Origin of the sequence: Clostridium sp. C1 (genome assembly GCF_018223625.1) — a bacterium.
Classification (GTDB): domain Bacteria; phylum Bacillota_I; class Bacilli_A; order Erysipelotrichales; family Coprobacillaceae; genus Allocoprobacillus.
On sequence record NZ_CP073631.1, the window covers coordinates 173,015 to 403,700 of the forward strand.

The 230,686-nt window shown below is 32.1% G+C and carries 235 protein-coding genes, 6 tRNA genes, 3 rRNA genes, 1 other RNA gene, 5 pseudogenes, 2 riboswitches and 3 other annotated features (2 of these 255 cut by a window edge); of the genes and pseudogenes, 199 read left to right on the top strand and 51 right to left on the bottom strand.

What is annotated here, in order from left to right; genetic code table 11:
• The 42 genes and pseudogenes from ftsW to KEC48_RS01040 all read left to right on the top strand — a co-directional run.
• On the top strand, positions 1-348 hold the 3' portion of the coding sequence (ftsW, locus tag KEC48_RS00845) for a putative lipid II flippase FtsW (RefSeq protein ID WP_211963784.1). The gene continues 645 nt to the left of window position 1, outside the view; the window shows 348 of its 993 coding nt (coding positions 646-993); its start codon lies off the left edge, out of view; it ends in the stop codon at positions 346-348.
• 73 nt (positions 349-421) lie between these two features.
• Positions 422-1,141 carry a hypothetical protein gene (locus KEC48_RS00850; RefSeq protein ID WP_211963785.1) on the top strand — a complete coding sequence of 240 codons (720 nt, stop codon included), beginning with the start codon at positions 422-424 and terminating at the stop codon, positions 1,139-1,141.
• Positions 1,142-1,184: 43 nt separating this feature from the next.
• The gene (locus KEC48_RS00855; RefSeq protein ID WP_211963786.1) at positions 1,185-1,628 is read left to right on the top strand and encodes a hypothetical protein; all 444 of its coding nucleotides are present in this window, start codon (positions 1,185-1,187) and stop codon (positions 1,626-1,628) included.
• A gap of 131 nt (positions 1,629-1,759) precedes the next feature.
• The gene (locus KEC48_RS00860) at positions 1,760-2,581 is read left to right on the top strand and encodes a ParA family protein (protein ID WP_211963788.1); all 822 of its coding nucleotides are present in this window, start codon (positions 1,760-1,762) and stop codon (positions 2,579-2,581) included.
• The gene (locus KEC48_RS00865) at positions 2,535-3,491 is read left to right on the top strand and encodes a ParB/RepB/Spo0J family partition protein (protein ID WP_211963789.1); all 957 of its coding nucleotides are present in this window, start codon (positions 2,535-2,537) and stop codon (positions 3,489-3,491) included. The genes KEC48_RS00860 and KEC48_RS00865 overlap by 47 nt, the downstream gene beginning before the upstream one ends.
• 406 nt (positions 3,492-3,897) lie before the next feature.
• Positions 3,898-4,032, top strand: coding sequence for a hypothetical protein (locus KEC48_RS16295; RefSeq protein WP_283092205.1), 135 nt, complete (start codon positions 3,898-3,900; stop codon positions 4,030-4,032).
• A gap of 166 nt (positions 4,033-4,198) precedes the next feature.
• Positions 4,199-7,675 (top strand): SpaA isopeptide-forming pilin-related protein, encoded by a 3,477-nt coding sequence (locus KEC48_RS00870; protein WP_211963790.1) that lies wholly within the window; start codon positions 4,199-4,201, stop codon positions 7,673-7,675.
• Positions 7,665-7,790: a hypothetical protein gene (locus KEC48_RS16300; RefSeq protein ID WP_283092206.1), complete on the top strand. Its 126-nt coding sequence runs from the start codon at positions 7,665-7,667 to the stop codon at positions 7,788-7,790. The genes KEC48_RS00870 and KEC48_RS16300 overlap by 11 nt, the downstream gene beginning before the upstream one ends.
• Positions 7,791-7,864: 74 nt before the next feature.
• Positions 7,865-8,497: a hypothetical protein gene (locus tag KEC48_RS00875; RefSeq protein WP_211963791.1), complete on the top strand. Its 633-nt coding sequence runs from the start codon at positions 7,865-7,867 to the stop codon at positions 8,495-8,497.
• A complete protein-coding gene (locus KEC48_RS00880; protein ID WP_211963792.1) occupies positions 8,481-9,206 on the top strand; it encodes a hypothetical protein in 726 nt (241 codons plus the stop codon). The genes KEC48_RS00875 and KEC48_RS00880 overlap by 17 nt, the downstream gene beginning before the upstream one ends.
• Positions 9,196-9,927 carry an LPD28 domain-containing protein gene (locus KEC48_RS00885; protein ID WP_211963793.1) on the top strand — a complete coding sequence of 244 codons (732 nt, stop codon included), beginning with the start codon at positions 9,196-9,198 and terminating at the stop codon, positions 9,925-9,927. Before KEC48_RS00880 ends, KEC48_RS00885 begins: the two co-directional genes overlap by 11 nt.
• A gap of 78 nt (positions 9,928-10,005) precedes the next feature.
• On the top strand, positions 10,006-10,761 hold the full coding sequence (locus KEC48_RS00890) for a CPBP family intramembrane glutamic endopeptidase (RefSeq protein ID WP_211963794.1): 756 nt from the start codon (positions 10,006-10,008) through the stop codon (positions 10,759-10,761).
• A gap of 267 nt (positions 10,762-11,028) precedes the next feature.
• Entirely contained in the window at positions 11,029-11,445 is a 417-nt protein-coding gene (locus tag KEC48_RS00895) for a YjdF family protein (protein ID WP_211963796.1), read from the top strand.
• 920 nt (positions 11,446-12,365) lie between these two features.
• The gene (locus tag KEC48_RS00900; protein ID WP_211963800.1) at positions 12,366-12,710 is read left to right on the top strand and encodes a TnpV protein; all 345 of its coding nucleotides are present in this window, start codon (positions 12,366-12,368) and stop codon (positions 12,708-12,710) included.
• A gap of 4,394 nt (positions 12,711-17,104) precedes the next feature.
• Positions 17,105-19,735, top strand: coding sequence for an SNF2-related protein (locus KEC48_RS16405; RefSeq protein WP_349291052.1), 2,631 nt, complete (start codon positions 17,105-17,107; stop codon positions 19,733-19,735).
• A gap of 46 nt (positions 19,736-19,781) precedes the next feature.
• Positions 19,782-20,732 (top strand): DUF3991 and TOPRIM domain-containing protein, encoded by a 951-nt coding sequence (locus KEC48_RS00910; protein WP_211963804.1) that lies wholly within the window; start codon positions 19,782-19,784, stop codon positions 20,730-20,732.
• Between the two features lie 51 nt (positions 20,733-20,783).
• The gene (locus KEC48_RS00915) at positions 20,784-21,782 is read left to right on the top strand and encodes a DUF4238 domain-containing protein (protein WP_211963806.1); all 999 of its coding nucleotides are present in this window, start codon (positions 20,784-20,786) and stop codon (positions 21,780-21,782) included.
• Positions 21,783-21,891: 109 nt separating this feature from the next.
• Positions 21,892-22,095 carry a hypothetical protein gene (locus tag KEC48_RS00920; protein ID WP_211963808.1) on the top strand — a complete coding sequence of 68 codons (204 nt, stop codon included), beginning with the start codon at positions 21,892-21,894 and terminating at the stop codon, positions 22,093-22,095.
• Positions 22,095-22,292 (top strand): DpnD/PcfM family protein, encoded by a 198-nt coding sequence (locus KEC48_RS00925; RefSeq protein WP_211963810.1) that lies wholly within the window; start codon positions 22,095-22,097, stop codon positions 22,290-22,292. Before KEC48_RS00920 ends, KEC48_RS00925 begins: the two co-directional genes overlap by 1 nt.
• Positions 22,293-22,521: 229 nt before the next feature.
• The gene (gene mobC / locus KEC48_RS00930) at positions 22,522-22,863 is read left to right on the top strand and encodes a plasmid mobilization relaxosome protein MobC (RefSeq protein ID WP_211963812.1); all 342 of its coding nucleotides are present in this window, start codon (positions 22,522-22,524) and stop codon (positions 22,861-22,863) included.
• Complete coding sequence (locus KEC48_RS00935) at positions 22,863-24,218, top strand: relaxase/mobilization nuclease domain-containing protein (protein WP_211963816.1); 1,356 nt, start codon at positions 22,863-22,865, stop codon at positions 24,216-24,218. Before mobC (KEC48_RS00930) ends, KEC48_RS00935 begins: the two co-directional genes overlap by 1 nt.
• 47 nt (positions 24,219-24,265) lie before the next feature.
• Entirely contained in the window at positions 24,266-24,838 is a 573-nt protein-coding gene (locus tag KEC48_RS00940; RefSeq protein ID WP_211963818.1) for a DUF3800 domain-containing protein, read from the top strand.
• A gap of 230 nt (positions 24,839-25,068) precedes the next feature.
• Positions 25,069-25,809, top strand: coding sequence for a PcfB family protein (locus KEC48_RS00945; RefSeq protein ID WP_211963820.1), 741 nt, complete (start codon positions 25,069-25,071; stop codon positions 25,807-25,809).
• Positions 25,810-25,815: 6 nt separating this feature from the next.
• The gene (locus KEC48_RS00950) at positions 25,816-26,724 is read left to right on the top strand and encodes a hypothetical protein (RefSeq protein ID WP_211963822.1); all 909 of its coding nucleotides are present in this window, start codon (positions 25,816-25,818) and stop codon (positions 26,722-26,724) included.
• Positions 26,721-26,927, top strand: coding sequence for a hypothetical protein (locus KEC48_RS00955; protein ID WP_211963824.1), 207 nt, complete (start codon positions 26,721-26,723; stop codon positions 26,925-26,927). Before KEC48_RS00950 ends, KEC48_RS00955 begins: the two co-directional genes overlap by 4 nt.
• A pseudogene (locus KEC48_RS00960) lies at positions 26,914-27,849 on the top strand (type IV secretory system conjugative DNA transfer family protein); the annotation flags it as partial. The gene KEC48_RS00955 and the pseudogene KEC48_RS00960, both read left to right, overlap by 14 nt.
• An 85-nt stretch (positions 27,850-27,934) precedes the next feature.
• Positions 27,935-29,797, top strand: coding sequence for a recombinase family protein (locus KEC48_RS00965; RefSeq protein WP_186832477.1), 1,863 nt, complete (start codon positions 27,935-27,937; stop codon positions 29,795-29,797).
• Between the two features lie 320 nt (positions 29,798-30,117).
• On the top strand, positions 30,118-31,347 hold the full coding sequence (locus KEC48_RS00970; protein WP_186832476.1) for a serine/arginine repetitive matrix protein 2: 1,230 nt from the start codon (positions 30,118-30,120) through the stop codon (positions 31,345-31,347).
• A 2-nt stretch (positions 31,348-31,349) separates the two neighbouring features.
• Entirely contained in the window at positions 31,350-31,985 is a 636-nt protein-coding gene (locus KEC48_RS00975; RefSeq protein ID WP_186832475.1) for a CHC2 zinc finger domain-containing protein, read from the top strand.
• Between the two features lie 16 nt (positions 31,986-32,001).
• Positions 32,002-33,222 carry a virulence-associated E family protein gene (locus KEC48_RS00980; protein ID WP_186832485.1) on the top strand — a complete coding sequence of 407 codons (1,221 nt, stop codon included), beginning with the start codon at positions 32,002-32,004 and terminating at the stop codon, positions 33,220-33,222.
• A gap of 273 nt (positions 33,223-33,495) precedes the next feature.
• Positions 33,496-33,660, top strand: coding sequence for a transposon-encoded TnpW family protein (locus KEC48_RS00985; protein WP_186832474.1), 165 nt, complete (start codon positions 33,496-33,498; stop codon positions 33,658-33,660).
• Between the two features lie 149 nt (positions 33,661-33,809).
• Positions 33,810-34,709 (top strand): aminoglycoside O-phosphotransferase APH(2'')-IIa, encoded by a 900-nt coding sequence (aph(2'')-IIa, locus tag KEC48_RS00990; RefSeq protein WP_186832473.1) that lies wholly within the window; start codon positions 33,810-33,812, stop codon positions 34,707-34,709.
• A gap of 43 nt (positions 34,710-34,752) precedes the next feature.
• Positions 34,753-35,289, top strand: coding sequence for an aminoglycoside N-acetyltransferase AAC(6')-Im (gene aac(6')-Im, locus KEC48_RS00995; protein WP_186832472.1), 537 nt, complete (start codon positions 34,753-34,755; stop codon positions 35,287-35,289).
• 118 nt (positions 35,290-35,407) lie between these two features.
• Complete coding sequence (locus KEC48_RS01000) at positions 35,408-36,199, top strand: PHP domain-containing protein (protein WP_211963828.1); 792 nt, start codon at positions 35,408-35,410, stop codon at positions 36,197-36,199.
• 192 nt (positions 36,200-36,391) lie between these two features.
• Positions 36,392-37,273: pseudogene (locus tag KEC48_RS01005) on the top strand (VirD4-like conjugal transfer protein, CD1115 family); the annotation flags it as partial.
• 108 nt (positions 37,274-37,381) lie between these two features.
• Entirely contained in the window at positions 37,382-37,690 is a 309-nt protein-coding gene (locus KEC48_RS01010) for a glutamyl-tRNA amidotransferase (protein ID WP_211965354.1), read from the top strand.
• Between the two features lie 35 nt (positions 37,691-37,725).
• Positions 37,726-38,556, top strand: a complete 831-nt coding sequence (locus KEC48_RS01015; protein ID WP_211963829.1) for a hypothetical protein — start codon at positions 37,726-37,728, stop codon at positions 38,554-38,556.
• Positions 38,557-38,625: 69 nt separating this feature from the next.
• Positions 38,626-39,462 carry a DUF4365 domain-containing protein gene (locus tag KEC48_RS01020; protein ID WP_211963830.1) on the top strand — a complete coding sequence of 279 codons (837 nt, stop codon included), beginning with the start codon at positions 38,626-38,628 and terminating at the stop codon, positions 39,460-39,462.
• Positions 39,419-40,423 carry a hypothetical protein gene (locus KEC48_RS01025; RefSeq protein ID WP_211963831.1) on the top strand — a complete coding sequence of 335 codons (1,005 nt, stop codon included), beginning with the start codon at positions 39,419-39,421 and terminating at the stop codon, positions 40,421-40,423. Before KEC48_RS01020 ends, KEC48_RS01025 begins: the two co-directional genes overlap by 44 nt.
• A gap of 276 nt (positions 40,424-40,699) precedes the next feature.
• Entirely contained in the window at positions 40,700-41,101 is a 402-nt protein-coding gene (locus KEC48_RS01030) for a PrgI family protein (protein WP_211963832.1), read from the top strand.
• Positions 41,058-43,400, top strand: coding sequence for a VirB4-like conjugal transfer ATPase, CD1110 family (locus KEC48_RS01035; RefSeq protein WP_211963833.1), 2,343 nt, complete (start codon positions 41,058-41,060; stop codon positions 43,398-43,400). Before KEC48_RS01030 ends, KEC48_RS01035 begins: the two co-directional genes overlap by 44 nt.
• Positions 43,400-44,146 (top strand): DUF6674 family protein, encoded by a 747-nt coding sequence (locus KEC48_RS01040; RefSeq protein WP_211963834.1) that lies wholly within the window; start codon positions 43,400-43,402, stop codon positions 44,144-44,146. The genes KEC48_RS01035 and KEC48_RS01040 overlap by 1 nt, the downstream gene beginning before the upstream one ends.
• Positions 44,147-44,173: 27 nt before the next feature.
• Here KEC48_RS01040 and KEC48_RS01045 read toward each other — a convergent pair whose 3' ends face one another.
• A complete protein-coding gene (locus tag KEC48_RS01045) occupies positions 44,174-44,539 on the bottom strand; it encodes a hypothetical protein (protein ID WP_211963836.1) in 366 nt (121 codons plus the stop codon).
• A 130-nt stretch (positions 44,540-44,669) separates the two neighbouring features.
• Here KEC48_RS01045 and KEC48_RS01050 point away from each other — a divergent pair, with 130 nt between their 5' ends.
• A complete protein-coding gene (locus tag KEC48_RS01050) occupies positions 44,670-46,226 on the top strand; it encodes a lysozyme family protein (protein WP_211963837.1) in 1,557 nt (518 codons plus the stop codon).
• Between the two features lie 487 nt (positions 46,227-46,713).
• On the opposite strand, the gene KEC48_RS01055 is transcribed toward KEC48_RS01050, so the two are convergent.
• Together KEC48_RS01055 and KEC48_RS01060 are read right to left on the bottom strand one after the other, a co-directional pair.
• Positions 46,714-47,412 (bottom strand): GHKL domain-containing protein, encoded by a 699-nt coding sequence (locus KEC48_RS01055; protein WP_211963839.1) that lies wholly within the window; start codon positions 47,410-47,412, stop codon positions 46,714-46,716.
• Between the two features lie 546 nt (positions 47,413-47,958).
• Positions 47,959-48,639, bottom strand: coding sequence for a LytTR family DNA-binding domain-containing protein (locus KEC48_RS01060; RefSeq protein WP_211963841.1), 681 nt, complete (start codon positions 48,637-48,639; stop codon positions 47,959-47,961).
• Between the two features lie 249 nt (positions 48,640-48,888).
• Here KEC48_RS01060 and KEC48_RS01065 point away from each other — a divergent pair, with 249 nt between their 5' ends.
• The 25 genes and pseudogenes from KEC48_RS01065 to KEC48_RS01185 all read left to right on the top strand — a co-directional run bounded on the left by KEC48_RS01065 (position 48,889) and on the right by KEC48_RS01185 (position 73,987).
• Positions 48,889-49,308 (top strand): hypothetical protein, encoded by a 420-nt coding sequence (locus KEC48_RS01065; RefSeq protein ID WP_211963843.1) that lies wholly within the window; start codon positions 48,889-48,891, stop codon positions 49,306-49,308.
• Between the two features lie 327 nt (positions 49,309-49,635).
• Positions 49,636-50,502: a hypothetical protein gene (locus KEC48_RS01070; RefSeq protein ID WP_211963845.1), complete on the top strand. Its 867-nt coding sequence runs from the start codon at positions 49,636-49,638 to the stop codon at positions 50,500-50,502.
• A gap of 73 nt (positions 50,503-50,575) precedes the next feature.
• On the top strand, positions 50,576-50,998 hold the full coding sequence (locus KEC48_RS01075; RefSeq protein ID WP_211963848.1) for a hypothetical protein: 423 nt from the start codon (positions 50,576-50,578) through the stop codon (positions 50,996-50,998).
• Between the two features lie 17 nt (positions 50,999-51,015).
• Positions 51,016-51,615, top strand: coding sequence for an ABC transporter ATP-binding protein (locus KEC48_RS01080; protein WP_211963850.1), 600 nt, complete (start codon positions 51,016-51,018; stop codon positions 51,613-51,615).
• Between the two features lie 1,047 nt (positions 51,616-52,662).
• Positions 52,663-53,124 carry a sigma-70 family RNA polymerase sigma factor gene (locus KEC48_RS01085; protein ID WP_211963852.1) on the top strand — a complete coding sequence of 154 codons (462 nt, stop codon included), beginning with the start codon at positions 52,663-52,665 and terminating at the stop codon, positions 53,122-53,124.
• A 63-nt stretch (positions 53,125-53,187) separates the two neighbouring features.
• Positions 53,188-53,553: a recombinase family protein gene (locus KEC48_RS01090; RefSeq protein WP_211963855.1), complete on the top strand. Its 366-nt coding sequence runs from the start codon at positions 53,188-53,190 to the stop codon at positions 53,551-53,553.
• A 68-nt stretch (positions 53,554-53,621) separates the two neighbouring features.
• Positions 53,622-54,044 carry a sigma-70 family RNA polymerase sigma factor gene (locus KEC48_RS01095; RefSeq protein WP_211963857.1) on the top strand — a complete coding sequence of 141 codons (423 nt, stop codon included), beginning with the start codon at positions 53,622-53,624 and terminating at the stop codon, positions 54,042-54,044.
• A gap of 438 nt (positions 54,045-54,482) precedes the next feature.
• A complete protein-coding gene (locus tag KEC48_RS01100; protein WP_249191389.1) occupies positions 54,483-54,863 on the top strand; it encodes a type II toxin-antitoxin system PemK/MazF family toxin in 381 nt (126 codons plus the stop codon).
• A gap of 83 nt (positions 54,864-54,946) precedes the next feature.
• On the top strand, positions 54,947-55,084 hold the full coding sequence (locus KEC48_RS01105) for a hypothetical protein (protein WP_211963865.1): 138 nt from the start codon (positions 54,947-54,949) through the stop codon (positions 55,082-55,084).
• Between the two features lie 119 nt (positions 55,085-55,203).
• Positions 55,204-56,775 (top strand): AAA family ATPase, encoded by a 1,572-nt coding sequence (locus KEC48_RS01110; protein ID WP_211963867.1) that lies wholly within the window; start codon positions 55,204-55,206, stop codon positions 56,773-56,775.
• 150 nt (positions 56,776-56,925) lie between these two features.
• The gene (locus KEC48_RS01115; protein WP_211963869.1) at positions 56,926-58,566 is read left to right on the top strand and encodes a recombinase family protein; all 1,641 of its coding nucleotides are present in this window, start codon (positions 56,926-56,928) and stop codon (positions 58,564-58,566) included.
• Between the two features lie 39 nt (positions 58,567-58,605).
• A pseudogene (locus KEC48_RS01120) lies at positions 58,606-58,719 on the top strand (FtsW/RodA/SpoVE family cell cycle protein); the annotation flags it as partial.
• Between the two features lie 22 nt (positions 58,720-58,741).
• Positions 58,742-59,830, top strand: coding sequence for an undecaprenyldiphospho-muramoylpentapeptide beta-N-acetylglucosaminyltransferase (gene murG / locus KEC48_RS01125; protein WP_211963873.1), 1,089 nt, complete (start codon positions 58,742-58,744; stop codon positions 59,828-59,830).
• A gap of 2 nt (positions 59,831-59,832) precedes the next feature.
• A complete protein-coding gene (gene murB, locus KEC48_RS01130) occupies positions 59,833-60,744 on the top strand; it encodes a UDP-N-acetylmuramate dehydrogenase (protein WP_087358526.1) in 912 nt (303 codons plus the stop codon).
• A 9-nt stretch (positions 60,745-60,753) separates the two neighbouring features.
• Positions 60,754-61,521 (top strand): FtsQ-type POTRA domain-containing protein, encoded by a 768-nt coding sequence (locus KEC48_RS01135; RefSeq protein ID WP_087358524.1) that lies wholly within the window; start codon positions 60,754-60,756, stop codon positions 61,519-61,521.
• Between the two features lie 121 nt (positions 61,522-61,642).
• On the top strand, positions 61,643-62,920 hold the full coding sequence (ftsA, locus tag KEC48_RS01140; RefSeq protein ID WP_087358522.1) for a cell division protein FtsA: 1,278 nt from the start codon (positions 61,643-61,645) through the stop codon (positions 62,918-62,920).
• Between the two features lie 21 nt (positions 62,921-62,941).
• Entirely contained in the window at positions 62,942-64,006 is a 1,065-nt protein-coding gene (ftsZ, locus tag KEC48_RS01145; RefSeq protein ID WP_211963874.1) for a cell division protein FtsZ, read from the top strand.
• Positions 64,007-64,046: 40 nt separating this feature from the next.
• Positions 64,047-64,832 (top strand): pyrroline-5-carboxylate reductase, encoded by a 786-nt coding sequence (gene proC, locus KEC48_RS01150; RefSeq protein ID WP_205089628.1) that lies wholly within the window; start codon positions 64,047-64,049, stop codon positions 64,830-64,832.
• Positions 64,833-65,119: 287 nt separating this feature from the next.
• Positions 65,120-66,642 (top strand): 16S ribosomal RNA (locus KEC48_RS01155).
• 16 nt (positions 66,643-66,658) lie between these two features.
• Positions 66,659-66,799 carry a hypothetical protein gene (locus tag KEC48_RS01160; RefSeq protein WP_211962230.1) on the top strand — a complete coding sequence of 47 codons (141 nt, stop codon included), beginning with the start codon at positions 66,659-66,661 and terminating at the stop codon, positions 66,797-66,799.
• Between the two features lie 36 nt (positions 66,800-66,835).
• Positions 66,836-69,716, top strand: a 23S ribosomal RNA gene (locus KEC48_RS01165).
• A gap of 52 nt (positions 69,717-69,768) precedes the next feature.
• Positions 69,769-69,877, top strand: a 5S ribosomal RNA gene (rrf, locus tag KEC48_RS01170).
• Together the 16S, 23S and 5S rRNA genes form the textbook arrangement of a ribosomal RNA operon.
• Positions 69,878-70,013: 136 nt before the next feature.
• Positions 70,014-71,057 carry a lysylphosphatidylglycerol synthase transmembrane domain-containing protein gene (locus tag KEC48_RS01175; RefSeq protein WP_211963882.1) on the top strand — a complete coding sequence of 348 codons (1,044 nt, stop codon included), beginning with the start codon at positions 70,014-70,016 and terminating at the stop codon, positions 71,055-71,057.
• Positions 71,058-71,061: 4 nt separating this feature from the next.
• Positions 71,062-73,047, top strand: coding sequence for a RecX family transcriptional regulator (locus KEC48_RS01180; protein WP_205090351.1), 1,986 nt, complete (start codon positions 71,062-71,064; stop codon positions 73,045-73,047).
• Complete coding sequence (locus KEC48_RS01185; RefSeq protein ID WP_211963884.1) at positions 73,040-73,987, top strand: HD domain-containing protein; 948 nt, start codon at positions 73,040-73,042, stop codon at positions 73,985-73,987. The genes KEC48_RS01180 and KEC48_RS01185 overlap by 8 nt, the downstream gene beginning before the upstream one ends.
• A 24-nt stretch (positions 73,988-74,011) precedes the next feature.
• Here the strand turns inward: KEC48_RS01185 and KEC48_RS01190 are convergent, their stop codons facing one another.
• From KEC48_RS01190 to KEC48_RS01215, 5 genes are all read right to left on the bottom strand, one after another.
• Positions 74,012-75,043, bottom strand: a complete 1,032-nt coding sequence (locus KEC48_RS01190) for a glycosyltransferase family 4 protein (RefSeq protein WP_211963886.1) — start codon at positions 75,041-75,043, stop codon at positions 74,012-74,014.
• 53 nt (positions 75,044-75,096) lie between these two features.
• Entirely contained in the window at positions 75,097-75,507 is a 411-nt protein-coding gene (locus KEC48_RS01195; protein WP_087359595.1) for an HIT family protein, read from the bottom strand.
• A gap of 54 nt (positions 75,508-75,561) precedes the next feature.
• Complete coding sequence (locus KEC48_RS01200; protein WP_211963888.1) at positions 75,562-76,419, bottom strand: hypothetical protein; 858 nt, start codon at positions 76,417-76,419, stop codon at positions 75,562-75,564.
• Complete coding sequence (locus KEC48_RS01205) at positions 76,419-77,396, bottom strand: peptidylprolyl isomerase (RefSeq protein ID WP_211963890.1); 978 nt, start codon at positions 77,394-77,396, stop codon at positions 76,419-76,421. Before KEC48_RS01205 ends, KEC48_RS01200 begins: the two co-directional genes overlap by 1 nt.
• A gap of 508 nt (positions 77,397-77,904) precedes the next feature.
• Positions 77,905-79,509, bottom strand: coding sequence for a transposase (locus tag KEC48_RS01215; protein WP_211961949.1), 1,605 nt, complete (start codon positions 79,507-79,509; stop codon positions 77,905-77,907).
• A gap of 208 nt (positions 79,510-79,717) precedes the next feature.
• On the opposite strand from KEC48_RS01215, the gene sufC reads away from it, so the two are divergent.
• The 25 genes from sufC (at position 79,718) to KEC48_RS01340 (ending at position 98,166) form a co-directional block, all read left to right on the top strand.
• Positions 79,718-80,521 (top strand): Fe-S cluster assembly ATPase SufC, encoded by an 804-nt coding sequence (gene sufC, locus KEC48_RS01220; RefSeq protein WP_087359604.1) that lies wholly within the window; start codon positions 79,718-79,720, stop codon positions 80,519-80,521.
• A 1-nt stretch (position 80,522) separates the two neighbouring features.
• A complete protein-coding gene (locus tag KEC48_RS01225; RefSeq protein WP_211963894.1) occupies positions 80,523-81,449 on the top strand; it encodes a SufD family Fe-S cluster assembly protein in 927 nt (308 codons plus the stop codon).
• Position 81,450: 1 nt separating this feature from the next.
• A complete protein-coding gene (locus KEC48_RS01230) occupies positions 81,451-82,680 on the top strand; it encodes a SufS family cysteine desulfurase (protein ID WP_211963896.1) in 1,230 nt (409 codons plus the stop codon).
• Complete coding sequence (gene sufU, locus KEC48_RS01235; RefSeq protein WP_087359610.1) at positions 82,664-83,101, top strand: Fe-S cluster assembly sulfur transfer protein SufU; 438 nt, start codon at positions 82,664-82,666, stop codon at positions 83,099-83,101. Before KEC48_RS01230 ends, sufU begins: the two co-directional genes overlap by 17 nt.
• Positions 83,102-83,133: 32 nt before the next feature.
• Positions 83,134-84,510, top strand: coding sequence for a Fe-S cluster assembly protein SufB (gene sufB, locus KEC48_RS01240; RefSeq protein ID WP_349291053.1), 1,377 nt, complete (start codon positions 83,134-83,136; stop codon positions 84,508-84,510).
• Positions 84,503-85,039 carry a 5-formyltetrahydrofolate cyclo-ligase gene (locus KEC48_RS01245; protein WP_211963898.1) on the top strand — a complete coding sequence of 179 codons (537 nt, stop codon included), beginning with the start codon at positions 84,503-84,505 and terminating at the stop codon, positions 85,037-85,039. Before sufB ends, KEC48_RS01245 begins: the two co-directional genes overlap by 8 nt.
• A gap of 51 nt (positions 85,040-85,090) precedes the next feature.
• Positions 85,091-85,744, top strand: coding sequence for a sporulation protein YunB (locus KEC48_RS01250; RefSeq protein ID WP_087359617.1), 654 nt, complete (start codon positions 85,091-85,093; stop codon positions 85,742-85,744).
• A gap of 14 nt (positions 85,745-85,758) precedes the next feature.
• Positions 85,759-86,619 (top strand): hypothetical protein, encoded by an 861-nt coding sequence (locus KEC48_RS01255; protein WP_211963900.1) that lies wholly within the window; start codon positions 85,759-85,761, stop codon positions 86,617-86,619.
• A 42-nt stretch (positions 86,620-86,661) separates the two neighbouring features.
• The gene (locus KEC48_RS01260; RefSeq protein WP_211963902.1) at positions 86,662-88,110 is read left to right on the top strand and encodes a methyltransferase domain-containing protein; all 1,449 of its coding nucleotides are present in this window, start codon (positions 86,662-86,664) and stop codon (positions 88,108-88,110) included.
• 48 nt (positions 88,111-88,158) lie between these two features.
• Positions 88,159-89,244, top strand: coding sequence for a metallophosphoesterase (locus KEC48_RS01265; protein WP_211963903.1), 1,086 nt, complete (start codon positions 88,159-88,161; stop codon positions 89,242-89,244).
• A 111-nt stretch (positions 89,245-89,355) separates the two neighbouring features.
• Positions 89,356-89,703, top strand: coding sequence for a PadR family transcriptional regulator (locus KEC48_RS01270; protein WP_205090369.1), 348 nt, complete (start codon positions 89,356-89,358; stop codon positions 89,701-89,703).
• A complete protein-coding gene (locus KEC48_RS01275; protein WP_211963905.1) occupies positions 89,696-90,337 on the top strand; it encodes a DUF1700 domain-containing protein in 642 nt (213 codons plus the stop codon). The genes KEC48_RS01270 and KEC48_RS01275 overlap by 8 nt, the downstream gene beginning before the upstream one ends.
• Positions 90,334-90,642 carry a hypothetical protein gene (locus KEC48_RS01280; protein ID WP_087359634.1) on the top strand — a complete coding sequence of 103 codons (309 nt, stop codon included), beginning with the start codon at positions 90,334-90,336 and terminating at the stop codon, positions 90,640-90,642. Before KEC48_RS01275 ends, KEC48_RS01280 begins: the two co-directional genes overlap by 4 nt.
• 11 nt (positions 90,643-90,653) lie before the next feature.
• Positions 90,654-91,349 (top strand): DUF3784 domain-containing protein, encoded by a 696-nt coding sequence (locus tag KEC48_RS01285; protein WP_211963906.1) that lies wholly within the window; start codon positions 90,654-90,656, stop codon positions 91,347-91,349.
• Positions 91,350-91,510: 161 nt separating this feature from the next.
• The gene (gene tnpA / locus KEC48_RS01290; protein WP_211963907.1) at positions 91,511-92,008 is read left to right on the top strand and encodes an IS200/IS605 family transposase; all 498 of its coding nucleotides are present in this window, start codon (positions 91,511-91,513) and stop codon (positions 92,006-92,008) included.
• Positions 92,009-92,391: 383 nt separating this feature from the next.
• Complete coding sequence (locus KEC48_RS01295) at positions 92,392-93,549, top strand: PucR family transcriptional regulator (RefSeq protein WP_211963908.1); 1,158 nt, start codon at positions 92,392-92,394, stop codon at positions 93,547-93,549.
• Between the two features lie 100 nt (positions 93,550-93,649).
• Positions 93,650-93,725 (top strand) — tRNA-Val (locus KEC48_RS01300).
• 7 nt (positions 93,726-93,732) lie between these two features.
• Positions 93,733-93,808 (top strand) — tRNA-Thr (locus tag KEC48_RS01305).
• Between the two features lie 5 nt (positions 93,809-93,813).
• Positions 93,814-93,897: transfer RNA gene (locus tag KEC48_RS01310), tRNA-Tyr, on the top strand.
• 6 nt (positions 93,898-93,903) lie between these two features.
• Positions 93,904-93,979, top strand: a tRNA-Gln gene (locus KEC48_RS01315).
• Between the two features lie 5 nt (positions 93,980-93,984).
• Positions 93,985-94,060: transfer RNA gene (locus KEC48_RS01320), tRNA-Lys, on the top strand.
• 12 nt (positions 94,061-94,072) lie between these two features.
• Positions 94,073-94,146, top strand: a tRNA-Gly gene (locus KEC48_RS01325).
• 134 nt (positions 94,147-94,280) lie between these two features.
• Positions 94,281-94,553: a hypothetical protein gene (locus tag KEC48_RS01330; protein WP_211963909.1), complete on the top strand. Its 273-nt coding sequence runs from the start codon at positions 94,281-94,283 to the stop codon at positions 94,551-94,553.
• A gap of 296 nt (positions 94,554-94,849) precedes the next feature.
• The gene (locus KEC48_RS01335; protein ID WP_211963910.1) at positions 94,850-96,655 is read left to right on the top strand and encodes a recombinase family protein; all 1,806 of its coding nucleotides are present in this window, start codon (positions 94,850-94,852) and stop codon (positions 96,653-96,655) included.
• Positions 96,656-96,846: 191 nt separating this feature from the next.
• The gene (locus KEC48_RS01340; protein WP_211963911.1) at positions 96,847-98,166 is read left to right on the top strand and encodes a plasmid recombination protein; all 1,320 of its coding nucleotides are present in this window, start codon (positions 96,847-96,849) and stop codon (positions 98,164-98,166) included.
• 316 nt (positions 98,167-98,482) lie between these two features.
• On the opposite strand, the pseudogene KEC48_RS01345 reads toward KEC48_RS01340, so the two are convergent.
• The 7 genes and pseudogenes from KEC48_RS01345 to KEC48_RS01370 all read right to left on the bottom strand — a co-directional run bounded on the left by KEC48_RS01345 (position 98,483) and on the right by KEC48_RS01370 (position 104,370).
• A pseudogene (locus KEC48_RS01345) lies at positions 98,483-99,683 on the bottom strand (IS256 family transposase).
• A gap of 99 nt (positions 99,684-99,782) precedes the next feature.
• On the bottom strand, positions 99,783-100,580 hold the full coding sequence (locus tag KEC48_RS01350) for an aminoglycoside 3'-phosphotransferase/choline kinase family protein (RefSeq protein WP_211963913.1): 798 nt from the start codon (positions 100,578-100,580) through the stop codon (positions 99,783-99,785).
• A gap of 17 nt (positions 100,581-100,597) precedes the next feature.
• Positions 100,598-101,524 (bottom strand): aminoglycoside phosphotransferase family protein, encoded by a 927-nt coding sequence (locus KEC48_RS16115; RefSeq protein ID WP_270645459.1) that lies wholly within the window; start codon positions 101,522-101,524, stop codon positions 100,598-100,600.
• A pseudogene (gene aac(6')-I, locus KEC48_RS16120) lies at positions 101,513-102,049 on the bottom strand (AAC(6')-Ie family aminoglycoside N-acetyltransferase); the annotation flags it as partial. The gene KEC48_RS16115 and the pseudogene aac(6')-I, both read right to left, overlap by 12 nt.
• Positions 102,046-102,438, bottom strand: coding sequence for a GNAT family N-acetyltransferase (locus KEC48_RS01360; RefSeq protein WP_131792941.1), 393 nt, complete (start codon positions 102,436-102,438; stop codon positions 102,046-102,048). The pseudogene aac(6')-I and the gene KEC48_RS01360, both read right to left, overlap by 4 nt.
• Before the next feature lie 277 nt (positions 102,439-102,715).
• Positions 102,716-103,996 carry a glucose-6-phosphate isomerase gene (locus KEC48_RS01365; protein ID WP_211963915.1) on the bottom strand — a complete coding sequence of 427 codons (1,281 nt, stop codon included), beginning with the start codon at positions 103,994-103,996 and terminating at the stop codon, positions 102,716-102,718.
• Positions 103,996-104,370, bottom strand: a complete 375-nt coding sequence (locus KEC48_RS01370; protein WP_087359698.1) for a CvfD/Ygs/GSP13 family RNA-binding post-transcriptional regulator — start codon at positions 104,368-104,370, stop codon at positions 103,996-103,998. The genes KEC48_RS01365 and KEC48_RS01370 overlap by 1 nt, the downstream gene beginning before the upstream one ends.
• A 128-nt stretch (positions 104,371-104,498) precedes the next feature.
• Here KEC48_RS01370 and KEC48_RS01375 point away from each other — a divergent pair, with 128 nt between their 5' ends.
• From KEC48_RS01375 to raiA, 4 genes are all read left to right on the top strand, one after another.
• A complete protein-coding gene (locus KEC48_RS01375) occupies positions 104,499-104,723 on the top strand; it encodes a NifU family protein (protein ID WP_087243082.1) in 225 nt (74 codons plus the stop codon).
• Positions 104,724-104,886: 163 nt separating this feature from the next.
• Positions 104,887-105,009: a flagellar transcriptional regulator FlhC gene (locus tag KEC48_RS16125; RefSeq protein WP_239480169.1), complete on the top strand. Its 123-nt coding sequence runs from the start codon at positions 104,887-104,889 to the stop codon at positions 105,007-105,009.
• A gap of 6 nt (positions 105,010-105,015) precedes the next feature.
• A riboswitch (SAM riboswitch) is annotated at positions 105,016-105,113 on the top strand.
• Between the two features lie 56 nt (positions 105,114-105,169).
• Positions 105,170-106,312: a methionine adenosyltransferase gene (metK, locus tag KEC48_RS01380; RefSeq protein WP_211963917.1), complete on the top strand. Its 1,143-nt coding sequence runs from the start codon at positions 105,170-105,172 to the stop codon at positions 106,310-106,312.
• Positions 106,313-106,404: 92 nt separating this feature from the next.
• On the top strand, positions 106,405-106,935 hold the full coding sequence (raiA, locus tag KEC48_RS01385) for a ribosome-associated translation inhibitor RaiA (RefSeq protein ID WP_087359704.1): 531 nt from the start codon (positions 106,405-106,407) through the stop codon (positions 106,933-106,935).
• Positions 106,936-106,952: 17 nt separating this feature from the next.
• On the opposite strand, the gene KEC48_RS01390 is transcribed toward raiA, so the two are convergent.
• Positions 106,953-107,885 carry a TIGR01212 family radical SAM protein gene (locus KEC48_RS01390; protein WP_211963919.1) on the bottom strand — a complete coding sequence of 311 codons (933 nt, stop codon included), beginning with the start codon at positions 107,883-107,885 and terminating at the stop codon, positions 106,953-106,955.
• A gap of 39 nt (positions 107,886-107,924) precedes the next feature.
• Here KEC48_RS01390 and KEC48_RS01395 point away from each other — a divergent pair, with 39 nt between their 5' ends.
• Both KEC48_RS01395 and KEC48_RS01400 read left to right on the top strand, forming a co-directional pair.
• Positions 107,925-109,706, top strand: a complete 1,782-nt coding sequence (locus KEC48_RS01395) for an ATP-binding cassette domain-containing protein (RefSeq protein WP_087359710.1) — start codon at positions 107,925-107,927, stop codon at positions 109,704-109,706.
• 1 nt (position 109,707) lies between these two features.
• Positions 109,708-111,564, top strand: coding sequence for an ATP-binding cassette domain-containing protein (locus KEC48_RS01400; protein ID WP_211963921.1), 1,857 nt, complete (start codon positions 109,708-109,710; stop codon positions 111,562-111,564).
• A 41-nt stretch (positions 111,565-111,605) separates the two neighbouring features.
• Here KEC48_RS01400 and KEC48_RS01405 read toward each other — a convergent pair whose 3' ends face one another.
• Complete coding sequence (locus tag KEC48_RS01405; RefSeq protein WP_249191390.1) at positions 111,606-113,003, bottom strand: ISNCY family transposase; 1,398 nt, start codon at positions 113,001-113,003, stop codon at positions 111,606-111,608.
• Between the two features lie 178 nt (positions 113,004-113,181).
• Positions 113,182-113,378 (top strand) — a binding site (T-box leader).
• A gap of 32 nt (positions 113,379-113,410) precedes the next feature.
• Between KEC48_RS01405 and pheS the strand changes: the two genes are divergently transcribed.
• Genes pheS through KEC48_RS01420 form a run of 3 tightly spaced genes read left to right on the top strand, consistent with a single transcriptional unit; the run spans position 113,411 to position 118,275 of the window.
• On the top strand, positions 113,411-114,445 hold the full coding sequence (gene pheS / locus KEC48_RS01410) for a phenylalanine--tRNA ligase subunit alpha (RefSeq protein ID WP_211963922.1): 1,035 nt from the start codon (positions 113,411-113,413) through the stop codon (positions 114,443-114,445).
• A gap of 4 nt (positions 114,446-114,449) precedes the next feature.
• Positions 114,450-116,840, top strand: coding sequence for a phenylalanine--tRNA ligase subunit beta (gene pheT / locus KEC48_RS01415; RefSeq protein ID WP_211963923.1), 2,391 nt, complete (start codon positions 114,450-114,452; stop codon positions 116,838-116,840).
• 1 nt (position 116,841) lies between these two features.
• The gene (locus tag KEC48_RS01420) at positions 116,842-118,275 is read left to right on the top strand and encodes a C39 family peptidase (protein ID WP_211963924.1); all 1,434 of its coding nucleotides are present in this window, start codon (positions 116,842-116,844) and stop codon (positions 118,273-118,275) included.
• Positions 118,276-118,305: 30 nt separating this feature from the next.
• On the opposite strand, the gene KEC48_RS01425 is transcribed toward KEC48_RS01420, so the two are convergent.
• The 3 genes from KEC48_RS01425 to KEC48_RS01435 are packed head-to-tail and all read right to left on the bottom strand — an operon-like array spanning position 118,306 to position 120,700.
• Positions 118,306-118,761, bottom strand: a complete 456-nt coding sequence (locus tag KEC48_RS01425; RefSeq protein ID WP_211963925.1) for a threonine/serine exporter family protein — start codon at positions 118,759-118,761, stop codon at positions 118,306-118,308.
• Position 118,762: 1 nt separating this feature from the next.
• Positions 118,763-119,515: a threonine/serine exporter family protein gene (locus KEC48_RS01430; RefSeq protein ID WP_211963926.1), complete on the bottom strand. Its 753-nt coding sequence runs from the start codon at positions 119,513-119,515 to the stop codon at positions 118,763-118,765.
• Between the two features lie 27 nt (positions 119,516-119,542).
• Positions 119,543-120,700, bottom strand: coding sequence for a nucleotidyltransferase (locus tag KEC48_RS01435; RefSeq protein WP_211963927.1), 1,158 nt, complete (start codon positions 120,698-120,700; stop codon positions 119,543-119,545).
• Between the two features lie 155 nt (positions 120,701-120,855).
• Between KEC48_RS01435 and KEC48_RS01440 the strand changes: the two genes are divergently transcribed.
• A complete protein-coding gene (locus tag KEC48_RS01440) occupies positions 120,856-121,368 on the top strand; it encodes a YceD family protein (RefSeq protein ID WP_205090373.1) in 513 nt (170 codons plus the stop codon).
• A 12-nt stretch (positions 121,369-121,380) separates the two neighbouring features.
• Positions 121,381-121,548, top strand: a complete 168-nt coding sequence (gene rpmF / locus KEC48_RS01445; RefSeq protein ID WP_087243058.1) for a 50S ribosomal protein L32 — start codon at positions 121,381-121,383, stop codon at positions 121,546-121,548.
• A 514-nt stretch (positions 121,549-122,062) separates the two neighbouring features.
• On the opposite strand, the gene KEC48_RS01450 is transcribed toward rpmF, so the two are convergent.
• Positions 122,063-122,344, bottom strand: a complete 282-nt coding sequence (locus KEC48_RS01450; protein WP_211963929.1) for a hypothetical protein — start codon at positions 122,342-122,344, stop codon at positions 122,063-122,065.
• Between the two features lie 258 nt (positions 122,345-122,602).
• On the opposite strand from KEC48_RS01450, the gene KEC48_RS01455 reads away from it, so the two are divergent.
• The 13 genes from KEC48_RS01455 to KEC48_RS01515 all read left to right on the top strand — a co-directional run bounded on the left by KEC48_RS01455 (position 122,603) and on the right by KEC48_RS01515 (position 133,867).
• Positions 122,603-123,568, top strand: a complete 966-nt coding sequence (locus KEC48_RS01455; protein WP_211963931.1) for a transposase — start codon at positions 122,603-122,605, stop codon at positions 123,566-123,568.
• 214 nt (positions 123,569-123,782) lie between these two features.
• Positions 123,783-124,709 (top strand): Rpn family recombination-promoting nuclease/putative transposase, encoded by a 927-nt coding sequence (locus KEC48_RS01460; RefSeq protein WP_211963933.1) that lies wholly within the window; start codon positions 123,783-123,785, stop codon positions 124,707-124,709.
• Positions 124,710-124,844: 135 nt separating this feature from the next.
• Positions 124,845-125,573, top strand: coding sequence for a segregation/condensation protein A (locus KEC48_RS01465; RefSeq protein ID WP_087358442.1), 729 nt, complete (start codon positions 124,845-124,847; stop codon positions 125,571-125,573).
• Positions 125,573-126,139, top strand: coding sequence for an SMC-Scp complex subunit ScpB (gene scpB, locus KEC48_RS01470; protein ID WP_087358444.1), 567 nt, complete (start codon positions 125,573-125,575; stop codon positions 126,137-126,139). Before KEC48_RS01465 ends, scpB begins: the two co-directional genes overlap by 1 nt.
• Positions 126,140-126,180: 41 nt before the next feature.
• Positions 126,181-126,981, top strand: a complete 801-nt coding sequence (locus tag KEC48_RS01475) for a metallophosphoesterase (RefSeq protein WP_211963935.1) — start codon at positions 126,181-126,183, stop codon at positions 126,979-126,981.
• A gap of 123 nt (positions 126,982-127,104) precedes the next feature.
• On the top strand, positions 127,105-127,545 hold the full coding sequence (locus tag KEC48_RS01480; RefSeq protein WP_211963942.1) for a LytTR family DNA-binding domain-containing protein: 441 nt from the start codon (positions 127,105-127,107) through the stop codon (positions 127,543-127,545).
• A 9-nt stretch (positions 127,546-127,554) separates the two neighbouring features.
• Positions 127,555-127,977 (top strand): DUF3021 family protein, encoded by a 423-nt coding sequence (locus KEC48_RS01485; protein ID WP_211963944.1) that lies wholly within the window; start codon positions 127,555-127,557, stop codon positions 127,975-127,977.
• Positions 127,964-128,863, top strand: a complete 900-nt coding sequence (locus KEC48_RS01490) for an ABC transporter ATP-binding protein (RefSeq protein ID WP_211963945.1) — start codon at positions 127,964-127,966, stop codon at positions 128,861-128,863. Before KEC48_RS01485 ends, KEC48_RS01490 begins: the two co-directional genes overlap by 14 nt.
• A gap of 5 nt (positions 128,864-128,868) precedes the next feature.
• Positions 128,869-129,720 (top strand): ABC transporter permease, encoded by an 852-nt coding sequence (locus tag KEC48_RS01495; RefSeq protein WP_211963948.1) that lies wholly within the window; start codon positions 128,869-128,871, stop codon positions 129,718-129,720.
• Between the two features lie 111 nt (positions 129,721-129,831).
• A complete protein-coding gene (locus tag KEC48_RS01500; protein ID WP_211963950.1) occupies positions 129,832-131,553 on the top strand; it encodes an ABC transporter ATP-binding protein/permease in 1,722 nt (573 codons plus the stop codon).
• Entirely contained in the window at positions 131,546-133,195 is a 1,650-nt protein-coding gene (locus KEC48_RS01505) for an ABC transporter ATP-binding protein (protein WP_211963951.1), read from the top strand. The genes KEC48_RS01500 and KEC48_RS01505 overlap by 8 nt, the downstream gene beginning before the upstream one ends.
• Positions 133,195-133,482 (top strand): nitrous oxide-stimulated promoter family protein, encoded by a 288-nt coding sequence (locus KEC48_RS01510; RefSeq protein ID WP_087243191.1) that lies wholly within the window; start codon positions 133,195-133,197, stop codon positions 133,480-133,482. The genes KEC48_RS01505 and KEC48_RS01510 overlap by 1 nt, the downstream gene beginning before the upstream one ends.
• A 10-nt stretch (positions 133,483-133,492) precedes the next feature.
• A complete protein-coding gene (locus KEC48_RS01515; RefSeq protein ID WP_211963953.1) occupies positions 133,493-133,867 on the top strand; it encodes a YbaN family protein in 375 nt (124 codons plus the stop codon).
• A 33-nt stretch (positions 133,868-133,900) separates the two neighbouring features.
• Here the strand turns inward: KEC48_RS01515 and KEC48_RS01520 are convergent, their stop codons facing one another.
• Positions 133,901-134,110 (bottom strand): cold shock domain-containing protein, encoded by a 210-nt coding sequence (locus KEC48_RS01520; protein WP_211963955.1) that lies wholly within the window; start codon positions 134,108-134,110, stop codon positions 133,901-133,903.
• A gap of 209 nt (positions 134,111-134,319) precedes the next feature.
• On the opposite strand from KEC48_RS01520, the gene KEC48_RS01525 reads away from it, so the two are divergent.
• The 14 genes from KEC48_RS01525 to KEC48_RS01590 all read left to right on the top strand — a co-directional run bounded on the left by KEC48_RS01525 (position 134,320) and on the right by KEC48_RS01590 (position 147,358).
• Positions 134,320-135,537 carry an aminopeptidase gene (locus KEC48_RS01525; RefSeq protein ID WP_211963956.1) on the top strand — a complete coding sequence of 406 codons (1,218 nt, stop codon included), beginning with the start codon at positions 134,320-134,322 and terminating at the stop codon, positions 135,535-135,537.
• 60 nt (positions 135,538-135,597) lie between these two features.
• Positions 135,598-137,187, top strand: coding sequence for a peptide chain release factor 3 (locus KEC48_RS01530; RefSeq protein WP_087358454.1), 1,590 nt, complete (start codon positions 135,598-135,600; stop codon positions 137,185-137,187).
• Between the two features lie 75 nt (positions 137,188-137,262).
• A complete protein-coding gene (locus tag KEC48_RS01535) occupies positions 137,263-137,505 on the top strand; it encodes a hypothetical protein (protein WP_211963958.1) in 243 nt (80 codons plus the stop codon).
• A gap of 56 nt (positions 137,506-137,561) precedes the next feature.
• A complete protein-coding gene (locus tag KEC48_RS01540) occupies positions 137,562-139,505 on the top strand; it encodes a hypothetical protein (protein WP_211963960.1) in 1,944 nt (647 codons plus the stop codon).
• A gap of 36 nt (positions 139,506-139,541) precedes the next feature.
• Positions 139,542-140,660, top strand: a complete 1,119-nt coding sequence (locus KEC48_RS01545; protein WP_211963961.1) for a glycerate kinase — start codon at positions 139,542-139,544, stop codon at positions 140,658-140,660.
• Complete coding sequence (locus tag KEC48_RS01550; protein WP_087358460.1) at positions 140,650-141,492, top strand: RluA family pseudouridine synthase; 843 nt, start codon at positions 140,650-140,652, stop codon at positions 141,490-141,492. Before KEC48_RS01545 ends, KEC48_RS01550 begins: the two co-directional genes overlap by 11 nt.
• 59 nt (positions 141,493-141,551) lie before the next feature.
• Positions 141,552-141,672: a sequence feature (ribosomal protein L20 leader region), on the top strand.
• Between the two features lie 15 nt (positions 141,673-141,687).
• Positions 141,688-142,227, top strand: a complete 540-nt coding sequence (infC, locus tag KEC48_RS01555) for a translation initiation factor IF-3 (RefSeq protein WP_087358462.1) — start codon at positions 141,688-141,690, stop codon at positions 142,225-142,227.
• A 17-nt stretch (positions 142,228-142,244) separates the two neighbouring features.
• Complete coding sequence (gene rpmI / locus KEC48_RS01560) at positions 142,245-142,439, top strand: 50S ribosomal protein L35 (RefSeq protein ID WP_087243200.1); 195 nt, start codon at positions 142,245-142,247, stop codon at positions 142,437-142,439.
• A gap of 18 nt (positions 142,440-142,457) precedes the next feature.
• The gene (gene rplT, locus KEC48_RS01565; protein WP_087358464.1) at positions 142,458-142,817 is read left to right on the top strand and encodes a 50S ribosomal protein L20; all 360 of its coding nucleotides are present in this window, start codon (positions 142,458-142,460) and stop codon (positions 142,815-142,817) included.
• A gap of 113 nt (positions 142,818-142,930) precedes the next feature.
• The gene (locus tag KEC48_RS01570) at positions 142,931-143,983 is read left to right on the top strand and encodes a M42 family metallopeptidase (protein WP_211963963.1); all 1,053 of its coding nucleotides are present in this window, start codon (positions 142,931-142,933) and stop codon (positions 143,981-143,983) included.
• On the top strand, positions 143,983-144,825 hold the full coding sequence (locus KEC48_RS01575) for a patatin family protein (protein WP_211963965.1): 843 nt from the start codon (positions 143,983-143,985) through the stop codon (positions 144,823-144,825). Before KEC48_RS01570 ends, KEC48_RS01575 begins: the two co-directional genes overlap by 1 nt.
• 112 nt (positions 144,826-144,937) lie before the next feature.
• Positions 144,938-146,038: a trypsin-like peptidase domain-containing protein gene (locus KEC48_RS01580; RefSeq protein ID WP_211963968.1), complete on the top strand. Its 1,101-nt coding sequence runs from the start codon at positions 144,938-144,940 to the stop codon at positions 146,036-146,038.
• Between the two features lie 43 nt (positions 146,039-146,081).
• Positions 146,082-146,945, top strand: a complete 864-nt coding sequence (locus KEC48_RS01585) for a hypothetical protein (protein WP_211963971.1) — start codon at positions 146,082-146,084, stop codon at positions 146,943-146,945.
• Positions 146,945-147,358, top strand: coding sequence for a hypothetical protein (locus KEC48_RS01590; protein ID WP_087358473.1), 414 nt, complete (start codon positions 146,945-146,947; stop codon positions 147,356-147,358). Before KEC48_RS01585 ends, KEC48_RS01590 begins: the two co-directional genes overlap by 1 nt.
• On the opposite strand, the gene sspI is transcribed toward KEC48_RS01590, so the two are convergent.
• Positions 147,353-147,544 (bottom strand): small acid-soluble spore protein SspI, encoded by a 192-nt coding sequence (gene sspI / locus KEC48_RS01595; RefSeq protein ID WP_211963974.1) that lies wholly within the window; start codon positions 147,542-147,544, stop codon positions 147,353-147,355. The two genes, KEC48_RS01590 and sspI, sit on opposite strands and share 6 nt — an antisense overlap.
• A gap of 61 nt (positions 147,545-147,605) precedes the next feature.
• Between sspI and KEC48_RS01600 the strand changes: the two genes are divergently transcribed.
• The 3 genes from KEC48_RS01600 (at position 147,606) to leuS (ending at position 151,674) form a co-directional block, all read left to right on the top strand.
• Complete coding sequence (locus KEC48_RS01600) at positions 147,606-148,271, top strand: YgjP-like metallopeptidase domain-containing protein (RefSeq protein ID WP_087358477.1); 666 nt, start codon at positions 147,606-147,608, stop codon at positions 148,269-148,271.
• Positions 148,268-148,990 (top strand): RNA methyltransferase, encoded by a 723-nt coding sequence (locus KEC48_RS01605; RefSeq protein WP_205088984.1) that lies wholly within the window; start codon positions 148,268-148,270, stop codon positions 148,988-148,990. Before KEC48_RS01600 ends, KEC48_RS01605 begins: the two co-directional genes overlap by 4 nt.
• A 45-nt stretch (positions 148,991-149,035) precedes the next feature.
• Positions 149,036-149,241: a binding site (T-box leader), on the top strand.
• 36 nt (positions 149,242-149,277) lie between these two features.
• On the top strand, positions 149,278-151,674 hold the full coding sequence (gene leuS / locus KEC48_RS01610; protein ID WP_087304857.1) for a leucine--tRNA ligase: 2,397 nt from the start codon (positions 149,278-149,280) through the stop codon (positions 151,672-151,674).
• Positions 151,675-151,806: 132 nt separating this feature from the next.
• On the opposite strand, the gene KEC48_RS01615 is transcribed toward leuS, so the two are convergent.
• The 3 genes from KEC48_RS01615 to KEC48_RS01625 all read right to left on the bottom strand — a co-directional run bounded on the left by KEC48_RS01615 (position 151,807) and on the right by KEC48_RS01625 (position 153,606).
• Complete coding sequence (locus tag KEC48_RS01615) at positions 151,807-152,697, bottom strand: DUF3737 family protein (RefSeq protein WP_211963976.1); 891 nt, start codon at positions 152,695-152,697, stop codon at positions 151,807-151,809.
• Positions 152,698-152,721: 24 nt separating this feature from the next.
• On the bottom strand, positions 152,722-152,958 hold the full coding sequence (locus tag KEC48_RS01620; protein WP_087243214.1) for a hypothetical protein: 237 nt from the start codon (positions 152,956-152,958) through the stop codon (positions 152,722-152,724).
• Between the two features lie 87 nt (positions 152,959-153,045).
• The gene (locus KEC48_RS01625; RefSeq protein WP_211963977.1) at positions 153,046-153,606 is read right to left on the bottom strand and encodes a 3'-5' exonuclease; all 561 of its coding nucleotides are present in this window, start codon (positions 153,604-153,606) and stop codon (positions 153,046-153,048) included.
• Positions 153,607-153,731: 125 nt separating this feature from the next.
• Here KEC48_RS01625 and KEC48_RS01630 point away from each other — a divergent pair, with 125 nt between their 5' ends.
• Together KEC48_RS01630 and KEC48_RS01635 are read left to right on the top strand one after the other, a co-directional pair.
• Entirely contained in the window at positions 153,732-154,085 is a 354-nt protein-coding gene (locus KEC48_RS01630; protein WP_211963979.1) for a CidA/LrgA family protein, read from the top strand.
• Positions 154,078-154,773 (top strand): LrgB family protein, encoded by a 696-nt coding sequence (locus KEC48_RS01635; RefSeq protein WP_211963981.1) that lies wholly within the window; start codon positions 154,078-154,080, stop codon positions 154,771-154,773. The genes KEC48_RS01630 and KEC48_RS01635 overlap by 8 nt, the downstream gene beginning before the upstream one ends.
• A 25-nt stretch (positions 154,774-154,798) precedes the next feature.
• Here the strand turns inward: KEC48_RS01635 and KEC48_RS01640 are convergent, their stop codons facing one another.
• Positions 154,799-155,752, bottom strand: a complete 954-nt coding sequence (locus KEC48_RS01640) for an L-lactate dehydrogenase (RefSeq protein WP_087297127.1) — start codon at positions 155,750-155,752, stop codon at positions 154,799-154,801.
• Positions 155,753-155,895: 143 nt separating this feature from the next.
• Between KEC48_RS01640 and KEC48_RS01645 the strand changes: the two genes are divergently transcribed.
• The 21 genes from KEC48_RS01645 to KEC48_RS01745 all read left to right on the top strand — a co-directional run bounded on the left by KEC48_RS01645 (position 155,896) and on the right by KEC48_RS01745 (position 175,724).
• Positions 155,896-156,825, top strand: coding sequence for an AEC family transporter (locus tag KEC48_RS01645; RefSeq protein ID WP_211963983.1), 930 nt, complete (start codon positions 155,896-155,898; stop codon positions 156,823-156,825).
• Between the two features lie 60 nt (positions 156,826-156,885).
• A complete protein-coding gene (locus KEC48_RS01650) occupies positions 156,886-157,407 on the top strand; it encodes a YcxB family protein (RefSeq protein ID WP_205088986.1) in 522 nt (173 codons plus the stop codon).
• Positions 157,408-157,462: 55 nt separating this feature from the next.
• A complete protein-coding gene (locus KEC48_RS01655) occupies positions 157,463-157,963 on the top strand; it encodes an O-acetyl-ADP-ribose deacetylase (protein ID WP_087358489.1) in 501 nt (166 codons plus the stop codon).
• 73 nt (positions 157,964-158,036) lie between these two features.
• Entirely contained in the window at positions 158,037-158,417 is a 381-nt protein-coding gene (locus KEC48_RS01660; RefSeq protein ID WP_087358491.1) for a desulfoferrodoxin family protein, read from the top strand.
• A gap of 228 nt (positions 158,418-158,645) precedes the next feature.
• Positions 158,646-158,746: riboswitch (purine riboswitch) on the top strand.
• Positions 158,747-158,789: 43 nt separating this feature from the next.
• Positions 158,790-159,623, top strand: a complete 834-nt coding sequence (locus KEC48_RS01665) for an ABC transporter permease (protein WP_087358493.1) — start codon at positions 158,790-158,792, stop codon at positions 159,621-159,623.
• Positions 159,623-160,405, top strand: a complete 783-nt coding sequence (locus KEC48_RS01670; protein WP_087305002.1) for an ABC transporter permease — start codon at positions 159,623-159,625, stop codon at positions 160,403-160,405. The genes KEC48_RS01665 and KEC48_RS01670 overlap by 1 nt, the downstream gene beginning before the upstream one ends.
• Positions 160,406-160,416: 11 nt before the next feature.
• Positions 160,417-161,454 (top strand): ABC transporter ATP-binding protein, encoded by a 1,038-nt coding sequence (locus KEC48_RS01675; RefSeq protein WP_087358495.1) that lies wholly within the window; start codon positions 160,417-160,419, stop codon positions 161,452-161,454.
• A 19-nt stretch (positions 161,455-161,473) separates the two neighbouring features.
• Entirely contained in the window at positions 161,474-162,517 is a 1,044-nt protein-coding gene (locus KEC48_RS01680; protein WP_224759547.1) for an ABC transporter substrate-binding protein, read from the top strand.
• Positions 162,518-162,528: 11 nt separating this feature from the next.
• On the top strand, positions 162,529-164,235 hold the full coding sequence (locus KEC48_RS01685; protein WP_249191391.1) for an adenine deaminase C-terminal domain-containing protein: 1,707 nt from the start codon (positions 162,529-162,531) through the stop codon (positions 164,233-164,235).
• A complete protein-coding gene (locus tag KEC48_RS01690; protein ID WP_211963988.1) occupies positions 164,219-165,019 on the top strand; it encodes an amidohydrolase family protein in 801 nt (266 codons plus the stop codon). The genes KEC48_RS01685 and KEC48_RS01690 overlap by 17 nt, the downstream gene beginning before the upstream one ends.
• A 55-nt stretch (positions 165,020-165,074) precedes the next feature.
• Complete coding sequence (locus tag KEC48_RS01695) at positions 165,075-165,821, top strand: helix-turn-helix domain-containing protein (protein ID WP_211962179.1); 747 nt, start codon at positions 165,075-165,077, stop codon at positions 165,819-165,821.
• A 20-nt stretch (positions 165,822-165,841) separates the two neighbouring features.
• Positions 165,842-166,759, top strand: coding sequence for an IS3 family transposase (locus KEC48_RS01700; protein WP_275086202.1), 918 nt, complete (start codon positions 165,842-165,844; stop codon positions 166,757-166,759).
• 84 nt (positions 166,760-166,843) lie between these two features.
• The gene (locus KEC48_RS01705; RefSeq protein ID WP_211965366.1) at positions 166,844-167,371 is read left to right on the top strand and encodes an amidohydrolase family protein; all 528 of its coding nucleotides are present in this window, start codon (positions 166,844-166,846) and stop codon (positions 167,369-167,371) included.
• A complete protein-coding gene (locus KEC48_RS01710; RefSeq protein ID WP_211963990.1) occupies positions 167,368-167,847 on the top strand; it encodes a methylated-DNA--[protein]-cysteine S-methyltransferase in 480 nt (159 codons plus the stop codon). Before KEC48_RS01705 ends, KEC48_RS01710 begins: the two co-directional genes overlap by 4 nt.
• Before the next feature lie 37 nt (positions 167,848-167,884).
• Complete coding sequence (locus KEC48_RS01715) at positions 167,885-168,409, top strand: GNAT family N-acetyltransferase (protein WP_211963992.1); 525 nt, start codon at positions 167,885-167,887, stop codon at positions 168,407-168,409.
• Positions 168,406-168,984 carry a xanthine phosphoribosyltransferase gene (locus tag KEC48_RS01720; RefSeq protein WP_087358505.1) on the top strand — a complete coding sequence of 193 codons (579 nt, stop codon included), beginning with the start codon at positions 168,406-168,408 and terminating at the stop codon, positions 168,982-168,984. Before KEC48_RS01715 ends, KEC48_RS01720 begins: the two co-directional genes overlap by 4 nt.
• Positions 168,985-169,073: 89 nt before the next feature.
• The gene (locus KEC48_RS01725) at positions 169,074-170,393 is read left to right on the top strand and encodes an aspartate kinase (RefSeq protein ID WP_211963994.1); all 1,320 of its coding nucleotides are present in this window, start codon (positions 169,074-169,076) and stop codon (positions 170,391-170,393) included.
• Between the two features lie 9 nt (positions 170,394-170,402).
• Complete coding sequence (locus KEC48_RS01730) at positions 170,403-171,368, top strand: D-2-hydroxyacid dehydrogenase (protein ID WP_211963996.1); 966 nt, start codon at positions 170,403-170,405, stop codon at positions 171,366-171,368.
• 104 nt (positions 171,369-171,472) lie between these two features.
• Positions 171,473-173,956 carry a heavy metal translocating P-type ATPase gene (locus KEC48_RS01735; RefSeq protein ID WP_211963998.1) on the top strand — a complete coding sequence of 828 codons (2,484 nt, stop codon included), beginning with the start codon at positions 171,473-171,475 and terminating at the stop codon, positions 173,954-173,956.
• Positions 173,956-174,219: a metal-sensing transcriptional repressor gene (locus tag KEC48_RS01740; protein WP_087358513.1), complete on the top strand. Its 264-nt coding sequence runs from the start codon at positions 173,956-173,958 to the stop codon at positions 174,217-174,219. The genes KEC48_RS01735 and KEC48_RS01740 overlap by 1 nt, the downstream gene beginning before the upstream one ends.
• A 68-nt stretch (positions 174,220-174,287) precedes the next feature.
• Entirely contained in the window at positions 174,288-175,724 is a 1,437-nt protein-coding gene (locus KEC48_RS01745) for an alpha-amylase (RefSeq protein WP_211964000.1), read from the top strand.
• Positions 175,725-175,727: 3 nt separating this feature from the next.
• Here KEC48_RS01745 and KEC48_RS01750 read toward each other — a convergent pair whose 3' ends face one another.
• Together KEC48_RS01750 and KEC48_RS01755 are read right to left on the bottom strand one after the other, a co-directional pair.
• Positions 175,728-175,961: a hypothetical protein gene (locus KEC48_RS01750; RefSeq protein ID WP_205088998.1), complete on the bottom strand. Its 234-nt coding sequence runs from the start codon at positions 175,959-175,961 to the stop codon at positions 175,728-175,730.
• A gap of 113 nt (positions 175,962-176,074) precedes the next feature.
• Positions 176,075-176,356 carry a hypothetical protein gene (locus KEC48_RS01755; RefSeq protein WP_087357891.1) on the bottom strand — a complete coding sequence of 94 codons (282 nt, stop codon included), beginning with the start codon at positions 176,354-176,356 and terminating at the stop codon, positions 176,075-176,077.
• Positions 176,357-176,516: 160 nt separating this feature from the next.
• Here KEC48_RS01755 and KEC48_RS01760 point away from each other — a divergent pair, with 160 nt between their 5' ends.
• Genes KEC48_RS01760 through KEC48_RS01770 form a run of 3 tightly spaced genes read left to right on the top strand, consistent with a single transcriptional unit; the run spans position 176,517 to position 179,979 of the window.
• On the top strand, positions 176,517-177,788 hold the full coding sequence (locus KEC48_RS01760) for a M15 family metallopeptidase (protein ID WP_211964002.1): 1,272 nt from the start codon (positions 176,517-176,519) through the stop codon (positions 177,786-177,788).
• A gap of 38 nt (positions 177,789-177,826) precedes the next feature.
• Complete coding sequence (locus KEC48_RS01765; RefSeq protein WP_211964004.1) at positions 177,827-179,461, top strand: B12-binding domain-containing radical SAM protein; 1,635 nt, start codon at positions 177,827-177,829, stop codon at positions 179,459-179,461.
• Positions 179,458-179,979, top strand: a complete 522-nt coding sequence (locus KEC48_RS01770) for a class I SAM-dependent methyltransferase (protein ID WP_211964006.1) — start codon at positions 179,458-179,460, stop codon at positions 179,977-179,979. The genes KEC48_RS01765 and KEC48_RS01770 overlap by 4 nt, the downstream gene beginning before the upstream one ends.
• A gap of 11 nt (positions 179,980-179,990) precedes the next feature.
• Here KEC48_RS01770 and brxF read toward each other — a convergent pair whose 3' ends face one another.
• On the bottom strand, positions 179,991-180,419 hold the full coding sequence (brxF, locus tag KEC48_RS01775; RefSeq protein ID WP_087357895.1) for a BREX-3 system P-loop-containing protein BrxF: 429 nt from the start codon (positions 180,417-180,419) through the stop codon (positions 179,991-179,993).
• 97 nt (positions 180,420-180,516) lie between these two features.
• Positions 180,517-181,929, bottom strand: coding sequence for an ROK family protein (locus KEC48_RS01780; protein ID WP_211964007.1), 1,413 nt, complete (start codon positions 181,927-181,929; stop codon positions 180,517-180,519).
• A 211-nt stretch (positions 181,930-182,140) separates the two neighbouring features.
• On the opposite strand from KEC48_RS01780, the gene KEC48_RS01785 reads away from it, so the two are divergent.
• Both KEC48_RS01785 and KEC48_RS01790 read left to right on the top strand, forming a co-directional pair.
• Positions 182,141-182,614, top strand: coding sequence for a hypothetical protein (locus KEC48_RS01785; RefSeq protein WP_211964009.1), 474 nt, complete (start codon positions 182,141-182,143; stop codon positions 182,612-182,614).
• A gap of 50 nt (positions 182,615-182,664) precedes the next feature.
• Positions 182,665-183,315 carry a DNA alkylation repair protein gene (locus tag KEC48_RS01790; protein ID WP_249191393.1) on the top strand — a complete coding sequence of 217 codons (651 nt, stop codon included), beginning with the start codon at positions 182,665-182,667 and terminating at the stop codon, positions 183,313-183,315.
• Positions 183,316-183,717: 402 nt separating this feature from the next.
• Here KEC48_RS01790 and KEC48_RS01795 read toward each other — a convergent pair whose 3' ends face one another.
• From KEC48_RS01795 to KEC48_RS01860, 14 genes are all read right to left on the bottom strand, one after another.
• Positions 183,718-184,497 carry a hypothetical protein gene (locus KEC48_RS01795; protein WP_087936495.1) on the bottom strand — a complete coding sequence of 260 codons (780 nt, stop codon included), beginning with the start codon at positions 184,495-184,497 and terminating at the stop codon, positions 183,718-183,720.
• Between the two features lie 42 nt (positions 184,498-184,539).
• Positions 184,540-185,463: a hypothetical protein gene (locus KEC48_RS01800; RefSeq protein WP_087936494.1), complete on the bottom strand. Its 924-nt coding sequence runs from the start codon at positions 185,461-185,463 to the stop codon at positions 184,540-184,542.
• Positions 185,464-185,697: 234 nt separating this feature from the next.
• On the bottom strand, positions 185,698-186,273 hold the full coding sequence (locus tag KEC48_RS01805) for a hypothetical protein (RefSeq protein WP_087936493.1): 576 nt from the start codon (positions 186,271-186,273) through the stop codon (positions 185,698-185,700).
• A 37-nt stretch (positions 186,274-186,310) separates the two neighbouring features.
• Positions 186,311-189,376, bottom strand: a complete 3,066-nt coding sequence (locus KEC48_RS01810) for a type I restriction endonuclease subunit R (protein ID WP_087936492.1) — start codon at positions 189,374-189,376, stop codon at positions 186,311-186,313.
• Between the two features lies 1 nt (position 189,377).
• Positions 189,378-190,562, bottom strand: coding sequence for a restriction endonuclease subunit S (locus KEC48_RS01815; RefSeq protein ID WP_087936491.1), 1,185 nt, complete (start codon positions 190,560-190,562; stop codon positions 189,378-189,380).
• Complete coding sequence (locus tag KEC48_RS01820; protein ID WP_087936490.1) at positions 190,559-192,127, bottom strand: type I restriction-modification system subunit M; 1,569 nt, start codon at positions 192,125-192,127, stop codon at positions 190,559-190,561. The genes KEC48_RS01815 and KEC48_RS01820 overlap by 4 nt, the downstream gene beginning before the upstream one ends.
• A 2-nt stretch (positions 192,128-192,129) precedes the next feature.
• Positions 192,130-192,312: a helix-turn-helix transcriptional regulator gene (locus KEC48_RS01825; RefSeq protein WP_349291044.1), complete on the bottom strand. Its 183-nt coding sequence runs from the start codon at positions 192,310-192,312 to the stop codon at positions 192,130-192,132.
• 203 nt (positions 192,313-192,515) lie between these two features.
• On the bottom strand, positions 192,516-192,860 hold the full coding sequence (locus tag KEC48_RS01830; RefSeq protein ID WP_087936488.1) for a TnpV protein: 345 nt from the start codon (positions 192,858-192,860) through the stop codon (positions 192,516-192,518).
• A 10-nt stretch (positions 192,861-192,870) separates the two neighbouring features.
• Entirely contained in the window at positions 192,871-194,136 is a 1,266-nt protein-coding gene (locus KEC48_RS01835) for a relaxase/mobilization nuclease domain-containing protein (protein ID WP_211964013.1), read from the bottom strand.
• Between the two features lies 1 nt (position 194,137).
• Entirely contained in the window at positions 194,138-194,449 is a 312-nt protein-coding gene (mobC, locus tag KEC48_RS01840; RefSeq protein ID WP_087936487.1) for a plasmid mobilization relaxosome protein MobC, read from the bottom strand.
• A gap of 234 nt (positions 194,450-194,683) precedes the next feature.
• A complete protein-coding gene (locus KEC48_RS01845) occupies positions 194,684-196,390 on the bottom strand; it encodes a bifunctional DNA primase/polymerase (RefSeq protein ID WP_087936486.1) in 1,707 nt (568 codons plus the stop codon).
• Entirely contained in the window at positions 196,387-198,024 is a 1,638-nt protein-coding gene (locus tag KEC48_RS01850) for a recombinase family protein (protein WP_087936485.1), read from the bottom strand. Before KEC48_RS01850 ends, KEC48_RS01845 begins: the two co-directional genes overlap by 4 nt.
• A complete protein-coding gene (locus KEC48_RS01855; RefSeq protein WP_211964016.1) occupies positions 197,996-198,142 on the bottom strand; it encodes a hypothetical protein in 147 nt (48 codons plus the stop codon). Before KEC48_RS01855 ends, KEC48_RS01850 begins: the two co-directional genes overlap by 29 nt.
• A 205-nt stretch (positions 198,143-198,347) precedes the next feature.
• Positions 198,348-198,557, bottom strand: coding sequence for a hypothetical protein (locus KEC48_RS01860; protein WP_087936484.1), 210 nt, complete (start codon positions 198,555-198,557; stop codon positions 198,348-198,350).
• Positions 198,558-198,730: 173 nt separating this feature from the next.
• On the opposite strand from KEC48_RS01860, the gene KEC48_RS01865 reads away from it, so the two are divergent.
• The 6 genes from KEC48_RS01865 (at position 198,731) to KEC48_RS01890 (ending at position 202,696) form a co-directional block, all read left to right on the top strand.
• Positions 198,731-199,399: a helix-turn-helix transcriptional regulator gene (locus tag KEC48_RS01865; RefSeq protein WP_087936483.1), complete on the top strand. Its 669-nt coding sequence runs from the start codon at positions 198,731-198,733 to the stop codon at positions 199,397-199,399.
• 13 nt (positions 199,400-199,412) lie between these two features.
• Positions 199,413-199,964, top strand: a complete 552-nt coding sequence (locus KEC48_RS01870) for a Sir2 family NAD-dependent protein deacetylase (RefSeq protein WP_087936482.1) — start codon at positions 199,413-199,415, stop codon at positions 199,962-199,964.
• 34 nt (positions 199,965-199,998) lie between these two features.
• Positions 199,999-200,445 (top strand): hypothetical protein, encoded by a 447-nt coding sequence (locus KEC48_RS01875; RefSeq protein ID WP_087936481.1) that lies wholly within the window; start codon positions 199,999-200,001, stop codon positions 200,443-200,445.
• Positions 200,445-201,242, top strand: a complete 798-nt coding sequence (locus tag KEC48_RS01880; protein WP_087936480.1) for a hypothetical protein — start codon at positions 200,445-200,447, stop codon at positions 201,240-201,242. The genes KEC48_RS01875 and KEC48_RS01880 overlap by 1 nt, the downstream gene beginning before the upstream one ends.
• Before the next feature lie 75 nt (positions 201,243-201,317).
• Positions 201,318-202,175 carry an RES domain-containing protein gene (locus tag KEC48_RS01885; RefSeq protein ID WP_087936479.1) on the top strand — a complete coding sequence of 286 codons (858 nt, stop codon included), beginning with the start codon at positions 201,318-201,320 and terminating at the stop codon, positions 202,173-202,175.
• Between the two features lie 26 nt (positions 202,176-202,201).
• The gene (locus KEC48_RS01890; protein WP_211964018.1) at positions 202,202-202,696 is read left to right on the top strand and encodes a Sir2 family NAD-dependent protein deacetylase; all 495 of its coding nucleotides are present in this window, start codon (positions 202,202-202,204) and stop codon (positions 202,694-202,696) included.
• A gap of 5 nt (positions 202,697-202,701) precedes the next feature.
• Here KEC48_RS01890 and KEC48_RS01895 read toward each other — a convergent pair whose 3' ends face one another.
• A complete protein-coding gene (locus KEC48_RS01895; protein ID WP_211964020.1) occupies positions 202,702-203,034 on the bottom strand; it encodes a helix-turn-helix domain-containing protein in 333 nt (110 codons plus the stop codon).
• A gap of 125 nt (positions 203,035-203,159) precedes the next feature.
• Here KEC48_RS01895 and KEC48_RS01900 point away from each other — a divergent pair, with 125 nt between their 5' ends.
• A complete protein-coding gene (locus KEC48_RS01900; protein ID WP_211964022.1) occupies positions 203,160-203,729 on the top strand; it encodes a flavin reductase in 570 nt (189 codons plus the stop codon).
• Between the two features lie 45 nt (positions 203,730-203,774).
• Here the strand turns inward: KEC48_RS01900 and KEC48_RS01905 are convergent, their stop codons facing one another.
• Positions 203,775-204,146, bottom strand: a complete 372-nt coding sequence (locus KEC48_RS01905; protein WP_087357905.1) for a hypothetical protein — start codon at positions 204,144-204,146, stop codon at positions 203,775-203,777.
• 107 nt (positions 204,147-204,253) lie between these two features.
• Between KEC48_RS01905 and KEC48_RS01910 the strand changes: the two genes are divergently transcribed.
• From KEC48_RS01910 to KEC48_RS01935, 6 genes are all read left to right on the top strand, one after another.
• The gene (locus tag KEC48_RS01910; RefSeq protein WP_211964024.1) at positions 204,254-204,784 is read left to right on the top strand and encodes a DUF5662 family protein; all 531 of its coding nucleotides are present in this window, start codon (positions 204,254-204,256) and stop codon (positions 204,782-204,784) included.
• Between the two features lie 76 nt (positions 204,785-204,860).
• Positions 204,861-205,832 carry a serine hydrolase gene (locus KEC48_RS01915; protein ID WP_211964026.1) on the top strand — a complete coding sequence of 324 codons (972 nt, stop codon included), beginning with the start codon at positions 204,861-204,863 and terminating at the stop codon, positions 205,830-205,832.
• Complete coding sequence (locus KEC48_RS01920) at positions 205,825-206,394, top strand: hypothetical protein (protein ID WP_211964028.1); 570 nt, start codon at positions 205,825-205,827, stop codon at positions 206,392-206,394. The genes KEC48_RS01915 and KEC48_RS01920 overlap by 8 nt, the downstream gene beginning before the upstream one ends.
• Positions 206,387-206,896: a spore maturation protein B gene (locus KEC48_RS01925; RefSeq protein ID WP_205089009.1), complete on the top strand. Its 510-nt coding sequence runs from the start codon at positions 206,387-206,389 to the stop codon at positions 206,894-206,896. The genes KEC48_RS01920 and KEC48_RS01925 overlap by 8 nt, the downstream gene beginning before the upstream one ends.
• 44 nt (positions 206,897-206,940) lie before the next feature.
• Positions 206,941-207,678 (top strand): pseudouridine synthase, encoded by a 738-nt coding sequence (locus KEC48_RS01930; protein ID WP_211964030.1) that lies wholly within the window; start codon positions 206,941-206,943, stop codon positions 207,676-207,678.
• Positions 207,679-207,787: 109 nt separating this feature from the next.
• Positions 207,788-208,000 (top strand): hypothetical protein, encoded by a 213-nt coding sequence (locus KEC48_RS01935; RefSeq protein ID WP_087357911.1) that lies wholly within the window; start codon positions 207,788-207,790, stop codon positions 207,998-208,000.
• A 30-nt stretch (positions 208,001-208,030) separates the two neighbouring features.
• Here the strand turns inward: KEC48_RS01935 and KEC48_RS01940 are convergent, their stop codons facing one another.
• Positions 208,031-208,213, bottom strand: coding sequence for a ferredoxin (locus KEC48_RS01940; RefSeq protein ID WP_087357912.1), 183 nt, complete (start codon positions 208,211-208,213; stop codon positions 208,031-208,033).
• A 107-nt stretch (positions 208,214-208,320) separates the two neighbouring features.
• On the opposite strand from KEC48_RS01940, the gene KEC48_RS01945 reads away from it, so the two are divergent.
• The 8 genes from KEC48_RS01945 to KEC48_RS01980 all read left to right on the top strand — a co-directional run bounded on the left by KEC48_RS01945 (position 208,321) and on the right by KEC48_RS01980 (position 215,092).
• The gene (locus KEC48_RS01945) at positions 208,321-208,992 is read left to right on the top strand and encodes a hypothetical protein (RefSeq protein WP_087357913.1); all 672 of its coding nucleotides are present in this window, start codon (positions 208,321-208,323) and stop codon (positions 208,990-208,992) included.
• A 23-nt stretch (positions 208,993-209,015) separates the two neighbouring features.
• Positions 209,016-209,678: a (d)CMP kinase gene (cmk, locus tag KEC48_RS01950; protein ID WP_205089012.1), complete on the top strand. Its 663-nt coding sequence runs from the start codon at positions 209,016-209,018 to the stop codon at positions 209,676-209,678.
• Positions 209,679-209,691: 13 nt separating this feature from the next.
• Complete coding sequence (gene der / locus KEC48_RS01955; protein ID WP_087357915.1) at positions 209,692-210,999, top strand: ribosome biogenesis GTPase Der; 1,308 nt, start codon at positions 209,692-209,694, stop codon at positions 210,997-210,999.
• Position 211,000: 1 nt separating this feature from the next.
• Positions 211,001-212,005: an NAD(P)H-dependent glycerol-3-phosphate dehydrogenase gene (locus KEC48_RS01960; protein ID WP_087244181.1), complete on the top strand. Its 1,005-nt coding sequence runs from the start codon at positions 211,001-211,003 to the stop codon at positions 212,003-212,005.
• Between the two features lie 36 nt (positions 212,006-212,041).
• A complete protein-coding gene (locus KEC48_RS01965; RefSeq protein WP_087244182.1) occupies positions 212,042-212,284 on the top strand; it encodes a stage VI sporulation protein F in 243 nt (80 codons plus the stop codon).
• 204 nt (positions 212,285-212,488) lie between these two features.
• On the top strand, positions 212,489-213,955 hold the full coding sequence (gene abc-f, locus KEC48_RS01970; RefSeq protein ID WP_211964032.1) for a ribosomal protection-like ABC-F family protein: 1,467 nt from the start codon (positions 212,489-212,491) through the stop codon (positions 213,953-213,955).
• Between the two features lie 56 nt (positions 213,956-214,011).
• A complete protein-coding gene (locus KEC48_RS01975) occupies positions 214,012-214,518 on the top strand; it encodes a hypothetical protein (protein WP_087357918.1) in 507 nt (168 codons plus the stop codon).
• On the top strand, positions 214,511-215,092 hold the full coding sequence (locus tag KEC48_RS01980) for a hypothetical protein (RefSeq protein WP_211964038.1): 582 nt from the start codon (positions 214,511-214,513) through the stop codon (positions 215,090-215,092). Before KEC48_RS01975 ends, KEC48_RS01980 begins: the two co-directional genes overlap by 8 nt.
• Positions 215,093-215,111: 19 nt before the next feature.
• On the opposite strand, the gene KEC48_RS01985 is transcribed toward KEC48_RS01980, so the two are convergent.
• Positions 215,112-215,576 carry a VOC family protein gene (locus KEC48_RS01985; RefSeq protein WP_087357920.1) on the bottom strand — a complete coding sequence of 155 codons (465 nt, stop codon included), beginning with the start codon at positions 215,574-215,576 and terminating at the stop codon, positions 215,112-215,114.
• A 135-nt stretch (positions 215,577-215,711) separates the two neighbouring features.
• Here KEC48_RS01985 and spoIVA point away from each other — a divergent pair, with 135 nt between their 5' ends.
• From spoIVA to nth, 6 genes are all read left to right on the top strand, one after another.
• The gene (gene spoIVA, locus KEC48_RS01990; protein ID WP_211964040.1) at positions 215,712-217,190 is read left to right on the top strand and encodes a stage IV sporulation protein A; all 1,479 of its coding nucleotides are present in this window, start codon (positions 215,712-215,714) and stop codon (positions 217,188-217,190) included.
• 71 nt (positions 217,191-217,261) lie between these two features.
• Positions 217,262-217,534, top strand: coding sequence for an HU family DNA-binding protein (locus KEC48_RS01995; protein WP_087244188.1), 273 nt, complete (start codon positions 217,262-217,264; stop codon positions 217,532-217,534).
• A gap of 67 nt (positions 217,535-217,601) precedes the next feature.
• Positions 217,602-218,318: a zinc metallopeptidase gene (locus tag KEC48_RS02000; protein WP_211964042.1), complete on the top strand. Its 717-nt coding sequence runs from the start codon at positions 217,602-217,604 to the stop codon at positions 218,316-218,318.
• 78 nt (positions 218,319-218,396) lie between these two features.
• On the top strand, positions 218,397-218,870 hold the full coding sequence (locus KEC48_RS02005; protein ID WP_087357923.1) for a hypothetical protein: 474 nt from the start codon (positions 218,397-218,399) through the stop codon (positions 218,868-218,870).
• 4 nt (positions 218,871-218,874) lie between these two features.
• On the top strand, positions 218,875-219,471 hold the full coding sequence (locus KEC48_RS02010; protein WP_211964044.1) for a DnaD domain protein: 597 nt from the start codon (positions 218,875-218,877) through the stop codon (positions 219,469-219,471).
• Entirely contained in the window at positions 219,464-220,120 is a 657-nt protein-coding gene (nth, locus tag KEC48_RS02015; RefSeq protein ID WP_087357925.1) for an endonuclease III, read from the top strand. The genes KEC48_RS02010 and nth overlap by 8 nt, the downstream gene beginning before the upstream one ends.
• A 30-nt stretch (positions 220,121-220,150) precedes the next feature.
• On the opposite strand, the gene KEC48_RS02020 is transcribed toward nth, so the two are convergent.
• Both KEC48_RS02020 and recU read right to left on the bottom strand, forming a co-directional pair.
• Positions 220,151-222,940 (bottom strand): transglycosylase domain-containing protein, encoded by a 2,790-nt coding sequence (locus tag KEC48_RS02020; RefSeq protein ID WP_211964045.1) that lies wholly within the window; start codon positions 222,938-222,940, stop codon positions 220,151-220,153.
• Positions 222,940-223,539 (bottom strand): Holliday junction resolvase RecU, encoded by a 600-nt coding sequence (gene recU, locus KEC48_RS02025; RefSeq protein ID WP_249191394.1) that lies wholly within the window; start codon positions 223,537-223,539, stop codon positions 222,940-222,942. The genes KEC48_RS02020 and recU overlap by 1 nt, the downstream gene beginning before the upstream one ends.
• Before the next feature lie 142 nt (positions 223,540-223,681).
• On the opposite strand from recU, the gene KEC48_RS02030 reads away from it, so the two are divergent.
• The 10 genes from KEC48_RS02030 to KEC48_RS02075 form a co-directional block, all read left to right on the top strand.
• The gene (locus KEC48_RS02030; protein ID WP_087357954.1) at positions 223,682-224,014 is read left to right on the top strand and encodes a DivIVA domain-containing protein; all 333 of its coding nucleotides are present in this window, start codon (positions 223,682-223,684) and stop codon (positions 224,012-224,014) included.
• 40 nt (positions 224,015-224,054) lie between these two features.
• An RNA gene (gene rnpB / locus KEC48_RS02035) (RNase P RNA component class B) lies at positions 224,055-224,370 on the top strand.
• A 206-nt stretch (positions 224,371-224,576) separates the two neighbouring features.
• Positions 224,577-225,509 carry a helix-turn-helix domain-containing protein gene (locus KEC48_RS02040; RefSeq protein WP_087357928.1) on the top strand — a complete coding sequence of 311 codons (933 nt, stop codon included), beginning with the start codon at positions 224,577-224,579 and terminating at the stop codon, positions 225,507-225,509.
• Between the two features lies 1 nt (position 225,510).
• A complete protein-coding gene (pgsA, locus tag KEC48_RS02045; RefSeq protein WP_211964046.1) occupies positions 225,511-226,104 on the top strand; it encodes a CDP-diacylglycerol--glycerol-3-phosphate 3-phosphatidyltransferase in 594 nt (197 codons plus the stop codon).
• Position 226,105: 1 nt separating this feature from the next.
• Complete coding sequence (locus tag KEC48_RS02050) at positions 226,106-226,561, top strand: CinA family protein (RefSeq protein ID WP_087357930.1); 456 nt, start codon at positions 226,106-226,108, stop codon at positions 226,559-226,561.
• 44 nt (positions 226,562-226,605) lie between these two features.
• Positions 226,606-227,646: a recombinase RecA gene (gene recA, locus KEC48_RS02055; RefSeq protein ID WP_211964047.1), complete on the top strand. Its 1,041-nt coding sequence runs from the start codon at positions 226,606-226,608 to the stop codon at positions 227,644-227,646.
• Between the two features lie 146 nt (positions 227,647-227,792).
• Positions 227,793-229,346, top strand: coding sequence for a ribonuclease Y (gene rny / locus KEC48_RS02060; RefSeq protein WP_087357932.1), 1,554 nt, complete (start codon positions 227,793-227,795; stop codon positions 229,344-229,346).
• A 42-nt stretch (positions 229,347-229,388) separates the two neighbouring features.
• Positions 229,389-230,171 (top strand): TIGR00282 family metallophosphoesterase, encoded by a 783-nt coding sequence (locus tag KEC48_RS02065; RefSeq protein ID WP_211964048.1) that lies wholly within the window; start codon positions 229,389-229,391, stop codon positions 230,169-230,171.
• 47 nt (positions 230,172-230,218) lie between these two features.
• Complete coding sequence (locus KEC48_RS02070; RefSeq protein ID WP_211964053.1) at positions 230,219-230,479, top strand: stage V sporulation protein S; 261 nt, start codon at positions 230,219-230,221, stop codon at positions 230,477-230,479.
• A gap of 62 nt (positions 230,480-230,541) precedes the next feature.
• Positions 230,542-230,686, top strand: the 5' portion of a protein-coding gene (locus tag KEC48_RS02075; RefSeq protein ID WP_205089026.1) for a hypothetical protein. It continues 101 nt past the right edge of the window; 145 of the gene's 246 nt are visible here — the first part of the coding sequence; it begins with the start codon at positions 230,542-230,544; its stop codon lies off the right edge, out of view.

Below are 230,686 nucleotides of genomic sequence, written 5' to 3' on the forward strand. Positions count from 1 at the left end.
CCATTAGGAAGTGGTTTTCAGGCAATTCAGGCTTTATATGCAATTGGACCGGGAGGACTTTTAGGTGTTGGCTTTGATAAGAGTATACAAAAACATTTTTATTTACCTGAACCACAGACAGATTTTATTTTTGCAATTGTTGCTGAAGAATTTGGTTTTTTAGGAGGTATCATTTTAATAGGACTCTATACGAGTTTGTTGAAAACGATGTTGAAAATCAGTCAGAACGTTCCGGATTTATTTGGAAGTTTTTTGATGATTGGTATAACTTCGATGATGGGTATTCAAACACTCATTAATTTAGGCGTAGTTGTCGGACTTTTTCCTGTTACAGGTGTGACATTGTGATTGCGAGAACAATATAAACTGCTTAAAAATAAACGTTACATCATCTAAAAAATATTGATAGGATGGTAAAAAAATGAAAAAGAGAAGAATGGCGAGTATTTTTAAGGAACCGAGCAAAGTTTCATATGAATTAGGAAAGTCTTTAAAAAAGGGCTCAAAAGTGTTAATCGTAGATGGATTTGATGGATGGCATGTGTTTCCTCTTGTTAATACAGGTCATACTGTAGAAACTTATGAACCACAATCTATTTTTATTGATGGAGGTGAGATTATTGAAGGAAATAAAAGTATTATTATACATGGTTTAGAAAAACGTATTAATGCTTATAATGTCAAAAAGAAGGTTAAATATTACAACAAAAATTTCTATAAACAAAATGATGTGAATACATACGATTTTGTGCATGTTTATAAATCTTTGCATAGAAAATGTCATGCTGATATGACGATGCAATATAAAATAAAAAAATTACAAAAATCAGTCAGTGATGATGGTGAAATATATATTTACTATCATTTGGCTGTTAATGATGAGGATGAATATACATATCCCAAAAATCAATACTTACGAACTAATGAGATGATTTCTTATTTTAATCTTGATGAATGGAATATTATTTATTACAAAGAAAGAAATAAATTAAGAATTGATTATGGCCATGTTGGTCATATGACTCCACATTTACATCGTATTGGATATATTCATGCCAAAAGAAAAAAACATAGAAATAGAAATGATAAAAGAAATTATAAATATCATTTTCATATTAAAATAGGCTATACATATATTTAAAAGGTCATTTTTATGATCTTTTTATTTTTGAGGAGGAAATGATATGGATGATATATTATTATATTTTGCAATGAAATATGAAGGAGATTTTAGAAAAATGTATGTTGCTCTTATAACAAAAGAACCTATTGATAAAGAAATTCTTAGAGAGTATAAAAAACAGATTAAACATAAGTATGTGACTGTCATGAGTCATAACTATCCTGAATATTTTAAATCAAAGAACTGTCCACCCATAGTATTATTTTATAAAGGGAATCTAAACTTGATTGATAATGATTTGCCAAAGGAATATTCTACGTTTGAAAATGGAAAAAGATTTATCAGCACAGTCAATCCAATAGAACAGAATGGCAAGTTGGTATTTGATTATGTTGTGGGTGCTGAAAGTCAGGAAGATTTGGAAAGAATGTTTGAACATTTGAAAAGCAAAGAACTTCCTATAAAGAATTATGACAAGCCTAAGAAAAAGCAAATGGAAAGATAAATATTTACAAACATATTTTACTGACAAGTCATCTTAGTTATATGAGATGACTTTTTACATAGCCGGAGTTTCTTCTGGCAAAATGGAAGGAGGATTGAAAATGTTATATAAATGGACTGAGGTGAAAAAATATGGCTGAAGTCATTGCAATTGCTAATCAAAAGGGTGGCGTTGGTAAAACAATGACATCTGTAAGTTTAAGTGCATGTTTAGCACTACATGATAAAAAAGTACTACTTGTAGATTTAGATCCACAAGGTCATTCAACAAAAGCATTTGGATATTATGACAGTAGTCAATATCCTTTATCCATGAGGGATGTGATTTTATCTGTTATTCAGGACATTCCTATTGATAAGGAACAACTTATTTTGCATAGTGATGAAAATGTAGACATTGTTCCATCAAATATATCACTTGCAAGTATTAATGCAGCATTAGAGAGTACCATGTGTCGAGAAACTGTTGTGAAAAGATTTATTGATACTGTCAGGGATGATTATGATTTTATTGTTATTGATACCAATCCATCATTGGACAATTTACCTATCAATGCATTGACTGCTTCAGATAAGGTCATTATTACTGTTCAGGCTGAACCCTATGGAGTGGAAGGTATGGCAGATTTATTAAAGTCAATAAATATGGTCAAACGAAATCTCAATCAGGATTTAAAGATTGAAGGTGTTTTGATTACCATGACGAACGAAAGAACAAATCTTTCAAAAAAAATTACAAATGATGTGAGGAAGAATTTTGGAAGTCATATTAAAGTGTTTGATATGACGATTCCACGATGTACCAAAGCAGCCGAATCTACAGGGACAGGGCAGAGTATATTTTTGTATGATCCAAAAGGTTCAGCAACCAAAGCCTATAATGCTTTTACAAAGGAGGTTATCTTAAATGCCGAAAAAGAACATAAACGACATAAGAATACCTTCATACGATGATCTGTTTACAAGTGAGGAACAACGTCAGGAAGCAAAACTAGAAAAGATCATGGAACTTCCTATTAATGAAATCCATGAATTTAAAAATCATCCATTTAAGGTAAGAGAAGATGAGCAGATGCTGAAACTGATAGAAAGTGTAACTGAAAATGGAATACTTTTACCAACTCTTGTTAGACCTTCTAAAGACGGAAATGGTTATGAAATGGTTTCAGGACATCGAAGGATGAAAGCCGCTGAAATGAATGGTTTAGACACAGTTCCAGCGATTGTACGTGACTTGACTGACGAGCAGGCAACAATCATCATGGTTGATTCAAATATTCAGCGAGAAACGATATTGCCAACAGAACGAGGCTTTGCTTATAAGATGAAATTAGAGGCAATAAAAAGGCAAGGTAAGAGAGTTGATTTAACTTGTGCCCAAGTTGGACACAAGTTAAAGGGTATTAAATCTGTTGAAATATTAGCTAATGAAGTAGGAGAAAGTAAAAATCAAGTCAAAAGATATATTCGCTTAACAGAGTTGATTGAACCGTTGAGAGACATGGTTGATGGATTAAGAGAGGATAAAAAGAAAATAGCGTTTAACCCAGCGGTTGAATTATCTTATCTATCCAAAGAGAATCAGGAATTTGTGGTTAAATACATTGAAGAACTTGATTTAACGCCAAGTCATGCCCAAGCTATCAGAATGAAAGAATTATCAAAACAAAACAGATTGGATGAGAATGTTATCTATTCAATTATGACTGAAATTAAAGCCAATCAAAAAGAAAAGATTTCTTTTAAAATGGAGGATATTGATGAATACTTTCCTAAAGACTATACACCAAGACAGAAAAGCGAAGTGATTTTAAAATTGTTAAAATCTTGGGCAAAAAAAAGAAGTAAGGAACATGAAAGATAGCTAATGGTTACACATGTGACCTTAGAAATCGTAAATCATGTCATTCCAACAGACTTGTAAGGGGGAGTCTGTTTTTTTGCGTGGAAACGTGACTGCGTTTTCCCCTAAGAACCCCTTTCTAACCTAACGGGTATATATAACCTGACGGAAGAAATCAACATATGTATTTAAGATATATTGCTTATATCTATAAAAAGAATAGAGGAGAATATTGTGAAGAAAAAGAAAGTGTTTGATAAAGTGTATAGATGTTTTGTAAGACGAAATACAAAAGGAAGTGAATCTGTTAGAAGAAAGAATCGAAACCAGAAAAAATCAGAAAAATCATAGATTTGATATTCATAGGTGCTCAGTATAAAATGAAGACATAAAAGATATTAATCAAAATAAATAGGAGCTGAGTGATATGAAGAAAATGTTAATTATTTTACTTGTTGTATGGTTAGCAGTGTTTTTAACTTGGGATAATGAGGAAAAGCTAAGAATCAAGGAAAACAATGTTGAACAAATTGAAAAGAATATTAGACCATATTTAGAATAATATGAAACTGAATAAACAAGATTATTAGGCATCTCAAAATGAGATGTCTTTTTTGTTGGAAAGGAAATGACTATGAAAATCAAAATTAGATCGCCATGCTTAGATTGAGGAACAGAAAAAGTTCCTCTTTTTGATATAAAAATTTGAAATGTGAGGAGAAGAAAAAATGTTAAAGAAAATAAAAAATATAGCAAAGAAATCAGTCCTATGTATGGCAAGTGCTGTGATGTTAATAAATGGACTTGCTACAAATGCATTTGCATTAACGGGAACAACAGATTCTATTCAGTATAAAGATTGGGTTCTTATTGATCCTACTGATGGAAGTGAACATGGTACTGAAGGATATTTATTGGTTGATGATCAGCCAGTATTCTGCGTGGATTATTATACAACTTTTCGTAATAATAAAAAAGTAACTGCTGGAACTTATAAGGATATAGGTATCACTGAAGAAAAAGCAAAGAGATTATCTTTAATAGCCTATTATGGAACAAAAGTACCTGGTAGAACTGGAAGAGATTGGTATGCAATCACTCAGGGATTACTTTGGAGAGAGATTCATGAAAGAAACGATCTAGAATGGGTGAGAACTTCAACAGCTTACACCTATGCAGAAGTTCAGCAAAAATGGAAGGAGATTTTAGCTGATGTTGATAATTTTTATGTTGCTCCATCATTTGCAAGTAAAACACACAATATTGATGCAGATAAGACATTGACTTTGACTGATACAAATGGTGTCTTGGAAGATATGGTTGTTGTAGATGATGGAGGGCTGGATGTTAAGATTAGTGGAAATACGTTAACTGTAAAAGGTTCATCATCTATTAATGAAGCAAATATTGTATTGAAGAAGGATATTCCTGCAAGTGAAACAGGAGTCAGTATTTATTATACTGCTGATGACTGTCAGGCAGTTGCAAGTTTCAAAATTGATGATGTCATGCAGACTTCAATGAAAGTGACAGTCAATCAATTCGGAAAGCTTGTATTAACAAAATATAATGATGATCAGAGTACCACTATTCCAAATACGACATTCAGAATTACAGGACCAAATGATTATGATAAAACGTACACAACAGATGGAAATGGGCAGATCATTCTAGATAAACTGGAATTAGGTGAATATAAAGCAGTTGAAACAAAATCTGCTAATGGATATCTCATCAATGTGAATGAGAAATCATTTGAAATAACAGCAAATGAAACAACTTCTATTGATTTTACAAATGATGAACCAACCGGAAAGATAGAATTAACAAAATCCATTGATTCTTCTAAAACAAACGGTTTAATCGGTGATGCAACATTAGAAGGCAATACTTATGAATTGCGTGCCAAAGAAAGAATCATGAATAAAGCTGGTACAAAAACATATTATGAAAAAGATGCTTTAGTATCAGCCAAGGAAACAAACAAAGATGGAAAAATCACTTGGGATAATCTTCCACTAGGTGATTATTACATCAAGGAAACATCATCAAATGATTCATTGGTTTTAAATACTTCTATTATCAATGTTTCTCTTGAGTATCAAGGTCAGACAGTTTCTAAAGTTATCAAGGAAGCTGATACATCAAATCGTGTCAACATGCAAAAAATTCAGGTGTTTAAATCAGGTGAAAAGGACAGTATTTCTGGTATTGTAAAAGGACTGCAGGGAGCTGAATTTACGTGGAAACTGAAAAGTGAGGTCAATCATGTAGGATGGGATAATGCAACAACATATGCAATCATCACTACTGATGAAAATGGTCGTGCTACGACTCCATATCTTCCTCACGGAGAATATCTCGTAAAAGAGACAAAGACTCCAAAGGACTATATCACTGCTCCAGACTTTACAATCAGTGTGACTGATGATTACACAGAATATGAAGATATTGAACAAATCAAGATTATCAATATCAACAATAGACCTTTCACTTCACAGGTTAAATTAATTAAAGTTGATGAAGAAACAGGAAAGACAGTCACTTTAAATGGTGCAAACTTTAAAATCAAGGATAGTGAGGGTAACTATGTTGTTCAAAAAGTCGCAGGTAAAAAAGTTGACACATTTACTACAAATTCAAAGAATCAGATAACTGTTCCTTTTGGTGAACTAGGAGAAGTGACTTTACCATTAGAATTGGATGCAGGAACATATACCATTGAAGAAGTGAAAACTCCTGAAGGATTTTTAGCTTTAGAGGAACCAATTTCATTTACAATCACTAATCAATATGATTATGACGTAGACGATGATAAAGTGCCTATTCTTACTGTAAAGGTAGCCAATGCTCAACCTAAAGGAAAAATCATCATTAATAAAACAGATAAGGAAACTGGCAAAGCCATGACAGACATTGAGTATCTGTTGACTGCCAAAAATGATATTGTTTCTGCAATAGATGGATCTATTCTTTTTAAAAAAGGGGAAGTTGTTACCAAAGGAAAAACTGATGTCAATGGACAGATCATTATTGATGATCTATTCATGGGCGAATATGAATTAAAAGAAACATTGACAAATGAAGGTTATGTTTTAGATGAAACTGTACATGACATTATCTTTAAAGCAGAAGATACAACAACTAAGGAATATACTCATGAAATCAATGTCACTAATATTGCTCCATATGGACAGATTGACTTATTTAAGACTGACAAGGATACAAAAGAACCATTAGGTGGCATTACATTTGAATTAACAGCAAAGGAAGATATCTATTCTCTTGATGGAAGAAATACATTACTGTATAAAGCTGGTGATAAAGTATCCGTAGATATTTCTGAAAATGGATTATATGTAACCAACGAACTTGGAGAAATCCATATTGGAAATCTTCCATTAGGAAAATATGAATTGAAAGAAGTTCAGACTCTTGAAGGATATGTACCAAACGATACTGTTTATGATATTGATTTAAGCTATGATCACAGTGATAAAATTATCTATACAAAAGAAATCAATATAGAAAATGAAAAAACAACAACTGAAATTTCTAAAGTCAGTGCAACTGATGAAAAAGAACTGCCAGGAGCTCAGTTATCATTATTTGATAAAGAAGGAAATCTTGTAGAAACATGGATTTCAGGAAATGAACCACATATCATCAGAGGCTTGTTAGTCAATGAAGAATACACACTTCATGAAGACTTGGCACCTATTGGTTATGCAACAGCCAGTGATGTGACTTTTACAGTCAATGCTGATGGAACTCCAACAAAAGTGACTATGAAAGATGAAATCACAAAAGTAGATATTTCAAAGGTCGATGCAATAAATGAAAAAGAAATCGAAGGTGCCAAACTCACTTTGACTGATAAGGAAACAGGAGAAGTGATTGAACAATGGACTTCAGAGAAAGAACCACATCGAATCGAAGGACTGGAAGTAGGAAAAATTTATATCCTACATGAAGATCTTGCCCCAGTAGGATATGAAGTTGCCAGTGATGTAGAATTTACTATTGCTGATACTGGAGAAGTTCAAAAAGTTGTTATGAAGGATCAACCTAAGGCAACTGTTGTCAAGACAGGAGATGATTCTCAAACAGGATTATATCTAGCAGTCATGGCAATGGCAGGAATCGCAACCCTAGTGATATTAAGAAAATCAAAAAAGAAAGATGGTGACATGAATGAACAGTAGCCTATGGATTATAACAGTAACATTATCAATCATGATAGCTGTTTTAGGCATCAAGATATATGTCAAAGTCAAAAGACAAAAAAGAAAACTCATTGAAATGAAACAAAAACAATAATAATAACAATTAATTATTAAAAACAGGTGGCATCATCGCTGCCTGTTTTTAGATAAAGGAAAGGAATGAAAACTATGCTTTTAAAAAATAGAATAGAACATCTGGAAAATGTTCTCAGTGAAATAAATCATTCAAAGTTGTATGAATATCCACATGTAGACTTTATTCTCGCCAAGGAAATCAATGGAAAATATTATTATACTGCAGGAGTTTCAGATAAAACTGAACCATCCAAAGCCTATCTGTTTCGACCAAAGGCAAGAGCCAAATCTATTCCTCTTCAAAACATTCGTTATGACAAACAAAAATATAGAGAGTTGTTTGATGAATGTGTTGAGGGATACGTGCTTCAGCAATTGAATAAAGGATACAAGATTGTTTATATATCCATCGCCTTTCATATTGCAGTATGGGAATTCATAAATACCTATTATGACAACATTGAATATTTTAGTGACGGAACCATCGACTATCTTGAATTCTGCCATGAAACAGGGATTTCCTCTACCCTTCTTTCCCATTACAGTGGCGCACTATTTCCTGATTTCATTCATGAATTGCTAGGCAAATTTACCCTTGAATCATCTAAAAAACTTATAAAAAGTATGATAGAGGTCAATAATCACATGATAGATATATATCAGATCAGAAACGAACTAGGCTATAAAATTCTAGATAGGGGATTAAAAAATGAAGAAAGAAGTTAATGATTTCATCAATAACACCTATCAAATATTCAGGGATAAAGAAGAATTTGATATGATTATCAGTCAAGTTCTGTCACTTAAAAATGAAGATGGAACAATTGGATTTCAGGCAATAGCGGTGTCTCAAAATGATCCTGATGAAATAAGGTGTGTTTGTGAAAATATTCATGGAAAGTTTGAATATCAGAAAATACCGGAATGGGATTATAACATCGAAGATTATCTGCTTGATGACCTTGAAAATGGTTTTGAAATAGAATACATGACTCTGGATGAACATTATGGAATCTGGCGTAATATTGACAGCTGTAGAAATAAAATTTGCCATGATGAGGGGCTTCAGAAATATTTATCGTATTGCAAGAAAAATGAAATAACTTCACATGTTATCTCTTTATTCAGTGCAGAGCATATTGATATTTCTGATCTCTATCATGAAGTAAATGGACCATATAAAATTATTGCTGAAACAAATGTGGGAAACAGAGCGATTGTTTTAGGACATAGCTCTATCTCCCCATCACCTTATGTGACATGGGATACTACACCTAACAGAAAATATGGATATTATGCTGGTCACTATTTTTCAAGTTACACAGATGCTTTCAAGGATTATAAAGAGCGATGTCAAGTCATTCTAAACAAACATCTTGAATTTGAAAGAAATAAAACAAAGCCAATCAAAGGAACAAAGAAATATGAGCGATGAAAATTCATTCAAGATGATATTACAGAATGATGATAAGAAAGTATATATTGACCTTTCAAAAGGATATGATCATGTTTCTAATTCCCTACGCAAGTTAGGATATGACTCTCCTTATGATGTTAAATTTACTCATGTAAGATTCAAGTTTACACATCAAAGTAACGAAAATTTAAAATATCTAGCTCAGATCGTTGATAAAGATGATTACATTATGGATCTATTCAGAGCTTATCAATACCTTAAGCATGAAGAAGGATTTGATAAATGTCTAAGTACATCAATAAATGAACATCAAATTCATTCTATTTCAGACATACTGGTAAAAGGAAATCTATATCAACTCTATAATAATAGTAAAAACAATAATATACCCAACCTACAAAAGATAAAACTGGAAGATATAAGATTTCAGGAAATAACAATTTTCAATAAACCTGCTTTATTCACACCCTATCGAATTGATAGTAAAGATTTGCCTAAGGGGTTATACAAATATGAGTGCCAGTGCGATGATAATCAAGATGGAATAATTACAATGATAGGAAAATCTATTCGCGTTAATTTCTGGGGAACCATATTGACTACAAAGAAGATAGGATTACATCATGGATATAGAAATGTAGGTGAGATTAAAGATGTATTGTTTACTGATGCTAAAAGTATCTCAACTCATGATTTTCTTAAGAAATATCCTATTGTGAACATTAATCATTTTCGTTAGTTTATCTTGTAAACAAATTTTCTTCATGAGATAATTGAACTAGATAAATTAGAATTTGTAGTGAGGGTAAGAATATTTATGAATAAAAAGTTAGTAAAAGAATTTTTAGTAATAACATTTGCCATAATGATAATGTTTTGGGGTGGTGGTGCTTTAATTAGTCAAATATTTGATATTACAGTAAATAATATATTTTTAAGAATTATGCACCTTATAGGAGGATTTTCCCCAACTATTGCCTCTTATATATCATTAAAAAGGAGCAATAAAGTTAAGAATTTTAAAGAATGGTTAAAAGAAATATTTGATATAAAACATAATATTTGGACTTATGCTTTGGTAATCTTATTTGTACTGATTTATTATGTTTTGGGGTGTGCTATAAATGGCTATGAAATGGGTGCTCCTATATATATGCTTATAATCATTCTACCAATGATGTTGTTTGGTGGTGGAAACGAAGAAGTTGGGTGGAGGATGATTTTACAACCTGAATTAGAAAAAAATTTTGGTTTTAATATAGCAACATTATTTACTGCTATTATATGGTGGCTATGGCATTTACCGATATTTTTTATAAAAGGAACTGCAAATGTAAATATGAATTATTTTCTATTTGGAATAATGTGCCTAACTCTATGTTATGCTTTAGCAACAATTAGAAAAGTGTCAAAAGGTGTGTTTCCTTGTATATTATTGCATTGCTTGATAAATGTCTTGTCGGCAATATTTGTATTTAATTATAGTCCTTTAAGTTGTGTTATAAGTTTAATCGTAACAATATTAGTATCAATGCTAATTTTAAATATAAATAAAAGATATATACGAGAATAAGAAATTCAAGTTTGTTAAGCAAACAAATCCAAATTTTCCGTGAAAAAAAGCACATATTATTTTTAATAATTGTTATCAAAAATAAAAGAGAATCTTGATAATTGAGTTATTGACCATTATTATATAAATATCAAAGATAAAAACGCAATGCATTGAATAAATGCTAGAGCTGGTAGGTAGCCCAGCCGTCCTATAATTATAGGGTAAGTAACCTGCCCCTCCGGGTTGTCCATTCTTTGTATATGAATTTAACAAGGAGGGATGATTATGGACTATATAAAATGTAAACTCACTGTATATTTCGAAGATCCATTTTGGGTAGGTGTTTTTGAACAAATCTGTGACAATAAGCTTACAGTTGCAAAAGTTACATTTGGTAAAGAACCTAAAGATTATGAAATTCAAGAATATGTAATGAAGAAATATAATAGTTTGCAGTTTAGTCCAGCTGTAGAAGCAAACGAAAAGGAAACAAATAAGAATCCTAAAAGAAGATTAAGAGAAGCAAAAAAACAATTACAAAACAAAGGAATTGGTACTCAATCTCAACAGGCTTTAAAATTACAACAAGAACAAAATAAAAAAGTTCGTAAGGTTCAAAGTCATAGACAAAAAAGGATTGATAATGAACGTAAGTTTGAATTGAAACAGCAAAAGAAAAAAAGAAAACATAAGGGACATTAGTTTCTTATGTTTTCTATTAAAATGATTTGAATATGAGAGATTTCAAAATACTTTGAGATCTCTTTTTTTGTTTCAGAAAGAAAAGGAGGTGCAAAAAGTGAATAAGTTTGATATGGTCAATGATTTATTAGCTGAAACATCAAAGACGGTTGTAAAAGATGAGAAATCATGGCTGTCATTTTTAGATACATCTTCTTATATGTTTAAATATGATTTTGCTGATCAGCTTTTAATTTATGCTCAAAAGCCTGATGCAAAGGTATGTGCAACATTTGATTATTGGAATAATCGAATGAAAAGATGGATAAAAAAAGGGGCTAAAGGTATAGCGTTAATAGATGATTCAAAAAAATATTCCAGTCTGAGATATGTTTTTGACATTGCAGATACAAGAAGTCCACAACACCAAAATCTTAAGCTATGGACAATTGATGAATCCATGCATAGTGATATGATTGTATCATTGTCACATATGTATGATATTTTAGAAGATGAGCATGATCTAGGTAATGCATATCTTTTGCTTGCTCAAAGGTTGGTTGAAGATAATGACAATGATTATTTAGAGCAGATTATAAAATATCATCAGGATAGTTCTTTTGAGGGTATGGAAGTATTTGAAATCAAAAAAATATTTGAAAATATTCTTGAAAACTCCATTGCCTATTGTCTGATGAGAAGAAGTGATATAGATCCGGGATTTTATTTTGAAAAGGGGGAATTCGATGCTATATCTTTATTCGATACATTTGATGTTATTGGTGTTTTAGGAACTGCCAATAAGGATTTGACAGATATGGCATTAAGTGAAATCGGACGAATGGCACGAGAACTGATAAAATCAGAAAATCGCACATTTGCACAGTCTAAAGAAACAAGTCAAAATAAAGATAAGGATGATAACGAAGGGAGTGTTATACATGAAGGAAATCACATACAATCAGGTAGGGGATTACCAGTTACCAAATCTCAAGATTGGGAACGAGGAAAATCCATTAGGGAAATACGCAATGCTGAGAATGAATTATCTCAAAACCAACCAGCCGGCACATCTGTTCGCCTTGAGGGCAAGCAATACATTGAACAAACATCTCAAGGAAGTCGAGGAACAGGCACAGGCAAAGATGGAAAAAATGATGGAACAGATGTTAGTGAAACATCCAGCTCCAAGCAAAGAGAAGAACTCCATGCAATGGGTTCAACACATGAATATCCTGAAAGCACAGATAGAAGAGGTCATTCTTCAAGAAATCATTTACAATTAAATTTGGATTTAGGCGATATTGAGGTAACGAATCAACCAAAGATACCGCCTTTTGATTTACAAGATTTACCTGCATTATTAAGAGAAGATGTGAAGCTGCAGCATACCCGTGAGGAGATTCAACAATTTTTCTTAACACATACTGATGATAATGAACGTACTCAATATCTTGCAGAATGTTATGATGATACTCTAGTGGAAACATTCAGACGTCCGGAAAAGAATGATTTTTCTTATATTGGCTATCAAAAAAATGGGAATGGTCTTGATGTATGGTCTGGTAGTTGGCGAAATATGAAATCAAGTTCTCATTTAACTTTCTTTCAGCTTCAACTGGAAGTCGCAAAACTGATTGAAAATGACGAATATCTATATTCTAGACAGAAAGGCATGACTTCTATTCAGTTGACCTATAAAAACGGAACAATGAAGAGAAATGTAGATTATTACCTGTTTTCATATAAAAGTGAGTTCAAAAAAAGCTCTACTGAAATTATTGAATTTCTCAACAATGAGCAAGATCAACAAAAACGAATACAGTTCATAAAGGACTTTTATCCTGACGAGATTGTAGAAATGGAAGTGGATGGTGTCATTCTTGGATTCAAGAAAGAGAATGATCATCTGCATATCTACATGGGAACGTATGACAATCAGAAAGCATCTAGTGATTACAGTTGGTCACTTGTAGCAAGTGAAATAGATGGTATGATTCTATCACACTATTTTGCTCCTAATGTCCAAACTCCTACTGTTGAAGAACAACAAACAGCTATATATGAAAATGATGAACAGCTAAAAAATGGCATCTATTTTTCTCAAGAGGAAATAGACCGTGCTCTTGTTCGTGGCAGTGGTTTTGAAAATGGAAAATACAGAATCTATCAGCAAATGCTTCAAAATCAGTCAGTCAATGAAAATGCTCAGTTTCTAAAAGAAGAATATGGAACAGGTGGTGCATCTCCTGCAATAGGGATGATTGATATAGACTATAACAGCAGGGGAATCAGATTCTCCAGAAGCCGACAGATAGGAAAAAAGGAAATCAGCATAACACTTAACTGGAAAAAGATTGCCAAAAGAATCACTGAACTTGTTACTGCCAATCGTTATCTGAGCAAGGATGAAATGGAACACTATCCAGAGTTTCTCCATGAGCAGATGGAACGACAGCTGGAATATGAGCGTAAAATGTTAAATAATGAACCGACAGGTGTTGTCGTGGAGAACAGTCCAGATGAAAACGTTAAGAAAGAGTATCGTTGGAAAATTGGTGATAAAATCTACAAGGGCATTGACGAATATACCATTATCGAAGATGGAGAGATGGTAGCTATTCAAGACCAATCATTTCCTCTGTTCATAGATTATATTCCAAGGACTGATTTTAAGGAGCTTCTAAAAGACAACCCATTAAATGACAATCTTCTTGTTGTTGTTAATGAGAAGCATAAAGAAAGAAATAAACAAGAGCTCCATGATGAATATCTTAAAGTATTCATAGACAAAATACAGCATAGTGAATATTATCCACAATTAAAAGAGCGTGATACGGATGAATATGAAGCAGAACTGTTAATCCGTGAAGCAATGATTGATATCATGACTTCAATCAATATCACAGATCCTGACATTTATGATCTATATACAACTGATACATCTTTTAGAGAGCATATGATTAATGCACTTTTGGATAAGACATATAATGATGTTTCGTTTCCTAAACAAAACAAGGAAAGTCAGATGAGATTGTATGAGGCTTTTTATCAGCTTGCTCCTGAATTCATGGATATGACTTCTCCATTTTTGACATTTAAGACAAACAATGAAAAGGACTATCCCTTGTCATTGAGTTATGATCGTGATGAAGGCATTTTTGATATGTACCACTTTTATGAAATGAATGGCATAGAAATCATGAATCCTCATATGAAATTTACAATTGATCAAAATGATAAGACAGTTAAGCCTGTTTATTATCATAATCAGGATATGAATATTGAATGGGACTCAACATCTGATATGGCTATTAAAGATATGACTGAATACGCTCTAACATGGCTCCAAAATATTCATGATAAAGGATATTATCTTTCATATAAGCGTTTATATGTAAACGATGAAAAAGATAACCTTTATTCTATTGAGTTTGATGAAAATGGAAAAATAAGTTATACGGATATACCTCAGGAATACATTCATAATCATGACGAACAACTTATTGAAAATGAATTCAGTGAAAAAAACACCCTTTCAACTGAACGTATTAATTATCAGATAAAAGATGAGCATCTAGGGGCAGGTACTCCTAAAGAAAGATATAAAAATAACATTGTAGCTATAAGGCTGCTTTTTTCTTTGGAAAAGGAAAATCGTCTAGCAACATCAGAAGAACAGGAAATCCTTGCTAAATATGTTGGATGGGGTGGACTTCAAGAGGTGTTTGATGAAACAAAAGCATCGTGGTCAAAGGAATACATTGAATTAAAGGAACTTTTAACGGAAGATGAATATAGACAGGCAAGAGAGTCAACACTTTCGTCGTTCTATACCTCTCCGATTGTGATTGAAGGTATCTATAAGGTACTAGAGAAGATGGGATTTCATTATGGAAATATCCTTGAACCATCATGCGGTACAGGACGTTTTTTTGGAATGATTCCAGATGAATTGAAGCATTCCAGACTCTATGGAATCGAAATTGATTCGATTACTGGTAGAATTGCCAAACAGCTGTATCAGAATGCAAGTATTGGAGTGATGGGCTATGAGGAATCCAAGCTTCCTGATAGCTTTTTTGATGTTGCAGTAGGGAATGTTCCTTTTGGACAATTCAAGGTCATGGATAAACAGTATGATAAATTGAATTTTAATATTCATGATTATTTCTTTGCAAAAACAATTGATAAAATAAGACCAGGAGGGCTGATTGCATTTGTGACATCACGTTATACAATGGACAAGAAAAACAGCACTGTCCGAAAGTATATCAATGAAAGATGTGAACTGATAGGTGCTATCCGTTTGCCGAATAACGCATTTGATGATACAAAAGCAGTCAGTGACATCATCCTTTTAAAGAAAAGGGATAGACCAATCGTTAACGAAGAAGTATGGGTGTCAACCGGTTTTGATGAGCATGGTAACATCATGAATCAGTATTTTATTGACCATCCTGAAATGATTCTTGGAACAGTTGAAAAGACAAGGAGCATGTATGGTAGAGAAGATTTGACAGTTACCCCATATGAAGATATTTCTTTAAAAGACGCTATTAATAATGCAATAGACAATATTCATGGCAAGATTGATGAATATGTCATTGAAGATGATATAGAAGAAGATGAAGTTATTGAAAGTATTCCAGCAGATCCAAATATTAGAAATTTCAGCTATACAGTCGTTGATGGTGAAATCTATTATCGTATCAATAGCATGATGAACAAAGTTGATGTTTCATCAACTGCAAGAAATAGAATTATCGGTTTAATCGCTATTAGAGAGTCTGTGAGGCGTTTAATTGAATTTCAGAGTCAAGATTACCCGGAGGAAGAAATCAAGGCTGAACAGCTTCATTTGAACGAAATTTATGATAGCTTTATATCAAAGTATGGTCTTATCAACAGTCGTGGAAATATACTTGCATTTAGAGATGACAGTTCATTTTATTTGTTGTGTTCGCTTGAAAATATCAATGAAGATGGAACGCTCAAAAGCAAGGCTGACATGTTTACAAAGCGTACCATTAGAAAGAAAGCAGATATTACTCATGTTGACACTGCCAATGAAGCATTGATGGTATCACTTGGAGAAAAAGGAAAAGTTGACCTTGAATATATGAGTAATCTGTGTGGTCACTCCATTGATGATATGATCAATGAACTTGATGGTGTGATTTATAAAGTGCCTCATGTATTGGATAAGGATGTCAAGGATGAATACATCACTGCTGATGAATATTTGAGCGGAAATGTGCGTGAAAAACTAGATACGGTTAAGCTATCAGCTGGTATTGATCCATCATATCAGAAACACGTTGAGGCACTGGAAAACGCTTTGCCAAAAGACTTAAGTGCAAGTGAAATTGAAGTCAGGCTTGGAGCTACATGGATACCTGAAGATGTCTATACACAGTTTGTCTATGAACTGCTGGGAACATCAATCTTTTATCAGGATTATATTAATGTCACTTATTCCAATGTGACAGGAGCATGGAATATCAGTGGAAAGGGTTATGATAAGAATAATGTCAAGGCTGATAAGACCTATGGGACCCATCGTGTCAATGGTTATAAGCTCATAGAAGACTGTCTGAATTTAAAATCCACAAAGGTGTATGATTATGAATACGATGATGAGGGTAAGAAAATCGCCATTCTTAATAAAAAGGAAACGATGATTGCTCAGCAGAAGCAGGATTCCATTAAAGAAGCCTTTGTTGATTGGGTATGGAAAGATTCAAATCGTCGTGATAGATTGGTAAAAATCTATAACACGAATTTCAATAGTATTCGACCCCGTGAATATGATGGAAGTCATCTAACTTTTCCAAACATGAACCCTATGATAGAATTGAGAAAACATCAAAAGGATGCCATTGCACATATTCTCTATGGTCATAATGTTCTTCTTGCACACGTAGTTGGTGCAGGAAAAACATATGAAATGGTGGCTGCCTGTATGGAACTCAAGCGACTTGGGTTGTCCAATAAATCCATGTTCGTTGTTCCCAACCATCTTGTTGAACAGTGGGGAAGTGAATTTCTGCAGCTTTATCCAAGTGCTAACATATTGGTCACGACGAAAAAAGATTTTGAAAAAAAGAATCGTAAAAAGCTATTTTCAAGGATTGTAACTGGTGATTATGATGCAGTGATTGTTGGTCATAGTCAATTTGAAAAAATACCAATGTCTATAGAGAGACAGAAACAGATGATTGAAAACGAGATAGAAGAAATCACACGTGGTATCCAGCAATTGAGGGCCAACAAAGGAGAAAGATTTACCATCAAGCAGATGGAAAGAACAAGAAAATCTTTAAAAAATAGGATTGAAAAACTGAATAATCAGGATAGAAAGGACGATCTCATTACCTTTGAAGAATTGGGTGTAGATCGTCTTTTTGTTGATGAGGCTCATTATTACAAGAATCTCTTTCTCTATACAAAAATGAAAAATGTATCAGGATTGGCTCAAACTGAAGCACAGAAATCTTCTGACTTATTCATGAAGTGTCGTTATTTGGATGAAATCACTGGTGGAAAGGGAATTGTCTTTGCAACCGGAACGCCTATAAGTAATTCAATGACTGAAATGTATACAATGCAAAGATACCTGCAATATGGAACTCTTGTCAAACACAATTTACAGCACTTTGATAGCTGGGCAAGTACATTTGGAGAAACAATGAGTGCGATTGAACTTGCACCAGAGGGAACGGGTTATCGCATGAAAACAAGATTTGCGAAATTCTTTAACCTGCCTGAACTGATTAACATGTTCAAAGAAGTAGCTGATATAAAGACGTCAGATATGCTGAATCTTCCAACACCTGAAGCTCATTATCATAATGTTGCAGTCAAGCCAAGTGATATACAAAAGGAAATTGTTGAATCATTAGGCAAACGTGCTGAAAAGATAAGAGAAGATAGTGTAGACCCTAGTGAAGACAATATGCTGAAAATAACAAATGATGGAAGAAAGTTAGCCTTAGACCAGAGGCTTATCAATCCATTGCTACCAGAATATGAAAATAGTAAAGTCAATGCATGTATTGATAATGTCTTAAGGATTTATCATGAAACAGAAAGTCAAAGATCAACACAATTGATTTTCTGTGATATGTCTACACCAAAGGCAAATGAGTTCAATATATATGATGAATTAAGAAAGAAACTCATTGAGAATGGTGTGCCTGATGATGAGATTGCCTATATTCATAACGCAAAAACTGATGCTAAAAAGAAAGAACTTTTTTCCAAAGTCAGACAGGGAAAAGTGCGTATCCTTATCGGATCAACAAGCAAGATGGGAGCAGGAACAAATGTTCAGGATAGGCTTATTGCCAGTCATGATTTAGATTGTCCGTGGCGACCAAGTGATCTGGAGCAAAGAGCCGGTCGTATCATTCGTCAGGGAAATACAAACAGTGATGTGTATATTTATAGATATGTAACGGAAGGGACATTTGACGCTTATTTGTATCAACTTGTTGAAAATAAACAGAAGTTTATTTCACAAATCATGACTTCAAAAAGCCCTGTAAGAAGTGCTGAAGACATCGACGAAGCTTCGCTTAGTTATGCTGAGATAAAAGCATTAGCTAGTGGAAATCCTAAAGTAAAGGAAAAGATGGAACTAGATACGAAAGTGGCTAAGCTTAAACTGGTTAAAGCCAATTATCTTTCACAAAAATATGAGCTTGAAGATAGGATAGTAAAGTATTATCCTCAAAAATTCAAACTTATCGAAGAAAGAATTCATGGTTATAAAAAGGATATAGAATCAATTGTTCATCAAAATGAATTTGTTGAAATGATAATTAAGGATATAAAGATAACAGACAAAAAGCAAGCAGGACAAGCAATACTCTTAGCATGTCAGGAATTAAAATCTCAGGAGGAAATCATGATAGGGAACTATCGAGGATTTGAAATGTCGTTAAGATATGACTCATTTCATAATGTTTATATTTTAACTTTAAAAAATCATTTGAGTCATCCTGTTGAATTAGGTGATGATGTCTATGGAAATATCACCCGTATTGATAATGTTATAGATTCCATTCCTAAAAAACTGGAAATAGAAAAAGTATTATATGATGAAACTTATCAGCAGTTTATGAATGCGAAGGAAGAAGTGGAGAAGCCTTTTGAAAAAGAAGATGAACTACAAAGTTTAAGTAAAAGATTATCAAAATTGGATAAAGAACTTGATATTGGAGGAAAAGATGATAAGGAATCTTTAGTTTTTGATGATGAAGTTCCAGAAGAAAAATATCGTACACCAATATCATTAGAAAGATAAAGTTGATAATATATTTTATTGGCTTTTTATAATTGGGAGGAAGAAAATGAAAAAATATTTAAAGCCTGAAGAACTGGCAATGGTGAAAAAAATAGATCTATTAACTTATTTATCAAATTATGAACCTAATGAGCTTGTAAGAAAATCACACAATGATTATGTCACAAGAACACATGATAGTCTGCATATGACTAATGGCATGTGGATGTGGTGGTCCAAAGGAATAGGTGGAAAAAGTGCATTGGATTATCTGATAAAAGTTTGTGACATGTCCTTTTTGGATGCTGCATTTTTGATATATAGATGCATCACAGAAAAGCCACCTGTTTATAGAAAGGCATATCATATAAAACAGCAATCTTGCGATTTTAAATTGCCGAAAATATGTTCTCAATCAAAAAACATGTTTAATTTTTTAGTCAATGAAAGAGGTATTGATAGTGAAATTGTCAATTATTATTATTTGAAAGGATATATCTATGAATGCCAAAATGATCATTCTGTTGTCTTTGTAGGTTATGATGTAAAAGGTAAAGAAAGATTTGCATCTAAAAGAGCAACCAATGATAACTGGAAAAAAGATGTGTATGGAAGTGATAAACACTATAGTTTTAGACTTGTTAATAAAACAAATGATGTCCTTCATGTGTTTGAAAGTCCAATTGACTTAATGTCATTTCAGACTTTAGAAAAACAAAAGGGCAGATCTTGGAATCATGAAAACTATTTGTCATTAGGAGGTGCATCAAATGCTAGAAAAGATATTGAAGATTCAATTTTACCAATAGCATTAGAACATTTTTTAATGAACAATAAACAAATAAAAGAAATCGTTTTACATCTTGATAATGATAGAGCAGGTTATGAAACAAGTGAAAAGATTAAACATCATTTAAATGGAAGATATGAGATTTTTGACAGAAGTCCAAAGAAGTTTAAAGATATAAATGAGATATTGTTGAATAATTCAATGATGAAAAAAACAATGTTAAGGTAAATATTGTTTTCGTAAAGGTATAGTGAGATAATTTATTAGAGGTGACTCCTAATGAATTACACTAAGAAACAACATTATGTTCCACAGTTTTATTTAAAATACTTTTGCATAAATGAAGATAAAATAAATGTATATTTAAAAAAAGAAAATAAAATTTTAAAAAATCAGTTGATTAGAAATGTAGCTTGTGAAAATGATTATTTCGATATTTCTTTAGATAAACCAACTTCTCCACTGTTAGAGGAAGTGATTAAAGGTATCGATTTTAAAAATAAAAAGTTTGAGGATTATGTTCATACAAACAATATGGAAAAATTTTTTTCAGAATTAGAATCTGTTATGGGTAATATTTTTTCAAAATTTAAAGAGTATATTTTAAATGAAAAAAATATAAATACAGTTATTCCATTTTCACAATTTTTTGAAATTCGAAAATATATCATTTTATATATTTTAATTCAATATATGAGATCTCCATTGTATAAAAATATGTATATTAAAATTTACAATGCAGTTAATGAAATTTGTGGAAATAATGGCATGAAAAATTTTAATAATAAAAAAATTGATATTGGTATTCATGATAATGATGATGCTAAAGTACATCATATAAGACAAATTGGAGAATTAGATAACTATAATGCAAAGATGATGTGCATAGGGGAAATGACTTGTGATGTTTTGGTAAATAAAACGGAAGAATCATTTATTACAAGCGATTCTCCTATATGCACTTTAAAAAAAGTAGATGATAGTCATTATAAATATTCTATTTTTAAAAAAGGAGACTGTAATATGATTATTTTTCCATTGTCAACGGAAATTTGTTTAGTTTTTAGAACATCTCCTTTATTAAGTAATGATTGGTATATTAAGTCTTGTAGTGATGTTAAAAAGGTTAAGAAAATTAATACACTTATTTATCAAAGCTGTCAAAATCAAGTGTATACCTATGTTGATGAATTAAATCTTTTAAAAAATGTTGAACTGGTTTTTAGTAAAGTAACAGTCAATGTAAAAAATAAGAACATATGCCTACAATTATTATAATTGGTAGAAAAATAACTGATTATTTAAGATTAGAGTATAAAGGTAGAAGCAATTTCTAAAAAAGAAGTTGCTTTTTCTTTTGTATAAATTTAGAGAGGAGATGGTTGATTTGATTAAAAAAATCATAAAAGAAATACAAAAACTAGAACAACAAAAACAATTAAAAATTGAAAAAAGAAATCAGTTAGATAAAGAAATAAACGTTATTAATTTAAGATTGAAAGAATTAAATAATCTTAAAAATCAATATGAAAAATTAGAGCAGAATACTGATTCCTTTTTTGAAAATATAAAAAATGGAGATGAAATTTAATGCCAAAATTTATAGTTGAAATAACTGAAACATACCAGTGTCAGGAAACCATTGAAGCAGAAAATGAACAGGAAGCACTTATCAAATTAAAAGAAAAATATCGAAATGAAGAACTTGTTTTGAATGAGGAAAATTATATAATGACGGAATTTGATGTCATTGAAAAAGTAAGAAAACGTGATGATTATGCTAGATAGCATACTTCCGTCAGGTAAATTTGGACTCATAATAAGAGAGACCTATTTCTATGTCGTAAATTGTAGCAAGCAAGGACTTTTGATGGCAAAAGTCGGCTTGTTAGGGGAAATCCCCCTAATACCCCAAGAAAGGAGCAAAGAATTATGGAATGGTTGAAATTGTTGGGAGTGTTTGAACTAGGAGCATTATGTGGAGTTATTATTATGTGCATTATACAGGGAGGTTGTCATGAAAGTCAGAAGAAAAAATAGAGTAGAAATCAGATTAAGCGATGATGAATTAAATCATTTGAATGTGGCAGTCACTAAAACAGGTCTTTCAAGAGAAGCATATCTTCGATTGATTATTCAGAAGATTGTGCCAGCAGAAAAGCCTTATCCAGATTTAAAAGAAACCATTTATCAATTAAGGAAGATAGGAAATAACATTAACCAAATTGCAGTGATTGCCTATAAGACTGGCTCTATTGATGTCATGAAATATAAAAAGAATTTTGAGGAGCTTCAAAAACAGATTCAATATGTTTTATATGTCAATGGTGAATACAGAAAAGATGAGGTGGATATATAGTGGCAACAACTTCCATGTGGGCTGTTAAGTATAGCTTGAAGGATGTCCTTGATTATGTTGTTAATCCAATGAAAACAGAAAATAAGGATTTCAATGCCTATGAATTTCAGGGACTTGAAAATGTTATCGAATATGTAGAAGATGCTTTCAAAACTGAAAAGCAATTCTATGTTAGTGGTGTCAACTGCAATCCTTACAATGTGTATGATCAGATGATTCAAACAAAGAAGGCGGCACATAAGGAAGATAGTGTTCTTGCCTTTCATGGATATCAGTCATTTGTCTCTGGAGAGGTCACTGCAGAAACGGCTCATGCTATTGGTGTTGAACTTGCTCAAAAGATGTGGGGTGATGAATTTGAAGTATTGGTGACAACGCATTTAGATAAGGAACATTATCATAATCATTTTGTAGTAAACTCTGTATCTTGGGCAACGCATAAAAGATTTTTAAACAAGCATAAGGATTATGATAGATTAAGACGTTTGTCTGATGAAATCTGTAGAAAATATCGTTTGAGTGTTATTGATAATCCAAAGAAAGGAAAGCACTATAGTGAGTGGCTGGCTGAAAAAGAAAAGATGCCTACAAGGCGAACACTTATGATAGATGATGTTGATAGAGCCGTCAACAATTCAATGACCTTTACGCAATTCATTAGATATTTAAAATTAATGGGATATGAAGTCAAAACAGATGTCAAGCATATAGCCATCAGACCACCGGGTGCTGAAATTTTTTTCAGACTTCATAATCTTACAAAGGATGAATCATACAGTGAAGAAAATATCAAGCTTCGCATTTTGAATAATGATATAGGGTTTATAGACACAGTTCAAGAAGTCAAACCTAAAATATATCACTATCAGGGAAATGTTAAAAAATCAAAAAAGATAACAGGCTTTCGTGCACTGTATGTTCGTTATATGTTTGAAATGGGAATATTACCCAAGAATGCACCTCATAAAAGAAGAGTGCATTTTTTATTGAGAGAGGATTTAAGATACATGGATCAAATAACAAAGGAAGCAACTCTATTGTGTAAAAAAAGAATTGAAACAGTTGATGATCTAAAAAAAGAAGAATCAACTGTCAAGAATAGACTGGAATCACTTATTAAGGAACGCAGATGTATTTATAACAAAATCAGACGTTGTAAAAATCCTGATACAAAAGAGAAACTTCAAAGAGATGTGTATAGTCTTTCTGAAGAAATCAAGGAATTACGAAAGGAGGTGAGGCTTTATGAGGGAATAAAAAATCGTTCATTGAAGATAAGAGAAATTATGAAATCAATGAATGAAAGACAAAATGATACACAATTCAACAGCTTATATAGAAATACAGAACGATAAATGATAGAATGTAAAAAGACTATTAACAAGAAAGAGGAAACCATATAATGATATTATTTGTTGATGAAACAGAATGTGAGGATTACTTTATAGTTGCAGGTTTATTAACAGATTCTAAATTAAAAACAGATGCAACATTTAAAAAATTCAAGAAGAAGGTAAAGAACTTTCACATTTCTCCAAAAGATAAAGAAAAAATCTTTACAGAATTTAAATCTGTAATACTAGATAAAAAATATCAAAGGATTAAAGTGTGTATGCTTGAACATATAAGCACAATGAATTATTCCATTTATTATGCTGTTTATAAGAAAAAAAGTAAATCGTTTTATCAGCAAGAAAAGGAAAATGTCTATATTTCGTTATTGAATAAAATTGTTTCACAAATTGATTGTGAAATTGATATCATTTTTGATACATTTAATAAAACTGATTTTGAACTAAAAATAATCGAATCAATAAAACAAAATAATAATGTTTTATCTATTGTCCAACAGGATTCTCGTTTAGAATATGGTTTACAATTTATAGACAATATATGTAGTATTATACGTCATCATATTTATGAAAAAGACAGTACATTATATTATCTTCTAACGAATTATCATTCGATTGAATAGTATTATGTCATTGATTGACATGATGCAGAATTAATGGTATATTATGTTTAGAAAGAGAGTATACTCTTATAGGTATGGTTTTCTTGCCTCTTGTGGCGGGATGTGCAGATTGATGCGGAGCCATACCTTTTTCTATACAGTTTTATCAATTTTTAATCTTAAGCGATGATTCAATTCATCGTTTTTTGTATTTCTAAATATTTGAATTTCAACAAAAGGAGTGTGAAAAAATGACTACAGGTGGGGAAACAGCTGATCAAATGACAAGAATGACCTTACAAGGCATTGAAGTTGCTGCCAATGTTGCATTGAAAGCTGGTGGTATGGCATCTAAATCTTTAGCTGCAATGCTTTATGCTATTTTGACGGACAAGAAAAAAGTTAAGGGAAAAGCACGACTTAATTCCATGTTGAAGTCTGGAAAGGAATTGAAAGTCTTTGCTATTCATCATAATGATTTGAAGGTTTTCTGTCAGGAAGCAAAACGCTATGGTGTTATGTATTGTGTGCTGAAAGAAAAAAACAACACTGATGGGGTATGTGACATTATGGTAAGAGCAGAGGATGCCTCAAAAATCAGTCGAATAGTTGATAAATTTGAACTAGCAACTGTCGATGCAAAGACAATTAATGATTATGCTACTTCAAAACAAAATCAGGCATTTAAGGATGTTCCTACAATGAGCGATGAAGAGCATGATAAACTTGTGAAATCATTAATGAATTCAATGAAGAAAGAAGAAAAGAGTTTTTCTGAAAACCCGACTATTGCTCGAACGACAAAGGACGCCAGTCCGTTCGAGCCTACCTCAGTCAAAGCAGGAAAAGAACCAAATATTATTGATAAGCGTCCATCGGTGAGAAAAGAACTCAATGAAATCAAGAAACAGCAAGAAAAGAAGACGACTGTCAAACAACAGAGTCAGCATAAGAATATCAAAAAGAAAAGAATAAAGAAGAAAGTGAGGTAACATTTCATGGAAAATATTTATGCAATGCTAAATAAAAATGCTCAAAGATCAAATGAAAGAAAACAGCCACGATTATCTAAAGAGGAATATGCAAAACAGATGAAAGATAAACGAAATCATCTGTATAAACTAGCAGAAGTTCAGTCTAGTGAAGTTGTTTCTTCTCCACAGAAATATCTGCAGTTTTTAAATCTCATGGCAAGATTGGATTATACAGTGACCAATGCTCTTTTGATTATGGCACAGAAGCCTGATGCAAAGATGCTGAAGGACGGCAAACATTGGCGTGAAAACAAACTCTATATTAAAAAAGGTGAAAAGGGTATACAGGTCCTAGAACCCACTGGTGAATATCAAAGAGAAGATGGATCGTATGGTACAAACTATAATCCAAAGTATTTATTTGATGTTTCGCAGATCAACACAAAGGAAGCATTATATAATGCACCACAGATGAATGTTGCAAACATGATTAATGGTCTAACATATGATTCACCAGTTTCTTTACAGCAATTAGATACTTTTGAAGGTGGGGAGCCTGTATTTTATTCGCCCGATGCCAAATGTATCTATTATGCTAATAACTTGAGTCCTACACAGTTGATTCAGGGACTTGCAAGAGAATACTGTCATGTGGAATTTGATAAACAGTATTCTGATTATAACCGTGAAAACAATCAGTTTTTTATTGAAAGTTCTGCCTATATTCTTTGTCAAAAGTACGGAGTTCCTGTTCGTGATATACGATTTGCTGATCAGGTTGTTCATTATTTTTCTGGAATGAAATCAAAGGATATTAAACAGGAATTGGGAAATATTAAAAACCTATGTGAAGATGTCAGTGAACGCATTGACAGAGGAATCTATAAATCACAGCAAGAGAAAAAACATCAAAGAAATGATGTGAGTAGATGATGGGGCTATTTGCATCAAGGGAAAAAATTGTCTGTATCTGTGTTACAGACTGTGAGAGAAGAATCATTATCAATGCACTGAAAAAATTGAGAGATGATCAGATCAGAGAAAATAAAAACTATGATTTTATTGAAACCATCATTGCAAAATCTGCTAGAGCTGATACTTTGAAAGGAACAAGGAAAATCTATGAGGAAAGATAATCATGATGGATTTGTTCTTTTTATTATAGGTTTCATACCTGTTGTATGGTTGAGTCTTAAAATTGCACCTTATATTGATGGAGGACTGTTGAATGCATTGCCATATATCAGCGAAGCAATGAACAGTCCTTTTTCTATTGTATGGAGTAAGGACAGTCTTAGAACGATGTGTTTATTCATTGTCGTTTATGTATGTGGAATGGGAATCTGTCTTTCTAATAAGAGAAACTATCGTCGTCAGGAAGAGTATGGTTCAGCAAGATGGGCAAACAATAGAAGCGTCAATAAAAAATATGCCGATAAGAATTTTTCACAGAATAAAATTTTGAGTCAGAATGTTCGTATTGGACTTGATGGAAAAAAACATAGACGTAATCTGAATACAATCGTCATTGGTGGGAGTGGAGCTGGAAAGACAAGATTCTATGGAAAGCCAAATCTAATGCAGTGCAATACAAGTTTTGTTTGCCTTGATCCAAAAGGAGAGCTTTTAAGAGATACAGGTTATCTTTTAGAAAAGAAAGGGTATGTTATCAAGGCCGTTGATTTGATTAATATGACCAAATCACACAGTTACAATCCTTTTGAATATATTTATGATGATAAGGATGTACTGAAATTGATTACCAATCTGATTAGAAATACAACCCCAAAGGGAAGTCAAACCAATGACCCCTTTTGGGAAAAGTCCGAAACTGCCTTATTAGAAGCATTATGTCTTTATTTATTGCATGAAGCACCCAAGAATGAACAGAATTTTACTATGGTCATGGAAATGATTGCTTCTGCTGATGTACGAGAAGATGATGAAGATTATCAGAGTCCTTTAGATGAACTGTTTGAAAGACTTGAACTGAGAAATCCAAATAGTCTAGCATTGAAGCAGTATAAGATATATAAACAGGCAGCAGGTGTAGTAAGTTGAAAGAGTATTTTTAGTACCTTAGATTAAAAGTTCTCTTTGAGCTTATTATTTTTGGCTCAAATACAGAGGAAAGGAGCAGAACATGAGTAGTGAAAAGATTATTGTATTATACGAGCGATTAAGCCGAGAGGATGAGAACCTTGGAGAGTCGTACAGTATATCAAATCAAAAGAAGTTGCTAGAAGATTATTGCAGAGAAAAAGGGTGGACTAGGTTCAGGCACTTCACTGATGATGGTATATCCGGTACAACCTTTGAAAGACCGTCCTTTAAGGCTATGATGGAGCTTGTGGAAGATGGAGAGGTGGAAACCATTATCTTGAAGGACATGAGCCGATTAGGACGAGATTATCTTGTGGTAGGTCAGCTAAGAGAGTTCTTCCGTAAAAAGGGAGTCCGTCTGATTGCAATTAACGATAACCATGACAGTTACAATGGAGATGACGATTTCCTTGTATTCAGGGATGTTATGAATGAAATGTATGCCAAGGATATCAGCAAAAAGATAAAATCCACATTCAAGTCCAAGGGAAAATCCGGAAAGCATGTGGCTAGTGTTACACCATACGGATATCTGAAAGATGAAAATGACGGAAATCATTGGATTGTGGATGAAGAAGCTGCTGAAATCGTGAGGCAGATATTCAAATGGACTATTGATGGGCTGGGTCCTTATCAGATAGCTACTCTTTTGCAGGAGAAGAAAGTAGAAATACCGGCAGTGCATATGGCACGCTTTGGGCAAGGGAACAATAGGCATAAGACTTTTAAAGACATTTATGGTTGGTGTTCGTCTACAGTAGTTGGGATATTGAAGAAACGAGAATATTTAGGTCACACTGTAAATTTCAAAACGCAGAAGCACTTTAAGGATAAAAAGAGCCATTATGTGTCGGAAGATAATTGGGTAATATTTGAGAATACGCAAGAGCCGATTATTGACCAGCAAACCTTTGATACAGTGCAGAAGTTACGAGCAAATGTACGCAGATATCCGGACGGATGGGGAGAGCATCATGTGCTTACCGGTCTTATGTATTGTGCTGATTGTGGAGCGAAAATGTATGTGCATAGGACAAGCAATGGCAAGAGAATACCACAATATACATGCTCAGCTTACAGTAAAGTTCCGGTTGGTACATTGTGCAATACTCAGCATAGAATTAACGAGTCGGTGGTGCTGGAACTGATAGGGGATATGCTCAAGGCAATCTTTGAATATGCAAAGTATGACCGGAGTGAGTTTATAGAGACCATAGCAACCGCACAATCCACGCAAGAGGATGCAGAGGTAAAAAAGGTTAGGGCAAGAATTACAGTGGCTAAAAATCGCTGTGAGGAGCTTGAGAAGCTAATCTGCCGTATCTATGAGGACAACATTCTTGGTAAACTGCCGGACAGCAGATATGAGGTCTTGGATAAGCAGTATGCCAAGGAAAAAGCAGAGCTTGATGTGGAGCTTAAGGAATTGGAAGTGAAGCTCACTGAATATGAGAAGAGCAAAAATTCTGCAAGTAAATTTATGGCATTGATTGATAAATATGAGAAGTTTAAGGAACTGACACCGGCAATGATAAATGAATTTGTTGATAAGGTGCTGGTGCATGAAAGAGACAGAAAGGGGAGCATTCAAACCACGCAGGAGATTGAAATCTATTTTAATTTTGTTGGGCGATATGTTCCACCGGCAATGATGACAGAACCTACTCCGGAAGAACAAGCTGAAATTGACCGGATTAACAGAATTAAGGACAGGAGACATCAGCAGTATTTACGAAGAAAAGAAAGCGGATGGCAGAGGAAGTATGAAGAGCGTGTAAAGAGCGAAAAGCGAGCAAAGATAGAAGCTATGAAAGAAGAAATTCGTAGGCAGGACAGAGAGAACGGAGTCTATGCAACAGTGGGAAGTCTTGCATTAGAGCCGAAAATCGGAACGCCGGTGTAGGATTTCGTAAAAAGCACTTGAGAGAAGTCTTGAGTGCTTTTTTCATGCTCAAATTTCCGTAGGAAATGCAGAGCAACCGAAGAAGTTGAACTGTGTTATCCGTCTTGTGGGGATGACAGATTTCAACTCCTTCGGAGCAGAGTACAGAGGTGCAACCTTTGTCGGAGTTGAGAGGCAGAGCCTTCATCAGGTCAAGGGCGGAAGCCTTGCCCAGTTTATTGTCGTTGCGACGATAAGTAATGGGTATTACTTGTCGCAAACGCAAGGGAAAAAACGGCTTCGCCTTTGAAAAACGAAAGCAGTGGAAAGGAGAAAAACGAATGAAAGCTTCAAGGCATAATGGCAGAAGCGGAAAGCATGGGGTCTATGATGTAAAGCATAATGACCGAGATTTTGATGTGGAGAACAGTGAGCATATTGACCCTGAAAGGACAAAAGAAAATGTGTATTGGGATTGCTACCAAGGTTACAGCTTTGCCGGTAGCTCCCAAGAGAGGCAGTTTACTTTTACCGAAGTTGAGCGTGCCTATTATTTTGAGCATTACTCAGACCATGTGGATGCACAGAATGAGAGAAATGAGATGGCAAGGCATCCGGAACGGAACAGAACCATTGATGATGTACTGAAAAATAATAAGACTTGTCCGGAAGAAACTGTGTTACAGCTTGGTAATATAGACGAAACGGTTTCGGCAGATGTGCTGGCTAAGGTAGTGGCAGAGTATTTTGAGGAATTTAATAAACGATATGGTTCACATGTTCACATTTTAGACTGGGCACTGCACATGGATGAGTCAACACCACATATCCATGAGAGGCATGTGTTTGATGCAAAAAATCAATATGGAGAGTTGTGTCCTCAGCAAGAGAAAGCACTGGAAGAACTGGGATTTGAACTGCCTGACCCAACAAAGAAAAAGGGGAAATACAATAACCGGAAAATCAGCTTTGATGCGGAATGCAGAAAAATGTTTTTGGATATTGCCCACAGAAACGGAGTCGAGATAGATTTCGAGCCGGTCTATGGCGGTGTCAGTTATCTTGAGAAGCAGGATTTTATTATCGAAAATCAGAAAAGACGAATTGCTGAAAATCAGGCAACATTAGATGCACTCACAATGAAGATTTCTGATTTGGAAGCCTTTGTGGAAGAGGTGGCTGAGGATGCCTATGAAAAAGCATGTGAGGTGGTATCTGAAACAGTGGCAGAGCAGACCAGAGAGGAAGATATCGAGGAGCTTCGCAAGTATAAAAAGTGGCTGACTTCGGATGAGAGAAAAACACCAAAGGATAAAAGGGATTTTGTTGGAAGATGCCTTGATAATTTGGAGAACAAGCTCAGGAGCATGGCTCAGAAGGTGGCTGATAAGGTTATGGGAGCATTGCAAAATCCACGCTTAAAGGAGCAAAAGAAAGCTGAGGTAAAGGAACATGCAAGGAAGTCGGTTCGTGCCCTTCTTGAGGCAAATAAGAGGCTTGTAGAGGAGCAGAGAGCAAATGTTACCGAAGCACCGGCACAGAAGAAATCAAGGGGAGAGGAGTTGGGATAAGCATGAATGTATTTACAGTAGTAAAGGACAATGTCACTGCAAGGCAAGTGGCTATGCAGTATGGTATTAAAATCAACCGGAGCGGGCTGGCTTGCTGTCCGTTTCATAAGGACAAGACTCCCAGTATGAAGATGGATAAGAGGTACTATTGCTTTGGTTGTGGAGATACCGGTGATGCCATTGATTTTGTTGCAAAGTATTTCGGTCTTGCACCAAAGTCAGCTGCAATGAAGATTGCATCTGACTTTGGACTAAACTATGATGCAACCAACCGAGCACCACCGAAAAAGATTGCACCAAGGAAAACACCGGAGCAGATATTGGATGAGGAACAGAGGCAGTGCTTTAGGGTTCTGTCGGACTATTATCATCTGCTAAGGAAATGGAAAACAGAATATGCACCAAAGAGCATGGATGAGGAATTGCATCCCTGCTTTGTAGAAGCTCTGCAGAATATCAGTAAAGTAGAATATCAGCTTGATACTCTTCTTGAAAAGGATATCCCTGACAGAGCTTTTGTTGTTTCTGACATTGGAAAGGGGGTGAAGTCGATTGTACGAAGAATTGAAGAGTATCGAAGAAGTCAGGGCGATACTGGAGTGCACAGAAAAGGGAGAAGTCAGGAAAACAGTCGGTAATTATCGTCTGATTTTGATGCATGACCCTAATCTGAAAGGTGCATTCCGGCTGAATATGTTTACGGACAAAATTGACATTACAAGGGATTTGGGATGGTATCGGGAGAGTGAGAGCCTTACGGATGTGGATTTGAAGTTTCTTGTTGTCTATTTTGAAAAGCATTACGGATTGTCCAATGAAAAGCGAATTGAGGATGTGATAAAGGTTGTGGCAAATGAAAACCGCTATCATCCGGTTCTTGATTATCTAAATTCCCTAACATGGGATGGCAAGGAGCGAATACGCTATGCACTGCATCATTTCTTAGGAGCAGAGGTCAGCGATTACACTTATGAGGTAATGAAGCTTTTTATGATGGGTACGATATCAAGAGTTTCCTGCCCAGGCATCAAGTTTGAATCAATGCTTTGCCTGGTAGGTGGTCAGGGAGCCGGTAAATCCACTTTTCTGCGTTTCCTTGCCATGAAGGATGATTGGTTTACGGATGACTTAAAGAAAATGGATGATGACAATGTGTACCGAAAAATACAAGCACATCTGATATTAGAGTTTCCTGAAATGGTGGCTATTCTCAATGCTAAGAATGTAGAAGATACCAAGTCCTTTATGAGTAGACAGAAGGATACCTATAAAACACCATACGACCGGCATCCGAAAGACCATAAGAGGCAGTGTGTGTTTGCCGGTTCGTCAAATTCATTGGATTTTTTGCCTATGGATAGGTCGGGAAATAGAAGATTTCTGCCTATTCTGTGTAAGTCAGATGAGGCTGAGGTTCATATCCTTGATGATGAAAAAGCATCAAGGGAATATATAGACCAAATGTGGGCAGAAGCAATGGTAATCTATAGGAGTGGCGATTTTCAGTTGAAGCTTCCAAAGAAGATTGAGGAAGAGCTTCGGGAGTATCAGAAACAGTTTATGCAGGAAGATACCAAGAAAGAGCTTATTCTTGATTATTTGGAGCATTGCCAAGCAAATATGGTGTGTTCAAGGCAGTTGTACGCCGAAGCGTTGGGGAATGATGGAAATCCGGCACAATGGGAAATACGAGAGATTAACGACATAATGAATAACTGTAGTGATTGGATTGCCTTTAGTAATCCAAGACATTTCCCTGAGCCATATCGCCGGCAGAAAGGATGGGAGAAGCCTGACAACAAAGGTCGGGATTTTCAACCGATTACCAAGGAGCAGATGGAACAGTTATCACTACCGGCAGAGTGGATGCAGTAATAATTGCCCAGTAGGTTGTCGGCTGGTTGTCTATCCCGTTGTCAACCTCGTTGTCGGTTCTATATTCCTAAAACCCTTATATTTACTATATTTTTTAGGGGGTATACATAGTTCTGACAACGAAAGCAACGGAATATTTAAGAAAAAGTAAATTTAGGAAAAGTAACTATAAATAAAAGGAATTGAGAGTTTTTGAAGGTCGGTTGTCAGCTTCCGGTTGTCAGCTGAAAGAGGCTCTTCCTTATCAGGCAAAACAAAAAAGGAGAACACAAAATGGAGAATAGAAAATCACACACACCGGTAGCACTCAGGAAGCAGATAGGTGGCACAATGTATGTTGTGAGAGTGCATTTCAATGAAGATGCCAAGGAAACCATGAAGGACAAGATAAAGAGGCTGATTGAGAGTGATGTCAAGACAACACAACATACTGCATAGGTAAAAAAGCATGTAGAAGAATTGTATATTTCGTGATATAATTGGTGTGTTCGATGAGAGCGCAAATTTGAATTTTCAGGCTTACGGAGAACTTGAAAGTAAGCGATTATATGATGTTTCTGTTAATACCTTACGTGAGGAAAAATGAAATGATTGATTTGGACGTAGAAATATATCAGCATTTGAATGAACAGATAAAAATAAATAAACTCTGCTATTTGTCATCAGGCGATGATAGCGATACTTTTTTATGTAATGAACAATATGTTGTGAAAGTTCCAAAGCGAGATTCTGTTAGATTTGCTCAGAAACGAGAGTTTGAATTGTATCGGTTTTTAGAAAATTGTAATTTATCTTATCAGACCCCTGCGGTAGTATATCAAAGTGACCGATTTAATATTATGAAATATATTAAAGGGGAACGTATTACTTATGAGCAGTATCATAAGTTGAGTGAAAAGGAAAAGGATGCCCTTGCATATGATGAAGCTACGTTTTTGAAAGAGTTACATTCCATAGAGATTGATTGTTCTGTCAGTTTGTTTTCAGATGCTCTGGTGAATAAGAAAGATAAGTTTTTGCAAGATAAAAAATTACTTATAAGTATTCTGGAAAAGGAGCAGCTGTTAACTGATGAGATGTTGGAACATATCGAAACAATATATGAAAACATATTAAGCAATGCTGTTTTATTTAAATATACCCCTTGTTTGGTACATAATGATTTCAGTGCAAATAACATGATTTTTAGAAATAATAGACTGTTTGGAGTTATTGATTTTGGCGATTTTAATGTAGGTGACCCGGATAATGATTTTTTGTGCTTGCTGGATTGTAGTACAGATGATTTCGGGAAAGAATTTGGCAGGAAGGTATTAAAATACTATCAGCATAAGGCGCCGGAAGTAGCAGAAAGAAAAGCAGAGCTTAATGATGTGTATTGGTTGATAGACCAAATCATTTATGGTTATGAAAGAAAAGATAGGGAAATGTTGATTAAGGGTGTTTCTGAATTGCTACAGACACAAGCAGAGATGTTTATATTTTAGCAGGAAAAGATGATGTGAAATTATATCATGGAAGAGGTGAATTATGTTGGAAGAAAAGCGAGTTTCCTTTCGCCCGATGAGTGAGGATGATTTAGTTCTAATGTTAAAATGGCTGACAGATGACCGTGTTCTTGAATTTTACGACGGTAGAGATAAAAAGCATACACAGAAAACGATTCGTGAGCATTATACAGAGCAATGGGCGGATGAGATTTATCGAGTCATCATTGAATATGATACAATTCCCATCGGTTACGCACAAATATACAGAATTCAGGGGGAACTTTTCGACGAATATGATTACCATGAGACGGAAGAAAAGATTTATGCGATGGACCAATTTATCGGTGAGCCGGAATATTGGAATATGGGAATCGGTGCAGAATATTGCAGAGTAGTATGCCAATATCTACGAACGGAAATGGATGCCAATGCGGTGATTCTTGACCCACGAAAAAATAATCCACGAGCGGTACGAGCATATCAGAAGGCGGGATTTGAAATTATTAAGGAGCTTCCCGAACATGAGCTACACGAAGGGAAGAAGGAAGATTGTGTGTTGATGGAATGGAGAGCGTAATGTTAATGAATTTTAATTTCTAAGGCTGCAAACTTTCAGTAAGTCGGCGCGTTTTACGGAAAGACGAATTTGAAGTTTGCGCTCTTGTGAGTGAAACAGAAACTTGGAGGAATGAATGATGAGAGATGTACATGTACACTTTTTACATGGAAATCCCATAGGCTATAATATTGATTTTTTTGAGGGATTCATTAAAGTAGCACAAGATGCAGGGCTTGATGAAATATACATGCTTGAGCATACCCATCAGTTTACTGAGTTTGAGAGAGTATACGAACCAATAAAAGCATATAACGATTTTCAGCATAACTGGATAATAAAAAGAATGAATGGTTCGATAGATGATTACATTAGTTTTATTAAAAGAGTAAAGGCTACTAGGTATCCTGTAAAAGTGCGGTTTGGTCTTGAAGTCTGTTATATTCCTGAAACTGCTGACATTTTGACAGATATTCTTGATAAATATGATTTTGATTTTCTTACAGGAGCTGTACATTGGATTGATGGTTGGGGATTTGACCATATGGGACAAAAAGAGATTTGGGAAAGCAAGAACATAGAAGAAGTATATAAAAGATATTATGAAATTATGTTCCAGTTGTGTGAAAGTGGTTTGTTTAATGGTCTTGCTCATCCTGACTCAATCAAGTGTTTTGGTCACAAACCAAACATTGATTTAACGGAATATTATAATAAACTAGCTGTTCTGTTAAATAAGCACGGAATGTATGCTGAAAATAGTGGAGGGTTACAATTAAATTATAGTTCTGATATTGAACTTGGTTTAAATCATCAATTATTATCTATTCTGAGAAAAAATAATGTGCAAATTGAGACTGCTTCCGATGCACACAAACAAAGCGATGTTGGTGCAAATATCATGGAACTTGAAAATATGCTAAAAGATTAGTAAAGTTAGCAAATATAATATCTTTTAGCTTGTCAAAATCTAGATACAGTGGAAACTTTCAGTTTGGGCATGAGTTTGCCGGTAATCAAAAGTGAATAAAACATGACTTTATAGCCATTGTGGAGAAATCTACAGTGGCTTTTTTCATGCAATGAAATGTAGGGGGTACTAAAAAGTCCTTGACATTTCGTTTCAGGTAAAACAGCAAAGTCAATTCTTATAAGTGTAGGTGTAAGATTAGCAGCTTTTAATCTTGAAAGCATTGCTTCCCTAACAGCTACTGATGAGCTTGAGTTAAATCTAGTAGGAGAAAGAAAGACAGCAATCTTTTGTGTTATACCTGACAATGATTCAACATTCAACTTTATCATTGGAATGCTTTATACTCAATTGTTTCAGATGCTGTACTATCAGGCAGATATAGTTCATGGTGGAGAATTGCCTGTACCTGTTCACTTTTTAATGGACGAGTTCGCCAATGTTGCCCTGCCTGATGAATTTGATAAACTTCTCAGTACCATGAGATCAAGGCAGATTTTTGTATCCATCATCATTCAAAATCTTGCACAGATAAAGGCGTTGTATAAAGATTCATGGGAAAGCTTGGTAGGTAATTGTGACAGCTTATACTATCTTGGTGGAAATGAGCAGTCTACTCATAAGTTTCTCAGTGAGTATCTTGGAAAGGAAACGCTAGATACAAATACCTATGGCAAATCAGGTGGAAAAAATGGAAACTATTCTACAAATTATCAGCAGACTGGAAGAGAACTTCTGACACCTGATGAGGTACGACTATTAGATAATGATTATTCATTGTTATTTATACGTGGTGAACGACCAATTTTTGACAAGAAATATGATATATTGAAACATCCCAATGTAAAATATACAAAGGATGGGAAAGCCAAGCCTTACGAACATGGAAAAGTGAAATATGCGATTGTGGACTGGCAGAATGTTCTTCTAACTGATGAGGATTATGAACTTTATTCAGATGAAGATATAGAAGAATATTTTGAAGAACTTATAAAAAAAGAAGGAGAGCAATCTCAAGATGATGAAATTGCTTAATAGATAATGATTAACATATCATTGTTCAGGTGTAGTTAGAGAGAAAATCATAACTACACCTTTTTAATATGTAAAAAACAAAAGGGAGGAAAATGAAATATGAAGTTTATGAAATTTTCAAGAAAGGCAAGAAGTTTATTTCTAGCATATGTTTTAAGTGTATTAATTCTTAACTTTGGAGCAACTCCAGTCCTTGCAGATGGAGATCCTTTGACAGTTGTCAATAACCTATCAACTTTTATCTTTAGCCTGATTAGAGCCATAGGTATGATTTTACTGGGATTTGGTGTCGTTCAGGTTGGTTTGAGTTTGAAAAGCCATGATCCATCGCAACGTGCCAACGGTTTTTTGACTCTAGCTGGAGGAATCATTATTACATTTGCGAAAGAAATATTAAATCTGATTGTCGGTGGTTAAGCATTTTAATAATACAAAAAGCGAGGTGAAAATAAATGGGTGGAATCATCGACAATCTCACCAATGCAATCAACACTTGGAACGAGAAGATGGCAGAAATATGGCTGCTTCTCACTCAGACACCTCAGGACTTCAAGGGAGGTCATATATGGGAAATCATTGTCAAGATTCATGGTGGACTGACAGCGATTGGTCTGGCGTTGCTTGTCTTATTCTTTGTTATTGGAATGGTAAGAACCTGTACAAATCTTACAGAAATCAAGCGTCCTGAACATGCATTACGACTGTTTTTAAGATTTGCCATTGCAAGAGGCATCGTCGTGTATGGAATGACTATCATGACAAAAGTATTTGAAATCATTCAAGGTATTACATCCAAGATTATGTCTACAGTGAGTGCAGGTAGTGCAACAACTACAACAATTCCTGAGGAAATCATTAAGGCTGTTGAGGATTGTGGATTTCTAGAAAGTATACCAGTATGGGCAGTGACATTACTTGGAGGAATATTCATAACAATATTATCTTTTGTACTCATATTGACAGTCTATGGAAGATTCTTTAAATTGTATATGTATACAGCAATAAGCCCTATACCTCTGTCAACATCAGCTTCAGAAAATACACAGTCTGTAGCAGTTACTTTTTTAAAAAGTTATATTGGTGTCTGTTTAGAAGGTGCTATTATTGTTCTGGCATGTATTATTTTTTCACAGTTTGCAGCCTCACCACCTGTAATAGACAGCTCAGCATCAGCTATAAGCATGCTATGGACATATATCGGTGAAACAGTTTTTAATATGCTTGTTTTAGTTGGAACTGTGAAGATGTCAGACCGTGTTGTAAAAGATATGATGGGATTGTAGTTTCGCTTTTATTATGTATTGATAAATAGTATAATGAAGTGGATAAATTTAGAACTATGAGGTGAGTTTATGAATATTGGAGGTTATGACAAATACAGTTTTAATGAAGGACTAGGCAATAGAATCTTGTCTGATTTACTTGAGTCACAAAAAAGCATAATTACTCATTTTTCGCAATCTGATAAAGTTCCTAACTTTGATGGCTATTTTGAAATATTAGAATTTGGAGAGAAAAAAAACAATCCTATTGGCAGAATAGATGTACAAATTAAAACTTTAGATCATGATTACAAAAATAATAATAAACGTAAAAATGTGAGTCAGTATAAGTATACATGTGAAACAAAGATATTTAATGCTGTAAAAGAAGCTTTAACATTAAACCCATGTTTCTTATTTATGGTGGATATATATTTAAAAAAAGTTTTTTTTAAATATATATCTCCGCAATATGTTTTATCTTTAGAAATAGCTGACGAATTTTACAAGACTATTTACTTTAATGATGAAGATGAAATTGTAAATATCTCTTCATTTTATGAAATAGCCAAAAAAATTTATAAAGAAAGAGCATTAGATTTATTTAGTGAGGCTAAGAACAGATTTTTGACAAACCAAGATTTAACTATCGAAGAAATATCAATTTTGCAGGAACAATTTGATTACTTAAATGGTATTTTTGAAACTGATTTAAAGTTTATTAAGAATAAGATGTTTCCAGAAGTGTGGAAGTTTGGGATAGCTTATTTAAAAGATGAAAATGGAATTGCAATTGGAGTTTATTGGATTAGACGAGGACAACATGGTGAATATTTTAAACAGTTAAATCATAAAAGTTATAAGGATTGTTTTTTTTATTACTATGACTACATATGCGAACTTGCATATAGAAAATTTGATAAATAAGTATATAGAGCATATAATAAAAAAAGCATATAAAAATTTGATTTTTCCTATAGAATACGCATCATATGATGTTTTGAATGAAATAATATTTTATTTTTTAGATAGAGTGGCAAAGATTGAGAAATCATATGAAAATTCGGTTAGACCATATGTATACATTCATGATGAAGAAAATGTTAAATTTGTTGAATTGCTTTATAATGCTTTCTATCAATATGGTTATGAAAAATGGAAGGATATATTAGTGCGTCCAGAAGTTGATTTAAATGGTATTTTTTTAAGTGATCCTATAGAGGATATTAGTCATGCACCCTTAGATTCATCGGATAGAAAGTTGTTACAATATGTACTTACACATCTACATGATAAAGAAGAATTGCCTTTTGAAATAAGATTACATGGAAAGTTTGAATATTCATTAATTAAAGAAGCTATCGATGAATTAAAAAGGAGAAATATCAATAAAGTATATCGTCTTTGGAAGACAGAAAATTGGAAAGATTTTGAGCAAAGAAGAAATGTAGGTATGCGTAGAATAGAAAATGGATATACTATAGAAGATTATTTTTATAACTTAAGGAAATTGATAAAAATACTACCTGAAAATTATAATAATTTGAAGAAGAAATTCGAAAGTAATGATTTTAGCTTTAATTATAATAAGAAGTATATTATTGCTTTTTCTGAAAATGAAGATTTCATTATTGCGTCTTTAGAATATAAGTCAAATGATTTTATAATTGAAGAAGATAATTCTATTATGAATTATACGAATGAACAGTGTAGAACATTAATGTCTGAAACTAATGCAATTTCTTATAGTTCAGGTATCTATCCACATGTTTTTAATATACATTTTCCCTTATTAACTTTTACTAGTAATATTTTATATAAGAAATTAGCAGAAAAATATGGAATAATGAATATCAAATTGCCTAATTCTAATGATATATTTTTTTAAAAATTATGTAGTTTAAAAAATATGGAAATTAATGTTAGGTTTTGTAATCAGGTTATTGATTAAAACGATGAAATACATTATATAGTTAATTTGGTATAGCTAAATGTTATTTAAAATATAGTAATATTTTATTATACTATCATGAATATAAAAAATGTTAGTAAAATATAAAATCAGTAACATTTTGAATAAAGTTTGTGAACATATATAGAAAATAAAATTAAATTAGTACAAATAATTATATTTTTTGATAAGAAAAAGAAAGAAGGTGTATAAATGGAAGTTAAAATTAATAAAGAAATAAGAAACTATACAGAAAGCATTGTCTTGGGACTAACTCTTAGACAGTGTTTTTTTTCTGTGTTGGCATGTTTTGTTGCAGTTATAGTGTATTTTATATTTATAGATGTATTAGGTCTTGAAGTGACAAGCTGGTTATGTATTGTTGTGGCCATACCATTTGCTGCTTTGGGATTTGTTTCATATCAAGGTATGAATTTTGAGCGAATATTAATCAATGTATGGCGTTCATTTTTGATGAGTCATCGTCAACTTACTTTTAAACCATATAATTTATATTATGAAATATTAAAAGATTATATAGAAAATCAAAGAAAGGAGTCAATGAATCCAAATGATAAAAAGCTACGAAAAATTAAGAAAACAAAACAAAGATAAAATAAAAGTGCCAAAACGAGCACAGGACGTTATTGATATTGATACCATCTATAAAGATGGTATTTTTTGTTCTGGAAATAAGTATTCTAAAACGTATTGTTTTAAGGATGTCAATTACTCTGTTGCCTCTAAAGAGGAAAAGGTCAATTTATTTTTAAATTACAGTGAATTATTGAATTCATTGGATAGTTCTACTACAACCAAGATTACTATCAATAATCGAAAGGTTAATATACAAGAATTTAAGAATCATATATTGATTCCCTTAAAGGGGGATCACCTTGATAAATATCGAAATGAGTATAATGATATGCTTCTTGAAAAAATATCAGGGACAGATAGCATCAAGCAAGAAAAATATATAACGATTACTGTTTTTAAAAATAACATTGACGAAGCAAGAAATTTTTTCTCAAGAACAACAGTTGAATTGTCATCTCATTTTTCAAAATTAGGTTCTTCTTTAGAAGAACTTGATGCAGTAGAAAGACTAAAAATCTTACATGATTTTTATCGAAACGGAATGGAAGAACATTTTCAATTTGATTTTAATGATTTTATGTACAAAGGACATGATTTCAAAGATGCAATCTGTCCTTATCAGCCAGAGTTTTATAATAAGTATTTCAAATTGGGAGATAAATATGGTCGAGTATTATATCTATCAAATTACGCAAGTTATATCAAGGATGGATTTGTCGCTGAACTTTGTTCATTAAATAGAAATCTTATGTATAGCATGGATATTATAACCGTGCCTACTGATGAAGCTATTAAGGAAGTTGAAAATCGTCTTTTGGGAATTGAAACCAATATTACGAACTGGCAAAGACGTCAGAATGCCAATAATAATTTCAGTGCTGTGATACCTTATGATATGGAAAATCAACGTAAGGAAGCAAAGGAATTTCTTGATGATTTGATTGTTCGCGATCAAAGGATGATGCTTGGTTGCATGACAATTGTTCATCTTGCAGATTCAAAGGAAGAACTTGATAATGACTCAGAGTTATTGATGGCTACTGCAAGAAAGTATATGTGTGAATTATCACCACTTGCTTTTGCTAGTCGACAACTTGATGGGCTCATGAGTGTATTGCCTATTGGTATCAATAAATTGGATATTGTAAGAACATTACTTACTGAAAGTCTAGCTGTTTTTATTCCCTTTAGAGCACAGGAAATTATTGATGAAGGTGGAATCTGGTTTGGACAGAATGCTATTACAAACAATCTGATTTTGTGCAATAAGGAAAAACTGATGAATCCTAATGCATTTCAATTAGGGGTGCCGGGTAGTGGAAAGTCTTTCTTAACAAAGGAACAGATTATCTTTATCGCCTTAGCAACAGACGATGACATTATTATTTGTGATCCAGAATCAGAATATTCATTGCTTGTAAAGGAGCTAGGTGGAGAAGTCATTCAAATATCAGCCGGGAGTCCTAATCATATCAATGCAATGGATATGAATGAAGGATATGGAGATAGTGGAAATCCAGTAGGCGATAAATCTCAATTTATCATATCATTATTTGAACAACTTGATAGAGATGGTATTAAACCAAGTGAAAGAAGTATCATAGATAGATGTGTTACACTTGTCTATCAAGATTATTATCATACCAATCAAATACCAACACTTATATCTTTAAGAAAAAAGCTTCTTGAACAACCTGAAATAGAAGCAAGAAGTCTAGCATTAAAACTGGAATTGTTTACAGATGGCTCACTTGATGCCTTTGCACATGAAACGAATGTCAATGTGAATAATCGTATTATATCATATGATATTTTTAAGCTTGGAAAGCAACTCAAGACAATGGGATTATTAGTCATCACAGACGCTATGATTAATCGTGTCAATGATAATTGGAGAAAAGGGAAAAGAACACATATTATCATTGACGAATTTCATGTTGTCTTTGAAAACGATGAAAGTGCAAGTTTCTTTAATTCAGCATGGCGACAATTTAGAAAACGTGATGGTTATCCAATTGGAATTACGCAGAATGTAGAATATTTGTTGGATAGTGTACAGGCGAGTACAATGCTTTCTAACTCTGAGTTTGTTGTGATGTTGAATCAGGCATATCAAGATAGAGAAAAATTAGCAACATTGTTGAATATCAGCGATGAACAGTTGACCTATATAACAAATGCACAGTCAGGGTGTGGTTTAATTAGATATGGAGGAAGTCTAGTTCCGTTTGTAAATAGGTTTCCAAAGAATACTGAATTATATAAATTAATGACGACAAAGCCATCGGATAGAGAAATGAAAGGAAGTGACAAATAATGGATAAGCAGTTACCTATTATGAATGATCCTATTGTAGAGGAGTATATGTCAATATTGTTTGATAACAATCAACATAAGGAATATGACAATACAAAGGATTTAGTTGAATATATTGAGAGCATGGAAAAACAATTTGAAATTCTTACACAAGAATTAAGAGCTATAAAAGAACAGTTGAACAGTATGCAAAATCCAACAATGAAGATGAGAATGCAATCCACATTAAATAAGATACAAGATATGGTTAATATAAGTATGAACAAATTGAATGATTTAAAAAGCAACTTAAAAAATTCCATGAAAGATTGTATTCAATTCTTTAAACAACAAGGTAAAAGAGGTATTGTTAAAATGATTGATTTATTGCATATAAGAGATGGTTTAAATGGATTACAGAAAACTTTGATAAAAGCACTCAATCGAACAAATCACATGATACAGACAGTTGATTCTATGACAGTAGAGATGAAAAATGCAAAAAGAAATATCAAGAACATTGGATTATTGCTTGTTGGTAAAAAAGCAAATCATGAAAACCATGACTTATCTAAGCTTAATTTTATACAAAGATCATCTCGCTCTATGCATCAATTATTTAAAGGAATGGCTATGAAAACTTCAAAGATGATGAATCAATTGGACAATTTCAAAAGAGAATCGGTCAGAGGTCATTTAAAACTTATTTCAAGTCAATCGAATCATCAAAAGAATAACAAGAATATAAATAAAGACCAGATTCGATAGTTCAATAAATATGAAAAAAGAGATTTCTTATTTTGTTTTAGGAATAAGGAATCTCTTTTCTAATATGTATTCTTTCATTACTTTTTCTATTTCATATGTTAGCTTATTATCATAGTTCGAACAATGTATGCCATTGATTGTTCCAAGAGTAAATCCTTCTATAAAATCATAATATCGGTATAGATTAGAAAGATTCATATATGTATCAAATAATTTCTGTGTGAGAATAGAAAATTCTGTTTTTTGATTAGTTGAAGCAATCCGATTCATTTCTTTTTTTAGACTTTTTATTTCTTTAATAATTGTTAAATATTGCTGATCATGTGTTATAGCATCAGAATAAATTTCATCTTCTAAATATAAGTCAAATATCATTTTCATATGTTTATCCATTATTTTGTCACCTCATGTTTATTTTAAATTACATATTGTTTTTAAACAAATGTGCGATAACTTATTTTGTATGTTTGAAAGGAAGTGTTGAAATTGATAAGATTAAAAATTTATGAAAAGGAAATGAAATATGAGAGATATTAAAACAAGAGAACATCATCAGTTTATAAAAACAAAAAATAAAAAAGAAAATATGAAACATTTTGTTAAGAAAAATCAAGTTTTAAAAAAGAAACGAAATGATATTCATAAACAGAATAATGAAGATTATGAAAATGAAGCCACTAATAGAGTGGTTGATTATGAAAAGAAGACTGCATATGATATACAACACTACAGCAAACGTATCATGCAAAAAAGGAAAATCAAAAGTGTTGAAGATAAATATGAAACCAATGAAAAAAGCATAAATAATCATTTAAAAGATAATAAGAACGAATCATTGATGAATTCAAAGATATTGACTGTTTCAAATAAAAAAGTAAAAAATGAGGGAACGACTCTATTTAGTGATAAAGCTAATGACCATTATCATTATCAAATGAAATCTCATTTTATAAGTAAACATAAAAATAAAATTAAAGAATTAAAACAAAATACACAAAACTTACAGAAAACATCATCTACAGGTATAAAATTATTTAAAGGAACAGTCAATGTTGTAAAAAGAAGTATAACTGGTATTAATCAGTTTATAACATTAGGAATGGGATTGATATTGTTGATTGTTATTACACTTTTTATTGGTGTATTTTCTGCATTATCAGATGATTCGAGTGTAGAAAATGGAACAATGTATGTTTCAGCCGAAGTCTTATCATATACAAATACCATTGAAAAATATGCAAAAGAATATGATATTGCTGATTATGTACCTTTGATTCAAGCAGTCATGATGCAAGAAAGTGGTGGCAAAGGATATGATCCAATGCAATCATCAGAATGCCCATATAATACAAAATATCCAAATGTACCTAATGCTATACAAGACGCTGAATATTCAATAGATTGTGGTGTACATTATCTTTCTGGCTGTATGAAAAGAGCAAATGTAAAGAGTGTTTCAGATATGCAAAATATCTCACTAGCACTTCAGGGATATAATTTTGGTAATGGTTATATTGAATGGGCTGTTGAACATTTTGGTGGTTATACAAGGGCTAATGCAAAAGTATTTTCAGATGAAATGAAAGCTAAATTGCAAATAGATGTTTATGGTGATCCTGACTATGTTAAACATGTTTTAAGATATTATCATATAGGTAACGGTGATATTGTTGCAGTAGCAAAATCACAGATAGGAAATATTGGAGGAAGAAAGTATTGGGAATGGTATGGATTTGATTCACATGTTGAATGGTGTGCTATTTTTGTAAGCTGGTGTGCAAATGAAAGTGGAGATTTAAATACAAATATTCCAAAATTTTCAAGAGTAGAAGATGGCATACAATGGTTCAAAGATAATAAAAAATGGGCAGATAAGAATTATAAGCCCAAAGCAGGAGATTTGATATTCTTTGATTGGAATAATGACGATGATCCTGATCACGTTGGAATTGTTGAATCATCTGATAATCAATATATTTATACAATAGAAGGTAATAGTAATGATGAATGCAGAGAAAAGAAGTATACGTTAAGAAATAAGGTGATAATTGGATATGGACAGGTATGTATATCTAAATAATAAACTATTAATTATATGGTCACATTATATCTAAAAGTTTATATTTATTTCAATAATTAGAGTTGAAATAATTTTCATGGGCTATCTGATCTAATTGTAATACTTTTTTATTTTAACTCCGTTTTTTTGAGTCTTTCTACTGTTTTAGCGATCATTATTTTTTGGTTAATGTATAATGACATTGACAATTATTTATGGAGGTCATTGTTTACGTCAATAAACTGTGCTAAGGCTAAATCAAAAATCATGAGTCATATCACTTTCAATAAGCTTTTCTTCAATAATGAATATATCTGCAGAAATTTTTTCTTAAATGTCTTTTACCCTTTAGAAGTTGTTTGCCCTGAATGTGGTTGTGTTTATTTTGTTTTGCTCAAGTGTAGAAACAATGTCTACACTTGTTCTCAGTGTTCACATCAAGTTTATCTTTTTGCAAGAACTATCTTTCAGGACAACAAATTACCATTATATATGTTTCTTTATGATATTATAAAGGTAAATACAATTCAACATAAAAAAACATACTATCGTTGTAAAATTTAACTTTTCCATTATTTTTTTTAACAAGTTTTTTTATACTTTCGATACCATATCCATGTCCACTGTCTTTTTTTTGTGATGTATTTAGACAAACTTTTGAATTAGGGTCGATAGTATTTTTTATTTGAAAATAATAATTATTATTTTGAATTGTAGAATATATAATAATTTTATTTTTAGTTTTAGCATTACAGTGTTCAATTGCATTTTCCAAAATATTCCCTAATATAATGTAAATGTTTGTGTCTTTAAGTAAACTTTGATTTTGAAAGAAATTTGTAATAATATCAATATTTTTTTCTTTTATAATAGGCATATAATAGCTAATAATAATGTCTAAACATGAATGACCAGTATTAATAATTTTTTCTTGATTATCAAGATAATGAAGGTGTTCTATCACTGTTTTTTTTATTTGATAAGGATTGTTTTCGTATTGATCTAATATAGATAATAAGATGTGTTTCATATTATGTTTGAGTTGACGTATTTCTTTTTCATTTTCTAACATTTTTTGAAATTCAAGAGTCTGTTGTTTTATAATACTATTAATAAATTCATTTTGTTTAATTGTTTTATTATAAATGTTTTTTAAAAATATCATATAAAAAAAGAGTAAAATTATCAATCCAATAATTAATTCCATACTGTAAGTAGAAGATATATATATAGTCTTTTTATACAAATCAGTATAAAAAGACAGAATGACTAAAAAAAAACTACATATTAAAAAAATAATATATTTTTTTTTGGATAAATATTCGATTATAGATATATGAAGGTTTTTAAATAGATAAAATATGGTTAGTACAGCAAGAAAAATGATTGGAAAACAAAAGAATATATTAACTGATATGATGGGAGAAATTCCAAAAAAATCTACAATAAAAAGGCATAAAAGTGTAATAAAAATAATAAAGTAATTTATAAAAACAGAATAGTATATAGCATGATAATTATTTTTTAACAAGAATTTGTAAAGCAAAAAGGTCAAACACAAAATAATACTGATAGATAATAATGTATTAAAATTTATTTTATATAATAATATATATAAAAAGTAATATGAGATAGAAAAATAAAATAGAACCATTAAAGATAAATATATTTTTTTAATTTTGGCTATTCTTTTTATAAACAATGTTGGTAATAATGCAATTAGAAGACAATCAATTATAGATAGCAGCATTATTTATCCCTCCTTATGATGAAGATAAAATAATCTATTAATAGCGTTTATTTGTCCACGTCTTATGACAAAAGAAATGTCGTTGATATAAACATAGCCATTTTTTATTTCTGTGACATAGTTCCAATTAATAATAATAGATCTGTTAAGTTTATAGAAATCTAGATTTAATTTTTTATATAGTTGTTTCAATGTAAGGGAAGTTTCAAATGTGTTTGATTGAACTAGATGTATAATACATTTATGTTGTACTGATTCAATATACATTATTTCATTTAAACGAATATTTTTTGTTATCCCTTTATAGGAAATTGATAAAAAATTATCTTGTATTCTATGAGATATACTTACAAGTGTTGTTATTAATTCTTCATCAATATATTCTTTTCTAATAAAATTATATGGTTGAACTTGAAATGTATCAAAAACGAGTTCATGATGTAAGCTTAAAAAGACAATAAAAGTATTTTTATAAGTATTTATATATTTCTTAGCTATAGAGATACCATCTTGATGAGGCATTTCAATATCTAATATAAGAATATCGTATTGAATTGAATAATCAATGTAAGATGGATCATTAATAAAAGTAAAATCTATAGTATTTACTTGATTATGGCAAGAGAGAATATTCATTATTTTTTTTAATAAAGCTTCATCATCGTCAATAATACAACAATTCATCAAATCATCTCCTCGTCTTGAAATATTATACTCATATTACCATAGATTACAGATTTTTAAAATATATACTTTTTGTTTTTATTTATCACTCAGTATATAAATATATCTGACATTTCATTCTATTAAAGTTGTTATCGTAAGTCCAAAATGCATTTTAGGTAATTACACATACACTTTATGATATACATATTGAATGGAGAAAAATGCTTTGTTATGATGTTTATAAATTAAAAGGAAGGAGGCAAATCAATGGAAAAAAGAAATTCACGTTTACTTGGTTTATCTTTAAGTTTACTGATAGCTGCATCAGCAGTTGTTGGTGCTTCAGCAGCATCAGCCGGAGGTACATGGGTAAGTTATACACATAGCGGTATTCCTACTTTTGGAGGAACATCATATAACACAACTAAATTGAATAAAAAAGTAACAGTAAGTACAAGTGGATCTATGATGGCTACATCTACTTTGCCAGCTTTAGGAACATATGGACGATTAATTAGTACACAGAAAAGAGATCGTTCTGATGCTATTTCTTTAACAAAACATAAGCAAGCTATGAAGACATCAGCTGATAAAGGCGAATCGGTTGGAGATAAAGTTTCATCAAGTGCTTTAGAATTTAATAAAACGAAGGTTACTGTAAAATTTTCACCTGATAATCTTACATAGTTATGATGCTCAAGTAAAGGAATAGATTTTCTATTCCTTTATTGTTATTGTGAATAAATAGCAAATTTCTGTATATTTAAACATGTGTTTGGTTTCTATAAGAAAAGTATAAGGATACTGTAGAAAAATTATTCAAGTATAAATCAAGCTTTGAGGAGTAGAACATATAAGATAAGAATAGATTTAGAACGCAAAAATAAAACTATTATCTTTGAAATAGAAAATAGAATCAAAAGATTGATTATAACTTGTATAGACATAGATTATGAAATTAACAATCTATAAAACCAAAATTTTACATTACATATTATACGAGGAGGTGTGTTAATGAAATATATAGTGGATACATTTTCAAAACAAAAAGAGTTATTTAAATTAAAAAAAATATATGTTTATATATTATTTTCATTTTGTGCTGTAGCATTTATTGTACATTTTGTATACAGTATGGAATATGGTAGTTATACAGCTACTGAAATTAAAGAGTTATTAGTTATATCACCTGATGTTGGCTACAAACTCTATTATTATATACAGCATTCAGGTTTGTACGTACTCTTATACATTTTTTTGATATTTATTATTCCTAATCTTTATATAATTAATTTTATAAGTCAGAAGAATAATAATTTTACGAATTTTCAAATTACAAGACTAGGTTATAAATATAACATGGAAATAGAAACGTTTTTTATTTTTTTATCAACTTTTATCTATGTAGTATTATTAAATATTTTTATTTGTGTAATTATTCATGTATTTTATTTCCAATTTCAAAATAGTTTCTATAATGATGCAGTTTATGATATGACGAGAATGATATGCTCAAATCAACTTTTGAATATTATTATTTATATATTGTTATCAAGTATAGGGTACGGATTGTTTGCAAGCCTCATTTATAATATGCAAGTTTTTGTTAAAAATACATACGTTTTTAGAGGGTTAGGTCTTATTTTAGGAATATTATTATATACTTTACCAGCGATAGTTGCTTCGTCTATATCCATTTATTTTTTTCGTCTTTTTATTGGTTCATTATATTTACCCTATATTTTAAATCCTGGAATCGTTTATATGCCTGCGATTGAGTCAAGCCCTTTATTATTATTTTTATTAGGAATCATAATGTATAGTGTATTATGCTTATTTTTAATGAAATTAAGATTCATAAAGGAGTACAAAAATGAATAATTGTTTGATTAAATGCATAAACAAAAAGGATATAATATATTTTATGTGTTTGTTTTTATCGGTAATTATTATAATGAATCGTGACGATGCAATAAATATGATTGTTTCATCAAATTATCCATCACTAATTATTTATAATTGTTTTTTTATATGGTTATTTAAAAAGAATTTAGTTATTCAAAAAATAAATAATTTCATTATTACAAGAAAAAAATACAATTCATTTATCAAGCAGATTTTTTTAAGTAATATTTGTTTAGGTATCTCATTTTCTATAATTTTTTCCATCTTTATGTTGAACTACAGCACAGGAATTAAGAATGGTACGATGAGTATTTTGGTTTATTATATGGTTATTTATACTTTGATTATAGGAATAGGATCATTGATTATTTCTTTTCAGTCAATTGTTGATAAAAATATGTTATGCTTATTTGTTCCTATAGCAATTCAATTGACTTTTCATTATTATTTTGTATCGATTTATTTTGTTTAAAAAAGGAGATAGATATGATGTTAAAGATTGAGCATGTTTCAAAAAAATTTAAGAATAAAGAAGTTTTAAAAGATATAAATTTTTCAATAGAAAAAGGTGAGCTTATTTATTTATATGGAAAAAATGGAAGTGGAAAGTCTACATTATTAAAAATGATATGTGATATTTTAGAACCAACACAAGGTAAAATTACTATCGCTGAAAATACAATAATAGGAGCCTTGATTGAAAATCCAGGATATATCGAATTAGAATCAATGAAATTTAATTTAAAATATCTAGCCTCCTTAACACGACGTTATGATGAAGATAAAATAGGAAAGCTATGTGAGTATTTTGAATTGGATATTAATGATAAGTCTTCCATGAAAACATATTCAGTTGGAATGAGGCAAAAGGTTGGTATAATACAAGCAATTATGGAGGATCAAAATTTGATTTTATTTGATGAGCCAACAAGAGGGTTAGATACAGATAGTATAAATAAATTTCAAAAAATTGTCAAAGAACTAGTGCTATCCGGAAAATCAGTAGTTATTGCGTCACATGATATGATGGAAGAATTAAATTTTAGTGTTATTTATAAATTAGAAAATGGTGTTTTATATAAAGAATGAAGCATATTAAATACATAATCATGTTAGTTTGCGCAAATGTACTCTTAGGGTTTTTTGTCACAGATCCACAAGATTATTTTATGACAAAATATATTTTTTCAAATAAAATTTTTTTACAAATGATTTCTATACTTATATCATATTTAAATGTTATGTATATTTATCATTTTATCATAGAGTATGCATACGTAGAATTATTGTCAAAAGTGAGAATTGGAAAAAGAATATATTCTATTTATTTTGGCTGGGTTATTATTTCTGCAATTATATATTTAATAATTAATTTGTTAATGGATATTTTGATGCTGCCTATTTCTCATGTTTATATTGTTTATATATTAGTTAATATAGCTATGCTTATCGTCTTTTCTTTTTCTTCGTTGTTAATAAAAAAGATAGATATTTCGATTTTTGTTACATTTTTATTATATATTTCGTTTCGAATATTTTTATTTTTTATTATTTCATAGATCATCTGAGTCACTTGTTGATTATTTCACGCGTTATGCACCACCGATACATAGTTTAAGCACTATTTTATAATATTTAATTCACATGTAAACACCATTAACACGCACGATTGGACCCACTTTTGTTATCATGGTATTGAGAGTAACAGACTCTCATCACTATAGCGAAAGGAGGGCCTTTTATTATGCCAAAAAAAAGTTTCTGTCAAACCTATTTTTGAATTACGTGCAGCTGGTATTTTAATGTGTAAAATAATCAATATACGTACAGTTAAAGTTTTAAATTTAAGTGTTATAGGATTGTATTAAACAAAATAATCGTAATATGTATATAAAATTATCTGTATAGTATTTAGTGAAATTTTGTACTTGATCTACAAATAATTTGATATATAAAATAGCAAATGCAAATTATTTGAAAAAATGTGTGAAAAATAATAAGTTTAATTTTTTGATTAGTCTATTCATATATTATAGAGTCATTCTATTAAAAAGAGGTTTTTCAGAATAGATGATTTATTATATCAGAGCACCACCTCCAATGATTTAAAGAAATTTAAATTATTGGAGGTATATAATGTATAAAGTTAATGACTATGAAAAAGAAGATTTTAAAAGAATAACAAACAAGGATGGATTAAATACATATTTTATAAAAGTTAATCGAATATATGTAGAAGTAGATAAAGAAATATATTTAACTTGTCTTAGAAGTTACATGAAAATAAAGTATAACAAAGAAAGAGAAGTAGCAAATTCAGTCCAGTATTATTCGGACATGGATTTAGCTACTTCTTTTATTTTTTGCAAAAATAAGAAGTTTGATTTTGTTCATCAAATATATGTAAGTGATTTAGCAAAAAAAGCTGTTCAAGAGATTTATCAATTACCTGATCAATATAAAAATATAGCAATCTGTATTTTTTTAAAGGAAATGACAATCTCAGAAACGGCGAATGAATTGAATATCCCTGTTTCTACAGTAGGAAAAAGAAAGATAAAAATACAACAAATTTTAAAAAATAAATTAAAAAAGTGAGAAAAATTCATTTTGTTTCTTATGTAAAGGGTGAAGGGATATTTCCCTGAAGGAGGAAACAAAATGGAAACATCAAAAGTATTTATTTATTGTCGAGTGCTATCTGAGGAAGCAAAGTCTTTACTTGAGTATCAGGAGGATGTATTAAGAGAATATGCAGATATGCTTGATATTGAAGTTTTTGCAGTTGCTAGAGAAATAGGGAGTGGTAAACACTTTGGCAGCAGAGGTATGGAAAAATTAATATATTATGTTGTCAATGAGAAGGTAAACATTATTTTTGTTTATGATAAAACAAGAATCTGTATTTATGATGAATTATTTGCTGAATTTAAGATGCTTTGTGATAAGCATGATGTATTGATTGTCACAATGGATGAGTTAAAACTTTTATATGATAAAAATTTGTTTTTAGGTCATGATGAGTAGTCATGACTTTTTTTTAAGCAGAGGACCACCATTTTTCTTTTTGATTTGAATATTGAGGAGGGAAAAATATGGTCTATAATCATGCAAAAGAAGAAAGTCAATGGAAGAAATGGAAAGAACAGGAAGAAAGATTATTACGTTCATTAAATGTAGATGAAGATATTATTATGGAATTAAGAAAATATGATTGGAATGCCTTTAAATTAGAGCGTAGAATTAGAGAAAAACAAAATTTGACAGACAATATATTTTTTTATAATTTGCCATATTATGATAAAAAAGAAATTTGTAGTGTTGAAGATTTGTTAAATGATATTGAAGATGAGTCGTTACTTCATTATCTATACCAAACGGATAAAACAACTTTAACCATTATTCTTCTTAAAATTTTGGGATATTCTACGAAAGATATATCTGAAATTTTAAAGATAAAATCATCTACAATATATATGAAGATACATCGTTTGAAAAATAAATTAAAAAACATGTAAGAAAATGAGTGCTTTCATCGGCTATATAAGTGAAGGGGTTAAAACCTCTTGAAAGCACATTGAAAACTGAATAACAATGCTGATAACGTTACTTACATATAAGCCCAATCATAAATACGCCATGATCATTGAAATAATGGGAGCGACTTCTATTTGATGATAATCATAATTTGCAACTATGAGGCGATGATTATGTAAGAATATAATGATACACATAATGAGTCATAGTCCGAGCAATTCGATTGTCGCAGACAAGACATTATATAGGTGAAAATCCTATGGATTCCTTTATGTTGCCTTAAAGAATATAAAGATTCGTGGAACTGTACATGCAAAGCAGTCTATCAGTGTTGTCAAAAACATATATAAATAAAACTAAAAGTTATCTATCATTTATCATAAGATAAATCCAAAATCAGATAACTTTTAGGATACATAATGAAAAGTAAAGGTGAGGAATATATGATTTTTCATGTTGAAAGAGGAGAAATTTATTTAGCTAATTTAGATCCGGTTGTAGGGAGTGAGCAAGGAGGAGTTAGACCAGTATTAATATTACAAAATAATGTTGGTAATTTTTATAGTGATACAACAATTATTGCATCTATGACATCATTACTAAAACATAAAAAACAGATACCTACACATTTTGTTGTTCTTGCTAGAGATGAATTGATACGAGATTCTATTGTCCTTTTAGAACAAATCAGAACCATTAGTAAATTAAGACTCATAAAAAAGATAGGTCAATTATCAATTGAAGAAATGAATGCATTGAATAAATGCTTATTTGTGAGTATGGGGATAAACATGCCATGAGTTATCAGTTTAAAATATCGTCATCCATTATGTAGGTATTTTTTTACATAATCAAAATATGTTTTATGTAGGGAGGTGTTTTCATGCCAAAAAAACGAGTAAGAAATTATACTATTAAATATAATTTTTCTATGGGTAAAGATGACATGAAGAAAATAATGGAAGATAGTTTTATAAAATATTTTAATCATAAGCAACAGAATCACACATTTAATCAATGAAAGTTAAATAATATGATAATAATGAAATCAGGTCTATTATATTTTTGTAGAAGTAAGATAAAAATAAAGATGATTAATGAGCATGGAAATGATATAATGGAAAAGAGAGGGTGATAAGCATGGGAATTTATTTAAATCCGACTAATCAAAATTTTTATGAAGCAGTTAATAAGGAAATATATGTTGACAAGTCATTGCTTATTCAACATATTGAATATTTAAGAAATAAGGTCAATAAATATATTTGTGTATCAAGACCTAGACGTTTTGGGAAAAGTACAGATGCTAATATGCTTGTTGCTTATTATTCTAAAGGTTGTGATTCTCATCATATTTTTGATTCACTCAAAATCAGTCAGACTGATCATTATTTAGAACATCTTAATCAACATCATGTCATTCATATCAATATGCAAAGCTTTTTAAGTAATACGCACAATATTGATAAAATGATACAATTACTAACAATGAGAATTTTAAATGAGCTCAAACAGGAATATTCAATCACTTTCTTTGATGAAACAAATCTTTCGTTATCTTTGGAAGATATATATGCATTCACAAAGAATCAATTTATTTTTGTCATAGATGAATGGGATTGTATCTTTAGAGAATATAAACAGGATAAAGAGGCACAGAAACAGTATTTAGATTTCTTAAGAAACCTATTGAAAGATAAGCCGTATGTAGAACTCGCTTATATGACAGGCATACTGCCTATTAAGAAATACGGAACACATAGTGCTTTGAATATGTTTGAAGAAATTTCTATGATTGATCCAGGATTATTATCTGAATTTATGGGATTTACCGAAACTGAAGTGCAAAATCTTTGTGTTCAATATAACATCAGTTATGATGAAATGAAGCAGTGGTATGATGGGTATCACATGACAAATGATATTTCAACTTTTTCTCCCCGTTCGGTTGTTTCTTCAATAGTCAGAAAACAATTTGGAAACTATTGGACATCAACGGAAACCTATGAAGCCCTACAGGTTTATATAGATATGAATTTTGATGATTTAAAGGATAATATCGTTCAACTATTATCAGGAGAGAGTATAGATGTTAATACAAGCAAATTCCAAAATGATATGACAACATTCAAATCAAAGGACGATGTCTTGACACTTTTGATTCATCTTGGTTATTTAGGATATAATAGTTCAAATCATACCTGCTATATTCCTAACAAGGAAGTATCAACGAGTTTTATTGATTCTATAGAAGATTCAAACTGGGAAGAAACGACAAAAGCCTTATTAAATAGCCGTGAACTTTTAGAAGCAACATGGAGAAAAGATGAAGAAGCTGTCGCAAGATATATTGAAGAAGCACATTTAAACACATCAATACTGACTTACAATGATGAAAATGCATTGTCATATACACTTGCTTTAGCATATATCTATGCTAGAAATCATTATACAATGATAAGAGAAATGCCAACAGGCGAAGGGTTTGCAGATGTTGTTTTGATTCCATATCGTGATAAACCAGCTATGATTATAGAGCTGAAATGGAATCAAGAAGTCAAGACAGCGATAGATCAGATTAAAGAGAAAAAATATCCAAAAGGATTAGAGAAATATAAAGATAACTTACTGATTGTCGGAATCAGTTATGATAAGAAAACAAAGAAACATACATGTCATATAGAGGAAATAGGAAAGGAACACTCAAAATAAGTGTTTCTTTTTTAGCTTATTCTTTTGTGAACTTTCATAGAATAGAAAAAGAAATAGGAAAAGATAAGCATTCATCGCACATTATGAAAGAGAAAAGGTGTTTGTTATAATCTTGGTGATGAACGTTTATTTTTAACAATTTAAGGAGGAATGATTGGTAAAACTATGAATACTTTAAAGTCAAATTATTCTGGATATTTAGTTGGTGCATATGAAAGATTATCAAAAGAAGATGACAGAGGAGATGAGAGTTCATCTATTGAAAGTCAGAAAATAATTATTGAATCATTTGCAAAATTTAATGATTTGAAAATTATAAGACATTATAGTGATGATGGATTTACAGGTTCAAATTTTAATAGACCGGGCTTTGAAGAACTAAAGAAAGATATAGAAGAAGGTCTTATCAATTGTGTTATTGTTAAAGATTTATCTCGTTTGGGGAGAGAACTTTATGAAACTGGGAGTTATATAGAAGAATATTTTCTTTCTAAGCAAGTGAGATTTATTGCGATTAATGATGGTTATGATTCTGATGTAGGAGATTCTATGTTAGGAATCCGATTAAGCGTTAATGATTTATATTTGAGAGATACTTCTAAAAAAATAAGGACGACATTTGATGCAAAAAGAAAAAGAGGAGATTATATAGGAACTTATGCTAAATATGGATACATGAAAGATCCTAACAATCCTAAACATCTTATTCCTGATTCAAATGTTTCTAACATTGTTGTTCAAATATTTGAATGGTTAGCTGAAGGTGTTGGAACAAGTACAATTGCACATAGACTTACTGCTATGAATATTCCAATTCCTTCAATTTATAAAAAAGAGAATAGAACAAATTGTCAAAAAAGTTTAAATGAAGGTAATGGAATATGGCGTCCTCAAACTGTTAAAGCTATTGGTAGTGATCAAATGTATTTAGGGCACATGGTTCAAGGAAGATGGAAAAAATTAAGTTATAATTCAAAAAAACTTATTGAATTGCCAGAATCACAATGGATTATTGTGAAAAACACACATGAACCTCTTGTAAGTCAAGAACTTTTTGATAAAGCACAAGTTACATTAAATAAGTCAAAAAAATATCGTGCAAAAAAAGAAAAAAAGTATTTGTTTCAAGGACTATTGAAGTGTAAAGAATGTGGACACAATATTAGTATCTATAGAAAGAAAATAAAAACTGGATATTCTTTATCAACTGAGTGTAATTATTATTCTAAATATAGTAAATACGGACTTTGTTGTAGTCATCGCATTAATTATGACTTGTTTGAAGAAGATATGTTACATTTTTTAAAAGAGATAGGTAAAAGATTCATGGAAAAATATGATGATCAAAAACTATTGGAGAATTCTTTACGAACAAAACGAAAAGATGAAGAAGAAATTCAAAGAAAACTTCAGTATATTGATAAAGAATTGGAAAAAAATCAGAATATTTTAAGTCATTTGTATGAGGATAGATTAAATGATGTGATCAGTGTTAGACAATATTCTTTAATGGCAAAGAAATATGATAATGTTCTAGAATCTTTAGAAAAACAGCAGGAAGAATTGAAAGAAAAGCTAAAAAAATCAAATGATAATCATCACTCCAATGAAATTAAAGAATGTAAAGAATTAATTGAACAATTTATGCAATTTGAGATGCCTACCAATGAATTGATGTATCAGCTTATTGATAAAATAGAGATAGATAAAGATAAAAATATTGAAGTCTTTTTTCGAGTTGATATAGGGAAATATTTAGATTTTGAAACAAAAAATGAGTATGAAAATTGATTAAAAATAAAACGTATTGATAAGTATCGTAATTGAAATGTCACAGGTGTAACCTTACCATTAATGTCCTATGGTGGCACAAGTTTGGTTATTACATTAATGAGTATAGGAATTTTAATTAATATCTCGAAATCTTGTCGGGATGTGTTATAATGAGAACTAGGAGTGGTGAGAGATGAAAATAATTGTGAGTGCAGGGGGAACAGGTGGACATTTGTATCCTGCTTTAGCCCTTGTTGAATATATAAAAACACAAGATCAAGATGCAGAATTTTTGTTTGTTGGAACAACAGATCGTTTAGAATCACAGGTTGTTCCACAATTAGGTTATGAATATCGTGGATTAGCTGTTAAAGGATTAGTAGGAAATCCAATTCAAAAATTAAAAAATGCTTTCATTTTTATCAAATCTTTAAAAAAGTCAAAACAGATTTTAAAAGAATTTCAACCGGATATTGTGATTGGTTTTGGTGGTTATCCAAGTGCTTCCATTGTCATGGCGGCATCCCAACTTAAAATTCCAACAATGATTCATGAACAGAATTCAATTATTGGGTTAACAAATAAAGTTTTAATAAAAAAAGTGAATAAGATTGTATGTTGTTATGAAAAAGCGTATAATGAATTCCCAAGTAATAAAACTGTTTTATTGGGGAATCCTCGAGCAAGTGTTGTTGCTCATCAAAAACTGAAAGATATTCATGATCTTTATCAGATTCCCCCTCATCGTCAGACAGTTGTGATTGTGATGGGAAGCTTGGGATCATCATCTGTTAATCGTGTGATGAAAGAAGCATTACGTCAAATGCAATATGATGATTATGATGTGATTTATGTCACTGGAAAAAATTATTATGATGAGATGAAAAATGAATTAGGTGATCTTCAAGATTCTATTCATCTTGTTAGTTATATTGATGATATGCCTAGTCTAATTTCCAGCTGTGATATTATTGTATCACGTGCTGGAGCAACAACTTTAGCTGAAATTACAGCTTTAGGTGCGGCTTCTATTATTATTCCAAGTCCTTATGTCGTTAAAAATCATCAGGAATATAATGCTATGGAATTAGTGAATGCGAAAGCGGCACGTATGATTTTAGAAAAAGACCTCAGTGCCGAAAGATTTGTAAAAGAGGTTAGAGAATTATTAAAAGATCAGGCATTATTGCAATCATTCAAGGCTCATGCATGTCAATTAGGAAAACCACATGCTTGTGAAGATATATATCAAGAAATTTTGAAAACACTAGAAAGGAAATAAGCATGGATTTTGAAAATATATTTTATGATTTAGTTGATTTACAGTTGGGTGAAATTTTAGAAAATGAACCTTTATATAAACATACAACATTTAAAGTAGGAGGTCCTGCCAGATTATTTATTTATATTGAAAATATTGAAGCGTTAAAAAGAGGAATACAATATTGCCGTGAACACCAGGTTAAACATATGGTCATTGGTAGAGGATCAGATTTGTTGTTTTCTGATAAAGAATATGAAGGGGTTATCTTTTCATTAAAGAATTTAAATAAAGTCCATTTTAATGGTGTGGAAATACGAGCTCAAGCAGGAGTCAGTATGATTTATCTGGCATATGAAGCTGCTAAAGTGGGACTATCAGGTTTTGAATTTATGGGTGGTATTCCAGGAACGATTGGTGGAGGCGTTTATATGAATGCTGGGGCTTACAAGTATTGTATAAGTGATGTTTTTACATCGGCTTTGATATTGAATGAAAAAGGTGAGCTTATGACATTAAATCGTGAGCAGATGCAATTTAATTATCGTCAGTCCATCTTACAAAAACATAAAGATTGGGTATTGATAGAAGCAACTTTTACGATGACATCACGTGATCCTAAAGATATTATGCAGGTTTTAGATAAACGTAAAGAAAAACGTATGGCAACACAGCCTTGGAATTTTGCCAGTGCTGGAAGTATTTTTAGAAATCCTGATGAAAAACCTGCTTGGCAGTATATTGATGAATGCCAGTTAAGAGGCTATGAAATTGGTGGAGCACAGGTTTCACCTAAACATTCTAATTTTATTGTGAATAATGGCTATGCCAGTGCCAAAGATATATTGGATTTGATTTTATTGGTTGAAAAAACGGTATTTAATCGTTTCGGTGTGGAACTGGAAAAAGAGGTTATTTTAATTAATTGGGAGTAGGTGAAAGATATGGCTAAAGAACAATACTATTTTAATGAACATGATGAAAATCAGACTCAGCTTTTAAGAAAAAATAGAAAGAAGAAAAAATTAAAACGTAAAATTAAAATTGTTATTGTTCTTTTGTTGTTGTTGCTGGTTGCAGGATATTTTATAAGTGATTATTCCCGTGTGCAAACTATTGTGATTGAAGGACAGCAGGAAGTTTCAAAAGAAGAAATTTTGGATACCATTTCTGTTCATAAAGGAGATGTGCTTTTGTTTGTCAATACAGGTCATGTTGAAGATGAAATTTCACAATTACCATTTATTAAAAAGGTGAGAGTTACCAAATCGTTACTAGGGTCCGTCCGTATTGAAATAGAGGAGGCTCAAAAGGTCGCTTATTGTGTTATTGGTAAAAAGACATATGTTATTGATGAATTGGGTAATGTCAGTGAAACGAAAGATCAAGATTTAATTACCTCGTTGCAGGCAACACCACGTATAACGCAATTTAAAGATTTAAAATTATTAAAGCAGTTTGCTAAAGAATACGTAAAGATTCCAGAAATTGTTAAAAGTCAGACGAGTGATATTTTGTATGATCCTCAAAAAGCTGATGAAACACGTTTGAAATTTATTATGGATGATGGAAAAATCTTATATTTACGTATTGAGGATATGGCTGATCAACTCAATAATAGATATGATTATGTGGCAAATAAAGAAGCATTTAAAAATAAATGTGTCTTTAGTTTTGAGGGAAATTATGTTTATATGAAAGATTGTGAATAATGCATTTTTAAAATGCATTATTTTTTGTCTTGATGAGTTCTTTTTCGTCATTTATATATTTTCTTATGATTAAAATTATGCTACAATAGTAAAGAAGTATTTTTTTGAAGGAGAAGCGTATATGAAGAATATCTATGCTGTATTAGATATAGGAAGTGCAACGGTTAAATTGCTTGTTGGTGAGGTTGTAAGTGCAAATATTAATGTGCTTTTTGCCAAGAAAATCACTAGTCATGGAATTCGTAAAGGTCAAATTGAAAACATGCCTGTTGTTGTCAGTGAAATTAAACAGCTTATTGATGAAGCATCAAAATCTCTGGGAGCAATGATTTCAAAAGTGGCTTTATGTATACCGTCTTTTCATGCCCATATCTATCAAAGTGATGGGATTACAAAAGTTAATTCTCCTTTGGATCAAATTACAAGTGAGGACATTGTTCGTGCTTTAAAACTTTCCAAACGTTTTGCTTTAAAAGAAGATGAGGAAATTATTTCTGTCATTCCAGCAATGTTTTATTTGGATACGAAATCAATGAAAGATATTCCAATTGGTGAAAAATCAGCATCATTGAAAGTGGAATCATTAGTTATTACTTCAAGAAAGAAGTTATTATATGGTTATATTAACGCTGTTGAAAAAGCTGGAGTGGAAGTTTTAGATATTACAATTAATGCTTATGCTTGTGCAAAGGAAGCATTTGATGATGTTTATCTTCAAGAAGGGGCAATTTTAATTGATGTTGGATATCGTAATTCAACGATTGCTTTTTTTGAAGATGGTTATTTAAAATATATTGCACAGGCTCATGTGGGTGGTTATGATTTGACAAGAAAAATAGCAACATCATGGCAAATTCCTATGGATAAGGCAGAATTATATAAGGTGAAATATGGAACATGTGATCTTCGTATTGGAGATGAAGATGTTATACATACAACAAGTCAAAATGATGTGGAAAAGCATTTTACTCAAAAAGATTTGGCGCATGTCTTATCTGAAGGTGTTCAGGAGATTATGGAAGTCATTAAGACAAAAATAGAAGTCATTAATGACGGTAGAAGTTATGAAACAGTGATTGTTGGTGGCGGGGGAGAATTACCGGCTATTGATGAGGTTGCAACACAAGTTTTAAATAGTGCTGTCAGAACCTATCGTCCTGATACCATTGGAGCACGTGATATGTCATTTGTTTCTTGTCTTGGTATGATGTATTATCTGAATGATCGTTTGAAAATTTTTGGACAAATAGATTCGTCACTCGTTTTGCCAGATATTTCTAATACGATGAGTATTCGTTTTAAAGGATTAACGAAAACAAAGACTGCTTATAGTTCAGATACAAAGAAAAAGGGAAAATTGACGAAAGTAATTGAAAATTTATTTAGTGAAGAAGATTAATATAAAAGTGAGGATAGAAATATGGATGGGAATTTAGATTTTGTTCAAGTTGCGAAAATTAAAGTCATTGGTGTTGGTGGTGGTGGCTGCAATGCAGTTGCAAGAATGGCAAAAGATGGAGTCAAAGGTGTTGATTTCTATGTAGCTAATACTGATGCTCAAATTTTAAAAGGGATTGATATTGAAAATAAGATTGTTTTAGGTAAAGAATTGACTCATGGTTTAGGGGCAGGTGGTAATCCAGAAGTTGGACGTAAGGCTGCTTTAGAAACGGAAGAAGAAATTAAAACAGCTTTATCTGGAGCTAATATGGTTTTCATTGCTGCTGGAATGGGAGGCGGAACAGGAACGGGAGCGGCACCTGTTGTTGCGAAAATTTCACGTGAATTAGGTGCTTTAACGGTTGGAGTTGTTACATCGCCTTTTACTTTTGAGGGACCTAAAGTTTTAAGACAGGCTAAAAGTGGTTTGGCTGAATTAAGAGAAAATGTGGATTCTATTATTGTTGTTTCTAATGATCGTCTATTAGAAGCTATTGGGCGTAAACCAATGGGTGAAGCATTTAGAGAAGCAGACAATGTATTAAGACAAGGGGTACAGACAATTACTGATTTGATTGCTATTCCTGCTTTTATTAATCTTGATTTTGCTGATGTTTCATCAGTTATGAAAGATCGTGGTTCTGCACTTATTGGTATTGGTATGAGTGATGGTGAAAATAAAGCAGAAGAAGCGGCTATGAGAGCTATTTCATCACCATTATTAGATGTGTCTATTGCAGGTGCAAAAGATGCAATTGTTAATGTTACTGGTGGAACAAATATTACTTTATATGATGCAAATACGGCTCTTGCAACAATTAGAGAAGCGGTAGGTAATGATGTCAATACTGTTTTAGGTGTTGCTATTAATGAACAATTAGATGATCAAGTTATTGTAACTGTTATTGCGACTGGATTTGAAGATGAAGAAGAACCAGCACCAGTTAAACAAAGCTCATCATTTGAATCCGTTGTGAAACCATCAATGTATGAAGATGATGACGATGATGATGTACCAGCATTTTTAAGAAATAGAAAATTATAAGCTAACAGATGTGTTAGCTTTTCTTTATTTGGAGGTTAAGATGAAAAAAATAGGTTTTATTGGTTTTGGTAATATGGCAGGAGCTATTGCACAAGGTATCATTCAATCTGGTTTTTTAAAACCATATGATTGTATAGGATATGATATTGATATAAAGATGATTCAAAAAATGAATATGATGGGTATTGAAACGGCTAGGGATATCGCTCAGATTATCAATCAAAGTGCGTTTGTATTTGTAGGTGTTAAACCACAGGTTGTTGAATCGATTTTAATTCCTTATAAGGAACAGTTGAAGGAAAAAGCACTGATTTCCATTGTTTTAGGTTATGATTTTGAAAAATATCAGCAATTATTGGATGATTCAACAAGACATATTTTTGTTATGCCAAATACGCCGGTACAAGTAGAGCAAGGGATGTCGTTGATTGAAGAACGTCATTCACTTAAAAAAGAAGAATTTGAATTCGTAAGAAAAATGTTTGAAGCAATTGGCTGTGTTGAAGTTGTACCGTCACATTTGATGGCAACAGCAGGAACATTAAGTGGTTGTGGACCAGCGTTTGTTTATATGATGATTGAAGCATTAGCTGATGGTGCAGTTAAAGAGGGTGTGCCAAGAGCATTAGCTTATCAGTTGGCATCACAGACTTTGGCAGGGGCAGCGATAATGCAACAAAAAACACAACAGCATCCCGGTGTTTTAAAAGATCAAGTTTGTTCGCCTGGTGGTTCAACAATCTGTGGTGTTGAAGCTTTAGAAAAAGGACAATTACGTGCAACATTAATATCTGCAATAAGTGCTGCTGTTCATTATAAAAAGTAAAAGAATCTATTTGTAAAGGATATTTGTTTGAAATAGATATCCTTTTTTAAAAAAATAACAAAAAAACATTGATAAAATCAATAAAAAATAGAATTTTTAAAAAAAGAGGGATAAAAAAACGAAAAAAATGAAAAAAAGGGTTGCAAAGGGGAGGAATAGATGATATTATAGATGAGCACTCGACGAGAGGGCACAGGGACATTGAAAACTGAACAGTAAACACGTCAATAAAGATAGGAAAAAAGAAAGAGTCAAGAAGACATGAAATTGTCTGAAGATAGAAAAGGACAATGGAGAGTTTGATCCTGGCTCAGGATGAACGCTGGCGGCGTGCCTAATACATGCAAGTCGGACGCAATGCTTCGGCATTGAGTGGCGAACGGGTGAGTAAGACATAAGCAACCTGCCCCTGTGAGGGGGATAACTGCTGGAAACGGCAGCTAAGACCGCATAGGCATAGAGGACGCATGTCGACTATGTTAAATATCCCACGGGATAGCACAGGGATGGGCTTATGACGCATTAGCCAGCTGGTGAGGTAACGGCTCACCAGGGCGACGATGCGTAGCCGGCCTGAGAGGGTGGACGGCCACACTGGGACTGAGACACGGCCCAGACTCCTACGGAGGCAGCAGTAGGGAATTTTCGGCAATGGGCGAAAGCCTGACCGAGCAACGCCGCGTGAAGGAAGAAGTCATTCGTGATGTAAACTTCTGTTATGAAGGAAGAACGGCAGATGGAGGGAATGCCATGTGCGTGACGGTACTTCATGAGGAAGCCACGGCTAACTACGTGCCAGCAGCCGCGGTAATACGTAGGTGGCGAGCGTTATCCGGAATCATTGGGCGTAAAGAGGGAGCAGGCGGCAGTGCAGGTCTGCGGTGAAAGACCGGAGCTAAACTTCGGTAAGCCGTGGAAACCGCACAGCTAGAGAGCATCAGAGGATCGCGGAATTCCATGTGTAGCGGTGAAATGCGTAGATATATGGAGGAACACCAGTGGCGAAGGCGGCGGTCTGGGGTGCAGCTGACGCTCAGTCCCGAAAGCGTGGGGAGCAAATAGGATTAGATACCCTAGTAGTCCACGCCGTAAACGATGAGTGCTAAGTGTTGGGGGTCAGACCTCAGTGCTGGAGTTAACGCAATAAGCACTCCGCCTGAGTAGTACGTTCGCAAGAATGAAACTCAAAGGAATTGACGGGGGCCCGCACAAGCGGTGGAGCATGTGGTTTAATTCGAAGCAACGCGAAGAACCTTACCAGGTCTTGACATGGAGATAAAGGCCCTGGAGACAGGGAGATAGATATATCTCACACAGGTGGTGCATGGTTGTCGTCAGCTCGTGTCGTGAGATGTTGGGTTAAGTCCCGCAACGAGCGCAACCCCTGTTGCCAGTTGCCAGCATTAGGTTGGGGACTCTGGCGAGACTGCCTCTGCAAGGAGGAGGAAGGCGGGGATGACGTCAAATCATCATGCCCCTTATGACCTGGGCTACACACGTGCTACAATGGACGGATCAGAGGGAGGCGAAGCCGCGAGGTGGAGCGAAACCCAGAAACCCGTTCACAGTTCGGACTGCAGTCTGCAACTCGACTGCACGAAGCTGGAATCGCTAGTAATCGCGAATCAGCATGTCGCGGTGAATACGTTCTCGGGCCTTGTACACACCGCCCGTCACACCATGAGAGTTGGTAACACCCGAAGCCGGTGGCCCAACCGCAAGGAGGGAGCTGTCTAAGGTGGGACTGATGATTGGGGTGAAGTCGTAACAAGGTATCCCTACGGGAACGTGGGGATGGATCACCTCCTTTCTAGGGAGAAGAGAAGATGTGGATACTGTTTGGTTTTGAGTGTATCTGGAAAGATGCATTCAAGGCAGGAACATTGAAAACTGAACAGCAAACTTTCTACAAGAAAGCGAAGAAACGAAAGATGAAAGAGATCAGGAAGAAGGTCGAAATCATCTAGTTGCAAACTAAGAAAGCACGAAAAGAGAACACTTTAGGTTAAGCGAAGAAGAGCGTATGGCGGATGCCTGGCCACCAGGAGGCGAAGAAGGACGCAGCAAACGGCGAAACGCGACGGCGAGCAGTAAGCATGCAAAGACCCGTCGATGTCCGAATGGGGGAACCCGTCATCCATGAGGATGACATCGATGAAGAATCGAGGCGATACGCAGGGAACTGAAACATCTCAGTACCTGCAGGAAAGGAAAGTAAGAACGATTCCGTAAGTAGTGGCGAGCGAAAGCGGAGGAGCCCAAACCATCGTATGATGGGGTTATAGGGGTGCCGATAAAGCCTATTTGACATGACAGGAGAAGCGCAGGGGAAGGCGCAGCGAAGAGGGTGAAACTCCCGTATCCGAAGTCGTGGAGGAAGGCGAGGCAGGCCCTGAGTCGGGACACGAGGAATCCTGACGGAAGGATCGAGGACCATCTCGAAAGGCTAAATACTCCCTGGTGAGCGATAGTGGACCAGTACCGTGAGGGAAAGGTGAAAAGAACCCCGGGAGGGGAGTGAAAGAGAACCTGAAACCATATGCTTACAAGAAGTCAGAGCCCGTTAATGGGTGATGGCGTGCCTTTGTAGAATGAGCCGGCGAGTTATGATGTGGAGCGAGGTTAAGCAGGGGATGCGGAGCCGAAGCGAAAGCGAGTCTGAAGAGGGCGAAAGTTGCATGTCATAGACCCGAAACCGGGTGATCTAGCCATGATCAGGTTGAAGTCGGGGTAAGACCCGATGGAGGACCGAACCGACCCCCGTTGAAACGTTGGCGGATGAATTGTGGCTAGGGGTGAAATTCCAAACGAACCCGGAGATAGCTGGTTCTCCCCGAAATAGCTTTAGGGCTAGCGTCGTCAGGAAGTCGCATGAAGGTAGAGCACTGAATATGTGATGGCCTCATCTCGAGGTACTGAGCATAATCAAACTCCGAATGTCATGAAGACATGGACGGCAGTCAGACCATGGGTGATAAGGTCCATGGTCAAGAGGGAAACAGCCCAGACCATCAGCTAAGGTCCCCAAATACATGCTAAGTGGAAAAGGATGTGGAGATGTACAGACAACCAGGAGGTTGGCTCAGAAGCAGCCATCCTTGAAAGAGTGCGTAACAGCTCACTGGTCGAATGACTCTGCGCCGAAAATTTACCGGGGCTAAGCATGATACCGAAGCTATGGATTTACGATGTAAATGGTAGGGGAGCGTTCCAGACAGCGAAGAAGCGATACCGGAAGGAGTCGTGGAGCGTGTGGAAGAGAGAATGCCGGTGTGAGTAGCGGCACGTGGGTGAGAATCCCACGCACCGGAGACCCAAGGTTTCCAGAGGAAGGTTCGTCCGCTCTGGGTAAGTCGGGACCTAAGGCGAGGCCGAAAGGCGTAGTCGATGGACAACGGGTGGAGAATCCCGTACCGGAGTGCAGGCGAGGGAGTGACGGAGAAGGCTAGGACAACCAGCTGACGGAAAAGCTGGAGCAAGCGAGGTAGGGGTCATCCAGGCAAATCCGGATGGCATAACCCGAAGGCGTGAAGCGGATGGAACATTGCGATAAGTACAGAAGAGTCTGAAGCCAGCTTCCAAGAAAAGCTTCTAGCATAACTGCATTCTGCCCGTACCGAAAATGGACACACATGGGTAAGGAGAGAATCCTAAGGTGAGCGAGAGAACTATAGCTAAGGAACTCTGCAAAATGACTCCGTAACTTAGGGAGAAGGAGTGCTCAGTGGAAGCTGAGCCGCAGTGAAACGGCCCAAGCGACTGTTTACCAAAAACACAGCTCTCTGCGAAGACGCAAGTCGAAGTATAGGGGGTGACGCCTGCCCGGTGCTGGAAGGTTAAGGGGAGTGGTCAGCGAAAGCGAAGCCATGAACCGAAGCCCCAGTAAACGGCGGCCGTAACTATAACGGTCCTAAGGTAGCGAAATTCCTTGTCAGGTAAGTTCTGACCCGCACGAAAGGCGTAACGATTTGGGCGCTGTCTCGGCTGTAGACTCGGTGAAGTCTTAGTACCTGTGAAGATGCAGGTTACCCGCGACTAGACGGGAAGACCCCATGGAGCTTTACTGTAGCCTGATATTGGACTCTGATGCATGATGTACAGGATAGGTAGGAGGCTGAGATACGGATACGCCAGTATTCGAGGAGCCGACGTTGGGATACTACCCTTGATGCATTGGAGTTCTAACCGGGCCTCATGGAACTGAGGACGGGACAGTGTCAGGTGGGCAGTTTGACTGGGGCGGTCGCCTCCCAAAGAGTAACGGAGGCGCCCAAAGATACCCTCAGCATGGATGGAAACCATGCGCAGAGTGCAAAGGCAGAAGGGTGTTTGACTGCGAGACAGACGAGTCGAGCAGGGACGAAAGTCGGGCTTAGCGATCCGGCGGCACCGCATGGAAGGGCCGTCGCTCAACGGATAAAAGCTACCCTGGGGATAACAGGCTGATCTCCCCCAAGAGTTCACATCGACGGGGAGGTTTGGCACCTCGATGTCGGCTCATCGCATCCTGGAGCTGAAGTCGGTTCCAAGGGTTGGGCTGTTCGCCCATTAAAGCGGTACGCGAGCTGGGTTCAGAACGTCGTGAGACAGTTCGGTCCCTATCTGTCGTGGGCGCAGGAAGTTTGAGGAGAGCTGCCCTCAGTACGAGAGGACCGGGGTGGACGGACCGATGGTGCACCAGTTGTCACGCCAGTGGCACAGCTGGGTAGCCAAGTCCGGAAGGGATAAACGCTGAAGGCATCTAAGCGTGAAGCCCCCTCCAAGATGAGACTTCCCATTCTTCGGAAGGAAGGTCCCTCCAAGACGAGGAGGTAGATAGGTCATGGGTGCAAGCATGGCGACATGCTGAGCTGAATGATACTAATAGACCGAGAGCTTAGCCATAAGAAGTGGGAGGAAGGAAGCTGTTCAGTTTTGAGCGTTCGTGCTCAGATGATCTGGTGGCGAAGGCATGATGGACACACCTGTAACCATGCCGAACACAGAAGTTAAGCATCATAGCGGCGAAGATAGTGGGCAACTGCGACAATAGCACGCTGCCAGTTCACATGACGGTCCAGTCTTCTTCTGGTTCCGTCCTTTTTTTATTCACTTCATTGCTCTTTTGTAGTAAAATGATTATAGGAAATCTCTACGTTATTCTATATTATTATAAAAGAGAAGGGAGGATTTAATAATTGCTTGCAATTATTAGCTAATATGTTAAATGGTAAAAAAAAATATATTTTAAATATCGCTATTATAGTCATTATTAGTGCAACAGTCGTTTGTTTATCTATTGGTAATCAGTGGAAGCAAGTAATCAATGCTTTTACTCATGCGAAAATATTATGGATTGTTTTAATGTCTATAGTTATGTTTTTATACTATATATTTGATGCTTTTTCCCTTCTCTATTTTGGACGAGCATACAAAAAAGATTATACTTATAAACAATCTTTTGTTAATGCTATTAGTGGTACTTTTTTTAATGGTATTACTCCTTTTGCCAGTGGGGGACAATTTGCTCAAGTATATATTTTTAATAAGCAAGGTATCGCACCTACATATTCTGCAAGTATCCTTTTAATGTGTTTTATCTGTTATCAAAGTGTACTTGTCATTTATACGGGTGTTGTGTTAATATTTAAATATCAGTATTTTATGAGTCAACCTGCTATTTTTAGCTTGGTTATGCTTGGCTTTTTGATTAATTTTATCGTGATTGCAGCTCTATTTGGTGGAGCCAAATCACGTATTTTACAAAATTTTTTAACTCATACTGTATTAAAATTACTATATAAAGTCCATATAGTTAAAGACTATGAATCAACATGTTTTAAAGTTAAAAATTATTTAGCTGATTTTAGAGATCAATTAAAATTTTTACAAAAAAACAAACCTGTCTTGATTCGTTCATGTATATGTAATTTTATCAAATTAACAATTATATATAGTATGCCTTTCTTTGCTGCTAAAGCTCTTAATTTAAATGTCACAATGACAGATTTTTTGGATTTTATTGGATTGTGTTCATGTATATATCTTATTAATGCTTTTTTACCAATTCCCGGAGCAAGTGGAGGAAGTGAAGGTGTTTACCTTTTACTATTTAGTTTTTTAGGACCTGTTGGTGTTTCTTCATCAATGTTTTTATGGCGATTTATGTCATATTATATGGGTCTTATTATAGGTGCATTAGTCTTTTCATTAGATAAAGAAATTAATCGTACAAGATTGGAGTAATGATATGAATATAGCCTTGTTTAGTGACACATACTTACCAGATATTAATGGAGTTGCCACATCTACACACATTTTAAAAAAAGAATTAAAGAAGCATGGACATCATGTTCTGGTGGTGACAACAATATTACCACACAATAGTGATTATATAGATGAAGATCAAGATATTTTACGATTACCTGGTATTGATTTAAAAAAATTATATGGATATCGTGCATCTAATATATATTCATTTAAAGGTATGAAAGAATTAAAAGAATTTCAGCCAGATATTATTCATGTCCAGACAGAATTTGGTATTGGTATTTTTGGAAAAATTGCGGGTGAAATTTTAAATATTCCTGTATGTTATACGTATCATACGATGTGGGCTGATTATTCTCATTATATAACACCTGGCAATTTAAAAGCAGTTGACCAGGCTGCTAAAAAAATCATTGAAAAAATTTCTAAAATATATGGAAATAGTTGTTCTGAATTGATTGTTCCTTCTCAAAAAACGGCAGATGTGTTAAAAACATATGGCATCACCAATTCTATCCATGTTATTCCTACAGGATTAGAGTTAGAATCATTTTCAATTGAAAATAAGAATCAGAAACTTGTAGATGATATCCAAACACAATATCATCTACAAGATAAATTTGTTGTAATATTTTTAGGTCGTATTGCTCCTGAAAAGAGTATAGAGATTCTTATTGATGCAATGCAAGACATAGTCAAAATTAATCAAAAGATTTGTTTAATGATTGTAGGAGGAGGACCTCAATTAGAGGAATTGAAAACGATTGTTCAACAAAAAAAATTACAGGATTTTATCTTTTTTACAGGCCCAAAAGAAAGCATTTATGTACCCTCATTTTATCATGCTGCACAGTTATTTGTATCAGCTTCTATGACGGAAACACAGGGATTGACTTTTATAGAGGCAATGGCTAGTGGCTTGCCTGTTTTAGCACGTTATGATAAAAATCTGGATGGCGTTATTGTAAATGGGCAAAATGGTTATTTCTTTAAAAATCAAGAAGATTTGGTTCAAAAAATTATTCAGCTTTCTCAAAGTGATCTTCAACAACTTTCTTATCAAGCTAGAAATGATGCACAAAAATATAGCAGTGAAAATTTTTATCAAAAAATAATTCAGACATATGAATTGGCTTTATCAAAGCACCATTACTGTTATCAAGTTGTATCTATCACTCCTGAAAATAATCATCAATATACTGTCGCATTTCAATTTGACCATCATCAAATTTTGTTGACGCTTTCTGGACAAGTCATAGAACGTTATGGTTTATCAGTTGGTCAGGTTGTTGATAGAGAAGAATTAGATGCATTAAAAGATCAGGAGCAGGTTTCTAGAGCATATAAACTAGCTTTAAAATATTTGACGTATAAAGATTATACTTATGCGAAAATGCAAAAGAAGCTGATGGATAAAGGAGATTTTGATGATATTCAAGTTGAAATGACAATGGATTTATTAATGCAAAAGAATCTTATTGATGATGTTGAATATACACAGAGTTATTTTCAAAAAGCAACTCGATTAGGGATGGGAATAAATAAGATTATTCACCATCTTAAAAAAGAAGGTGTTTCGCCTTTTATTATTGATGAGTTTTTAGAGGAATACTCACAAGATTTGGAATATGATAAGGCGATAGAGTTAGTTCAAAAGCTTTATAATGAAAATACAAGTAGACCTCAATATGCTTTAATTCAAACCATCAGAAATAAATTATTTAATAAAGGTTTTTCACAAGATGTTGTAGAAAAAGCTATTGAGAATTTCGATTTTTCAATACCTAAAGAACACACTATGAATTTATTAACTAAAGAATATTATCGTGTTTATAATCGTTATAAAAATAGATATCAATCTCATATTTTAAAAAGTAAAATTATTACTTTTCTTGTCCAAAAAGGATATGAATATGATGATGTTTTAGAAATTATTGAACAATTATGGGAGGACACAAATGATTAAAATTAAAGATATGAAATGTGGAGATGATAATGTAGAATTTACAGCTATGATTTCACATATCACTTTAGGAAAGACAAATGGTGCACATAAAAGTAATTATTTAAGTATTGTTTTTCAAGATGAAACTGGGACAATTGATGCTAAATTATGGAATGCCAGTCAGGAACATATTGAATCATTAAAGGCAGGAGCTGTTGTCAGAGCAAAAGGTGATATTATTAAGTATAGTGATAATCGTCAGATGAAAATTATTTCTATAGATGATGTTTCATATCAGCACTCATTACAGTTGCAGTTTTTAGCAAAAGCACCAATGAATGATGAGATGATGATGAATGAATTGAAACAATATGTTCAGCGTATTTCTAATCCTAAGCTTTATGTTATTACAAAACATCTTATAGAACAAAACTTTGAAAAGATGAAGATTTATCCAGCTGCCAGCAAAAATCATCATGCTTTTACATCAGGGTTAGCTTATCACACATTATCTATGTTGAAAGTTGCTGATGCTTTGATGAGTGTTTATTCAGAATTGAATGCTGATTTATTATATGCAGGTATTTTACTTCATGATATTGGAAAAACAGTTGAATTGAGTGGACCTGTTGTTCCTAGCTATACTTTTGAAGGACAAATGCTTGGACATATTTCTATTGCTCAATCAATGGTTTATGCAGCTGCCAAAGAGTTGAATATTGAAGGTGAAGAAGTGACATTATTACAGCATATGATTTTATCTCATCATGGAAAAAATGAATTTGGTTCACCTGTTTTACCACAGATTAGAGAAGCAGAAATGTTGCATATGATTGATAATATGGATGCTAGAATGAATATGTTTGATAAAACATTGGAAACTCTGGAAGCAGGAGAAACATCTAAGAGAGTCTTTTCATTAGATAATAGAATGATATATAAACCTAAAATGTATGATTAAAAAGCTCTTATAAGTTCTGATAACTTATAAGAGCTTTTTTTGTGCAATGTGAAGATAGAAATCTTTCCACATTTCTTTAACATGTTCTTTAGAATAATATTGACTTATTTCATAAGATGCCTGTTGATATTGATGATAAAGGGATGAATCATTTTTTAAATTTTGTATGATTTGAGCAAAATCCTTATTATTATCTGCAACTAAATATTTATGGAAAAGAATGTCTTCATAAAGTTCTAAATCCCTTAATAAAAGAGGTTTTTGACTATTGATAGCTTCTAATATTGACATAGGAAAAAGCTCGTTATACGAAGGCATAAAAAGCATATCAGCCATATTATAAATATCATTCATGGATTCGCGAGGAATAATACCAATAAAGTGAACATTTTGAGGTGGATTTTCATACAACTGTTTTAATTCTTCATAACCATCTGTAATCTTTCCAAAAGAAAAACCTCCAGCCCAGACAAAAGTCATATCTGGTAACATTTTCGCTACCTCAATAAAATCTTTAACACCCTTACGTGTTTGTACTTGACCTACACCTAAAACAACAAATTGCTTTCTATCAATGTGATATTGATCCCTTGTTTGAAGAATATGATTTTGTTCCTGTTTATAGAAAGTTTCTTTAGAAACAAAATTAGGAATATATTGAATTTTATGTTTATCAATACCAAAACGTACCAGATCTTTAATAAAAATAGGATTCACAACAATCAAATAATCTGCAGTATTATAAAAATGAGTAATATACTTTTTAAATACTGCTAATGCCGAGCTCGGTAATTGAATACTTCCATCTAAAGTATCTGGTAAAAAATGGACATAGGCTACATTGACTCCTTTATTTCTTTTCATCTTCATCAGATATTGTGGTAAGATTGTATGACAATGAATAATATCAGCAGGTTTAGAATCGTTAATCACTACATCAAAATATTCACTTAATTCATTCTTGACTAAGGCAACTTGTTCAAGATAAGCACTTCCGACACCTTGACCATGCACTTTATCAGCATTCGATAACATATTTATTCTTATTTTACGCATTGTATTCTCCTTTGTTAGTATAAAACGCAAAACAAGAGTTATAACACTCTTGTTTATTTCAATCCTGTTATTTTCTGGTAAATATCATCTAAATTGGCATCTTGACTACGATCTAAATAATGAGCTTCAAATCCATCATGCTGGTCATAACGAGGAATAATATGAATATGAAAATGATGAACTGTTTGTCCTGCAACTTCATTCATATTTGTAATTATATTAAATCCTTTGGCATGAAGTGTACTTTGAATTTGTAAAGCAACTTTTTGAACAATATCCATCATATGAGCTAAGGTTTGTTGATCAACCTCTAAAATATGAGCATAATGTTTTTTTGGTATCACAAGAGTATGTCCATCTGTTGTCTGACTTAAATCAAGAAAAGCCATACAGACATCATCTTCATAAATAATTTTACCCGGAATGTCATGATTGGCAATCTTACAAAAAATACAATTATCCATTTTCCATACCTCCTATTTCTATATTTTACAATAAAAAAGGAATAAGGGAAACCCTTATTCCAAATAATTATCAGAAATATCCTTGATTTCTGTCTTTAATAAATCATCATAGACATCAAAATGATATTGTTTTAAATAAGCACCTTCAGCTTTTTCCTGCACTTCACCATCACTGGCAAGAGCTGAAGTGATGCCATCAGTATTTTTATGGGCAGTATCATAAAGATACACAACAGCATAATTTTCATCACTCAATTTAATGGCTTGACTGTAAACTCCATCCTTGTCAACTTGACTTAAATCAGATAATTTATCTTTTAAATTATCATCTAAAGCAGAATTCTTTGTCACAACACCAGCGTCTTCACTATCACTTCCAAAGTCTTCCATCAATTGATCAAAAGCTTTTTCATCAGTTGCTTTTTCAATAATTTCTAAAGCTTCAGATTCCTTTTCCACAACAATTTTTTTAAAACTACATACTTGATAATCTTTGATGAAATCATCAAGATGTTCTTCAATATATTTTTCACGCAATAATTCCTGCTTAACTTCTGGAATTAAAGCTTCATTCAAATAATCTTCTTTTGATTCATAGCCAAGATTTTTGGCATACTGTTCTAAATCACCATTTGCATACTCGGCATATTCGTCTTCTCTTTCTTTCACTAACTGATCAATTTTGTCCTGATCTGTTATTTCTTGATCAGCAATCTTATCAAGCATTGATGAAACGACAGTTTGTGCTCCATAATTTTGTAACAGATATTCAAAATAATCTTGTTTTGTAATATTTAATTCACTTCCAGTCACCAAAGCATCTTCATGATCAGAAACTTTTACACTATATTGTGAAGAAGAACATCCATATAGTAAACTACCACATAAAAGTAACATAACAACTTTCTTCATTATGCGTTCTCCTTTCTTGCATCATTGCGAATATCTATATTTTCCTTAATAATATCTTGAATTGTTTGTTTAATCGTATCATCATGATATTCAATTTCGTACGTCTGAAACGCAAGATAAACCATATAGTCATCATAAGTCAATAAAGGTGAATCAACATCAACAGTTTTTAATTCCTTTTTTATATCTTCTTTATTAGTATTTGTGCATTTTAAGAAATAGCAACCATCACTGCCTTGAATTTTTTTACTGACTTCACCTTCTTTTAATGTTAGAGCCATAGTTTGAACTTCATCACCATATGTGCTTGATAAATCAGTCTTTTTATCAACAATACCGATATGACCTTTGGCACTTTTTGTATTATCATCATCAGAGTAATCATAGGCAATGTCTTCAAAACTTTTATTTGTTTTTAATAGTGATTCCACTTCTTTTAATTTTTCATTTTCTTCTTCAGTAGGATTTTCTGGATCACTCATAGAAACTTTAATTAAAGAAATCATTCGAGGTGTTGCCTGTTGGTAATAATCATCAAAGACTTCATCGAAGTGGTCATTGACATATTTCTTTAAGAATTCAGCATATTGCAAAGACTGAACTAAAGAATCACGATATTCTTCCATATTTTTAACACCAGTTGATTCTAAGGCATTCTGTAATTCTTCCTGGGCAGTATCACCATATTGATTTTCATAATTGGTTTCAATGTTTTCTACCAACTCATCAGCATTTTCTTCCATATCATCAGTTGCTGGGAAATTTTGACGAATTAACTGATCTAAAACATAAGAAAATAAAGCTTGTTTTCCCTGAGTTGACGTAGCTAAATCTTGATAAAGATCATCAGCTAAAAGATTTGTTTTGTCAATAGCAGCAACAACATCTTTTCCTTCTTCTTGAACAGTTTTTGAACTACAGCCACTTAATAAAAGAATGCCAGCAAGTGCAAAACTTATAAGTTTTTTTTGTTTCATAAGAACCTCCTTGATATAAACAATATTATTATACACAATCTTTAGATTTTTTCAACTTTTGTAGGCAAGAACACAAAATTTACGATGATTTTACCATAATATATAGTGTGCATAGGAGGAATGATTATGAAAGAACATTCAGATGGTTTAACAAGTGAAACTATTATCGCATTATGTCTATTTATCATGATTATATTATTTATGTTTATAAAGGGGGAATGGATATGTTAGCACATCAAGGATCATTTACACTTATTTTAGTCCTGTTTATTTTATTAGTAATCATTTGTGGTATTTGTTAAAAGGGGCTGTAACGAAATAACTTTTTAAAGAGTTGATTTTGTTTCAGCTCTTTTCTTTTTCTGTTTTTAGGCAATAAAAAAACATCTTTTCTCTTCTTCTGATTTCAAGATGTAATATTTTTGTTGATTTTTCTTCTGTTTTCCCTGTTTTTGGGCGCAATATCCCTATATCGCTCAAAATTTGTTTTTTTCATGTGCATATCTTTTTAATTGAGAAGCAATTTTTCCTTTTCTTCTTTCTCCTTTTTCAGGCGATATTTATGATATTTCCTTAAATTATAGCCTAGACACACAATGAGAAATTCCATCTTTGCATTTTTCAGTCCTCTTCTCGTGAATCTTGTGAATTTCATGTCCTGCTTGATGACTCCAAATGCCCCTTCAACCTGTATGCTTCTCTGTTTCTTTAATTCTTTTCCAAATTCCGTTGACAGATTTTCATCTACAACTGCATAGAATTCATCTAGCACTGCATCTCTTGTCAGGATTTTCTGATGTTTCTTGTTTTTACAGCATTCATCAATGAATGGACAGCCTTCGCAACCTTCATCACTTGTCATTTTTTGTTTGATTTGCAGATATTCTCCTCTTTCATCATAAATATCTCCTATATTCTGATCAAATACATGACCGTTTGGACATATCCTATTTCCTTTTCCATCTTTTTCCCAGTTCAATGTGTTGAATTTTTTATTCCTGAATTCCTTTTCATTCTTTTTGGCATACATTGAATATTTCATGTAGAGATTCATTCCATTTGACAAACAATACATATAGTTGTCGTAACTTCCATAAGCTGCATCTGCCATTGGATAAAGTGGCAGCTCTCCTGTGAAATCCTTATATCTTTCCATGAATGGTATGAATGTCTTGGTATCTCCTGGTCGCTGGAATAGATCTGCATTTACTATAATGCCATCGCTGACACCAATCTGTGCATTATAGCATGGTCTGCTTAATCCCGTATTGCAGTAAAAATCTATCTTAGTTGCACACATCGTCGCATCATGATCTATCTTAGAACAGCTGTTTCTATCATTTCCTATGATAAAAAGCCAGAATTCATATTCATCCAGCTTTGTATAATATCCAAGAAACAGGTCATACCATCTTTGAATTTCTGTCTTTCTTTTCCCTCTGCCATATACCATTTTTATATCATCATTAATCATCGTTTCCATAAGATACTGTACTATATAGCCTATCTCCTGTGCACAGTAAAAATAATGATATGGAAAGTCAAATCCTCTTTCCATGTTCATCTGAATGATTGAATCTGTTATATTAGAAAACAGTTTCATTCTTGCATTGAGGATTCTTGCCTTATATACAAAAGAATATTTGTTTGCATTGGCTTCTATTTTGGTACCATCAATATATTGAATTGATTTGTCAACATTCATGAGATTACAGATATTGTTGACTATATCAAAAAAGATATGGTCAATATCATCAATAAGATAATTCTTCATGAGTCGTTCAAAAGTCATATGGCTAGGAGTTGCCTCCTGCATGATATACATAAATCTAATATCATGTTTGCATAAAGATTCTAGATTTCTTACATCACAGTCACTGACCATTCTTGCAAGGAGAACAGCCTTAAGAAGCAATACGTTATCATATCCCTTTCTACCACGACGCTCATCTCTTTTTAGATATTTCTTAAGATTCACTCCTTCCAGCGCCTTTAAGAAAGAAACAACCTCATCGTCAGGATTAATTTTTATACCCAAATCTAGTGGCAAAGATAACTGAATTGCGTTATAATTATCAGTGTAATTAGATTGCATAAAATTTAAAGATTCCATAATCTAATTATACCAAAAACGACAATGATAATCATTAAAGATAATCATTGTCGTTTTCTTTTTTAGGTGACCTTACGAATATTTATTTCGTTACAGCCCCTTTTATAAGTTATTCATTCATAAAAAGAGGTAATAATAAATTTAATTATCGTATCACTTGACTGAATAAACAAATTACGTAAAATATATCTTCGAAAGGGGCGATTTTATGTCGACTTTAAAAATAGAAAATCTACATGTAGAAGTAGGAGAAAAAGAAATTTTAAAAGGATTAAATTTAGAAATTCACACAGGTGAAGTTCATGCAATTATGGGTCCTAATGGGAATGGAAAATCAACATTACTTTCTACTATTATGGGACATCCTAAATATAAGGTTACAAATGGAAAGATCACACTTGATGGACAAGATGTGCTGGCTATGAGTGTTGATGAACGTGCAAGAGCTGGATTGTTTTTAGGAATGCAGTATCCTCAAGAAATTCCGGGTATTACAAATTCTGATTTTTTAAGAGCAGCCATCAATGCCAAAAGAGAAGAACCTATTTCTTTATTCAAATTTATCCGTATGTTAGATAAAAATATTGAAGAATTAGGAATGGATGAAAACCTTGCACATCGTTATTTGAATGAAGGTTTTTCTGGTGGAGAAAAGAAACGTAATGAAATCTTACAAATGAAGCTTTTACAGCCACGTTTTGCATTACTTGATGAAATCGATTCAGGTTTAGATGTAGATGCTTTAAGAGTCGTCGCTGAAGCTATCAATTCTATGCGTAGTGATGATTTTGGCTGTGTGATGGTTTCACATTATGAAAGAATGTTTGAATTAGTGCAACCAACACATGTTCATGTTTTAGTTCAGGGACAAATTGTGATGAGTGGTGGATATGAATTGATTGAAAAGATTGATCAGGAAGGTTATGAATGGGTGAAAGAATTAGGTTATGAAATTGAACAGAATGAAAGACAACCTATTATTTTAGAAGCTTGTGGAAAAAAGGGACAATAAAATGATATCAGAACAATTGCTTACTAGGATCAAACCTTTTATTGACCTACAACAACCTCAATCTTATTATCTGATTCTTTCATCAAAGACATCTTCTCAAATGCATTTACCACAGGATGTTTTTTATCAAGAGGGTGTTTTAACTTTCAAAAATAAACAGCCAGTGACATTTTATATGATTTATGATGGACAGGAAGATTTACATATGGATATGCATTTTCAAGCATATTGTCAGGTTGATCTCATTGAAATAAAACATCTTTCATCACAGTGTCATTTATATAAAACAATGCATCTTGATGAAGGTGCTACTGTCCATGCTTTTAGTGAGAATCTTTCACAATCATCCCAAAGTCACGAAGATGTTTATTTAGAGGCTTATGCAAGTTGTCAATGTGGTTATTCTGAGTTGTCTGATGACGCTTTTGAAGGTGTTTATCACTTCTATTTGGATGGGGTAGAAGCTTCAGCAAAAGTGCGTACAGCCATTCTTGCTAAGGATAGAGAAAGCAAACATTATGAAATTCTTATTCAGCATAATCAACCTATGACACATGGTCAAATGGATAATTATGGTGTTGTGAAAGATCAGGCAAAACTTGTGATTGATGGAATTGGAACGATTACCAAAGGGCAACATGGCTCAGCTGCCCATCAGACCAATAAAATTATGATGTTTGATGAATCTTGTCAGGCTTGTGCGAATCCTTATTTATACATTGATGACTATGATGTTCAGGCTTCTCATGCAGCTGCAGTAGGGAAAATGGATGAAGAACATCTTTATTATCTCCAAAGTCGAGGTTTAAGTAAAAAACAGGCCATGCAGCTTATTACTTATGGATATTTAATGCCAGTTGTAGAAGTTATTGATAATGAAATGATGAAAAAGCATTTTGAAGAATCCTTATCAAAGGTAGGTGCTTAAAATGTTTGATGTCAATCAAATTAGAAAAGATTTTCCAATGTTAAATGGCAAAAAGATGCAAGGACATCCATTGATTTATTTAGATAATGGTGCAACAACATTAAAACCACACGTTGTTATTGAGAGTGTCTGTGATTACTTAACGAATTATTCTGGAAACGCACATCGTGGAGATTATGATTTATCCCATGAAGTTGATGAGCATTATGAACAGAGCCGAGAGATTGTTCGACAATTTATCAATGCAAAAAGAAAAGAAGAAATTGTTTTTACTTCAGGATCAACAGACTCTTTAAATATGATTGCCTATGGCTATGGATTAACGCATTTAAAAGCCAATGATGAAATTTTAATTACTGTTGCTGAACACGCTTCTAATACTTTGCCCTGGTTTGATGTTGCACGTTTAACAGGGGCAACAGTTCATTATATTAATCTAGATGAAACAGGACGTTTAACTTTAGAAAACGTTCAAAAATCTGTCACAGAAAAGACAAAAATTATTGCTGTGGCGGAAGTAACCAATGTGCTTGGATATCAGGCACCGATGAAAGATATCTGCCAGTTTGCTCATGAACGTGGAATTGTAGTTGTGGTTGATGGCGCTCAAAGTGTTCCTCATCAAGTTACTGATGTTCAAGATACTGATATAGATTTTTTAGCTTTTTCAGGGCATAAAATGTGTGGACCTACAGGTATTGGTGTCATGTATGGAAAATATGATTTACTAAAAGATATGAAACCGACACGTTTAGGTGGGGGTTCCAATTCACGTTATAACAGTTGTGGAGTTGTCACTTTAAAAGATCCACCTTATCGTTTTGAAGCAGGAACCCCTCATATTGAAGGTGCCATTGGTCTTGGTGCAGCTATGCAGTATTTAATGAAAATAGGCATGAATGATATTCATGAATATGAACAGGAACTGAGACAATATTGTATACAAAAAATGTTGCAACTAGATAATGTTCAAGTGTATAATCCTCATTCTATGGGAGCTATTGCCTTTAATATAAAAGGAGTTTTTTCACAGGATGCTGCCAGTTTGTTTAATAGCTATGGGATTGCTATTCGAGCAGGACAGCACTGTGCGAAAATTTTAGATGAATTTTTAAAAGTTTCAACAACTCTACGTGCTTCGTTTTATTTTTATAATACGAAAGAAGAAATTGATGCTTTTATTGAGGTATGTAAAAAAGGAGATGATTTTTTAGATGCATTCTTTAAATGATCCTCAATTATTGAGAGAAATTATTATGGATCATTATGAACATCCACGTAATCGTGGACTTGTGGATGATGATTCTTATTTGAAAATTAATATGAATTCCCAAACATGTATTGATAATTTAGATATTCAAGTCAAATTTGATGGAGATAAAATTGAAGATGTGCGCTATGATGGTGAAGCCTGTGCAATTTGTACATCTTCAACATCTATTATGAGTGAACTTGTCAAAGGAAAAACAAAACAGGAAGCACAAAAAATCATTGATAATTATATGAATATGATTTATGAAAAAGATTATGATCCAGAAATTTTAGAAGAAGCTATTGCATTTCAAAATACATACAAACAGGCCAATCGTATTAAATGTGCAACGCTTGGCTGGAATGGATTAGTCGCATTGATGAAAGAAAGTGAGGAATAGATATGGCAAATATAGATATGGATATTCCTTCAATGAAAAATGATTATGATTTTAAAGATGAAGATGTATCTGTTTTTAAAACACCTAAAGGTTTAAATGAAGATATTGTCAGAGAAATTTCAGCCATAAAAAAAGAACCAGAATGGATGCTGGAATATCGTTTAAAATCTTTAAAATGTTTCTTAGAAAAACCAATGCCAACATGGGGTGTTGATTTAAGTCAGATGAATTTTGATGAATATACATATTACAATCGTCCAAGTGATCATTTATCTGATAAATGGGATGAAGTTCCTGAAACAATTAAAAACACCTTCAACAAGTTAGGAATTCCTGAAGCTGAACAAAAATTTTTAGCCGGAGCTTCAGCACAATATGAATCTGAAGTTGTTTATCATAATATGTTGGAAGAAGTTAAAGAAAAAGGTGTTATTTTCTTAGATATTGATAGTGGTTTAAGAGAATATCCAGAAATCTTTAAGAAATATTTTGATACAGTCATTCCTTATAATGATAATAAGTTTTCTGCTTTAAATGGTGCGGTCTGGTCAGGTGGTTCATTTATCTACGTTCCACCAGGTGTGAAACTTGATAAGCCTTTACAGTCTTATTTTAGAATCAATAGTGAACGAATGGCACAGTTTGAAAGAACTTTGATTATTGTAGATAAAGGATCAGATATTCATTATGTAGAAGGGTGTACAGCACCATCTTATTCTAAGGATTCCTTACATGCTGGTGTTGTAGAAATTGTTGTTTTAGAAGGAGCAAAATGTCGTTATACAACCATTCAGAACTGGTCTAAGAATATTTATAATCTTGTTACACAACGCGCCAAAGTCTATAAAAATGGATCAATGGAATGGGTTGATGGTAATATTGGTTCAGCTGTCACTATGAAATATCCAACTTGTGTTTTAGCTGGCGAAGGTGCAAAAGGGACTTGTATAACGATTGCTGTAGCTGATAGTCATCAGATTTTGGATTCAGGTGCAAAAATGATTCATTTGGCTCCTCATACATCTAGTCAGATTATTTCTAAATCAATTTCTCGTAATGGTGGTAAAGTGAACTATCGCGGTCTTGTCAGACATCAAAAAAATGCCATTGATTCAAAAAGTAAGGTAGAATGTGATACATTGATCTTAGATGAACAATCAACAAGTGATACGGTTCCTACAAATATGATGTTGAACAATGAATCCATCATTGAACACGAAGCAACTGTATCAAAGGTTTCTGAAGATCAGCTTTTCTATCTGATGAGTCGAGGTTTAACAAAAGAACAGGCAACAGAAATGATTGTCATGGGCTTTATTGAACCATTCTCAAGAGAATTACCGATGGAATATGCAGTTGAGCTCAACCAGCTTATTAAACTGGATATGGGAGAAAATAGTATTGGATAAACAACTGTTACGTAAGATTATGAAAGAAAAACGTCTGGCACTGACATCACAGACGTTTTCTTTATATAATCAACAAATACTTTCTAAGGTATTAACTCATCCTCGTGTTCAAAAAGCCAAAATCATAGGTTGTTATGTATCTTTACCTCGTGAAGTAGATACCTTAGCGATTATTCAGACCTTGTTATTACATAAGCGTGTATGTGTTCCTAAAGTAGAAGGGTCACAAATGAATTTTTATGAAATTCATTCGCTTGATGAACTTCATTCAGGATGTTTTCATGTCCTTGAACCTGTAACATCACATTTCATAGAGCCTGGGGACATTGATTGTATGCTTGTTCCTTTGTTGGCTTATGATCAAAACAACTATCGTGTTGGCTATGGAAAAGGTTATTATGATCGTTATTTTCAAAGAAATTTTCATGGTTATAAGATGGGTTTAGCTTTTTCTTTTCAATATGTTGATCATATTGATTATGATGTATACGATTATCCTTTAGATGAGATTATTCATGAAATGTCATAGTAATATGACATTTTTTGATATGAGAAACATATAATATTTTGGTGAAAGAGAATGAAAAAGTGGATCATTACTGTTGTGGTTTTATGTTTATTGTTGATGACTGGGCTGGGAATTGTTTATGTACAATTGATTCCTTTTATTAAAGAATATGGTCAGATGGAAATAGAACGCTTTAATCAGTTGGTGATTTCACACAGTTATTTTACAGATCAAAAACAATATGATGAACTGGTTATTATTGAAAGAAATGAAGAAAATGAAATTGCATTGCTTGATTTTGATATGGTTAAAGTCAATCAATTAGCCAATAGAATTGTTTTGGATATAGAAAATATATATTCACAAATAGAAAATGGCACATATCAGGCTCAAGATGAAAGTTATTACCAAAGACGCATGGAAGAAGTCAGTCAGACAGGTATCATTGCTTCACTTTCTTTGAATACCCTTTTTCATCTTCCTTCCTTTTTGATGCTGCCATCCATCCCATTGACTTATAAGCACCTGTCCAGTGTTGGTAGCAGCATTTCAAAAAAAATTGAAAATTATGGTGTCAATCATGTCATGATTGAACTCTCCATTGATATTAAAATGAATATAGCCATGATTTATCCTTTTTTTGAACAATATCATACTCAAGTCATTTCTATTCCTATTTTGTTAGAAATTTTTCAAGGACAAGTTCCTTTAGTTTATTCCTCATAGAAAGAAGAATGCAAGTGCAAGAATTATTAAAAATGTATTATCATATCGATTGTTCTTTAGATTCAACAGGTTATTTCTATGTTGGAGGACAGCTTTATTATTTATCATTGGTTCAAGAACCCCAAGACTTTTTAAATCGATATCATTATTATCGTTATTTGATGCATCAATGTGGTATGAAAGGTTATGAAATTGTTAGAAATATTTATCAGGAATTATTCACACAAGGTTATGTTTTACTGCTTTATCAAAAAGATCATTTCTCATTAAAGCAATACATTCATCAGACAATGATGATCTATCCATTTCCAAAATTAAAAGTTCAGCAGATTAAAGAACAATGGATTTGTAAGATTGATCAGGCTAGAGAAAAAGTCAAAGATTATGCTTACAGTTTTAAACATGATCAAGATATTATTTCACTCATTTATTATTATTGTGGTCTTGGAGAAAACAGTATTAATATTTTAAATGATATCTTACAGATTGATAAACAGGCTTCTTTGCCTATGTCTTTATCTTTAACACAACCTTTTTTTGAATATGTTTATGAACTCCTGAATCCCTGCTGTTATATTTTTTCAACACGTATGAGACATCTTTCATGCTTAGTATCAAGTCAAATAATCACATATGTTCAATTACAAAATATATTAGAAAAGCATTATTTTGATGTGTATGAAATCATTTATTTATATGCCAGAATGTTATATCCTTCTTATTTTTTTGAATGCTTACTGCAAGGTTTACTTGATGAAAAAAAGGTTGCATTTTTTTATCAGCAAATGAAACAAAGTCAGGATATGTATGCACAAATGTATAGGATTCTATCTTTTTATGTGACTCTACCTAAAATCAGTTGGATAAATTGTTGAAATATGGTATAATATTGCACAGTTAGTTGAGAGGGTTGTCGTATGGATTTAATTAATAGTATAAAAAGAAATGAAAGTATAAGAGAGTCACTGATTCGTTTAAAAGCATCATCTCAATGTGATTCTTTACTTCAAAAAGATCAACAATTCAAACAGAAATTAATTGAATTTTTATCTCATGAAGATCCTAAAGTGCGTAAAAACAGTGCCATATTACTTGGAAAATATGCCAATACTGTCAATATATTATTAGATGCCTATGATCAAGAACAAACAGAATATGTCAAAGAAGCCTATTTGACTGGAATTGCCCAGCAAGATTGTCGTGCCTATATTCAAAGATTGAAAGATATTCAAAATCAATTGATTCATGCTTCTGAAATGACAAAACATATTCAGGCACAATTAAAGATATTGAATCCCCTGATTTTAAAAAATCAGGTACATAAACGTAAAATCATTAAATTAAAACACGAACCAGTTGATGTTGTTTTAACATCTTTACCTTATTATCAGTTTGTTTTATTTGAATCTGTTTTACATTTAAAATATAAACCAGTGACACAAGGAGTTCTGGTACGTACAGATTCTTTATACGATCTTTTAAATATTAGAACTTATCATGATATGTTGATTCCCTTAGCTGGTGCTACTGGATTAAATATTAATTTGGATAGTATTATGGCTGGTTTTCAAAGATGTCATTTAGAAACGATTTTAGATAAGCTTTATGATGATCATTCATTGTTTTATTTTAGAGTTGCAGATGAAACAAGGGAAAAACATCCAGACTTGATTAAAAAAGTATCACAGAAAATATTTGAGCTTTATCCAGATCGTTTGTTGAATACAACTGAAGGTTATGATATTGAAATTGTTCTTAGAGAAATGAAAAAAGATAAAGTTAACGCTTATTTAAGATTAACACATTTAAAAAGTTCTCGTTTTGAATATCGCCGTGAAATCATTTCTAATTCAATGCAGCCTTATATTGCTGCAACACTTGTACAACTTGCAAAACCTTATATGAAAGAACAAGGAAAGGTGCTTGATCCTTTTGTTGGTTGTGGAACTTTGTTAATTGAAAAAAATTATGTTGTACCTTCAAAATTTGCGATGGGAATAGATGTTTTTGGTAAAGGAATTGAAGCAGCAAGAAAGAATAGTAAAGCAGCAGGACAAAACATTTATTTTGTGCATAAAGATGCCCTGCGTTTTGTAAACAATGAAATGTTTGATGAAATCATTACAGATATGCCAACTTTACCTCAAATGAACGATCCTCAATTATTGCATGAACTCTATGACCGTTTCTTTGCTCGTATTCATCGTCTTGTCAAACCAAAAGGCTATGTTTTTCTATATACGAGTGAAATCTCACTGGTACGTAAAAATTTAAGATTGCAGGAAGGCTATCTCACACTCGTTGAACATTATGAAATTCCTCGAGGAAAAAATATGTTTTATTTCTTTATTATGCAGTTAAAATAACCTACATCATGTGGGTTATTTTCCATATTCAATGAAAGGAGTCAATCAATGTCTATTTTATTCTTTTTCATTCTTATTCCACCTATTTTGTATTTTCAATTTTATTTTCGAAGAATCATGCTATGTTTTTATCCTCATCAAAACATATTCATAAGTCTTTTTGGCTGGATTCTTGCTTTGCTTTTTGTTTTACCAGCATATAATCTTTTTCGTTTTTGGGCTGTTGTTGTTTATCATTTGTTTGCTTTTGCATTGATCTGTGATCTTGTGATGTGGATTTTACATCAAAGAAAAGTTCATAATATATTGTTAAATAAGATTTATCGTTTAGGAGTGATTCCATTACTTTGTTTAGTCATTCTTTTAGGATATGCTTATTATCATATGCAAGATGTGCAAACTGTTCATTATACAGTTACAACATCGAAATCATTATCAAAAGATTATACAATCGCTTTTATAAGTGATTTACATTTTCCTACGACCATGAATCAAAAACAGCTCCAGCAATATTGTCAAGATATATCTAAAGAAAAACCGGATCTTGTTTTGCTGGGTGGAGATATTGTTGATGAAAGAACATCATTTCAGGAAATGAAACAAACATTTGAAACATTATCAACAATTGATAGTCAATATGGTATTTATTATGTATATGGTAATCACGATCAAGCTTTATATGTTGAAGAACCTGCTTTTACACCAGAAATGTTGAAACAGACAATAGAAGATTGTCATATTCATATTTTATGTGATGAAGTGGTATCTATTCATGATGATATTGTCTTGATTGGACGTGATGATCGTAGTCATCAAAGACTTCCTTTAGAAACAATAATCGAAGATATATCTCATGATAAGTTTTTATTGTTGATGGATCATCAGCCAGTAGACTTAGAAAAAAATAATCAGCTAGGGATTGATTTGCAAGTTTCCGGACATACACATGGTGGACAGATTTTTCCTGTAGGTATTTTAAGTCAATGGCTGGGCTTTGGTGAAATGAATTATGGTTATCGCCAACTGTCTTCTATGCAAGTCATTGTTTCATCAGGTATTGCAGGATGGGGTTATCCTTTAAGAACAGGTTCTCAATCAGAATATGTGATGATTCATATACAAAGTCATCATTGATAGAAAGAGATAGGTTATTAAAACTTATCTTTTTTTATGCTTTTGATTGAAAATAATATATTTAAGTATTACAATATATTTAGTAATACTAAATAGAAAAGAAGTGATTCAATGAATGAAAGATATGAACGACAATTAAAGAAAGGAATTTTAGAAATATTAGTTTTACAACTTCTTTTAAAAGAAAAAATGTATGGTTATCAAATGATTTTATGCATGAAAGAAAAGAGTCAGGGCATGTTTGAGATGAAAGAAGGAACACTTTATCCTATATTATATCGTTTAGAAGATGATGGACTTGTAGAAAGTCAATGGAGTGTGCCTCAAAATAAAGAATCATCTCGAAAATATTATTGCTTAACTGAAAAAGGAAAAGAACAATTAAAGGCTCTTAAATTATTATGGAAAAGATATGTCAAAGCAGTTGATGAAATATTAGGAGATGAGGATAATGAATAAAAAACAATATATTAAAAAAGTCGTAAAATTATTGGGATGTTCTCGACAACAGAAAAGAAAGATTCAGTTGGATTTAGAAAACGATATCGAAATGGCGTTGAAACAGGGAGAATCTTTAGAAGATATTATACAAAGAATGGGGGCACCAGAAGAAGTAGCACGAGAGTTTAATGAAAATATGGGTGTGCAACCACCTCGTTCACATAAAAAAATGATTATCATTATCATAGGTATTCTTGTGGGTGTGGGCTTAGCTGTTTTTCTATTTATACGTTCTATGATTCCAGAGTATACTGACCTTCAAGATTCTTCCTATTTTCAACAAGAACAAGTGGCTCAAATCATGGCAGAAGTCATTTTAGATGTTTCACCTTTAGATGAACAAAGTTTGATTGAACGTTGCGATGAAACAATGGCACAAACTTTAACAGAACATTCGTTAAGTGAAGCTTTAGAATCATTAGGTGAATTAGGTGATTTTCAACGTATTACAAGCGAAAGATATGTTGAAGTTAATCAAAATGGTTATATTTGTGTCATTGGTGAAATTGTGGCATTATATCAAAAAAGAAGTGTGACTTATACGATTACACTTGATCAAAATTACCAGTTAGCGGGGTTATACATGAAATGAAAGAAAATATAACATCTTTAATCCTAGCAATAGCATGTTTTGTGATAGCAAAGGCACATTTTAAAGGAAATGTATCTTCTATTCATAGCTATCATCTTAGACGTATTCAAGAAGGAAATCTTAAGGACTATGCCAAAACAATGGGGACAGGTATGTTAATAATTGGTCTAGGTTGTTTGATGAATCTTTTGGCTCGTTTATTTCATTTATTTATATTAGGTAAAATAGGTGTGGTCATTGGACTTGTTGTCGGGATTGTTATGATGATCTATGCTCAGATGAAATATAATCATGGTATCTTTTAGGAGGAAATTTTATGGGTATCATTTTATTTATTATATTTTTGATAGTATCGCTTTTGTTGTTGATGGGGAAAGGTAGTTTTTTAATTGCTGGATATAATACAGCCAGTGCAAAAGAAAAGGAACAATATAATGAAAAAAAGCTATGTCGTATTGTCGGTGTTGGTTTACTTATAGTAACCTTAGGAATAGGTTCATTGATGATTTTTGACTCTCTTGGACTTTATTTGATGATTGGTTCATTTCTTATAGGAATCGCTATTATTTTGATAGGAAGTCAATTTGCCACTATTGTTCCAGTTAAAAAATTAAATCGTTCACTGATAGGAAGTATGATAGCTGTTTTATTGATAAGTGGATTGATATGTTTTGTGATGTTTACAGGAAATATTCAAATTGAATATCAAAGCACTTCACTACACTTATCTGGTTCACTTGTTTCTGATTCACAAATAAATTATGAGGATATTGTTCAAATAGAATATCGTGAAGATTTTGATGTTGGAAGAAAGAAGAATGGTGTAAATAATGCAAAAATTGAGGCAGGAAGATATGAAAATGATGAACTAGGAACTTATCGTCTGTATAGCTATACAAATAGTCCCGCTTATGTTTTGATAGAAACGAAAGAGGGATGGTATGTTATAAGTGATCAGACAGAAAAACAGACATTCAAGCTTTATCAAAAATTGCAGTCTATACTAAAATAACGTGGCTTAGCCACGTTATTTCTATTATTTGTAGAAAAATACCACGTGTTATACGCGTGGTAAAAGAATCAAGCTTAGAGCGTTGAAAGTAAAAAGCCTCCAATGATACAATGAACATAGCCTGGCAGCTAAGGAGCAAAAGAATCAAAGGAGGTTTGTCTATGAAAGACACGAATAGTTTATCACATACATCATATAGATGTAAATATCATATAGTTATTGTACCGAAATATAGAAGACTGATCATATACAATAAATTAAGAAGAGACATTATAGAGATATTGATACTGCTGATTAACAGATTCAAAGATGTAGAACTTATAGAGGGACAGGCATGTCCCGATCATATACATATGCTGCTGGAAATTCCACCAAAATATTCTATATCAGAATTTATGGGTCAATTAAAGTCAAAGTCGACACTCATGATATTTGATAGACATGCGAATTTAAAGTACAAGTTTGGGAATCGACATTTCTGGGCAAAAGGATATTTTGTGGATACAGTAGGAAAAAATGAAAAAAGGATAAGGGAATATATACAGAATCAATTGCAGGAAGATAAATTATATGACCAGATGAGTTTGAAAGAATTTATAGACCCGTTTACGGGTGAGCCAGTGGAAAGAGGCAAAAAGAAAAAGCCCTTTAAGGGCTAGCCAGTAAAGGCAGTTGCGGCTGTCAGGCTTCGACAGGTGAAGACCTCCGCAACAAAGTGCCCTTCTAGGGCCTGTACATACCACGTCTTTTAGGCGTGGTTATGATTTGTAGAATAAAGAGAAGAATTTTGAAAAACTCGCACAATTAAAATAATTCTCACATTTCACCCAAGAAGGGCAAGTTTTAGGTTGTTGGACTAATGAGAAATAATCAAAAGAAACGTTCATAATTTTACCTCCTCTATGATGATGAATTTTTATTGACACTTATATTATATGTCTTTTTTGATAAAAGAAAAGGAGCTGAGAATATAAATATATCTGTTGATTTTTGTGCAATTTGCACAAATATAAGTGTATAATAAAAGAGAGTGGGTGAGAGTATGGGATTTACAATCGAAGATGCTTTAAATGAAACAAAAAACTTATATCAATTAACATTGTTGTGTGGTGAAAAAGGTTGTGCTAATGCGATGAGCTGGGTTCATCTGATAGAAGATACAACGACGATTCAGCAATTATGGGGTAAAGAATTGATTGTGACAAGTGGGGTTGGCTTTCAAAAAGAAGGGGCTTTATTAGAACTTGTTGAATATCTTGTCAAATATCATAGTGTCGGTTTGATTATTAATACTGGAAAATATATATTTGAAGTTCCCCAAGATGTTTTAGATTATTGTGAAGCTAATGATTTTCCTTTACTTGTTTCACCATGGCATATTCACATGATGGATTTAATTAAAGATTTTTGTATGCGTTGTTTATTTTCACAAAGAGAAGATTATCAGATTACACAATATTTTCAAAATATTTTTAGTGATCCACGAACAATTGAAGAAAACAGAGTGGAACTTATGCGACATTTTGATGTAGATGGCAGTTTTCAAGTTTTGCTTATAGATATTGAAGATGCCAGTCAGTATAGTGAAATTGAAAGAAGAAAATTATCCATGCAGTTGCAGCTTTATTTTGAAAAAAAAGAATGTCCTTATAGTTTTTTCTGGTATGATGGCTATTATGTTTTAATTGTTAATAATTTGTTAGAAGATGTTTTTTTGAATCTTGTTCATTCAATGTATCGTCGTGCTAAAGGAAGAATGAAAGTCAAATCTTTGTATGTTGGAATTGGAACAAAGATGTCGGATATCAGACAATTACATTTAAGCTATCAAAGAGCTTTATCAGCAGTTGCTCTAGCAAGATTATTTGAAAAAAATATTATGTGTTTTGACGAGATGGGAATTTATCAGATTTTATTTTCTATTCAAGATCAAAAGATTCTTTCTGATATGTATCATCACTTACTGGATGTATTGATTCGTTATGATCAAAAACATCATGGAGAATTAGAAAAAACATTGTATTATTATTTAAAATATGAAGGAAGTCCACAAAAAATTGCTAAAAATATGTATACTCATCGTAATACTGTCAATTATCGCATTGAAAAGATTAAGAAGTTATTAAATAATGATTTAGATACTTTTGAAGATAAATTTCCGTATATGATGGCTTTTTATATTGCGAAAATGATGAAATAAAAAGAAATAAAAATTTTGGTTAGAAAATTTCTATTTTCTTTTTATTTTTTTGCTTGACGAGTGCATATCCGTATGCTATTATAAGGGAGCACTAGAAAATGGAGGTTTAGCTCAGTTGGGAGAGCATCTGCCTTACAAGCAGAGGGTCAGCGGTTCGAGCCCGTTAACCTCCACCATTTATTTGCCGGCTTAGCTCAATTGGTAGAGCAACTGACTTGTAATCAGTAGGTTGAGGGTTCAAGTCCTTTAGCCGGCACCATATACGGGGAGGTAGCGAAGTGGCTAAACGCGGCTGACTGTAACTCAGTTCCTTTCGGTTCGGTGGTTCGAATCCGCCCCTCCCCACCATCTTGTTGGGATATAGCCAAGCGGTAAGGCAACAGACTTTGACTCTGTCATTGCGCTGGTTCGAATCCAGCTATCCCAGCCATTCTTGACCCGCTAGCTCAGTAGGTAGAGCATCTGACTTTTAATCAGAGGGTCAGGCGTTCGAGTCGCCTGCGGGTCACCATTCAATGAAAATGCGGGTGTAGTTCAATGGTAGAACTTCAGCCTTCCAAGCTGACTACGTGGGTTCGATTCCCATCACCCGCTCCATAAGGAAATACGCTCGAACTTTTCGGGCTTAAATACAACTAATTCAGAAATGGATTAGTTTTTTTGTGTATCGAACTCCACATTTAGCTTGGAAGTCATGCAAAGACTATCCTATAAAAGAAAGGATGGTTGCTATGGTAAATATTATTAAGCAAGAAATAGTTATTGAAGAATCATTAAAAAAGAAGTTAGAACTAATATGTGAGTTTTCAAATACTACTCTAAAAATCATAAATGGTAGTATAAGAAAAATCGATAGAACTAACTTAACCTATGTTGAACCTCATAGAATAATAATTAATGATATAACATTTCTTGCTTTTAATTATTCTAATGAGATATTTATTGAAAACTTGTGTAATAAAATAAAGTTATCTGATTTAGAAGATTACTTAAAACAAAACTAAATACTATTATTCCCTACTTAAGGAATTGACTTTTTATAAAAAAATGATATTATATAAAACCAATAAAGGATGTATCATCTCTAGAAATGGAGGAACATTTATGATAAAATATATACATAAGAAAGAAAATTTATATAATAACTTTTTTGAGGAGTCAGTAGTATTTAGACTTTATTAAATACTATTGTCTCCTCTTTTTTTGGAAATAGACTTAACTTTTTAGATTTAAAGTGCCAAACAATTGAAAAGGAGTTGATAATTTAATGAATGAAGAAAAGAAATTATGCGGAATCTATATGAGAGTTTCTACTGAAGATCAAGCACGTGAAGGATTTAGTTTGCCAGAACAAAAAGAACGATTAGAAGCCTATTGTAAGTTTAATAACTATAAAATAGTAGAATATTATACTGATGCTGGAATTAGCGCTAAAACTGGTAATAAAAGACCTGAATACGATAGAATGCTTGAAGATGGTAGACAAGGTAAAATAAATATGATTATTGCCTTAAAATTAGATAGAATTACAAGAAGTACAAGAGATTGGGAAACATTAATGGATTATCTAGAAAAGTATAATGTTAATATTGCTTTTGTTAATGATGATATAAATACCACTACTGCAAATGGTAAAATGGTATCTCGTATTATGATGAGTGTATCTCAAAATGAAATTGAAAGAACGTCAGAGAGAACTATTATTGGTTTAGAGGGTGCAATTAAAAAAGGACATATTCCAGCTCGTGCTCCTCTTGGTTATAAACATGTTGATAAAAAGTTAGTTCCTGACTCACTTACAAAAGATATAGTTATTAGAATATACAATTTATATTATGACGGACTAACTTATAATACTATTGCTAAAATATTTAATGAAGAAAAAGTATATGATAAAACAAATTGGAAAGATACCAGTATTTTAAAAATAATATCTAATGTTGTTTATAAAGGAGATTATATTCAAGGTAAGACAACTAAAAATCCTAGATACTTTGAAAATGTTGTCGAACCTATCATATCAAAAGAACTATGGGAAAATTGCCAAGTTCAAAAGAAAAAGAATCAAAGAAATTATATGAGAAGTCAAACTTATATTTTCTTACAAAAATTAAAATGTCCTAAATGCGGAAGAATACTTGCTGGTGGTGCTTCTCATAAAATAAAATCTGATAGATGGTATTACTATTATAGATGTGAAAAATGTAGAGGTAATATTAGAGAACACGAAATAGAAAACTCTATTAAAGAAATGTTATCAGATATATTTGAATATGATTCTGTTGTTAATGAATTCTTTTTACCAGTATTACAAAATAAAATACATAATCCAAAGGAAGATTATGAAAAAGAAATAACTAATTTAAATAATAAAAAAGTTAGAATTAGAAAAGCATATATTGATGAATTATTTACTGAAGAAGAATATAAAGAAGAAACTTCTATTATTGAAAACAAAATTAAAAATCTAGAGAAGAAATTATTAGAAAATGAACAAGTAAGTAATTTAAATTTAACTATTGATGATATTTTAATTAAACGAGATATGGACTTTATCAATAAAGTTAAACTACCAATTTTATATGATGCTTTCTCTGATAGTTGGAATGATTTAGATAGAGATGATAAAGCTGATATAGTCATGAGATATATTGACGAGATAGAACTAGAATTAGTCAATAATAAATATAGAGTTAAACTAGTTAACTTTAGAACTACATTCTATAAAGAATTTAAAGAATTATTTGATAAAGGTTATATTGATTGGAAAAGAAAAATAACACATTCATTTAAAGGGATTGGTATTGATAGTAAAGTTCGTTATAGTGAATACTTACCTTTTAAAGAAGTATATAGACATTTAATGAGATTAAACGAATGTTATGATGTCAGTTTTTATAAAGGAACTTTATATAAGAAAACTGAAGAATTAAAAATGTTACCACTTCTTAAAGGAGATGTCGTTGTAAGAATATTCCCTACTGAAAAAGATGATGATAGTAAAGATATATTAGGTATGGGAATGTTTGTTACAAAAGACAATCCAAACGATATCAAGGTAAACATTCCAGAGATATTTGAATGTATACCTGATATAGAAAATTAATTTAAAAACGTGGCACGTTTTATTTACGATAGTAAATGAAAGTGGCGATAGTATTTAAATTAATACGGTTTCTAAGGTGGTAAACCTTAGCTTCCATATCTTGTTTATGACAAGATATATAGGAAGTTATGAATAATGACAAAGCCACTTTCGTGTCATTTGAACATTCACTTTAAGGAGGTGTCAAATATATGGAATTATCTTATTCATTTCATTTAGGTAATGATAGCAATAAAACTATTAAAGCAAGACAACAAGCAAAAAACACTACATCAGGAACAACATCAAAAGGAAACAATGCAATACAAAATGTTAAACATTTAGGAAAAGTAAATAATCATAATCTAAGACAATACAATAATAATCAAGAATTAATCAAAACTATTAAAGGTTCAAATGATATTGTTAAAGATGTAAAAGAATTATATTTAGATTTATTTGAAGAATCAAGGTTAGTTTATAATAATAAACAAATAAGAGATGATAGAAAAATAGATAATTACTTTAATAAAATATCTAATGATGATAAACACGATTTAGCTTGTGAGATTATAATTGAACTTGGTGATATGTCTTATTGGGAAAATAAAAATTTAGAAGAAAAATATAAAATGATTAATGTATTTGAAAAACAACTTGATGATTTAAAAGAAATAGTACCAAGCTTTTATGTAGCTAATGCGACTTGTCATTTTGATGAACATTCTCCACATCTTCATATTGTTGGTGTTCCAGTTAAAGAAAATTGTAAAACAGGTTTATCAAAACAAGTTGGTAAAACATCAATATTTACTAAAGAATCATTAGTTATTATTCAAGACAAAATGAGAGAAAAATGTATTGAAGAATTTAATAATATTTATGAATTAGATTCTAAACTTAAAGAAAAGCAAAAAGGTAAAAATAAAGATTATACACCTTACGAAAGATTAATGTTTAATGAAAAAGCAAATGAACTAAAACAAGAATTAAATAATCTTCGTAATGAAGTTTCTGATTTAGAAGATAATAAAAAATCGATTAGTAAAGAAATCATTAATCTCAATAAAGATAAAGAAGATATAACTGATGAAATTGATAAAAAGAAAAAACTTAACAATAAAATTATTATTAAGTCTAAAAATCAATTATTAGATGATAACAAAAAATTACAAGAAGAAAATGAACATTTAAAATCTATGAATTATCAATATAAAACTAGATATAATGATTTAAAAGAAAAGAACGATTATCTCATTTATCATTTAAATAAAATTATTAAAAAATTACCAGAGTTTATTCAAAATATAATTGATAGATTATTTAATCAATGCAATATTGATTTAAAACATTTTAAACAACAATATGACCCTGAAGTTAAAAGAAAAGAAGAAAGTAGATTTAAAGGTTTCAATCTATTTAATAAAAAAGAAATTGAAAAAGCAACTAAACATATTAATGATAAGATGGATGAATATGCTGAAGAATTTTATTCAAATAAAAAGCAAAAAGACGATGACTTATCACTATAGTCATTGTCTTTTTATAGCTACTTATTACGAAAAACGTTGAGAATACGTAAAATGTTGTGTAAGTAAATAACGACAAAGTACGACAACCACTTAAATTATTATATTTTCTTCGTATTTTAAGTATACCCTGTTCTTTTTTGGTTATACTATAATGTATGTCTTTTTGAATATATTTCATGATCTTTATCAAGTTTTGAACTGTCAGGAATGATTTGATTATTGATGCTTAAAAGTATCTTAATCAAACTTTCCTGACTTTTTTTCTCATGAATGATTTAGCTTTTTTCAAATTATCACGTTTTTTTCGACTTATTTCTTATTCTTCCATTATTCTTAATTGTGCCATGATCTTATCCCAATCTCTATATCTTACCGTCCACTTTTTACTTATTTTTTCTACTGCCAGATATAATATCTTTCTTAGACTTTCATCGGTTGGAAATGATGATTTTGTTTTGGTAATCTTTCTAAATTGCCTATTCAACCCTTCTATTATATTTGTTGTATAGATGACCTTTCTAATTTCCACTGGATAATCAAAATATGTTGATAAGATATCCCAATTGTCTTCCCAACTCTTTACAGCTGATGGATAATGCTTATTCCACTTCTCTTTGAAGACTGATAACTGATTCAATGCCATTTCTTCTGTATTTGCCTAATTTAAGATCTTTCATGAATTCTTTGATATGTTTATAACTTACAAATTTGGTGCTGTTTCTAATTTGATGGATAATACATCTTTGCACTCTAGCTGTTGGATAAACTGCTTCTATTGCTTCTTTAAAACCTGTCAATCCATCAACGCAGAATAGTGAAACCTTGGATACACCTCTACTTTTCAGTTCATTAAGAACTCCTGTCCAATATTTACTTGATTCACTTGCACCAACCCAAATACCTAGCACTTCCTTCATTCCTTCTTCATTAATGGCCAAAACAACATATGATGCTTTTGTCACGATATGATGATCTTCTCTGACTTTATAATGTATTGCATCCATAAAGACAAATGGATAATAATTATCTAATGGTCTGTTTTGCCAATCAGTAACAACAGGCATAATCTTATCGGTAATTTTGCTTACCAATTCTGATGAGATATCAACATCATAAAGTTGTTTAATCTGGTCTTTGATATCATTCAAGGACATACCTGTTGCATAAAGGGATAATATTCTTTCTTCAAGACCATCAGCATTTCTTTGATATTTCCCAATAATGCCAGATTCAAACTCGCCATTTCTATCTCTAGGTACATTAATTTGAACTTCACCAAGCTGAGTTTTAAGAGTTCTTTTAGTAGAACCATTACGATAGTTCTTCTCTTGAGAAGAATCTGCTCTTCTTTGGGATTTATCGAAACCAAGATAATCATCCATTTCAGCATTAAGCGTTTCTTGAAGAACATCAGCAAACATCTCTTTCATACAGTTCATGACATCTGTTGTTGATGTAAAATGTTGTTCCTTAACAAGTTGTTTGATTAAATCTTTAGAATTAAAAGTTGTGTCCATAACGTTTTCTCCTGTCTTTCTTATAATTTAAGTATTGACGTTTTGTCGTTATTTACACAACTTTCTTTTTACTACCAAAACGTTATTTATATCACTAATTTATAATACTTTTTTTATTTTCTCAATTTGTTCGTTAATTTCTTCCGGAAAATTATTAACCATATTTTCAAAACTCATTACTTCTCTTGCTTTAATAAACATATTAATTCTTTTTTCTATATCTTTATCACTATTTTTATAATATTTCAAAAATAAATTAATAAATTCATTACCTAAATAACAAAGTGCTGATATATCGGATGCTGGATCTCCATATTTAGCGTTTTCGAAATCTATAATTCCAGTAAGTTCATCATTATCATCTAATATATAATTCTCATACCATAAATCACCATGAATAAAATGATAATTATCAAACTCACTTAAATATTCAATATATTCATTATACCAATTTAATAATAATGAATATTTTTCATCATCTAAATATTCTCTTAACAACTCTAAATTAATTTTTGCATTATTTAGTTCTTGTTCAACATATATTTTTTTATCAAAGATTACTGGAACTTCATATAATTCATTCATAAAATCAGCAAGTTTTTTTGCTAATTGTTCTTTATCAACTTTATCGATGTATGACTTTGTAAATGTATGACCTTTAATCATTTTATAAACCATAGCTCCATTTGGAAACTCATTATTAGGCGCTATTAATTCAATGATATTAGGAATTTGAAGTGATTTAACATCAACAAGTTTATTAAGACTTTCGGAATACTTTTTATAATTATCATAGGAATTTTTATTTACACCTTCTAGAAGTATATACTCATCATTAATTATATATGCTTTACTATTAAATCCCTCATTAATATATTTCTTGCTTTTAATCTCCATTTTTATCACAACCTATATTATTTATTTTTAATACTTATTTCACAATATTCTTTTAACTCTGATAATCCTTCAGTAATCCAATCATTATAATTATATTCATAACCATAAATTATTTTTTCAAACATCCAATAAAATTCGTGAAAATCTGATTTTCTCAACATTTTTTCAATGTTGTCATAACCATAATAATTTAAAACTTTTATACCAAAACATCTTCCTAATTCTTCATCTGAATCTTCTAATAAACAATAAAAATCATTATCAGTATCAGAAACACAAGAATCCCCAAAATCAATAATACCTGAAATTCTATTTGTTGTAGTATCAAATAAAATATTACCACAACTAAAGTCGTTATGAACAAGAGATTTATTTATTGTTAGCATATCATCATTAGATAAAATGCTATTATAAATATTATTAATTACCATTTTTTCATTATCATCTAATTTATCAAAAATTAATTCAACTAATCTTGCATAATCTTTTTTGTAATTCTCAATTGTATCGACTTGGTATTTATTATAATTGGAACTATGTAGTTCTTTTAAAAATCTTGCTAAATCTTGTGCTAATTTATCTTTTTCTTCATCAGTTAATCTTTCATATATTTCTTTACTTAAAGAAACACCATTAATTTTTGTAAAACAAGCAATACAATATTTATAATTCGAATTATCATTATTAACATATAAAACTTTAGGTATATTAAAAGTTGTTTTATTTTCTAAATATTGTAGTATTTCAATTTCTTTTAATAAATTTTCATTTGCTTTTTCGTGTCTAGGAAATTTAAAAATCATATTATCATTAACTTCATAAGCAAACGAGTCATTACCATTACCAATTAATTTAATAGAGGTTATTTTGATATCAAAACTATGTTCAATTATATATTTTATTGCTTTAACATTAGTTTCATTATCATCATATCGATATTCCATTAAATAACAATCTTCTTTTTTACCTTCGTGAAGTTCGTGTTCTGGTAAATCTTCAATAATTCTAAATCCTGCTTTTTGATACATTCTAATTGCTCTTGGATTATCTTGGTGTGGGTCCAATATTACAGCATCTGCATTTCTTTCTTTTTTTAAGAATTCAAAAATCATTTTTGTATATTTTGTTCCTATGCCTTTGCTCCAATAATCAACTTCACCAATAAATTGGTCCATACCATAAACAATATCATTACTTCTAGGGTAATGATAATCATCATATAGTTCATCATACATTTTATATATTTGTCCATAACCAATAGGTTGACCATTATATTCAATAATTACTCTTATAACTTCATCTTCCCAAGGTTCTGTATAATGTTCTTTTAAAGTTTCTAATGTATATTTTTTATCTCTACCACCATAAAATTCTAATACTCTTTCATCGGTAAGCCATTTTAACATTAATGGAAAATCATTATCATTTAAAGTTCTAACCCTTATATTCTCATTTTTAATATCTATCATTTTTCATCACCTTCAAAATCATATACATAGCAAATTTCATCTTCAAAATCATTTTTGCCACCTAATTTTTCATATACATGACACGCTCTAGGATTTCCTTTATCAGTAAGAACAAACATTTCAAAGAATCCATTAGAACTAATATAATCTTTAATAAATCCTAATAATTTAGTTCCATAACCTTTATCTTGATAGTCTGGTAACATTCCAATAGAATAAATAAAATATGCATGTTTTCCATTTGGATGAATAATATCATATCCATAAGCAAATCCTACAATTTTATTTTCAGCTTTAGCAATAAACCCAATAACATTTTTATCATTATAAAATTCATTTATTTTTTCTAAATCAAATTCTATATCATCATCTTCGATGATTTCTTTCATTAATTCTAAATCTTCTTTTTCTAATAATTTATATTCCACAATTAATCACATCCAATATTATTATATCACTAATTTTATAAATTCTAGTTGATGTATTGGAATTATTTAAAATTTATGTTATTATTGTTATAGAAATTAGTTGTATTAACAACTTTTCTTATAAGTAATAGGTTTCAAATTATCTTATCTATTGCTCCAAGATGAAAATGACTTACAATTCATGATGAGTTGTAAGTTTTTTTTGTTTGATATAAAAAAGGAAGTGATTTCTCACTTCCTATACACCTGGTTTTCCAAGTAATTTAAACATGTTTTTCTTATAAACTTCTACACCTGGTTGGTTAAATGGATTGACACCTAATAAATATACTGATAAAGCACATGCTTTTTCAAAGAAATAAACCATATATCCAAATGAATAAGGTGTTAATTCATCAAGAGTAATTTGAATGTTTGGAACATTACCAGTATTCACATGGGCATCTATTGTTCCTTCACATGCTTTTTTATTAACATAATCAACAGTTTTACCAGCAAGATAGTTTAAATTATCTAAATTATCTGGATCACTAGGAATTTCTAAATCAGAAATAGGTTTTTCAATTTTTAAGACAGTTTCATATAAAACTTTGCTTCCTTCTTGAATGAATTGTCCAAGTGAATGTAAATCAGTTGAGAAAGTGGCACTTGTAGGTAAGATACCTTTTCCTTCTTTACCTTCTGATTCTCCAAATAATTGTTTCCACCATTCAGCAGTTTGTGCTAATTGTAATTCATATGTGACAAACATTTCAGCTGGATAACCTTGTTTTGATAACATTTGTCTAGCGACACCATATTGATAAGCGCTGTTTTCTAATAAGTCAGGATTACTGTATTCTGCTCTTGCATCAGCTGCACCTTTCATCATAGCGTCAATATCAATACCAGCCATAGCGATAGGGAATAAACCAACAGCAGTTAAAACAGAATAACGTCCACCAACATCATCAGGCACAACAAACGTTGTATATCCTTCATTAGTTGCTAAAGTTTTTAATGCACCTTTTTCTTTATCTGTTGTCGCAACAATTCTCTTTCTAGCCACTTCTTTTCCTTTTGTTGATTCTAGTAATTCTTTAAAGATTCTAAATGCAATAGAAGTTTCAGTTGTTGTACCAGATTTAGAAATAACATTAATCGCAAATTCTTTATCTTTGACATATTCTTTAACTTGAGATAAGTAGTTTGATGAGAATGTATTCCCAATATAAATGATCTGTACTGGATTTGTAGGATATAAACCATTTAAGGCTTCAATAGCAGCTCTTGCTCCTAAATAAGAACCACCAATACCACAAACTAATAAAACATCAATTTCATCTTTTAACTCATTGACTTTCGCTTTAATGGCTTCTACTTCAGCTTTATCATAATTCACAGGTAAGTCAACCCATCCTAAAAAATCACTTCCTTGACCTGTTTTATTATGGATCATATCATGGATTTGAGCAACCTGTTCTTTATATGATTCCATACTTTCAGTTAATTTTGCTTTTGATAAATCAACTTTAATCATTATTCTTCCTCCTTGATTACGCCTTGTGCTATCCACTCAGGCAATTTTTCTTTTAGTGGGTAAAATCCCAAAGGTGTTTCTTGTATCTTTTCTCGCTGGTTTTTATATGCTCGTTTATACTTTCTTTTGGCTAAATGAACAGCTTTTAAAGAAAGTTTTGCCTGATGTGTTGTATGATCAATATCAATGACTTTGACACGAATCACTTCACCAACATGGACAAAGTTTTCAACATTTCTCACAAATTTATCAGAAATCTCAGAAATATGAATCAAACCAGAAGATTGATCGGGTAAAGATGCAAATGCACCATAAGGTTGAATTCCCGTAATGGTTACATCAATTATATCACCAGTTTTGACACGATGTTCCATTGACAGCCCTCCAATCGTTTTTATTATATCATAAACTCAAAGGTGTTAAAAGGAAAATCAAGGTCATGATACTTTTATTTTATTAAAAATATGGTATAATAAGTCGTGTTGAAAAGGAGGCTGAAATCATGGATCAAGAAGCAGAAATCAAAAAAGTGATACATAAATTAAGACCTTATCTTCAAAGAGATGGTGGTGACATCGAGTTTGTAAAATTTGAAGATGGAATTGTTTATGTCCAGATGCATGGTGCATGTGCAGGATGCATGATGTTAGATGCTACTTTAAAAGATGGTGTCGAACAAATTTTAATTGAAGAAGTTCCCGGTGTTTTAGAAGTTCAGGCAATTTAATGAGAATTGAGAAAAATTTGAGAAAAAAAGAAAGAAAACTGTGTTATAATCATATTATGTGATAATATCACTTGACTTATAACAAGATTCATATATACTAAAAAAGTCTTGTTTTGTAGAATAATGTCTACTTTTTCCGGTTAAAATAAAACTGGTGACGGAAATGAATCGCAAACAAGAACAATTAAAAATTGCAGCTATTCTTTATGATTTAGGGTTGGAAATGGAATTGATTGAAGCAATGACATCTTTAAGTCATGAAGAATTAAAAAAATTATATCAATAATAGAAGCTCTTATTAAGAACCACGAGATGAGGATCGATGAAGTGGTGGCAACCCTTGTTTAAAGAAGGTGCCTGACCTAGCAAGTTAGACTTGAACAATAAGAGGAAAGAAAGCTTTCCTCTTGAAAGCTTTTTTTATTGGTTAAGGGAGGAAAGAAAGTATGGAAAGAATTTTATTTACATCTGAATCTGTTTCAGAAGGACATCCTGATAAAATCTGTGATCAAATCAGTGATGCTATTTTAGATGCCTGTTTGGCTGAAGATCCATATTCACGAGTAGCCTGTGAATGTTTTATTACAACGAATTTACTTGTGATTGGTGGTGAAATTACCACACAGGCTGTTGTGGATTACGAAGGGATTGCACGTCAGGTTTTAAAAGACATTGGCTATACAAGTTCTGATATTGGGATTGATGGAGCACATTGTGAAATTAAAAATGTGATTGGGGTTCAATCCAGTGATATTGCCTTAGGAACGAATCGTGAAGTTGGGGGTGCCGGAGATCAGGGTATCATGTTTGGTTATGCCAGTCATGAAACAGAAGGATATATGCCTTTGCCGGTTTCAATTGCTCATCATCTGGTACGTTATGCAACTCAAAAGCGTCATAGTGGTGAATTTCAATGGGCTAGACCGGATATGAAATCACAGGTGACAGTAGATTATACTGATGAAAATCATCCACGTATTGATACAATTTTAATGTCCATTCAACATGATGATGATTTTGATGAAAAAGTGTTTAAAGATTATATTCAAAATGTAATCATGAAAGATGTTGTGAAAAAATACAATATGAATACGGATTATAAAGTTTTCATTAATCCAACTGGACGTTTTGTAATTGGTGGACCACATGGAGATACGGGGCTAACAGGACGTAAAATTATTGTTGATACTTATGGAGGAAGTGCCCGTCATGGTGGTGGTGCTTTCTCTGGAAAAGATCCTTCTAAAGTTGATCGTAGTGGAGCCTATATGGCTAGATATATGGCTAAAAATATTGTGGCTGCTGGTCTTTGTGATCGCATTGAAATTCAGTTGTCTTATGCGATTGGTGTGAAAGAACCAACGAGTGTATATATTGAAACATATGGGACAGAAAAAGTTTCACGAGATGTCATTTTAAAAGCGATTCACAATGAATTTGATTTAACACCTCAAGGGATTATTGATACTTTACAATTGTTACGTCCTATTTATCAAAAGACAGCTGTTTATGGTCATTTTGGTAGAGGAGATATTGATCTTCCTTGGGAGAAATTGGATCGTGTAGAAAGTTTAAAAAAATATTTATAAGCTCCTATCGGGGCTTTTTTAATTTTTGAATGAAATCAGTGTTTTTTATGAGTGAAAAATGGTATAATAAAATTAATAAAGGAGGAATATTTATGAAAGTCAGTATAAGAGGAAAAAATATTGCACTAACTGAAGGGATTGAAACAAAAATCAACAAAAAGCTCAGTATGTTAGATAAATATTTTATCATGAGTGATAATGTTGAAGCAAAAGTTTTAATCAGAACTTATCCAGTTGGTCAAAAAATTGAAGTGACTATTCCAACAGAATATGTATTATTAAGAGCAGAAGTTGTTGATAATGATCTTTATAATGCTATTGATTTAGTTATCGACAAATTAGAAGGACAAATTAGAAAGTATAAGACGAGATTAAGTCGTAAATCAAAAGATAATAAACTCGCATTGAACGTTGCTTCTATTGAACCTTTAGATCATGAGGAAGAAGATGTTATTGTCAAAACAAAATCTATTAGTCCTAAACCAATGGATATGGAAGAAGCCATTATGCAAATGGAACTCATTGGACATTCATTCTTTGTTTATCGTGATGTTGAAACAAATGAAATTAGTGTTGTTTATAAAAGACATAATGGTGGTTATGGACTTATCGAAACACAATAAAAAGCTCAAAAAGAGCTTTATAGGAGATACCCTTGATGGGTATCTTTTTCTTTCATTAATTTGTCAATATCATTAAGAATTGTGACCTTCTTGATGGACCATAATGGCGCAACTAAATCATCTATTGGAGCATCACCGGTTAATCTTTCAATCACGACATGTGCTGGGATATATTGTAGCTGATCAACAACTAAAGAGATGTATTGTTCACGTGTTAGCATCTCAAAAGGACGCTGTTGATATAAGCGATGTAAAGCTGTATCTTTAAGCATATAGAGATTATGAATCTTTAATCCTTGAATGTCCAGTTGACCTACCTGTTTTGCAGTTTCCAACATCATATCATAAGTTTCATAGGGTAAACCATTAATGATATGAACACAAACATCAAGATGTCTTTGTCTTAAACGCTGTAAACCATCTAAAAAAGTCTGATAATCATGTCCTCGATGAATCAGTTGAGCTGTCTTGTCATGAACAGTTTGTAAACCAAGTTCAATATATAAATCACAACGATGAGATAACTGTTCAAGATAGTCACAGATTTCATCACTTAAACAATCAGGACGTGTTGCAATCGCAATTCCAACGACATCTTTCATATTGACAAAAGGTTCAAATCTTTCTTTCAATTCGTCGACAGTTCCATAGGTATTCGTATTCGCCTGAAAATAAGCAATAAATTGACAATCAGGCCATTTTTGACGCATGATGGAAGAAATATCTTGAAACTGTTTTTGCAGAGAATCTTGTACATGCCCGGCAAAATCACCAGAACCGGAATCAGAACAGAAAATACAGCCACCTGTTCCACATGTTCCATCACGGTTAGGACATGTGAAACCTGCATTTAAAGAAACTTTTGCAACTTTACAGTGATATTTTGTTTTTAAAAAGTAATTATAAGTATGATAACGTTTGTTATCAAATGTATATGGAAATTTATTCATGACATCACCCGCCAAGATTATAACATAAAGGAGAATATAATGTTAGAGTTAAAAAATATTTGTAAACAGTATCAGCAAACAACAATTATTGATCATCTCTCCATAACTTTTCCAGATACTGGGATGATAGGTATTCAAGGAAAGAGTGGGTGTGGGAAAAGTACGCTTTTATATATTATGGGGATGCTTGATGATGATTATCAAGGAGAAATCTTTTATAATGGTGAAAAAATAACAGATAGAAAGGCATTTGTGAATCAACATGTATCTTTTATGATGCAAAATAAAGATTATGTTGCTTCTTTAACTGTGAAAGAAAATTTAATTTTACCATGTCATATTAGCCATATTCATTATCATTCTACACTTCTTAAAAAGATTGTCACACAATTAGGTATTCAAGATTTATTATCGCGTTACCCATATCAATTATCTGGAGGACAAATGAAAAGAGCTTCATTAGCCAAAGCTCTCTTAAAACAATCTGAAATTATTCTTTGTGATGAACCAACAGGAGCTTTATATCATCAACAGGCTCAAGATGTCATGAAATATTTAAAAAAGATTTCTCAAAATACTTTGGTTATTATTGTATCCCATGACCCTCAATTATTAAAACAATACTGTGATAGTGTTTTAACCTTAGAACAAGGACAACTCAAAGGACAAATCAAAAAAATGAAAAAGTCAATGGACTTATCACCTCATTCTTATCAACATCATACCCTCTGGTTTTATCCTTTTAGACAAATCCTGCATCAAAGAAACAAACTCATGTTTCTTTTTTTCTTTCAATGGATTGTCATTGTTGCTTTCTTTTGTATCGTTACAGCTATTTTTGGAGCCTTTGATGCAACAAAACAAAGTGAACAACAGGCCGTCTTAAAAAATATAATCAATGTTGAAAACAAAGATGGAACACCTTTTGAAAATATGATTGATATTCCCAATGTTGTCGCTATAGATTATGCCTATCAGTTAGATCAATGTCAATTAATGGCTACTGATGAAAATATTGAAGCGACTCGCTATTTTTTACCTCAACAAAATCATCATATTCGTTTATCTAAAGGACGTATGCCACAAAACGAATTTGAAATTCTGGTCAGTTATCCATTTTATCAACAATATCATGATCAACCTATCACTTTAACATATCAACAAAAAACCTTGACTCTGACCATTACAGGTGTTCTAAAACAAGATTTTTTTAGTCAAAATGAAATCTATTTTTATCATACCTTAAAAAATCAACTTTCAGAATTGATTAATCAGCATGAACTCATCATTGAAACCAAAACTTCTTTCCATCAAGATGTATATGATACTTTATCTTCAGATTATATTGTCTATAGTGAAATTCAAGAGCGAGTGAACAGTTATCAATCATTATTATCTTTAGCACAGTTGATTGCAGGTATTTTTATAGGAATGAGTCTATTGATTTCATTGTTGTTGTTAGGAATTGTGGAATCTATTATTTATTTTGAAAGAAAGCATAATGTGGCTTATTTATTGTCATTAGGGTTGTCTCATCGTAGACTTTTTTTATTGTCATTGTATGAGGCTTTTTTACTTGGTGGATTGATTGCGACAGGAGGTTGTTTATTATCAATGGTTGTTTATGAGTATGTGAATCATGTTTTATGTATAGAACAATATTTTTCTTTTTCTTTGTTGTTAAAACCGGTTATTTTTTCACGTTATGATTTATATGTTTTTATCTTTTTGATTTATCTTGTCATGAGTGTTCTGTCAGTTTTGAAGCCTGTATCTCAAATGATGAAAATGAATCAAATAGAAGTTTTAAGGGAGGAATAAAATGCTTGAAGTTGAACATATCTCTAAACGTTATCACTATCAAAAAGTATTAAAAGATATTTCTTTGCAATTTCCTGATGCAGGGATTGTCGCTATTGTAGGACCAAGTGGTTGTGGGAAATCCACATTGCTGCATATTTTAGGAGGTATTGATCATGATTTTCAAGGTGATCTTTTATGGAATCATCGTTCTGTTAAACATCATCTCACGCATTATCGCCGTCACCATGTCAGCTTTATTTTTCAACAGTTTCATTTAATTATGTGGTTGTCTTTAAAACAAAATGTTTCTTTACCACGTTTTTTTCATAAGCAGGAAAAAGTCAGTTTAAAACTAGAAATGGATGAATTAAAGCATCAATCGCTTTCCTCGCTTTCAATGGGGCAAAGACAACGTTTAGCGTATTTAAGAAGTCATTATCATCATAGTGATATACTTTTATGTGATGAGCCAACGGGTTCGCTCGACCCCCAATATGCTAAAGCGGTTATGGAACTTTTGAAAGAAGAATCTTTACATCGTCTTGTTATTCTGGTGTCCCATGATGAAAAACTTGTCAGAGAATATAGTGATGAAATTTATATGATGCAGGATGGAAAAATTATAAATCATGAGATTTTGACAACGCAACAGCGCATTGAATATTTAACTCATGATGATAAAAAATATTATTGGAGCCATATGCGTTTAGCTTTTGCTTCGTTGTGGTCACATAAAGGACGTTCTTTTCAATTGATTATGGGTTTGCTTTTATCTTTATTGTGTATTGTGACAGCACTGACACTAACACGCCATCTGGAAACACAGTTTCATCAGTATATTTACTCTCTTGTTCCTGCCTCTGGCATTAGTTTTCAATCCCGTTATCAACAATCTTTATCTATAGATTTTCTAGATCAGCTCCAACAACAACCAGGAATTCTTAAAAGTGAAATGTTTTTAGATGATTATGAATGTCTAGGTATTGGGTTTTACAGTGATCACTATGAACAGGCACAGACATTATTCATTGGTGATGATACCTCACCATATACTTATTTATCTTTACAATATGGTCAATATCCTCAAGCAAAAAATGAAATTCTTTTATCATTTTCAACAGCACAACATCTTTTAGGAAAACAAGATGTTTCATCACTGGTAGGGCAGGAAGTTTATGCCTGGTATCAACATGAATGGGAAGTCAAAAGTATTTGTTATAAAATTGTTGGAATTACCAGTCAATCAACAACTTTAGATACACTTTATCAGATGAATCATGCTTCTATTGAACTTCTCAAAGATGTTTACTATTATGATATTTCACAGGTTACTTCTCACTTAGGAATTCTCTATGTGCATCCTGATTATCAAAGAGAAGATGTCATTCAACAGCTCCAACAAAAATATCCAGATTATGAATTTATGGAAATAGGAAAATCAACGACACAAAATGTATCTGAAGTCTTACAGCAGGCTAATATCATTTTGGCTCTTTTTTCTTTATTAGCTATTTTAGCAGCATTATTTTTAATTGGAGAAGTCATGTTTTTAAACGTTATTCAAAAGAAAAAAGATTTAGCTATTATGAAATGCTTTGGAGCCAGTTCTTTAAATATTATGAAAGTTGTATTTTGTGAGTCTTTACAGATTTTATTGACAGCTCAAGGATTATGTTTGATATTATATTATCAAATTATTCAAATGATAAATCATTTTATTCAAGGCTTTTTTGAAGGACAAGTGTTTTTCATTGGAATGGATTGGAAAATTGTTCTGACTGTTTTTATGTTATGTACTTTACTGGTTTTCATCAGTCAATGTCCACCACTGCTTTATATTTTAAAAATGAATACAGTTGCTGCCCTAAAAGAATAAAGAAAAACTGTCAAGCAAATTTGAAAATGTCCTAAAAAATTTTAAACATTAGCACCAGAACGGTGCTTTTGTTTTGCAAGAAAATTTAAGTAGGAAGCCTGTTTCCAAGGATGATCTATAGGTGGAATATATTTTTTCTTTGGTCTGGCTTCTTTTTTTACTTCATCAAATTCTTTTGAATACAATTCATGTTTTGGTATTTCCTGCATGATATATATGTGATCAAGTACATTGACATACAGATTCCCATCAAATGCCTCGATAACCATACAATCTGTTCTGTTCTTTAAATAAACAGATGTTCCATTTTCTGTTACGGGCAAATACAGCCTGTTTTGAAATCTGATACTATGACCTGAATCAATTTTTCTAGGAGAAAGAACAGCTAAGGTACGATTGATTTTTTCAATTGATGGTTGCGTTTCAAATACCGATTTGGTAGTATTGAGGTGTAGAGCAAACATGTCATTGAATTTTTTTAGGTAGGATTTTAAAAATTTATTGGCTGACTCTATATCGGTTATATGAGCACGTCTGAGTTCAACAGGTAAACGGGATTGGAATGTCTGGTTCATTCTTTCGATTCTGCCTTTGGCTTGGGCGATGCTCGTTGTCCTAATATCAACGCCAAGATTATGACACGCATAGGAAAACTGGGTAAAAGTGTCGTCATCATCAAAAGCGTTGTTTTTCTTTTTGTATTCAAAGACAGTACGTCTATCGGTATAAAACATGGCAGGAATACCATAGTTGGTCAAAATCTGATAGAAGACATTATAATAGCCATTTAGCGTTTCCTGAGTATCAAAATAAGCGCCAACAACTTCACCAGTAGCATCATCGACAGCCAAATGAAGATGCCAGATATGACCATCAATCCATTCAAAGCTGGAAGCATCCATCTGGATCATTTCACCCATATACTTGCATCTGGGTCTTCTAGGATGAGCATTTTTACTGTCTATGATGGAAATAGCTTCTTTGATGTCATTTTGAGATTTTTTGGAACGAGTCATTTTCAATTGAGCCTTCAAAGAATCTTTTAATATCTTTCTCGTTTTCTTTCTGGCTTTAGGGGAAATGATATTTTCATCTCTAAGCCACTTGTTAAGAGTCGTATCACTAATTTTAACATTGAAATCATCATAAATGATTTCACAGAAATGAGTAAAATTAGTGTCACAATAATGATCGATATAAAGTTTGATAATCCTGTTTTTGATATCGAGAGGTATAGTGGTAGCAGGAGCTCTGCCTCTGTTGCCATGAATAAAAGCAGCTTTACCATATTTTTTATATTTAAGGATGAGTCTATTGACAGTTCTGACAGTACATCCCAACTTGATGGCAGCTCTATTTTTATTGCCGTTAGTTTCAACCAGTTTTTTAATAATCAAATATTTATTTTCTTCATTCATTCTTAATTCAACCTTTCTCATACAACAACCTCCCAATAAAAGTGAGGCTATATCATAACATAGATTTTTGAATATGTCCTGTATACAGGACATATTCAACTTGGATATATTAAGACATTATCATATTTGAATCATATTGCTGCCCTAAAAGAATAAAGAAAAACTTGTTTTTTATGAAAAAGTTGGGTATAATATACCCGTTAATACGAAGAAAAGGACAAGTAGATAAAGAATTTGTATCAGAGAGGGAAACATAGGCTGAAAGTTTTCTTACAATGCATTTATTGAATTCACCTTGGAGTGCGACTAATCATCGCCGTGGGGCAACGTTACTGCTGTAAAGTGCATAACTTTTGTTATGAATTAGGATGGTACCGCGATATAATCGTTCCTATGTGGAACGGTTTTTTTATTTTAAGGAGGAAATTATGGACGAATTATTAAAGATTAAAGAAGAAGCTTTATCAAAAATTCATGATTGTTCATCATTGAAAGAATTGAATGATTTAAGAGTGCTCTATTTAGGAAAAAAAGGACCTATGCAATCAGCCATGAAGTCAATGAAGGATATGTCAAAGGAAGAACGTGCTTCTTTTGGACAGGTTTCAAATAAAGTGAAACAAGAAATTACTCAAGCCATTGAAGAAAAGAAAAAAATCTTAGAGGAAGCAGAGATGATGGCAAAAATTCAAAATGAAAAAATTGATATTAGTTTACCAGGAAGTCATTTGCCACTGGGAACTATTCATCCATTGACAATAATTAGAGAAGAATTAGAAGATTTGTTTATTGGAATGGGATATAGTGTTGCTGAAGGACCAGAGGTAGAAACAGATCATTTTAATTTTGAATTGATGAACCTACCAAAGGATCATCCAGCCAGAGATATGCAGGATACTTTTTACATTGATGAAAATACATTGTTAAGAACACATACGTCACCTGTTCAGGCACATGTCATGCTGGCAGCGAATGGAAAAGGACCCATTAAGGTCATTTGTCCTGGAAAGACATATCGTCGTGATGATGATGATGCGACACATTCTCATCAATTTAGCCAATGTGAAGGTCTTGTTATTGATAAAAACATTACTATGGCAGATTTAAAGGGAACTTTAGAATTATTTGCGAAAAAAATGTTTGGTGAAAAACGTGAAATTCGTTTAAGACCATCTTATTTCCCATTTACGGAACCAAGTGTAGAAGTAGATATTTCATGTTATAACTGTAATGGTAAAGGATGTTCTATGTGTAAACAAACAGGATGGATTGAAATATTAGGAGCCGGAATGGTGAATCCTAAGGTTTTAGAAATGTGTGGATTTGATAGTCAGGTTTATCAGGGATTTGCCTTTGGTATTGGCTTAGAACGTGTGGCTATGTTGAAATATGGTATTGATAATATTAGAGATTTTTATAGTGGTGATTTAAGATTCTTAAATCAATTTGTAAGAAAGGATTAGACATATGGAAGCAAGTTTAAAATTATTAAATCAATATGTAAAAGTTGATGATTTTTCAGCTCAGGAAATTGCTGATCAATTGACATCTATAGGTCATGAAGTTGAAGGAATGCATGTCTTTGCAAGAGGTGATAAACTTGTTGTAGGGTATGTAAAAGAAAAGGTTCCTCATCCTGATAGTGACCATTTGAATGTCTGTCAAGTTGAAGTAGGAAATGGAGTCACTCAACAGATTGTTTGTGGAGCTCCTAATGTTGCTGCTGGGCAAAAAGTGATTGTGGCTTTACCCGGTTGTGATTTAGGAGAAGGATTTAAAATTAAAGAAGCGAAGATTCGTGGTGTAGAATCTAATGGGATGATTTGTTCTATTGCAGAATTGGGTATTGATCAACGTTTATTAAGAGAAGAAGATAAAGCAGGAATTCATGTTTTGGATGCTGATGCACCTGTTGGTGAAGATGCTTTAAAGTATATGGGTTATGATGATACTATCTTAGATATTGGTTTAACACCTAATCGTGCTGATTGTATGGCTATGATTGCATTAGCTTATGAAGTTGGAGCTTTATTAAAACGTGATGTACATGTTCCAGAAATGAAAACATTAAATGAATTGGATAGTGACATTGAAGTTGATGTCCAAACTAATTTATGCCCATGCTTTGGGGCTAAATTAGTCAAAGGTGTTCAAACTAAGGAGTCACCAGAATGGTTAAGAACATTTTTAATGGCAAGTGGTATTAAGCCAATTAATAATATTGTAGATATTTCTAACTTTGTGATGTTAGAAACAGGACAACCTATTCATATGTATGATTATGATAAATTAAAGGAAAAACGTTTTGTGATTAAAACTGGTTTCCATCAAAGAACAGTATTATTAGATGGAAAAGAATATGAAATTCTTCCGGAAGATATTATTGTTTCTACTGATCAAGGGATTGGTTGTGTAGCCGGTGTTATGGGTGGAGATGATACAAAGATTGATGAAAATACAGTGAATATTGTCATTGAAGCAGCCACATTCCATGGGGCTACATTAAGAAATACAGCACGTCGCTTAAATTTATTAACGGATGCTTCTCAACATTATATTAAAGGAGCGATTGATACAGCTAATACCGCCAGAGTTTTAAATCGCTGTGCTGCCTTATTAGAAGAACTGGCAGATGCTAAAGAAATTTATAAAAGTGTTCTGACTGACTATGAAGTGAAAGAAAAAGTCATTACACTTACAACTTCACGTGTAAATGGGTTATTAGGAACAAATATTTCTACTGAAATCATAGAAGAAATTTTAACATCTTTACATTTTTCTTATACACGAGAAGGTGAAACATTAACAATAAAAGTGCCAACATATCGTAATGATATGACAATGGATGCTGATGTGATTGAAGAAATTGCCAGAATGTATGGATATAATCATATTCCTTCTTCATTACCACTCATGGAAATGACAAAAGGAGCTTTGACACCTGTTCAAAGTTATGTCAGAATGATTAGACATTTATTAACAGATTTAGGATTACATGAAGTGATGACTTATACACTGACTTCACCATCTATGGTTGATGATTTTAATCTTTTCCATCATCAAGATGCTGTTGCATTGATGTTACCAATAGGAGAAGAAAGAAGTGTGACAAGAAAATCATTAATTCCTTCATTACTACAGGCGATTAATTTTAATAGAGCTCACTCTCAAAAAGATGTGATGATTTATGAGATTTCTCACACTTATTCAAAAGAAACAGAAATTCAAAATTTAGCCATTGCATGTTCTGGAATGTATCATCATGTGGCATGGCAACAGTTACAACAAAAAGCAGATTTTTATTTATTAAAAGGATTTGTTGAAACAATCTTTGAAAAACTAGGAATCAAGGAATCACGTTATACATTAAAACCAGTAGAAGCAAATCAACAAGATTTCCATCCAGGTAGAAGTGGTTATATTATGATGGGAAATGACATTGTAGGTGTGATTGGTGAAATTCATCCTCGACAAGCCAAAAAATATGACGTTAAGGATGTTTATGTGGCTGAGTTGAATTTATCTGTTTTATTAAACTTAAAGAAACCAGCTATTAAATTTACAGAGATTCCACAATATCCATCAGTGACAAGAGATATTGCTTTAGTTATGGATAAAGATATACCTGTTCATGATGTTGTACGTTCTATTTGTAAAGTTGGTCAACGTTTGATTGTAGATACACAGATTTTTGATATCTATGAAGGGGAACATGTTGCGAGTGGACAAAAATCAGTAGCCATTGCTTTAACATTCCAAGATGCAACAAAAACATTGGATGATACAACAATTAATACAATGATTGAACAGATATTAAAGGTTGTAGAAAAAGATTATGGAGCACATTTAAGAGTGTAATATGAAACATCCAAAAAGCGTATCTCAAAAACATATGGGAATCATCATATTAGGAATGGTGATTCTCTTTATAGCAATTTATATTGTTGTATGGAGAATGGAATTAAAGTTGATTGATGGTGGACATATGGTTTTAGAAGTTGGGGAAGAACTCAGTCATGATGTAGAAGATTATTTAAATTTAACATGGTATTTACCTTCTGAAAGGGATAATATCATTGATGATTGTCAGCTCACGTTAAATGACATTGTATATCTCGATGAACATCAGCAATATCCAGATATAGGTGAATATCAAGGAACTATTACATATGATGATCAAACATATCCCATAGATATTCAAGTTGTAGATGAAATAGCACCAATCATTCAATGTCAAGAAACAGTGGCTTATGGAAGTCAAGATTTTCAAGTTGAAGATATCATTGATGTGAGTGATAATTCACAAGATGATTGTGATGTTCAAATAGATGGAGATGTGGATGTATCAAAATTGGGAACATATACTTTAAATGTGAAAGCAATAGATTTTTCACAAAATATTGCTGAAAAGACATTTGATGTTGAAGTCACTGATCAGACGGCACCACAAATAACAATGAAACCACAGATAGCTTATTTGCATGAAGAATTTGATGTTTTAGAAAATGTTCAGGCAAAGGACAATATAGATGGTGACTGTACAAAAGATATTCAAGTATCGGGAGAAGTCAATGTTCAAAAAGCAGGAACTTATTATTTGACTTATACAGTTCAAGATCAGGCAGGGAATCAAGCAAAAGTCAAACGAGAAGTCGTTGTTAAAGAGAGGGAAACATCTTATCGTATAAATAATGTTCCAATGGTTTTACAATTACCGGATTATCATAACGGTTGTGAATCTGCTTCATCGACAATGTTACTTCAATATTACGGATATGATATCACTTTGCCAGAAGTGATTAAAAAAGTTCCTATCATTCCTCTTGAATATAAAGATGGACGTTTATATGGTGCTGATCCACATGTTGCTTTTACAGGAAGTATGTCATCACGTGGTTATGGTATCTATGTAGAACCAATGGTTGATGTTTTAGAAACCATCATAAATGAACAAAAAGGTAAACATCAAGTTAAGAATTTAACGGGTTCTTCTTTAGATGATTTATTGACATATGTAGAAATGGGGCATCCAATTCAAATATGGGCAACTGCTTCTTTACAGACTTATGAACAATCAGGAAAACAGGAATGGTATATCAAAACATTAGATGGTCAGTATACTGATGAAAAAGTGACTTTTCCAGTGAGTGAACATTGTCTGGTTTTGATAGGCTTTGATGACGAACATGTCATTTTAAATAACCCATTGCAAGGGATAACTATTTGGGATAAAGAAGCATTTGAAATTGCCTATAAAGATATGGGGTCACAGGCTATTATGATTGAAGAATAAAAACGAGAAGTTATATCGACTTCTCGTTTTTTAGCCCATATCAATGTATTGATTTGTTTTTATACGTTTATAAATTTGAAAAGCTGTCGATGAAATTAAAATGGCTAAAGCAAGCGAAAGACTTGTACCCAGTGTTGATAAAAAACTTTCCATAAATAAGTCATTCATACCTTGAACAGCATATAACATTGTATAATAAATACCACTTCCAGGAACTAATGGGAAACACCCGATAATAATAAAGATAGTTGCTGGAGCTTTATAAAAACGGGCAAAACATTCAGCCAATAAGGAAACAAAAAGCATTGCAATAAAACTTTGTAAAAAGATATTATTTAATGAAGCGGTGATTAGATAGACAAACCATCCTAGTGTTCCTATCAGAGAACCAATGATTGAAAAACGAATATTCTTTTGTATTCTAAATATAAATGTAAAACCAAAACAACCAATAAAAGCAGCTAAACATTGTATCAAACTTTCCATCTTAAACTCCTTGTAAAACCATCATCATAATCCCTACACCAATTGCAATACTGGCAGCAATCAAAATCGCTTCAATCATACGAGAGAGTCCAGAAACAAAATCTCCTCCAATAATATCTCTTAAACTGTTTGTAATAGCAATACCGGGAACAAGAATCATTAAAGTTCCTGTGATCACTGACTGTTGATTGGTAATGATATTCATTTTTTGAGCAATAATCGCAATACTTGCTAAAACCATACTTGATAGAATGGTACGTACAATACCATTGACATCTAATTTTTCTAAAAGATAAATAAAATAATATAAAATAAAACCAATAAAAGCAGAAACAATCATTTCAGAAACGTGACCACCAAAAAAAACACAGAACATGGCAGCAGAAACAATATACCCCATTAAAATGAGATGATAATTAAGCCTTTGTGTTTCGATATTTTGAATTTTATTTTTGATTTCTTCTAGAGATAATTCCTGATTACTGATTTGACGTACAAGACAATTGAGTTCATAAAGATGATCCAAATGTGTACGATTGCTTCGAGAACGTTTTGAAGATTGATAGGGTGTTCCGTCATGAAGTGTCAAAGAAAGTGTAAAATAAGTGGGAATGGCAAAAACTTCAATATCAGTAAAACCAAATCCTTCACACATTCTTTTTAATGATTCTTCAACACGATAGATTTCAGCACCATGTTTTAAAAGTAATTGTCCGATCTTATTGATTTGTTGTAAAATATCTAAGTCATTCATATTTTCACCCCACTGTTCTATGTTATATCATAAATCAAATGTTTGAATCAATGGGATATGTGAAAATTCTTTTTGAATGAAGTCTTGAGGTGATGAAGATAAAAGAGAAAGAAGACGAGTCGCTTTGAGTTCCATATCCAAAGCAGGATGTCTATGTTTTGAAAAGTTAGTGACAAGTGTATAAGGGCATGTTTTTTTAATCAAAGACAAATATTTTCTTCCTCTTTCATTCATTGCCAGAATACGTAAATAATCAAGATGCATAGCTTCTTGAATATCTTCTTTTGTATTTTTCATGAGAATATGTATGAACATACGAGAAATACGAGGACGTGTATATCGTTTAGAGGATAAAGAATCTATCAGTTCATTCATCGATTGACAATGATGGATGGATTTATAAAGCAAGTGTTCCAATCCCTCATCAACCATGTGATATTGTTTTAATTCATAGGGGGGAGTGGTTAAAATCTGATAACGTAAATAAGGGAAAAAATCTTCCATAAAATATAAATCATTTTGATAAAGTTCAAAGTGAGGTAACGTATGTGAAAAATCAAGATGATTTTTTATAGCGTGTCTAATCGCTGAAGCGCTGGCAATATGTTTTAAATCTAAACCATGATAGGTATTTGTTCGTAAAAAACAGTGAGGTGTTATAGGATAGTGATGAGCAATGATTTCCTTGACGTAACTTAAGCCAAGTAAATCATTAGGTGTTTTAATTTCTTGATGCATAATATTCTGTAATGCCTGATTACAGGCATCAGCATAACGGAGTCCTTTTTTCATAGCTTGTTGTACATAGCTGTCATAGCTTTCTTGATTTTCAAAAAGTGTCTGGGCAATATTAATAAAAGTTGAAATATCTCCATTTTCACTGCCAAAACAAATATCAGTCACACCTATTTTAGCAAGTAATTCAATAGCTCCCTTTGCAAAATAATCAGCACTTTGACAGGCATAAACAAAAGGTAATTCAATGACCAAATCCACACCGTATTCAATGGCTATCTGACTGCGTTTCCATTTATCAATAATTGCTGGTTCACCTCTTTGGACAAATGATGAGGACATCACCGCAATTGTATAATCAAATTGGTCAAGTGATTGAGCCTTTTGAATATGATATATATGTCCATTATGGAAAGGGTTATATTCGACAATTAATCCAAGTATTTTCATAATGTTTACCTCCATTGGATAGTTTAACATAGTTTGTCAAATAAACATAGTTTTACTTGAAAAGAGAGGAAATATTCAGTGAAATATTGAAATTTAGATTGACATATTTCTGAGTTTTATATATAATTGGCTATGCGATGTAAAGGGTGATTTTTTTGAAATGGAATTTACAATGGATTGTTAAGCAAAAAAATGGATGTTTTGATTTTGATGAAACATTAAGTTTTCCATCTGAGATGTTCCATAATTTATCCCAGATTAATGGTTTAAAGGATGTTCATGTTGTAGGACAGGGACGTTTAGATACAAAAAATCATCAATTATACGTTGATTTCCAAATAGATGGAGAAATGATTCTACCATGTGCAATATCATTGGAAGATGTAAATTATCCTTTCCATATTGAATCAAGTGTTATTTTTGCTTTTTATAAACCTTCTGAAGATGAAGAAGTGATAGAAGTTAAGAAAAATATTGTTGATTTAACTCCTGTTATTTTTCAGGAGATTATGATGGAAGTTCCAATGAGAGTGGTTAAAGAAGGTGCTTCTTTAAAAACGCATGGTCAAGGTTGGAAAGTATTAAGTGAGGAAGATGAACGTGAAGATGAGGATTATATTGATCCTCGCTTAGCGAAACTTAAAGATTATTTTAAGGATAAGGAATAAGGAGGTGTACCTATGGCAGTACCACAAAGACGAGTTTCAAAAACAAGAAGAAACAAAAGAAGAACACATGACAAGTTAACAGTACCAAGTGTCGTAGTTTGCCCAGAATGTGGAGAATATAAATTATCTCATAGAGTATGCAAACATTGCGGAACTTACAACGGACAAAAAGTGTTATAAAAACTGCCCCTTATTTCAAGGGCTTTTTTTATTTTATAGGGAAATTTAACTCCCATTGACTCTTATATTTTTAAACATGGATGATTCATTTGGCTGAGAGTTTTTTATCATAGAAGATATAAAAACTTCAGATTATAAAATGAATTCATTATTTTTGTGATATTATATATGCTTTAAGCAATTTATATGATATAATGTCTATAAAGATAAAAAAAGAAATCTGTCAAAAAAATGCGTATATATATAATAGGAGGGCAATGGAGTCAACTTAGTAAGTTGGCTCTTTTTTATTTTTTTGGAAATAAAAGAGTGTCTTTTTTACTTGTAGTTAAGTATAATTATCTATTTATTATCTTATTTCCTTTACTTTTATTGTATAATGTAGTTAAGAAAGAAGGTGCTTCTATGTTCGTTAGAGTTATCAAAAATAATAAGGGTAAGAAAAACACCTGTTTTTGCGCACTCGTTGAATCCTATCGTGATTCTTCTGGCGTTCCTAAACATCGTGTCCTTATCAACTTTGGGCAGGTTGATAAGGAATCCGTTCCTTTTCTGAAGGCTGCTTTCGCCAAGAAAAAGCCTCGTCTTGTCTATGATGATGAATAATGTAGTTAAGTCTTCTCAGCTGGCTGCTATCTTCAGTGAGTTTAATGCTATCATTCATTCTGATATCACAAACAGACTCTGTCGCAAGAGAACACAGGACTTTACCAGAAATAGAAATATGAATTTCTATTCGCTCATCTATTACTTCATCTTCAGAAACAGAACCACAACCAATGCTGAACTCTCTCATTTTTATTCTTCCATAGATCGATTTGAGAAGAGAATAAGCAAGCAGGCTCTCAACAAGGCCATTAGAAAGCTGAATCCAAATGTTTTTCATATCTCATCAATCGATTTTCAGCCATCTATTATACATCGTCGCTCCCTAAAAAATATAGAGGATATTTCCTGATTGCAGAAGATGGGACCTATATGGAAATCCCATACAATGTCTATAATATCTATGATTTTCATTTTGTGGAGAATCAACATATCATTGACATGTTCGATGTCAAAAAGTCCAGTCAAGGCCGGAGGACTCTATGATGTCCTTAATGGTCTGTTTATAGATTTTTCACTCAGGCCTGCACCATATTCAGAATTGCCTCTTGCGTTTTCTCATCTCTATCGAAGTCAAAGTATATTCAAGGGAAAGGATGTCATTTATCTTGCTGACAGATATTATGGATCAGCCGAAATCATATCCCACCTTGAGTGTATTGATTATCATTATATCATCAGAGGAAAAAGCAATTTCTATAAGAAGCAGGTTGCGCTCATGAAATCTGATGATGAATGGATTGAGGTGGAAATTGATGAAAAATGGAGAAGGAGATTCCGATTTTCACCTGAAGCCATGGAATTGAGAGAAAATAATCCAGTCATGAAAATCAGGATCATTAAAAGAAGAATTGAATATATCAACAATCATGGAGAGGCGTGTCAGAAAGAGCTTATTTTCTTTACCAACCTAGGAGAGGAATTCTCTGCTCAGGAAATCATTGAGCTATATACATATAGATGGGATATCGAAGTTTCATACAAGACACTCAAAACAGGCCAGGAGATAGAAAGGCATATAAGCAGTGATGGTGATGTTGCACGAAATGATATATATGCAAAGGTACTGTTTCATAATATTGCAGGAATCATGAGAAAAGAGTTGAACCGTTCACTTGAAATGAAAGAGTCAAATAGACAGTATGTTGTCAACATAGCACAGCTACATGAAATCATACATGATGTCAACATTCTGCTTTCAATGATCAATGGTAAAAAAAGACAGCTAAAAAAGAAGATAGAACAGATAGAGAAGATGCTAGACAAAATAAAAGTGCCTGTTCGCCCAAACAGGCACTACCAACGATGGGGACGAGTCATGATTTCACCACCAAGCTATCGCTTCAGACTTGATGGAAGAAACAATCCAAAAGTCAGACGATACAAATCAGCGCTCATGACAATATCCCCGTAGTTAAGAATACAATTATATTGTATCATAAATTTAATGGGATAAAATTTTAAAAAACGAAAAAAAATCAACAGGGGCTTTATGCGCTTTTTTTGCATAATAATAAAGAGTACATATAGTCATACCACAAGAATTACAGAAATAAAAAAAGAGTCACCTAGTCTAATATACTAAGTTGACTCCATTGTGCGTATATATATAATAGGAGGGTTATTTTATGATGGATTTCAAGAATCTTTTTGACATACGCATTTACAACTATTTTCTCAATCATGAACGTCTGGCTGATTTTTTGAATGTTGTTCTCTTTGATGGACAAACGATGCTTGACACTCAGGATATCATCATCCTTGATTCCAACAGCAGTGGGATTTTCCTGTCCAGTGGTCAAACAATCAAGCGTACAAGAGATCATCTGCTTCTTGTTACCATGAATGGACAGCAATGCATCATAGGACTGGAACATCAGTCCTATGCAGATAAAAGGATGTTTCAAAGAATCATGGAATATGATTATCTCAGCTATCTTAGACAGTATCATATCTATGAAAAGAACATTCATGAAAGAATCAATGGTGTCATGACTTTGGCTATCTATTATGGCGAAAGGAAATGGAACTACGCCAGAAGCTATAAGCAGATGATGAATCGAGACATCAGACACCTAAGATGTTACATGAATGTTGAATTTCATCCACTGGTAGAAATGGTAAAGCTGGATGAAACAAGATTTCAAAACAAGGACAATCGAGATTTGATTATTGGGCTGAAGATTCTTTATGCAAAGAAGAAGGTACCAGAAAAGTTTATAGTCAGCTATGAACTGGCATGTCTATTAGGAACACTGATTCATGATGAACGTATTTATCAGTTGATTGAAAAAAAGAAAGGGGCAACGAATATGAGTGACTATGTATTAGGAATTAGAAAAAAAGGAAGAAATGAAGGAAAAAGAATTGGACGTAATGAAGGAATCATGACGACACTTATTAAACTACTTACACAAAAGTTTGGAAATTTATCGAAAGATACTATTAAAGCAATTAAACGAAGCAACAAGAAACAACTCAATTCTTTAACATTACATATCTTTGATATAGAAAAAGAGGATGACATTATTCAAATTCTTACAAATCAATATTGATTTTTACTGACCCTATATGTAAGTATAGGGTCATTTTTCATTTGAAATAATTTCTGGTAGACATAGATTTAAAAAAATAGTAAAGTATTCTTACATATTTTATGTTATAATACATAAGTTAGTGGAGGTGAAAGCATGGCATATGAAGTTATTCTTGATGATTTTCAAGGTCCATTAGATTTATTGTTGCATCTAATTAAAGAAAAAGAAATGGATTTAGAAACTTTGGAGGTTTCAGTTATTACTGATCAATATCTTGCTTATATTGATCAAATGGATGCCAAGCAATTAGAAACAATGTCAGAATATTTAGTTATGGCAGCACAGCTAATTGAGATGAAAAGTAAAATGCTTTTACCAGCCCAAAAGATTGAATTAGAAGATGACTATCAGGAAGATCCAAGAGAACAATTAATCAAACGATTAATTGAATATAAAAAATATAAAGATGTCTTAGATGAATTTAAAGAAAAATATGAACAAAGACAATATATTCATACCAAAGCACCTGCTTTTATGGATGAATATGTTATTGATACAACTGATATGATTCCAGATCATTTAGAAGTTTATGATTTAATAAGAGCAATGCAAAAAATGTTTCAAAGAAAAGCATTACATGCTCCTTTAGAATCGAAAATTGCACGTGTTGAAATATCTATTGATGAACGCAGTGATCAAATTAGACAATATTTTCGTATACATAAAAATCAAAGAGTAAAATTAGAAGATTTGTTTGAAGAACCTACAAAAATCTTCTTTGTGATTACGTTTTTATCCATTCTTGTTTTAGTCAATAAAAATGAACTGATTATTGAACAGGAAGGTAACTTTGAAGATATATATTTAAAGGAGAGAACTTGATGGACAAAAATGAAATATTAAGTGTCATAGAAGGTATGTTGTTTTTATCAGGAGATGAAGGTATTACCATTAAACAAATAACTTCTGTTTTAAAACTTAATAAAAAAGAAGCAACACAATATATGGATGAATTAATTCAAATAGAAAATGAGAGAACTATTAAAGGATTTGAAATAGTGAATTTTGGTGGTGTTTATAAAATGACAACACTTGCCAAACATCATGAATATTATCAAAGAATGATAGAACAAAGTGAAAATACATTGTCTAATGCAGCCTTAGAAACATTAGCTATCATTGCCTATAATCAACCGATAACACGTGTCAGAATTGAAGAAATACGTGGTGTGGGTTGTGATGCAATGATTAGAAAACTAGCAGCTAAGGCTTTGATTAAAGAAGTTGGGAGAGAAGATACACCAGGAAAACCTATTTTATATGGTGTGACTGATGAATTTATGGATGCATTTTCATTGACTTCCTTAGATGAATTGCCTGAATTAAAAGAAATGAAGGAAGATTTTGATCAGGAAGATATTTTTAATACAAAATATACTGAAGAATAAGCACTCTAAGTGCTTTTTTGTTAAGATAAGGAGATGAATCTATGGCATATATTTATGCTGTTTCAGATATTCATGGAAGATATGATTTATTACAGGAAATTGTTCATACACATGTTGACTTTGATCAAGGAGATCAACTCATATTGTTAGGTGATTATGTTGATGGTGATCAATATGGAAATGCTTATTTGACTTTACAATACATATACAATCTCCAGCTAACCTATCCTCAACAGCTTATTGTTTTAAGAGGAAATCATGAAGAATGGTTATCATCTTATTTAAACGATAGACCAACGGATTTAATCATTTCCATTGATATTTCTTTTCATACGTTAGAAAGTTTTATGAGTGAAGAACAATTTGATTGTATCTATCAAAAAGCTTCTCTGCTTTATCATGACCGTTATTCTTTACTGCAGGAAATGTATAAACAATGTCAAAAATACATTGTACAAAAGCATGAAAGACTTGTTCAATGGTTAGAACAGTTGCCATATTATTATGAAACCAAGCATCAAATCTTTGTACATGCAGGTCTTAAAATTATACCAGAACAGCCTCAAATTTGGCAAAAAGTGTCAGATGTCAATCATTATCTCATGCAATCAACCCCATCAAAAGGGAAATTTTATAAAAAGGTTATTGCTGGACATATAGGTACACATCAGCTAGTGCAACAACCTGATTTTCATTACATATGTTGTTTTGGTGATTTTATTTATATAGATTCAACAGTTGTTCAAAGTCATTTTCTAAATGTCTTACAGATTGATATGCAAAAATTACAATATTTAGGAAAGATAAAAATAAATAATCAATGGATAAGTTATGATATTTGAAATGTAAGGTTATCAGTGATAGATAACCTTTTTTTGCATGTTAACGGGTAAAATAAGCATCTTAACGATATTGACTTGATTAAATAGATTTGGTTTGGGATAATCATTATGAGGAGGGACAATATGAAGATTGTATTTCATCAAAGCCATGAAAAACAGGAAACAGAGATTCATGTTTATTGTCATAAACCCTTAGATCAGGAAACCAAAGAAATCTGTAAATATTTACAATCATTTTCACAAACAATATTAGCTTATGATAAGCAACAAATTTATCATCTTTTACTCAAAGATATTTATTATATAGAATCTGTAGATGATAAGACATTTCTTTATACGAAAGATCATGTTTATCTTTCTAAAAATAAATTATATGAATTAGAAAATCTGTTAAAAAAGACTTCTTTTATAAGAATCAGTAAAAATACAATTATGAATATTCATTATTTAAAATCTGTCAAATCATTATTGGGTGGAAAAATGGAAGCAACTCTAATCAATCAAGAACATTTAATTATCAATCGTCATTATTTATCAGCATTTAAAAAGAAATTTGGATTATAGGAGGAAAATATGAAACAAAAAATAATTTTTTTTCTATTATGTGATTGTATTTCTTATACAATTTTATCATTTATAATGTTTATCTTATCTTCTTTTCCATCTCTCGTCATGTCGGGAAGTCATCAAGTTTATATGTCTTTTTTTATAGTGACAACGTTTATCGCATTTCTTATCACTCTCACTTCTTGTTTTGAATTTTCTTCTTTCTGGCAAGAATGTTTTACCCTTTTAATAGAAATTTTTCTTGTTGTATATGGAATAGGGGGAGGCATTTTTCATTGGTTTGAATGGAAATGGGTGTATTTAATTGAAGTCGCATTTATATGTGCTATTGTATTTTTTATCACTTATATACTGATATATTATCATGAGCAATATATTGCTAGAAAGATTAATCAAAAGATTGAGGATGAAAATCATGAAAATTATTGAAGTCAGTCATTTAAAGAAAGGGTATGATCAAGTTCGAGCTGTCAATGATGTGAGCTTTTATGTCAATGAAGGGGAGTTATTTGCTTTTTTAGGAAGTAATGGTGCTGGAAAAAGCACAACAATTCATATATTATGTACATTATTGAAACCAGACGATGGTCATGTCATTATTAAAAATTATCAATTGAATAAAGATGATATAAAAATAAAACAAGCCATAGGAATTGTGTTTCAAAATCATGTATTAGATGATTTATTAACGGTCAAAGAAAATCTTATTACAAGAGCGTCTTTGTATTATTCGTCTTATCAAGAAATGCATCAAGCTGTACAAAACGTGATGAAAGATTTGAATATTGAAAAATATGCAAATCGTTTATATGGAACATTGTCGGGTGGTCAAAAAAGATGCTGTGATATTGCCAGAGCTGTTATCCATCAGCCCCAAATCTTATTTTTAGATGAACCGACAACGGGCTTGGATCCTCAAAATAGAAAAAATGTCTGGGAAATCATCATGCAATTACAAAAGCAAAATCATATGACCATCTTTTTGACAACCCATTATATGGAAGAAACAAATCATGCCGATTATGTTGTGATTATGGATGAAGGAAAAATTGTTGCAAAAGGAACACCACTCCAATTAAAAAATCGTTATACGTATGAAAGATTTATTATTTATACTCAAGATCATTTTTTAAAGGATGATATAAAAACATGGTCTTATGAGATGGATATTTATGATGATTATGTTGTCATACATCTTCACCATACAATGGAAGCCTATCAAATTTTACAACAATGTCAAAACAAAAAGATTGATTTTGAAGTTATAAAAGGAACAATGGAAGATGTTTTTATTGCTGTTACAGGAAAGGGATGAGAAGCATGTTCATATTAACGACAAGAGTCATCAAACTTTTCTTTAGAGATCGTATAGCTGTTTTCTTTTCCTTTCTTTCATCATTTATTATCATTGTTTTATATATTGTCTTTTTAGGTCATACATATACATCTTCTATTCCACAAATTCAAGATGCATCACAATTAATGAATCAATGGGTGATGGCAGGTATTTTAGCTACATCTTCTGTTTCTACTACGATTGCGACCTTTAGTATTATGGTAGATGATCGTATCAAAACAATTGAAAAAGATTTCTTAGCTTCACCCATACATAGAAATAAAATCATGTTGAGTTATTATATTGCTGGACTTTTAGTGGGTTATTTGTTATCGCTGCTGACTTTTCTATTTGCACAAATCTATATTTTGTTAAATGGAGGAACATGGTTTCATTTTTCAACATTCATCAAAATACTTCTTGCTTTTATTATTATTGTTATTATGAATGGAAGTATGATGTTTTGCATCACATCTTTCTTTAAAAGTCATCATGCATTTTCTACTGCCATGACTCTTGTAGGTACATTGATTGGTTTTATGACAGGAATCTATATTCCTATAGGCTCATTACCTGTAAGTTTACAATGGGTGATTAAGCTTTTTCCTACATCACATGGAGCTGTATTATTAAGGCAAATTATGATGGAAACATCTTTATTAGAAACTTTTCAAAATATACCACACTCATTTTTAGAACATTTTAAAGAAAGTTTTGGAATTGTTTATTCTTTTGGTCAAGTGAGATTGACCCCATTATTTCATATCATTTATCTTTTTATATTTATTCTTCTTTTTTTAGGAATGGGAATTTATGTTATGAAAAGAATGCATTAACGACACCTTTATAGGTGTTTTTTTATGAAAATATTATTTGACTTATAAGTTACTCTATGCTAACATTTGGATACTTCGGTTAGATAAGACTAACAGAAAAGGAGAGTATTCATGTTTGACAAGAGATTATTAAAAGAAATGCCAAATGCAAAATCATATATATGGAAACAGGTATTTTGTCAATGGATAGCTTTATTGATGAATATTGTGTTGACGTTATTGATATGTGTTTTGTTTATACAGTTGTTTGATCAACAACTTTCCATAGAAAAAGTTGTTTTGATTTTACTTGTTATGATTGTATCTTTGATGATACGAGCTTATGTTTTAAAAAAGGCAACTTATTATTCTTTTAAAGGAGCAAGTCTTGTGAAAAAGACTTTAAGACAGCGTCTTTTTGAAAAAGTTTTAAGTTTAGGAAGTCATTATCAAGATCATGTTAGAACAAGTGAATTGGTTCAATTATCAGTAGAAGGTATTAATCAGTTAGAAACTTATTTTTCATTATATTTACCACAATTATTTTATAGTGTTTTAGCACCAGTCACATTATTTGTTTTGACAGCTTTCTTAGACTGGAAAAGTGCTTTGGTTTTATTTGTCTGTGTTCCATTGATTCCTGTTTCGATTATTTTCGTACAGAAGTTTGCCAAAAAACTGCTTTCTAAATATTGGAACAGCTATACAACACTAGGAGATAGTTTTTTAGAAAATCTTCAAGCACTCACAACATTAAAGATTTATCAAAGTGATGCCTATAAACAACAACAGATGAATCAGGAAGCAGAGAATTTTAGACGTATTACAATGCGTGTCTTGATTATGCAATTAAATAGTATCAGTATTATGGATATTGTTGCCTATGGAGGGGCAGGGTTAGGATGTTTTTTTGCGATTACACATTTTCAAAATCAGACTTTATCATTGTTTGGTGCATTGTTTATTGTTTTGATGTCTTTTGAGTTCTTTATTCCATTAAGACAGTTAGGCTCTTTCTTCCATATTGCGATGAATGGTATTGCTGCGAGTGATAAAATCTTTAAAATCTTAGATTTGCCTGTATCATCAGATGGTCAATATGATTTAGATGCTCCATTTGATATCAGACTTGAACATGTTTCTTTTCAATATGATGACAAAAGACCTATTTTAAAGGATGTATCTTTACATATTCAGTCACATCAATTTATTGGTATTGTTGGAGAAAGTGGTTCAGGAAAAAGTACAATAGCCAAGTTAATGATGGGCTATCACCGTTGTTTAGAAGGATATCTTTATATGGGTGATCATCAACGTAGTGACATTCGTGATGAGAGTTTTATGGAACATGTGATGTATGTGACACATGATCCTATGATATTGAAAGGAACGGTTAGAGAAAATCTAAATATGTTTTCACAATATTGTGATGAACAGTTATGGGATGTATTAAAGCAAGTGCGTTTAGATGGCTTTTTCCATGAACAAATGGGATTGGATACGCCATTATTAGAAAATGGAAGTAATTTATCTGGTGGACAAAAACAACGATTGAATCTTGCCAGAGCATTACTTAAAGACGTAGATGTCTATATTTTTGATGAGGCCACAAGTAATATTGATGTAGAGAGTGAAAATCATATTTTAAATGTCATTGAGACATTAACACAAACAAAAACGGTTATTTTCATTACCCATCGTTTACAAAGTGTGGTTCATTGTAATGAGATTTATGTGATGCAACAAGGGGCTTTGGTAGAACAGGGAACGCATCAAGAACTTATGCATCAAGAAGGCATTTATCATCATATGTATCAAAATCAACAGGAATTGGAGGTGTATAGCCATGAATAATGTACAAATGATATGGAAAATGTTAAAACTTGTCAAACCATTAACACTTCCAATGTTAGGAGCTGTTTTGTTAGGTGTTTTAGGTTTTCTTTGTGCGATTGGTATTCCCGTTATAGCGGTGATGGCTATTTTACAGACAACAGGGATGTATGCACACTTTCCTCTTTCATGGGTTTTAGGTATTTTGCTATGTTTGGCAATACTAAGAGGTGTACTTCATTATGGTGAACAGGCATTAAATCACTATATTGCGTTTAAACTTCTAGCGATTATACGTGATCATGTATACACGGCATTAAGACGTCTGGCACCAGCCAAATTGGATGGTAAAGACAAAGGCAACTTAATTTCTATTATTACCAATGATATTGAGTTACTTGAAGTTTTCTATGCTCATACGATTTCACCAGTTTTGATTGCTTTTTTCACATCCTTGATTTTATTGAAATTTTTTGCTCATATACATATATTCGCTATGATAATTGCTTTGATTGCTTATTTGATGATGGCTATTGTGATTCCCTTTTATGTCAATCACAAAGGGCAGGAGATAGGGCAAAAGAATCGTGATGCAATTGGTAATATGAGCAGTTTCCTATTAGAAAGCTATCGTGGTTTATCAACACTTTTGCAATATCATGCTGGAAACAAACGTCTTGAACAGATGAATGAGCGTAGTGATTGTATTGAAGATATGCAAGGACAGATGAAAAATATTGAAGCTACACAAGTTGTATGTTCACAATTGCTGATATCTATCTTTGCTTTCGTTATGTTTATCGTGATGTATATTTTCTATTTACAAAATCAAGTCAATGTTTATCATGTCATAACGGCAGTAGTACTGATGCTTTCAAGTTTTGGACCAGTGATGGCTTTGTCTAATCTGGCAAATAATTTACTTTCTACATTAAGCAGTGGTCGTCGTGTCATGGCCATTTTAGAAGAAAAGGAAGCTATCTGTGAAGTGACGGGACAACCCCATATATCATTTGATGATATCCACGTTGATGATGTGACGTTTGCTTATCAACAAGATGATCCTATTTTACAGAATCTTCATCTTCATTTTGATAAAGGAAAAGTGACAGGTATTATTGGAAAGAGTGGTAGTGGAAAATCGACTTTATTAAAGTTACTTATGCGTTTCTATGATCCTCTTCGTGGTGTGATCCAAATAGGTCAAACACCTTTAACAAATATCAATACATCTAATATGCGTCATATGTTTGCTTATGTGACACAGGAAACTGTGTTATTCCATGATTCGATTGAAAATAATATTAAAATCGCAAAATTGGATGCCACAAGTGATGAGATTCAAGCAGCCTGTCAAAAAGCCAGTCTGCATGATTGGATTATGTCCTTACCTGAGGGTTATCAGACACCTGTCAGTGAACTGGGGTCATCATTATCAGGAGGAGAAAGACAAAGAATTTCACTTGCAAGAGCATTTCTTAGCCAGGCAGAATGTATTTTATTGGATGAACCAACAAGTAATTTAGATGTTTTAAATGAAGGGATTATTTTAAAAGCATTACAAAATGAAAAAGAGAGAACCATTATTCTTGTTTCTCATCGTGAATCGACAATGAAAATTGTTAATCAAACAATCAAAATGGATCAGGGCAGGGTCAGCTAATGAATATTGAAAAGAAACGACAAAGAGAAATGAAAGTTGTGGCTTTGATGATTCATTTATATTGTTTACATCATGATGATATAGATGAAAAGACTTTAGTCAATTATGCTTTGAAGCGTATTGAAAAATGTCCCATGATGAAAGACAAAACATTTTGTAGTCAATGTCATATTCATTGTTATGAAAAGAATATGCAAAAGCAAATCAAAAAAGTTATGCGTTATAGTGGACCGAGAATGATTTTTTATCATCCTCTATTGGCTTTACGTCATGCTTTGAAAATTTAGGAGGAAACATATGCGTTATATATATTTACTTATTGGTATCATCAGTTTAGGCTTAGGGTGTGTAGGTATTCTCTTACCTATTTTACCTACGACTCCCTTTTTATTGTTAGCAGGATTCTGTTTTGCTCGTAGTTCTCATCGTATGTATCATTGGTTTGTATCATCAAAGTTATATCAAAAGCATCTTGATTCATTTGTCAAAAGACGTGCAATGACTTTAAAAACAAAAATCTGTATTTTAAGTTTTGCCAGTCTGATGTTAGCATTTCCTTTGTTTTTAACAGAAAATTTATTTTTAAAAATCTTTATTGTCAGTTTATATTGTTTTAAGTATTATTATTTTCTCTTTAAAATTGAAACGATTAAAATATCTCATGAAATATAAAAAGCACACCCTCAGATGTGCTTTTTATATGGTTTAATCACTAATAACTGTTACATTAGTAGCTTGAGGTCCTCTATCTCCTTCAACAATATCAAATTCAACAGTTTGACCTTCCTGTAAAGTTTTAAATCCTTCAGCGTTAATAGATGAGAAATGAACAAAGATATCTTTGTCATGCCCTTCCATTGTAATAAAACCATAACCCTTATCAGATTTAAACCATTTCACTTTACCTGTACTCATGTATGAAGTACCTCCTTAAAAGATTTCGCAAAAAACCAGTACTTCATTTTTAAACGACTAATAAATCTTTGCTGTGAAGAATAACTAATACTTTTAAAAATACGTGCTATGTTCCTTTGCTTTTTTATTATAACATAGACTTGATTGTGGTACAAGTTCTTGTTGACAATAGAGTAAAATAGGGTATCATTTGATTAGAGGTGGTTAAGATGTTAGAAAAATATGCTGAATTAATTATTAAGCAGGGTGTCAATTTACAAAAAGGACAGGAACTGTTAATTGAAGCTTCTATCGATAGTTATCCCTTAGTCCGTTTATTAACAAAACAGGCGTATGAAGTGGGAGCTAAAGATGTCATTGTGAACTATCGTGATGAAGTGGTGACACGTTTAAGATATGAAAACTGTGATCAAAAACATTTTGAAGCAGTTCCATCATATATTAAAGAGTTGAGAAATGGATATGCTGCAAGACATGTGGCGTTGATTTCAATTGAATCTGAAGATCCAGAAAATTTAAAGAATATTGACCCTTTAAAAATACAAACTTGGAGTAAAGCTGTCAGACAGGCTTGTCAGCCTTTTTATGATGCATTGGATTTAGGGATTAATCGCTGGTGTATTGTAGGTGCACCAAGTGTTGGATGGGCGAATAAGGTCTTTCCAGAAATGAGTGATAGTGAGGCTGTTGAGGCTTTATGGAAGGCTATTTTTAAAGTCACACGCTGTGATCAGGAAAATCCTATTGAAGCATGGGAAGAACATCGTCGTTCATTTGAAAGACGTGTTCAAATCTTAAATGAAAAGAAAATCAAATCTTTACATTATTTTAATAGCTTAGGAACAGATTTAACAATAGGAATGAATCCGGATTATGTTTTTGCTGGAGGAGGAAGCTATACCACAGATGGTATTTATTCTTTCCCTAATATCCCTACTGAAGAAATTTTTACGTCACCAGATTTTCATAATGTCAATGGTGTCGTTTATAGTTCATTACCTTTACACTATCAAGGACATATTGTTGATGAATTTTCTTTGACTTTTGAAAATGGACGTATTGTAGATTATCATGCTAAAGTAGGAGAAGATGTTTTAAAAAGCATTATTGAAACAGATGAAGGAAGTCATTATTTAGGTGAAGTGGCTTTAGTACCTTATGATTCTCCTATTCGTCAATTAAATCTGATTTTCTATAATACATTATTTGATGAAAATGCTTCTTGTCATTTGGCTATTGGTAAAGGATTTGGTGAATGTATTCATAATGGTTTAACCATGAATAAAGAAGAACTATATCAACGTGGTATTAATGATTCATTGACTCATGTTGATTTTATGATTGGGACAAAAGATTTATCTATTGAAGCGACATTAGAAGATGGATCAACATTGACTGTTTTTAAAAATGGGAACTTTGCATTTTAAAATTGACAAATATCCAGAATTTCTTTAATATGTTTTCTTGGAGATGTGAGGAGGATTGTCATGTCAGAATTGAAAGAAGAAGTACAAAAGCGTAGAACTTTTGCGATTATATCGCATCCAGATGCGGGAAAAACAACTTTAACAGAAAAATTCCTTCTTTATGGTGGTGCGATTCAAGAAGCCGGAATGGTCAAAGGGAAAAAACAATCTAAACATGCGGTGAGTGACTGGATGGAAATTGAAAAACAAAGAGGGATTTCTGTTACATCCTCTGTTTTACAATTTAATTATGATGGGTTCTGTATTAATATCTTGGATACACCGGGACATCAGGATTTCTCTGAAGATACTTATCGTACGTTAATGGCAGCAGATAGTGCAGTCATGGTCATAGATGGTTCTAAAGGGGTCGAAGATCAGACACGTAAATTATTTAAGGTTTGTGCCATGCGACATATTCCTATTTTTACATTTATTAATAAAATGGATCGAGAAGCGAAAGACCCCTATGAGTTAATGGAAGAAATTGAAAGAGAATTAGGTGTGGAAACATGTGCCATTAACTGGCCAATTGGTTGTGGTAAGGAATTTAAAGGTGTCTATGAACGCCAAAACAATGAAGTCATTCGTTTTATTCCTGTACAAGGTGGTAAAAAAGAAGTTGATGTTGAAATATGTGATGTTCAAGATGAATCTTTAAAAGAACAGCTAGGAGAAACATTATATCAACAATTACAAGATGATATTGAATTGTTGGATGGTGCAGGTGCTCAATTTGATCTTGAACGTGTGCGACATGGTGAATTATCACCTGTATGTTTTGGTTCGGCCTTAACAAATTTTGGAGTAGAACCTTTCTTAAAACACTTTTTAGAAATGACAACATCACCATTACCTCGTATGAGTAATATTGGCGAAATTGATCCGTTTTCAGAAGATTTTAGTGCCTTTGTTTTTAAGATTCAAGCGAATATGAATAAGGCACATCGTGACCGTATGGCTTTTATGCGTATTTGTTCAGGAAAGTTTACAAAAGGTATGGAAGTTTTCCATTATCAAGGGAATAAAAAAATCAAACTGAATCAATCTAAGCAATTAATGGCAGAAAACCGAGAAGAAGTAGAAGAAGCTTATTCGGGTGATATTATTGGTGTTTTTGATCCGGGTATCTTTTCAATTGGTGATACTTTATGTCCAGCAAAAAATAAATTTGCCTATGAAGGTATACCGACATTTGCCCCAGAACATTTTTCAATGATTCGTAATAAAGATACGATGAAACGTAAACAGTTTGTTAAGGGTGTTGAACAGATTGCTCAAGAAGGAGCCATTCAGATTTTTACTGAACTAGGTGGCGGTATGGAAGAAATCATTGTAGGCGTTGTTGGTGTTTTACAATTTGAAGTTTTATCATATCGTTTAAAGAATGAATATAATGTGGATATTATTAGTACACCACTGCCTTATCAATATATTCGCTGGATTAAAAATAAAGATGTTGATTTTAAAAAGTTAAATCTTTCTTCAGATACAAAAAAAGTACAAGATTTAAAAGGACAATATCTTTTATTGTTTTCTAATGAATGGGGTGTTCGTTGGGCAACTGATAAAAATCCTGATCTTGTTTTAGCTGAATTTTCACAGAATTAATGATACTCCTCGAGTATCATTTTTCTTTTTTAGCTATTTAAAAAGTGATAGAATACATTTAAGGAGGTGTCACCTGTGGCTAATGAAGGAAAGCGTTGTTATTGTCGATGTATTCAAGATATGCGTATGCAAATAGGCAAAGAAGAATTGACGATTTTTTATCACAACCAGATTTATGCATGTATGGTTCGCACAGGTGACAAGGAGGTTTCTTTTTATAAGATTTATGGGGAAGAATTTTCTTTAAGTTGCAGTGAAACAGAATTTAAGGAATATTTTCGTTTTGTCAAATATAAATCATCTGATGAGAAATTGTGATGTTTCTTTGTTTTTTATGAAAAATATGTTATGATGTCGTAGAAAGGGTGATGACTTTGTCAAAAAAGACTTTTGAAATTTCAAATATTCAATCCGTTGAAGAATTAAATCATTTAAGTTTAAAACTCAATGAAAAAGAACAAGTTTCGCATATTAAAGTCAATAAAGATAGTATTGTTTTTCATTGTCTTGATATTGATGCTTTATTAAGTTTAATCCAGAGTGTGAATAAAGACTTTGTTGTAAAAGAAGTGATTGATGGGAAAAAACGTGAATATGATTTTGCCAAAAAGAAAGAACGTCAATATTATTTCATGTTTAAAAATATGTTAACAGAAGATGATATTTATGTGCTGGTTGAAAGAATTGAAAAAGATCGTAGATATCATGATGTGCATTATGATGGACAAAATAAACTTTTATTATTGAAATCTAGTCAAAGAGATGTTTTAAGTCTGTTAAGAAAAGAATTATTTAAGATTAATCCATCGGTGGAGATTATTGAACATCACCGACCTATCCGTTCACAGGATGTTTTCAATCAAAAATTTCTTCAGATGTATATACGTATTGGTATTTTGTTCGTTGTTGTCGCTTTAGCATTAGTTACATCTAAAGATGATACAATTATGACACCTATTTTATGGTTAATCACAGTCATTTTATTAGGTATGCCTTTACTCAAAAAAGGATGGGGAGATCTTTTATCTAAGAAGTTTTTCAGTGAATCATTACTTGTTTTTATCGCTATGATTTTTGGTGTTATTTCTGGGGCATATATTGAAACATGTGTGGCTTTAATTGTCTATGAATTATCGACGCCATTTTTAAACAAAGTTCTGGAACGTTCATTGCATAAGATTGATAATGCTGTAGAAATGCCGGAAACTGGGATGCGTTATCAAGATGGACAAACAGAAAAGGTTTCATTATATGATGTTGAAATTGGTGATATTTTAATGATAAAACCGGGTGAAACAGTGTCTATTCCCGGAACGATTGATAAAGGTGTTTCAGCCATCAGTACTTATTCAAATACAAGTACATATGAACCGGTTGTAGTAAAAAAAGGCAGTCATGTCAGCAGTGGTGATGTCAATGTGGGTGAAAGTGAGCTTTATGTACAGGTTGATGAAACTTATGAAAGTTCTAATTATATGAATTTAATGAATATTGCCAGTGTAGCTCCTGTCTATGAATCAAAAACTGAAAAATATACAAAACGACTAGCAAAATTCTATACTCCAGTTATGGTTGCTTTAGGGCTGTTGTTAGGTATTGTTTTGCCACTCATTCAATTTGAAGAATATGGTTCTTATATTCATGTTGGAGCTGTTTTCCTTGTGATATCGGGAGCTTTATCAAGTGATCAGGCAACATCTTTAGGAATGCTGGCAGGTTTTGCAAAAGCTTTTCAAAATGGTATTATTGTTGAATCATCAATGGGGTTAGATTCTATTAATGCAGCACAGACGATTGTTTATGATCGTTTTGATGGTGTGGAAGTCACAAATGAGGAATTAAATCTTTTTAAGAAGCTTTCACATATGGGAAGAACACTTGTCATTTATAATGATGGACCTGTGGCATTGGAAGATGATCAGTATAAAATTTATAATGATTTAACAAATGTTCAAAAATTAGAAAAAATGGAATCTATGACAGCACCTGTTGTTTATATTGGAGATACTTTTAAAGATATTGAGCTTTTACAGAAAAGTTATGTTGGTATTTCTCGTGGAGGATTAGCTGATCCTAAAGTTGTTGAAAATAGTGATATTGTATTGATCGATGCTGATTTAAATAGGGTTTATGAAACATTTGTAATCGCAAGAAAGATGCGTACTATTGCGGTTGCAAATAATATTTTGACAGTTGTGGTGAAAGTCGCAATGCTTATTACAGCCTTAAGCTGGACGGTTGTCCCTTTATGGGCTATTGTATTGATTGAGATTTTATTAAAAGCTTTTGTTATGCGTAATTCAACATGTATTTTATAGAGTAGACATGTCTACTCTTTTTTTGGAGGTGAAATGATGAAATTTGTGATTGCTCCAGATTCTTTTAAAGAAAGTATGAGTGCTATCGAAGCCAGTTTACAAATTCAAGAGGCTATTCATGATTATGATGCCTCTTTTATCACTCAGTGTCTGCCTATGGCTGATGGAGGAGAAGGAACGCTTGAAACATTAATGAGCAGTTTATCGGGACAAATCAAGATGTATGAAGTGACCGGTGTCTGTTTTGAAAAACGCTCTGTACCTATAGCAATTATCAATGATTGTGCCATTATTGAATGTGCCAAGGTATGTGGTTTAGAATTACTGGATGAGCAACATAAAAATCCTTATCTTACAACAACTTATGGGTTGGGTGAATTAATTTTAAAAGCATTGGATTTATCGATGTCACGCATCATGATTTGTTTAGGAGGTAGTGCAACAAATGATGGAGGAATAGGATTGCTGATGGCTTTAGGTGTACAATTTTTAGATTGTCATCATCAGCCTGTCATACCAACAATGAAAGGTTTAAAAGATATTGAATATATTGATTGGTGTGGTTTGGATCAGCGATTAAAAGATGTTGAATTGATAGGTGTATGTGATGTGTCCAATCCTTTGTGTGGAAAACAGGGAGCAACTTATGTCTATGGACCACAAAAAGGATTGCATCTTGATGAATGTGAAAGCATTGATCAGGCTATGCAAAGATATGCTCAACTTATAGAAATATCTCAACCTAGCTACCAGTCATTTCCCGGTGCAGGAGCAGCCGGAGGACTGGGATATGCTTTGTTGTTATGTGGAGGACATTTAGAACGAGGTTTTGAAGTGGTTAGTCGTATTTCTAGGCTGGAAGATGCTATTGCATCATGTGATTGTGTCATCGTTGGTGAAGGAAAAATGGATTACCAGACACAATATGGAAAAACGCCTTATGGTGTTTTACAGATAGCTAAAAAATATCATAAAAAAGTTTATGCTTTTTGTGGACGTGTTGAAGATTTAGATGTCCTTCAATCATGGGGATTTGAAAATGTATGGTCTATTACTCCAACATCGATGCCCTTAGCTCAAGCTTTACAGAAAGGAAAAGAAAATTTAAAACAATGTGTTTTTACACATATGGAGGAAATGCTTCATGGAATATAAAGTCAATAATGATACAACATTACTTTCCTTTTTATTGGAACAGACATCTAAAAAGAGAAATGAATTAAAAAATCTTTTGAAATTTGAAAGAATTTATGTTGATGGACATATTCAAACACATTATGCATATCCTTTAAAGAAAGGACAAATCGTTTCGATAGGGAAAAAGAAGGCGGAATTACCTTTTCCTATTGTTTATGAAGATCAGGAAATCATAGTGATTGATAAGCCTTGTGGATTATTAAGTGAAGCAACGGATAAAGAGAGTCAAAAGACAGCTTATATGATTATCAAAACATATTTATCTAAGAAAAAAGAAAAAATCTTTCTTGTGCATCGTTTAGATCAATATACATCTGGTCTTTTAATGTTTGTGAAAAGTCAAAAACTTTATGATTTACTGACGCATCACTGGAATCAATATGTCAAAACAAGGGGATATGTGGCGATTGTAGAAGGACATATGAAAAAAACACACGGAACGATTGATAATTATTTATGTGAATCAAAAACACAGAATATTTATATTACGAATAAACGTCATGGCAAAAGAGCTATTACACATTATCGTGTGATTGCCTCATCATCACAATATAGTTTATTAGAAATCTATTTAGACACAGGACGTAAAAATCAGATTCGTGTGCATCTTTCTTCTTTGCATCATCCTATTGTCGGAGATGATAAATATGGAGCTTCATGTAATCCTATCAAAAGATTAGGCTTACATGCTCATGAGCTGATGTTTATTCATCCACTGACACAAAGAGAAATGCGTTTTGTATCACCAACTCCACAGGTTTTTGAAAGTTTATTTAAAAAGAGAAAATAAGAAAAATATGGTTGACAGATAAGAAAAAATACATTATGATATACAAGTAAATGAAAAGTAGTGGAAAGAAGAAGTGCCTACTTCTCGCCTGAGTGTTGATGACGCTAGGCTTATGTCACTAAGATGAATATCTTAATGTCAATTTGTGGGTACTTTATGTGCTCACTTTTTATTTCAACTACACATATATAGGAGGTGGCTATTATTAGCAAGTATAACAATCAATCAAATGACGATTTAGTGAATGAAAAGATTCGTTTCAAGGAAGTTCTTGTGATTGATCAAAATGGTGATCAGTTAGGGGTTATGTCACGTAATCAGGCTATTAATGTAGCTTATGATCAGGATTTGGATTTAGTCTGCGTAGCACCAAAAGCAAAAACACCTGTATGTCGTATTATGGACTATGGAAAATATCGTTTTGAACAGCAAAAGAAACAAAAAGAAATGAAGAAAAATTCTAAAACAGTATCTTTAAAAGAAACACAATTATCTCCAACAATTGATGTTCATGATAAGAATGTGAAATTAAAGAGAACATTAAAATGGTTGGAATCTGGTGATAAAGTAAAGATTGCAGTACGTTTTAGAGGAAGACAACTCGCTCATATTGATATTGGTCAAAAAATACTGGATGATTTCGTCGCTGAATGTGCAGATTATTGCGTTATTGAAAAACCTGCCAAATTAGAAGGGCGAACATTAACTGCTATATTAGCACCAAAGAAAAAATAACAGGAGGATATTGGATTATGCCAAAAATGAAATCTCATAGTGGACTTAAAAAACGTTTAAAAAGAACTGGTTCAGGAAAATATAAACGTGGACATGCGTATGTTTCACATTTATCTCATAACAAAACTCATAAACAGAAGAAACATTTAGCAAAAGCAACTTTAGTACACCCTTCAGATATGAAACGTATTAAATCAAGATTACAAGGGTAATGAATAGGAGGATAAAAAATGGCAAGAGTTAAAGGTGGATATACAACAAGACGTAGAAGAAAGAAAGTCTTAAAATTAGCCAAAGGATATTTTGGTTCTAAACATGCGTTATATAAAACAGCTCATGAACAAGTCATGAACTCTTTAGAATATGCATATAGAGATAGAAGAAATTTAAAACGTGAAATGAGAAGATTATGGATTGCACGTATTAATGCAGCTGCAAGAATGAATGATATTTCTTATTCAAAATTAATGCATGGTTTAAAATTAGCAAATGTTGATATTAACAGAAAAATGTTATCTGAAATCGCTATTGCTGATCCTGAAGGATTTACAGCAATCGTAGATACAGCTAAAAAAGCATTGGCTCAATAATGAAAGAGGGAAACCTCTTTTTTTTGTTTTTTTATGAAAATATAGGGAATAATTTTTAAGACCCTTGTGATGAAATCAAAAAGATGTATAATAGAGAAACAGGAGGTTTTCAAATGGTTGATATTGAAATGTTAAAGCAGTTGAGTTTAATCAATGGTGTATCTGGATATGAAAAGCATGTGACAAGATTCATGAAATCATATCTATTAGATATTGTAGATGAAATTCAATATGATGGTTTAGGAAGTATTATTGCTTTAAAAAGAGGAAAGATGCCTTTGAAAGTTTTATTGACTGCTCATGTTGATGAAATTGGATTTTTAGTGAAGAATATAGATGAACATGGATTTATACAAGTTCAGCCTGTAGGTGGATGGAATCCACGTTATTTACCATCATCTTTAATGAATATTGAAACACGTGATGGTCACAATATAAAAGGTGTCTTTGCTTGTAAACAACAGATTTCTAAAGAAAAGGCACTCACTATTGATGATATGTATTTAGATGTGGGGGCTATGTCTAAACAGGATGTTTTAGATATGGGAATTGGTAAAGGTGATCCTGTAACACCTGTATCACATTTTATACAAAATGGAAAATGTCTATTATCGAAAGCATGGGATGATCGTGTTGGGGTCGCTGTTTTGATGGAGGTTATGAAACGTCTATATAAAGAAAAGATTGATCCAATGCTTTATGTAGCAGGAACAGTACAGGAGGAAGTTGGACTGCGAGGAGCCAAAACAGTTGCTCAAATGATTCAACCTGATTTGGCTTTGGCAATTGATGTGACGTTTTCATATGACTTGCCTGGTGGAGAACAAAACGATGTTCGCTTAGGTCAAGGTGTAGCTTTATGTGTGATGGATGGCAGTGTCATTGCTCATACAGGTTTATTAAAACAGATTGAAGATATTTGTCAAAGACATCAGATTCGTTATCAGTTAGATATGGATTTGGCAGGTGGTACAGATTCTGGTGAATTAAGTAAAGCTGGTTCTGGTATTATGAATCTGACAGTTTCCATTCCAACACGTTATATGCATTCGCATTATACAATGGTTCATACTGATGATTTTGAGGCGACTGTTGAAATGCTTGTTGCTTTTTTAAAGGAATTTGATGAAAAAATGTATTTAGCAATGTTGGAGGATAAAAGATAATGGGAGCTTTAATTTTAGAAGGTGGAACTTTCCGTCCGATTTTTTCAAGTGGTGTGATGGATGCTTTAAATGATCATCATATTGATTTCCCTTATGTGATAGGTGTATCAGCTGGTATTACCGATGGTTTTTCTTATGTTTCTAAGCAGCCAAAACGTAATTATGATATCTTAATGAATCATCGTCATGACAAGCGTTATGTTGGTTTACGCAATTATATCAGTGATAAAAGTTTATTTGGTTTACGTTATGCTTATGAAACAATCCCTCAAGAGATTTATCCTTTTGACTGGGAAGCTTTTTTAAATAATCCAACTCAAATTAAAGTCGGTGTTACTAATGTGGAAACAGGAGAGTGTGAATATCTTGATGGAAAACAATTAGATAAACAATGTACAATGTTAAAAGCAACATGTGCGATTCCTTTTGCATTTCCAGTTATTTCTTTGAATGGTAAGAAATATTATGATGGTGGGATTTGTGATCCTATCCCTGTTAGAAAAGCACAACAGGATGGTCATGATAAAATGTTAATTGTTCTAACTAGACCAAAAGGTTATCAAAAAACATTATCAAAAGCAAATATTATTGCGAGTCGTTTATTGAAAAAGAAATATCCTCATCTGGTTCAACCACTATTGACAAGACATCTTTTATATAATGAAACATTGGCTTATTGTGAAGAATTAGAGAAGCAGGGACAGGCGATTATTTTAAGACCAAATGAAGCATTTCAGATTGATTCTTTTGAAAAAGATTTAAAAAAGATTGATCGTCTTTATCATTATGGATATCAATTGGCTTTAGAACATTTAGATGAAATTCAAAAGATTTTAGAATAGACATTATTTTGACATTTTCACACATTTTTAAAATAATATTAAGGTAATTGTATATTATGATAATCATATAAAAAGAAATCATCAAAGAAAGGAAAGATAAATGATGAAACATATGAATAAAAACAAGCTATTTAAAATCTTTGTTGTATTATTGTTGATTGTATCACTAGGTTGTAATGGATTTTTAATGTATAAAGTTTTAGGAGGAAATCAATCATCTGGATCTTCCAATTCAAATGCGACAGTGCAAAAGGTAAATTATGATGTTCAATCTGATCTAACAGAGGTCATTGAAAGTGCGAAAACATCTACAGTAGGTGTGGCAGTATATCAAAATAATCAATTGGCTGGTAGTGGTAGTGGTGTCATTTATAAGGTTGATGGAAAAACAGTTTATGTCATTACGAATCATCATGTCATTGAAAATGCTCAATCTATAGAGGTCATTTATTCTAATGGTGAATCTGTGAAGGCGGAATGCTTAGGTAGCGATGAATATGGTGATATCGCTGTATTAAAGATGACAGTTGATTTTGAAGTTTCTGCTTTTAAAGTAGGAGATTCAACTTTATTAGAGGCTGGAGAACCTGTTTTAGCTGTAGGAAGTCCATTAGGTATTGAATATGCGGGAACTGTCACACAGGGTATTGTTTCAGCTCCATCAAGAACTGTTTCTGTTGATTTGAATGATGATGGACGTGAAGACTGGGATATGAATGTTATTCAGACAGATGCGGCCATCAATCCAGGAAATAGTGGTGGTGCATTGGTCAATGCAGCTGGAGAACTGGTTGGTATTACTTCAATGAAATTAGCGTCAGAAGAAGTTGAGGGAATGGGCTTTGCGATTCCAATTAATGATGCTTTAAAGCTGGTAGAAGAAATTATTGACACAGGAAAAGTCAATCGACCAACAATTGGTATTTCAGCACTATCATTAGATAGCTATTCTTCATATGAACTGTATATGTATCGTATTCAGACAAATCTAAATAAAGGAATCTATGTCGCTGATGTGCAAAGTAATTCTCCTGCCAGCAAAGCAGGTATTCAAGCTGGAGATGTTATTACTCAATTTGATGGTAAAGATATCGAATCTTATAAAGATTTCTTAACACAGCTTTATTCTAAAAATCCTGGAGATACGGTGAAATTAACGATTAATCGTAACGGTTCGACATCTTCTGTCAATGTGACATTGGGTTCTTCTTAAGGAAAGACAAAAGTTCTTTCCTTTTTTTTGTAAAAACTATATAATGGGTGTTGGTGATGGTATGAATAAAGAAATCAAAAAACAACTTATCTTATCATTTGTTTTATTATCCTTTGTTGTAGCAACACTCTTTTTCTGGTATCAGAACTTTATATTCCATACTTATGGTGAAAAAGTTGATTACCAGTATTGTTTATATGCTCAAAATGAAGAATGGCAAATTGCAGGATATGAGTTTTATCAAAAAGGGAAAACACAAGGATATGGACATGCCCGTGTGACACCTTTACAACCTCAACTTTTAAAGAAAAATGATGAAATGACAGTGACACTTCATCTAAAAAATCATCAGCCTTTCATTCAAACAATAAAGATTCAAAATGATAATCAAGTTTTACTTTTAGAAAATCAGACAGGACAGAATATCTTTAGTGAAAAAGATCTTCAAAATGTTCAATTACAAATAGAAGTCAAACGTCAAAAGAAATCTATCTATAATCAAACATTATCTATGCAAAAACAAGATATCATGACATATACTTCAGCAAATAAAGATTATACATTAACCAATGTATATGTGACTGAAAATTGGTTAAAAACAGGAGTCTTTTCAAGTAAAGATACAAAACTTGCCCAAAAGTACCCGTATATGATTGTTGATTATATGTATTCTCATGAACAGAATAATGAAGTGAATATTAATGATTATGAAAGATTTGTTTATTTAAAAGGAAAAACAGAAGATTTTTTAAATGATCAGGTGGAAGGAATTGGATATTATGATGGTCAAGGATCATTATTTGATATGCAGTTATGTTGTGTAATAACATTAATGAAAAGTGAAGATGATCTCAATCCTTATACTTTTACATTGCCTCTAAATCCCATTCAAAAAGGAGAATCATGATGAAAGCGGGAAGAAAAGATAAAATGACGTTATATATGTTGAGAAATGCTTTTTCAACTTTATTGATTGCTTTTGTTTCTTTTATGATTTCTTTGATTTCGTATTATGAATGTTCATTTGTTGAAGCATTAAGGCGTTTATTTTTTGTGAATATTTATACAACATTATATTTTTTATTGTTGTGGCTATTGAATTATATGATTTTTGAAATATCAAAAATCATATTTGATACTTATGAAAATATTCTGACATATAAATTTATTCTTGTTTTATGCTTGGTTGCGATTATTTTGTTTTTTGTTCCAATGTTGGATTTATTTCAATGGAATTTTATTTTCTTATGTCTGTTTATTGCATTAAGACAAATAAAACAATTATATATTCATAAAAAAAGACCATCAAATGGTCTATAACAGTGTACTGAGATTTTGCAGGAATTTTTGTTTAGAAGTCGTATCTAATGAATTGTAATATTGTTCAAAGAGGACACCTAAACCAACAAGGATTGTTTCTTCTTTAGAGGCAATGCCCTCATCAATGGTTTCCTGCAACTGAGTAGGGGTGAACCCTTTGAGATTCATTAAAAGTGCTTCACGCATTTTTGATCAGTCCTTTCTTATATAATATGGGAGAATTTATTGATTTTATTCAAGGAGATTTATGAAAGAATATCAAATACAGATAAATGATGAAACCATTGTCTATCAGTTAACTTATAAGCATATGCAAAATATAAGAATGCGTGTACGAGATGGACAATTGTTGATTAGTGCACCTTATGGGACATCATTGACATATATTGAACAGATGATTCATACTTATCAAAAAAGAATACTGACACAAATACATGCTTTTCAACCTTATTATCAATATAATGATGGTGGATATGTTTTGATTTTTAATCAACGTTATCGTCTAGTTGTCAGGGATATAGGTGTTAAACGTTGTCAATGTCATGGTCATGATTTGTATGTTTATCATTATGATATACAAGGTTGTGTGGAAAAAGAATGTTATCGTATATTATATGATTATATTGAAGAAAGAATGATTGATTATCTGGCTCATGATTTTGATTTGGATATGCCACGTATTGAAATTAAAAAATATAAAAGTCGCTGGGGAAGCTGTTATTATAAGGAACAGCGTGTTTCTTTTCATTTAGGATTAGTTCATTTAGAAAAGGAACTGATTGATTATGTGATTGTTCATGAGTTATGTCATTTTCTTTATCATGATCATTCTGCATCATTCTATCATGAGATAGCAAAAAGATTGCCACATTATCAGATATTACAAAAACGCTTAAAGGAGAAACATACATGATTACATCAATTCAAAATGAAACAATCAAAAAAATAATGAAATTGAAACAAAAGAAATATCGTGATGAATATGATTTGTTTTTAGTGGAAGGTTTTCATTTGGTTGAAGAAGCCAGAAAAGCAGGGTGTATTCAAACATTAATAACAACACTTGATGAAACATTTCCAGAAGATACTCTTTATGTTCATTCAAAAGTTATGGAAAAAATAGCTTTTACAAAGACACCACAACCTGTTATGGCTGTTTGTAAAAAACAGCATCAAACTTTAGATACATGGAAAGAACGTTATTTGTTATTGGATAATCTTCAAGATCCGGGTAATTTAGGAACTATTATTCGCAGTGCTCTAGCACTTGGTTATGACCAAATCATTATGTCACCTGAAAGTGTTGACCTTTATAATGATAAAGTTATTCGTGCTACACAGGGAGCTTTATTTCAAATGCCACTTTGCCAAATGGATTTATTAGAAGCTATTGCTTTATTACATAAACAAGGGGTTGGTGTATATGGAACATCATTACATCAGGCATTACCTATTGATCATTATCAGCCTCAAAAACAAATGGCATTTGTTTTAGGAAACGAAGGGCAGGGTGTTTGCCAGGCTGTTTTAAATGCCTGTGATCATACATTATATATTCCTATTCAAGGGATTGAATCTTTAAATGTTGCGATTGCTGGAGCTATTGTTATGTATCATTTTCCTAAAATTTAAGAAAAGATTTGCAAAATAATAAACATATGATATAATATTTTGTGTTTAGAATCGATGAAAAGGAGTAGTAGTTGTTGATACTTTTTAGAGAGTCTATGGGTGGTGGAAATAGACAGGTTAGGCAATGAACTCGCCTTGGAGATACAAAGATGAAAAGAGTAGTCTTTGTCGTTAACTGCGTTAAAGTTTTGAGAGCATATATGGATTCCATATATGAACTAAGGTGGTATCGCGATCAAGTCGTCCTTAGAAGGACGGCTTTTTATATTTATAAGGAGGGATAAATGATGCCATTTGATCATCAAGCCATTGAAAAGAAGTGGCAAAAATATTGGGATGAACATCAGACTTTCTATACTGATGTTTGGGATTTTTCAAAACCTAAATACTATGCTTTAGATATGTTTCCATATCCATCAGGACAAGGATTACATGTTGGACATCCTGAAGGATATACAGCGACAGATATTATGTCACGTATGAAAAGAATGCAGGGATATAATGTTTTACATCCAATGGGATTTGATGCTTTTGGATTACCAGCTGAACAATATGCGATTAAAACAGGAAATCACCCTGAAGGATTTACACGTCATAATATTGAAACTTTTACACATCAGTTAAAGATGTTAGGTTTTTCATTTGATTGGGATAAATGTATTTCTACTTGTGATCCTGATTATTATCATTGGACACAATGGATTTTTAAACAGCTTTATGAAGATGGTTTAGCTAAAAATGTGGATATTCCAGTGAACTGGTGTGAAGAATTAGGAACTGTTTTAGCTAATGATGAAATCATTGATGGAAAAAGTGAACGTGGGGGATACCCAGTTATTAGAAAGAATATGAAACAGTGGGTTATTGATATTCCTGCTTATGCTGAAAAATTATTGGCTGGTTTAGAGGATGTTGATTGGCCTGAATCTACCAAAGAAATTCAAAGAAACTGGATTGGAAAATCTATTGGCGCTCATGTGCATTTCCAAGTTGATGGACATGATGAACAGTTTACTGTGTTTACAACACGTTGTGATACGCTTTTTGGCGCAACTTATTGTGTGTTAGCTCCTGAACATGAATTGGTAGCTAAGATTACAACACCACAACAAAAAGAAGCGATTGAAGCCTATGTGAAAGTCTGTGCCACAAAATCTGAATTAGAACGTACTGAATTAAATAAAGATAAAACAGGTGTCTTTACTGGTGCTTATGCAATTAACCCAGTGAATCAAAAGAAAATACCTATTTGGATTTCAGATTATGTTTTAGCAGGATATGGAACTGGTGCTATTATGGCGGTTCCTGCTCATGATGATCGTGACTGGGAATTTGCGAATAAATTTGGTCTTGAAATTATTCCAGTGCTTGAAGGTGGAGATGTCACAAAAGAAGCATGGACACAGGATGGAAATCATATTAATTCTGATTTCTTAAATGGTATGAACAAAGAAGATGCCATTGAAACAATGATTCAATGGTTAACTGATCATCATTGTGGTGAAAAGAAAGTGAATTATCGTTTAAGAGAATGGATCTTTGCACGTCAAAGATACTGGGGAGAACCAATTCCAGTGATTAATTTTGATGATGGCACTTCCGTTGCATTATCAGATGATGAATTACCATTGATTTTACCACCATTAGAAGATTACTCACCTTCTAAGAGTGGAGCATCACCATTGGATAAAGCTACAGACTGGGTGAATGTCACTGTGAATGGAAAAGCTGGAAAACGTGAAACAAGTACAATGCCAGGAAGTGCGGGAAGCAGCTGGTATTATATGCGATATATTGATCCACATAATGATCATGCGATTGCTGATAGAAAGTTGTTGGATCACTGGTTACCAGTTGATTTATATGTTGGTGGACCAGAACATGCTGTTGGACACTTATTATATTCTCGTATGTGGAATCGTTATTTATATGATAAAGGATATTTGTCACATCCTGAACCATTCCAGAAATTATATCATCAAGGTATGATTTTAGGAACAAATGGTGAAAAAATGAGTAAATCTAAAGGGAATGTCATTAACCCTGATGATATTGTTCAAACTTATGGGGCTGATACATTAAGAGTTTATGAAATGTTTATGGGACCTTTGGAAGCAAGTAAACCATGGAGTGAAACAGGTGTTGACGGTGCTAGAAAATGGTTGGATCGTGTGTATCGTTTGATTGTGGAATCTGATAAATTAAGTGATGAAAATGATCATTCATTAGACTTTGTTTATCATTCTACTGTTAAAAAAGTTACTCATGATTATGAAACATTAGGATTTAATACTGCTATTTCACAAATGATGATTTTTGTCAATGAAGCTTATAAAGCTAAAACTGTCTATCGTCCATATGCTGAAAACTTAGTGAAAATGTTAAGCTGTATCGCTCCACATGTCTGTGAAGAAATGTGGCAGTTACTTGGACATGATGAAACATTAGCTTATGAGCCATGGCCAACATATGATGAAGCGATGTTGGAACAGTCAACAATTGAGATGGCTGTACAGGTTAATGGAAAACTTCGTGCTAAAATCACTGTGAATAAAGATGAAGATGATGAAGTCGTGAAACAGGAAGCTTTAGCTCAAGATAATGTAAAAACACATACTGAAGGAAAGAATATTGTGAAAATTATTGTCGTGAAAAATAAGATTGTCAATATTGTTGTGAAATAAAAATATTGATTTATAAACATGGAATGAAGAGAGAAGTGAATTTCTAAAAGTTAAGGTATCTTAATTGCAGAGATTCACTTTTTTAATGTTCAATTATTGATAATAAAAAAACGCTGACTTTTCAGTTAACGTTTAACAACAGCATTGACAAATAGACTGATTGTTTATAGGGGCTTGTCTGATGATCACTTGACCATTTGTTTCCATGACAGCATCTTCATTGATGATTTCACCAACACTGTCAACTGTAATTGTTCCTGATTTGACATTTTTAATAGAATCAACATGTCCTTTGATTGTTGCCTGTACATCAGAATATTCAAATGCTAAATCGCAATCAATCATTTCACAATCAATGAGTTTCAAATTTTCACAATAACATAATGGTTGTGTTCCAATGATCTGACAGTTAATGAATGTGACATTTTTTGAAAACCACCCTAAATATTCACCTTTGACAACAGAATCTTTAACGATGACGTTATTGCTATGCCAGAAGGCATCTTTTGTATCTAAATAAGAATTTGTAATTTCTAAGTCATGCATATACTGGAAAGAATATTTTCCTGTAAATTTCAAATAATCAATTTTAACATGATGACTATGAAGTAACATATATTCAGAATGAATTTCACTATCTTTAATAGAAATATCCTGGCAGAACCAGCCAAACTCTGGTGATTGAATCTGACAATTTGAAACAATTGTATCACTACATTCTCTTAAAATTTTTATACCTTGAATATCACAAGAATCAATCAAACCATGATGAGAATACCAGATAGGAGCTCTTGTTAATTCATCTAAAGAGCTGTGAATTAATTCATAACCCTGTACATGCCATAAGGGATAACGAAGCGAAAAAGTACAATGATCAACTCTGACTTGTCTTGTTTCTTTCAAGACAGATTCTCCATCTTGAGGACCAGCAAAAGTACAGTTTCTCACTTCAGTATTTTGTATGTTGTATAAAGCTCTTTCTTCATCAAAAGTTTGATTTTCAATAATCTGTTTGATTTGCATGATATTGACCTCCTTTAAGAAAGCTTATGCTTTATTTTGAATATTTTTTAAAGTGTAAATCAGATAATCAAGATGATCAATTTTCTTTTGTTTTTGATGCACTTCATCTAGAATTTCATATCTTTTCTTTTTTAAAAAAAGGAAAAGAAATTCAAAACGATGATTTTCAAAGTCATCAACAAATTCTTGAACTTGTTTAGATGAACATCCCATATCTTCTAAACTTTTTTGAATATCTTCTTTGGTAAGCATTTGAATCATATGAAAGCCTCCTTGACTATATTCTATATATAGACATTATAAAAATCAAATACTTATAATGGATAGTCAGCTATGCTTTTGAGGTATTTATATGGATATATGTTGTCTGATTATTTCTTTTTTAAGGTGTTCATAAAGTTCATATGTAGATATGCAATCTGCTAAAGAACGGTGTTCATTTGTGGAAAGCCCTAAAAATTCTACCATGTCTGTTAAACGATGATGGGGCATTTGAGGATAAACCTTTCTACAAAATTGAACCGTATCCATATATTCATTAGATAAATTGATCTGAAAATGATTCGCAATAAAATTAAGATCGAAAGCTGTATTATGTCCAATAATTGGATCGTATCCAAGAAACTGCAAAATGTCATCTTGAACAGAAGAGAGAACAGGCATATCCTCTACCATTTGATTATCAATACCAGTGAGTTGAGTGATAAAAGGACTAATATTCTGTTGGGGATTGATTAACTGGCTATAACGTTCAACGATTTCCTTGTTTCTGACCTTTAATATTCCAATTTCAATAATTTTATCTTTTTGCCAAGATAAACCTGTTGTTTCGATATCTATAACACAATAATCATCAATGATTTTTTTAACATAATAACCTCTTTTATAATATTGTTTTTGATAAGCCATTGTGATCACCTCAACTCTATATTTAAATCTATTCAATATAAAAATGCAAATGAATTTATAAAAAAAGTATAATCATCAGTCAAATCATGTTATAATGTTGCACGGTATCACAACAGGAGGTCGTTATGAAATATATACATCAGTTTCTTATTATTATGTTGATTTCATTTGTAGGAGAATTATTGAGTTTTTTACCATTACCCATTCCAGCAAGTGTTTATGGATTGTTGATTATGTTAGTTGGTCTTTATACAAAAATAATTCCATTATCAGCAATAGAAGATGTTGCAGATTGGCTGATTTTGATTATGCCTGTTTTATTTGTTCCATCTGCTGTTGGTTTAATGAATATCAAAGAAGAATTATTTGAAAACATAGCTGTCATTATGATTGTTCTTGTTATAAGTACAGTCATTGTAATGGTAGTGACAGGGAAAATTGCACAATATATGATAGAAAGGAAAAATATCAATGAATAATTTATTGATTGAAGCATCTTATTTTGGCATTGTATTAAGTTTATTAACATATTGGTTGGCTGTTCAAATAAGAAAGCGATGGTCTTATTCTCTTTTGAATCCATTATTAATCAGTGCTTTTTTGACTATCTTTGTTTTATATGTTTTAGATATTGATTTTCAGACATATAATCAAGGAGCACAAATGATTACATATTTATTGACTCCATCAACTGTTTGTTTAGCGATTCCTTTATATAAACAAACACAAGTACTGGTTAAACATTTTGGAGCTATTATAGTAAGCTTATTATGTGGTTGTCTGTCTGGTTTGATGAGTGTTATGGTTCTTTGTATTTTGTTGAAGACAAGTGAAACAGTTTTATATTCTTTGATGCCAAAATCTATTACGACAGCGATTGCTATTGGAGTATCAGAATTGCTTGGTGGTCATTCGACAATGACAGTAGGTGTTGTCATTTTAACAGGAATTTTTGGATCAATGATTGCTAAAACGATTTTTAAAGTTTTCCATATCAATCACCCTGTTGCACGTGGACTGGCATTAGGAAATAGTGCTCATGCTATTGGAACAGCGAAAGCAATTGAGTGGGGTGAAATTGAGGCAGCAATGAGTAGTTTATCCATTGTGATTTCAGGTATATTCACTGTGTTTTTAGCGCCTATTATGATTCATTTATGGATATAAAAAAGTTCTATGTTTAAGCATAGAACTATTGATTTAAAAGATCATAAAATGATTTTAAGCGTTGACAAGATTGATTGAACTCTTCTTGTTCTTGTGGTGTCATGCGTAATTCAACAATTTCTCTAACACCACTACGATCAATGATGGCTGGCACACTGATAAATAAATCATCCTGACCATATTCGCCACGAAGCAATGTTGAAACAGGTAAAATCTGGTTTTCATTATGTAAGATTGTGCGAATAATACCAACTGTACTTGAGGCTATACCATAACAAGTATTCCCTTTACGATTGAAAATTTCCCAACCAGCCTGAATTGTATCTTTTTTCATCTGTTGATAGGGTTCTTGTCCTAAACGACTCTGGTTATCTTGAACAACACTATAAATATCCTTACCACCAATACGAACAGTTGACCATGGAATCATTTCACTATCTCCATGTTCACCAATGACCATCGCATGAACACTGCGAGGATCAACTTGGATTTTTTGGGCGATGAAATATTTTAAACGGGCTGTATCTAATGTTGTTCCTGTTCCAATAACCTGATTAGCTGGTAAACCAGAAAGTTTATAAGCATAATAACTCATTAAATCTACAGGGTTTGAAACAACAATCAAATGTCCATCAAAATGATGTTCTTTAATTTGAGTAATAATACTTTTCATGACATTTAAAGATGGTTCTAACATCTTTAAACGGTCATTACCACTTTGAGGGGTTGGAACACTTGCTGTAATGATAACAATTTGAGCATCTTCACAGTCTTCATATCGTCCCACTTTGACATGTGTATTACGATTCATATATTCAATGCTTTGAGATAAATCTAATACTTCTCCTAAAACTTTTTCTTCATTCAAATCAATCAAAGCAATTTCGTCACATAGACCTTGATTAATCAAACAAAATGCAGTACTGACACCAACGTGTCCACATCCAATAATGACAATTTTTCTTTTTTCTAATTTCATTTCTTTTCTCCTCGTTATAAGTCTAAAATGATTATATCATAATTCATAAAATTGTAATGAAATATGATAAAAAGTTTTCAAAACCTGAAAATAAAATGTGTGTTTGATAAAAATAAGTATACTATATGTGGGAGAGGAAATTTATGGAATTAAGTCTTTTATTAGCTCAAAATATTTTTGGATTATTTCTTATTATTTTTGTAGGATATTTAACTGTAAAGTGTCGTGTACTGACATCTGATGATAGTAAAGTGATTTCTAAAATTGTTTTATATATTGTTTGCCCTTGTACAATTTTAAATTCTTTTCAGATTGATTTTACAAATGAGAAGCTGATGGGATTGATTTTATCTTTTATTGGAGCTATTGTCGTTCATTTGATTTTTATTCCATTAACAAAATTATTAGGGCAGATTTTTCATTTTATGCCTGTAGAAAAAGCAACGCTTATTTATTCTAATGCTGGTAATCTGATTATACCTTTGGTAGCTTCTATTTTAGGGGAAGAATGGGTTTTATATACAAGTGGATATATGGTTGTTCAAACTATTTTAATATGGACACATGGAAAAAATCTGGTTTGTAATGAAAAGCAGTATGATTTCAAAAAGATTATCTTGAATGTAAATGTTATAGCGATTATGTTAGGAATGATTATGTTTATAGCACGCTGGCATTTTCCAACGCTGATTCATGATACAGTAAGTAGTGTTGGTTCTATGGTGGGGCCATTAAGTATGCTGGTGATTGGAATGTTATTAGGGAATATTGATATTTTATCTATTTTTAAAGAAAAAAGAGTTTATGGTATTTGTTTTTTGAGATTGATTGTTTATCCTTTGGCTGTGATTTTGGCGTTTCGTTTGCTGGGATTACAAAATTTTCATCAGGATGCTTATCAGATATTGTTGATCAGTCTTTTGGCTGCGAGTGCTCCTGCTGCTGCAACAATTACCCAATTTGCCCAGTTATATGATAAACATCCAGGCTATACGAGTATCATGAATGTTATGTCTGTTATTTTTTGTATTATCACAATGCCGATCATTGTTTTTATTTATCAAATTTTATAAAAGTTAATATCTAAGACATAATTATGAAGGATAATGCTGTATTGTTGGAGGAAGGGTTATATGAATAGAATTCAAATTAGTCATAATATTGTTGATGAAGATTTATTAAAAGAAGTGAAAAAATACATGATTGCTCCATGGCAAAAATATTTATTGTCATTAACAGGTGTGATTTCATTAATTTTAGGTATTATAAATGTCGTTAATCAAAATATGTTACAAGGTGTTGTTTTATTGGTTTTAGGTGCTGTGTGTATTGGGGAAATTTTCTTTTTAATTCATAGTCATTACAAAGAAATGTTAAAATTGATGAAAGAAGAAATTGATGAACAGAAAATTACATATACAATGAGTTTTGGAGGAGAATATGTCGTTGTACATAATTGTCAGACATCTATTGATAATAAAATTCCTTACTCTCATTTAAAAACTTTATCACAGACAGAACATGCATATGTTTTATTAGCAAAGAAAAATGAAATCATTATTATTCGAAAAGATTGTTTAAAAGTAAGTATTCGTGAATTTATAGATTTCTTGAAACAAAAAGATACAAAAATAAAAAAATGGATCAAAGCATAAAAGTCGTTTCTATCAAATGACTTTTTTTGTTATAATAAAAAAGAAGGTGAAAGAAATGAAAATTCAAATTATTCAAGGTGATATTACTCAAATATCATGTGATGCCATAGTCAATGCTGCCAATAATAGTTTATTAGGTGGTGGAGGGGTGGATGGTGCTATCCATCGCAAAGCTGGACCTGAATTATTGGCTGAGTGTCGTTTGTTGCATGGATGTGCGACTGGTGATGCAAAAGTCACAAAGGCTTATCATTTACCAGCACGTTATGTGATTCATACAGTTGGTCCGGTTTATCGTGATGGACAACATGATGAAGCCAAACGATTACAGTCTTGTTATATACGCTGTTTGGAAAAAGCTGAAGAATATCAATGTCAACATATTGCTTTTCCTTCAATTAGTACAGGGGCTTATCGTTATCCTGTATCACAGGCAGCTACAATTGCGATAGAAACGCTTAAAAACTATCCATGTCAATATGTCAAAAGAATAGATATTGTTTGTTTTGATAATTATACATATCGTACATATTGTCAGTTATTAAAAAAAGAATAATAAAAGTGCATATGATTAGCTATAATAAATAAGACATGGTACAATGGTCTTGTCATGAAAGGAGAAAGAGATTATGAAATTATATGTATGTCCAGTTTGTGGAAATGTAGTAGAAAAAATTGTTGATAAAGGAGTACCAGTTGTTTGTTGTGGAAAACCAATGGTAGAATTAACAGCGAATACAACAGATGGTGCATTAGAAAAACACGTTCCTGTATTATCTATAGATGGAGATAAACTTCATGTGAAAGTTGGTGAAGTTTCACATCCAATGACTGATGAACATTTAATTACAACAATCATTGCTGTATTCAACAGTCAAGTTTTACGTGTGGATTTAACATCTGCTGATCAACCTGAAGCAGTATTTGCAATTGGTGATTATAAAGGAACAATTGAAGTATACGAATACTGTAACTTACATGGATTATGGAAAGCAACAATTGAAGCATAAATCATAAACAAGGAAACTTATCATAAGATAGGTTTCTTTTTTTTAAAGATACTGTCTGGAAATATTTTTAAATATGCTATAACATGATGGAAATGGTAGAATTTCCATATTTTAGATAAAATGATAAAGATATGAGTTGTTGAATTGTTAAATAATGGGCGGTATTTTCATTTTTTATACGATTAAATGTGAAAAAATCGAAAAATATTAGACAAAACTATAGATGTTTGTTACAATAAGCGTGGTTATCATATATGTTTGGGAATTGGCCCAATCGTTTCTACCCCGTTACCGAAAATAACGGGACTATGATAGACGCTTTTTTATATGTCTATCTGTAGATAGACTTTTTTTATTGGAGGAGGGACTTGAGTGAAGAAAAAAATGCATTATCTTCTTTTGGTGCCTTGTTTGGTTTTACTGATTGTATTTTTGGTGATGCCATTGATTCAAATCATTTTACCAACTTTGTTTCCTGAAGGAAGTGGCTTTAGTTTCACGAATTATTTATCATTTTTTCAAGATGAATATTATATGACAATCTTCATTAGAACTGTTAAGATTGCTTTGATTTCATCTCTTGTTTGTATGATTTTAGGAGTACCAACTGCTTATTTTATTTCTCGTTGTGATAAAAAATGGCGTGGTATTTTAATGGCAATTTCTATTTTTCCAATGCTTACGAATTCAGTTGTCAGAAGTTTTGCATGGATTAATATTTTAGGTAAAAATGGAGTGATTAATAATTTTTTAATGTCAATAGGGGTTATAGAAGAACCAATTACAATGTTATATACTGAATTTTCAGTTTTAATTGGGACAATTTATTTATTTTTACCTCTTATGATTATCACTTTAGTGGGTGTTATGGAAAATATTGATAATGATATGATGGAAGCAGCAGAAAGTTTAGGTGCGAATCGTGTTAAAGCTTTTATGAAGGTTGTCTTACCACTAAGTATTCCAGGTATTATTGTTGGATGTGTGCTTGTTTTTACAGGATCACTCAGTGCTTATACAACACCTCAGTTATTAGGTGGACCAAAGAATCTTGTTTTAGCAACCTTTATTTCACAACAGGCATTAAGTTTAAATAACTGGACAGCAGCCAGTGTTTTTGCAGTCATTATGATTATTACAACATTAATTGTTATGAAAGCATTAAATGCGATTGCAGCGAAATTGGATAAGCGAGGTGAAGTCTAATGCGTAAACATAAAGGATTGATGGTTATTTCTATTTTGGTATTTGCATTTTTGTTTATACCTCTCATCATTATTGCTGTGACAGCATTTGGCTCAGAAAGTACGATTACTTTTCCTATACATGGATTTTCATTACAATGGTTTGTCAATGTGTTTGAATCAGAAAGCTTTATGAGTTCATTAGCATTAAGTGGAGAAATTGCTTTGTTAGCAACTCTACTTGCTTTGCTTGTAGGAGTACCTGCAGCATATGCATTAGCGAGATATAGTGTTATTGGAAAGAAATTTTTAAAGAGCTTCTTTTTATCCCCAACAATCATTCCAGGAATTGTTGTCGGATATGCTTTATATCAATATGTGGTTTTAACATTGAATTTTCCTGTTTTTGAAAGTTTATTATTAGGACATTTTCTTGTTGTTTTACCATATGTGATTCGTATTGTTGGTTCTTCATTGGATCAGTTTGATTTTGCGATTGAAGAGGCAGCTTTAAGTTTAGGATGTCAAAAAGGTCAGGCTTTCTTTAAAGTTGTTTTACCTAATATTACATCAGGAATCAGTGCGGCTTTTATGTTGTCATTTATTAATTCATTTAATAATATACCTGTATCTATGTTTTTAACAGGACCAGGAGTGACAACTTTACCTACAACATTAATGAATTATATTGAATATAATTATGATCCAACTGTTTCAGCAGTTTCTGTTTTATTAATGGTAGCAACGATTGTGATTATGTTCATTGTTGAAAAAACATTAGGAATTTCAGCACTTGCAAAATAGGAGGAGTTAGAATGGCGTTTTTAAGCTTAAAAGATATTGCAGTTGCATATCATCAGAAAAATTATATTTTACAGGGGTTAAACTTAGATATTGAAAAAGGAGAATTAGTCTCTTTGCTTGGACCTTCTGGTTGTGGAAAAACAACAACTTTACGTGTGGTTGCAGGATTTATTGATCCTCAGGAAGGAAACTTCATTTTAGATGGTGAAGATATGACAAAGGTACCTGTTCATAAAAGAAATTTTGGATTGGTTTTCCAAAGTTATGCTTTGTTTCCACATTTAACAGTTAAAGAAAATATTGCGTTTGGATTAAAATTAAGAAAAATGGATAAAGCTCAAATGGAAGCTAAAATCAATGAAGTTGTTGAAGTTTGTGATTTGGAAGGATTAACAGATCGTTTACCTAAACAATTATCAGGGGGTCAACGTCAGCGTGTTGCTTTAGCAAGAGCACTTGTCATTGAGCCAAAACTTTTATTACTAGATGAACCATTAAGTAATCTGGATGCGAAATTACGTATTCAAATGCGTGTTGAAATTAAAAGATTACAGAAAAAATTAGGAATTACAACGATTTTTGTTACACATGATCAAGAAGAGTGTTTCTCTATTTCTGATAAGGTAGCAGTTATGAATAATGGTGTTATTGAACAATACGATACACCTGAAAATATTTACTCTCGTCCAAAAACAGAGTTTGTTGCAAGATTTATAGGATTTGAAAATTTCTTTGATTTAACAAAAGTTCAAGATCACCAATATCAAAATCAAAATGGTGAAATCATGAAAGTGGACAATGATGGCGATTTAGAAACATGCAAAGGGACAATTCGTCCTGATGATATTGAAATCGTAACATCTGCTGATAAATATGATAATATGATTACAGGAAATGTTACAGTGAGAACATTCCTTGGAAAGAGTTATCAATATGAAGTGGAAACACCTATTGGTAAACTTGTTGTTAATGGTGGAAATGCAACAGTTTATAAACAGGGTGATACTATTCAAATGCATTTACCAGCAAATAAAATTGTCTTAGTTTAGGAAAGGAAGGTAGAAAAAAGTGAAAAAATTATTAGTTGGTTTAATGGCTGGAGCTATGGTTTTAGTAGGATGTTCTAGCAACAGTGGGAGTGATACTCAAAAATTAGTTGTATCAACATGGGGATTAAATGCTGATATTGTACAAAAAGATGTTTATGAACCATTTGAAAAAGAAAACAATTGTGAAATTGTTGTAGAAGAAGGTGGAACTTCAGATCGTTACACAAAATTTGCTAATAATCCAAATTCTGATGTTGATATTATTGAATTATCTCAGGCAGAAGCACAAAAAGGATATGCAGCTGATTTATTTGAAAAATTAGATTATAGTAAAATTGGAAATGCGAAAGATTTAATTGATGCAGCGTCTAAGCTAAAAGATGATAATGGATATGGTGTTCCTTATACTTTAAATAGTATTGGTATTATTTATGATAAGGAAGCAACTGGATTTGAAATTAAAGAATGGAATGATTTATGGGATAGTCGTTTAAAAGGTCAAATTTCTATTCCTGAAATTACAACAACTTTTGGACCAGCAATGGTACATATTGCAAGTGATTATAAAGGTGTAGATATTACATCTGATAATGGAAAAGCGGCATTTGAAGCTTTAGAAGAATTAAAACCAAATATTGTGAAAACATATACAAAATCTTCAGATTTAACAAATATGTTCAGTGCTGGAGAAATTTCAGTTGCTGTTGTTGCTGACTTTGGTGTAAGTTTAATTCAAAAAAATAATGAAAATTGTGAATATGTAGTACCTGAATCAGGAACATATGCCAACTTTAATACAATTGAAGTGAATAAAAATTCAGACAATAAAGATTTAGCATATAAATATATTGATTGGCGTTTAAGCAAAGATTTACAATATAAAGATGCTGTTTCTGATTTGAATGAAGCACCTACAAATAAAACAGTTGAATTAACTGAAGAAGAAGCACTTAATAAAACTTATGGTGATGTAGCTGCTAGAGCTAAAGTTATTGATTTCAAATTTGTCAATCCACTATTAGAGGATTGGGTTGATCAATGGACACGTATTTTAAATAGTTAGGAGATATTGTCATGAATCAACTCATCAAAAACGTACAGGTTTATAATACATTTACACAAAGTTTTGAAAAAAAGAATGTTTATATTCAAGAAGATAAATTTTATTATATTTGTGATGATGAACCACTTGAAAGTCAAGAAGTGATTGATGGACAAGGTAAGTACATGATTCCTGGGTTGATTGATATTCATATGCATATTGAAAGTTCTATGACAGTTCCTGGTGAATTTTCCAAAGCAGTATTACCTCATGGGGTCACAACAGTGGTTGCTGACCCACATGAGATAGCGAATGTTTTTGGAATACGTGGAATTGAAACGATGATATCCAATGACACAACATTGGATATTTTTTATGGAATTCCTTCTTCTGTTCCTTCTACCAATGAACATTTGGAAACAACAGGAGGAAAAATAGATGTAGATGATGTCAAACAGCTTTTAGAGAATCCTCGTATTTTATGCTTGGGTGAAGTCATGAACTTTAAAGATTTGATTGGTGGGCAAGATACACTCATTAATCAGATTATTCAAGCCTGTCATGAAAAAAGATGGCAGTTACCTATTGAAGGACATTGTCCTAAAATTACGGGGCTTGATTTAGCACGATATATTTATCAGAGTGTTGATGCAGATCATACGCAGCAGACACCAGAATCCATTGTTGAAAAGATAAAAAATGGCATGTTTCTGGAAATTCAAAGAAAATCAATGAATGCAGATACAATTCGTACATTGGTAGAACATCAATTTTATGAATATTTTGCATTGGTGACAGATGATGTGATGGCTGACCAGTTAGAGCAGGGACATTTGAATCTTTTAGTCAAATTAGCATATGATTTAGGTATGCCAATTGAAAAAGCTATTTATTGTGCCACTTATACACCAGCTAGACGTATGCATATGATTGATCGTGGATGTATTGCCCCAGGGAAAATAGCGGATTTTATCTTATTGGATGATTTATATTCTTTTTCTATTGATAGTGTGTATAAAAAAGGACAATGTGTTTATCATCAAACAAAACAAATAGAAATTCAAGAACAACAGTCACACTTTCCACAAGAGTTTTACCATTCACTTTATGCCAGACAAGCAAAGAATGAAGATTTTATGATACCATCATCAAAAAAAGAAGTTCTTTGTCATGTTATGGAAGTACAGCCACATTCCACTTTTACAAAGCATCTACAGATGAAATTACCAGTCAAAGACGGCTATGTAGATTATCAAAGTGCGGGACTTTGCTTATTGACTATTTTTGAAAGATATCAAAAAAATGGACATATTACACATGCTTTGGTGAAAAATACATTACAAACAAAAGGTGCGGTTGCGACAAGCTGGGCACATGATCATCATAATATCATGATTTTAGGTAATAGTATTGAAGATATGGTTATTGCACAGCATCAGCTTCTCCAACAACAAGGTGGATATCTGGTTGTTCAAAATCAAAAAATTCAAGCCAACACTGTATTAAATATTGGTGGTATTGTCAGTGATCAGCCATTAAAAGAATTAGCTCAAGATTTACGACAAGTCAGAAAAGCGATGGAAGATTTAGGATATGTTCATGATAATGTGATTATGTCATTATCCACATTATCTCTACCTGTTTCACCAGAACTGAAAGTGACTGATTATGGGATGTTGGATACTTATCATCAGACAATTGTACCACTCATGGAGGACAGTTATGAGAACATTGATTAAAAATGTAACAATTTTAACAATGAATGAACATTTTGATGTCATTGAAGATGGACAAATGCTCATTGATGATGAAAATATAATTGAAATAGGGAAAACATGTGTACAAAAATATGATCAATGCATAGATGGACATCATGGTATTTTATTACCAGGTATGATTAATATCCATACGCATCTAGGAATGATTCCATTTCGTGGACTAGGTGATGATTGCCCTGATCGCTTACGTCGCTTCTTATTTCCATTGGAATCCAAATATATGACGGCTGATCTTGTTTATCATAGCTCCAAGTATGCTATGGCTGAAATGTTGTTGTCAGGGATTACAACATTTATGGATATGTATTATTTTGAAGATGAAGTCGCAAAAGCAGCTGATGAAATGAAAATGAGAGGTTTTGTTGGAGAAACGATTGTTGATTTCCCTAGCTGCGATAGTCAAGAAGCTTATGGGGGATTAGATTATTGTCGATGGTTTATACCTCGATGGAAAAATCATCCGTTGATTGTTCCATTTATTGCGCCACATGCGACAAATACAAATGATTTAGAACATCTTCAGCTTGCTCATCAATTGGCAACACAATACAATGTACCTTTATCATTGCATGCCAGTGAATTGGATTATGAGATGGATTATTTCCAAAAAGAGTATCACATGACACCAACAGCATTTTTAGATTATTATGATTTATTGGATCAAAATGTTATTCTAGCGCATTGTATTCATATCAATAATGATGATATAAAGTTAATTCAAAAAAATAAGAGTGGTATGATATGATAACCTCCTAGTAGACAGTGTAAATAATTAAACACTGATACGGGAGGTTTTTATATTGGGAAGAAAAAGCAAATATTCTAAAGAACTAAAAATAGAAATATGTAAACGTTATTTGAATGGTGAAGGTTCTACTTATTCATTAGCTGATGAAATCGGCACAAATAATATGGTTGTTTATAGATGGGTTAAAAAATACAATGCTTTTGGTGAATCAGCTTTTGATGATTTAAAATCAAATAATGCATATACTAAAACATTTAAACGGATGGTTGTAGATGCTTATTTAAACGGCGAAGGTTCATTAGATGATCTGGCAATAAAATATAATATTTCTTCTAATAGCACTATCATAAAGTGGATAAAAGATTATAATAGTCATATGGAATTGAAGGATTACATTCCTGGAGGAGAAGATATCTATATGGCGAAAAGCAGAAAAGTAAATAAAGAAGAACGTATTGAAATTGTAAAGTATTGTCTTGAACATGATTTGGACTATAAGACAACAGCTAAGGTATTTGAAACAACTTACGCTAATGTCTTTAATTGGGTCAAGAAGTATAAGGAAAAAGGCGAAGATGGTTTAGGTGATAGACGTGGACATCATAAAGCTGATGAAGAAGTTGATGAAATGACTTTATTAAAACGACAGCTCAAACAAAAGGAATATGAACTTGAAATGGCACTATTGGAGGTAAGAATGTTAAAAAAATTGGACGAGATAGAAAGAAGGCGATATACAGAGAAAGCAAATATGAAGAAGAATATGAAGCAATCAAAGAAATTAGCGAAGAAGAAGTAGATAAAGGAAACACACCAAATATATCACTTATGTGTAGAATACTTGATGTCAAACGTGCAAACTATTATAAATGGCTTCATCATGAAAAGAGTATTGTAGACAAGGAAAATGAAGAGATAGCTGAGCTGATCAAAGAATATCATAAAAAATATAACGGATTATTAGGTTATAGAATGATGGCTGATAGAATAAATAGAGATCATCATAGACATTATAGTGACAAACGTATCTATAAGATCATGAGGACATTAGGTATTCAAAGCATCATTCGACCTAAACGAAGAAGTTGTACAGTTAGAAAAAATAACAACACAGCTAAGAATAATCTTAATAGAGATTTCAATGCATCAAGACCAAATGAAAAATGGGTAACTGATGTCACAGAATTCAAATATGGCCCACATAATGAATATAAGCTTTATTTGAGTGCATTTCTTGATCTCTATGATAGAACAGTCGTCAGTTATGAAGTTGGTAATCACAATAATAATATTCTTGTTTTTAATACATTTGATAAAGCAATTCAAGCTAATAAAGATGCACATCCTTTATGTCATTCGGATGGAGGATATCAATACACAAGTCCAGCCTTTGTAAATATGCTTAAAGAGCAGGGAATGACACAAAGCATGTCAAGAGTTCACTGCTGCATAGATAATGGACCAATGGAAGGCTTTTGGGGAATCATGAAATGTGAGATGTATTATTATGGAAAACATTACAACACAAAGGACGAACTTATTAAGGCTATTGATGATTGGATTCATTATTACATGTATGAAAGATATCAAAGAAGATTTGGAGTAAAGACACCATATGAAGTGAGAAGAGAAGCACTATCATTACAAACACCAAATCAATATCCAATATTAGAAAATAAAAGAATCATAAAATATAAACAAGAACATTATACAAGTAATACAACATTAGCTGCATAAAGAAAAATGAAGTTGTCTCCTCGGCAACTTCATCAAAAACATTTTTAATTATTTCACCTGTCTACTTGACAGGGGCGGTTCAGTATTGCACATTGTTTGGTTTCTAATTTAAAAGCAGCAAAAGGAGTTATGCCTTTAAAAGAACTATTAGAAAATGGTGTGAGTGTTGGTTTAGGGACGGATGGACCATCAAGTGGGAATACTTTAGAGCTCTTTTCAATGTTGAAAATGATTGCCTGTGTTCATAAAACTGTGAATCATGATCGTGGCGCATTTCATGCACAGGATATCCTTTCTTTAGCAACTATTCATGGTGCAAAAGCCTTACATATTGATCATCTGGTTGGTTCATTAGAAGTGGGTAAAAAAGCAGATTTTATCATTGTTGAAACAGATTCAGTGAATATGTATCCACTTTATGATCCTTATTCAGCACTGGTTTATAGCGCCAATCCAAGCCAGGTAGATACTGTTTTTGTCAATGGAAAATGTCTGGTTCGTCATAAGAAATTACAATTAGAAAAACTTTCTGATTTGAAACAAAATCTTCAAAAGGCATCTCAGACTTTTTCGAAAAAAGCTTTAGAATATGCCAAAAAAAATGCCAGATGAATAAGACAATTTATTATTATCAGTATCCATTTCCTATTGGGAAAATAATGATTGCCTGTAAAGATCAAGCCATTATTTATTGTGGTCAACCAATCCTTTTAGAAAATGGTATTTATGAAAACACAGAGTGTTTAAAAAATATAGCCAAGCAGATTGAAGAATATTTTCAAAAAAGAAGACAAACTTTTGATTTCCATTATATATTTTTAAAAGGAACAGCTTTTCAAAAGAAAGTTTGGCAGGCTGTTATGGACATTCCATATGGTCAAACAAGAAGCTATCGTGATATTGCTGAAAAGATTGGACATCCGCGGGCTTATAGGGCTGTCGGAAGTGCTTTGCGTGAATGCCCATTTTCACTGCTTATACCATGTCATCGTGTCATTGGTTCATCACAAAAATTAGGTGGCTATGGAAAAGACATTGATGTCAAGATATTTTTATTACAACTTGAACAAGCAGACTTGGTATCCTGAATGGATTATGCTAGAATGGATATAAGGTGGTGAAACAATGGAGAAAATATCTATATCACAGTTTGATGATGTTTATCATTTATTTCAGCGATCTTTTGTATTGGAAGAGTTAAGACCCTATGAACAGATGAAAAAGTTATTTCAACAAAATCTATTTAGCATTTATGTAAAATATGATCATAATGAGTTACAAGGGGCAATGATTGTATGGGAATTAGAAAATTGTGTTTATTTAGAAAACTTTGCAATTGAAACAAAGATGCGTGGTCAAGGATTAGGAACATACTTTCTACAACAATTTTGTCATTTGTATAAAGATAAATTCTTATTTTTAGAAGTGGAAGTTCCTCATGATGAAATATCTCGAAAACGTATCCAGTTTTATGAAAGAATGGGATTTGTTTTAAATCCTTATCAGTATATACAACCTACATTTAGAGAAAATGATCATTCAGTTCAATTGACATTCATGACATATCCAAAAGTCATGGATGATCAACAATATCAAATGATAAAAAAAGAAATATTTAAAGTTGTTTATCAACAAAAGGGAGAATTATGAAAGCATTAGAAGAAAAAATTATTAGAGAAGGTATTGTAAAAAAAGGAAATATTTTAAAAGTCGATAGTTTTTTAAATCATCAGATTGATGTTGCATTTTTAGATGAAATGGGAAAAGAGTTTCAAACACTTTTTCAAAAACATCCCATTAATAAAATTTTAACGATTGAAGCTAGTGGTATTGGTGTAGCTGTTATGACAGCCAGACATTTTCAAAATGTACCTGTTGTCTTTGCGAAAAAATCAAAATCATCAAATATCTCTGATGAATTATATCATACAACAGTAGAATCATTTACACATCAAAATACAAATGATGTTGTGATTTCAAAACAGTATTTAAATGAAAATGATCATGTTTTAATTATTGATGATTTTCTAGCCAATGGTTGTGCTGTCTTAGGGTTAATTGATTTGATTCATCAAGCTGGGGCAACTGTAGAAGGGATTGGTATTGTGATTGAAAAGGGATACCAAAGTGGTGGAAAGAAGATTAGAGAATTAGGCTATCATTTAGAATCTTTAGCTATCATTGATCATATGGATGATATCAAGGGAGAAATTGTTTTTAGATAGAAAATATCTCAGAAATGGGATATTTTTTCTTTAAATATTGAATAAAATTTCATAATCATGTATCCTATTGTTAGAAATGGAGGGGTTTGATGAGTAAAGTTGTAAAATTTGGGGGTTCTTCTTTAGCGGATGCTACCCAGTTTCAAAAAGTATATAATATTATTAAAAGTGATCCAGAAAGACGCTTTGTTGTGCCAAGTGCACCCGGAAAAAGATTTAAAGAAGATACAAAGGTCACAGATTTGTTATATAAGATTTTTTATGCGAAAACAAAAAATGAATTTCATTTATACTTTGACCAAATGAAAGAGCGTTTCTTAGATATTATTGAGGGTTTACAATTAGATTTGTCTTTAGAAGATGAGTTTACGATTATTCAAAAAGCTTTAGAAAATGGTGTTAGTGAAGACTATGTTGTGAGTCGTGGCGAATATTTAAATGGTCGAATATTAGCAGCTTATCTAGGTTTTGAATTTATTGATCCTAAAGATGTTATATTTATTGACCAAGAAGGACGTTATGATGTCAAAAAGACGGATGCGATTCTTTCACAAAAACTATCTGAAACACCCTATGCTGTGATTCCTGGCTTTTATGGTTCACTCAATGATGGAAGTGGTAAAATTAAGGCATTTTCAAGGGGTGGATCTGATGTAACAGGCTCTATTGTTGCGAAAAATGGAAAAGTAGATTTATATGAAAACTGGACGGATGTATCAGGGTTTTTGATTGCTGATCCTCGTATTGTTAAAAATCCAGATGTGATTGAAACTATTACATATAAAGAATTAAGAGAATTGTCTTATATGGGGGCTTCTGTTCTTCATGAAAATTCAGTCTTTCCTGTACGTAAAGAAGGAATTCCTATTCATATTAAAAATACAAATCGTCCCGAAGATCAGGGAACACTCATTGTTGAAAGTACTTGTCACAAACCAACACATGTGATTACAGGAATTGCAGGAAAGCAAGGTTTTGCGACAGTCATGATTGAAAAAGATATGATGAATTCGGAAATTGGTTTTGGTCGTAAAGTTTTACAGGTTTTTGAAGATCATCATCTTTCTTTTGAGCATATGCCTTCAGGAATTGATACGATGACAGTTATTGTGAATACGGAGGAATTTATTGATAAGGAACAGGATATTTTAGCAGGATTACATCGTCAAGTTCATCCAGATTCTATTGTATTGGAATCAGATTTGGCTTTGATTGCGGTTGTGGGTAGAGGAATGAAAGCCAGTCGAGGAACAGCAGCATGTGTCTTTAAAGCTTTGGCTAAAGAAAATATTAATATTAAAATGATTGATCAGGGATCAAGTGAGTTAAATATTATTATTGGGGTACGTAACTGCTATTTTAAACCAGCTATTAAAGCTATTTATCGTGAATTTATTGTAAATGAATAGAGGATTGTTATGAAAGTTTTAATGTTAGCTCCATTACAAAAAGAAAACTTTGAACGCATTGAACAATGCTTTTTAGAAGATAACTTTATATATGCCTCCGCAAAAAGTGTGACACAAGTTATGGTTGATCAATGTGATGTCATTGTGGGCAATCCACCTTTATCACTTGATCTGCATCGTCCACATCTGCAGGCTATCTTATTAAATAGTGCTGGTAGTGATGCTTATGTTAAAGAAGGGATTCTATCACCGCAGACACTTTTAGCTAATGCCTCTGGTACATATGGCTGTGCTATTGCAGAACATACTCTGGGAATGATTTTTGCGATTAATAAGAATTTTAAGACATATGTTCATCAGATGGATCAAGGCTTATGGCAACCTCATCAACAGGGAAAAGAACTTTATCGTCAAACTGTTGTCATTGTTGGATTAGGGGATTTAGGTTATACGATTGCAAAACGCTTAAAAGCATTTGAATTTTATATCATTGGTGTTAAACGTAGAAAATCTAAATGTCCAGATGTGTTGGATGAAATTTATACAACTGAATCTTTAGATGATGTTTTACCACGTGCAGATTTTGTGGTTTTAGCTTTACCACAATCCTTACAAACATATCATTTATTTGATAAAGAAAAATTATTACGTATGAAAAAGGATGCTGTTCTTATTAATGTAGGTAGAGGCAGTGCTATAGCAACTTCTGATTTAATAGAAGTCTTAAATCGTGGACATCTTTATGGTGTTGGATTAGATGTTTTAGAGGAAGAACCTTTACCACCAGCACATCCCCTTTGGAAACAGGAACGTGTCTTATTGACACCACATGTATCTGGAGGATATGTTTGGGAGAGTGCCAGACATTATTATACAGAACTTGTGATTAGAAATCTGCATCATTTAAAAGCCCAAGAAGAACTTGAAAATCTTGTTGATTTTGAAACAGGTTATCGTTATCATACAACTCTTTGATAAGCTATATCATGATTGATATAGTTTTTTTATCATTTCTTTTGCATCTGACAAAAATATGTGTATAATGATAATATACCCCACAGGGGTGTAGGAGGTGTTATATGAAACAGAAATATGATGTGATGGGGATGACATGCAGTGCATGTAGTGCTCATGTTGATAAAGCAGTGAGACATCTAGATGGTGTTCAAGATGTCAATGTCAATCTTTTAAGCAATTGTATGGTCGTTGATTATGATGAAAATAAAGTCAATGATGCTATGATTCAAAAAGCTGTTGAAGATGCAGGATATAAAGCAGCTTTGGAAACACAAAGTGTTCAAGCACAAAAACAAGAAGAAACAGTTGATGATAAGAAAAAATCTTTGATTCTTTCTTTTGTCTTTTTGATTCCTTTGTTTTATATTTCAATGGGACATATGATGGGAGCACCACTACCATCTTTCCTTGTTGGTGAAAGCAATATGATGGTTTTTGCTTTAACACAGCTCTTTTTAACTTTGCCAGTTATGTATATCAATCGTGGTTATTTTCAAAGAGGTTTCAAATCATTATGGCATCGTAGTCCTAATATGGATACATTGATTGCGATGGGATCTTTAGCAGCAGCGATTTATAGTATTTATGCTATTTTCATGATGGGTTATGATTTGGGGCATGGACAGATTCATCAAGCTCATCAATATATGATGCAGCTTTATTTTGAATCAGCTGCAATGATTTTAACACTCATTTCATTAGGAAAGTATTTAGAATCACGCTCTAAAAAGAAAACAACTGAGGCCATTGAAAAGTTGATTCATCTGATGCCATCTGTGGCGACAATCTTAAAAGATGGTCAAGAAAAAGAAGTCGCTATTGAAGATGTTCAAGTAGGAGATATTGTTGTTGTTAAATCAGGGCAAAGCATTCCTTTGGATGGAGTCATTATTGATGGGCAGACTTCTATTGATGAGTCTATGATTACAGGAGAAAGCTTACCTGTTGATAAAACTATCAATGATCGTGTGATTGGTGCGACAATGAATGTTGAAGGTTATATTCAAGTTCAAGTGACACATACAAGTCAAGAAGCCACTTTATCACAGATTATTGAACTGGTTGAGGAAGCAAGTTCTTCTAAAGCTCCGATTGCTAAACTGGCAGATCGTATCAGTGGTATTTTTGTTCCTATTGTCATTGTGATTTCATTGGTTACTTTTATCTTATGGATGACACTGGGACAGCAGACATTCCATTTTGCTTTGACATGTGCCATTGCAGTCTTGGTCATTTCATGCCCATGTGCTTTAGGATTAGCGACGCCAACGGCTATTATGGTAGGGACAGGAAAAGGTGCACAGCTAGGTATTCTAATCAAATCGGCAGAAAATCTGGAATTATTATCTAAAGCACAGAGCATCATTTTAGATAAAACGGGAACTATCACTCAAGGGAAACCACAAGTCACACAAATCGAAGCATTGCATATGAGTGAAGATGAACTGTTGACACTGGCGGCTTCTATTGAAAATTCATCACAACATCCTTTAGCCAAAGCAATTGTTGCCTATGCAAAAGAAAAGAAGATTTCTTTGCAGAAAGTGGAACAGTTTGAAATGTTATCGGGTAAAGGTCTTAAAGGATGGATTCATGGAAAAATGATTTTATCGGGGAATCAGCGTTTAATGAAAGAACATGATATTGATTTGTCACCCGTTGAAGCATTGGCACAGCAGTTATCAAATCATGGAAAGACACCACTTTATTATGCTTATGATGGTCAAATCATTGGCTTGATTGTTGTTAGTGATGTTTTAAAACAAACAAGTGCAAAAGCTATTGAACAGCTTAAGGCAATGGGATTATCCGTTTATATGTTGACAGGTGATAATCGTTTGACAGCCAATGCTATTGGAAAAGAACTGGGAATTCAAGTGATTGCTGAAGTATTGCCACAGGATAAAGAAAAGCATATTCGTGATTTACAGGCACAGAATCAACGTGTGATCATGGTTGGAGATGGTATTAATGACGCTCCAGCATTGATGCGTGCTGATGTTGGTATTGCGATGACTTCAGGAACGGATATTGCGATGGATTCTGCTGATATTGTTTTAATGAAAAATGATTTATTAGATGTTGTCAATGCAATTGAATTGAGTCATGCTGTGTTAAAAAACATTAAAGAAAATCTATTCTGGGCTTTCTTCTATAATGTGATTGGCATTCCTATTGCAGCCGGATTGTTTTATCCATTCTTTGGCTGGTTATTAGATCCTATGTTTGGAGCAGCCGCTATGAGTTTAAGTTCAGTCTTTGTTGTCAGCAACGCCTTAAGACTAAGATTTTTTAAACCAAAATATCAAAATCAAATAAGAAAACAGGAGGTTAATCAAATGGAAAAGAAAATGAATATTGAAGGAATGATGTGTCCAAATTGTCAAAAACATGTATCACAGGCATTAAATAGTATTGAAGGTGTCAAAGCAACAGTTGATTTAGAAAATCATTGTGCTTATCTTCAATTAGATCATGACATAGAAGAAAGTCTATTAGTCAAAGCTGTTGAAGATGCAGGATATAGTGTAAAGGGTTTTGAATAATGAAAGCTGATCAAAAGCAGATTACACGTTTACTAAAAACTGCCAGAGGACAGATTGATGGTATTATCAAAATGATTGAGGATGATCGTTATTGCATTGATATATCTAATCAGATTATGGCAACTCAAGCTATTTTAAAACGTGCAAATAAAGAAATTATAGGTGCTCATATGCAACATTGTGTTCATGATGCTATTGGCAGTAAAGATGCTGATTTAAAAATTGAAGAAATGATGAATATCATTAATCAGTTAATGAAATAATGAAAAATCAAGACTGTTTATTGCAGTTCTTGATTTTTTTCTTTATACTCAAAGTAGGAGGCATTGATATGAAACAAGGAGTTTTAATGCAGTATTTTGAATGGTATTTACCTTCTCAACCATTTTTATTTCAAAAGATACAGGAAGATGCAAAACATCTTCATGATATAGGTATAACAGCTTTATGGTTACCACCAGCTTATAAAGGTATGGCAGGAAGCAATGATGTTGGTTATGGTGTTTATGATTTATATGATTTAGGTGAATTTGATCAAAAAGGAAGTATTCCTACCAAATATGGCACAAGAGAAGATTACTTAAAGGCAATTCAAACATTACATCAATATCATATCCAAGTTTATGGGGATATTGTTTTCAATCATAAGATGGGAGCCGATGGTTATGATGATGTCAAGGCAAGTGAAGTGAATCAAAGAAATCGTTATGATGTAGAAGTTCAGGAAGAATGGATTCGTGTACCAACATTATTTACATTTCCTCAAAGACATCAAAAATATAGTGATTTTACATGGGACTGGACTTGCTTTGATGGAATAGACTATGATGTCAAAACGAAGCGTCATGCAACTTTTTTGTTTCAAGATAAAAACTGGGATACACAGGTTGATGATGAAAATGGAAACTACGATTATTTAATGGGAGCTGATTTGGATTTTTCTAATCCTCGAGTTGTAGAAGAACTGGAAAGATGGGGAAAATGGTATTGGGATACGACTCATCTGGATGGATTTCGTCTAGATGCTGTAAAACATATTCGAGCTTCATTCTTTTGCCATTGGCTTGATTGTATGCGTCAATATACTCATCAAGAGTTATTTACTGTTGGTGAATATTGGCATGGCGATGTTCAAAAACTGCTTCATTATTTAAAACAGGTAGGTGGTAGAATGTCACTTTTTGATGTACCTTTACATTATCATTTTTATGAAGCATCACATAGTTTTGGCGAATATGATATGTCTAAAATATTTGAAGGAACGCTTGTTCAAAAGGCTTGTATGAATGCTGTAACGTTTGTGGATAATCATGATACACAGCCCCAGCAAGGTTTACAGTCATGGGTGATGGATTGGTTTAAGCCCTTGGCTTATGCACTTATTCTTTTAAGAAAAGATGGTTATCCATGTGTTTTTTATGGTGATTATTATGGTATTGCAAAACCGGTTATCAGAGGGCAAAATGAAATATTGGATAAACTTTTATATTTGAGAAAACATTATGCCTATGGTCAACAAAATGATTATTTTTATGATCGTCATATCATTGGCTGGACACGTGAAATGTATGGATTGGCTTGTGTCATGACCAATCAAAAAGGTGGGTCTTTAAAGATGTATGTGGGGACATCTTATTGTCATCAGATTTTTTATGATTATTTAGGTCATCATCAACAAAGAGTTGAGATTGATGAGCAGGGATATGGTGTTTTTCCAGTCAATGATGGCAGTGTCAGTGTTTATATCATGCAAAAAAGTGGTGATTAAAAATCACCACTGTAAACTTAAATAGAGAAATGTTGACATCAATGTTAATGTCACTGCGATATAAAAAAGAAAAGATAAACGTTTATATAAATCATCTGGAAGATTTTTCTCTTTTGCTTTTTGAATCAACTGATAGGCACTTATGAGAGGAATTAAATTAATTAAACTCAATGGACTACCTAAACAGGCAATGATGGACATCATTAAACCAGAAAAATAATATTCTTTGTATATCATATCACTCACATCCTTTAATGTTATTATAAGCATTTTTATAAGAATATAAGTGAAATCTATGTTAAATTTATCTAAAGATTATAAAAACAATCTCTATAAAATAAAGATTGTTTTTAAGCTTTTTTCGCTTTTCTTTTTCGAAGAATAAACACAACAATGATGACAATAATAAGCATAATACCAGCACAAATACCTGCTGTAGGTAAAAGCTGAGGCTTTGTAAAAGCGTTTGTCCACATTGCAATTTTTCTAATCAATATAGCTATTGCATAACCAGCTGTTGCACTTCCAAGTAAGGCAAGGATAGCTTTAAACCATTTTGGAAAGACTTCTGTAAAAAGTACAGCTGTAATTAGACAGATACATGCAATAAACATACAAATTACAAAATGCATAGAGAAACCTCCTTTATATACAACAACTAAAATAACATAATTACAACAAGAATGCAACAAGATTATGAAATGTCATTTTTTAATCATGTGAATTTTGCTGAAAATGTAGAATTATGACGATGAATATGATAAACTATAAGGCAGAGAAAAGAGGTGGATTATGAGATTTAATAGAGGTAAAAGATATACATATTATAGTTCGTATTCTTCATCAAGACGTTCAAGAATACGTTGGGATAGAATTGCGATTATTGGTGCGGTTGTTATATTGATTATTGGTGTAGTTGTCTGGTTTAATTTTAGTCGTATTCAATTGGCTTTTAAAGGATATTCTTTTGCGCAGCAAAATGAAATTTTGGCTTTAGATGGCGATGGTGTTGAGGAAATTTTATCTCATGATAAACTGGAACATATCACACAATGGTTAAAACAAAGTGAAAAAGTTCAATATTATGATGAATATGAAAAATATTTATCTTTGCATAAAAACATGGAAGTTGCTGAAGTGATTTCTACAGTTGATAATATTTTTGAAAATTATGTTCCTAAATTAACAACATTAAATTATTCTAATGATCAGATTTGGGAAGTTTTAAAGACAGCAGGCATTAATGAAGTTAAACATTTAGTCGATCAACAATATACTTATGCTCAAATTGAACCTTTTATGAAAGTCAAAGGATTTGTTTTTGCAGATATTGATCAATATATGAAAGTCTATAAAGAAAGTCAGAATTACAATTATGCTGTACTTATTACAACATATCCATTTATTATTTCTGAAAATAAAGTTGATCAGTCTTATACGATTCAAAATCCAGATGATATATTGACACTTGTCAAAAAAGGATTCTATTTACCAGCCGATTATGAACCATCTGATTTAGTGAACCCTGATCCTGATAAGGTGAAGGTGGCTTCAGATTGTGATGATGCCAGATTGCGTAAAGAAGCAGCAGATGCCTTAGTAGAAATGTTTGATGCAGCGAAAAAAGAAGGATATGACTTAGTTGTCAATAGTGCTTATCGTTCATATGCTCATCAAAAGGAAACATATGATGATTATTTTGATAAATATGATTCTGTCACAGCAGCCAGTCTTGTGGCTGAACCGGGAGCAAGTGAGCATCAGACAGGATTAGGTGTTGATTTAACATGTCAAGCTGTGATTGATGATAAATTAAATGGTATTGAAAACAGTCGTTTTGGCTATAAACCAGATTATAAATGGTGTATTGCAAATTCTTATAAATATGGCTATATTTTAAGATTCGAAGAAGATAAAGCGAATATTACAGGAATTGCAAATGAGCCATGGCATTTTAGATATGTTGGTAAAGAAGCGGCTCAAGAAATCTTTAATAATGGCTGGACATTGGAAGAATATTGCTTAAATAAAGGGATTATCCCTGACATTCAAAAAGGACAATAATCTAGGGATATCCCTAGATTATTTTTTAGGAGAAATTTATGAAAACAATCATTACAACATTAAATTCTAAATATATTCATACATCATTAGCCTTACGCTTACTTTATGTGGCATCATATCATCGCTTTGATGTAGATTTTAAAGAATATACGATTAAGGATTCTCTTGAACATATTGTGGATGATCTTTTAAAAAGAAATTGTGATATTATTGCTTTTTCATGTTATATATGGAATATTGAGTATATTGAAAAAATATGTCAGATGATTCGTCAAAAAGCCCCTCATATGATTATGATTTTAGGTGGACCAGAAGTGACTTATGAACCCACGTATTTTTTAGAACAGTTTCCTGTTGATTATATTATAAGTGGAGAAGGGGAAGAAGTTTTTCCTCAATTATTAGAGGCTATAGAAAATCATAGAACAGTGAATATACCAGGAGTCAGCGATCGTCATCATATTTCTTCCATTGTTGCAGTCGCAGATTTGAAATATGTTGAAGCTTTAGATTCCCCTTATCAATTATCTCAAGATCAAAAAGATCAAGGAAAACGTATTTTATATTTTGAAACAAGCAGGGGATGTCCTTTCCAATGCCAATACTGTCTTTCTTCATTAGAACAGGGATTAAGATTCTTTAGTGAAGATTATTTGAAAAAACAGTTGGATATCATCTGTCAAAGTCCCGTACAAACAATTAAATTTCTTGATCGTAGTTTTAATGCTGATGCTAAACATGCGATTATGATTTTAGATTATATTTTCCAGCATCATCGTCCAGGACAACAATTTCAATTTGAAATTAATGCTGATGTATTAAATCAAAAAATCATTGATTTTATAAAGGACTATGCACCACAGGGATTACTTCGTTTTGAAATTGGCATTCAGTCAACTTATGAACCAACAAATAGAGCTGTCAAAAGAATGCAAAACTTTGAGCGTTTAAGTGAAGTGGTCAAAATGTTGATGGATGATGGAAAATGTGATTTGCATTTAGATTTGATTGCTGGATTACCTTATGAAACATATGAACGTTTTATTCAATCTTTTGATGAAGTCTTTGCTTTTCGTGCTAAAGAATTACAACTTGGTTTTTTAAAGCTGTTAAGAGGAACTTCATTGCGTAATCAGGCAGAGGATTATGGATATGTCTATCAAAATGAACCACCTTATGAAATGATTGAAAATAAGTGGTTGAGTCATGGAGAAATGGAAAAAATTCATATGGCTGAAGATATGCTGGAAAAATATTGGAACAGTGGACGCTTTGTGCAGACAATGAATGCGGTGATGGATCATGTGGATTCTCCTTTTGCTTTCTTTTATGATTTGGCTTGTTTTTATAATCAAAATCATTATAAGAGAATTGGTTATCAACTTGATGAACTTTATCGTTATTTAGATAGTTATCTTCCAGAACAATATCATGATTTTTTAATTATAGATTATTTACAACAATTCAAAGTCAAACCTAAAAGATGGTATGCTTCAACATTATCACCACAACAAAGAAAAGAGGTCATCAGAGTGTTATCTAAACATTATCATTTAGATAAAGAACTTCTTTTTAGATATGCAGTGGTAGAAGAAGTACAAAATCAATATCTTGTGGTTATCTATAAAGATTATCAATGTCAGTGGAAAATGTATAAGAAGGTGAAAGAATGATAACAATGGTAGAATATGTACATCAAAGAATACTGACTTATAACTGTACAACGGGTGTGGATTTTACAATGGGAAATGGTTTTGATACAGTTTTTCTTGCGAAGCATTGTCAACAAGTTTATGCTTTTGATATACAGCCACAGGCATTAGAAATGACACAAAAACGTGTAGGACATATGTCACATGTCAAGCTCATTTTGGATAGTCATGAAAATATGGATCAATATTTTCAATCATTTGATGTTGGTATTTTTAACTTGGGATATTTACCTCATGCATCACATCATATAACAACAACACTTGATTCGACTCAAAAAGCAGTGATCAAAGCGATTGAATATATGCGACAGGCTCTTTTTCTGGTTGTTTATACAGGACATGAAGAAGGTTATAAAGAAAGTGTCTGGCTTGAATCATTTGTTTCACAACTTGATCCCCATCAATTTCATGTATCTTGCTTTCGTATGCTCAATAAGCATCAGGCACCTTATGTGATAGAAATAGAAAAAAAGCAGTAATCACTGCTTTTTTAACATAAGATATATTTAAAATCATTGTTATCAGTTGAATAAATAAGGTCTTCTGATGAATCATTACGAAAATGGAACAGTTGTCCATCTTCAATTTTTCCATTCCATGTCGCAACGACTGGAATGTCTTTTGATAGTTCTTTAAGAAAAGCTAATAAATCAATTTGACTATTCTTTGCATAAAGAAGTTTTTTATTATCAAGTAATAAGACTTTTTGATGATAAGTCGTTAAAAAGTTTTTCATTTCTGGAAGTAGTTTTTCACTAGGAGTATGATAGAAAATCTTGTCTAAATCAAGAATAGGAATACCTGTTTCTTCACTATATTGGCGAATGATTTTAGATTTTCCACTACCTGGTTGTCCAACAATTAATAAAAGTTTGTACTCTGCTTGACTGATGTCTTCTATTTTTTTATTCAAATCCATTGCTATAATCTCCTTTTCTGTTTTTATTGCTAAAAATATTATAGCATTTTTTGTAAGCGTTTTCTATGTATATCGTAAAAAAAGCAATTTTTTATCTTTATTTATAATCCTGCAAACATAAAATCAACTGTCCCAGTAAAATATATTCTTGAATATTTTCGATTTTTATCATTTGTGGTAAATATTTTTCAGGAATGTATTGCGTTAACATCTTTTGAAGTTCATGAATATCAGGAATTAAAGTACATGAAAGAATAATTGCTTCAGGGCCAATCACGGATGACAGGGCTGTAATTGTTTTAGCAACCAGTTCTAACGCACCTTCTGGTGTTTTGGCTAAAGTACGTGGCGGTGCAGAATAATTTAAAGGGAGATATTGAACTTCACCAGCAATATGAGCATGTCCTTTGATGAGTTGTCCATTAACAATAATACCAGCCCCACCAAAATGATTATTTGGTTGAAAAAGAAAAATCAGTGAGGAAAATTGACTTTGCGATGCATAATAGCCAACAGCTGCAGTATTGACATCATTGTCAATAATGATTTGTCGATGATAGCGGTCTTTAAGCAGTTGATACATATTGAAATTATTTAAGCCTATGATACTTGTTGAAGCAACAAAACCATCATTAATAATACCCGGTGTTGAAATACCAATGATTTGAATAGGGGTATATTGTAATAAAACAGTATCAATAACATCATAAATATCTTCCATGCTTATCTTAGATTTAATAATTTCATTGCTGGCAATGACTTTATTTTGTTCATCATATAAGTGATAGGCAATATGTACACGCAAACTATTTCTAAATAATGACAAAACAAGAATTTTGGTATTTTGATGAGGAATCATCTTTAATGGTTTTAATGTTAATTCGGTTTTGACAGGTTGAGGTAATTTTTGATGTTCTAAAGCATGTCTTACCATTTGTAATGTTTTGGCAACATCATATTTTGCAAAGACTTGAGGAGGCATTTTTAAGACAATCTTATCTTTTAAGATTTCTTGTACTTTTGCGTGCATAAATGAAATCTGAGGAGCCAGTAATATCACATCATAATCATTACCAACATTAAATAAATCGGTATAACCAATAGCTTTCACTTCATAATGATAGTCTAAGAGCTGTGCCGCTTCATTGAGCTTGGAAGCAAAATAAGATGTTGTTAAACCACCACTACAGCTAAGTAGTATTTTGATCTTTGGTTTCTCTACTAACTGTAAAATATTATTCATCATTTCATTAAATAATTCAGTAGCATGTTTCATAGTTTTCATTTGAAAGTGCAAATAAAATTCAATATTTTGTGTAATGGTATTTGTCACACTTAATTCAATAATATTTAAAGGATTAAAGATAACTTGACTGAAACTATAATTTGTTTTGATATTAATAATATGCGAATTGTTTTCATCAAGTGAAATTTGACAATGACTTTGATCTTGTATAAGAATCCATTGTTTAAAGATTATTGTATGTATATCTCTTAAAAATTCGTCCATAAAAATCTCCCCTTTATCCTTATTATAATAGGATAATTGAAAAAGGTATGGATTTTGCTAAAGTAGAAAATATTTTTTTAAACAAAATGTATATTTGATGACTTTTTTGATAAAAAATTCGCAAATTCACAAGACTTTATTTATAAATTCTTAATAAAAATAAAAGAATAGAAAATAGAAAACATGAGATAATGGAATGGGAGGTATAAAAATGGAGAAAATAACAATAAAACCACATCATTTTATGGATATTATCAAATTATATGGAACTGGTATTGAAAGATTTGTTCCTGTTCAAAAAAGAGGCCATGATTTTTATAGAATAGCCAATCTTATTGTTCAAAATCCAACATTATTATGTCAGTTAACAATAGAAGGAGATGATATTTGTAAGCCTTGTTTATATTATCGTCACTATCAATGTCAAGATTCTTTGGTACATACAAGTAAACAACACTATAATCAGCTCTTAGATCAAAGAATTATACAATTCTATCAATTATATGATATGTCATATTCTGCCTTGTCATTATGTGAGATTTTACTGGAACATCATGAAATGATTGAACAGGTATGGAAAGAAGAACCAGCAGAATTGACACAAAAACGTCATGATTTTTTTGTGAAAGGAGCCGAGCTTTATATTCATCAATATGGTATAATAAAGTCATCAGTTAATCCATAATAAAAACAAAGGAGTGTTTCATGATGAGTTCATATTTGATAATAAAAGAGATGTTTGAAGCACGGGCTAATCAAGATAAAGCTTTACAAATGGCTCTATATATGCGTAATCAATTTGTTTTTTATGGTTTGCCTACGCCTCAAAGAAAACAAGTTTATAAAGATTTTTTAAAACAAGAGAAGAAGAAAAAATCTATAGATTGGCAATTTCTTGATCAATGTTATAAAGATGAACATAGAGAATTTCAATATCTTGTTGGAGATTATTTACATACTATGAAACAATATCTTGTATATGAAGATATTGAACATATTCAAAAATATATCCAAATCAAACAATGGTGGGATACTATTGATTTATTTGATAGAATTATCGGAGAAATTGGTTTGAAAGATTGTCGAGTAGATGATTTGATGTTGCAATGGTCACAAGATAAAGATTTTTGGGTAAGAAGAATTGCTATTGATCATCAGTTATGTAGAAAAGAAAAGACAAATACAGAGTTATTAGAAAAGATTATTGTCAATAATTTGGGAAGTCATGAGTTTTTTATTAATAAGGCTATTGGCTGGGCATTGAGAGATTATTCTAAAACAAATCCCCAATGGGTCAAACATTTTATTGAAAAATATCATGATCAGATGCATCGTTTAAGTATAAAAGAGGGAAGTAAGTATATTAAAAATGATATGATTTTTTAAAAAGAATTTTATTTTATCGATTATTAGTTATGATGTATAATTATGTAAAACAAAAGGAGGGACACTTAATGAAAATTATAGCATTTACAGGAGCAGGAATATCAAAACAATCAAATATTCCTACATTAGTGGATATGTAATAAGGATTCTCCAATTAATATTGAGTATTTTAAGATTTGCATTTAGTGTAATGTTATTCTGATTATTTTTATTCTAGTAACATGCTATTTCCAAATATTAACTATTCAATCGCTAGCATATAACTAATGCTCAAATAGTCATTAGAAATATAGAACAACGCATAATGTACTCTTATTAAGAATTAGAGATTTTTTTAAATCCCCTAAACAGCTTTAATAATTAACGGTCACTTACCTGTATTTTCATCAATTCATACTGTTATCACATATCGAGTAACTTGATAGTAGCTGTATAATAATCTAAATTTTTACCATACTGATATTTTAAGGGAGTTAATAATGATTCATCAATATTTTTTAGTAGTAACTTATAATCATTTTCTTCTAAATTAATTTTATATTTAAATGTTTTTGTTTGATTACCATATTTAACTTTAATAAACAAATCATACTCTCCTATACTCCAAAAAAAGTCTTTTTTTATTTCGTTTATAGCATTCAAATATGCACCGCTTTTCGTATATACTTCATATGCTTCAATATAATCATCATGCTCATTTTTGATATTTTTTATACTATCAAACAATTCTTTAGTTAAAAGTTTAAAAATTCTACTAAATGTATTTGATAAATCACAAAACTCCGTAAATAAACAAACAATATTATCTGATTCGATTTTGAAAGGATGTGCTGCTTCTGTAGTTTGCATAATATTATAACTCATTAGTTGATTTACTGGAGAGATAAAGCTTCCCCATGTAAAATTTAATGTTTTCTCATCTCTACAGCGGACAATTTTTAATGAAATATTTCTTATTGATGTTGATTTATTTTCAGCTTCATATACTCCATCTATGCGTATATATGGTCCAGATTGATTAAAGTACACAAGAACTCGTTCATTCGGAAAAAAATTCAATTTTGTCTTAACTACCCATTTTTTCCAAATCACTTGTACTATTGGAATTAATATTCCGATAAATGCCAAACAAATAGCAAGAAATTCATAGAATGTCATCGAGGTTGTAAAATCTATCTTCATTTTTCTCTCCTTTACTGTAATAGCCATCTTAATTTAATTGTTTTATCTTTTTAATTCTTCATATAATTTTTCCTGATTATCATTTAGTTTCTTTAAGAAATCCAAATCAACAACAGATTTTAATTCTCTACTAAGTTGATATATATGTTTATTAATATCATCTAGTTCGTCTTTTAATTCAATTAAATTATTAAAACCAAAATCCATATTTAAATTATATTGTTGGTTTAATTTTTCAGATAGTGTAATATTAAATTGATTTTTTCTACTTTCTACTATACCACAATTGTCTATTTGATTATCAAGTTGTTCATTAAGTTGTTCGAACAACTTTTTAGCTATAGAATATGTCTCATAGTTTATATTATGAGCATGCATAACATCATTTCGAATTGTTTTAACTAGCATGTAATTTTCTTTTAAAATATCGTCATCACTTTTACTAAATAGTTCACTCCACAAAGATTCCTCATCATGATCTTTTATATATTTTAAAATTTCTTCTTTAGACATTAAATGTTTATTACTATTCATCCATTTCAATGTATCTTGAGTAAACTTTTCGTCTACAAATAGCATGCCAAAAATCGTTCCCAAATCTTTTTTTTCTAACATTTGAATTTTATCTTTATAATTTGTATTATCTGCAGTAGCTAAATACAGTAATTTTCTCAATTTTCTTTCAAACGCATTAATTAATGGAAATAATGTTTTATTAAAATACTCTGACGCTTCATTACTTACTACAATTATTTCATCATCTTCTAAAAGAATATCATTTATCTCAGATAAAATTCTTGCATTATCTTTGTTATCTCCAACTATTTCTATACAAAAATATAGTAACTCAGTATTAGGAATAATTTTCTGATTATATTTGATCATTTTTTTCTTTTTATTCACAGTATCAATTCTACTATTACATATACTTAATTTTTCTTTATGAATTAAATATTCTAACTTCATTTGCTCTTCCTTTCCTCATCAAATAAAAAGATTGATTTACGAAAATATTAGTTGTATTAACTATTTTTATTTTTTATATCAACATTATTATTCTTAATATTATATTTGGTTCAAAAGATACAAAACAATCGTTTCCTATCTATCATTCAAAATTTCAATATTAAAATGATTATTTTAATAATATAAATGAATCTTTCTTTATTGATTCAACTAACTTTATTTTTTATTGATTTCTTACTTTTTAGTATATATAGCATATAATTTTTCTATTATTTCCTGTTTTTCAATTTCAAAATCCGTTCTTGTATTATTAGTATATTCGTTTAATAGATTTGTAAAAAACATTAATGCAAAACAAAAAAGAGTTGCTGCACCATTTATTTTATTTATTAACAAATTATTGGAAATATCCAACCATGGAATCAATATTATTGCACATATAGAATTTACATAACTTATAACAATTACTAATTCTGAAGTTTTACATATTAGAGATCTCTTTTTTTCACTGGATTCAAATAACTTTTTTCTATTTTCTAAATCTAAGAGAAGGTTATTTTGTTTAATATCACTTTTTAAATGATCGTAGCACATATCATATAAATTAATAAGTTCTCTAATTTCTAAATAATCCTGGCTAATAGACTTAGATAATATTTTTAGTAGTTCTGCCAGTGAAATACTTAAAGAAACAACCGAAACTATGAAATAAATTTTATATGATAAAACTCCATTGCTAAAAATCTGTTTTATTCCTAATATAAAATACGCTACACAAATACCTAAAAGATATGGATTTACTTTCTTCATCAAAAATTTCTCCTTTTAAACCAATCAAATTTATGTATCATAATATCCCAAAATATTTTTCAAAAAATATTTTTAACTTGTTTATCACAATTTGTTTCTTTTTGTCTCGTGTTCCACCACCAAAGCGTGATATGGGAGGTAATATCTTATCTACATCTGTTCCCATTGTTTTTAAAACACCATCTCTAAAGGCATTTTCCATCAATCTCTTTGTTTCCTCGGGTTTAAGTTTTTCTTCTTGAATGAGTTCTTGAATATCCATTTCTTTTTGTTCTTGAACAAATTTTTGCCAATCTTCATTTACATCACTACTTGCATTAATTGTTTCAATAAAGTCTTCGATTAGTTCTTTCTTTGAACGTAATTGTAAACTTGATCGAATGGCTTTATCGATCGCAACCAGGATTTCTTTATCCTTACAATTTTCATCATGATATTTAGCAACAAGCATCAAGATATAATCGATATTCACTTCCACTTGTTTAACAAGTTCCATCTCAAAGACAACATCATCTAGGATACTATCTTTATCTACTTCTTTCGGTTTGATTTCCTGATAGATATCATGGTAATTTCCAGTATAATCTTGGAAGTCAATTGGAGATAGAATCTCATTGCCTTCGAATTTGTCAAAAGCGGATAAGATGTTTCTTAATCGCAAAATATTTCCAAATAAAACGATAAAATCTTTCTTGTTTGTATCTCCTATGATTGGTTCACCTAAAGGGAAACGAGAAAGCAATTCTTGAATTCTTTCTTCATATCCTTTCAGTGTTCTTCCTTTATCATCTACACAGCCATAATAGTAGTCTTCATAAGACTTCAATAGAACGATTCCGCTAGCTTCCTTATCACCAAATAATTGGATTGCATCGTTGGTTTCTTTTTCTAAATCACGGAAACAAACAATATTTCCATATGTCTTTACCGAATTTAAGATACGGTTCGTTCTTGAGAATGCCTGGATCAATCCATGCATCTTCAAGTTCTTATCGACCCATAAAGTATTCAGTGTTGTCGCATCAAATCCAGTTAAGAACATATTGACAACGATCAATAAGTCGACCTCTCTTTTCTTCATACGATTCGACAAATCTTTATAATAATCTTGGAATCCTTTGCTTGAGGTATCATAATTTGTTTTGAATTGTTTATTATAATCATCAATAACCATTTCCAAGAAATCACGTGAGCTTTGATCTAATCCTTCCGTATCAAAGCTTTCATCTTCTAGGATTCCATCTGGACTATCTTCATTTGGAGCAAAGGAGAAAATCGTTGCAATGGTCAGATCACGATGTCTTTCAGCAATCTGTTTTTTTAGTTCCATATAATATTTCTTACAAACGGGAATTGAACTAACCGCAAACATGGAATTGAATCCATTTACTCGTTGCCCTTTCAAACTATAATACGAATTGCGCATGGTCTTTTGATCAAAGTGATCCAAGATATATTTAGATACTTCTCGTATTCTTTCCGGAGAAGCCAAAGCCTCTTCGGTATCAATTGCCTTTACTTTTTGATCACTTGTATCGTCTTTTTGTTTCACAGTATTGATATAATCAATACGGAATGGCAATACATTACCATCATTGATAGCATCTACAATCGTATATGTATGAAGCTTTTCCCCAAAAGCCTGTGCTGTTGTTCTTAGATTTGGATTGCCACCGGTTCCTGCATTGACAGAGAAGATAGGTGTTCCAGTGAATCCAAATATATGATAATTCTTAAAGTAACGATCCACTTTAATCGTTTTTTCTTTTTTCTTTATCATTCCACCTACGACCCGTGTATGCATATCTCCAAACTGACTTCGATGACATTCATCAAAGATCAATACGATATGTTTATCACGAATGGGATGCGACGGATTCTTTGTAATAAAGACATCTAACTTTTGAATCGTTGTAACGATGATTCGTGCATTTTCATCTTCCAATTGTTTTTGAAGGACAGCTGTATTTTTATTTCCGTTCGCAGCGCCTTTTTCAAAACGGTCATATTCCTTGATTGTTTGATAATCCAGATCCTTTCTATCCACTACGAAAAGAACCTTATCAATATAAGGCAAATTGGTTGCCAATTGCGCTGTTTTAAATGAAGTCAAGGTTTTGCCGCTTCCTGTGGTATGCCAGATATAACCTCCAGCTTCGATTGTGCCTGTTTTTTTATAGTTTGTTGATACTTCGATACGGTTCAATATTCGTTCGGTCGCTACGATCTGGTAAGGCCGCATGACAAGAAGCAATTCTTCTGTTGTGAACACGCAGTATCTAGTCAATATATTTAACAATGTATGTTTGGCAAAGAATGTTCTTGTAAAGTCAACTAAATCTGGAATCGTGCGATTATTACCATCCGCCCAGAAAGAAGTAAACTCAAAGCTATTCGATGTTTTCTTACTTTTCTTTTTTGAAAATGTTTCATTTTCTTTAATATGACTGAATCGAGTCGTATTCGAATAATACTTTGTATTCGTTCCATTCGAGATTACAAAGATCTGCACATATTCATATAGACCTGAACCAGCCCAAAAGCTATCTCTTTGATAACGATTAATCTGATTAAACGCTTCTTTGATAGCGACACCACGACGTTTCAATTCGACATGAACCAAAGGCAAGCCGTTCACAAGGATGGTCACATCATACCGTGTATCATGTTTTCCACCATCTTCTTCATACTGGTTGATGACCTGTAGACGATTATTATGAATATTCTTCTTATCGATCAAAGAGATATTCATCGTTGAACCATCTTCACGTGTCAGGTTCTGTATATAATCTTCTTGGATCTTACGTGTCTTTTCTACAATTCCTTCATTATTATTCGAAATCTTGTGTTTAAAGAATGTATCCCATTCCTTATCCGTAAACGTATAATGATTCAACAATTCCAACTGTTTTCTAAGATTATCGATCAAATCTTTTTCATGATGGATATTGATATATTCATAGCCTTGTTCACCAAGCATCTTAATAAATGCTTTTTCTAAGGAAGCTTCACTCTGATAGGAATCCGAACGACCTGACTGTGGTACATATTCGGCAACGACCGTACTTTCACTGGTCGATAAGATCATATTGTATGTACTCATATCATTTCACTTCCTCTAATGGTTTAAAAGTTAATAACTTATCTCTATAATATTCATATTGTTTCTGACGCGCTTCGATTTCTGCAGGCAATCCTTCACTGATATCGTTACAAAGCTTATCAAAACGATCTAAGATATCAACGATACGTTGTTGTTCTTCGAAAGAAGGTATTGGTATACAAATGGAAGATAAATCTGTTGAATTAATTGCAGGTGTTCCTCCTTCTTTTTTGTTGGCCAAAATAAGATAATTGTTAGAAGACAAAAAATAATATAAGTATTTATTCAATACTTTGTTATCAGTAGAACAAATCTTATAGCACAATGGTCCTAACCAGAAAGCATTACTTTGATATCCAACAAATCCAATCCCACCCTGGCCTCGAGAAGGTGTTGTAACGACATCTCCTTCACAATTATACTCATTTGCATATCCTGAATTACTTGTTCCTGCATTTATATATTCATATTTTGTTTTTTCCGTTTCGATAATCTTAGGCTTTTTACCTGTTTTTATAACAGAAAAATCTCCTAGCCTTTTAAAAGAGATATTTGAATCGAAACGAAGTAATTTATCTCTATAATATTCATACTGTTTTCTTCTTGCTGTAAGCTCTGCTGTAAGCTCTGCTGTAAGCTCTGCTGTAAGCTCTGTGAAATTGTCCAAAATACGGACAATTTCTTCTTGGACTGGAAGAGGGGGGATGGGTATGCAAAAACTCATCATTTTATTAGAACTCAGGTTGGGTTGAGCCCCTGAACCACAAGAAACGTTTAGAATTTCTTTGCTTTTTGTACAAAGCCAATGAAATAAAAATCTTCTATTTAGTTTTTTTTCATTCGGCTTGAATAATCCTACTCGTTGATTAAGATATAAAGTTTCATCGTTATTGTAATATCCAATTTTTCCGGTTGTAGCTCCTGACATTGCAACAACAATATCTCCTTTTTTCACTTTATATCTATCTAAAGATTCTTTATAATCTTCTCTATCAAAAAAAACATAATCTGAAGCAGAAATATTACCATCTTGTATATTAGTTATTCTCAGGATTGGTAATCCTATTTCCTTAAATAATGCACTCTTAAAAGAAAATCCATTTTGAAAATCACAAACATCTCTTAATTCTGTATATTTAATACCATGTGGACACAATTCTCGAATCAAATCGTCTAATTTACTCATTCTTCCACCTCAATTTCGGAGATGATCTTAGCTATTTCATCACGTAAGACTTGTTCTCTTGTTACAATCTTTTCAATTGCATCATTTAGTTCTTTGATGTCAATGACTTCTCTTGTGTCTTCAGGTTCTACATATGTGCTGACAGACAAGTTATATTCATTTTCTTTGATTTCTTCATAAGGTACGCAACGTGCAAAATGATCAACATCTTCTCTAGAAACAAATTCATTTACGATCTTTTGAATATTTTCATCTGTTAATTTGTTATTGTTGGTTACTTTTACATATTCATTGGATGCATCAATAAACAAAGTATTATTATCCGTTTTATTTTTCTTCAAGACCATAATACAGGTAGAAATACTTGTTCCAAAAAATAAATTGTTAGGTAGTTGAATAATGCAGTCGATGAAGTTGTTATCAATCAAATACTGACGAATCTTCTTTTCGGCTCCTCCTCGATACATGATCCCTGGAAAGCATACGATAGATGCGGTTCCATTAGTAGCTAACCAAGCCAAAGAATGCATGATAAAGGCAAGGTCTGCTTTTGATTTAGGAGCCAATACTCCAGCTGGAGAAAAACGTGGATCATTGATCAACACTGGATTATCATCACCTTCCCATTTAATAGAATAGGGCGGATTTGAAACAATGACTTCAAATGGCTCATCATCCCAATGCTGAGGGCTTAACAACGTATCTTCATGAGCAATATCGAATTTATCATAGTCGATATCATGCAAGAACATGTTGATACGACATAAGTTATATGTTGTTAAATTGATTTCCTGTCCATAGAAACCTTGACGTACTTTATCTTTTCCTAAAATCTTAGAAGCTTGTAATAACAGAGAACCAGAACCACAAGCTGGGTCATATACCTTATTTACTTCTGTCTTGCCTACGACTGCCAATCGAGTCAATAATTGTGATACCTCTTGCGGAGTAAAGAATTCTCCACCACTTTTACCAGCATTGGATGCATACATACTCATCAAATATTCATAGGCATCACCAAAAGCGTCGATGGAATGATCTTTATAATTTCCAAGTTTCATATTGGCAATACCATCCATCAATTTCACAAGATTCGCATTTCGTTTAGCAACCGTTGCTCCTAATTTATTGCTATTCACATCGATATCATCAAACAAACCTGCAAAATCATCTTCACTATCACTGCCTTTTGCAGACTCTTCGATATGTCTAAAGACTGCTTCCAATGTCATATTCAGATTTTCATCTGATGAAGCTTTCTTTCTCACATTACAAAACAATTCAGAAGGAAGGATAAAGAATCCTTTTGTTTGAACTAAATCTTCACGTGCCTGTTCTGCATCTTCATCCGATAATATAGCATAATCGAAACCAGTATTTCCTGCTTCTTCTTCACCTTCATTGATATAATTAGTTAAATTTTCTGAGATGTAACGATAGAACATCATTCCCAACACATAACTTTTGAAGTCCCATCCATCGATACTTCCGCGTAATTCATCTGCAATTGCCCATATAGCGCGATGTAATTCATCTCGTTCTTGATCTTTATTAATTTCCACCATTACTATTTCTCCTTATCCTCTGATATAAATTCAAGAATATCATCTATCTTACAATTTAAAGTACAACATATTTTTCCTAGTACCTCTAATGAAACATTCTGATTTCGAGAAAGTCTCGCCATCGTATTTTGACTAATACCTGCCATCTTAGCAAATTCCATTTTTCTAATCCCTCTATCAATCAATAATTTAAAAAATTTGTTGTAACATGCTTTATAGATTATCCTCCATACTATTTGTAATTATATATTTTATTTGTAATCATTTGTACAGTTTTATTGCATTTTTGCGAGTTTTTTTGTCATTTTCGATAATTTTTGTATAAATTCTATACTTCTTTTTTTCTTTTTTAGTGAAATAATTAAATAAAAAAGTAGGTTTCCCTACTTTAATTCATTTCGCTAATGATAATTTCTTCAACACTACTTCGAATATTATTCATCTCTTGAACCCACTTCATTTGATCTTGTTTCTTCAATTGCTCTGTAACATTTCTTGATACTTTATACTGTTCTACAAGCATTTCATAACGTTCATTCAAGCCTTTATCAATACGTATTAGCTCATCATTCAATTCATTTTTTGCTCTTAAAGCGAAGTAATGACCTGGATGTTTTTCTTTTAATATTTTTAAATACATCCTACCTAGTCGTGATAAACTTGGTAAGTCATTTTCTCCTTTCAACACTGGAAACTCATAATCTCCAACTCGATTATATTTTATTTCTTTCATATCTATTTTCCTACCTTTCATCTCTACTTTTAATCTTTTTACGTGCTTGTTTTTCTAATTCAGGATCAAAACTACGTGAGCGGATACGTTCACTAGCCTTAATCAATTCTCGATATTTTTTGATATCGGGTGTAAATTGTTTGGCTAAAAGTGACCATTTATCCTTATCTTCAGTACACTTTGCTTTCATTCGACCCTTATAACATTTCTGTCTTTCTTTAATTAGTTCGTCTAATTTTTCTTGCATTTGTTGTTGAAAAGTATCAAGTTGATTGATATTTTCTATTTGATAATGACACAATAAATCCACTTCCTTAGTAAATAAATCAAGCTTATGAAGCGCTTGTTTTGCTTCTTTAGATAAGCGTTGTTTAGGACTAGGAAGAACACCTTCACTAATAAAATATGCAATATATAAGCCTGCAATTCCTGTCAACTTCTTACTCTTATATTGTTTATAATAGTCTTTTAATTTAACGTAACTCGATAAATGCGCAACTTCTTGGATCATGATATAGCGATCACTTAAACGTTCTCTAATATGATCAAAATGATAATTTTCACCTAATGACTTAACCGGAATAGGTTCTTGATAATAAGGATGGTAGATATAATCTTCTCCATCAATACGTTCATGACGATACCCTTTGATTGCCATATAATCTAATAAAGTTCTCAGTGTTGCACTATAATCCACAAGAACATCTATCTCATGTTGGATATCTTTGATATAAGATTTCACACGATGATAATTCACTTTTTGACTACGGTTTTTTGGATTTTTTATCACTGATAATCCATACTCTTTGCACAGTTCATCCGATTTATTTTTTAGTTCCCGATAATCTTTCTTGGTATTACAAAAGCGTTTGCCATCTATAAAGGAGGTGGAATTAAAGAACAAATGGTTATGCATATGATCACGATCTAGGTGCGTTGAAACTATGATTTCAAAACAATCACCATACAATTCTTGTGCTAATCTTACTCCGATTTCATGAGCTTTTTCAGCACTGACTTCTCCTTTTTTAAACGATTGATAACCATGGAAGGCCGTAATTTGGCTTTCGTCATGAAACAGTTTTTTCGTTTGGATCATCGATTTTTGTGGATCAAACATATTACAATTAATGCAGGTGACAAAACGTTTGTCACCTGTTTTATATCCATTAGTTACATAATCAATCACTTGTTCTGCTGTCTTTTCTTCATTTTCAATATACTCAATCGCATGATCTATCCGCCCTCGAATGGCCCATAATGATGTCGTTGCCATCCTATCCTCGAATCTCCTTATCAACTTTTTGGACTAACAAAGATAATTCATTCAGTATATTTTCTAATTGATGATCTGGCAATTTTGTCGACACATGCGCTAATTTTGTTAGTTGATTGAGGTTGGTTCCAATACGATTAAACTCATTAATAAGTCGATAATAATCAAGAGACGGTGGTTCTTTAACCGTCATGTTTTTGATACATAAACGGACAAACTCTTCACGACTCATCTTACTTTTTTCTACTTTTAAATTTAAATCTTCCATCTCTTCTTCATTCATTCTCACTTTAAAGTGACGGTCTCTTTTCATTGATATCACCTCATTCCTGTTGGCACAAAGCCAACTTTTTCATCTGTATTTTGGGGTCAAAATACGTTGCTTGCTAATACATATTCCTATGATTTTAGACCCTTATATTATGATTATTATTTCTATGACAATGGTGACGGTGTGACGGTTGGTTTCCCTTATAGAGTTAATCGTTTTAAAAGTCATCAAACCGTCACCTATCATCATTTTACTGACGATTAAATGACGCTAGAGCTAGAGGGGCGTTTCAACCGTCATACCGTCACCGTTCGTTTCATCATCACCAAGATAAGACAATTTCATTTGCCTAGCTCGGCTCGTTCTGTTACCCACTTCATAAACTATAAAATTACTTTCTAAAAGATCCTTATTATTTTTAAGTAAGCATTGAAGAGCTTTGCCGGTAAGGGGTAGATTAAGCTTAGCCGAAAGATCAAGATGACTACCTGTAAAGACTTTCGCACGAATGATATAGTTGATCACTCGGATTAGATTCTCATCGACGTTTTCTTCAACCTCTTCTTCGACAACGTGATAAAGCAAGTGTTCATCTTGAATAAGTAGTTGTCTTTCATCTGGTATGTCTTTGCCCGTGATATGCAATTCTTTGACTTTAGTAATGCCTCGTTTAAACATCACCATCATCGAATCGGCTGCAGCTGTCACACCACGTGAACCATAAATGCTATCAAAAGGATTATCACGATCGATTTCTTTTTTCACGTGCGTCACGAGAAGAATACAAAGATTGTATTTAATACCTAGTTCATGAATACGAGAAACTTCTTCATACTCCATATCGTATTCCACCTTTTTGTTCTTCTTGATTTTCGCAAAGGTATCAATAACAACTACGCCTAGATTCGCATCTTCTTGTTTTTTAGCTCCGATGACTTCTTCTAAATCAAAGTCAGGGTTATACGCTTTTTCAAAACGAAAATCCAAATTACGATTGAGTGTTACTCCAAAAGTTTTAATGCGTTTATTCAATTTACTTTTTGAATCTTCTAAAGCAATATAAAGTACCCGTTTTTTTTGAACACGTCTCCCCATAAACGATTCTCCTTTAGAAATAGTAATCGCTAGTTGTAAACAAAAGAAGGTCTTACCAATCTTTTGGGGTGCACCGAGCAAACATACCCCAGGAGTTAACATATCTTCGACAATATCTTCTTGCTCATCAAAATCACGATCGATTAAATCCATAACATTGATTTCTTCCACTTCATCATCTTTACCTTTGTCGTAACGATGAATGATACTTTCATAAATACGTTTAACTTCGTTTGACTCCAATGGTGGTTGACATCTCAAATGATTTTCTGACTCTAAACAGATCTTGATGATATCATTTGATATCCCATTAGAGTGTAGACGACATCCCAGTTTAAAAAGTTGATTGTTTCTTTCTCCCTCATAAATGATCGATGATACTGTACTTACTTCTTTGCTTGGTCCTTTTAAAAATTTATATACCGCATCATTCGCCTTCGCAATCGGATTGTTATTCATATTCGTATACGCTTGATGATCAACGACACTAGGGGGAGCAAGGATATATCCTCCATCACTACGAATATCAATTCCATCATAGAGATTTACTTTATTTGGAAATGAACCTTCGACTTCAAAATAATAGTGATAACCACCGCTTGGTGTTTTGACGACCATTGTATCAGGGAAATCATCAAGATAAGGTTTAAGCATTTCACTTCCATTCTTACCATTTTTATTATCCACATCGATTACAAGTAATCCATTTCCTGTCACTAGTCCGATATTGGCTTGAGGACAAGCTTTCCACCATCTTTCAACTTGTGACAAATCATTTGATGCTTCATTTTTCCAAGAACGTAATAATTGTTTACTTTTACTTTGTGGTGCTAAAGGAAAGACTTTGTAACTTCGTGCATAAATACGTGCTGCTTCTAATAAAGTCATTCTATATCACCTTTATCTAACGAACCAATAAAAGCATATTCGATTTCTATTTTTTGATTAATCTCTCCTTCATTCGTTACTTCTCGTTCATGAATAATGATCTTGGATATTAACATGTGGATGATTTCATAGTTCAGTGTATCAATATTTTTATATTTATTGACGATTTCGATCCAATTTTGGATATTATCAATAAATTCATCTTGTTTTTCTAATTGTTTTTTAATTTTTTCAATTTCATTTAAATAATAATCCTGATCTGTTTGAATTTTCTTGGATAATTGTTCAAAATTCCTGATACTTAATTTTTCATTATAATAGTCGTCGTATATTTTTGATAGTTTGCGATCCGCATCCTTTAATTTTTGATTATAATCATTTAATAAATTCTTATTGCGATTAATAGCTATATGATTATCTTTACTCATCTTTTCAATTAACGTGTCACTAAATTTTTTGGGATCGGCCAAAGTCTGATGAATAATTGATTTAATTGCGTTTAAAACGATATTTTTTAAATCATCTTCACGTATATAGTGCATGGTACAGGCACTTTTTCCTTTTTCTCTAAATTGGCTACAGCAGTAGATATTCGATTTATTTCCTGGTTGTCTATTCCAAGACATACATTTACCACAAGTTCCACATTTTAATATTTTAGAAAAAAGATTTATTTCGCCAGACTTTGACTCACGAGTTCGTCCTTCTTTTAATTTTTTGATACGTTGATATTGCTCTAAAGTAATCAATGGTTCATGGGTATTTTCAACAATCATTACTTCCTCTTCAGGATTTCTTACTCTTTGTCTTATTTTGTAAGATAAATTTGTGCTTCTAAAATGAACACTATGGCCTAGATACAATTCATTAACAAGTATTCCCTTAACTACACTACTGTACCAATTATACTTTTTCTTTTCGCCATCACTTTTTTCATAAATGTGTTTATACCCACCATATTTTTGGTAAATAAGATATGATGGACAAGGAATGAGTCGGCTACTCAACTCTCTAGCAATCTTGTTACCTCCATAACCTTTGTCAGCTAGATTATATATCAATCGAACAATCCAAGACGTTTCTTCATCAATAATAAGTTGTAGATGATTGTTTGGATCTTTTTTATATCCTAAAGGTGGCCATACTGTTTTATGGCCACCATTTTTAGCAATAGTACGATTCGCTGCTTTAATCTTTTTACTAGTATCTTTAGCATAAAATTCATTCATAATATTTTTAAATGGTGCAATATCCATATCTTGCAAAGAAGCACTATCAATACCATCTGATAAAGCAATATATCGTACATTGTGCTTTGGAAAATAATATTCAGTATAATTGCCCACTTCTATATAGTTTCTTCCTAATCGTGATTGGTCTTTGACTAATACACAATCGATTTTTTTATCTTCAATATCCTGTAACATACGTTGAAAATTCGGCCTATTAAAGTTCGTTCCAGAATATCCATCATCTATATAAATATCTACAAGCAACCAATTTTGTTCTTTGACATAATCTGTTAACATATTTTTTTGATTTGTAATGCTGGTACTTTCTCCAATTTTATCGTCGTCCTTACTTAAACGGCAATAAATTCCCACTTTATGCTGATTTCTTGAAGATACTACCATTATTTAACTCCTTTTTAATATCGTTATAGATAAAATTAGAAATCAAGTCATATGCATTACTACCTTCTGTTATAAAATGTGTTTCTACAATATAATTTATTGCTCCCTTATATTTCATAATATCCGTTCCTTTCTTGATTAAGAATCGGATTGTAAATACGAATTTTTATATTATTTATTGTGAAATTATTTGTGTTTTTCATATAATTCAATCCTTTCTAATATTTGCTTGAAAGAATGATATTTGTTATAATAGCCAAGAAAGGCAATAACAAAATAATCCTTTCGGTGTTAATACTCATTAGGTAACTTTGGCGAGTGGTCTAATGAGTATTTTTATTTATTGGTGTAGTTACATCGAAATATTGATAACAACATTCAAGAGGAAGAACACCACTCTTAGGTAATCGAGAGACATCGATATCAAATAATTCAATAATTCTTTTAGCATGAACTTTTTGAATTTGTTGATAACTGCATCCAATGGCATCTGCTAGCTCTTGATAAGAAATAAATCGTTTAAACTGCTCCATACATTCACCTCCTTTATATGATATTTGCAATAATTATAAAAGCAAATATCATTGTAACCATATAATATCATATTTTATGATAATTGCAATACATAAATATGTAAATATCATATATATGATAGATTGTTTATTTTTATTTGCAAATATAGTATAATTACGAATAGGTGATGATTATGTCTATAACAAACTATATTATTGAATTAAAAGAAAAAACGGGCTTATCTTATATGGAGCTCGCTAAACAAACAGGATTGTCGTATCAAAACATTATTGATATCAAAAATGATCGTATTCAAACAGTATCTAAATCCGTATTAGAAAAATTGTCAAAATATGAACAAAGAGATAAACAGCATATTTTGTACGATATTTTATATAAGGACAATGAAAACTCGTTATTACATACGCATTCAAAAAGTACACTTATTTATTTGTGTGATTTATATTTAAATAATTATGCTATTCAATTAAGTCCACACTATCCTAGTATAATATTTAATAACTCAATGCATTTTGAAGCAATGGCGTATAAAAAAAGAATCACTAATAGTTATCTATTAATTGATTCTTGGGAAAAATTAAAAAGCGACCATTGGTCACTTTTTCGAAAAGATCAAGACTATAATAAAGATAATTTTGTCGATTATTATGTGTCTGAAAATGCATATTTATATGATATTTTACTTTATGGTATTGGAAAAACAATTGCAGTTAAAGATAATGCATTAAGAGAATATGTTATTGTGTTTGATCAAAGAAATAAGGCAGATATAGATATTGTTAAAGGATTTGAAATAAATAAAGTAAATATTAAAATTTCTTATATATACATAGAACAATAAAGGAGTTGATTTTATGAAAATACTAGCATTTACTGGGGCGGGGATCAGTCGTCAGAGCCAAATCCCAACTTTTATGGAGCGCCCAGACATTAGAGAAAAACTATTTCGAAGTTATGCGAACACGCATCATGAAGAGTACAATGAGGTTATAAAACAACTCAAGGCTAATATGAATGGAGCCAAACCAAATGATGCGCATTATGCTTTAGCAGAATATCAAATTCCTGTTATTACGATGAATATTGATGGTTTACATAAACTCGCTGGAAGCGATGCTTTAGAACTTCATGGTGGATTGCCTGAGGATGATGAAATGGGCAAAGCTTGGTCTTTATACAATAAACCTGTTTTATATGGTGACCCTGCACCGAATTATCAAAAAGCTTATGAAATGGTTTATGATTTAACACCAGATGATGTATTTATAGTGATTGGTTGCTCATATCATACAGCTATTGCTTGTGATTTAAGAGAAGTTGCTAAATCTAGAGGAGCAAGAATTATTGAAATACAGGAAGACGCTGCTCATAATGTTAGAAAAATTTTAAAAGAGTTGAATAAGTGAATTTTATAGAAAATTGTGAAAAGGATGTGTTTGTATGTCTAAAACCATTGGTAAAGCAACACTAGAAGCTGATGAGGATGGTCTTGTTACATTACAGTGTGTAAGGTGTAAGTCAAGGTTTAAAGTTGAATGTGAATATTTAAATGAAGAGTTAGAAGGGAAAGACATTTGTTGTCCTGTATGTGGTATATCTGAGCAATTAAATACATTTTGGCCGGAAGAAGTTGTAGAAGAAGCGAAAAAAATTGCTTTGATGGAAGCTGAACAAATGATATCGGATGCTTTCAAGGGTTTTAACTCAAAATATATAAAAGTAAAAACTAATCCAGTAAAAAGAGTTGATCGAAGTATTATTTTAAAAAATAAAGATTATGATATGCATCAAATTATAATAAATTGTTGCAATAAAAAGATGGCATTAATGCCTTCGGATATAGTAGCGGGCTTTTATTGTCCATATTGTGGGAGGATTGTTAAGTAATGAAATATACTAGTCAAGAAATACAAGATATTTCTTCAAATTTTAGAAATGTAGCACGCAGATTAAGTCGAACTGATTATTCTCAATGTGACGCTAATTTAAAAAGGTTTATTAAATTGGTGGATAATGAACCAATAATCAAAGAGTTTATAGAAAATCATAACAAGCATTCATTTGACATTGAAGAAATTATTTCATCAAGAGAATTAACAGCACCATTTAATGTGAGTCCAGAGATTGATGAGGAAATATCTTTTGAATATCAATTACTAAAGTATGCAATAGAAAAATATGATGGGGATTTTACTAGGCTATATGGTACTCATTGGTATACAAGTTTTAAGTCAACAGTGAACGATGAAATGTCAAAATTTATTAATCATATTATTGATCCTTTAATTGATTTTATTGGAGATTACTTAAGAAATTGTTATGACAAAGCTATTTGTGATGAAAAAAAGAATGAACCAATTAATTCAGGTGGTATAACAGCAAATTATTCAACAGTTGTTGTTGCTCAAACTGTTGGAGGAGCAGTTTCTAATAATGTAGAAATAAATGAAGGGACAGTAAAACAAGCTTTAGAAATTGTTGCTACAATTAAAAGCACTTTGTTAGAAGAAAATTCTAAAATTGATTCTGATGTTTTAGATGTATTGAATCAAATAGAAAAAGATATCAAAGAAAACAATAAGCCAAAAAAAGGTTTTCTAGTTGCTTTAAAAGGTTTTTGTAGTGGGAGTGCTGCAGTGATTACATTAATTAATTCATTAATTAAATTATTTTCAATAGTATAAAATATAATTAAGATAAATTGTATCTATAGTTTATGTACAAATATATTTATGTGAAATTTGGAAGGGAAAGGAAATATGAATGATGTTATAGATTTTTTAGGAAGAGAAAATGCAGAAGCTGAGATGAGAAAACAATGGCAATGTTTTACAGATTATTTACTTGAACATAAAGATGAATGTATGAATGTATCAAAAATGTTGAATGCAGTTTTTTTAAAACAATATGATGATATGTTCAAAAACAATGAGAAATATATGTTTGTTTCTTTAGAAGACATATCAAATTCTTGTTTTTATAGAGCATCAAAATTGAGTGATAATGAAAAAGATTCGTTAATCCAAGCTGAAAGAATGTTGCCAAATAAAGAATATATATCTGAATCTAATCGATTTAGTCCAGAAGGGGTTGAATGGTTATATTTAGCAATGTCAAAAGATGAAGATCACACGATTGCTAGAAATTGTTGTTTATATGAATGTAAAGCTGAAAAAAATAATATATATGCGATGTGTGAGTTTGAAATTGCTGATACAATAAAAGATAAGTTGGTAGTTGATTTAACGATTGCAAACGATTTAACTTATAATGATATCGAAAATGAAATCAAAAATATTGGAAATAAAATTAAAGCTCATTATGATAATAGAAAGTTAAAAAATAATTTAAAAAAACATATATCAAAACAGTTGTTACTTTTATTTACAAAAATGATAAATGAAGAAATATTTAAACCAGTTGAAAAAGCGGATAAGAAAACAAAATATCTACCATTTCAATGTCTTGCTCAATATTTTCAATCTCTTGGCTATGATGGTATTATATATAAAAGTACAGTTTATGATATGGGAAAAAACATTGTCTTATTTGATAAACAATATGCTACACCTTGTTTACCTGTTGAAAAAATGAAAGTTGAGAAAGATTATATTTAATTCATCCTTAACACATATCCACATTTATGGAAAGACCAGATATTAGAGAAAAATTATTTAGAGATTATGCAAATACACATCATCAAGAATATAATGAAGTTGTTAAACAATTAAAAGACAACATGAATGGAGCAAAACCTAATGATGCTCATATTGCTTTAGCCCAATATAAGATACCTGTTATAACCATGAATATTGATGGTTTACATAAACAGGCAGGAAGTGATGCTTTAGAATTACATGGTGGTTTGCCAGAAGATGATGAAATGGATATAGCGTGGTCATTATACAATAAACCAGTATTATATGGTGATCCTGCACCAAACTATGCCAAAGCATATGAAATGGTATATGATTTAAAACCAGGTGATATTTTCTTAGTTATTGGTTGTTCATTTCATACAGCAATTGCAGTGGATTTAAGAGAAGTAGCTAGAAGTCGTGGAGCAAAAATTATTGAAATTCAAGAAGATGCTGCTCATAATGTTAGAAAGATTCTGGAGAATATAAAAAAAGAATAGTAATACTATTCACGATGTTCTTCGCCCCAGACACACAGCTGATCTAAGACCTTCATTAAAGATTTTCCTTTTTCACTTAAACTATATTCTACTTTAGGTGGAATTTGAGGGTATTCTTTTCTGATTATAAGTCTATCATTTTCCAGCTCCTTTAAATTGTGGCTTAATGTTTTGTCAGTAATATTTTTTAAATAACGTTTTAGTTCATTAAAGCGAACAATTTCAAATTCCATTAAGCAATATAGAATGACCATTTTATGTTTACCAGATATTAATGATAATGTATAGCTAAATCCTGTTTCTTCAAAATGAGCATTTTCTATATAATTTTTAATCATATTGCACTCTCCTTTAAGATAGTACCTATTATAATTGACAGTACTTGTATTTTTTATAAGACTTGTTAAAATTATATTTAAGAGTTGAGATAATGTCAATTCAAATGTAGAAAGGGGTTATTAGTATGAGAAAAAAATTAAATTTGACAGAAGGTATTTTTCCAATGCCTGTTTTAATGATTGCAACTTATAATGAAGATGGTAGTGTGGATGTTATGAATGCTGCATGGGGAACAATGCAGGAAAGAGGGACAGTTGCTTTGAATTTAACAGAAACACATAAAACAGTCAAAAATATTAAAGCTAGAGGTGCTTTTACAGTCCGTATTGCTGATGAAGACCATATTGTCGAAGCAGATTATTTTGGAATTGTGTCTGGGAATAAAGAATCTCATAAATTTGAAAACAGTGGTTTAACGGCTTCACATGCTCAAATGGTTGATGCTCCAGTGATTCAAGAATTTCCTCTTTGTTTAGAGTGTGAATTTATTGAATATCAGACCAATGAATATGGTTGTGGAGTTATTGGTAAAGTTGTAAATATAACTGCTGACGAGAAAGTTATGAAAGATGATCATATAGATATGTCTTTGGTTAAAGCCATAGCCTTTGATCCTTATACACATGGCTATTATCGCGTAAGTGAACGTGTTGGAGAAGCTTTTAAAGATGGTTTAAAATTAAAGAAATCATAATGATTATTGCTTAAAGCAAATAACTTATATTTGAAAAATCAAGTCTTAGAACTTGATTTTTTCATATTGCAATAATTGTTCACGTGCTTTTTTATAATGCTTTAATTGAATAACAATTTCTTTACGTGTTTTTGTGACAATATATTCAGCAGTGCCAATGGCTAATATTAATGCGACTATCATAAAGATAGGAGTTGAATATAAGAAAAATGCACTGTGTGTTAATAAATATAAAATAATCAAAAATGCAACAACTGTCAGTGTTTTGATTAATATACGTGTACTTAGAAAACGGGCATACATATCATTTCTAATGTTCTGATATGTGTCCTGTAGTAATGTAATAATTTCAGAGCATTTTTCAAGTGTTAATTCATAGTCATTAATATTTGTGCGAACATCAACTTTAATTGCCATCTCTCAAACCTCCTCTTACACATCGCTTACATTATAACACTGTTTGAAAAAAAATAAAGAGATTTACTTCAAATATAAAACATTGTATACTAGATACGGGTGATTTGATGAAAACTTTAGGACATTTCAAAACCATAACAAAACATAAATGGAAAGTCATGAAGTTATGTTTTCGTATTGGTTTATATAAACAGGGTCTATTACATGATATGTCAAAATATGCATGGTGTGAATTTTCAACGGGTATGAAATATTTTCAAGGAGATAAATCTCCTAATTCAGTAGAACGTCGTGAAAAAGGATATTCTTTGGCATGGTTACATCATAAAGGGAGAAATAAACATCACTGGGAGTTTTGGGTTGACTTTACACGTACAGGACTACAACCCGCAAAAATGCCTACACGCTATGTTTTAGAAATGTTTTGTGATCGTATTGCAGCCAGTCAAACTTATAAAGGAAAGAAATACCGTGATACCTTTCCTTTGGCTTATTATGAAAATGGGAAGCATTCTTATATCATGCATCCACAGACACGTCAATTTTTAGAACATCTTTTACATTATCTTCATGATCATGGATTAGATGAAACAATTCAATATATCAATTCTCATCCAGAATGGAAGAAAAAATCATAACACACTTTTTATTTCATATAGTATTATAGGTGATTATATGAAGAAAAGTGTGTTTTTTTTATGTTTCCTTTTATGTATGATGCCTGTTCATGCTGTTGATTTTCAGGGAAAATCTTATATTGTGATGGAGAGTACGCATCAAAATGTATTAGAAGGAAAAGATATTTATGAAGTACAAAGTGTAGCATCTATTTCTAAAATTATGACAGCTATTGTTGCGATTGAAAATGGTCAATTGGATGATGAATACAAAATAGGTGAAGAAGTCAATGAAGCATGGGGAAGTGGCATCTATGTACATATAGGTGATCGAATGAATTTAAGAGATCTTCTACATGGACTCCTTTTAAGAAGTGGAAATGATGCAGCGAATGTCATTGCAAAAAATATTGGTGGAAGTATTGAAAATTTTGTTGATATGATGAATCAAAAAGCACAGGAATTAAACATGACAAGAACTCATTTTTCTAATCCAACTGGTTTAGATGAAGAAGATGATGGAAATCAATCATGTGTCTATGATATGGCTTTGTTGATGTCATATTGTTCATTGAATCCTATTTTTAATGATATTGTGATGAAAGAAACTTATCAAAGAGAAGATGGAGGGGGAACATGGCATAATAAAAACAGACTATTAAACGAATATGAATATTGTGTAGGTGGAAAAACTGGATATACAAAAAAAGCCAAAAGAACTTTAGTCACAAGGGCTATTCAGGATGATGTGTCTTTAATTATTGTGACATTTAATTGTGGTAATGATTTTGAATTTCATCAACAAAAATATGAAGAATGTTTTAAAAAATATCAAAATGTTCTTGTTTTATCTAAAGGGATTTATCAATATCATGGTCATTCTTTTTTAATTGATCAAGATTTATATTATTGTGGTCAAGAAAGCCAAAATGTTTCTTTACAATCAACAGGTGATGTTTTACAAGTCTATATTGATCAAAAACCTATTTATCAAGTGACGCATCAAAACTTTTTGACAACTATTTTTAAATATACAAGAATCCTGCTTGGGGAGTGTTTCAATGGCTAGAATATGGAAATGGAGTGTTGTTGTTTTTTTGATAATTGGTTTGTGTTGCCATCAAGAAGAAGCTATGATGAATGCTTTGATGGATACACCTTATATGGTTTGGGATTTATTTTTCAATGTTATTTTATCTGCTTGTTTATGGGGTGGTTTTTTAAATGTTATTCAAAAAACGGGTTTTATGAATTATTTTTCTTTTTTATTGAAACCACTCTTTCATCTTATTTATGGATCCGTTATTAAAAATAAAGTCATCTATACTTATTTATCTTCTAATATTCTTGCTAATCTACTTGGATTAGGAACTCTTGCCACAATAAGTGGTGTCAAGGCTTTTCAAAAACTTCAAGAGCTTAATCCTCACTCGAAACGCCCCAGTCGTCCTATGTTGACCTTAGTCATTATCAATACAGCCGGATTGTCTTTGTTTCCATCTACTCTTTTGATGATCAGACAACAAATGGGTTCACAAGATATTTATGCTTTTTATCCTTATATGCTTTTGATTGGTATTTCCATTATTATAATTGGTTTAATCATGCAAAGGGTGATTGATCATGAATAAGATTGTTTTTCTTTTTCTTCTATGTGTTTTTATTGATGGTTTGATGAAGCATCTTCCTTTATTTGATGATTTTATAGATGGTGTCAAAGATGCCCTGCAATTATGTCGAACATTATTTACAACATTTATGGCTTTAATGGTTTTTATTCAATTATTACAAAGCAGTGGAACAATTGATTTGTTAAGTCATTTGTTTTCACCCTTATTAAGTCTTTTGCATATTCCTATAGATATCATTGTTTTGGGTCTATTACGCCCGGTCAGTGCCAATGCATCATTAACTTATTTATATTCTTTTTATGAAACTTTTGGTGTGGATCATCCTTTGAGTTTACTGGCCACATTGATTCAAAGTGGCAGTGATACAACATTTTATGTTGTCACAATTTATTTTTCATCTATTCATATGAAAAGAACCAGATATGCTTTACCCATTGGTTTAATAATGGATTGTTTATCGGTTATATTTGCGATTATGATTTATTTAAAAATGTTTGTATAATTGCATAAATTATGTATAATGGTATCTGGAAAGGACGGGATACTATGGAAAGACTACAAAAAGCAATTGCGGCGAGTGGCTATACGTCAAGAAGAAAAGCGGAAGACCTTATTCGTCAAGGGAGAGTCGAAGTCAATGGTGAAGTCGTAAGTGAATTAGGTTTTAAAGTGAAACGAGGAGATTTGATCATGGTTGATGGAAAGGCTCTCCAAGGTGAAAATAAAGTTTATTATGTTTTTTATAAACCTAAAGGATGTATCACTTCATTAAGTGATGAGTTAGGGAGAAAAACAGTGATTGATTATTTTGGTGATGTACAGGAACGTATTTATCCAGTAGGTAGATTGGATTATGATACATCTGGTTTATTGTTGATGACCAATGATGGGGAGTTTGCGAATCTGATGATGCATCCTTCTTCTCATCTTGAAAAGGTTTATGAAGTCAGCATTAAAGGATTAATCAGTGGATTGACAGTGCATCAATTAGAAAAAGGTATTTATTTAGATGGTGTAAAAACATTACCTTGTCGTATTAAAATTGTTGGTAAAGATGAAGAACATGGCACAACGATGTTGATGATTAAATTGATTGAAGGAAAAAATAGACAGGTGAAAAAGATGTTTGAAGCAGTGGGACATCCTGTAAAAAGACTACATCGTTTACGTGTGGGTATGATTGATTTAAAAGGCTTAAAACCGGAGCAATATCGTCGTTTAAAACCTCAAGAAGTCAAAGATTTAAAAGCTATGGCTTTAGCTAAAAAAAATAATCATAAATAATCAAAAAGGAATATTTTCAAGAATATTCCTTTTTTTGTCGATATTTGTATGATGAAGTTTATTGAAGAAGATGTTAAAGTGATTATAATAAAAGCAAGGAGGATGAAATATGCGTAGTGTTGTTTTAGAATCGAATATTAAAGATGTTTGTGGTATATGTGGGGCAAAAGAGCCTTTGATTGAATATAAAGAATTACAGGGAATTCATTTTATCTGGTGTCATAAATGCCATACGATTAGTTTTCTTGAACCACCACAAAATGAAACAAAGAAACATCTCATTGAAAATGAAATGAATAGTTATTGTGTTCATAAAGAATAAAAAGCCCTCTAATCAAGAGAGCTTCTTTTCTTATTCATTAACAATTGCATCAACTGGACAAGATTCTGCTGCTTCTTTTGCAGCTTCTTCTAATTCAGCAGGTACTTCTCCAATAATGTTTTCTGCAACACCATCAGCGTTTAAATCGAAAACTTCTGGACATACTGCTGTGCAAGAACCACAACCAATACAATTTTCATTCACTTTATACATTTTTTTTACCTCCTATTCATATGCCTATTATATACTAAATGGAATTATTTTAAAAGTTTATTTTATAATTTTTTATAGTTATGTTATAATGGTGGCGGTGATGTAAAATGGAGAAACAAACAAGAATAAATAAATACAAAGAGTTAAGAGATGAAATGAAAGAAGAAGTGGCAATTGATCGTCAAGTAACATATGAACAAGATGATGAGGATGATGATTTTTTATCTTTTCTTCCACAAAACCATCAAAAAGATATTCAAGATACTTTGATGGAACCATTGTCTTATGAAACGTTAAAACCAGATAGCGAAGATATTAAATCTGCATTAAATGAGGCAAAAACAAATATGGGTAAGGAACAATATAATACTCGCTTAGATATTTTAAATAAGATTAAACAATCTGAAGAACATCAGCCTCAACATAGTGAAGCTTCTCAATCAGAAGTAAAAGCTGAACCACAAAAAAAGATGTCTTTACTAGAAAAACTGGCGGCTATGTCACCAGAAGAAGATGCTGAAGAATTGAAAAAGTATGAAGAAGGTTTGACAGTGGCTGATTTTATGAAAGAAGATAAGAAAAAATCAAAACGTGAAAAAGTAGAAAAGACAGAAAAAAGAGAAAAACATCAAGAACCTGTTGAAAATATAAAAGAAGATAGCGATGATGAAGACCAAGAAGATAGTAAACTTGTGACTATTTTAAATTATGTGATTATTGTTTTTATCGTTATATTTATTGTTTTAGCGTTCTTTATCGCAAAACAGCTATTTTTCTAAAAGGAAAGGGAAAGTGAAAAGATATGTCAAAAAAAATTTCTATAGCGATTGATGGACCGGCGGCTGCAGGAAAATCAACGATTGCGAAAATGGTCGCTAAAAATTTAAATTATACATATATTGATACAGGAGCGATGTATCGTTGTGTGGCTTATTATGCTTTATTGAAGAATGTTGATGTGACTGATGAACAGGCGGTATCTATGCTTTTAAAAGATATTGATATCCGTATGTTTCCTGATGGAACCATCCAATTGAATCGTGAAGATGTGACATCTGCCATTCGTGAAAATGAAGTGTCAATGGGAGCCAGTGTCGTTTCTCAATATGGCGCTGTCAGAAGTTTTCTTGTTGAAAAACAGCGTGAAATGGCTCAAGGTGGGGGCGTTATTCTTGATGGTAGAGATATTGGTACAGTTGTCTTAAAAGATGCTGAATTAAAGATTTATCAAGTCGCAAGTATTGAATGTCGTGCATTACGTCGTCATAAAGAAAATTTACAAAGGGGTATTGACTCTGATTTAGCAGCGATTCAAGAAGAAATAGCAATGCGTGATCAACAAGATATGACACGTGCTATTTCGCCTTTAAAGAAAGCTGATGATGCTATTGAGATAGATACCTCTGATATGACATTGGAAGAAGTTGTAGCCAGAGTCATGCAGCTTGTAGAAGAAAGAATATAAGGAGTGATTCATAATGAAAAAAGGAGTCGTAGCGATTGTTGGCCGAGCGAATGTTGGGAAATCGACAATTTTTAATCGTATTGTTGGAAAACGTGTATCAATTGTTGAAGATACACCAGGAGTCACACGTGATCGTATCTATGGAGATGCATCATGGCTGACACGTGAATTTAGAATCATTGATACAGGTGGAATTGAACTGGAAAATGCTTCTTTTACAGAACAAATTAAAATGCAGGCTGAGATTGCAATTGAAGAAGCTGATATTATTTTATTTGTGGTCAATGGACGAGAAGGTATTACAAAAGAAGATACATTTGTTGCACGTTTACTACAAAAATCAAGAAAACCTGTTGTACTCGCTGTGAATAAAATTGACGATCAGATTTATAAAGATAATATTTATGATTTTTATAGTTTAGGAATTGGTGATCCTATTGCTGTATCAGGAAGTCATGGTATTGGAATTGGTGATGTTTTGGATGAAATTATTCATCAGTTGCCAGCAGTGGAGGAAACTCAAGAAGATGATGTGATTCGTTTTTCTATTATTGGAAGACCAAATGTTGGAAAATCTTCATTAACGAATGCTATTTTAGGAGAAGAACGTGTTATTGTTTCTGACATTGAAGGAACAACCCGTGATGCTATTGATACGGCTTTTGAAAAAGATGGACAAAAATATTGTGTTGTAGATACTGCTGGTATGCGTAAAAAAGGAAAAGTTTATGAAAATATTGAAAAATATTCTGTTTTACGTGCTTTATCAGCCATTGAAAAAAGCAATGTTGTATTAATGGTGATTGATGGTCATCAAGGGATTGTTGAGCAAGACAAACATGTAGCTGGTTATGCGCATGAAGCAGGGAAAGCTGTTATTTTAGTAGTCAATAAATGGGATCTGATTGAAAAGGATTCTAAAACAATGAAGAAAATGGAAAATCAGATACGTGAACAATTGAAGTATCTGGATTATGCTCCTATTGTTTTCGTTTCAGCGAAAGATCATAAACGTGTTCATTTATTATTACCATTGATTCAAGAAGTCTATGCAAATAGTCAAAAACGTGTGGCGACAAGTGTCTTAAATGATGTCTTGATTGATGCGCAAACAATGAATCCAACCACAACATTTAATGGGGGACGTTTAAAGATTTATTATGCCAATCAAGTGAGTGTCTGTCCGCCAACATTTGTTTTATTTACAAATGATCCACAATATTTACATTTTAGTTATAAACGTTATTTAGAAAATCGTTTGCGAGATGCATTTGGTTTTGAAGGAACACCAATCCACATTCTTTGTAGAAAGAGGGACTAAGATGAAAATAGCAATTTTAGGAACAGGAAGCTGGGCTACAGCACTAGCAAGGGTCTTTAATGATAATGGTCATACAGTTATGTTATATGGTATTGATCAAAGCGAAATTGATGATATTAATATAAGACATTGTAATTATAAGTATTTTAAAGATGTGAGATTAGAAGAAAGTATTGTTGCCAGTGCATCTTTAAATGATGCTATAAAAGATGCACAATATCTTTTAATTACGATTCCAACACAATATGTCAGAGGGGTACTGGAACAGGTCAAACCTTTATTGACACAACCTGTCACTATTATTAATGCGGCAAAAGGATTTGATATGAATACCAATATGCGTATGTCTGATACAATCAGAAGTGTTTTAGACAGTACCAAGATTCATCCTGTTGTTTCCTTGATTGGTCCATCCCATGCTGAAGAAGTTGTTGAGCGTATGCTGACTGTTGTTTGTGCTGTATCACTTGATGAAGATTGTGCCAAAGATGTTCAAAAATTATGTTCTAATCATTATTTTAGAGTCTATACTTCAACAGATGAAATTGGTGCAGAATATGGGGCTGCCTATAAAAATGTCATTGCTGTTGCTTCTGGAATTATTGCGGGGCTGGGCTATGGTGATAATACACGTGCAGCTTTAATTACACGTGGACTTTATGAAATGAGTCTATATGGAACAGTCAAAGGTGCTAATCGTGAAACGTTTTTTGGCTTGACCGGTATTGGGGATCTCGTGGTGACATGTTCTTCTATTCATTCACGTAACTTTCAGGCGGGACTGGAAATTGGTCAAAGCAATCGTGCATTGGATTTTATGGCACATAATACCAAAACCTGTGAAGGGATTCGTACGTGTAAAGTCATTCATGATGATGTAGCAACACATGATTATGGTATAGAAGTGCCGATTGTGGATGCGGTTTATCGTGTTCTATATGAAAATGCTACACCGCAGGAAACGATTCACTCCTTAATGTTAAGAGATTTAAAAGCTGAACAATAATGTTCAGTGATGCATATATTAACATGGGTGATCGAATTGGATAAACAAGATAAATTATTAGATAAAGTTTCACAAAAAACACATGTATCTAAAGAAGATATACTTTCATTAGCGAATGATTTGCAAACAAAAGATTTAAAAGATGAACAAAATATTAGAGATTTTGTTCAAAAAATTTCTCAATTAACACATAAACAAGTAAAACCAGAACAAATGGATAAAATCATTCAAATCATTCAAAATAATCAAGTCCCTTCTGATATTCAAAAATTTGTGTAAATCATTTTCTTGAAATATTATTATAAAAAGATTATAATAATAACTGATGAAGGGGTGTGAAAAGATGTATTTATTTTCTTGCCAAAATGGACAATTGTATTGATGATATTTGCAGGAAAATAGAACTCTTTTAATTACAAATGATGTATATAACGACAGGAACTATTTTCTTGTCGTTTTTATTTTGGAAAGGAGTGATACTTTATGTCTTTAATACAAGTTCAACATTTAACATTTGGGTATGATGGAAGTTATGAATTGATTTTTGACGATGTTTCATTTGTATTAGATACACATTTTAAAACAGCTTTGATTGGTAGAAATGCAAGAGGTAAGACGACACTTTTAAAACTGATGATGCATGAATATGAATATCAAGGACAAATCATGATACATGAAAAATGCTGTTATTTTCCTTATGAAGTAAAAAATCCTCAATTATTGACATTAGATGTCTGTTACGAAATTGAACCGTCACTTGAAAACTGGCGATTAGAAAAAGAACTTCGTTTATTAGGAATGGATGCAATGGATGTGTTTTATCGTCCTTTTGAAACACTTTCTCATGGCGAACAGACAAAAGTTTTATTAGCTATTCTTTTTTTGAAGGAACACTCTTTTTTATTGATTGATGAACCAACAAATCATCTTGATCAAGATTCTCGTTTGAAAATTGGAGAATATTTAAAACGTCAAAAAGGTTTTTTGCTTGTCAGTCATGATCGTTATTTTATTGATAGCTGTTGTGATCATGTGATGGCTATAAATCCTCAAAGTATTGATGTGGTCAATGGTAATTTTTCTAGCTGGTATGAAGATAAAACCAAAAAAGATGAAAGAGAAATGATGTTAAATAAGAAACTGAAAAAAGATATTGTGAAAATGGAAAGTTCTAAGCGTCAAAAACAAAATTGGGGTTATCAGATTGAAAAATCTAAAAAAGGAGCCGCAGATAAAGGATATGTTGGGCATATGGCTGCAAAAATGATGAAGCGTTCTCGTGCTATTGAAAAGCGACAACAACAGGCTATTGAAAAGAAAAAGACTCTGTTAAAGGATATTGAAGAATATGATGATTTAAAAATTCATTGTTTAAAATACTTTCAAAATCAAATCCTTCAATTCCAGCATTTTTCATTATCTTATGATCATCATCAGATATTTGAAGATCTTTCATTGACTATCCATCAACATGATCGTATTTTATTAAAAGGACCTAATGGTTGTGGTAAATCAAGCTTAATACGTTTTATTCTAGGTGAAAAGATTGAATATGATGGACAATATATATGTGGAAGTCAGTTAAAGATTTCCTATGTTCCACAGAATTGTACTTTTTTAAGTGGTCAACTGGATGATTGGATAGAACAGTGTCATAGCGATTTAACCTTAGTTAAAACTTTATTAAGGAAATTAGGATTTTCTCGTGAACATTTTGATATTCCTCTAGAAAAACTCAGTCAAGGTCAAAAAAAGAAAGTCATGCTGGCTATTTCATTAGCCTCACCAGCCCATCTATATATATGGGATGAGCCACTTAATTATATTGATATTTTTTCACGTATACAGATTGAACAAGCTATTTTGACTTATCAGCCGACTTTATTATTTGTTGAACATGACCAGTATTTTCAACAGAAGATTGCGACTGAAGTGATTGATTTTTCGTAACATGTTTGACAAAAGGGGTTCATCCATAATAAAATAAGAGGCAAAGGAGAAAACACATGAAGAATTTAGTAGTAACAGATAGAGATATTTCAACCGATTATTTTCAAAATTCCGTCATTGTCAATTTAAATAATATTCATTATTCATCATGTACGGGTGGTTTGACTTGTTTAAAATGTGAAGGGGCCTGTTATTTTAAGGATGATATGAGTATCATTTCTAAATGGACGAATGATTGTCAGTTAATTATTTATATTACAAGAGTGAAATATGGTTGTTTTGATATACCTTTTAAAAAGATGTTAGAAAGACTTGTTGTGAATCAAGAACCTTTTTATACGATGGTTGATGGTGAAACTTGTCATTTGGGTTTGAGTCAATTAAGAAAAAAACTGCTTGTGATTGGTTATGGAGAAGCAACAGATGAAGAAAAGAAACTCTTTAAAGATATTTTAGATGATTCGACATTGGGTTATTCTTATTCTTCTGTTGATGCTTATTTTTGTGAGGAAAGTGAATTAGACGAAGTGCTTCGTACGTTTGGAGGTGTTGATCTTGGCTAAGATTCTTTTACTGAATTCAGGATTAAAACATACACAAACATTTATGAAACCTTTTTTATCCAGACTTGAAGGCTATCTTAATGAGCATTGTGATTATTTGGATATCCGTTATGCTTCTCGATTTGATGAACGTACCTTTTTCCAATATGATCAAGTTGTCTTTTTATTTCCTGTTGCATTAAATTCCATTCCATCTTCTACTTTAGAAATCTTTGAGCGTCTGGAAACACAACCTAAAGGGAATGTGGAAGTCTATGCATTGATTGGATGTGATGAATATGAACCAGAAAAATGTGATCTTTCTGAAAAGATTATAAAAAACTGGTGTCAGCGAGAACATCTTAAATATAAGGGAAGTTTAAAAATTGGTTCTATATTTTTTATCATGAATACGATGTCACGTTTTGTTGTTTGTAATGAAATGAAAAAACTGGCACAGGCCATTATTCATCATCAAGAGTTTTATAGTCAAACAACGATGCTGACAGATCGCATTTTTATGAAAAAAGCCAATCAGTATTGGAATAAAGAAATTAAAAAAATGAATAAACACAAAAAAAAGCAAAAGCATTAACACTTTTGCTTTTTTGATATCATTCCATAATCTGTTTAATATAGTCAAGAGGAACACGTAAGCGATGAGCTAGTTCTTCATAAGAGAAGCCTTGACTGAGAAGTCTTTTGATGATTTTACGCATACTTTCTCCCACTTCTATGACATGTCCATCCAAATCATAGAAACGGACAACTCTTTGCCCCCAAGCGCCTTCTTTTAAAGGATGTAATAGTGTGACATGATATTGATCTAAAACATACATGAAGGCATCAATATCTTCTGTTTCAAAAGATAATTCAACAGCGTGATTCAACATGATAATCTCTTGATCTGTTTTATGAATGAGCTCTTTCCATATTTCTTTTGATTGAAGGACAATCCCCGATGTTAGAGTAACTGAACCGTGAAAATCCAATATTGTTTTAAGACCTAAAATATGTTTATAAAACTTCTTTGATTGTTCTAAATCATTCACAATTAAAACTGTATTTTTTAGTTTCATAATATCCTTCCTTTTTTTGATATGTTTTATTGTATCATTTTTTTATCACCAAATGATGAACTTTTTGACTTTTTATAAAAATGTTCTAAACAAAAAAGAGAAATCATATATTGATGTGTGAGAAGGAGGAAGTCTATGCAGACAATAGATATATTAAAAGATATTGGTAAAAGATGTGATGGTGACATTTATTTAGGGGTTGTTGGACCGGTCAGGGTGGGTAAATCATCGTTTATTAAACGTTTTATGGAAAAGGCTGTGATTCCCTATATTGATAATCCGGAAGCGAAAATTCGTGCTACAGATGAATTACCACAATCTGGTGAAGGGAAAATGATCATGACTGTAGAACCTAAGTTTGTTCCTAATCAGGCTGCGCATATTCAAGTAGGGGATAATCTTGGTGTTAATATTCGTTTGGTCGATTGTGTTGGATATGTGATTGATGGTGCGAAAGGCTATCAGGATGAACAAGGCATTCGTTATGTCAAAACCCCATGGTATTTAGAAGCGATTCCTTTTGATGAAGCAGCCAAGATTGGTACCCAAAAAGTGATTCAAGATCATTCAACCATTGGTATCGTGATGACATGTGATGGTTCAATTTGTGAAATTCCGGGTGCAGATTATATTCAGGCAACGGATGATGTTATTCATGAATTAAAAGATATTGGAAAACCATTTGTGATTGTTGTGAATTCTAAAGAACCACAAAGTCTTCAATGTACACAACTCGTGACATCTTTAAAAGATAAACATGATGTTCCAGTCATTTCATTAAAAGTCACAGAAATGAATGAAGAAGATATCACCCATCTTTTAAAAGAAGCACTCTATGAGTTTCCAATTCATGAAGTGAAGATTGAAGTCCCTCGTTGGATTGCCTTAATGGATACTTCTCATTGGTTAAAACAGACTTTAGATGAATCATTAGAACAATCATTACTAGAGATTCACCGTTTCAGAGATGTTGAAAAAATCGCAACGCATATGTGTGAATTTGATTTTATTCATAAAGCGTATCTTTCATCCATTGATACATCTTCTTCATCAGCTTCATTACGTATTCAAGAAAGAAAAGGTTTATATCAGGAAATATTAAATGAAATTTTAGGACAGGAAAAATTTGATGCTGCTTTATTTTTAAGGCAGGTTCAAGAACTGAAGCAGATGAGTCAAGAATATCAGGCTTATCAAAGTGCGATACAAATGGTTAAACAGACGGGTTATGGCTATGCCTTACCACTTTTGAATGATATTGAATTGAGTGAACCGGAAGTCATTAAACAGGGACCACGTTATGGAATGAAACTTGTTTCAACAGCTTCTACTATTCATATGATTAAGGTTGATATTGAATCCACTTTTGAACCTATCATTGGTTCTAAGGAACAGGCGGAAGCATTTATTCAATATTTGCAAAGTCATGGTAAAAATAATAAAGAAGCCATCTTTGATTGTGATGTTTTTGGACGTAAATTAGGTGATCTGATTAATGAAGGAATGCGTGTGAAATTGGCTTCTATGAATGAAACTGCTTGTATCAGAGTACATGATATATTGAGTAAAATCGTCAATAAAGGGAAGTCTAATGTGATTGCGATAGTTTTATAAATTTGTTATTGCACTTAGTTTTTTGAAATGTTATACTACTACTTAGATTTAAGTAGGAGGCAGTATAAAAAATGAATAAAAAAGAGCTTATTGATATCGTTTCACTAAAAAAAGATTTAACAAAAAAAGATGCTGAAGCGTTAGTAGATACAGTTTTTGATACAATGATTGAAAGTATCTTGAATGGGGATAAAGTTTTAATTTCTGGATTTGGAACTTTTAAAGTGAATAATCGTAAAGAACGTAAAGGTGTTAGTCCAAAAACAAAAGAAGCTATGATTATCCCAGCTAGTAAAACTGTTTCATTTAAGCCAAGCAATAGATTGAAAGATGCAATGAATTAAAATTGCATCTTTTTTGACATATAGAGTTAATATAAAGGGTATATTATAATGACTGAGGTGATAGAAAATGTTTTTTCCTTTTTATGGATTCTATTATAATAGCTATTATATGATTGGAACAATTTTTGTGGTATTGGCTGCGATATTGGCGTTGTGGGCACAAATGAAAGTGACATCTACATATAATCGTTATCGTAAAGTTGCCAATGCAAGAGGGATTACAGGAGCGCAGGTTGCTAGAGAAATATTAGATAGTGAAGGATTATATGATATTATGATTTATGAAGTGAAAGGGCAATTAAGTGACCATTATAATCCGGGCAAAAAGACAATTAACCTTTCCAGTGATGTTTATCATGGAACGTCTATTGCATCTTTGGCTGTGGCTGCGCATGAATGTGGACATGCTGTTCAGTATAAAGAAAAATATGTACCTATTTCTTTAAGAAATGCGATTTTACCGATTGCGAATGTGGGGCAATATTTAGGATGGATTGCAATATTTATAGGTTTGATTTTAGGTCAAACAAATATTGCATGGATCGGATTTATTGCGATGTGTGGAATCTTGGCTTTCCAGCTTATAACATTGCCAGTGGAATTTGATGCATCCAGTCGTGCTTTAGCTATTTTAAAAACACGTTATTTGACATCTGAAGAATATCCCGGAGCTAGAAAGATGTTATCAGCAGCAGCGATGACATATGTGGCTGCAATGATTTCTACATTGATGAGTATGTTAAGAATTTTTCTGATTATTTTAGGAAATTCTCGAGATGATTAAAAGACCTGAGGGTCTTTTTAATTTTGTTTTGCATTTTAATGGTTTTGTTATATAATAAAAACACTGGAGGTGAACAGATTGAAAAAACAGACGTTTATTATATCAGTTATTGTTTTGGTTATTATTTTAGCGGTTGTTTCGTTTTATATGTTGTTTGTTCATATTCCATATTATCAATATCATCATGGTTTAGATGAAATAAGAAATGAAATCTGTGAAACCAATCAATATGAATATGATGATTATTTTAGTGAATATCGTGGTAAGGAAACATATTATATTGCAAGAGTTAAAATCAGTGGGGTTACATCCTATGTGGCTTATAATAAAGATTTGGCACTTGTTGATACTTATCAGGGAAGTGTGGCTGATTCCAAAGATGTTCAACAGGCGATTGAACAAAAGTATCAAATAGTCATTGATGATTTAGAAGTGGGTTATGAAAATGAAAGATTTGTTTATTATGGACGTTATCAAGAGGATGAATCGTTATTATATGTTTATTATGATCTCATGTCTGGAGAGTTTATAAAGGCAGTAAGGTTAGGGTAGTTGTATGGATGAATTAATAGATTATCGTTGTGTGGATTTTCAAAAATTATTGATATTAAAAGCAAAGTCGTTGCAACTTTCTGATCAGCAATGTTATGTCTTGCTATTAATTATGACTCTAGATGAAATTGGTGTAAAACCTATTACACCATTACAGATTTCTAAGATTTGTTCTTTATCTGTTCAAAAATTAGATGATATTTTGATGTCTTTGGTAGATAAACATTGGATATCAAGGCAGAATGGTTCTTTGAATCTTAAGCCATTACAAAGATTATTGTTGGATCAAAATGAACAGTCAACAGATCAGGATATTGATCTGGTTGGTATTTTTGAAGATGCTTTTGGACGTAGTTTAAGTCAAAGAGAAGTTCAATTAATTAATTCTTTAAAGTGTCAAGGATATGATGATGAAATGATTGTAGATGCTTTAAATGAATCGGTTAAATCTGGTGTCATCACTTTTCGATATATTGAAAAGATTCTGGACAATTGGGCACGTTATGGGGTAACAAAGCGTTATGCGCCAACCAATGTATCGACACATCAGGAAGTAGAACAAAGTATAAAGGATTATAAATGGTGGGAAAATCATGAATAAAGAGAAAGTACAGCGTATATTAGATGTTTTTGATCAGATGTATCCTGATGCCAAGTGTGAGCTTGTGCATCAAAATGAATTAGAACTTTTGATTGCAGTGATGTTGTCGGCTCAAACAACAGATGCCAGTGTTAATAAATTAACAGCTCATCTTTTTCAAAAGTATCGTTGTGTTGAGGATTATGCGAATGCTCCTCTATCACAGTTAGAAGAAGATTTACGTACAATTGGTCTTTATCGCAATAAAGCGAAAAATGTCAAAGCAATGGCACAAAAATTAATGAGTGATTTTAATGGACAAGTTCCCTGCAACCATGAGGCTTTACAGACTTTGCCCGGTGTTGGTCGTAAAACAGCTAATGTTGTCATTTCAGAAGGTTTTAAAGTTCCAGCTATTGCAGTGGATACACATGTAGAACGTATCTCTAAAAGGCTGGGATTGGCTTTGAAAAAGGATTCTGTTTTAACGGTAGAAAAGAAACTTCAAAAAGCAGTGCCAAAAGAAAGATGGATTAAAACCCATCATCAAATGATTTTCTTTGGTCGCTATCACTGTAAAGCCATGAATCCTCAGTGCCAAGATTGTCCTCTTATTGATATGTGTAAAGAACCAAAACGTAAAAAATATTTAGAGAAAACAAAAGACTGAAATCTACGAAAGATTCAGTCTTTTGTTTTCCTATTGCACTGGTGTGGTTGGCACTGTAGGATCAACTTGAGGTGTTGAAGGAGCAGATGTTGTAAAAGTATCTGTTCCTAATGTTACAGTTTGACCATTTGCAAGAGTTTGTGTGAATGTCACATTATAACTTGTATTGGCAGTCAATTCACTAAATGTGATTGTTCCATTTGCTTGTAAAGATTGTGTTGCTCCATTGAGTGAAGCAGTGATTGTTGTTCCAACTGGAACAGTGATTTGATAAGTTGCTGAATTTTCAGTGACTGATAAACGTGTATAACTAGCAGGTGTTGTATCTTCTACAGTGACTGTCTGTGAAATCTTATTTGATGTTCCATTGCCACTTTCAAAAGCATAATATCCTGTGACTGTATACGTTCCAGCAGCGAGTGTATAATCAATAGTTCCTGAAGCACTGCTGAGTGTCTGACTATGAACAACTTTTCCACTGGCATCAGTAATATCGACTTTATAAACAACTTTGCCATAAATTTGATTGATATTTCCTAAATAAGGAAGTGTATAACTATCTCCACCTACTTTATATGTTTTAGTAGGTGTGGCATCTTCCGTCATACTTTTTGGTTCATATTCACTAAAATTCACTTGCAGCTTACTATCCGTCATTTGTGCTGTAAATGAAGCAAGATTGCTTAGACTGGCACCACTGGCACTACCACTTGGTGTATTCCCTTTTTTAAATAATCCTGATACCACACGATCACTAGGGACACCGTCACCAGCACTGACATATGGATAAATGCCTGATACACAACTTGCTTTGACTAATCCAGATGGCATAGAAGAATAAGAGTTTTTCACACCATCTTGATGTAAGAATTTAGCTATCATAGCAGAAATATTGTTTGTATCACGGTTACTCTTGATATAATAACCATCTTTTTGATCTTCACCACTATATCCTGTCCAGACACTCCATGTATAATCTGGTGAATAAGCAGATAACCATGCATCTTTACTATGACCAGCTAATTTTGGATTAGCAACTTGTGATTTGTCGCTGGAATGATTAGAAGTTCCCGTTTTGGCACCAATTTGATAACCTAAATTCAATAATCGATAAGTTCCTGTTCCAGATTTAACATAGTTTGTCATAATATCACGAATCATATAAGCAGATTCTTCAGAAAGAGCCTGTGTTTTGTCTTCTTGATATTGTTGATCAATTTCAATGACTTCACCAGTTGATAATAATTCAATTTTTTGAACAGTATGAGGTTCAATATATGTTCCCCCATTAGCAATCACAGCATAAGCTCCTGCTTCTGATTCTGGAGTGACACCTTTTCGCCATGCTCCAATGGCATAACCAATATCAACAGCTTCATCTTCCATATCAAAACCTAAGCTTTCTAAATATTCTGTTGCTCCATCAATGCCAATGCCATCACCCACATCATTGCCATTACAATCTTTTCCTGTAATGACTTCACTAAATGTCTGTAAAGCGGCAGCATTCCATGAATTACTTAAGGCATTAGAAATAGAAATATCACCGTTATATTTTTTCCCATTCCAGTTACTAGGGACAAAACCATTAGAATATTCATAAGGAACATCATGAACATAATGAGCTGTTGAATAATCTAAAAATTCAAAGGCAGCTGCATAAGCAATCAATGGTTTTAATGAAGAACCGGGCTGATTTTTTTGACCATATCTTGCCCCTGTTTTAGAAGCATAAGCATAAGTTGTTCCTAATGGCGTATAATCACGGCCACTTAAAACACCTACAATACGTCCGGTTGTTGATTCTTGAATGACTGCACCTACTTGAATTCTGGAATCTTGAAAATCATAAGATTCACCATTAGCGATACTATCAAGTTCTTTTTGAACATCTGTATCAATATATGTATAGATACGCATAGGTGTTTCATAAGGATCGTATCCTGTTGTTTCCTGAACTTCACGAATGACTTTATCAGCATACGCCTGATATTGACCACTTGTTGATACAGGATTTGATTTTAATGTATTTTCAACCGGAATCGCTTTGGTTGCTTCACATTCTTCTTTAGAAATATAACCATGCATTTCCATTAAATCTAGGATTTTATCACGACATTCTTGGGCTAAATCCAGATTTCTAAATGGATCATATCGATTTGGTGAATTTAGTGTTCCGGCTAAAAGAGCTGCTTCTGGTAAAGTCAGATTTTGTACTGATTTATCAAAATAATATTTTGAAGCAGCATATAAACCAATTGTCTGAGGTCCATAACCAAAATAAATCTTATTGAGATAAAGTTCTAAAACTTCTTCTTTAGTTGTTTGAGAAGTGGCTTCAATCGAAAGAATAATTTCACCAATTTTTCTTTCAATGGTTTGTTCTTCATCTGGATAATAAGATTTTTTAATCAGCTGCTGGGTAATTGTTGAGCCTCCAGAGGTAATGCCTCCTGCAGCAATATTACCTAACAATGCTTTAACAATACGAGGAACATCGAAACCGTTATGTTCAAAGAAACGTGAATCTTCTGCAGCAACAACAGCGTCAATCATGACTTGTGGAATATCGTTGTAGCTGACATTTTTTTGAACACCTCCACGTGCCACAGAGAACCATTCTTCTCCATCAGTTGTACATAGAACAGAGGATTCATCTGAGACAAGTCTTTCTTTAGAAAAGCCCTCAACCTGTTTAAAGATACCAAATCCCAGATACATTCCTCCCGAAGTAATCAAAACAGCCAGTATCAGACAAATTACTTTAATGATACGTCTTTTTTGTTTTTTGTTTGATTTCTTTTGAGTTATTTTTTTCATCATTCGTCCTCCTTAAAATACCAATCATCAACAACTTTTAAATAATCTAATCGAGGTTGATAACCTTGTGGAATCAGATGTCCCAAATCTTTGATTTTTTGATAAGTTATTGATTTTCGTTGGGAATGATAATAATCATTGATCATATGACTTGCGTCAATTAAGTATACCTCATTTAATGAGGTAAATGCAATAATAACAAAAGCAATCCCACCATGATTGATAATTTTTTGTAAATGATCAATCTGATGTTTGGAAATATTCGCAAATGGAAAGGTTTTGACTTTTGTTTCCTTCGCTTCAAAATCAATATATCTGCCTCGATAAATGCCATTATAATCGGTTGTGGATGGTGTTTTATAATAAGCCTCTACAATTTTAGCTGATTCACGTCGAGGATAATCCACTTTTACAATTTGAATGGGTGTGGGTTTTTTATAAATAACTGCAATGTCATGAGAAAGATAATATTGATTAGATAAGGAAATATCTTCTTCTAGTGACATCCCACGATGGGCTGTATAATGTTTTTTGTCGTTTGTCATCATGGCATGAGATTGCCACGAGCGTTTCATATTTGGATAATTAACCATAATCATGTCCTTTCATTCATTTACCACCACATTATAACATATATTTTTTCCATCTTGTCTAATTTGTGTGGAAAAACATCTTTTTTTAAAAATATCTTGCATTTATAATTATTTTTTGTGAAAATATGGTGGAGGAAAGGTGATGTATATGGCAAATAAAATACAATTAAGTCCAAAGAAAATTTTAAATAAACATTTTCAAATAGATTTTAAAGGTTATAGTGCTACAGAAGTGGATTATTTTTTAGACACAGTTGTAGAAGATTATGAAACATTTGCAAAAATGTTGAATGAATCTTATGAACAGATTGAAAATCTTCAAAAAGAAAATGAAGCTTTAAAAATGAAAATGGCAAATATGGAAAGAGAACATATGATTCAACAGGATAATTTACGTTCAATGGAAGAAAATCTTTCTTCAAATGTGGATTTATTGAAAAGAATATCAAATTTGGAAAAAGAAGTTTATAAAAATAAATAATGATTGCTTTTTGATATGTTTTTGAGTAAAATAGTTATGCTCATGAGAACCGATTGCTAGAAATAGAGGAAAGTCCGGGCATCCACAATCTGTGATGATTGTAGTGTTTGTACTGCATCTAATAAATGCAGGTAGCTTGGCTAACGACAGACCTAAGACCTAAACCGTCAGGCATGGTTGATAAGTCATAAAGTGCCACAGAAACAATGTCTTTTGAAAAAAAGAGTGAAAAGAGGTAAACTCTGCAAGGATGAAACCCAAATTTTGGTAGGGGAGCTTCATGAAAGGAAACGAACGGACATGAAGATGCAATGCATAGATAAATAATCGGTTGAAAAACAGAACTCGGCTTATCAGAATGAGCATTTTTTGGTCGATAGAAATGTCGACTTTTTTTCTATTTGAAAGAAAAAAATCATGAAATGTATAGTGATTTGTGAAAAATTCATAACTTGTTCATAAATTCATAAAATAATAGTGTTGGTATTGTAAAACGTGATATTTTATGGTTTAATATGATTATTATTGAAGGGACATTTTCTGGAAATAAGGAGGTATTTTTTTGGATAATTTAGGTGAAAAGATTCGTCAAACAAGAGAAAGCAAGAAAATGACGATTGAAGATTTATCAGCAAAGACAAAAATTTCAGTAGCTGTTTTAAGAGATATAGAAAAGGGAAAGTTTGATCGCTATAAAGGGGATGAAGCTTATGTGAAAATGTATTTAAAGAAAATTTCACAGGCTTTAGATATGGATAGTGAACAATTGACAGAACAGTATATAGAACTAACAAGAGAAATTGAACTGGAAGATTTAAAAGAGAAGGAAATGCTTGAAGAACATAATGAAGAAATTGTGAAAAAAGGAAAAAAATTTTCTTTTAAAGCACCTCAATTAACTAGAAAACCTTCTGTTTATGAAGATAAGTCACATGTGACAATTATTCGTGCCGCTATTATTCTTGTTTTGGTATGTCTAGTCATTGTTGTAATCTGGTTTGGTTTTTATGCAACACGTTCAAAGACAGAAGAACCAGCGAAGCCAGAAAATCAGTTAACAGTAGAAGGAGAGGTTGACCCAGTACCAGATACATCTTCTCCAGATACATCTGGTGATAATCAGAACACAACAGAAGAAACTGTTCAGTTTACAAGAAATGACTTTTTGGATTATAGTTTTGTGTTACCTGCAGATGCGACAACTTTCACATTAAAGATTGAATATAATGCACCATGCTGGGCACAGATGAGAGTCAATGATGAAATTTATGATCAGTTTGTCTCAAAAATTTATCATGAAAATGAAGATGGTGACACAGAAGTTGTTGAATTGACTTTTGATGTGAATGATTTTGAAAGTTTAGATTTACGTAATGGTAATAATCGAGGACATCGTTACTATATTAATAATCAGGAAGTTCCATTGACTGATGAAGATAAAAATACAAATCAGGATCGTCCTGTTGATGTAATTTTGACATTAGAGAAGGAATAACATGAATTTACCCAATAAATTAACAACAATTCGTTTAGTGAGTGTCCCATTATTTATTATTGTTTATTTAATACCTTATCAATCTTTAGGAATTCAAATACCTGTTTTTCATATATTATCCTCATCATTATCATTATTGGATATAGTCTTATTTTTCATTTTTGCTTTATCAGCATTGACAGATTATTTTGATGGTTATATTGCACGTAAATATCATCTGATTACAACTTTTGGAAAGTTTATTGATCCAATTGCTGATAAACTGATTGTCAATACAGCATTATTATTATTAGCGTCATCTCAGGATATCCATATCATTATTCCTATTATTATGATTTCCAGAGATACGATTGTTGATGCTATTCGTCTGGTTGCCAGTCAGAAAAATATTGTTCTGGCTGCCAGTTATTTAGGTAAAGCGAAAACAATGACACAGATGATTGCGATTTGTTTATTATTGTTGAATAATGTTGTTTTTGCAGGATTGCATATCCCAATGGATCAGATCATGATCTGGATAGCAACGCTGATTTCATTTGTGAGTGGTGTGGATTATTTTATGAAGAATCGTCAATATATTTTGGAGAGTATGTAGAATGGAAGAATTAGCACAGTTATTAATGCAAAGACAGATTTCTATTAGTAGTGTGGAAAGTTTTACTGTTGGTGGTTTTGCTAAAGCGATTGGAAGTATCAGTGGTATTTCTGCAGTTTATCGAGGAACTTTAGTGAGTTATCAGACACGTATTAAAAGAGATGTTTTGCATATTGATGAAAAAGTTATCAATCAATTTGGAGTTGTTTCTCAAGAAGTGGCAGGTTTAATGGCCATTCAAGGACAAAAGCTTTTTGATTGTGATTTATGTATTTCGTTTACTGGAAATGCTGGACCATCTGCAATGGAGGGAAAACCAGTCGGTTTAATTTATATTGGAATTGCTTATCAGGAGCATATTCATACATTTTGTTATCATCTTTCTGGAAGTCGTGATGATATTCAAAAACAGGCTATTTTGTTAGGAATTGAAAAAATTTTAGAAATTTTGAAGTAATTTCTCAAAAATGTGTTGTATATAAATAGTAGGAGGAATATTTTATGGCAGAAAAGAAAGTGAAAAAAACGGAATCAGTTGATGAAAAAAAGGATAAAGCATTGACTGATGCCATTCATTTGATTGAAAAACAATTTGGTAAAGGTTCTATTATGAAACTGGGTGATCGTGTGGCTGTAGATATTGATGTCATTCCAACAGGATCACTGACTTTGGATGCGGCACTGGGAATAGGGGGCTATCCTAAAGGACGTATCATTGAAATCTATGGACCAGAATCAAGTGGGAAAACAACATTAACATTACATGCGATTGCAGAAGTTCAAAAACAGGGTGGACGTGCAGCTTTTATTGATGCTGAACATGCTATTGATCCAGTTTATGCGAAAAATCTCGGTGTAGATGTTGATGAGCTGATTTTATCACAGCCAGATAGTGGTGAACAGGGATTGGCCATTGCTGAAACATTGGTAAAAAGTAATGCGATTGATCTGGTTGTTGTCGATTCAGTAGCAGCTCTGGTTCCACAGGTCGAACTTGATGGTGAAATGGGTGATAATTCGGTAGGCTTACAGGCACGTATGATGTCTAAGGCTATGCGTCGTTTATCTGGATTGATGAATAAAACATCTTGTACGATTATTTTTATTAATCAGTTAAGAGAAAAAATTGGTGTGATGTATGGGAATCCAGAAACAACAACAGGAGGTCGTGCTTTAAAATTTTATGCTTCTGTACGTATTGAAATCAGACGTAGTGAAGCCATTAAAAATGGTAGTGAAATTATCGGAAATAAGGTCAATATTAAAGTTGTGAAAAACAAAGTATCACCACCTTTTAAAACAACATCGGTCGATATTATTTATGGGAAAGGGATTGCCAGAGATGGGGAAATCATTGATTTGGCAGTAGCTCATAATATTATTGATAAATCTGGAGCGTGGTATGCTTATCAAGGTGAAAAGATTGGTCAAGGAAGGGAAAATGTTAAAATTTTCTTAGCTGAGCATCCGGATATTATGTCTGAAATTGAAGAAAAAATTAAAACACAGATATTTGCATCTCAAGAAGATGAGTCAATATAATTTCTATATTGGCTTTTTTTGTTGTCTAATGGGTGAACATGCAATCTTTTGATATTTTATTGTCAATTTCACAAAAATACGATATAATGTTATATGTGCGTTATGCACAAATAGAAATTTGTCATAGGAAATAGGAGGAAAAGATTATGGATGAAAACCTTCTTACTATTGTTACCTATGTTCTTTGTGTCGCTTTGGGATTTGGTTTATATTTTCTTTTAACAAAATTAGGTATTTCAAAAGCTCATGGAGATGCCACAAAAATTGTTGAAGAAGCGAATTCTAAAGCAGATAATATTGTCAAAGAAGCTATTCTTGATGCAAAAACACAGGCTTATGAATATAAGCTGGAAGCAGAAAAAGAAATCAAGGAACAGCGCTTAGAAGTTACTAAATTTGAAAACAAGCTATTGCAGCGAGAACAAAATATTGATCGTAGAGATATTGCTTTACAGGGTAGAGAAGATGTTTTGGAAGAAAAAGCAGAGCAATTAGAAAAGAAAAGTGAAGAACTAGGGAAATTAGAAGCTCAATTGAAGAATCAGATCGATGAAAAGATTTCAGAATTAGAGAAGATTGCAGCAATGAGCGCTAATGAAGCAAAGGAAGAATTATTTAAACAAGTTGAACAAAAAATGTCTAAAGAAGTCACAGCTTATATTAAGGAGCAGGAAGATGAAGCCAAGTCTAAAGCTTCGCTTTATGCTAAAGATATTATTGCAGCGGCTATTAATCGTTATTCACAAGAAGAAACGATTGAAAGAACGGTTAATGTTGTGGCTTTGCCAAGCGAAGAAATGAAAGGACGTATTATTGGACGAGAAGGAAGAAATATCAAGGCTATTGAAAATGCAACAGGGGTTGAATTGATTATTGATGATACACCGGAAGCTATTACTATTTCATGTTTTGATCCAATTCGTCGTGAAATTGCACGTCTATCATTAGAAACTTTGATTCGTGATGGAAGAATTCAACCTGGACGTATTGAAGAAGTTGTTCAAAAAACAAAAAATGAATTGCGTGAAGTGATTCAAAAAACAGGTGAAGATGCTATTTTTGAATTGGGATTATCGCGTGTTCATAAAGAAATTGTGATGTTGATTGGAAAGCTGAAATATCGTACAAGCTATGGGCAAAATGCTTTACAGCATTCTTTAGAAGTTGCACATTTTGCCGGTATGATGGCAGCAGAACTGGGCTTAAATCAACAACTGGCAAGACGTGCTGGTTTATTACATGATATCGGGAAAGCCATTGATCATGAAATGGAAGGGAGTCATGTAGAATTAGGTGTCAAATTTGCTAAAAAATATGGTGAAAATGCGACTGTTGTTAATGCGATTGAATCACATCATGGTGATGTAGAACCAACGAGCGTGATTTCGATTTTAGTGGCTGCTGCTGATACATTATCTGCTGCCAGACCGGGAAGTCGCAGTGAAACGATTGAAAATTATATTCAACGTCTTGAAAAACTGGAAGAAATTTCAAAAGGTTTTGATGGTGTTGATAAGGTCTTTGCGATACAGGCAGGACGTGAAATTCGTGTTATTGTCAAGCCAGATCAGGTTGATGATTTGATGAGCCATCAGCTGGCAAGAGATATTAAAGATAAAATTGAAAATGAATTAACATATCCTGGTCATATCAAAGTGACTGTTATTCGTGAAGTCCGTGCAAATGAAATTGCCAAATAGAAGATAGGGGAACCTATCTTTTTTTAGAAAGTAGGAGAGAACATGAACATTCTTTTTATTGGTGATGTTTTTTCTTCAATTGGTCGAGAGATGATTGAGCGTTATTTACCAATATTGAAGGAAAAATATCATATTGATATTGTTATAGCAAATGTAGAAAACGCAACTCATGGAAAAGGTTTGATCAAAAAGCATTATCATGATTTTTTGTTTCAAGGTATTTCTTTGATGACAATGGGAAATCATACTTTTGCGAAAAAAGAGTTATTTGATTATATTGATGAAGCAGATCGTTTGATTGTGCCTTATAATCAGCCAAAGGCTTTACCCGGTGTCGGCAGCCGAGTTATCCTTTGTAAAAATCGTCAGATCAGAGTGACAAATTTACTGGGGATTACTTTTATGGATGGGAAATCACAAAATCCTTTTGAAGCCATTGATGAAGTTTTAGACAATGATCAAAGTGATATACATATTGTTGATTTTCATGCAGAAGCAACAAGTGAAAAGGTTGCTTTAGGATATTATCTGGATGGAAAGGTATCAGCTGTTCTAGGAACACATACGCATGTTACAACAGCAGATGAAAAGATTTTGCCAAAAGGAACAGCTTTTCAATGCGATGTTGGGATGACGGGACCTTATCATAGTGCTATTGGCTGTGATGTCGAGAGTATTATTAAACGTATGAAAATGGGAATTATGACTCCATTTCAGATTGCTGAAAGTGAAGGACAGTTATGTGCAACTCTGTTAAAATTTAACGAAAAAAATCAATGTACTCATATTCAAAGAATTTGTATTGATCCAAATCATTCCATATAAGTATATTTTTCCTCCTTGTTCATATATTAAAGCAGGGAGGAATTTTTATGGAAATGATGAGAGTATCGTCAACTTCTCAACCAAGCAAGGTTGCAGGAGCATTAACGAGTTTATTAAGAGAGCATCAAAAGGTTCAAATTCAGGTGATTGGAGCAGCTGCTTTGAATCAGGCAATGAAGGCCATTGCGATTTCAAGAGGGTATATTGCTCCAAGTGGTTATGAACTTTATTGTATCCCTTCGTTCTATGATTTGATGATTGATGAGCAGGTGATTACATCATTAAGATTAAATGTGGAAATGAAATGAAAAGGCTTTATTTTTTTTATGAAAGTGTTATAATAGAAATGTGAAAACAAGGAGGAAATATTATGGCAAAATGTAAATTATTAATGTCTACTGCTCAAGTTCAAAAATTAATTGATTTTTTTGATGGGTATGAAGATGATAAAGTAAAATGTAAATTTGTGAAGAAAACAGGAATCAAAGCTGAAATTGAATGTGAAACAGAATTAA

What these genes read in the sequence shown, in the direction of transcription:
- KEC48_RS00850 (WP_211963785.1), top strand. Translation starts at nt 422, where the DNA reads ATGAAAAAGAGAAGAATGGCGAGTATTTTTAAGGAACCGAGCAAAGTT.
- KEC48_RS00855 (WP_211963786.1), top strand. Translation starts at nt 1,185, where the DNA reads ATGGATGATATATTATTATATTTTGCAATGAAATATGAAGGAGATTTT.
- KEC48_RS00860 (WP_211963788.1), top strand. Translation starts at nt 1,760, where the DNA reads ATGGCTGAAGTCATTGCAATTGCTAATCAAAAGGGTGGCGTTGGTAAA.
- KEC48_RS00865 (WP_211963789.1), top strand. Translation starts at nt 2,535, where the DNA reads ATGCCGAAAAAGAACATAAACGACATAAGAATACCTTCATACGATGAT.
- KEC48_RS16295 (WP_283092205.1), top strand. Translation starts at nt 3,898, where the DNA reads ATGAAGAAAATGTTAATTATTTTACTTGTTGTATGGTTAGCAGTGTTT.
- KEC48_RS00870 (WP_211963790.1), top strand. Translation starts at nt 4,199, where the DNA reads ATGTTAAAGAAAATAAAAAATATAGCAAAGAAATCAGTCCTATGTATG.
- KEC48_RS16300 (WP_283092206.1), top strand. Translation starts at nt 7,665, where the DNA reads ATGAACAGTAGCCTATGGATTATAACAGTAACATTATCAATCATGATA.
- KEC48_RS00875 (WP_211963791.1), top strand. Translation starts at nt 7,865, where the DNA reads ATGCTTTTAAAAAATAGAATAGAACATCTGGAAAATGTTCTCAGTGAA.
- KEC48_RS00880 (WP_211963792.1), top strand. Translation starts at nt 8,481, where the DNA reads ATGAAGAAAGAAGTTAATGATTTCATCAATAACACCTATCAAATATTC.
- KEC48_RS00885 (WP_211963793.1), top strand. Translation starts at nt 9,196, where the DNA reads ATGAGCGATGAAAATTCATTCAAGATGATATTACAGAATGATGATAAG.
- KEC48_RS00890 (WP_211963794.1), top strand. Translation starts at nt 10,006, where the DNA reads ATGAATAAAAAGTTAGTAAAAGAATTTTTAGTAATAACATTTGCCATA.
- KEC48_RS00895 (WP_211963796.1), top strand. Translation starts at nt 11,029, where the DNA reads ATGGACTATATAAAATGTAAACTCACTGTATATTTCGAAGATCCATTT.
- KEC48_RS00900 (WP_211963800.1), top strand. Translation starts at nt 12,366, where the DNA reads ATGAAGGAAATCACATACAATCAGGTAGGGGATTACCAGTTACCAAAT.
- KEC48_RS16405 (WP_349291052.1), top strand. Translation starts at nt 17,105, where the DNA reads ATGATTGCTCAGCAGAAGCAGGATTCCATTAAAGAAGCCTTTGTTGAT.
- KEC48_RS00910 (WP_211963804.1), top strand. Translation starts at nt 19,782, where the DNA reads ATGAAAAAATATTTAAAGCCTGAAGAACTGGCAATGGTGAAAAAAATA.
- KEC48_RS00915 (WP_211963806.1), top strand. Translation starts at nt 20,784, where the DNA reads ATGAATTACACTAAGAAACAACATTATGTTCCACAGTTTTATTTAAAA.
- KEC48_RS00925 (WP_211963810.1), top strand. Translation starts at nt 22,095, where the DNA reads ATGCCAAAATTTATAGTTGAAATAACTGAAACATACCAGTGTCAGGAA.
- mobC (WP_211963812.1), top strand. Translation starts at nt 22,522, where the DNA reads ATGAAAGTCAGAAGAAAAAATAGAGTAGAAATCAGATTAAGCGATGAT.
- KEC48_RS00940 (WP_211963818.1), top strand. Translation starts at nt 24,266, where the DNA reads ATGATATTATTTGTTGATGAAACAGAATGTGAGGATTACTTTATAGTT.
- KEC48_RS00945 (WP_211963820.1), top strand. Translation starts at nt 25,069, where the DNA reads ATGACTACAGGTGGGGAAACAGCTGATCAAATGACAAGAATGACCTTA.
- KEC48_RS00950 (WP_211963822.1), top strand. Translation starts at nt 25,816, where the DNA reads ATGGAAAATATTTATGCAATGCTAAATAAAAATGCTCAAAGATCAAAT.
- KEC48_RS00955 (WP_211963824.1), top strand. Translation starts at nt 26,721, where the DNA reads ATGATGGGGCTATTTGCATCAAGGGAAAAAATTGTCTGTATCTGTGTT.
- KEC48_RS00965 (WP_186832477.1), top strand. Translation starts at nt 27,935, where the DNA reads ATGAGTAGTGAAAAGATTATTGTATTATACGAGCGATTAAGCCGAGAG.
- KEC48_RS00970 (WP_186832476.1), top strand. Translation starts at nt 30,118, where the DNA reads ATGAAAGCTTCAAGGCATAATGGCAGAAGCGGAAAGCATGGGGTCTAT.
- KEC48_RS00975 (WP_186832475.1), top strand. Translation starts at nt 31,350, where the DNA reads ATGAATGTATTTACAGTAGTAAAGGACAATGTCACTGCAAGGCAAGTG.
- KEC48_RS00980 (WP_186832485.1), top strand. Translation starts at nt 32,002, where the DNA reads ATGCATGACCCTAATCTGAAAGGTGCATTCCGGCTGAATATGTTTACG.
- KEC48_RS00985 (WP_186832474.1), top strand. Translation starts at nt 33,496, where the DNA reads ATGGAGAATAGAAAATCACACACACCGGTAGCACTCAGGAAGCAGATA.
- KEC48_RS01000 (WP_211963828.1), top strand. Translation starts at nt 35,408, where the DNA reads ATGAGAGATGTACATGTACACTTTTTACATGGAAATCCCATAGGCTAT.
- KEC48_RS01010 (WP_211965354.1), top strand. Translation starts at nt 37,382, where the DNA reads ATGAAATTTTCAAGAAAGGCAAGAAGTTTATTTCTAGCATATGTTTTA.
- KEC48_RS01015 (WP_211963829.1), top strand. Translation starts at nt 37,726, where the DNA reads ATGGGTGGAATCATCGACAATCTCACCAATGCAATCAACACTTGGAAC.
- KEC48_RS01020 (WP_211963830.1), top strand. Translation starts at nt 38,626, where the DNA reads ATGAATATTGGAGGTTATGACAAATACAGTTTTAATGAAGGACTAGGC.
- KEC48_RS01025 (WP_211963831.1), top strand. Translation starts at nt 39,419, where the DNA reads ATGACTACATATGCGAACTTGCATATAGAAAATTTGATAAATAAGTAT.
- KEC48_RS01030 (WP_211963832.1), top strand. Translation starts at nt 40,700, where the DNA reads ATGGAAGTTAAAATTAATAAAGAAATAAGAAACTATACAGAAAGCATT.
- KEC48_RS01035 (WP_211963833.1), top strand. Translation starts at nt 41,058, where the DNA reads ATGATAAAAAGCTACGAAAAATTAAGAAAACAAAACAAAGATAAAATA.
- KEC48_RS01040 (WP_211963834.1), top strand. Translation starts at nt 43,400, where the DNA reads ATGGATAAGCAGTTACCTATTATGAATGATCCTATTGTAGAGGAGTAT.
- KEC48_RS01045 (WP_211963836.1), bottom strand. Translation starts at nt 44,539, where the DNA reads ATGGATAAACATATGAAAATGATATTTGACTTATATTTAGAAGATGAA.
- KEC48_RS01050 (WP_211963837.1), top strand. Translation starts at nt 44,670, where the DNA reads ATGAGAGATATTAAAACAAGAGAACATCATCAGTTTATAAAAACAAAA.
- KEC48_RS01055 (WP_211963839.1), bottom strand. Translation starts at nt 47,412, where the DNA reads ATGGAATTAATTATTGGATTGATAATTTTACTCTTTTTTTATATGATA.
- KEC48_RS01060 (WP_211963841.1), bottom strand. Translation starts at nt 48,639, where the DNA reads ATGAATTGTTGTATTATTGACGATGATGAAGCTTTATTAAAAAAAATA.
- KEC48_RS01065 (WP_211963843.1), top strand. Translation starts at nt 48,889, where the DNA reads ATGGAAAAAAGAAATTCACGTTTACTTGGTTTATCTTTAAGTTTACTG.
- KEC48_RS01070 (WP_211963845.1), top strand. Translation starts at nt 49,636, where the DNA reads ATGAAATATATAGTGGATACATTTTCAAAACAAAAAGAGTTATTTAAA.
- KEC48_RS01075 (WP_211963848.1), top strand. Translation starts at nt 50,576, where the DNA reads ATGAATCGTGACGATGCAATAAATATGATTGTTTCATCAAATTATCCA.
- KEC48_RS01080 (WP_211963850.1), top strand. Translation starts at nt 51,016, where the DNA reads ATGTTAAAGATTGAGCATGTTTCAAAAAAATTTAAGAATAAAGAAGTT.
- KEC48_RS01085 (WP_211963852.1), top strand. Translation starts at nt 52,663, where the DNA reads ATGTATAAAGTTAATGACTATGAAAAAGAAGATTTTAAAAGAATAACA.
- KEC48_RS01090 (WP_211963855.1), top strand. Translation starts at nt 53,188, where the DNA reads ATGGAAACATCAAAAGTATTTATTTATTGTCGAGTGCTATCTGAGGAA.
- KEC48_RS01095 (WP_211963857.1), top strand. Translation starts at nt 53,622, where the DNA reads ATGGTCTATAATCATGCAAAAGAAGAAAGTCAATGGAAGAAATGGAAA.
- KEC48_RS01100 (WP_249191389.1), top strand. Translation starts at nt 54,483, where the DNA reads ATGAAAAGTAAAGGTGAGGAATATATGATTTTTCATGTTGAAAGAGGA.
- KEC48_RS01105 (WP_211963865.1), top strand. Translation starts at nt 54,947, where the DNA reads ATGCCAAAAAAACGAGTAAGAAATTATACTATTAAATATAATTTTTCT.
- KEC48_RS01110 (WP_211963867.1), top strand. Translation starts at nt 55,204, where the DNA reads ATGGGAATTTATTTAAATCCGACTAATCAAAATTTTTATGAAGCAGTT.
- KEC48_RS01115 (WP_211963869.1), top strand. Translation starts at nt 56,926, where the DNA reads ATGATTGGTAAAACTATGAATACTTTAAAGTCAAATTATTCTGGATAT.
- murG (WP_211963873.1), top strand. Translation starts at nt 58,742, where the DNA reads ATGAAAATAATTGTGAGTGCAGGGGGAACAGGTGGACATTTGTATCCT.
- murB (WP_087358526.1), top strand. Translation starts at nt 59,833, where the DNA reads ATGGATTTTGAAAATATATTTTATGATTTAGTTGATTTACAGTTGGGT.
- KEC48_RS01135 (WP_087358524.1), top strand. Translation starts at nt 60,754, where the DNA reads ATGGCTAAAGAACAATACTATTTTAATGAACATGATGAAAATCAGACT.
- ftsA (WP_087358522.1), top strand. Translation starts at nt 61,643, where the DNA reads ATGAAGAATATCTATGCTGTATTAGATATAGGAAGTGCAACGGTTAAA.
- ftsZ (WP_211963874.1), top strand. Translation starts at nt 62,942, where the DNA reads ATGGATGGGAATTTAGATTTTGTTCAAGTTGCGAAAATTAAAGTCATT.
- proC (WP_205089628.1), top strand. Translation starts at nt 64,047, where the DNA reads ATGAAAAAAATAGGTTTTATTGGTTTTGGTAATATGGCAGGAGCTATT.
- KEC48_RS01160 (WP_211962230.1), top strand. Translation starts at nt 66,659, where the DNA reads ATGTGGATACTGTTTGGTTTTGAGTGTATCTGGAAAGATGCATTCAAG.
- KEC48_RS01180 (WP_205090351.1), top strand. Translation starts at nt 71,062, where the DNA reads ATGAATATAGCCTTGTTTAGTGACACATACTTACCAGATATTAATGGA.
- KEC48_RS01185 (WP_211963884.1), top strand. Translation starts at nt 73,040, where the DNA reads ATGATTAAAATTAAAGATATGAAATGTGGAGATGATAATGTAGAATTT.
- KEC48_RS01190 (WP_211963886.1), bottom strand. Translation starts at nt 75,043, where the DNA reads ATGCGTAAAATAAGAATAAATATGTTATCGAATGCTGATAAAGTGCAT.
- KEC48_RS01195 (WP_087359595.1), bottom strand. Translation starts at nt 75,507, where the DNA reads ATGGATAATTGTATTTTTTGTAAGATTGCCAATCATGACATTCCGGGT.
- KEC48_RS01200 (WP_211963888.1), bottom strand. Translation starts at nt 76,419, where the DNA reads ATGAAGAAAGTTGTTATGTTACTTTTATGTGGTAGTTTACTATATGGA.
- KEC48_RS01205 (WP_211963890.1), bottom strand. Translation starts at nt 77,396, where the DNA reads ATGAAACAAAAAAAACTTATAAGTTTTGCACTTGCTGGCATTCTTTTA.
- KEC48_RS01215 (WP_211961949.1), bottom strand. Translation starts at nt 79,509, where the DNA reads ATGGAATCTTTAAATTTTATGCAATCTAATTACACTGATAATTATAAC.
- sufC (WP_087359604.1), top strand. Translation starts at nt 79,718, where the DNA reads ATGTCGACTTTAAAAATAGAAAATCTACATGTAGAAGTAGGAGAAAAA.
- KEC48_RS01225 (WP_211963894.1), top strand. Translation starts at nt 80,523, where the DNA reads ATGATATCAGAACAATTGCTTACTAGGATCAAACCTTTTATTGACCTA.
- KEC48_RS01230 (WP_211963896.1), top strand. Translation starts at nt 81,451, where the DNA reads ATGTTTGATGTCAATCAAATTAGAAAAGATTTTCCAATGTTAAATGGC.
- sufU (WP_087359610.1), top strand. Translation starts at nt 82,664, where the DNA reads ATGCATTCTTTAAATGATCCTCAATTATTGAGAGAAATTATTATGGAT.
- sufB (WP_349291053.1), top strand. Translation starts at nt 83,134, where the DNA reads ATGAAAAATGATTATGATTTTAAAGATGAAGATGTATCTGTTTTTAAA.
- KEC48_RS01250 (WP_087359617.1), top strand. Translation starts at nt 85,091, where the DNA reads ATGAAAAAGTGGATCATTACTGTTGTGGTTTTATGTTTATTGTTGATG.
- KEC48_RS01260 (WP_211963902.1), top strand. Translation starts at nt 86,662, where the DNA reads ATGGATTTAATTAATAGTATAAAAAGAAATGAAAGTATAAGAGAGTCA.
- KEC48_RS01265 (WP_211963903.1), top strand. Translation starts at nt 88,159, where the DNA reads ATGTCTATTTTATTCTTTTTCATTCTTATTCCACCTATTTTGTATTTT.
- KEC48_RS01270 (WP_205090369.1), top strand. Translation starts at nt 89,356, where the DNA reads ATGAATGAAAGATATGAACGACAATTAAAGAAAGGAATTTTAGAAATA.
- KEC48_RS01275 (WP_211963905.1), top strand. Translation starts at nt 89,696, where the DNA reads ATGAATAAAAAACAATATATTAAAAAAGTCGTAAAATTATTGGGATGT.
- KEC48_RS01280 (WP_087359634.1), top strand. Translation starts at nt 90,334, where the DNA reads ATGAAAGAAAATATAACATCTTTAATCCTAGCAATAGCATGTTTTGTG.
- KEC48_RS01285 (WP_211963906.1), top strand. Translation starts at nt 90,654, where the DNA reads ATGGGTATCATTTTATTTATTATATTTTTGATAGTATCGCTTTTGTTG.
- tnpA (WP_211963907.1), top strand. Translation starts at nt 91,511, where the DNA reads ATGAAAGACACGAATAGTTTATCACATACATCATATAGATGTAAATAT.
- KEC48_RS01295 (WP_211963908.1), top strand. Translation starts at nt 92,392, where the DNA reads ATGGGATTTACAATCGAAGATGCTTTAAATGAAACAAAAAACTTATAT.
- KEC48_RS01330 (WP_211963909.1), top strand. Translation starts at nt 94,281, where the DNA reads ATGGTAAATATTATTAAGCAAGAAATAGTTATTGAAGAATCATTAAAA.
- KEC48_RS01335 (WP_211963910.1), top strand. Translation starts at nt 94,850, where the DNA reads ATGAGAGTTTCTACTGAAGATCAAGCACGTGAAGGATTTAGTTTGCCA.
- KEC48_RS01340 (WP_211963911.1), top strand. Translation starts at nt 96,847, where the DNA reads ATGGAATTATCTTATTCATTTCATTTAGGTAATGATAGCAATAAAACT.
- KEC48_RS01350 (WP_211963913.1), bottom strand. Translation starts at nt 100,580, where the DNA reads ATGGAGATTAAAAGCAAGAAATATATTAATGAGGGATTTAATAGTAAA.
- KEC48_RS16115 (WP_270645459.1), bottom strand. Translation starts at nt 101,524, where the DNA reads ATGGAATATCGATATGATGATAATGAAACTAATGTTAAAGCAATAAAA.
- KEC48_RS01360 (WP_131792941.1), bottom strand. Translation starts at nt 102,438, where the DNA reads ATGAAAGAAATCATCGAAGATGATGATATAGAATTTGATTTAGAAAAA.
- KEC48_RS01365 (WP_211963915.1), bottom strand. Translation starts at nt 103,996, where the DNA reads ATGATTAAAGTTGATTTATCAAAAGCAAAATTAACTGAAAGTATGGAA.
- KEC48_RS01370 (WP_087359698.1), bottom strand. Translation starts at nt 104,370, where the DNA reads ATGGAACATCGTGTCAAAACTGGTGATATAATTGATGTAACCATTACG.
- KEC48_RS01375 (WP_087243082.1), top strand. Translation starts at nt 104,499, where the DNA reads ATGGATCAAGAAGCAGAAATCAAAAAAGTGATACATAAATTAAGACCT.
- KEC48_RS16125 (WP_239480169.1), top strand. Translation starts at nt 104,887, where the DNA reads ATGAATCGCAAACAAGAACAATTAAAAATTGCAGCTATTCTTTATGAT.
- metK (WP_211963917.1), top strand. Translation starts at nt 105,170, where the DNA reads ATGGAAAGAATTTTATTTACATCTGAATCTGTTTCAGAAGGACATCCT.
- raiA (WP_087359704.1), top strand. Translation starts at nt 106,405, where the DNA reads ATGAAAGTCAGTATAAGAGGAAAAAATATTGCACTAACTGAAGGGATT.
- KEC48_RS01390 (WP_211963919.1), bottom strand. Translation starts at nt 107,885, where the DNA reads ATGAATAAATTTCCATATACATTTGATAACAAACGTTATCATACTTAT.
- KEC48_RS01395 (WP_087359710.1), top strand. Translation starts at nt 107,925, where the DNA reads ATGTTAGAGTTAAAAAATATTTGTAAACAGTATCAGCAAACAACAATT.
- KEC48_RS01400 (WP_211963921.1), top strand. Translation starts at nt 109,708, where the DNA reads ATGCTTGAAGTTGAACATATCTCTAAACGTTATCACTATCAAAAAGTA.
- KEC48_RS01405 (WP_249191390.1), bottom strand. Translation starts at nt 113,003, where the DNA reads ATGAGAAAGGTTGAATTAAGAATGAATGAAGAAAATAAATATTTGATT.
- pheS (WP_211963922.1), top strand. Translation starts at nt 113,411, where the DNA reads ATGGACGAATTATTAAAGATTAAAGAAGAAGCTTTATCAAAAATTCAT.
- pheT (WP_211963923.1), top strand. Translation starts at nt 114,450, where the DNA reads ATGGAAGCAAGTTTAAAATTATTAAATCAATATGTAAAAGTTGATGAT.
- KEC48_RS01420 (WP_211963924.1), top strand. Translation starts at nt 116,842, where the DNA reads ATGAAACATCCAAAAAGCGTATCTCAAAAACATATGGGAATCATCATA.
- KEC48_RS01425 (WP_211963925.1), bottom strand. Translation starts at nt 118,761, where the DNA reads ATGGAAAGTTTGATACAATGTTTAGCTGCTTTTATTGGTTGTTTTGGT.
- KEC48_RS01430 (WP_211963926.1), bottom strand. Translation starts at nt 119,515, where the DNA reads ATGAATGACTTAGATATTTTACAACAAATCAATAAGATCGGACAATTA.
- KEC48_RS01435 (WP_211963927.1), bottom strand. Translation starts at nt 120,700, where the DNA reads ATGAAAATACTTGGATTAATTGTCGAATATAACCCTTTCCATAATGGA.
- rpmF (WP_087243058.1), top strand. Translation starts at nt 121,381, where the DNA reads ATGGCAGTACCACAAAGACGAGTTTCAAAAACAAGAAGAAACAAAAGA.
- KEC48_RS01450 (WP_211963929.1), bottom strand. Translation starts at nt 122,344, where the DNA reads ATGAGAGAGTTCAGCATTGGTTGTGGTTCTGTTTCTGAAGATGAAGTA.
- KEC48_RS01455 (WP_211963931.1), top strand. Translation starts at nt 122,603, where the DNA reads ATGTCAAAAAGTCCAGTCAAGGCCGGAGGACTCTATGATGTCCTTAAT.
- KEC48_RS01460 (WP_211963933.1), top strand. Translation starts at nt 123,783, where the DNA reads ATGATGGATTTCAAGAATCTTTTTGACATACGCATTTACAACTATTTT.
- KEC48_RS01465 (WP_087358442.1), top strand. Translation starts at nt 124,845, where the DNA reads ATGGCATATGAAGTTATTCTTGATGATTTTCAAGGTCCATTAGATTTA.
- scpB (WP_087358444.1), top strand. Translation starts at nt 125,573, where the DNA reads ATGGACAAAAATGAAATATTAAGTGTCATAGAAGGTATGTTGTTTTTA.
- KEC48_RS01475 (WP_211963935.1), top strand. Translation starts at nt 126,181, where the DNA reads ATGGCATATATTTATGCTGTTTCAGATATTCATGGAAGATATGATTTA.
- KEC48_RS01480 (WP_211963942.1), top strand. Translation starts at nt 127,105, where the DNA reads ATGAAGATTGTATTTCATCAAAGCCATGAAAAACAGGAAACAGAGATT.
- KEC48_RS01485 (WP_211963944.1), top strand. Translation starts at nt 127,555, where the DNA reads ATGAAACAAAAAATAATTTTTTTTCTATTATGTGATTGTATTTCTTAT.
- KEC48_RS01490 (WP_211963945.1), top strand. Translation starts at nt 127,964, where the DNA reads ATGAAAATTATTGAAGTCAGTCATTTAAAGAAAGGGTATGATCAAGTT.
- KEC48_RS01495 (WP_211963948.1), top strand. Translation starts at nt 128,869, where the DNA reads ATGTTCATATTAACGACAAGAGTCATCAAACTTTTCTTTAGAGATCGT.
- KEC48_RS01500 (WP_211963950.1), top strand. Translation starts at nt 129,832, where the DNA reads ATGTTTGACAAGAGATTATTAAAAGAAATGCCAAATGCAAAATCATAT.
- KEC48_RS01505 (WP_211963951.1), top strand. Translation starts at nt 131,546, where the DNA reads ATGAATAATGTACAAATGATATGGAAAATGTTAAAACTTGTCAAACCA.
- KEC48_RS01510 (WP_087243191.1), top strand. Translation starts at nt 133,195, where the DNA reads ATGAATATTGAAAAGAAACGACAAAGAGAAATGAAAGTTGTGGCTTTG.
- KEC48_RS01515 (WP_211963953.1), top strand. Translation starts at nt 133,493, where the DNA reads ATGCGTTATATATATTTACTTATTGGTATCATCAGTTTAGGCTTAGGG.
- KEC48_RS01520 (WP_211963955.1), bottom strand. Translation starts at nt 134,110, where the DNA reads ATGAGTACAGGTAAAGTGAAATGGTTTAAATCTGATAAGGGTTATGGT.
- KEC48_RS01525 (WP_211963956.1), top strand. Translation starts at nt 134,320, where the DNA reads ATGTTAGAAAAATATGCTGAATTAATTATTAAGCAGGGTGTCAATTTA.
- KEC48_RS01530 (WP_087358454.1), top strand. Translation starts at nt 135,598, where the DNA reads ATGTCAGAATTGAAAGAAGAAGTACAAAAGCGTAGAACTTTTGCGATT.
- KEC48_RS01545 (WP_211963961.1), top strand. Translation starts at nt 139,542, where the DNA reads ATGAAATTTGTGATTGCTCCAGATTCTTTTAAAGAAAGTATGAGTGCT.
- KEC48_RS01550 (WP_087358460.1), top strand. Translation starts at nt 140,650, where the DNA reads ATGGAATATAAAGTCAATAATGATACAACATTACTTTCCTTTTTATTG.
- rpmI (WP_087243200.1), top strand. Translation starts at nt 142,245, where the DNA reads ATGCCAAAAATGAAATCTCATAGTGGACTTAAAAAACGTTTAAAAAGA.
- rplT (WP_087358464.1), top strand. Translation starts at nt 142,458, where the DNA reads ATGGCAAGAGTTAAAGGTGGATATACAACAAGACGTAGAAGAAAGAAA.
- KEC48_RS01570 (WP_211963963.1), top strand. Translation starts at nt 142,931, where the DNA reads ATGGTTGATATTGAAATGTTAAAGCAGTTGAGTTTAATCAATGGTGTA.
- KEC48_RS01575 (WP_211963965.1), top strand. Translation starts at nt 143,983, where the DNA reads ATGGGAGCTTTAATTTTAGAAGGTGGAACTTTCCGTCCGATTTTTTCA.
- KEC48_RS01580 (WP_211963968.1), top strand. Translation starts at nt 144,938, where the DNA reads ATGAATAAAAACAAGCTATTTAAAATCTTTGTTGTATTATTGTTGATT.
- KEC48_RS01585 (WP_211963971.1), top strand. Translation starts at nt 146,082, where the DNA reads ATGGGTGTTGGTGATGGTATGAATAAAGAAATCAAAAAACAACTTATC.
- KEC48_RS01590 (WP_087358473.1), top strand. Translation starts at nt 146,945, where the DNA reads ATGAAAGCGGGAAGAAAAGATAAAATGACGTTATATATGTTGAGAAAT.
- sspI (WP_211963974.1), bottom strand. Translation starts at nt 147,544, where the DNA reads ATGCGTGAAGCACTTTTAATGAATCTCAAAGGGTTCACCCCTACTCAG.
- KEC48_RS01600 (WP_087358477.1), top strand. Translation starts at nt 147,606, where the DNA reads ATGAAAGAATATCAAATACAGATAAATGATGAAACCATTGTCTATCAG.
- KEC48_RS01605 (WP_205088984.1), top strand. Translation starts at nt 148,268, where the DNA reads ATGATTACATCAATTCAAAATGAAACAATCAAAAAAATAATGAAATTG.
- leuS (WP_087304857.1), top strand. Translation starts at nt 149,278, where the DNA reads ATGCCATTTGATCATCAAGCCATTGAAAAGAAGTGGCAAAAATATTGG.
- KEC48_RS01615 (WP_211963976.1), bottom strand. Translation starts at nt 152,697, where the DNA reads ATGCAAATCAAACAGATTATTGAAAATCAAACTTTTGATGAAGAAAGA.
- KEC48_RS01620 (WP_087243214.1), bottom strand. Translation starts at nt 152,958, where the DNA reads ATGATTCAAATGCTTACCAAAGAAGATATTCAAAAAAGTTTAGAAGAT.
- KEC48_RS01625 (WP_211963977.1), bottom strand. Translation starts at nt 153,606, where the DNA reads ATGGCTTATCAAAAACAATATTATAAAAGAGGTTATTATGTTAAAAAA.
- KEC48_RS01630 (WP_211963979.1), top strand. Translation starts at nt 153,732, where the DNA reads ATGAAATATATACATCAGTTTCTTATTATTATGTTGATTTCATTTGTA.
- KEC48_RS01635 (WP_211963981.1), top strand. Translation starts at nt 154,078, where the DNA reads ATGAATAATTTATTGATTGAAGCATCTTATTTTGGCATTGTATTAAGT.
- KEC48_RS01640 (WP_087297127.1), bottom strand. Translation starts at nt 155,752, where the DNA reads ATGAAATTAGAAAAAAGAAAAATTGTCATTATTGGATGTGGACACGTT.
- KEC48_RS01645 (WP_211963983.1), top strand. Translation starts at nt 155,896, where the DNA reads ATGGAATTAAGTCTTTTATTAGCTCAAAATATTTTTGGATTATTTCTT.
- KEC48_RS01650 (WP_205088986.1), top strand. Translation starts at nt 156,886, where the DNA reads ATGAATAGAATTCAAATTAGTCATAATATTGTTGATGAAGATTTATTA.
- KEC48_RS01655 (WP_087358489.1), top strand. Translation starts at nt 157,463, where the DNA reads ATGAAAATTCAAATTATTCAAGGTGATATTACTCAAATATCATGTGAT.
- KEC48_RS01660 (WP_087358491.1), top strand. Translation starts at nt 158,037, where the DNA reads ATGAAATTATATGTATGTCCAGTTTGTGGAAATGTAGTAGAAAAAATT.
- KEC48_RS01670 (WP_087305002.1), top strand. Translation starts at nt 159,623, where the DNA reads ATGCGTAAACATAAAGGATTGATGGTTATTTCTATTTTGGTATTTGCA.
- KEC48_RS01675 (WP_087358495.1), top strand. Translation starts at nt 160,417, where the DNA reads ATGGCGTTTTTAAGCTTAAAAGATATTGCAGTTGCATATCATCAGAAA.
- KEC48_RS01685 (WP_249191391.1), top strand. Translation starts at nt 162,529, where the DNA reads ATGAATCAACTCATCAAAAACGTACAGGTTTATAATACATTTACACAA.
- KEC48_RS01690 (WP_211963988.1), top strand. Translation starts at nt 164,219, where the DNA reads ATGAGAACATTGATTAAAAATGTAACAATTTTAACAATGAATGAACAT.
- KEC48_RS01710 (WP_211963990.1), top strand. Translation starts at nt 167,368, where the DNA reads ATGAATAAGACAATTTATTATTATCAGTATCCATTTCCTATTGGGAAA.
- KEC48_RS01715 (WP_211963992.1), top strand. Translation starts at nt 167,885, where the DNA reads ATGGAGAAAATATCTATATCACAGTTTGATGATGTTTATCATTTATTT.
- KEC48_RS01720 (WP_087358505.1), top strand. Translation starts at nt 168,406, where the DNA reads ATGAAAGCATTAGAAGAAAAAATTATTAGAGAAGGTATTGTAAAAAAA.
- KEC48_RS01725 (WP_211963994.1), top strand. Translation starts at nt 169,074, where the DNA reads ATGAGTAAAGTTGTAAAATTTGGGGGTTCTTCTTTAGCGGATGCTACC.
- KEC48_RS01730 (WP_211963996.1), top strand. Translation starts at nt 170,403, where the DNA reads ATGAAAGTTTTAATGTTAGCTCCATTACAAAAAGAAAACTTTGAACGC.
- KEC48_RS01735 (WP_211963998.1), top strand. Translation starts at nt 171,473, where the DNA reads ATGAAACAGAAATATGATGTGATGGGGATGACATGCAGTGCATGTAGT.
- KEC48_RS01740 (WP_087358513.1), top strand. Translation starts at nt 173,956, where the DNA reads ATGAAAGCTGATCAAAAGCAGATTACACGTTTACTAAAAACTGCCAGA.
- KEC48_RS01745 (WP_211964000.1), top strand. Translation starts at nt 174,288, where the DNA reads ATGAAACAAGGAGTTTTAATGCAGTATTTTGAATGGTATTTACCTTCT.
- KEC48_RS01750 (WP_205088998.1), bottom strand. Translation starts at nt 175,961, where the DNA reads ATGATATACAAAGAATATTATTTTTCTGGTTTAATGATGTCCATCATT.
- KEC48_RS01755 (WP_087357891.1), bottom strand. Translation starts at nt 176,356, where the DNA reads ATGCATTTTGTAATTTGTATGTTTATTGCATGTATCTGTCTAATTACA.
- KEC48_RS01760 (WP_211964002.1), top strand. Translation starts at nt 176,517, where the DNA reads ATGAGATTTAATAGAGGTAAAAGATATACATATTATAGTTCGTATTCT.
- KEC48_RS01765 (WP_211964004.1), top strand. Translation starts at nt 177,827, where the DNA reads ATGAAAACAATCATTACAACATTAAATTCTAAATATATTCATACATCA.
- KEC48_RS01770 (WP_211964006.1), top strand. Translation starts at nt 179,458, where the DNA reads ATGATAACAATGGTAGAATATGTACATCAAAGAATACTGACTTATAAC.
- brxF (WP_087357895.1), bottom strand. Translation starts at nt 180,419, where the DNA reads ATGGATTTGAATAAAAAAATAGAAGACATCAGTCAAGCAGAGTACAAA.
- KEC48_RS01780 (WP_211964007.1), bottom strand. Translation starts at nt 181,929, where the DNA reads ATGGACGAATTTTTAAGAGATATACATACAATAATCTTTAAACAATGG.
- KEC48_RS01785 (WP_211964009.1), top strand. Translation starts at nt 182,141, where the DNA reads ATGGAGAAAATAACAATAAAACCACATCATTTTATGGATATTATCAAA.
- KEC48_RS01790 (WP_249191393.1), top strand. Translation starts at nt 182,665, where the DNA reads ATGTTTGAAGCACGGGCTAATCAAGATAAAGCTTTACAAATGGCTCTA.
- KEC48_RS01795 (WP_087936495.1), bottom strand. Translation starts at nt 184,497, where the DNA reads ATGAAGATAGATTTTACAACCTCGATGACATTCTATGAATTTCTTGCT.
- KEC48_RS01800 (WP_087936494.1), bottom strand. Translation starts at nt 185,463, where the DNA reads ATGAAGTTAGAATATTTAATTCATAAAGAAAAATTAAGTATATGTAAT.
- KEC48_RS01805 (WP_087936493.1), bottom strand. Translation starts at nt 186,273, where the DNA reads ATGAAGAAAGTAAATCCATATCTTTTAGGTATTTGTGTAGCGTATTTT.
- KEC48_RS01810 (WP_087936492.1), bottom strand. Translation starts at nt 189,376, where the DNA reads ATGAGTACATACAATATGATCTTATCGACCAGTGAAAGTACGGTCGTT.
- KEC48_RS01815 (WP_087936491.1), bottom strand. Translation starts at nt 190,562, where the DNA reads ATGAGTAAATTAGACGATTTGATTCGAGAATTGTGTCCACATGGTATT.
- KEC48_RS01820 (WP_087936490.1), bottom strand. Translation starts at nt 192,127, where the DNA reads ATGGTGGAAATTAATAAAGATCAAGAACGAGATGAATTACATCGCGCT.
- KEC48_RS01830 (WP_087936488.1), bottom strand. Translation starts at nt 192,860, where the DNA reads ATGAAAGAAATAAAATATAATCGAGTTGGAGATTATGAGTTTCCAGTG.
- KEC48_RS01835 (WP_211964013.1), bottom strand. Translation starts at nt 194,136, where the DNA reads ATGGCAACGACATCATTATGGGCCATTCGAGGGCGGATAGATCATGCG.
- mobC (WP_087936487.1), bottom strand. Translation starts at nt 194,449, where the DNA reads ATGAAAAGAGACCGTCACTTTAAAGTGAGAATGAATGAAGAAGAGATG.
- KEC48_RS01845 (WP_087936486.1), bottom strand. Translation starts at nt 196,390, where the DNA reads ATGACTTTATTAGAAGCAGCACGTATTTATGCACGAAGTTACAAAGTC.
- KEC48_RS01850 (WP_087936485.1), bottom strand. Translation starts at nt 198,024, where the DNA reads ATGGTAGTATCTTCAAGAAATCAGCATAAAGTGGGAATTTATTGCCGT.
- KEC48_RS01855 (WP_211964016.1), bottom strand. Translation starts at nt 198,142, where the DNA reads ATGAAATATAAGGGAGCAATAAATTATATTGTAGAAACACATTTTATA.
- KEC48_RS01860 (WP_087936484.1), bottom strand. Translation starts at nt 198,557, where the DNA reads ATGGAGCAGTTTAAACGATTTATTTCTTATCAAGAGCTAGCAGATGCC.
- KEC48_RS01865 (WP_087936483.1), top strand. Translation starts at nt 198,731, where the DNA reads ATGTCTATAACAAACTATATTATTGAATTAAAAGAAAAAACGGGCTTA.
- KEC48_RS01870 (WP_087936482.1), top strand. Translation starts at nt 199,413, where the DNA reads ATGAAAATACTAGCATTTACTGGGGCGGGGATCAGTCGTCAGAGCCAA.
- KEC48_RS01875 (WP_087936481.1), top strand. Translation starts at nt 199,999, where the DNA reads ATGTCTAAAACCATTGGTAAAGCAACACTAGAAGCTGATGAGGATGGT.
- KEC48_RS01880 (WP_087936480.1), top strand. Translation starts at nt 200,445, where the DNA reads ATGAAATATACTAGTCAAGAAATACAAGATATTTCTTCAAATTTTAGA.
- KEC48_RS01885 (WP_087936479.1), top strand. Translation starts at nt 201,318, where the DNA reads ATGAATGATGTTATAGATTTTTTAGGAAGAGAAAATGCAGAAGCTGAG.
- KEC48_RS01890 (WP_211964018.1), top strand. Translation starts at nt 202,202, where the DNA reads ATGGAAAGACCAGATATTAGAGAAAAATTATTTAGAGATTATGCAAAT.
- KEC48_RS01895 (WP_211964020.1), bottom strand. Translation starts at nt 203,034, where the DNA reads ATGATTAAAAATTATATAGAAAATGCTCATTTTGAAGAAACAGGATTT.
- KEC48_RS01900 (WP_211964022.1), top strand. Translation starts at nt 203,160, where the DNA reads ATGAGAAAAAAATTAAATTTGACAGAAGGTATTTTTCCAATGCCTGTT.
- KEC48_RS01905 (WP_087357905.1), bottom strand. Translation starts at nt 204,146, where the DNA reads ATGGCAATTAAAGTTGATGTTCGCACAAATATTAATGACTATGAATTA.
- KEC48_RS01910 (WP_211964024.1), top strand. Translation starts at nt 204,254, where the DNA reads ATGAAAACTTTAGGACATTTCAAAACCATAACAAAACATAAATGGAAA.
- KEC48_RS01915 (WP_211964026.1), top strand. Translation starts at nt 204,861, where the DNA reads ATGATGCCTGTTCATGCTGTTGATTTTCAGGGAAAATCTTATATTGTG.
- KEC48_RS01920 (WP_211964028.1), top strand. Translation starts at nt 205,825, where the DNA reads ATGGCTAGAATATGGAAATGGAGTGTTGTTGTTTTTTTGATAATTGGT.
- KEC48_RS01925 (WP_205089009.1), top strand. Translation starts at nt 206,387, where the DNA reads ATGAATAAGATTGTTTTTCTTTTTCTTCTATGTGTTTTTATTGATGGT.
- KEC48_RS01930 (WP_211964030.1), top strand. Translation starts at nt 206,941, where the DNA reads ATGGAAAGACTACAAAAAGCAATTGCGGCGAGTGGCTATACGTCAAGA.
- KEC48_RS01935 (WP_087357911.1), top strand. Translation starts at nt 207,788, where the DNA reads ATGCGTAGTGTTGTTTTAGAATCGAATATTAAAGATGTTTGTGGTATA.
- KEC48_RS01940 (WP_087357912.1), bottom strand. Translation starts at nt 208,213, where the DNA reads ATGTATAAAGTGAATGAAAATTGTATTGGTTGTGGTTCTTGCACAGCA.
- KEC48_RS01945 (WP_087357913.1), top strand. Translation starts at nt 208,321, where the DNA reads ATGGAGAAACAAACAAGAATAAATAAATACAAAGAGTTAAGAGATGAA.
- cmk (WP_205089012.1), top strand. Translation starts at nt 209,016, where the DNA reads ATGTCAAAAAAAATTTCTATAGCGATTGATGGACCGGCGGCTGCAGGA.
- der (WP_087357915.1), top strand. Translation starts at nt 209,692, where the DNA reads ATGAAAAAAGGAGTCGTAGCGATTGTTGGCCGAGCGAATGTTGGGAAA.
- KEC48_RS01960 (WP_087244181.1), top strand. Translation starts at nt 211,001, where the DNA reads ATGAAAATAGCAATTTTAGGAACAGGAAGCTGGGCTACAGCACTAGCA.
- abc-f (WP_211964032.1), top strand. Translation starts at nt 212,489, where the DNA reads ATGTCTTTAATACAAGTTCAACATTTAACATTTGGGTATGATGGAAGT.
- KEC48_RS01975 (WP_087357918.1), top strand. Translation starts at nt 214,012, where the DNA reads ATGAAGAATTTAGTAGTAACAGATAGAGATATTTCAACCGATTATTTT.
- KEC48_RS01985 (WP_087357920.1), bottom strand. Translation starts at nt 215,576, where the DNA reads ATGAAACTAAAAAATACAGTTTTAATTGTGAATGATTTAGAACAATCA.
- spoIVA (WP_211964040.1), top strand. Translation starts at nt 215,712, where the DNA reads ATGCAGACAATAGATATATTAAAAGATATTGGTAAAAGATGTGATGGT.
- KEC48_RS01995 (WP_087244188.1), top strand. Translation starts at nt 217,262, where the DNA reads ATGAATAAAAAAGAGCTTATTGATATCGTTTCACTAAAAAAAGATTTA.
- KEC48_RS02000 (WP_211964042.1), top strand. Translation starts at nt 217,602, where the DNA reads ATGTTTTTTCCTTTTTATGGATTCTATTATAATAGCTATTATATGATT.
- KEC48_RS02010 (WP_211964044.1), top strand. Translation starts at nt 218,875, where the DNA reads ATGGATGAATTAATAGATTATCGTTGTGTGGATTTTCAAAAATTATTG.
- nth (WP_087357925.1), top strand. Translation starts at nt 219,464, where the DNA reads ATGAATAAAGAGAAAGTACAGCGTATATTAGATGTTTTTGATCAGATG.
- KEC48_RS02020 (WP_211964045.1), bottom strand. Translation starts at nt 222,940, where the DNA reads ATGAAAAAAATAACTCAAAAGAAATCAAACAAAAAACAAAAAAGACGT.
- recU (WP_249191394.1), bottom strand. Translation starts at nt 223,539, where the DNA reads ATGATTATGGTTAATTATCCAAATATGAAACGCTCGTGGCAATCTCAT.
- KEC48_RS02030 (WP_087357954.1), top strand. Translation starts at nt 223,682, where the DNA reads ATGGCAAATAAAATACAATTAAGTCCAAAGAAAATTTTAAATAAACAT.
- pgsA (WP_211964046.1), top strand. Translation starts at nt 225,511, where the DNA reads ATGAATTTACCCAATAAATTAACAACAATTCGTTTAGTGAGTGTCCCA.
- KEC48_RS02050 (WP_087357930.1), top strand. Translation starts at nt 226,106, where the DNA reads ATGGAAGAATTAGCACAGTTATTAATGCAAAGACAGATTTCTATTAGT.
- recA (WP_211964047.1), top strand. Translation starts at nt 226,606, where the DNA reads ATGGCAGAAAAGAAAGTGAAAAAAACGGAATCAGTTGATGAAAAAAAG.
- rny (WP_087357932.1), top strand. Translation starts at nt 227,793, where the DNA reads ATGGATGAAAACCTTCTTACTATTGTTACCTATGTTCTTTGTGTCGCT.
- KEC48_RS02065 (WP_211964048.1), top strand. Translation starts at nt 229,389, where the DNA reads ATGAACATTCTTTTTATTGGTGATGTTTTTTCTTCAATTGGTCGAGAG.
- KEC48_RS02070 (WP_211964053.1), top strand. Translation starts at nt 230,219, where the DNA reads ATGGAAATGATGAGAGTATCGTCAACTTCTCAACCAAGCAAGGTTGCA.